The organism is Micromonospora mirobrigensis, assembly GCF_900091555.1.
Lineage (GTDB): Bacteria > Actinomycetota > Actinomycetes > Mycobacteriales > Micromonosporaceae > Micromonospora > Micromonospora mirobrigensis.
In genome coordinates this window covers 163921-390403 of the sequence record NZ_FMCX01000003.1, presented here as the reverse complement: position 1 = coordinate 390403, position 226483 = coordinate 163921, and the positions used below count along the sequence as shown (strand labels likewise).

Genomic DNA, 226483 nt, shown 5'->3' with positions numbered 1-226483 from the left:
TGCTTGAGGCCGGCCACGATCGCCGGCAGCGCGGCGGGCGCGATGACGTACCGGTAGAGGTTGAGCCCCCGGGCACCGACGTTGCGGCCGGCCCGGACCAGCAGCGGCGGCACGTAGTCGACCCCGTGGATCACCCCGTTGGCGACCGACGGCGCGGCGCCCAGCACCACCACGAAGAAGATCGCCTGCTCGCTGAGCTGGAAGAGCAGGATGGCCAGCGGGAACCAGGCGATCGACGGCATGGTCTGCAGCGCGGTGATCATCGAGCCGAGCGCCGCCCGCAGCACCTTCACCCGGGCCACGCCCAGCCCGAGGACCAGACCCACGGCGACCGCGGCGGCGAAGCCCACCACGGCCCGGCGGGCGGTGGTGGCCAGGCCCTCCCAGAGGGACGCGCTGAGCAGGTAGTGCCAGAGATCCGCGAAGACGACTGCCGGGCCGGGCAGCGCCCACGAGTCCTTCCAGCCGGTCCAGACCACCGCCTGCCAGAGCCCGATCGCGAGCGCCAGCGCGGCGACCTTCGGCCAGGTGGCGGCCCAGATCCGGCTGGCCCGGGTGGCCGCCTTCTCCTGACCGGCGATCTCCAGGGCGTCCAGGCCGGAGATCTCGGCGTCGCTGCGCGGCGCGGTGGTGGCGAGGGTGTCACTGGCCATGGCGGCCCACCTCCGTACGGAGCCGGTCGGTGACCTCGGCGGCGATCGCGGCGATCTCCGGGGAGTCGATGCGCCGGGGCCGGGGCACGTCGACCCCGGTGGAGTAGATGATCCGGCCGGGCCGGCTGCTGAGCAGGATGATCCGGTCGGCGAGCCGGGCCGCCTCGCGGACGTTGTGGGTCACGAAGAGCACGGTGAGCCTGCGCTCGGACCAGATCCGTTCCAGCTCGTCGTGGAGGATGTCCCGGGTCATCGCGTCGAGCGCGCCGAACGGCTCGTCCATCAGCAGGACCGGGGTGTCCAGGGCCAGGGTGCGGGCCAGCGCCACCCGTTGCCGCATGCCGCCGGAGAGCTCGTGCGGGCGCTTGCGGCCGAAGTCGGCCAGGTGCACCGTGCGCAGCAGTTCGGCGACCCGTTCCCGGCGTTCGGCGCGGGGCAGGCCGCGCAGCTTGAGCGGCACCTCGACGTTCCCCTCGACGGTGAGCCAGGGGAAGAGCGCGGACTCCTGGAACATCAGCCCGGGGTTGACCCCCTCGCCGGCGTCGATCTGCCCGCCGCTGACCCGGTCCAGGCCGGCGACCAGGTTCAGCAGGGTGCTCTTGCCGCAGCCGGAGGCGCCGACCAGGCAGACGAACTCGCCGGGCGCCACGTCCAGGGAGACCCCGTCCAGGGCGAGTACGGCGTTCTCGCCGCGTCCGTACACCTTGGTCACGCCGCGCAGCGCGACCTGGCCGGTCGCGCTGCGCGGGGTCGTCGTGGTCGACGTCATGGCTGGGTGACTCCGGGCTTGCCCTGGGCCTTGAGCACGTCGTTGAGGTACGACAGGTCGTAGAGGCCGTTGAGGTCCACCGGCTCGGTGAGCTGGACGGCGACCGCGTGGTCGAGGCCGGTCTTGAGCGAGGAGGCGATCGGGTCGTTGGTGAACTCCAACGTCGGCCACGCCTGCTTGATCAGCTTCACGTCCAGCGGCTTGCCGGTGATCTTGCCGATGTGGTCGGAGATGGCCTGCTGGGACTCGTCCGGCTTGGTGTTGACGAACTCGTTCGCCGCCACCTGCCCCTCGACCAGCTTCTTCACCGCGTCGGGGTGGGCCTTGAGGAACTTGGTGGAGACGATCAGGTTGGTGATGACGAACTTCTTGTCCGGCCACAGGTCCCGCTCGTCGACCAGCACCTTGCCGCCGGCGTTGACCAGCCGGGAGACGAACGGCTCCGGCACCCAGGCGCCGTCGATGGCGCCGCTGCCGAAGGTCTCGACGGTCTGCGAGTTCTCCTGGGGGACCACCTTGACGTCGCCGCCGCCCTCCTTGGTGGTGGTCAGGCCCTTCTCCTTGAGGAAGTAGCGCAGCGCCACGTCCTGCGTGTTGCCCAGCTGCGGGGTGGCGATCTTCCTGCCGCGCAGCTGCTCGACCGAGGTGATCTCGGGCTTGACCACCAGCGCGACGCCGCCGGAGGCGGCGCCGGAGACGACCCGGACGGCCTCCCCCTTGGACTTGGAGAAGGCGTTCACCGTCGGGTTCGGACCGATGTACGTCGCGTCGAGCGCCCCGGAGAAGATCGCCTCGACCGCGGCCGGGCCGGCGTTGAAGGTCTTGGTCTCCAGCTTGACCCCGCTGCCGAGCTTGTCGGCGAAGATGCCCTTCTCGACGCCGACGACGGCGGGCGCGTGGGTGATGTTGGGGAAGTAGCCGAGCCGCAGCGTCACCGGCCCGGAGTCGCCGCTCGCGTCGTCCTCGCCGCAGGCGGCCGTGGTGCCGAGGGTCGCCGCGCTCACCACGGCGAGGGTGGCCAGGGAGACCAGCCGACGGAAGGGGAGCCGTCTCATCGTCGATCCAATCCGCAGTATTCCTACTTAGTTGGTAGGAAGAGTGGGGCAGGCCGTGACCGGCGTCAAGAACCGACCGGATGGTGAGACGGGGTGTCCCGAAATTGCCGGCAATTCCCATCGGACCGATAGGTCAGGTCGGCCGTGCTCGACCGGACCCGCAGCCGCCGGCGCGCGGGACGGCGGTACGCCGGGTTCCGACGCGCTAGGGTCGAGCCGTGGCGGCTCGGAGAACGAGAATTCCAGCGACGAAGTACCCGGTCGAGCGGTTCACCCTCGACAACGGCCTACGGGTCGTCCTCACCCCGGACCGCAGCGCCCCGGTGATCGGGGTGGCGGTGGTCTACGACGTCGGCATCCGCTCCGAGCCGGAGGGACGCACCGGCTTCGCGCACCTCTTCGAGCACCTGATGTTCCAGGGCTCGGAGAACCTGGAGAAGCTGGCCCACTTCCGGCACGTCCAGGGCGCCGGCGGCACCTTCAACGGCTCCACCCACCTGGACTACACCGACTACTTCGAGACGCTGCCGAGCAACGCCCTGGAACGGGCCCTCTTCCTCGAGGCCGACCGGATGCGCGGGCCGAAGCTCACCGAGGAGAACCTCCGCAACCAGGTCGACGTGGTCAAGGAGGAGATCCGGGTCAACGTGCTCAACCGGCCGTACGGCGGCTTCCCCTGGCTCAAGCTGCCCCCGGTCATGTTCGACACCTTCCCCAACGCGCACGACGGCTACGGCTCCTTCGACGACCTGGAGTCGGCGACCGTCTCCGACGCGGCCGACTTCTTCCGCCGCTACTACGCCTGCGGCAACGCCGTGCTCGCGGTCAGCGGGGACGTCGACGTGGCCGAGGCGACCACGCTGATCGAGCGGCACTTCGGCGACGTCCCGGCCCGGCCCGCACCGGCCCGCCCGGACTTCACCGAGCCCGACCTGACCGGGGAGCGGCGCACCTCGTACACCGACCCGCTGGCCCCGCTGCCGGCGGTCGCCGGGGCGTGGCGGGTGCCCGACCCGGTCACCGACTTCGCCGGCTACCTGCCGTACGTGGTGCTGGCCGAGGTGCTCACCGACGGCGACGCGTCCCGGCTGGTCGAGCGGCTGGTCCAGCGGGACCGGACGGTGACCGGCCTGGGCGGCTACCTCGGCTTCATGGGCGACCCGTTCGACGTGCGTGACCCCACCGCGCTGCTGCTCCAGGCGCACCTGCCGCCCGGCGGCGACGTGGACAAGGTGCTGCGCACCATGGACGAGGAGCTGGACCGGCTCGCCACCGACGGGCTGACCGAGGGCGAGCTGGCGCGTACCCAGGCCCGGATGGCGACCCACCTGCTGCGGGACACCGACGCGGTGCTCGGCCGGGCGCTGCGGATGGCCGTGCTGGAGCAGCAGCGCGGCGAGCCGGGGCTGCTCAACGATCTGCCCCGGCTGGTCGGCGAGGTCACCGACGAGCAGGTCCGCGCCGCCGCGGCCACCCTGCGGCCGGAGCGCCGCGCATCCGTCGAGGTCGTCCCGGGAGGAGCCCGATGAGTACGACCGTGCAGGCCGGGCCGCGGACGCTTCCGCCGCTGGGCCCCACCCGCAAGCTGAAGGTGCCGAAGCAGGCCGAGCGGACGTTGGCCAACGGGCTCACCGTCATCGTGGTACGCCGCCCGGCCGTACCCCTGGTCGAGCTGCGGCTCTGGATGCCGTTCGGCAAGGCCAACCTGGCCCGCGGCGCGGTGCTCGCCCAGTCGCTGCTCTCCGGCACGCCCACCATGTCCGCCGTGCAGATCGCCGCCGAGCTCCAGAAGGTCGGCGGCGGACTCTCCGCAGGCCTCGACCCGGACCGGCTGATGCTCTCCGGCGCCGGCCTGGTCACCGGGCTGGACCGGATGCTGGAGATCCTGGCCGAGGTGCTGACCGGCGCCACCTACCCGGAGCAGGAGGTGAGCACCGAGCGGGACCGGCTGGTCGACCGGATCCAGGTGGCGCAGAGCCAACCCGCGCACCTGGCCCGGACGGCGCTGCTGAAGCGGATCTACGGCCGGCACCCGTACGCGGTGCAGACCCCGGAGCCCGACCAGGTCCGCGCGGTCCGCGCGCCCGCCCTGCGCAAGCTGCACGCCGAGCGGGTGCACCCGACCGACGCGGTGCTGGTGCTGGTTGGCGACGTGCAGCCGGAGCGGGCGCTGGACGCGGCCGAGGCGGCCCTGGCCGGCTGGACCGGCCCCGGGCACGCCACCGAGCTGCCGCCCGCGCCGCCGCTGGAGAGCGGGCCGCTGCTGCTGGTGGACCGCCCCGGCTCGGTGCAGTCGTCGCTGCGCATGGCCCTGCCGGCGGTGCCGCGCACCCACCCCGACCACGCCGCCCTGCAACTGGCCAACCTGGTCTTCGGCGGCTACTTCTCCTCCCGCTGGGTGGAGAACATCCGCGAGGACAAGGGCTACACCTACGGCCCGCACTCGTCGGTCGAGCACTCGGTGGCCGGGTCGGTGCTGGTCGCCGCCGCCGAGGTGGCCACCGAGGTGACCGGTCCGGCGCTGCTGGAGACCACCTACGAGCTGGGCCGGCTGGCGTCGCTGCCGCCGAAGCCCGACGAGCTGGAGCAGGCCCGCCAGTACGCCCTCGGCACGCTCCAGCTCGGGATGTCCACCCAGGCCGGGCTCGCCTCGCTGACCAGCGCGTACGCGGGCAACGGGCTGCGCCTGGACTTCCTGGCCGAGCACGCTGCCCGGCTGGCGAAGGCGACCGTGGACGACGTCGCCGAGGCCGGCGCCCGCTATCTCGCGCCGGCGAAGGCGGTGACCGTGGTGCTCGGGGACGCCGAGCGGATCGGTGGCCCGCTGGCCGCCCTCACCCCCGTCGACCGGGTGGCGGCCGGCTCGTGAGCGGCGAGTCGGCGCCCCCGCTGGCCCGGTCCACGCTGGACCGGGCCGCCCACCGGCGTACCGACCCGCAGTGGTTGGCCGAGTCGTGGGAGGGCGCCCGGGTGCTGGTGCTGGACTCCGCCGACGAGGGCCGGGCGCTGGTCCGCGGCGTCGGGGCCCCGCCGGAGCTGGTGCTGCTGGATTCCGGTGAGCTGCCCGAGGTGCCCCGATCGGTGCCGATGTTCCTCGGGGTGGAGCCGGACGGGGTGCCGGTCTTCGCGGTGGACGCGCCGCTGCCGGAGTTGCCGGGCGCCCGGGCGGTCAACCTGCGGGAGGTCGGCCACCTGCTGACCGACCGGGACGCGGGCATCTTCACCACCGCGCTCGCCCTGCTCAACTGGCACCTGCGGCACGGATACTCGTCGACCTCGGGGCAGCGGACCCAGGTGGACGAGGCCGGCTGGTCCCGGATCGACGCCGACGGTGGCCGGGCGTGGCCGCGTACCGACCCGGCGATGATCGTGCTGGTGCACGACGGGCGGGACGGCCCCGAGGGGCGCTGCCTGCTCGGCAACAACGCCACCTGGCCGAGCGAGCCGGGCCGGCGGCGCTACTCCTGCCTGGCCGGTTACGTCGAGCCGGGGGAGTCGGCGGAGGCGGCCGTGCTGCGCGAGGTCCGCGAGGAGGTCGGCGTCGCGGTCGACCGTATCGCGTACGCGGGCAGCCAGGCCTGGCCGTTCCCGGGCTCGCTGATGCTGGGCTTCCTGGCCGAGGCGGACGCCGACGCGCCGGTGCGGGTCGACCCGGCGGAGATCGCGCACGCCCGGTGGTTCACCCGGCGGGAGATCGGGGCGGCGCTCGCCGGGCGGGAGGTGACCGTCGGCGACGACAACCTGCTGGTGCTGCCGCCGCCGTCGTCCATCGCCCTGTTCCTGATCCACCGGTGGCTGGACGGCTGGGTGGACGCCGAGCGCTGACCCCGGAGACGGTCCCGGCCCGGGACCGCCGTTGCCGCGACAGTCTCGGGCCGGGAACACGGGCCGTCGTGGGGGGCCGGTGCGAAACACGGCTGGGGAGCCGGGCCGGCCACGACGGGCGTCTCGGACGTTCAGCCGCCCACCCCGTGGTGGAACGGTGGTGCCGGTCCCTCGACGGCGAGCACCTTGACGCGTTGCCGGCCGCAGCGGACGGCGCCGACCGTGGCGAGCGCCCGGGCCAGCACGAGGGCGGCTTCGCGGTCCTCGGCGTGCACCACCTGCCGGCGGGGCTCCGGGGTGGTCCGCTCGTCGCGCAGCCGGCCACCGTCGGCCCAGGCTGCCGCGATCTCGGTGTCGGCGGCGGTGCGAATGTCGGTGCGAACGATCAGGAACCTCATGGGTGTCTCCGATGGACCGCGAAGGACGGATACCCGCTGGAACTTCCACGTCACTCTGTGGACATGTTACGCCGCCGGGTGGTCCCAGCAAGTGAAACGCACCTATCGGTTCGGGGCGTCGTCCGATCGGATGACGCCTGGTCAGCGGCGGGTGGCCGGTAACGGCCGACGGGGCCGCCGGCGTCACGCCAACGGCCCCGTCGCTGCGCGACCTGATCAGTTCAAGTCGAACTGCCCGTTCTTCGCGCCGGTGATGAAGCCCAGCCAGCCGGCCCGGTTGAACAGCAGCACCGGCCCGCCCCGGTCCTTGCTGTCCCGCAGGGCGACGGCGGCCGGCCCGGTACGCAGGGGTGCGACCTCGACGCAGTTCGAGGTCTGGCTCCTGGTGCTGGTCCGCCACGGCGCGGTGGCGAGGTCGCGGGCGGTCGGGTAGCGGTTCTCGTTCATGGTTCTGCTCCTGCTCGTGACGTGGCTCCGATGGGGACGAGTGGCACCGCCCGCCCCGACGGAGATCCCCGGGTTCACCGGTCCGTCAGGCGCCCGGCCGGCCGGCGTTGGACCGGCGCGGTTGCCGGGCCGGACGCCACCGTGGACGGCCCCACCGCCTCGGGCAGCCGTCCCGTCGCCTCGAAGAGCCAGGAGAGGGTGTCCGATGCGGAGAGCGCCGCCGAGCATAGCCACTCGAAAACTACTTTATAGCGATTTAGCGTGTTTACCTCGGTCGACATGACGTCGGTGAAGCCACCTTCGATCGCCAGGGTCTCCGGATCGAGCGGATCGGCGAACCGGTACAGCGAGAACGCGGTGGGCGGCAGGTAGAAGTCGGCGATCCGGGTGTCCCGCTCCAGCAGGTGCAGCGTGACGTTCGGCAGCATGGCCAGCTCGCAGAGGTGACCCAGCTGCTCCCGGAGCACCTCGGGCGGCCCGGCCCGGTGCCCGTTCAGCGCGGCCTCCTCCAGCACCGCCGTGTACCGCGGGGCGTCGGGGGAGCGGGTCAGCAGCGACTGCCGGGCCAGCCGGGCGCGTACCTCGGTCTCCGGGTCCTCGCCCGCCTCCGGGTCGCCGGCCAGCTGGTCCACCTGGCGGGCCGAGAGGATGCGCAGCTTCGCGTACCCGGGGGTCTGCAACAGGCCGGGCACCAGGACCGGGTTGTATTCGGAGATCTCGGCGCAGCCGGCCTCCAGCTCCGCCCAGCCGCGCTGCTGCTGGGTCATCACCGGATAGTTCTTCAGCAGCCAGCCCCGCATGTCGCCGGCTTCCTGGGTGATCCCGAGCAGCTCGTCGCGGGAATCCTCGGGCACCCCGTACAGGTCGAGCAGGACCCGCACGTCCTCCGGGTCCGGCCGGCTGCGGCCGTTCTCCAGTCGGGACAGTTTGGACGCGGAGGCCCAGCCGATCCGGTCGATGACCTGGTCCCCGGTGAGACCGGCCAACTCGCGAAAACGGCGTAGGTCAGTGCCCAACCGGCGTCGGCGCAGGATTGGGCTGGGTACGGCAGGAGGCACCTTCGTCCTCTTCTCCGTCGACCGCCGCAGACGCGACGGTAACTGTATGAAATTCGCCCCCCACGGTCAGTATGGACGGCGCGACCGGCGCCGGAGGTCCCGGCAAGGGCGTGTCTGGAAAAAGAAAAGAGGACCCCATGCGCACCGTCCTGCGCCGCCCCGACTTCCGGCTGCTCTTCGTGGCCCTGCTGGCCAGCATGGCCGCCGAGTCGGTCCTGCTGCTCGCCCTGGCCATCTGGGTGAAGGACCTGACCGGCTCGGACGGGCTGGCGGGCGGCACCATCTTCGCCATCATCGCCCCGATGGTCCTGGCGCCGCTGGTCGGCTGGGTGGTCGACCGGTATCCCCGCCGCCCCTTCTTCGTGGCGGCCAACGTCGCCACGGCGGTGCTGCTCAGCCCGCTCTTCGCCGTCCGGGACCGGGCCGACGTCTGGGTGATCTACGTCGTGGCGGGGCTCTACGGGCTGTCGTACATCACGCTCAGCGCGGCGCTCAGCGGGCTGATCCGGCAGCTGGTCCCGGTCGAGCTGCTCCCCGACGCGAACGGGGTGCTCCAGACCGTCCGGCAGGGGCTGCGGCTGGTCGGGCCGCTCGCCGGCGCGGCGCTCTACGCGGCCGTCGGTGGTTGGCTGCTGACCACCCTCGCGATGGCCGGGTTCCTGGTGGCCGGCACGGTGGTCGGTACGCTGCGGCTGGCCGAGACCCGGCCGCCCGGCGGACAGCTGCGCTGGCCGGCCGAGCTGGGGGCGGGGCTGCGGCACCTGGCCGGCGAGCCGGCGCTGCGCCGGGCGCTGCTCGGCTACGGGCTGGGCTCGCTGGTGATGGGCTTCACCGAGTCGCTGATCTTCGCGTACGTCGACCAGGGGCTGCGCCGCGACGCCGCCTTCGTCGGGGTGCTGGTCACCGTGCAGGGCATCGGCGGGCTGGTCGGCGGGCTGCTCTCGCCCGCCGTGGTACGCCGCTTCGGCGAGCTGGGCGCGCTGGCGGCCGGGGTCACGCTCTTCGGGCCGGCGGCGCTGGCGCTGGCGTACCCGGATCTGTGGCTGGGTTTCGCGGCGCTGCTGCTGGCCGGCCTCTCGCTGCCGCTGATCATGGTGGGGTTGAACACGCTGGTCCAGCGGCGGACCCCGCCGGGGCTGCTCGGCCGGGTCGCGGCCGCCTCGGAGGCGCTGGTCAGCGGCCCGCAGGCGGTCTCGATCGGCGGTGGCGCCCTGCTCGTCGGAGTGCTCGACTACCGGCTGCTCTTCGTCCTGGTCGGCCTGACCACCACCGCCGCCGGCGCCTACCTCTGGCGCGGCCGCACCCTCACCCTCCCCACCCCCACCCGGATCCCCCACCTCCCCTCCCCCCGCCGCCCCGCGGACGGTGCCGTTGATCATGAAGTTAGCGGCGCGACACGCCGGGGCGGACGCCGCTAACTTCATGATCAACGGGGTGGGGCGGGGGTGGGGGTGGGGGAGCGCAGAGCGGCCGGGCCCCTGGGGGCCCGGCCGCTCTGCGTGGGTGGGTCAGTTGGTGATGGTGGAGAGGTGTTGCTTGACCTGGGTGATCGACGGGTTGGTGAGGGCGCTGCCGTCGGCGAAGCGTAGGGTCGGGACGGTCTGGTTACCGCCGTTGACCTTCATCACGAAGTCCGCGGCCTGCGGGTCCTTCTCGATGTCGACCACCTCGTAGCCGATGCCCTCCCGGTCGAGCTGCGACTTCAGCCGGTGGCAGTAGCCGCACCACGAGGTCGAATACATCGTCAGCATGGTCTGGTCCTCCAAGGGGATGGCTCGGGCCCGGTCGGATCAGGCCAGGCTAACCGCTGCAACGTCGGCGGGGGCTGGGATGATTCCTGGCTGTGGTGGTTCACTCAGCGGCGGAACGGGTGCTGGCCGGGCTGGATCCGGAGCAGCGGTCCGCGGTGACCGCCCCGGCCGGCCCGGTCTGCGTGCTGGCCGGCGCCGGCACCGGCAAGACCCGCGCGGTCACCTCCCGGATCGCCCACCGCGCGCTGACCGGCGACATCTCCGCCCGGCACGTGCTGGCGGTCACCTTCACCGCCCGCGCCGCCGCCGAGCTGCGCAGCCGACTCACCCTCCTCGGGGTGCAGGGCGTGCAGGCCCGGACCTTCCACGCGGCGGCGCTGCGCCAGGTCCGCTACTTCGCCCCCCGGCTGCTGGAGGGTCGGGCCATGCCCGAGCTGCTGGACAGCAAGGCGCGGGTGGTCACCCTCGCCGCCGCCAAGGTGGGCCTGCGCGCCGACCGGGCCGCCGCCCGGGACCTCGCCGGCGAGATCGAGTGGGCCAAGTCGTCGCTGGTCGAGCCGGGGGAGTACGTGGTCGCCGCCGCCAAGGCGCTGCGCGACACCCCGCACGAGCCGGCCAGGGTCGCCGAGGTCTTCGCCGCGTACGAGAAGCTCAAGCGCGGCAACGGCGTGATCGACTTCGAGGACATGCTGCGCGCCGCGGTCTGGGGTATCGAGGAGCACCCCGACGTCGCCGAGCAGGTACGCGGCCAGTACCGGCACTTCGTCGTCGACGAGTACCAGGACGTCAACCCGTTGCAGCAGCGGCTGCTGGAGGCGTGGCTCGGCGGCCGGGACGACCTGACCGTGGTCGGCGACGCCAGCCAGACCATCTACTCGTTCACCGGCGCCACCTCGGCGTACCTGGTCGACTTCCCGCGCCGCCATCGCGGCGCGACGGTGGTCCGGCTGGTCCGCGACTACCGCTCCACCCCGCAGGTGGTCGGCCTGGCCAACGCGGTGATCTCGCAGGCCCGGGGCACCGAGGCGCGGCTGCGGCTGGAACTGGTCGGCCAGCGCCCGCCCGGCCCCGAACCCGACCTGCGGATCTTCACCGACGAGCCGGCCGAGGCCGCCGCGGTCGCCACCCGCTGCCGGACGATGATCGACACCGGCACGCCGGCCCGGGAGATCGCGGTGCTGTTCCGCACCAACGCGCAGTCCGAGGCGTACGAGAAGGCGCTCACCGAGGTCGGGGTGCCGTACGTGGTGCAGGGCGCCGAGCGCTTCTTCGAGCGGACCGAGGTGCGCCAGGCGATGATCGCGCTGCGCGCCGCCACCCGCTCCGTCGACGGCGGGATGCCGCTGCCGGTGGCGGTCCGCGAGGCGCTGACCGCGGTCGGCTGGGCACCGGACTCCCCGCCGGCCGGCGGCGCGGCGCGGGAGCGCTGGGAGGCGCTGGCCGCCCTGGTCCAGCTCGCCGAGGAGTACGCCGGCACGCCGCCGATGCTGCCGGTCGGCGAGGCGGCGGTGGTCGAGCGGCCGGTGACCCTGGCCGACTTCAACGACGAGCTGGCCCGGCGGGCCGCCCAGCAGCACGTGCCGACGGTGGACGGGGTGACCCTGGCCTCCCTGCACTCGGCCAAGGGGCTGGAGTGGGACGCGGTCTTCCTGGTCGGGCTCTCCGAGGGCACCCTGCCCACCACGTACGCCCGGACCGCCGAGCAGGTGGAGGAGGAGCGCCGACTGCTCTACGTCGGCGTCACCCGGGCCCGGGAGTGGCTCTGGCTGTCGTACTCGGTGGCCCGGTCCCCGGGCGGGCGGGCCCGGCGGCCGTCCCGCTTCCTGCCGCAGCTCGACCGCTCCGGCGGGGGTGAGCGGGCCGGTGCGGCCCCGGCGAAGCAGGCCGCGGCCCGCCGCCCGGTCGCCCGGGTGATCTCCTGCCGGATCTGCGGCGCGACCCTGCTCGCCGGTCCGGACCGCAAGCTGGGCCGCTGCCCGACCTGCCCGTCGGACATCGACGAGGAGCTGTACGAGCGGCTGCGGGAGTGGCGGGTCCGGGTGTCCGGCGCGCAGAAGGTCCCCTCCTACGTGGTCTTCACCGACGCCACGCTGACCGCGCTGGCGGAGCGCAAGCCGGTACGCGTCGAGGAGTTGATCGCGATCGCCGGGATCGGCCCCCGCAAACTCGGCCTTTACGGCGAGTCGGTCCTGGCTCTGGTCCGGGGCGCGGCGGTCGACGACGTCTGCCCGCAGAAAACTTTCGAAAACTAGCCGTAAATCGTTTGCCCTCGCCCGGAGACGAGGAATAGCCTCAGGACACACCTCGGGAGCGGCGCCATTCCGGCTGCTCAACGGGGTTGGGACCGAGTCGGCATATCGAGTGCACCGGAGGAGGTGGCACCAGTGGAGAGCTACACGTATGAGCGTCCGGCGGCGCCGCTTGCCGCCGTTGCTCCGCTGTCGGCTGTCCGGGTTGCCCTGGCTGCTCGACCGTGGGCTCCGCAGGCGCACCAGGTCCAGGTTCAGGCCGAGCTGAACCGGACCCTCGTGCCCACTGCCGGATTCCACGGGACCAGTGGCTTCACGGGCAAGGGTATCGATGTCGCCAACAAGCGCATGGATGTCCGCGGCGTTCCACCTCGAGGTAGACCGGTCTGATCTCCAGACCACCGGCTCACCTCGAGGCCGCGGAACCCGCTACCGGGATCCGCGGCCTCAGTTTTTTTGCACCGCCGTAGTGCCGAAGTACCCGGAATGCGATCCACGAGATCGAAACGAGAGAGAGGTGACCGGGCATGAGTCTGGCGTTGGCCCCACTCGACGTGAGCGTCGAGGTGGAGGCGAACCTGCCCTGCCGGAAGTTCGACCCCGACCTGTGGTTCTCCGACTCGCCCGCCCAGCTCGAGCTGGCCAAGTCGCTCTGCGGGGACTGCCCGCTGCGCGTCGAGTGCCTCGCCGGGGCGGTCGAGCGGGCCGAGCCCTGGGGCGTCTGGGGTGGCGAGATCTTCGAGCGTGGCGCGGTCGTCCCGCGCAAGCGGCCCCGTGGTCGCCCGCGCAAGGAGGACCTGGCCCGTGACGCCGAACTCCGGGTCGAGGCCGAGGCGCGACTGGCGGCCAGTGGGCTGTCCGAGTCGCGCAACGCGGTCCGGCTGGCGGCCTGACAACCAACCCGTTCCACACGTAACCGCGCCGGTGTCCCTCCACCGGCCCCACGAGAAAGCCGAAACCCGTGCTGAACATGCCGAACGGAACCGAGATGCAACTACTCCACGAAGCGTTGTCCCGGGCTCGAATGCGCCGGCCTCAGGCCGGTCGTACCACCACGAGCACTGAGGCAGCCCGTTCCGCCCGTACCGTCGCGATGCGCAGCCGTACCCAGTCGGCTCGCGACCTGGGCACCGCTTAGATCCTTGTCCACCTACGACGGGGGCGACGGCCGAACGGCCGTCGCCCCCGTGGCATTCGTGCCGGTCAGCCCACCGGGGCGAAGCCGGGCAGCCAGCGCTCCAGGATGGCCCGGTACGGCGCCTTCGCCTCCAGCTGGCAGAGCACCCCGATCGAGCCCAGCGTCACCCGGTGGATCAGCAGGTACGACGGGGGCAGGTTGAGCTGCCGGCTGAGCTGGAAGGCCGGCGACTTGGGACTGGCCAGCCGGGTCGCCTCCGAGCGCAGCCAGGCCCGGCTGAACCGGAACTCCTCCTCGGCGACCGGGGCGAGCATCGGCTGGATGTACTCCAGGAGGGCCTGGGCGTCGATCGGCTCGGTGGGGCTGACGAAGCCCTCCTCGCGCAGCCCGGCGACCACCGCGTCGGCCTCGCCGCGCAGCGCCAGCCCGGCCAGCCGGCCGATCGGCTCGGGGGTGCCCTCCGGCATCCGGGCCACCGCCCCGAAGTCGATCACGCCGAGCCGCCCGTCGGGGAGCAGCCGGAAGTTGCCCGGGTGCGGGTCGGCGTGCAGCAGCCCGGCCCGCATCGGGGCGGAGAGGTGCAGCTCGGCCATCAGCCGGCCGGCCTCGTCGCGCTGCTCCTCGGTGCCGGCGCGGATGATCTCCGACAGCGGGGTGCCCTCGATCCACTCGGTGATCAGGACCCGGGGGGAGGAGTCCAGCACCTCCGGGATGAAGATCTCCGGGTCGCCGGCGTACGCGGCGGCGAAGGCGCGCTGCGACTCGGCCTCCAGCTCGTAGTCGAGCTCCTCGGTGATCCGCTCCCGCAGCTCCGCCAGGAGGGGCTTGACGTCCAGGCCCGGCTGGATCGCCCGGAACATGCCGCCGAGCCGGGAGAGCTGCTTGAGGTCGGCCAGGAGCGCGTCCCCGGCGCCCGGATACTGGATCTTGACCGCCACGTCCCGGTGCTTCGGTCCGCCGGCCGGGCCGTAGCCCGGGTCCCGCCAGACCGCACGGTGCACCTGGCCGATGCTGGCCGCGGCGGCCGGGGTGTCGTCGAACTCGACGAACCGGTCCCGCCAGTCCGGGCCGAGCTGCTCGGCAAGCACCTTGTGCACACTGGCCACCGGTAGCGGAGGCGCGGCCTCCTGGAGCTTGGTCAACGCCTGCCGGTAGGGGGCGGCGACCTCCTCCGGCAGCGCGGCCTCGAAGACCGACAGCGCCTGGCCGAACTTCATCGCCCCGCCCTTGAGCTGGCCGAGCACGCTGAAGAGCTGTTCGGCGGTGCGCTGCTGGATCTCCGCGGAGATCACGTCGGAGGCGAGCCCGGTGACGCGCTTACCCATGCCGAGGACGGTCCGCCCGGCGAAGCCGAGCGGCAGAGCGGCGAGCTTGGCGGTCCGGGACACGGCCCGGCGCGGGATGTCGGTCACCCGGCCATTGTTACCGACGCGAGGGGTCCGCTGCTGCTCCGAAGCCGGGCTGGCCCCTCATCGGCGTCCGCCCGAACACCCGCAGGAGGGATGCGGGGCCCAGACCCGGCGCCGGAACCGGCCGGCCGCGGCCACCCGCACCGCGCAGCCAAGCGTCTCCGGGGTGCCGCCGTCGAGGTGGGCGAGGGCCTCGGCGGCGGCGTAGCCGACGGCCGCGAGCAGGGTGGCGGTCGCGCAGTCCTGGTCGGGGGTGGCCGCCGCGAGCTGGGCGGCGAGCCCGGGCCAGCCGGGGTCGCGGTCGGCGCGGTGCAGGTCCAGGCAGTTGAGGCAGGGTCCGACCGGGGGGCGCACCATCGGCCCCACCACGGGTACGCCCTCGCGGAGACCGACCAGCAGGTGCGGCTGGCGGCGCTGGGCGTACCCGGTGGCGAGCAGTGCCGCGGGGCGATCGGTGTCGAGTTGGACGACCAGGTCGGTGCGTCCCCGGCGCAGCCGGCCGGTGCCGGTGCCCGGGGCGGTGCGGGCGAGGGCGGCGCGGACGGCGGCGGCGAGCGGCCGGCCCACCTCGGCGGCGTCGAGGCCGGTGCCGACCAGGTCGGCGGGGCGTACCGGGCCGGTCAGGTCGACGTCGACGTGACCCACCCCGGCCTGGGCCAGGGCGACGGCGAGCGGCCCGCCGAGCCGACCGCCCCCGGTCAGCACCACCCGGGCGGCGCGGCGGCGGCGCAACACCTGGGCGGGGGTGCCGGGCAGGTCGGCGCCGGCCAGGGCGAGCGCCCCGGCCTCGGCGGCGAGCCGGGTGCGGGACGCACCGGCCAGGTCACGCGGGAGCAGGGTGTGCGCGGGTACGACCAGCCCGGCGGCGCGCAGCGCGTCGAGCAGGGTGCGGGCCTCGGCGGCCGGGACGTCGGCGGCGTTCGCGTGGGCGAGGATGCTGCGCTCGCTGCGGCTGCCGTCGAGCAGTTCCAGCAGCTGGGCCGCCCGTGGGTTGGCCACCTCCAGCAGGACGGCCCGGCCGGGCTCGACGCCCAACTGGAGGGTGTGCCGGTCGCGCCAGAGCCGGGTGAGCCCCGGTAGCAGGGTGGGGCGGGGAAGGGCGGTACGCGTCATGACTCCGGATCGTGACCGCCACCGTGCGTTCGGTCGATCGTTGTCCACAGGTGCGCGGCCCTGCACCCAGGGTTATCCACAAGACTTCCCGCGATTTCCACAACCGGTCGGTAACCCCTGTCGGGCACCCGACAGCGGGTACGGACGAGGCAGGGGCGGCCACCGGCCACCCCTGCCTCGAGTCGTCCGGGTCAGACCTTGGCCTTGCCCAGGATGCGGTTCACTGTTGTCCCGCACACCGGACACTTGCCCTTGGCCATGTTCATCCCGGTCTTGGAGACCTCGACGTGTCCCTCGAAGTCCCGCTTCTCCTTGCACTTGACGCAGTAACCGTTGTACGTCGTCTGGGCCTGGTCGGCCACGGTGTCCTCCTCGTCTCGTCCGCCGGTCCTGCCGTCCCGGCGGTCGCCCCGCGCCGGTCCCTCCCGGGGCCCGGCGCTGGGACTTTCCGCAGCCACCCACGTGACCGCTGGTTGGCGGACCCTACCCAGGTCTGGGCAGTTCCATGTCAGCTGTGCATCGACACTGTGAGCAAGTCGACGTCGAGAGTGTGCATGCCGAAAAGGGCCGGATAAGCCAGTTTGGCGGGGACACGCCGGGTAGAGCCACCCAGATCACCCCGTACGACCCCCGGGGCGCACCCCGCACCGATGATCACCTACCGTGGGCGCGGAGCCGGCGGCGTGCCCGGCGACCGCCCCGGCCCTTCACGAAGGGTGATGAGGGCACGCGCGGACCCCTCCGCAAGGTTTTTTTTAGGGACTCCTGGTCACCAACCGTCATTTTCCGGACGCGTGTTGTGCGGTTGACCCTTGCGGACCCCTGGTCAGTACGCATTAGCTTTCCTTCGTGACAGGAATCCGAGGCTGAGCGCCCGGCCATGGCAGGGGTGCGGAAGCCGGTCGTCGAGGTACGGCGCAGCCAGCGTCGGCGACGCACAGTGTCCGCGTACCGGGACGGTGAGCGGGTGGTCGTGCTCATCCCCGACCAGTTCTCGCGGGCCGAGGAGACCGAGTGGGTCGACCGGATGCTGGCCCGGCTCGCCGCCCGGGAGGGCCGGCTGGCCCGCTCGGACACCGAACTGCTCGACCGGGCCGCCCGGCTGATCTCCCTCTACCTGGCCGACCACGGCCCGCAGGCCGTGCCGGCCAGCGTCCGCTGGGTCACCAACCAGAACGGCCGGTGGGGGTCCTGCACCCCGGCCGACCGGACCATCCGGATCTCGCACCGGCTCCAGGACATGCCGGAGTGGGTGCTCGACTACGTGCTGGTGCACGAGCTGGCCCACCTCGTCGTCCCCAGCCACAATGCCCGGTTCTGGGCGCTGGTCGGGCGGTACCCGAAGGCCGAGCGGGCCCGGGGCTACCTGGAGGGCGTCGCGGCGGCGGCCGGGCTCCCCGCCGACTGACCGCCCGTCGCCGCCGGACGGGGCGACCGGGCCGAGCGCCGGACGCGGCGGGCGCCGGGGCCGACTAGGGTCGGGGGATGGTCCGACGTGTGGTGGTGGCCCTGCTCGTCCCGGTGCCGTGGACGCCGCCCGGTATCGACCCGGGCCGGTGGCGTGCCGCGTTGGCCGAGGACGTGGTGGACCTGCTCGCCACGCTCGACGAGGTGGAGACCGCCGTCGCCGTCACACCTGAGGACCGGTGGCTGGCCGACGAGGTGGTCTGGCCCGGCACCGCGGTGCACGAGGTGCCGACACCGACCGTCGACGCGGTCCTGGCCGCACTGACCGGGTACGACCAGGCCGCGGTGATCGCCGCCGACGCCCCGGACGTGCCCGCGCTGACGCTCGGCAAGCTGCTCCGCCCGCTCACCAGCCGACCGGTCGCCGTGGCGCCTGCCCAGGGGACCGGCCCCGGCCTGCTGGGCCTGGCCACCCGACTGCCTGCTCCGGAGTGGCTGCCGCCGGTGGACCTGGACACCGCGGTCCCCGACGACGTGCGGTCGGCCGCCCCGCAGCCCGGCGACGTGGCGGTGACCGCGGGTTGGCGGCGCCTACGCGGGCCCGGTGAACTGGCCACGCTCGACCCGGCCTTCGAGGGCTGGGAGGCGACCCGCGCCCTGCTCTCCGGCAGCCGCGCCTGATTCCTCCCATCCGGCCCGGCCGAGCCGGCCGCGCGCTCCAGGCTTCGGTTCACCCGGACCCGTGGACGCCAACGAGCGTGATACCTGAGAGGAACAATGATGACTCTCAGGTATCACGCTCGACAGCAGTGTCACTTCCGGTCTCGGCGCCCGCGCCGCCGGCCGGCGGGCACCGGGCCCACCAGCCGAGCCGGAGTCAGGCCTTCGCGGTGCCGCCCTCGGTGTCCTCCGGACCCTCCGGCCGCCCACCCGGCGGCTGCTCCTGCGGGCCACCCGGCGCGGTGAAGTCGAACGTGTCCAGCTCACCCTGGTCGAGCTGGGCCTGCGCGAACGCCACCGGGTCGGCGAAGTCGTCGTCGGAGGGGAGCAGGTCGGGGTGGTCCCACAGGGCGTCCCGACCGGCGATGCCCCGGTGCTCGGTCAACGCCGCCCAGAGGGCCGCGGCCTCGCGCAGCCGGCGCGGCCGCAGCTCCAGCCCGACCAGGGCGGCGAACGTCTGCTCGGCGGGCCCACCGGCGGCCCGGCGACGGCGGAACGCCTCACCCAGGCGTACGACGTTGGGCAGCCGGTCACCGGCGGCGCTGTCCACCACGTGGCAGACCCAGCCCTCGACCAGGGCGAGCACCGTCTCCAGCCGGGCCAGCGACGCCTTCTGGGCCGGGGTGTCCTCCGGCGTGAAGATGCCCTCCAGGGCGATCGCCTGCATCGACTCCGGGTCGGTCGGGTCGACCCGGCCCATCGCCTCCTCGATCGCCTCCCGGTTGACCCGGATGCCCGAGGCGTAGTTCTCCACGGCGGTCAGCACGTGCCCGCGCAGCCACGGGACGTGCTGGAACAGCCGCTGGTGCGCCGCCTCGCGGAGCGCGACGTAGAGGCGTACCTCGTCCTCGGGCAGTTCCAGGCCCTGGCCGTACGCCCGGATGTTGGCCGGGATCAGCGCGGCCGTGCCGGCCGGACCGAGCGGCAGGCCGATGTCGCCGGCGGAGAGCACCTCCGCGGCGAGCGAGCCGAGCGCCTGGCCGAGCTGGCCGCCGAAGAGCGCCCCGCCCAGCGTGGCGACCATCGACTGCATCGGGCCGAGCTGGGCGCGGGCCTCCGGCGGCACCAGGTCACCCATCGCGCCGACCATCCGGCTGGCCACCGGGTCGCAGAGCTTGCGCCAGACGTCCAGCGTCTTGTAGATCCACTCGTTCCGGTTCCAGGCCAGCGAGGTCTGGATGCCGGTCGGCCAGGCCGACGCCGGCTCCAGCCACAGGTCGGCCAGGCGGAGCGCCTCCTCCACGGCGTGCCGCTCGTACATCGAGACCGCCGGGTCGCCGGAGGCGGCGAGCTGGCTGGCGGCCACCTGCCGGGCCAGGTCCCAGTTCACCGGCCCGCTGCCCGGTGCCGAGAGCAGGTGCTGCAGCTGCGACATGAACTGCTGCATCTGCGCGGGATCGTTGGGGTCTGGTGGCTGACCACCCGGGAGCGCGAAACCGAACGGAATATCAGGCACGACGTCTACGGTACGCGCGCCGCGCCCCAGGTCGCCGCCACCGGCGTTGCGCTGAGGGCGAAGTCCGGGTCAGGTCGCCGGAGGGCCGCACCCCGATCGGTACGCTCTGCCGCATGAGACGACGCGGCGTGACCGTCCTTCTCGGTGCCCTGCTCACCGCACTGCTCAGCATCGGGGTGCTCGGCGCGCCCATCCCGTACGTCGTGCTCGGCCCCGGTCCGACGGTGAACACCCTGGGCACCGCGGACGGCAAGGAGGTCATCCAGGTCTCCGGGCGGGCCACCTCGACCTCCGCCGGGCAGCTGCGGCTCACCACCGTCGGCGTGCAGCCCACGGTGCGGCTGCGCTCGGCGCTGGCCGGCTGGTTCTCCCACGACGAGGCGGTGGTGCCGCGCGAGCTGGTCTACCCGCCGGGGGAGTCGCAGCAGGAGGTGGAGAAGCGCAACGCCGAGGACTTCCAGGCGTCCCAGACCAGCGCGGAGACCGCCGCCCTGCGGGAGCTGGGCTACCCGGTCCAGGTGCTGGTCAAGACGGTGGTCGGGGGCGGGCCGTCGACCGGCCGGCTCCAGGTCGGTGACGTGCTCACCTCGGTCGACGGCGCGCCGGTGACCAGCGCCGCGAAGCTCACCGAGCTGATCCGGGCCAAGCCGGCCGGCACCTCGCTCAAGATCGGCTACACCCGGTCCGGTGCCGCGGCCACGGCCGACGTCACCAGCCGGGAGCAGGACGGCCGGCCGCGGATCGGCGTCGAGATCGACCAGCGGCAGCCGCACCCGTTCACCCTCAGCATCGACCTGGGCGACATCGGCGGGCCGAGCGCCGGCCTGATGTTCGCCCTCGGCGTGGTGGACAAGCTGGAGCCGGCCGACCTCACCGGCGGGAAGGTCATCGCCGGCACCGGGACCATCGACGACGAGGGTCGGGTCGGCCCGATCGGCGGCATCGCGCAGAAGCTGGTCGGCGCGAAGCGGGCCGGCGCGAAGGTCTTCCTGGTGCCCGCCGACAACTGCGCGGAGGCGGTCCGCAACCCGCAGCCCGACCTGCCGTTGCTCAAGGTGGGCTCGCTGGACGAGGCCCTCGACACCCTGGAGAAGCTCCGCTCCGGAGGTCAGCCGACCCGCTGCTGACGGCCGGCGACCGTTCCCGCCCGTCGCCGGCGGGCGGCGCGGCGTGAGGTGGACCCGACGTGTTCAGGAACACCCCGTACTCTGGGTGCCTGGTCGGAGCCGATCACATCGAGCGTGCGGAGCCAACAGTGGTCATGCGTAGCAGCCCCATGCCCAGGATGAGCCGGCGCGGGCGCGTCACCATCGGTGTCCTGGTCGCCGTCTTCGTGCTCTTCACCCTGCTCGGTTGGGGTGTGCAGGCGTGGACGGACTGGCTCTGGTTCTCCGAGGTCCGCTACACGGAGGTTTTCACCGGGGTGCTGACCACCCGGCTGCTGCTCTTCCTGGCGGTCGGCCTCGGCATGGCGGCGGTGATCGGCGGCAACCTCTGGCTGGCGTACCGACTCCGGCCCCAGCTGCGCCCGCACTCGCTGGAGCAGGCCACCCTGGAGCGCTACCGGATGCTGCTCACCCCCCGGCTGGGCACCTGGATCGCCGTGGTGGCCGGCGTGATCGGCCTCTTCGCCGGCCTGTCGGCGCAGAGCCGGTGGAACCAGTGGCTGCTCTTCCGCAACGGCGGGAACTTCGGCGTCAAGGACCCGGAATTCGGGGTCGACATCGGGTTCTACGTCTTCCAGCTGCCGTTCTGGCGCTACCTGCTCGGGGTCGGCTTCACCGCGGTGGTGCTCTCGCTGCTCGGCGCGCTGGCCGTGCACTACGTCTTCGGCGGGGTGCGGTTGCAGGGCGTGGGAGACCGGATGACCAACGCCGCGCGGGCCCACCTGAGCACGCTCGTCGCGGTCTTCGTGCTGCTCAAGGCCATCGCGTACGTGCTGGACCGGCGGGCCATGCTGCTGGAGTACAACGAGGGCGCCAAGCTCTACGGCGCCGGCTACGCCGACGTCAACGCGCTGCTGCCGGCCAAGGAGATCCTCGCCTACATCTCGATCGTGGTGGCCATCGCGATCATCGTCTTCTCCAACGCGGTTATGCGGAACCTGGTCTGGCCCGGCATCGCGCTGGCCCTGCTCGGGGTCTCCGCGGTCGCCATCGGCGGCATCTACCCGTGGGCCGTGCAGACCTTCGAGGTCAAGCCGAGCGCCCGGGACAAGGAGGCGCCGTACATCGCGCGGAGCATCGAGGCCACCCGCTCCGCGTTCGGCCTCAAGGAGACGAAGACGCAGGGGTACGCGGCGAGCAACCTCGTCCCGCCGGCCAGCCTGGCCACCGACACCTCGGTGGTGGGCAACGCCCGGCTGCTCGACCCGCAGCTGGTCTCCGAGACGTACACCCAGCTCCAGCAGGTGCGGGGCTTCTACGACTTCGGCCCGAAGCTGGACATCGACCGGTACCCGGTGAACGGGAAGACCTCCGACTACGTGGTCGGCGTCCGGGAGATCAACTACGGCGAGCTGAGCCAGAACAACTGGATCAACAAGCACACCGTCTACACCCACGGGTACGGCCTGGTCGCCGCCCCGGCGAACCAGATCTGCAACGGCGTGCCGTACTTCGTCTCCGGCTCGCTGGGCGACCCCGCCAAGGAGGCGGCCGGCTGCACCTCCCCGACGGACCAGATCCCGACCGAACAGCCGCGGATCTACTACGGCGAGCGGATGGGTGCCGACGACTACGCGATCGTCGGGCAGACCGGCGACCGCAACGTCGAGTTCGACCGCCCGACCTCGACCGGCGGCGAGCAGTACTACACCTACACCGGCGAGGGCGGCGTCAAGATCGGGTCGTTCACCCGCCGGCTGCTCTACGCCATCAAGGAGCAGGAGTCGAACTTCCTGCTCTCCGAGTCGGTCAATGACAAGTCCAAGCTGCTGTACGTCCGCAACCCGCGGGACCGGGTGGAGAAGGTCGCACCGTTCCTCACCCTCGACGGTGACCCGTACCCGGCGGTGGTCGACGGGCGGGTCCAGTGGATCGTCGACGGCTACACCACGGCGGCGACCTACCCGTACGCGGAGCGGGTGAACCTGCAGCAGGAGACCACCGACGAGCTGACCAACCGGGGCACCTTCCAGCTGGCCCGGGAGAACGTCAACTACATGCGCAACTCGGTCAAGGCCACCGTCGACGCGTACGACGGCACGGTCCGGCTCTACGAGTTCGACGACACCGACCCGGTGCTGAAGGCGTGGAACAAGGCGTTCGGCGGCGACCTGCTGCTGCCGAAGGCCGAGATCCCGGCGGAGCTGAGCGCGCACTTCCGCTACCCGGCCGACATGTTCAAGGTGCAGCGCAACCTGCTCACCAAGTTCCACGTCACCAACCCGGGCGACTTCTACTCCGGCCAGGACTTCTGGCAGGTGCCGAACGTGCCGGACGCGCCGGACAGCGGCCAGAAGCAGCCGCCGTACTACCTCTTCACCGAGTTCCCCGGTCAGGAGGACCCGCGGTTCCAGCTCACCTCCGCGGTCACCCCGAACGGGCGGCAGAACCTCGCCGCGCTGATCTCCGGGTCGTACGTCGACGGGCAGCCGACGCTGGAGGTGTGGGAGCTGCCGGACCAGACCCGGGTCGGCGGCCCGGTGCAGGTGCACCAGCAGATGACCAACAACGGCGACATCCGGGAGCGGCTCAACGTCCTCTCGGTGGGCGGCCAGGCCCAGGTGCAGTACGGCAACCTGCTCTCGCTGCCCTTCGGCGACGGGATGCTCTACGTCGAGCCGGTCTACGTGAAGAGCAACAACCAGACCGCCTTCCCGCTGCTCCAGCGGGTGCTCGTGTCGTACGGCGACGGTGGCTCGTACGTGGCGCTGGCGAACAACCTGACCGACGGCATCAAGCAGCTGGTCGAACAGGGCAAGGGGGCGCCGCAGGGCGGCACCCCGCCGTCCACCGGTGGCACCCCGCCCCCCACCAACGCCGGTCCGCCGCCGCTCCCCGGTGAGCTGGCCACCGCGGCGGACCGGGTGGAGCAGGCCATCACCGAGGTCAAGGCGGCGCAGACCTCCGGCGACTTCGAGCGGTACGGCCAGGCGCTGAAGACCCTGGACGAGGCGATGACCGCCTTCCAGCAGGCCCAGCAGGCGGCCGGCCGGCCGGCGGGCGGCAGCCCGTCGGCCTCCCCGGCGCCGTCACCGAACGGCTGACCCGGGCGGACCGGCTTCCTCGGAGCCCGTGGCGGTGGACCTCCCCGGTCCACGGCCGCGGGCTCCCGCCGTCTCAGGCGGCGTTCCGGCCCCCCGGATGGCCCAACTTTCCGCGATCGGGGCGTTCTGGTGGGAGCCGCGCGTGGGGCGTCCGGCTTGTGCCCGACGGGGTCGTTTTGCGGTTCGGGGGCAGGCTGCGCTAGTGTTCAGGAGCCGACGCGGGGTGGAGCAGCTCGGTAGCTCGCTGGGCTCATAACCCAGAGGTCGCAGGTTCAAATCCTGTCCCCGCTACTCGCAGTCGAAGGCCCCGGAGGATCTCCTCCGGGGCCTTCGCCGTTGCCGGGGGTGATCTGCTCACGCTCCCGGGCGTACCCCTCGGGCCGGCGGTTCCCGCCCTCGGCCTTCTCGCGTCGGGCGCCCGTCTCGGGGTCGGGGGAGCGGGATGGGGGACCCGGCTGATCTCCCTCGCGGAGATGCGATAGGCTGTACATACCGACGCGGGGTGGAGCAGCTCGGTAGCTCGCTGGGCTCATAACCCAGAGGTCGCAGGTTCAAATCCTGTCCCCGCTACTCGCAGTCGAAGGGCCCGGAGGATCTCCTCCGGGCCCTTCGTCGTCTCCCGGCGCGCGGCACGCCGTGGGTCGCCGCTTCGACGTGCCGGGGTTGCGCCGCTGGGCGAGGATGGGGTCATGTCTTCGTGGAACAAGTGGTGGGGCCGGCTCAGCGCGGTCCTCGGTGCGGCGGTGCTCTCGGTGTTCGTCCCGGTCGCCGCCTGGGCGTCCAGCGGGACGGGCGAACTGGTCGTGGAGGCCGCCCGGCGGCGCTCCCGCGGCGGCGGCTTCGGCTTCATCGGCCTGCTCTGCTGCCTGGTCGTGGTCGGCGGGATCGTGCTGCTGATCCTGCGGCTGATGCGTAACCGGCGTGGCGGCCCGCCGCGCTGACCCGGTGTCGATTCGACCGGGGGCGGGCCCGGCCCGCCCCCGGTTTCAGCCGGCCAGCGCCGCGTTCGCCTGGGCCATGAACTTCGAGGTCGCCGACCGCGCCCCGGCATCACCGGAGCGGATGCTCTCGGCGGCGGCGACCAGCAGCCGCCGTACGGCGGCGTGTCCCTTCGCCGGCGGCTCCGGTGCCGGCCCGAGGAACCCGGACAGGCCCTCGGCGAGCGCGGCGACCTGCTTGCGGCCCGGTTCGGTGAGCGTCCCGCGGACCGCCGCCCGGACCGCCTGGCTGGGGTTCAGGCCCCGTTCCTGGCCGAGGATCCGGCCGGCCGCGACGTCGTTGACCAGGAAGTCGATCACGTCGACCACCAGGTCCGGATGGCGGGTGCCCCGGAATCCGGCCCAGTACATCGAGGCGCGGGGCCACTGGGCGGCGGCCGGGCCGGGGAAGGCGGTCACGGAGAGCCGGTCGTCGGTGTAGCGCTGAAGGTCGGGGAACTGGTGCGACCAGCTGAACGACGCGGCGGTGTGTCCGCGGACCACTCCCTGCCGGGACGGGTCGGCGGTGTCGGCCTGGTCGGCCAGGGCGGCGCCGGGGGTGGCCCGGTCGGAGCGGGCCCGTTCCCACAGCTCGAACCAGTCCAGCAGCTCGCCGGAGCCGAAGCCGAGCTGGCGGTCCTGGTACAGCTCACCCCCGCGGGACCGCAGCCAGAGCCAGAACGCCCGGTAGTCCCCGGAGGGGTCCACCGTCCCGGCCAGCCGGCCGCCCGCCGCGCGGGTCACCCGGGCCGCCCAGGCGATGTAGTCGGGCCAGGGCATCCCACCGGTCGGCGCGGGCACCTCCAGCCGGCTCAGCAGGTCCGCGTTCCAGACCAGCACGGGCAGGCTCTGCCCCGCGGCGACGGCCATGGTCCGCCCCTCGACCTGCCCGTACCGCGCCAGTCCGGCGGGCAGGCCGCTCAGGTCGAGCCGCCGGTCCGCGACGTGTCGGCTGAGGTCCAGGACGATCTGGCGCCGGGCGTACTCGGTGAGGACGGTGTCGTCGATCTGGAACAGGTCCGGCACGTTGCCGCCGACCGCCTGGGTGGCCACCCGGTCGTAGTAGCCGCTCAGCGACTGCCAGGTGACCCGGAAGCTGACCCGCGGGTTGCGCTGCGAGTAGAGGCGCAACGCCTGCTCGGTGGCCTGGGCGCGTTTCGTCCCGCCCCACCAGAAGACCGACAGCTCGACCGGGCCGTCGTCGACCCGGGCCGTCGGTGCGTCCCCGCAGCCGGTCAGGCCGCCGCCGGCCAGCACGGGCAGCCCGAGCAGCCCGCCGAGGAGCCGGCGCCGGCCGAGCCCGGCGGCGCGGGAGGCGGTGGGCCGGGCAGCGGACACGTGGCTCCTCCTGGATGGTGGGACGGGGTGGGTGCGATCTGATCATTTACACAGGTCGCGGCGGTGGGTGTCAACGCCGGGTCGGGTGGTGGGCTCCGCCGGGCGGACGGTCCGGCCGCCAGGTGGTCGGCCGGGGTGGCCGGATCGGGGGCGGTCCGCCCCCGTGGTGTACTAGGGCGCGTGGAACTTCTGCACTCGGGCAAGGTTCGGGACGTGTACGCCGACGGCGACGACCTGATCCTGGTCGCCTCCGACCGCATCTCCGTCTACGACGTGGTGCTCCCGACGCCGATCCCGGACAAGGGCCGGCTGCTCACCGCCCTGTCGCTGTGGTGGTTCGAGCAGCTCGCCGACCTGGTGCCGAACCATGTCGTTTCGGCCACCGACGTGCCGGCCGAGTTCGCCGGCCGGGCGATCCGGTGCCGCCGGCTGGACATGGTCCCGGTGGAGTGCGTGGCCCGCGGCTATCTCACCGGCGGCGGCCTCAAGGAGTACGAGCGCACCGGCGCCGTCTCCGGCGTGGCGCTGCCCCGCGGCCTGGTCGAGGCGTCCATCCTGCCCGAGCCGATCTTCACGCCGTCCACCAAGGCGCCGGTGGGCGAGCACGACGAGCCGATCACCTTCGCCGAGGTGGTGGACAAGGTCGGCGCGGAGACCGCCGAGCGGCTGCGGCAGATCACCATCGACGTCTACCGGCGCGGCGCCGAGATCGCCGCCGACCGGGGTATCCTGGTCGCCGACACCAAGATCGAGCTGGGTTGGGCGCCGGACGGCACCCTGGTCCTCGGCGACGAGGTGCTCACCTCCGACTCGTCGCGGTACTGGCCGGCCGAGTCGTACCAGCCGGGGCGCGGCCAGTTCTCCTACGACAAGCAGTACGTCCGGGACTGGGCCACCAACAGCGGTTGGGACAAGCAGGCCCCCGCCCCCGAGGTGCCGGCCGAGGTGGTCGAGGCGACCCGGGCCCGCTACGTCGAGGTCTACGAGAAGCTCACCGGCAACCGCTGGGCCTGACCGGGACACCCCGATATCGCCGCAAGCCCTGGACCGACCCGCCGGTGACCGTCGAGGATGGTCCGGTCACCCTCGGTGGATGTCGGGAAGGGTCGGATGAACGGCGACATGTGGATCCGGGCGCTCAAGGCGGCCCGCGCGAGTGCGGGCATCTCGCAGGAGGCCCTGGCGGAGCTGATCAGGTGGAGTCCGTCCACCATCGCGGCCATCGAGACCGCTCGTCGGCGGCCCACTCCGCAGTTCGCGGCGGCGGCCGACGAGGCGCTGGGCACCGGTGGGCTGCTGGCCGAGCTGCTGGCGCTCGCCGCCCGGCAGGAGTCGCCGGCCTGGTTCGCGCCCTGGCGGGGCATCGAGACCGAGGCGCTCGCGCTCCGCACGTCGGAGCCGTCGTTGGTGCCGGGTCTGATGCAGACCGAGGCGTACGCGCGGGCGGTGCTCGGCGGGCAGGGCACGCACACCCCGGCCGAGGTCGACCAGTTGGTGGCGGCCCGGCTGACCCGCCAGGAGCTGCTCACCGGCGACGCCCCGAAGCGGTTCACGGCGATCGTCGACGAGAGCGCGCTGCGCCGGGTGGTCGGCGACCGGGACGTGCACCTGGCCCAGTTGGAGCGGCTGGTCGAGCTGGCGGCGCTGCCGCACGTCCAGCTCTACGTGGTGCCCGCCGGGGTGGGCGCCCATCCGGGGCTGGCGGGCGGGTTCGTGCTGGCCGCCCTGCCGGACGGGGACGAGGTGGCCTACGTGGACGGTGTCTTCGGCCAGGTGGTGGACCGGCCGGACGCGGTGGCTACCATCAGGAGGATGTGGGACGTGTTGCTGAGCGAGGCCCTGCCGGGCGGCGTGTCGGTCGACCTGATCGGGAAGCTGGTGAACGAGCTGTGAGCACCGAGCCCACCCCTCGCTGGCGGGTGTCGACCCGCTCCGGCAACGGCGGGAACACCTGCGTCGAGGTCGCCGACAACCTGGTCGACCGCGTGCTGGTGCGCGACTCGACGGACCGCGACGGCGGCACCCTGGCCTTCGCCCCGGCCGCCTGGCGCGCCTTCGTGGAGCTGGCCAAGCGCGGCTGACCACTGACGCCGGACGGGCCGACCGGACGGTGGCGCTGGTGACGCGGGCGGCGCGGGTGGTGGGAGCGGCGCGGGCGGCGTCCGCAGCCGTCAGTCCACCCAGTCCCAGCCGTCAGTCCACCCAGTCCAGGGTGCGCTGGACGGCCTTGCGCCAGTGGCGCAGCTCGCGCTCGCGCAGCGCCGGGTCCATCCGCGCGGTCCACTCCGCGTCGGAGCGCCACTGCTCGCGCAGGGTGGCCAGGTCCGGCCAGAAGCCGACCGCGAGCCCGGCGGCGTACGCGGCGCCCAGGCAGGTGGTCTCGGTGATGCGGGAGCGGACCACCGGGACGTCGAGCACGTCGGCGAGGAACTCCATCAGCAGCCCGTTGGCGGTCATCCCGCCGTCCACCCGGAGCCGGCGCAGCGCCACGTCCGAGTCGGCGTTCATCGCGTCGACCACCTCGCGGGTCTGCCAGGCGGACGCCTCCAGCACCGCCCGGGCCAGGTGCCCCTTGGTGATGTAGCCGGTCAGCCCGGCAATCACGCCGCGCGCGTCGCTGCGCCAGTGTGGGGCGAAGAGCCCGGAGAAGGCCGGTACGACGTAGCAGCCGCCGTTGTCGTCGACGCTGCGGGCCAGCTCCTCCACCTCGGCGGCGGTGGAGATCAGGCCGAGGTTGTCCCGCAGCCACTGCACCAGCGAGCCGGTCACCGCGATCGCCCCCTCCAGCGCGTACGCCGGTGGTTGCCCGTCGATCCGGTAGGCGACCGTGGTGAGCAGCCCGTGTGCCGAGGCGACCGGGCTGGCGCCGGTGTTGAGCAGCAGGAAGCTGCCGGTGCCGTAGGTGCACTTGGCCTCGCCCGGCTGGAAGCAGGTCTGGCCGAACAGGGCGGCCTGCTGGTCGCCGAGGGCGCTGGCCACCGGCACCCCGGCGAGCAGCCCGTCGGCGGTACCGTAGACCTCGGCCGAGCAGCGGATCTCCGGCAGCATCGCCGCCGGCACCCGCATCGCGTCCAGCAGCTCCGGATCCCAGTCCAGGGTGCGCAGGTCCATCAGCATGGTGCGGCTGGCGTTGGTCACGTCGGTGACGTGCCGCCCGGTGAGCTTCCAGATCAGCCAGCTGTCCATCGTGCCGAAGAGCACCTCGCCCCGCTCGGCGCGCTCGCGCAGCCCGTCGACGTGGTCGAGCAGCCAGCGCAGCTTGGGGCCGGCGAAGTAGGTGGCCAGGGTCAGCCCGGTCCGCTCGCGCAGCCGCTGCTCCCCGTACGCCCGGTCCAGCTCCCGCAGCAGCGGCCCGGTGCGGGTGTCCTGCCAGACGATGGCGTTGGCGACCGGGCGGCCGGTGGCCCGGTCCCAGACCACGGTGGTCTCCCGCTGGTTGGTGATCCCGACGGCGGCGAGCCGGTCCGGGCCGATCCCGGCGGCCGCCAGCGCGTCGCGCACCACGCGCTGGACGTTGTCCCAGATCTCCTCCGCGTCGTGCTCGACCCAGCCGGGCTGCGGGAAGATCTGCCGGTGCTCGCGCTGGGCAGCGGAGACGATCTCTCCGGCCTGGTCGAAGACGATGCACCGCGACGAGGTGGTGCCCTGATCGATGGCGGCGACGTACTCGGGGGTCACGGGGGCACCGTACCCGCCGGCGGCGACCCGTTGAAGCCCACCGGCCGTCACGGCCGTCGTAAAGCGCCCGGCGACCGTACGATCTGGACCGTGCGTGACATCGCCGTGTTCAGCGGAACCGCCCATCCCGACCTCGCCGCCGAGATCTGCGCCCAGCTGGGGGTGCCGCTGCACCCGTCCCGGGTGTCCCGGTTCGCCAACGACTGCCTCGAGGTGCAGTTGCAGGCCAACTGCCGGGAGCGGGACGTCTTCCTGATCCAGCCGCTGGTGCCGCCGGTGCAGGAGCACCTGGTCGAGCTGCTGCTGATGATCGACGCCGCCCGGGGCGCCTCGGCGGCCCGGATCACCGTGGTGCTGCCGCACTACGCGTACGCCCGGTCGGACAAGAAGGACGCGCCGCGGATCTCGATCGGCGGCCGGCTGGTCGCGGACCTGCTCACCGCCGCCGGCGCGGACCGGGTGCTGGCGATGACCCTGCACTCGCCGCAGGTGCACGGCTTCTTCAGCGTGCCGGTGGACCACCTGCACGCGCTACGCGAGTTGGCCGCCCACTTCCGCCGGCGGGATCTCTCCAACACGGTGGTGGTCTCGCCCGACCTGGGCAACGCCAAGGCCGCGGCGGCCTTCGCCCGGATGTTGGGCACCCCGGTGGCGGCCGGCGCGAAGCAGCGGTTCAGCGACGACGTCGTCAAGATCAGCGCGGTGATCGGTGACGTCCGGGACCGGGACGTCATCGTGCTCGACGACGAGATCGCCAAGGGCAGCACGGTGATGGAGCTGATGGAGCACCTGCGCGCCCTGGAGGCCCGGTCGATCCGGCTGGCCTGCACCCACGGGCTCTTCTCCGGCGACGCGCTGCGCCGGTTGAGCGCCCAGGAGGGGGTGCTGGAGATCGTCTGCACCAACACGGTGCCGATCCCCGCGGAGAAACGGGTGCCCGGGCTGGAGGTGCTGTCGGTGGCGCCGGCCCTGGCCGAGGCGATGCGCCGGATCCACGTCGGCGAGTCGGTCAGCGCGCTCTTCGGCTAGGCCGGGCCGCCCTCGGCGCCGGCGGCCGGCTGCGGCCGGGCGGCGCAGAGGGCGGTGATGCGTACGACGGTGCCGGCGTCGCCGGTGGTCACGTCCATGGTGTCGCTGAGCTCCCGGGTCAGCCAGAGGCCCCATCCGCCGGCGGTGTCCGGCGCGGGCCGGCTCTGGTCGGCCAGCTGGCGTGTGCTGATCCCCTGGCCGTGGTCGGCGACCTCGCAGACCAGTTCCGCGCCGCCGCGCCACAGCCGCAGCCAGCCCCGCCCGCCGCCGTGCCGGACCGCGTTGGTGATCAGCTCGTTGACCGCCAGCACGAAGTCGTCGAGGCGCTGCCCGTCCAGCCCGGCGGCGTGCGCGCAGGAGGTGACCGAGTGTCGCAGCTCGGTCACCTGAGCCTGGTCGAAGGCCTCGGCGATGAGGAGGGAAGAGTCGATGGGCACAACCGTACGCGGTGCGCGCGGCTCTGCATTCGTCATGGCCCCGTCCGGACAGTGGTTCCAGCTTCATTCGCGACATTTCCACCGTACGTCAGGATTTCCCGGGCCGCACCCGCCGCCTGCGCCGGTCGCACCGCCCCTCGGCGGGCGGCGGTGCTGTGGCATCGTGTCGGCCATGCCGTCGCCCCCGGGAGGTCTGGAGGGCCCGCTGTGGCGGGCGATCGCCGTGTTCCGGTTCGCCTCCCTCGGCTACGTCGTCCTGCTGGCCCTGCGCGTCGGCGACCGGTACGCCCATCCGCTGGCCGCCGGCGGCGTGCTGGCGCTGATGCTGGCCTGGACGGTGGCGGCGGCGTTCTGGTACGCCCGGCCGGAGGCCCGGCGCTGGCGGCTGCTCCTGGCCGACCTCGCCGTGGTGGCCGTCGTCCTGGCGGTCAGCCCCTGGGTGGTCGGCCGGGCGACGCTCGCCGCCGGGGTGCCCACCCTCGGGGTGGCCTGGCTGGCCGGGCCGGTGCTGGCCTGGGCCGTCTCCGGGGGCCGGCGTCGCGGCACGGTCGCCGCCGTGGCCGTCGGCGCGGCGGACCTGGCCACCCGGGAGCGGATCACCCCGTCCTCGGTGACCGGGGTGATCCTGCTGCTGCTCGCCGGTGTGGTGGTCGGGCACGTGGCCCGGCTGGCGGTGACCGCCGAGCAGCGGCTGCAACGGGCCGTGGAGCTGGAGGCGGCGACCCGGGAACGGGAACGGCTGGCCCGGGGCATCCACGACTCGGTGCTCCAGGTGCTGGCGCTGGTCCAGCGCCGGGGCGCGCACCTGGACGGCGAGGCGGGCGAGCTGGCCCGGCTCGCCGGTGAGCAGGAGGCCGCCCTGCGGGCGCTGATCGCCGGGAACCCGCCGGTTTCGGCCGGCGGCGGCGACGTCGGGGACCTGGACCTGTGCGCGCTGCTCGGCCGGTACGCCTCGGCGACGGTCTCGGTGGCCATGCCGGCCACCGGGGTGCCGCTGCCGGCGCGGGTGGCCCGGGAGGTGGCGGCCGCCACCGCCGCGGCGCTGGACAACGTGACCCGGCACGCCGGCGGGACGGCCTGGGTGCTGATCGAGGACGAGGGGGAGACGGTGACCGTCTCGGTACGCGACGCCGGGCCGGGCATCCCGGCCGGTCGGCTCGCGGAGGCCGCCGCGCAGGGGCGGCTCGGGGTGGCGCAGTCGGTCCGGGGCCGGATCGGCGACCTCGGTGGCACGGTGCGGATCGACTCCGCCCCGGGCGTCGGCACCGAGATCGAGCTGACCGTGCCCCGGCCCCGCCGGTGAGGGGAGACGCGGACGTGGTGCGGGTGATGGTGGTCGACGACCACCCGATGTGGCGGGAGGGGGTGGCCCGGGATCTCACCGAGGCCGGCCACGAGGTGGTCGCCACCAGTGGGGAGGGGCGGCAGGCGATCCGGGTGGCGCCGGCCGCCCGACCGGACGTGGTGGTGCTCGACCTGCAACTGCCCGACATCTCCGGGGTCGAGGTGATCCGCGGCCTGCGCGCCGCCCTGCCGCAGGTACGGGTGCTGATGCTCTCGGCCAGCGGCGAGCAGCAGAGCGTGCTGGAGGCGGTGAAGGCCGGCGCCACCGGCTACCTGGTGAAGTCGGCGGCGCCGGCCGAGTTCCTGGACGCGGTCCGCCGCACCGCCACCGGCGAGCCGGTCTTCACCCCCGGCCTGGCCGGGCTGGTGCTCGGCGAGTTCCGCCGGCTGGCGGCGGGCGGCGGGACCGGTCCGTCGGACGCCGGGAACGACGCGGCACCCCGGCTCACCGATCGGGAGACCGAGGTGCTGCGTCTGGTGGCGAAGGGGCTGTCCTACAAGCAGATCGCCCAGCGGCTGGAGCTGTCTCACCGCACCGTGCAGAACCACGTGCAGAACACGTTGGGCAAGCTCCAGCTGCACAACCGGGTCGAGCTGACCCGCTACGCGATCGAGCGTGGGCTGGACGGCTGAGCCGCCTCAGTGCGCCTCGGGCGGCCGGGTCTCGTGGATGGCCAGCTCCTCGGCGGTGGCGCCGCCGCCGGCCGCGCCCGCGTCGTACGCGACGTTGTCGGTCTCGGTGTCGGTGTGCGCGCCCTCGTCCGGCTCCACCAGCCGGCCGACCTGGTGGTCGGCCACGGTGCCGAGCTGGCCGTGGTCGTAGACGGAGACCGGCGAGTTCGGGTCCGAGGTGGGGCCCGGGTCGATCACGTCGGCGTCCAGCTGGGCCTGGGCGGCGGCCTCCTCGCTGTCCGCCTCGGCGGCGATGTCCGGGTCGACGGTGCCGGCGAGCGGGTCGTCGGCGGGGCGTTCGTACTGCTCCCGCTGGAGCTTGTAGTCCAGCGACTCGCCGTCGAGCTGCTCCTCCGCGGTGGTGCCGAAGTGGTCCACCGCGACCGGGGTGCGGTCACCGGGGAGCTGGGCCGGCTCCGGGCCGTCCGCCTCCCGGCCGGTCAGCACGTCGTCGTTGGCGGTGGAGTCGTCGTCGGCGGTGTCGGGCAGGCCCTCCGCCTCGGGGTCGGACACGGGGGTCGGGTACTCGTCATCGCGCATGGCTGATCACTACCCACTGCCCTCCCGGCGTAACCGGGTCGGGTGGTGGCCATCCGGGAGGAAAGCGGAGCAAAGGGGCGATCGGTGGCGACCGGACGCCGAGCGGATCAGCCCCGGAAGCTCGTCTCGTCCTCGGCGTACAGCACGCACCAGACCACCTTGCCGTCCGGCACGGGGCTGCTGCCCCAGCGGCGGGCCACCGTGTCGATCAACAACAGGCCCCGACCACCCGCCGTGTCCAGCGGGGCCGGACCGGAGTATCGCGGGCGGGCGGTGGAATGGTCGCGGACCGCGAGGTGCAGCGCGCCGTCGCGGGCCGCCACCCGCAGCGTCATCGGGGTGCCCGCGTGGGCGACCACGTTGTTGACCATCTCGGTGACCGCGATGCAGGCCGGCTCGGCCAGCTCCAGCAGCCCCCAGCGCCGGCAGTCGTCGGTGACCAGCTCCCGGGCCAGCCGGGCGGAACCGGCCACCGGCGGCAGGTCGACCTCGGTGACCTCCGCCCGGCGGAGCCGGGACAGCACGGTCAACGCCGAGTCCACGGTGGCGCAGACCGTCGCCCCGGCGCCCGTCGCGGCGCCGGTCGGATCGCAGACCACCAGGTCGGCGCCGGGCCAGTCGGCCACCTCCCGGAACACCTCGGCGACCACCGAGTGCACCGTGGGGCCCGCGGACCGGACGTCGGAGAAGTCGACGACGACCGGAGCGGAGCCCTGGGAGAGCCGGGTCAGCAGGGCGTCCCGCACCGCCGGGACGGCCGTCGCGTCCAGCGCGCCGACCACGTGGAGGACCACGGACGAACCGTCCGTCTCCACCAGGTAGGGCGCGTCCGTCGGCATGATCGCCCCATTGTGCATGTCCGGGCCCCGACTCGCATCCGGCCGCTCGGCCGGTCTCATCAGCGCTCCACCCGGGACCGGCGCATCGCCGCCACCGTCCCGGCCGCGGTGCCCGCCGCCGCCAACCCGAAGGCCGCGCCCACCCGGACCAGCCGGCGACGTCGCCCGTGCCAGCCCCCGCCGGGACGCGCCCGGCCGTCGGCGTCGAACACGTTGCCGGTGTCGTCCGGCCGCGGCGCCGGACCGAACTGGGTGCGGTGCACGTACCAGCCGAGGGCGCGCTCGGCCAGCGCCGGGGCGAGCCGCCACTGCAACCCGAGCAGCCGGGCCGCGCCGCCGGCGTACGCCTCCCGCTTCGGCCGGCGCAGCAGCCGGACGATGGTCTCCGCCACCAGCTCCGGGGGGTAGACCGGCGGTGGCGGCACCAGCTCGCGGCCGGTGTGGTTGGCGGCGTGCCGGAAGAACGGGGTGTCGATGGTGGCCGGCAGGACCGTGCAGATCGAGATGGCGCCCCGGCCGGTCAGTCGCAGCTCCTGCCGCACGGTGTCGGCGAACCCCCGCACGGCGTGCTTGGTGGCGTTGTACGCCGACTGGTACGGCATCGCCACCTCGGCGAGCACGGAGGCGTTGTTGACCACCACCCCGCCGCCGGCGGCGGCCAGGTGGGGCAGCGCCGCGCGCACCCCGTGCACGGTGCCGAGCAGGTTGACCTCCACCACCCGGCGGAACTCCGGCACCGGGATCTCGTCGAAGAGGCCCACCGCGCTCACCGCGGCGTTGTTCACCCAGGCGTCGATCCGGCCGAAGGCGGCGACGGCCCGCTCGGCGAGCCGGTCGACCTCGACCGGGTCGGTGATGTCGGTGGGTACGACCAGGGTCCGGGCGCCCAGCTCGTGGCAGCGTTCGGCGACCACCCGCAGCGCGGGCTCGGTGCGGGCGGCCAGCACCACGTCGGCGCCGCGGCGGGCGAGCGCGTACGCGGTGGCCGCGCCGATGCCACCGGAAGCCCCCGTGATCACCACGGTGGCGTCGGAGAGACTGCGGGTCAGTGGCATTCCGGTTCGGTACCCCCGCCCGTGGCAGGTCATGCGGATCGCCACCAACCGATCATGACCGAATTCGGACTGCCGGGCCGGGGTGATCGGACCCCTCAAGATCGAAGTGCCGGACGCCACCGGGTCGGTCCCGAGTTGTCATGTTTCGGCTCGACGGGCCCTGGTTAATGGGACCCTCTGACCGGGGAGACCACCGCTCGTCAATCGCATGGAGGTGCACCATGCGCGTCGGCCTAGTGTGCGCACACGCCGGCCCGTCCAGGCATGTCGACGGCCCTGCCGTCGGTACCCATCAGCACATCGCGCGGGTCGCGGCGGAGCTGGCGGAACGAGGGCATGAGGTCCGGGTGTACGAGCGGCTCGACGAGCCGGGGCTGCCGCCCACCGCCGAGCAGAACGGCTACCGGGTGGAACGGGTGCCGGTCGGACCGGCCGCCCCCACCCCCACCGCCGAGCTGGTGCCCTACGTCGCCGAGTACGGCCGCTGGCTGGCCGACCGCTGGGCCGGCGACTGGCGGCCCGAGGTGGTGCACGGGCACTACTGGATCGGCGGCCTGGCCGCGGCGCACGCCGTGCGGGCCACCGACATCCCGGTGGTGCAGACCTTCCACTCCCTCGGCGTCGAGCAGCTGCGCCACCTCGGTCGCGAGTACGACGGGCCGGGGGAGCGGATCCCGCTGGAGCGGGCGCTGACCCGGGCGGTGGACGTCGCGGTCGCCCAGTGCAACGACGAGGTCGACGAGCTGACCCGGATGGGCCTGCAACGCACCTCGGTGGCGATGGTGCCCACCGGGGTGGACACCGAGGCGTTCCACCCCGACGGGGAGGCCGCCCCCCGCGACCAGCGGCCCCGGATCCTCTCCGTCGGCGGCCTGACCCCCGGACACGGGCACGAGGACCTGATCCGGGCGATGCGACTGGTCGGGGACGCCGAGCTGGTGATCGCCGGCGGACCGCCGGCCGAGCAGCTGGCCAACCACTCCGAGGCCCGCCGGCTGCGCGAGCTGGCCCAGCGGGCCGGCGTCGCCGACCAGGTGAAGCTCGTCGGGGCGGTCCCGCACGACCAGATGGCCACCTGGTACCGCTCGGCCGACGTGGTCGCCTGCACCCCGCACTACTCCTCCGCCGGGCGGGTGTCGCTGGAGGCGATGGCCTGCGGTGTGCCGGTGGTCGGCTACGCCATGGGCGGCATCGCCGACGCGGTGGTCGACGAGGTCACCGGGCGGCTGGTCCCCCCGGGCGACGTGCGGACCCTCGGGGTCACCCTGCGGCGGCTGCTCGCCGACAACGCCGGGCGGTTCGCGTACGGGCACGCCGCGGTGGACCGGGTCCGGTGCAGCTACACCTGGGAACGGACGGCGAGCGCGCTGGAGCGCCTCTACGAGCGGGTGATCGGCCGTCGTGGCCCGGCGGTCGGGAAGACCGTCGAGGAGACCGTCGACGAGGCCGTCGGAGAGGTCACCGTCGAGGCCGAGCCGAAGACCGTCGAGGCGGCCTGAGCGCCGGTCAGCGTGGCGGGCGGACCGCCGCGGCGCCGGCCATCGCGGCCTCCCGGGCCGTCGGCCGGTGGGGCTGCGGCTCGGCGTACCTGGTCAGGCCGATCACCGCGACCAGGGTGACCAGGAAGCCGCCCGCCGCCAGCCACTCCCGGCCGGGCCAGATCCGGTCGTTGAGCAGCAGCAGGCCGACGATCGCGGCAGGCACCGCCCCGGCGGCGTCCATCGCGGCGACGGCCGCCGTGGTGGAGCCGCGCTGCATGGCCAGGCCGAGCAGCAGCTGCCCCACGATCGAGTGGGCGACCAGCAGGTAGAGCAGCGGGTCGACGAGGAACGCCTCCACCGAGGGCGCGGAGGCGAGCGGCCGGGCGGCCACCGCGGCGGCCGAGAAGGCCATCCCGGCCAGCGAACCCAGCACCACCGAGCCCAGGGCGCCGTGCAGGCGTACCGCGAAGAAGCCGAGCACCGCGATCAGCGCGAGGGCGGCGGCCAGGGCGACCAGGGCGATCGCCCCCAGCTGCTTCGAGTGCGCCGGCTCGGCGGCCAGCACCAGCGCGGTGATCCCGGCGAAGAGCAGCACCAGCAGCGCCACCTCCGCCGCCGGTAGCCGCCACTTCAGCAGCAGCACACCGAGGATCGCGGTGACCCCCAGCCCGGCCGCGACGCTCGCCTGGACCAGGAACAGCGGCAGGTCGCGTCGGGCCAGGAAGGCCAGCACGAAGCCGGTCACCTGGCAGGCCAGGCCGATCAGGTACGTCCGGTGCACGGCCAGCCGCAGCAGCAGCCCGGGGTCGAAGGTGTGGTGCACCGTCGTGCGGGCCGCGGCCACCGACTGGAGCAGGTTGGCCACGCCGTACGCGACGATCATCGCCGCCAGGAAGTACCAACCGGAGGACACCACCTGGCGAGGATAGAGGGTGCCGGGGCCTCAGCGCGCGGTCGGCCGACCGAGCCGGGACAGGATGTCGGCGTGCAGGCGCCCGTTGGTGGCGATCGCGCTGTGCTCGGCCGCGCCGTCCCCGGCCGGGGCCGGCCGTCCGGTCAGGTCGGTGACGGTCCCACCGGCCTCGACGACGATCGGCACCAGCGCGGCGACGTCCCAGAGCGACAGTTCCGGCTCCACCATCACGTCCAGTGCCCCCTCGGCCAGCAGCATGTAACCGTAGAAGTCGCCGTACGCCCGGCTGCGCCAGGCGTCCCGCATGATCCCGAGCATCGCGTCCAGCCGGCCGACGTCCTCCCAACCGGTCAGCGAGGAGTAGCAGAAGCTGGCGTCGGCGAGGTCCGCGACCGCGGAGACCCGGATCGGCTCGCCGTGCTCGGCGTCCGGTCCGGCGTACGCGCCCGCGCCCCGGGCCGCCCACCAGCGGCGGCCCAACGCCGGCGCGGAGACCAGCCCGAGGACCGGCCGGTCCTCCTCCAGCAGGGCGACCAGGGTGGCCCAGACCGGCACGCCCCGGACGAAGTTCTTCGTGCCGTCGATCGGGTCGACGATCCACCGCCGCCCGTTCGGCCCGGCCGGCTGCTCGCCGTACTCCTCGCCGAGCAACCCGTCGTCGGGCCGCCGCTCGGCCAGCAGCGCCCGGATCTCCCGCTCGACCGCCGTGTCGGCGTCGGAGACCGGGGTGAGGTCCGGCTTGGCCTCGACCCGCAGGTCCAGGGCGCGGAACCGGGCCGCCGAGACGACGTCGGCCCGGTCGGCGAGCAGGTGGGCGAGGGTGAGGTCGTCGGCGTACCCGGTCATGCCCGAAACGCTAGTGCGCGCCGGTCAGGAACCGGCCAGCGGGTCGCCGGGGTTGCGCTCCGGTTCGCGGGTGTCGCCCTCCCCGCTGCGGGAGGCCAGGAGTCGACGGTACGACGCCAGCCGGCGCGCGTCGGCCTTGCCGGCCGCCACCCAGGCGTCCAGGCCGCAGTCCGCCTCGTCCGGGGTGTGCGGGCAGTTCGCCGGGCAGTCCACCGTCCCCTCGACCAGATCGGGGAAGCCGTGCAGCAGGCTGTCGGCGGAGACGTGGGCCAGCCCGAAGCTGCGTACCCCGGGGGTGTCGACGATCCAGCCCGGCGCCGCCCCCGGCTCGACGGGCAGCGGCAGCGCCACCGCGCTGGTCGAGGTGTGCCGGCCGCGACCGATCGCGCTGACCGTGCCCACCGCTCGGAAGGCCTCCGGCACCAGGCGGTTGACCAGCGTCGACTTGCCCACCCCGGAGTGCCCCACCATGACCGAGATCCGGCCGGCCAGCAGGGCGCGCAGCGCCGCCAGGTCGGAGTCCGGCCGGACCAGCACGTACGGCAGCTCCAGCTCGGTGTAGTAGTCCAGCACCGCCTCCGGCCCGGCCAGGTCGGCCTTGGTCAGGCAGAGCAGCGGCTCGATGCCCGCGTCGTACGCGGCCACCAGGCAGCGGTCGATGAACCCGGTACGCGGCGGTGGGTCGGCCAGCGCGCTGACGATCACCAGCTGGTCGGCGTTGGCCACCACCACCCGCTCCAGCCGCCCCTCGGCGGTGGACTCGTCGTCGTCGGCGGTGCGCCGCAGCACCGACCGGCGCTCGGCGATCCGGACGATCCGGGCCAGCGCCCCGGCCGCGCCGGAGGTGTCGCCGACCAGGGCCACCCGGTCGCCCACCACCACCGACTTGCGGCCCAGCTCGCGGGCCCGCATCGCGGTCACCGGCGGGTCGTCCGGGCCGGCGTCCGGCAGCACGCAGGTGTAGCGGCCCCGGTCGACGGCGATCACGAAGCCGTCCACCGCGTCGGAGTGCGAGGGCCGGGTGCGGGTACGCGGGCGCGACGACCTACCGGGCCGGACCCGGACGTCGTCCTCGTCGTACTCCCGCCGCTTGGTCGCCAGGGCGTTACCTCCGCACGTCAGCTCTTGCCGGTCACCATCCCCGACCATAGTGCCGGGAACTCCGGCATGGTCTTGGAGGTGCAGCCGACGTCGTCGAGTTCGACGCCCGGCACGGCCAGCCCGGCCACCGCGGCGGCGTGCGCCAGCCGGTGGTCGGCGTACGTCCGGAACGTCCCGCCGCGCAGCGGGCGGGGGCGGATCTCCAGCCCGTCGGGGGACTCGGTGACGTCCGCGCCGAGCGCGGCGAACTCCCGGGCCAGCGCGGTGAGCCGGTCGGTCTCGTGGCCCCGGATGTGGCCCACCCCGGTGAACCGGGACGGCGAGTCGGCCAGCATCGCCAGCGCGGTCAGCACCGGGGTCAGCTCGCTCACGTCCGACAGGTCCGCGTCGATGCCGTGCACCGTGCCGGTGCCCCGGACGGTCAGCCCGGCGGTGCCCAGGGTGACCTCGCCGCCCATCCGGTGCAGCAGCGAACGCAGCTGCTCGACCGGCTGCATGCTGCTGCGCGGCCAGCCCTGGAGGGTCACTTCGCCGCCGGTGACCAGCGCGGCGGCGAAGAACGGCACCGCGCCGGAGAGGTCCGGCTCGATCTCCCAGCCGCGCCCGCTGAGCGGACCCGGCTCGACGGTCCAGACGTCCGGCGTGCCGTCGTCCACGGCGGCGCCCGCGGCGCGCAGCATCTGCACGGTCATCCGCAGGTGCGGCGCGGACGGCACGGGAGGCCCCTCGTGCCGGACCACCACGCCCCGGTCGAAGCGGGCCCCGGCGAGCAGCAGGCCGGAGACGAGCTGGCTGGAGGCGGAGGCGTCGATCACCACCTCGCCGCCGCCGACCCGACCGGCGCCCTGCACGGCCAGCGGCAGGCTGCCCGGGCCGGCGGAGTCGATGCGGACGCCCAGGGCGCGCAGCGCGCCCAGCAGCGGGCCGAGCGGGCGGACCCGGGCCTGCGGGTCGCCGTCGAAGGTGACCCGCCCCTCGGCCAGCCCGGCGACCGGCGGCAGGAAGCGCATCACGGTGCCGGCCAGCCCGACGTCGACGTGCGCCGGGCCGACCAGCCGGTGCGGGCGGACCAGCCAACGCTGGTCGTCGGCGATGGACACGTGGGCGCCCATCGCCCGCAGCCCACCGGCCATCAGCTCGGTGTCCCGCGCGCGCAGCGGCCCGGCCAGCGTCGACGGACCGCTGGCCAGGGCGCTGAGCACCAGGGCGCGGGCGGTCATCGACTTGGAGCCGGGCAGCCGCAGGGTCGCCGCGACCGGGTCGGAGGCGGTCGGAGCGGTCCACGACTGGGGCGGTCGGGTCGCCGTCTGAGTTCCCACGGTGACATTCTGCCCGGTCGCAGGCCCGGCGGAGCCGGGTGGTGCACGTACTCCCGGTTGGCGGGACAGCTGGAAACGCGTTGCCGGGATAGCGTGTGCCCATGTGCGGGAGGTACGCGACGACCCGGAGTTCGGGTGACCTGAGCGCGCTGTTCGAGTCGTACGACGAGACCGGCGGCGGGCTCGGCCCCGACCACAACGTCGCGCCCACCGACCGGGTGCCGCTGGTCCGCCTCGACCCGGCCGGGCACCGCGCGCTCGGCCTGGCCCGCTGGGGCCTGGTGCCGCACTGGGCGGCCAGCACCGCCGGCGCCGCCCGCATGATCAACGCGCGGGCCGAGACCGTGGCGACCAGCCGGGCGTACGCGTCGTCCTTCGCCCGCCGCCGCTGTCTCGTCCCCGCCGACGGCTGGTACGAGTGGGTGCGCACCGCCGGCGGCAAGCAGGCGTACTACCTCACCCCGGCCGACGGCTCGGTGCTCGCCCTCGCCGGCATCTGGTCGCCCCGGACCCTCCCCGACGGCACGGAGCTGACCACCTTCAGCGTGCTCACCACGGCCGCGACCGGGGAGTTGGCCGAGGTGCACGAGCGGATGCCGCTGCTGCTGCCCCGGCAGCGGTGGGCGTCCTGGCTGGCGCCCGCAACGGACCCGGGCGCCCTGCTCACCCCGCCGAGCCGGGAGTGGCTCGCCGGGCTGGAGATCCGGCCGGTGGGTCCGGCGGTCGGCGACGTCCGCAACGACGGCCCCGGCCTGATCGAGCGGGTACCGCTCCCACGCGACCGGGCGCCGGCGGAAATGCCGCTCTTCTGATCCGGGTCGCGCATTGTCGCGCACTGATTCGGGGGAGTTGGGGCGATTCGTCGTGCGCGTTTGCGCCGTGTATCCGACAAAACCTTGTCCCGACGTTCGTGAATGCGATAGAACACAGCGCCGGTGATGGGTGCCGATTCGCACGGGGCGGATCACACCCATCGATCGCTTTTTGATCTTGCCGGTCCCACGGGGGAGGTGGGTGGATGACACGGGCACGTATGCCCCGGCCGCACGAGGTGGCCGCCGCACGACGAGACCCGCGACTGCTGCGGGCGCTACGCGAGCGACGACACGACGAGGCATGGCGGACCAGAGGAACCTGTCGCAGCGTCGACCCGGAAACGTTCTTTCCGGCGCCGAACGAGCCGGCCGACGCGGCCGTCACGCTCTGCGGCGGTTGCGACGTCCAGGGATCATGCCTGGCCTGGGCGCTGGAGGTCGGTGACTGCCACGGGGTGTGGGGCGGCACCACCCCCCGGGAACGCCGGGCGATGCTGGTCGCCTGGCGCAGCGAGGTCGAACCCGATCCGGCCGCGGCCGACGAGCCCGGTCCACCGGTCCGGGACCGGCTGCTCACCCTGGTGCCGCTGAGCTGACCCGGGGCTGACGCCCCACGATGCGCCAGGTCGGGAGGAAGGCCCCGACCTGGCGCCCAGGCGTGGGCGGGCCCCTGCACACCACCGGTGACCGGATCCGGTGTCGGCGAAGGTGGCCGGCTGCGCAGAATGAGCCGGTGCGCCACGACCTGATCGACACGCCCCGGGGGCCGGCCCACGTCGACACCGACATGCCGGACGCTCCGGGTGGCGCCCTGCTCGTCCTCGGGCACGGGGCCGGCGGTGGGGTGGACGCGCCGGACCTGCTCGCCGTCCGGGACGCCGCCGTCGAGGCCGGCCTGGCCGTGGTCCGGGTCACCCAGCCGTACCGGGTGGCCGGGCGGCGGGCACCGGCGCCCGCGGGTCAGCTGGACGAGGCGTGGGTGACGGTTCTCACCGAGCTGCGCGCCCGGCATCCGGGGCGCCGGCTCGTGGTCGGTGGCCGTTCCAGCGGCGCCCGGGTGGCCTGCCGTACCGCCCGGCTGACCGGTGCGGTCGGCATCGTCGCGTTGGCGTTCCCGCTGCACCCGCCGGGTCGGCCCGAACGGTCCCGCGCCGACGAACTGCTGACCGAGCTGCCCACCCTGGTGGTCAACGGGGACCGGGACCCGTTCGGGGTGCCCACGCCGGGCGGTCCCGTGCGGGTGGTGACCCGGCCGGGGGAGCGGCACGACCTGCGCAAGGACCCCGTCGGCACCGCCGGGGTGGTCCGCGACTGGCTGCGCGGGCAGGGGTTCACCGCGGGTTGAGCTCCGGTCCGGATCCGGCCCGCCGGGACCGCCCCGGTCCCGGCGACGTGCGCCGGGTACGGAGCGGGCGCGCCGCCCGTGCCGTTTCCGCCCGGGCGGGCCCGTCGTTGCATCGGATGGTGTCGGTCGTCCGCTTCGGGTGTCCGGCGCCGGTCCTCCCAGGCCCTTCCTGGTCCCAGCGTCGGTCGCCACCGGCGCGGGGCCGGGAACGGGGCGGCCGTGGAATGCCCGGGTGGTGATCGGGCGTTGCACCCCCCGGACGACACATCTGGCGAGGGGGGTGACCGGTGCCGAGCGAGACAAGGAGCCGGGAGCGGGACGAACGGGGAGCGCGGCAGCTGAGGCAGCTGCTGGACGCGCCGGAGTGGCCCGCACAGGCCTCAGCGGTGAGTGCCGGCACACAGTCGGAAGGTGAATCCGCCGCCAGGCGGGTACGCGTATCCTCGGCGGGAAAGCATCCGACGCGAGGGGATGTGCGGTTGACAACCGAGAAGACGGACGAGCGCAGGTCCCGTTTCGAGCGGGACGCGATGCCCTTCGTCGACCAGCTCTACGCTGCCGGGCTGCGGATGACCCGCAACCCGGCGGATGCCGAGGACCTGGTCCAGGAGACCTACCTGAAGGCGTACGCGGCCTTCCACCAGTTCGAAGAGGGCACGAACCTCAAGGCCTGGCTGTACCGGATCCTGACGAACACCTACATCAACTCCTACCGCAAGCGGCAGCGGCAGCCGATCCAGGCGCCGACCGAGGAGATCACCGACTGGCAGCTCGCCGAGGCGGAGTCGCACACCTCCAGCGGGTTGCGCTCGGCCGAGACGGAGGCGCTGGACCGCCTCCCGGACAGCGACGTCAAGGAGGCCCTCCAGCAGTTGCCGGAGGAGTTCCGCCTGGCGGTCTACCTGACCGACGTCGAGGGCTTCTCCTACAAGGAGGTCGCCGACATCATGGGAACGCCCATCGGCACCGTGATGTCGCGACTGCACCGGGGTCGCCGTAATCTGCGCAAGCTGTTGGAGGGCTACGCCGCGGAGCGCGGGTTCAGCGCCGCGTCCGCGAAGGGCTCTACCGCCGCCGCCGGTCGGGAGGTGTGACGTGAGCTGTGGAGAGCCGCACGAGACGGACTGCCGTGAGGTGCTCGCCGAGGTCTACCTCTACCTCGACCTGGAGTGCGGTGCGGAGCGCCGTACATTGATCCGCCACCACCTGGACGAGTGCGGGCCGTGCCTGCGCGAGTACGGCATCGAGCAGGAGGTGAGGGCGCTGGTCGCCCGCTGCTGTGGCAACGAGACCGCGCCGGAGGAGCTGCGCCAGCGGCTCAAGGTCCGCCTGACCGAGCTGGTGGTCTTCGAGACCACGGAGTCCCGCGAGCTCGCCGACTGAGCGACCGCGACACGCCGTCACGACGCCGGTGGCCCGGGTCCGGAATGGGACCCGGGCCACCGGCGTCCGTGCCGAAGGGCACGCTGTCTGATCGTCGGGACGGGTACGCCCGCCGCCGATCAGGAGTTGGGGCGCTTGCCGTGGTTCGCGCCGCTCTTCTTCCGGGCCTTCTTCTTCCGGGCCTTCTTCGCCATGCTGTGCCTCCTTGTGCTGGTCACGGTCCGACCGCGGGTGAGCGCGGTGGTGGTCGCGTGCCGTTCCCCGGACTCGCCGAGGGCCGACGGCGATGATGCTAGTGCGGGCCGCCCGGCTGGTGGACCGGTGGGGCGGGAACGGACCGGCCGGTCGCACCGCTCCCACCCGGGCCCGGTCCATGATTGGATACCGTTCGCAGGTACACCGGTGGAGAGGGAGGGCCGTCAGATGGCCGAGGAGATCCGCGCCGAAATGGTGGCGAACGTCTGGAAGGTCGTCGCGTCGGCCGGGGACACCGTGTCCGAGGGGGACACGCTGGTGATCCTGGAGTCGATGAAGATGGAGATCCCGGTCGTCGCCGAGTCCGACGGCGTGGTCAAGCAACTCGCCGTCAACGAGGGCGACGTGGTCCAGGACGGTGACCTCATCGCGGTGATCGATTGACCGGCCTCACCGTCCGTCCGGCGGTGCCGGAGGACTTTCCGGCGGTGGCCCGGCTGACGGTCGCCGCCTACGAGGCCGACGGCCAGCTCAAGGACGAGAACAGCTACGCCGCGGTGCTCGCCGACGTGGCCACCCGGGCGGCCAGCGGAGAGGTGCTGGTGGCGGCGGACGGGACCACCGGCCAGGTGCTCGGCTCGGTCACCTTCGTGCTGCCCGGCACCCCGTACGCCGAGCTGGCCGGCCCCGGCGAGGCCGAGTTCCGGATGCTGGCGGTCGACCCGGCCGCGCAGGGTCGGGGGGCCGGCGCGGCGCTCGCGCGGGCCTGCCTGAGCCGCGCGGCGGAGCTGGGTTGCCACGCGGTGGTGATCTGCGTACGCGAGGGGCACGCCGTCGGGGCGCACCGCCTCTACGCACGGCTCGGCTTCGTGCGTACGCCGGAGAAGGACTGGTCGCCGGCGGCCGGGATCCAGCTACTCGGGTTGCGCCGGGAGCTGACCGCTCAGGCGGCGTCCGACCTCGGCTGACCGTCGGCCCCGGGCTGCTCACCGGTCCGGGTGAGCGGCCCGCGCGCGGGGTGGTCGACGGTCGGCTCGGAGGCGATCTTCGCGAGCAGCTCGTCGGCGACCTCCAGCGCGATCCGCCGGCGCTCGTCGTCGGTGATGTCCGGGGCGCGGACGGCGAACCAGCTGCTGTGCACGGCGAAGAGGGTCAGCGCGGCGCGCAGCTGGGCGGCCGGTGACTCGTCGCCCCGGCACAGCTCGTTGGCCAGGCTCATCATCCGGTCGCGCATCTGCAGCCCGGCGCTGAGGCTCTTCAGCGCGGTCTGGTTCTGCTCGAAGAAGCGCATCACCGAGGGTTGCTGGGTGGCGAACATGGCGTCCGCGTACCGGCTGATCAGGATCCGGCGGGTGGCCAGGGTGGCCGGCTGGGACCGCGCCCACTCGATCAGCTCGTCCATCCGGCGCAGCCGGTCCTCGACGAAGCTGCTGACGATCTCGTCCTTGCTCTTGAAGTGGTAGTACAGGGCCGCCTTGGTGACGTTCAGGCGCTCCGCGATCTCCCGCAGCGAGGTCTTCTCGTACCCCTGCTCGGTGAAGAGTTCCAGCGCGACGGCCTGGATACGTTCCCGCGTGCCGCCTGTGCTCTGGCTCACCCACACCACCCAATTCGCTTGACGGTCGGTCGTTCCCCAACTTACCGTGCGGCTAGTAAGGTGACTAGCCGGGCGGCAAGTAAGTGCGTCACATCTCGGGGGGAGCTTACCCATGACTCAGTCAGTCCAGCCGACGGCGAGACCCAACGTGCGGGTCGTGCTGTTCGGTCTGATGATCGCGATGATGCTCGCGATGCTCGACAACATGATCGTCAGCACGGCGCTGCCGAGGATCGCCTTCGAGTTCGGCGGGGCGAACCACTTCACCTGGATCGTCACCGCGTACGTCCTCGGCACCACCGTCTCCACCCCGATCTGGGGCAAGCTCGGTGACCTGTACGGCCGCAAGAGCGTCTTCCTCACCTCGGTGGTCGTCTTCCTGGTCGGCTCCGCGCTCTGCGGCATGTCCGGCTCGGCGATGCTCGGCGGCGTCGACAACGGCCTGATCGAGCTGATCGTCTTCCGGGCCGTCCAGGGCCTCGGCGCCGGTGGCCTGATGGTCGGCGTGATGGCGATCATCGGCGACCTCGTGCCGCCCCGGGAGCGGGGCCGCTACCAGGGCATGTTCGCCGGCATCATGGCCATCGCCATGGTCGCCGGCCCGCTGGTGGGTGGCTTCATCACCGACAACCTGTCCTGGCGGTGGGCGTTCTACGTCAACCTGCCGCTCGGCGGCGTCGCCCTGCTGGTGCTCGCCACCACCATGCACCTGCCGAAGTACCGCACCGAGCACAAGATCGACTGGCTGGGCGCCGCGCTGCTGTCGGTCGGCATCACCGCGATCGTGCTGGTCACCACCTGGGGTGGCACCGAGTACGACTGGACCTCGCCGCAGATCCTCGGCCTCGCGGCCCTCGCCCTGGTCACCCTGGTCGCCTTCGGTCTCGTCGAGCGCCGGGTGCCCGAGCCGATCCTGCCGCTCGGCCTGTTCGCCAACCGGAACTTCGCCCTCATCTCGGTGATCGGGTTCCTGCTCGGCTTCGCGATGTTCGGCGCGATGAACTTCCTGCCGCTCTACCAGCAGACCGTGCAGGGCGCGTCGGCCACCAACAGCGGTCTGCTGCTGCTGCCGCTGATGTTCGGCATGCTCGTCGTGTCCCTGGTCGTCGGCCGGGCCATCACCACCACCGGCCGCTACCGGATCTTCCCGATCGTCGGCGGCGTGGTGATGACCGCCGGCATGTTCCTGCTCAGTCGGCTGGACGTGGACACCAGCAAGACGATGTCCTCGCTCTACATGGTGGTGCTCGGCGCCGGCATGGGCTTCCTGATGCAGACCTCGATGCTGATCGCGCAGAACAGCGTCGAGCAGAAGGACCTCGGCGCGGCCAGCGGCGGGGCCACCTTCTTCCGCTCCATCGGCGGCTCGTTCGGCATCTCGCTCTTCGGCGCCATCTTCGCCAACCGGCTCGCCGACTCCCCGGCCGGCGCCGCGTTCAGCGGGGGCGGCGGCGAGGGCGGCCGGATGGACCTGGAGAAGCTCAAGGCGCTGCCGGCGCAGACCCGGGAACTGGTCCTCGGCGGGCTCTCCGACGCCATCTCGCACGTGTTCCTCTGGGCGGTGCTCTTCACCGTCCTGGTGCCGCTGCTCGCCTGGTTCATCAAGGAGGTGCCGCTGCGCTCCAGCAACGACACCCCCGCGCCCGACGCCAGCGGCGAGGAGCAGGCCGAGGTCGCCCTCGGCAAGGCCGGCGTCTGACGCCGACCGCTTTTCGACGACATGCCGCAGGTCGTTCCTTCGCCGTGAGGTGAGGGGGCGACCTGCGGCGCATCGGGCGTACCGCGAGGCGTTGCCCCGAGGTGCGGCAGGGCGCGTCCGGCCGCCCGCGCCCGCGCGGGCGCGGCGGGGCGTCAGCGGCGGCCGAAGAGGGCGGTCAGGCGCCGCCAGAGCCGGGAGAGCATCCCCCGGCCGGTCGAATCGGCCGCGTCGGCGATCAGCTCACCGGCCAGCGCCTTCGTCGCCGGGTCCAGCGCCGGAGTGGCCAGGGCCAGGTGGGCCAGGGAGGTGGCGATGGGGACCGGCCGGTCCCGGGACACCGCCGCCACGTCGGCGAGCCGTTCGGCCACCACCGAGGCCACCTCGGGGCGTACCGCCGGGTCCACCCAGGCGGCGGTGACCAGGGCGAACAGCGCGGCCTCGGTGGTCCAGTCCTCCACACCCCAGACCAGTTCCAGCAGCACCCGGCGCCGGGTGGAGTCCGCCCACGGCTCGTCGGTGCGGTGGTGCAGCAGGCCGAGGCAGGCCCAGACCTGCGCGCAGCGCACCCAGAGCGACGGGTCCTGGTCGACCAGCACCCGCCCCAGCGCGGTGCCCGGCGCGTCGGGCGGGTGCACCAGCAGTCCGAGCAGGTCGGCCAGCTCCAGGGTGGCCAGGCCGACCGCGGCGTCGTACGCGGCCGGCGGGTGCGGCCAGGCCGGCTGGGCGAGCTGGCGCAACCGGTCGGCGGCCGCCGTGGACGGGGCGGGCAGCGCGGGCGCGACGCTCGTGCCGTCGTACCGCCAGAGCTGGCAGGTGCTGGCCCGGCGGGGTTCCCGCGGGTCGGGGTCGGCGACCTCGGCCACCTCGACCCGCAGCCCGGGCACCGCCGCCGTGGCGGTACGCACCGCGCTCGGCGGCTCCAGCCCGTCGAGGCGTACCGCGGCGGTGAGGGTGCCGTCGGCGGCCAGGCTCTGCCGCAGCACGTCGACCATCGTCCCGCCGGCCGGGGTGACCTGCCCCAGCCAGGGCCGGCCCCGACAGCACTCGGCCAGGTCGCCGTGCTCGTGACTGTCGTCGGGATGGTCGCGGACGAAGTCCGCCAGCGCCACCAGGTGCGCCACGTCGCCGTCGCGCTGGAAGCGCAGCCGGTGGGCGGTGTGCACGGCGCAGTCGAAGGTGGGGTCCCGGGCCAGCGCCCGGTCGATCCACTCCAGCGCCTCGTCGAGCCGGCCGTTGTCGGCCAGCGTCCCCGCGATGTCGGCGTAGACGGCCAGGTCGTCGGGGTCGTGCTCGACCGCCCGACCCAGCGCGGCGAGCGCCTCGCGGATCCGGCCGGCGCTGCGGTACGCGTACCCGAGCCACACCTCGCCGAGCTTCGACGGCTGTGCGCGTACTCCCCGGGAGGCCCAGGTGACGGCGAGGGCGACCTCGCCGACCCGCCGGGCCAGCGCGGACGCCGCCCCCAGCAGCAGGCCGTGGCCGGGGTGCGCGGCGACCGCGTTCCCGGCCAGGGTGAGGTACGCCCGCAGCGCCGCCCGGCCGGCCCGGGGCACCGGGTCGGGGACCGCCGCGCAGACCTGCATCAGCAGCCGGGCGATCCGGTCCGGGTCGAGTCGGGCGGCCAGCTCGGGCGCGACCACCCACGGCACCCCGGCCCAGTCGGAGCGGGGGGCGTGCGCGGTGGCGGCGGCGAGCAGGTCCAGCCCGTCGGCGGGTCGGCCGGCGGCGGCGAGCAGATGGGCCCGGGCGACGACGGTCCCGACGAAGGCGTGCCGGCCGAGCGGGAACAGCTCGAGCGCGTCCGGGCCGGCGGCGGCGGCCAGCCGGGCCAGCGTCTCGTGCGCCTCGGGCAGCGTGGGCGCCCGCATCAGCGCGCCGGCGACGTGGTCCGCGGCGTGCGTGAGGTCACCGGACTCCAGGGCCAGCCGGGCCAGGGCCAGTTCCTCCGCCGCGGTGAGCGCGGGTTCGTCCCTTCCCTCGGACACGTCGACCTTTCCTCCGCCGGTGCTTGCCTGGGCCGGGCAAGCCTAGGGGATCGCCGGCCGGTCCGTGATCCACGCCCCGGCCACCCGGGCCGGCCGCCACCACGCCGGCCGGCCCGCCGTGGCACGCTGGTGGGCGTGTCCACGCTGCGCGACCTCGCCGAGGAGCACACCCAGCTCCGGCCCTCCGACGTCGACCACCTGCACCGGCTCGCGGGGGACTGGCAGCTGCTGTCCGACCTCTCCTTCGCCGACCTGCTGCTCTGGGTGCCGGTCGACGGCGAGGGCACCTACCTCTGCGTCGCCCAGGTGCGGCCCACCACCGCGCCGACCGCCTACCTGGACGACCAGGTCGGCCGGATCGTCGGCGGGCCGGAGGTGGCGCACCTGGAGGTCGCCCACCGGCAGGGCCGGATCTGGCGGGAGGGCGACCCGGTCTGGTACGGCGACGTGCCGGCTCGGCACGAGGCGATCCCGGTGCGGCTGCGGACCGCCGAGGGGGAGGCCGGTGAGGTGATCGCGGTGGTCGGCCGGGACACCAACCTCTCCACCGCCCGTACGCCCAGCCAGCTGGAGCTGAACTACCTGACCACCGCCGACGACCTGGCCCAGATGATCGCCGACGGCACCTTCCCACCGCCCCGGCACCCGGGGGAGACCACCTCGGCGCCCCGGGTCGGCGACGGCCTGGTCCGGCTGGACGCGGGCGGCAAGGTCACCTACGCCAGCCCGAACGCGCAGTCCGCGTACCGACGGCTGGGATACGCCTCCCATCTGGTCGGGGAGGACCTGGCCAAGCTGCACCGGCGGCTGGCCGCCGACCCGCTGGAGGGCACCGACGCGGCCAACGGGGTGCTCGCCGCGCTGCGCGGCGAGGCGCCGCCCCGGCGGGAGATCGACGCCCGGGGCGCCACCATGCTGACCCGGTCCCTGCCGCTGATGCCGGCCGGGGTGCCGATCGGCGCGCTGGTGCTGGTCCGCGACATCACCGAGGTACGCCGCCGGGACCGGGCCCTGATCACCAAGGACGCCACCATCCGGGAGATCCACCACCGGGTGAAGAACAACCTCCAGACCGTGGCGGCGCTGCTCCGCCTCCAGGCCCGCCGGGTCTCCATGCCGGAGGCCCGGGTCGCGCTGGAGGAGTCGGTCCGCCGGGTCGCCTCGATCGCGCTGGTGCACGAGACCCTCTCCATGTCCAGCGACGAGGCGGTCGAGTTCGACGGCATCGTCGACCGGGTGGCCAGCGCGGCGACCGAGGTGGCGGCCACCGAGGTCTCCGTCGGCATGCGCCGGAAGGGGAGCTTCGGCGTGCTGCCCGCCGAGATCGCCACCTCGCTGGTGATGGTCCTCAACGAGCTGCTGCTCAACGCGGTCGAGCACGGCTTCCCGGCCCCCGGCGAGGACGGCCCGGCCCCGGCCGAGCCGGACGGGCGGCCCGAGGTGGTGGTGACCGCGCACCGGTTCCGCAAGCAGCTGCACGTGTCGGTGGCCGACAACGGCCGCGGCCTGCCCGCCGAGTTCGACGCCGAGCGGGGCGGCCGGCTGGGCCTGCAGATCGTCCGGGCGCTGGTCACCGGCGAGCTGCGCGGCACCATCGAGCTGCGCAACGGGGCCGAGGGCGGCACCGAGGCGATGCTGGTCGTCCCGCTCTCCCGCGGCACCGCCGACCGGCTCGCCGGCTGACCGCCCCGGGGCCGGGCCGGTTTCAGCGGCTGAGCAGGGCGACCGTCAGACCGGGCCGGTGCCAGACCTGGCGCACGGTGTAAGGGTCGCGCAGCGCCGCGCCCTTCGCGCCCGGCACGGCGGCCGGCGGGTCGTCGTGCCGCCCGGCGACCACCAGCCACACCCGGGGCACGCCGGCCAGGCACCCGGTCGGTCGGCCACACTCGTCGGCCCAGAGGTCGGCGCGCCGCCGCTGGTCGCGTACCACCAGCACGTCGCGGGGCCGCCGCGACCCCAGGTGGTACGCCGTGCCGACGTCCAGCAGCAGCGGCCCGTCCCGGGGTGACCAGACCACCGCGTCGCCGGCCCGCTGACCGTTTCCGATGATCCGGGCGGCCCCCCGGTAGTCGACCTCGGCGGTACGCGGCCAGTCGTGGGTGCGCCGGATCCCGGCCTGGTCGGGCAGGCCGAGCAGGCCGGCCAGGGCCACCACCGCCACCCCGGCCCGCAGTCGTACGCCGGCCAGCGCCACCCCCGCCAGCAGGCAACCGAACGGCACGGTGAGGGCGAGGTAGCGGGGCACCCAGAGCGGCACGTACCGCCCCGCGGCGAAGAGCAGCAGCGCCGGCGCCAGCAGGCAGGCCCCCGGCAGCACCGCCCGCCGGCCGGCCCGGGCGGCGCCGAGCGCGGCCGACCCGACCAGCAGCCCGCCGACCACACCGCTCTGGGCCAGCGCGCCGGGCAGCGCGGCCAGGTCGGCGAGCCGGGCCGGGTCGACCCAGTCCAGCTGCCGCGAGTGCTGGGCGCGGGCCAGCACCACCAGCGGGGCGACCAGGGCCGCCGCGGGCAGCAGGGCGAGCAGCCAGCACGTCACCGGCCCCGGTCCCGCCCGCCGTCGCCGGGCCGTGGTGGCCCGGCTCTCTCGGGCTGCTGTGGTCGGCTGCTCCCGGGCGGCGAGCACCGCGATGCCGTGGCCGGCGAGCAGGGTGAGCGCGAGGAGGTGGGTCAGCCCCAACGCGGCGACCGTGCCGGCGTACGCCGCCCAGCGGGCCCTCGCCTGGGCCGGCCGGCGCAGCGCGTCGACCAGCAGCAGCGTGGCGAGCACGGCGAGGAGGGTGGCCAGCGCGTACGGGCGGGCCTCCTGGCCGTACCGCGAGGTGCCGGGGAGGACCGCGAACAGCAGCCCGGCGAGCAGCCCGGCCCGGGCGCCGAAGAGCCGCTCCCCGAGCCCGGTGGTCAGCGCGGCGGCTCCGGTCATGGCCAGTGCCGACGGCAGCCGCAGCGCGGCCGGCGAGTCCCCGGCCAGCGCGATCCAGCCGTGCATGAGCAGGTAGTACGGGGCGGTGACCGCGTCGACGTTCCCCGCCATCCGGGCCAGGTCGCCGGTCGGCCGGGTGGCCGCGCTCCAGGTGGCCAGCTCGTCCCGCCACGGCTGGGCCCGACCGATACCGATCAGGGTCACCAGCAGCGTCAGCCCCGTCGGCCAGACCCATACCGGAACACCTGGCACTCCGGCCCGTACGCCGCCCGGTCCGTCCCGTCGCCCGCTGCGCCGCGCGCCGGCCCACCCGCCGGTTCCGAGCGGACTCCCGGCCCTGCGCCGGCCTGCTCCCTCGGACATCTCGGCCACCCACCGAGCCTCGCACCCCCCGCCCCCACCCAAGGCCGAAAGCCCCACCCCACCCCCCACCCCCACCCCCACCCCCCACCCCCCACCCCGGCCGGCCCCTCCGCCGGGCCGTTGATCATGAAGTTAGCGTCGACAAAAGGGGCGATCCGCGACGCTAACTTCATGATCAACAAAACCGGGGCGGGGGAGGGGGCGTAGGTGGGGGTGGGCCCGTGATGTGGGATGGGGAACTTGTTCGTTGGCCGGGTCAGCTGCGGTGTGGCAGCATGACCGTCATGACCGCCGCTGTCGTCCGCCGCTTCGTGGCTCGTCGCCACGTCGATTACGGCCGCGTGCGCAGCGCGATCTGTCCGGCCTACTGACGACGCCCGACCAATCTGTCTCGGGCGCGCTTCCGCGCCGGCCGTTCCGACACCGTTGTCCTCGGCCCCCGGCTCTGGGGTCGGCCGTCGCGCCCGCGCTCCCACCGAGGCATCAGCAGACAACGGAGGACGCCGCGATGGCGGTCAGCAGCACCCCGGCCCGCGCTCAGGACCCGACGGCCCCCGCCGCACGGGCGCCCCGCCGCCAGCGCGGGGAGGGACAGTGGGCGTTGGGGCACCGGGAGCCGCTCAACGCCAACGAGCGGATCAAGAAGGACGACGACCCGCTGAACGTCCGGGCCCGGATCGAGAACATCTACGCGCACGGCGGCTTCGCCTCCATCGACCCGCAGGACCTGCGCGGCCGGTTCCGCTGGTGGGGCCTCTACACCCAGCGCAAGGCCGGCATCGACGGTGGTCGCACCGCGGTACTGGAGCCGCACGAGCTGGAGGACGAGTTCTTCATGCTCCGGGTCCGGGTCGACGGCGGTCAGCTGTCCCTGGCCCAGCTCCGGGTGATCGCCGACATCTCCCGTGAGTTCGCCCGGGACACCGCCGACATCACCGACCGGCAGAACATCCAGTACCACTGGATCCGGGTCGAGGACATGCCGGAGATCTGGCGCCGGCTGGAGTCGGTGGGGCTCCAGACCACGGAGGCGTGCGGCGACTGCCCGCGCATCGTGCTGGGCAGCCCGGTCGCCGGGGTGGCCCCGGACGAGCTGGTGGACCCCACCCCGGCGATCGACGAGATCGTCCGCCGGTACGTCGGCGACAAGGCGTACTCGAACCTGCCCCGTAAGTTCAAGACCACCATCTCCTGGCTGGTCGACACCCCGTACGAGGCGAACGACATCGCCTTCCTCGGGGTGGACCACCCCGAGCACGGCCCCGGCTTCGACCTCTGGGTCGGTGGCGGCCTCTCCACCAACCCGATGCTGGCCAAGCGGCTCGGCGTCTGGGTTCCGCTGGCCGAGGTGCCCGACGTCTGGGCCGGGGTGGTCGGCATCTTCCGCGACTACGGCTACCGCCGGCTGCGCAACCGGGCCCGGCTGAAGTACCTGGTCTCCGACTGGGGGATCGAGAAGTTCCGCGAGGTGCTGGAGAAGGAGTACCTGGGCCGCACCCTGCTGGACGGGCCGGCGCCCGAGCTGCCGGCCAAGCCGATCGACCACATCGGCGTGCACCCGCAGCGTGACGGCCGCAACTACGTCGGCGCCGCGCCGGTGGTCGGGCGGGTCTCCGGCGGGCAGCTGGCGAAGCTCGCCGACGCGGTCGAGGCGCACGGCAGCGACCGGGTGCGGCTCACCCCGTACCAGAAGCTGCTGGTGCTCGACGTGCCGCCGGAGCGGACGGAGTCCCTGGTCGAGACGCTGCGCGGGATCGGCCTGGAGGCCCGGCCGTCGGCCTGGCGGCGCGGCACCATGGCCTGCACCGGCATCGAGTTCTGCAAGCTGGCCATCGTCGAGACCAAGGCCCGCGGCGAGGAGCTGGTGGCCCGGCTGGAGGAGCGGCTGCGCGACTTCGACGCCGACATCTCCATCCACCTCAACGGCTGCCCGAACGCCTGCGCCCGCACCCAGGTCGCCGACATCGGGTTGAAGGGCCAGCTGGTGGTGGGCCCGGACGGCCGTCAGGTGGAGGGCTTCCAGGTGCACCTCGGTGGCGGCCTCGGCATGGCACAGGGGCAGACCGCCGGGTTCGGCCGCAAGCTGCGCGGCCTGAAGACCACCGCCGACGAGCTTCCCGAGTACGTGGAACGACTGGCCCGCCGCTACCTGGCCGGCCGGAGCGAGGGCGAGGCGTTCGCCAACTGGGTGATCCGGGTCGACGAGGAGGAACTCCGATGAGTGAAACCCGTTCCGCACCGCTGTACTGCCCCTACTGCGGCGAGGAGGACCTGCGGCCGAACGAGGCCGGGCACGGCGCCTGGGAGTGCCACGCCTGCGCGCGGGTCTTCACCGTCAGGTTCGCCGGCCTGCTCTCCCGGGCGGTGACCCGATGAGCCTCACCTCCGCCGCGGGCCTGGGCCTGGTCGGCATCGGCGGCCCGCGCACCGACGACCCGGCCCGCCGGGACCCGGAGGAGCTGCGGGCGCTGGCCGAACGGGCCGGCCGGGAGCTGGAGGGCGCTCCCGCCCTGGAGATCGCCCGCTGGGCGGCGGAGACCTTCGGCGACCGGTTCTGCGTGACCAGCTCGATGGCCGACGGTGTCCTGGCCCACCTGGTCTCCCGGGTCGCCCCCGGCGTCGACGTGGTCTTCCTCGACACCGGCCTGCACTTCCCGGAGACGCTGCGGGTGCGCGACGAGGTGGCCCGGCGGCTGCCGGTGAACGTCCGCTCGATCCGGCCCCGCCGCACCGTCGGCCAGCAGGACGGCGAGCACGGCCCACGGCTGTTCGAGCGGTCCCCCGACGACTGCTGCCAGCTGCGCAAGGTCGAGCCGCTGGAGCGGGCCCTCGGCGGGTACGACGCCTGGGCGGCGGGCCTGCGCCGGGACGAGTCGCCGACCCGGGCGAACACGCCGGTGGTGACGTTCGACGCCCGGCGCGGCAAGGTCAAGGTGAACCCGATCGCCGCCTGGCGCCAGTCCGACGTCGACGCCTACGTCTCCCGGTACGACATCCCGGTCAACGAGCTGTTCGGCCGCGGCTACGGCTCGATCGGCTGCTGGCCCTGCACCCGCCGTACGAAGGCGGGGGAGGACGCCCGGGCCGGCCGCTGGGCGATGTTCGAGAAGACCGAGTGCGGCCTGCACCTCTGACCGGCCTGGTGCCGCCGGTGGTGCTGGTGGCGCACGGCAGCCGGGATCCCCGGGCGGCGGAGGCGACCCGGGCCCTGGCCCGCGCCGTCGAGGCGGCCCGGCCCGGCGGTGTGGTGCTGCCGAGCTGGCTGGACCACACCGAGCCGGGGCCGACGGACGTGCTGCGGGAGCTGGCCGCCGCCGGGCACCGGGACGTCGTGCTGGTGCCGCTGCTGCTCACCGCCGCGTACCACCGGCGGGTGGACGTGCCGGCCGCGGTGGCGGCGGCCCGGGAGACCGCGCCGGACCTGACGGTACGCGTCACCGACGTGCTCGGCCCGGTGGCCGGTGCGGTCGACGATGCCCTGCTGGGGGCGTTGCGCCGCCGGCTGGCCGAGGCGACCCCCGGCGGGTACGACGCCCTGGTGCTGGCCGCGGCGGGCACCCGTGACCCGCGGGCCCGGGGTTCCGTGGGTCGAGTGGCCGCCGCGCTGGGCGGGGCGCTGCACGTTCCGGTCCGGGTGTCGTACGCCTCGGCCGCCCCACCGGCCGCCGGGCCGGCGGTGACCCGGCTACGCGCCCGGGGCGCGCGTCGGGTGGCCGTGGCCGCCTACTTCCTCGCCCCGGGGCTCTTCCACGACGCGGTGGTGGCCGCCGCCCGGGAGGCCGGCGCGGTGGCCGTGGCCGCCCCGTTGACCGACGTCCCGGACCTCGCCGAGCTGGTGCTGCGGCGCGTCACGTCGGCCGGCTGAGCGGGGACAGCAAAACGCCCCGGAGGTTGACCCTGCCGGGGCGTACAGCTGTGGTGCGGTCGGTTCAGGCGGAGTGGGCGCGCAGCACCCGGAGCCCACCGCGACGCTTGACCGCGCGGCGCTCCTCTTCACTCATCCCGCCCCAGACGCCGGCGTCCTGACCGGACTCCAGCGCCCACTGAAGGCAACTGTCCGTCACCGGGCAACGCCGGCAGACGGCCTTGGCCTGCTCCACCTGCAGCAGAGCCGGCCCGGACGTCCCGATCGGGAAGAACAGCTCCGGGTCCTCGTCGCGGCAGACGGCATCGTGGCGCCAGTCCATGGCGGCAACACTCCTCATTCTGGATGGGTGACAGATGTCGCTCGTTGCTTTTTCTATATGCGTCCGCAATGCCGGCAGTGACGGTTCGCGTCGACCTATTCGGCAATGCGTGAGCAGGCTGTGGGCCCCGTGGACCTGCTGGAACAGCTCAACCTGACGAGCATATCCAGGCAATGTCCCGGTAACACAAGTGCGCTTGTGAATACTTTCACGAACGCTCGCGATGTCAAGGGTGACGCTCGGAAAAACTCCGCACGGTGAGCAAGCTCACGACCCTTTTGTCCGGGTTTCCGGTACCTCTGGTTACCCGCCGTACCACAGTCGAGGATCAATATAGTACAGTCCGCGTGACATTGCTGACATTTCCGGCACCAACCCTCCTGGTGTGGCGGGCTGCCGCATCCGTGCGGCACATCACCGCTCGACCAAGGGCTGTACCCGAGACCTAGCAGATTACTCTCAGTGCGTCCGGTACGGATGTGAATCTAACTTTCTGTCGCTCGCCAAGATAGTCCCCGTCCAGCTGAAAAGCCTGCGGACGGGCCGAGACCAGCGTGAACTCCGGCACGTCGTGCAGCCGCAGCACCTGGCGCCCGCGCGGATCGGGCTGACGGGACAGCGTCTGGCTCACCGTCCGTGCCGTACTGGCCACCCGGAGTCGACGCAACGCGAGCACGTCCAGGCCCAGATCGAACGAGGCCGCCGGATTCGGGTTGATCTCCCGGTCGCCCAGGTACGTCCACGGGGCGGTGTTCTGGATGATCGCCGTGGCCAGATCCTCCTCGGCCTGCTCGCCCGGCCGCTCCAGGCTGATCGCCGGATGCCGCCGGTCGGAGGAGAAGAAGTACTGCGCGAACGTCGAGCGCATGTAGAGCGCCGGGGTGGAGATTCGCCCCCGCCGCCGCGCCTGCTCCACCCGGTGGATCACCGCGGCGTCCACCCCGAAGCCGGCGCAGAAGGTGAAGTACCGGTCGTCCGCCCGGCCCAGCCCGATGGTCCGGGACCGGCCCAGGCGCAGCCCCTCCAGGATCATCGAGGTGCCCTCCGGCCACTCCCGGGGCAGCCCCAGGGCGCGCGCGAAGACGTTCGTGGAGCCGCCCGGCACGGTCGCCAGGGCGGGCAGCCGCTGCGCGGGCGTACCGTCGGCCTCCGGGGTGCCGGGCAGGCCGGCCATCAGGCCGTTCACCACCTCGTTGACCGTGCCGTCACCACCGAGGGTGACCACCACGTCGACGCCCTCCTCGGCCGCCTCGCGGGCCAGGGTGGTGGCGTGACCACGCCGCCGGGTGTACCGGACGGAGAGGTCGACCTCACTACGCAGCGCCCGGACCAGCACGTCCCGGCTGCGCTCACTGGTGGTGGTGGCCTTCGGATTGACCACCAGGACAGCCCGCATGGGCGGCACTGTACCGCGCCGGCGCACCGGTATCGTGTCGCGCGTGACCATCGCCCCCGACCCGAATCCCGCCACGCTGAGTTGGGCCGTCCGGCTGCTGCGGGCCGAGGCGGTCGCCCTCGGCCTGGTCGCCGCCTGGCTGATCTGGGCGGACCTCACCGCCGACACCGTCGACCTGACCTCGGCGCTGCTGGTCACCGGGTTCGCCGTCGCCGCGGCGGTCGGGCTCTGGGCGCTCGGTGGGGCACTCGCCGCCCGTAAGGCCGGGGCCCGGGCGCCGGCCATCGTGCTCCAGTTGATGCTGCTGCCGATCGGCTGGTACATGATCCAGGGCGGCCTCGGCTGGCTGGGCGTGCCGCTGATGGCGCTCGGGGTCGGGGTGAGCGCGCTGCTGGTCAGCCCGCCGACGACCCGGGCGCTGGGCCTGGGCTGACGGCCGCGCCCGGTCGGCGCGGCCGGTGGCTCACCAGCCGGAGGAGCGCCGGGTGAGCAGCGAGATGGTCGCCCGGCCGTCCGACGCCGTCGCCGACGCGTCGGTGGTCAACGCGGTCAGCACCTTCCAGGCGAACGAGGACTCCGACGGCAGCGTCGCGCCGCGCACGGTCGGCACGGTGACCTCCACGCCCAACGCGTCGTCGGTGACGGCGAACCGGCAGTCCAGCTCGGCGTCCCGGGTGGCGATGGCGAGCAGCATCGCGCAGGCCTCGTCGACCGCGATCCGGAGATCCTCGATCTCGTCGAGGGCGAACTGGAGCCGGGCCGCGAGGCCGGCCGTGGCCGTGCGCAGCACGCCGAGGTAGCCGCCGTCGGCGGGCACGGTCAGGTGGACCACGTCGTCGTCGATGGTCGGCCGTCCGGTCAGTTGAGTCACGCCGCATCCCCCCGGTCGGGGACTCTACCCGTACCCGGCTCCGGGCGGGCGGTGAGCGTCGCCCCCGCGGCCGGCGGCCCGGTCAGCTCGGCCGCCAGCGCGTCCAGCGCCGGGCCGGCGAGCCGGTACGACACCCACTCCTGGAGCTGCGTGGCGCCGATCGCGGCGTAGAAGCGGGCGGCCGGATTCCAGTCGAGCATCGACCAGTCCAGCCGCTGGTAGCCGCGCTCGACACAGACCGCGGCCAGGGCGGCCATCAGTGCCCGGCCGGCCCCGCTGCCCCGCAGCGCGGGGCGGACGTACAGGTCCTCCAGGTAGATGCCGTGCCCACCGGCCCAGGTGGAGAAGTTGAGGAACCAGAGCGCGAAGCCGACCGGCTCGCCACTCGAGTCCGCGGCCACGTGGCCGAAGAGCGCCGGCGACGGGCCGAACAGGGCGGCCCGCAACTGCTCCCCGGTCAGGTGGCACTGCTCCGGGGCGCGTTCGTAATCGGCCAGCTCGTGCACCATCGCGACGACGGCCGGCACGTCCTCGGGACGTGCCGGCCGGATCGTGAACGCCGGGGAGGGAAGGCTCACGCCTTCTTGGTCTCCCAGAAGATCTTCGAGATCTCGTCGATCTTCTGCAGCAGCTCGTCGGCCTTCGCCGGGTCGGTCGCACCCTTGGCGCCGGCCGCGCCGGCCGCCTTGGTTGCCTCGTTGAAGAGCTGGTGCAGGTGCGGGTACTTCTCGAAGTGGGCCGGCTTGAAGTAGTCGGTCCAGAGCACCCAGAGGTGGTGCTTGACCAGCTCGGCCCGCTGCTCCTTGATCAGGATCGCGCGGGTGCGGAACTCCGGGTCGGTGTTCGACTGGTACTTCTCGCAGATCATTTTGACCGACTCGGCCTCGATCCGGGCCTGGGCCGGGTCGTAGACGCCGCACGGCAGGTCGCAGTGGGCGCTGGCGGTCACGCGGGGCGTAAGGATGCGAGGAAGGCGCATCAGGATCCTCCATGGGACGTTTGCGATGATCCAAGCTGACATTACTCCTGGACGTGCTGCCCGGCGGCGTGGAGGTGAAACCCGGATGCGCCCCGACGAAGGACCCGCGCCGCCCCGGCTCCGCGGTTTCCTGGTGCCCGTGCTGGTCACCGGGCCGTCCATGGCCCCCACGCTGCGCCACGGCGACGCCGTCCTGGTCCGCCCCGGCGACCGGCGGGTACGACCCGGGGACGTGGTGGTCGCCGTCTTCCGCAGCCGCCCCGACCTCCTGGTGGTCAAGCGCGCCGAGCGGCGTGACGGCGACGGCTGGTGGCTGCGCGGCGACAACCAGCTGGTCACCGACGACTCCCGGGCGTACGGGCCGGCCGACGTGCACGGCCGGGTGGTGGCCCGGTGGTGGCCCCGGCCGGGGCTGGTGCGGGCGACGCGGGGCTGACGCTCCGCTGACTTTATGACCCCGATCACATCGGGGCCCCGTGCGCGTCACTATGCTCGGAAAGTGCCCGGGTGACCCCCGCACCGCCTGCTCCCGCCCGCCGCTGAACCTCGCGCCGGGCCGGGCCGGTCCGTCTGCTCGACAGATCCTGGAGTCACCATGTCTTCGTCCGTCCCGGACCCCGCCGATCCCGTCTTCCGGTTGCACGTCGGCGGCAAGCTCGCCGTCGCCTCGACCGTCCCGCTGACCAGCCGGGAGGACCTCTCCCTCGCGTACACCCCCGGGGTGGCCCGGGTCTGCGAGGCGATCGCCGCCGACCCCGCCCTCGTCGATGACTACACCTGGGTGTCGCACACCGTCGCCGTGGTGACCGACGGCTCGGCGGTACTCGGACTGGGCAACATCGGCCCGCGCGCCGCGCTGCCGGTGATGGAGGGCAAGGCGGTGCTGTTCAAGCAGTTCGGCGGCGTGGACGCCGTGCCGATCTGCCTGGACACCCAGGACGTCGACGAGATCGTCGCCACGGTGAAGGCGCTCGCCCCGTCGTTCGGCGGGATCAACCTGGAGGACATCAGCGCCCCCCGCTGCTTCGAGGTGGAACGCCGGCTCGACGACGAGCTGCCGATCCCGGTCTTCCACGACGACCAGCACGGCACCGCGATCGTGGTGCTGGCCGCGTTGCGCAACGCCGCCACCCTGCTCGACCGCAAGCTCGGCGACCTGCGGGTGGCGGTCAGCGGCGCCGGCGCGGCCGGCGTTGCGGTGACGAAGATGCTGATCGCCGGGGGAGTCAACCCGGGCCAGGTGGTGGTCTGCGACTCCAAGGGGATCATCGGCCGGCACCGGGAGCTCACCGGCACCAAGGCCGAGCTGGCCGAGCTCACCAACGCCGAGGGCCGTCAGGGCGACGTCACCGAGGCGCTGCGCGGAGCGGACGTGCTGGTCGGCGTCTCCGGCGGCCGGATCCCCGAGGAGGCGGTCGCCGGGATGGCCCCCGGTGGCATTGTCTTCGCCCTGGCCAACCCCACCCCGGAGGTGCACCCCGAGGTGGCGGCCCGGCACGTCGCGGTGGTCGCCACCGGGCGCAGCGACTACCCCAACCAGATCAACAACGTGCTCGCCTTCCCCGGTGTGTTCCGCGGCGCGCTCGACGCCCGGGCCACCCGGATCACCGACGGGATGAAGGTGGCCGCCGCCGACGCGATCGCCGGGGTGGTCGACGGGGCGCTGAGCGCCCACGCGATCGTGCCGTCGCCGCTGGACCCGCGGGTCGCGCCCGCCGTGGCCGAGGCGGTCGCCGAGGCCGCCCGCCGCGACGGGGTCGCCCGCGCCTGAGGAGTAAGGAAGGGGCCCTTCTTATCGCATTTCGCATGGGAAGGGCCCCTTCTTAACGGGCGCTCAGCTTGTTACCGTGCGGATCATGCGTGCCGCCTATGCCTCGGCCTTCGACGCCGACAACCCGCTCGCCGCGCTCACCGTCGGCGAGCGGCCCGAGCCGACCCACCCGCAGGACGACTGGGTCACCGTGCAGGTGCGGGCCAGCTCGCTCAACCACCACGACCTGTGGTCGCTGCGCGGCGTCGGGCTCAGCGGCGACCAGCTGCCGATGATCCTCGGCTGCGACGCGGTGGGGCAGGACCCGGAGGGCAACCAGGTGGTGATCTACCCGGTGGTCCCCACCCCGGGCGACCCGCGCGGGATGTCGATCCTCTCCGAGCACTTCCCCGGCACCTTCGCCGAGCGGGTGGCCGTACCCCGGATGAACCTGCTGCCGCTGCCGGCGGGCCTGTCGGTCACCGACGCGGCGTGCCTGCCCACGGCCTGGCTGACCGCGTGGCGGATGCTCACCACCAAGGGCCGCGCCGACGAGGCCGAGTCGGTGCTGGTGCAGGGCGCGGGCGGCGGGGTCGCCACCGCGGCCGTCGCGCTCGGCCTGGCGCTGGGCAAGCGGGTGTACGCGACCAGCCGCGACGCCGCCAAGCGGGACCGGATCACCGAGCTGGGCGCGACCGCCCTGGAGCCGGGGGCACGGCTGCCCGAGCGGGTCGACCTGGTGATCGAGACCGTCGGCGCGGCGACCTTCGACCACTCGCTGAAGTCGGCGGCCCCGGGGGCCCGGATCGTCGTCTCCGGGGCGACCGCGGGCCACGAGCCCAAGGTCAACCTGCGTCGGGTCTTCGCCATGCAACTGGAGATCCTCGGCACCTCGATGGGCACGCCGGGGGAGTTGACCGAGCTGCTGGCGTTCTGCGCCGAGCACGAGGTGCGCCCGGTGGTGGACGGCGTGGTGCCGTTCAGCCGGGTCGAGGAGGCATTCGCCCGGCTGCACTCCGGCGACGTCTTCGGCAAGGTGGTCATCGACCACACCGCCTGAGTCAGAGCTGGTCGTCGAGGGTCGCCAGGTTGCCGCGGCGGGCCTCGGCGGGCATCCGGTCCCGCGCCGCCGCGTCCCCGTAGAGGGTCCAGCGGAGGAACTCGACGGTGGTGTCGGCGACCACCCGCAGCGCCGCGCCGTCGGTGAGCAGCGCCCGGCCGTGGTCACCCTTGGTCAGGCTGAGCATCGCCTTCGGCCAGGGCACCGCGTCGTAGACGGCCTTGCCGGCGGAGTAGGCGACCACCTCGTCGGCCCGGCCGTGCACGAACAGCTGCGGGGCGGCCGCCCCGGCGAAGGCCGTGCCGACGCCGAGCCCGGTCCCGGCGAAGACCACCCCGGCGTCCAGCCGCTCGTCGCGGCCGGCGGTGAACAACCCGATGGTGGTCACCCCGCCGGCCGAGTGCCCGGCCGCGGCCACCCGGTCGGTGGCCAGCCGGCCGCGCAGCGGGTCGCCGGCGGCGCCGTCGAGGGCGAGCACCTTTGTCAGCGCGTACGACACGTCGGCCGGCTGGTTCAGCACGTCGAGGATGCTGCCGTCGGCGCCCTTGCGGGTGTGTGGGAAGGCCGGCGCGGCCACCACGAAGCCGGCCGCCGCCCAGCGGGTCAGCAGCGTCGCGTAGTCGCCCGGCTCGCCGCCCAGCCCGTGGCTGAACATCACCACCGGGAACCGGCCGGCCGCCGCCGGAACCGACCGCTGCGCCGACCCGCCGGCCGCACCCGGGGCCGGGTACCAGAGCGTCACCGGCAGCGGCCGGTCGCCGCCGCGGTTCAGCTTCAGCTGGCGTACGCCGACGGCGAAGGCCCGGGTGGGGGCGTGCCCCTCGGGCACCCGCGGCGCCGGCACCGTGGCCTTCGTGTCGGCCGGTGGCGTGCTGGCCGGTGGGGTGGGCGCGGCGGGGCGCGCGCTCGGGGCCGGGTCGCCGGAGCAGCCGGCCAGCCCGACGGTCAACAGGGCGACGGCAAGCAGGGCGCGGGTGAGGGGGCCGAACATGACGTCGATTGTGCCTCGCTCCGGTGCCCCGCCGACCGGGTTCGGCTCAGCCGTCGCCGGCCACGGCGGCGCGCAGCCGGACCAGGTCGGTGGCGTCCTTCGGCCGGCGCGGCCGATCGGGCATCCAGACCGGGTACATCTCCTTGAACTCGATCTGCGCGGCCGGGGTGATCACCGGGGCGGTGAGCTGGCCGATCCGGCCGGCCGGAGCGGTGAGCATCCCGGCGGGCAACGGTGTGCCCGCCCACGGCCCGCCGCCGACCACCAGCCGCCCGGCGGCGTCCCGGGCCAGGTAGGCGAAGCTCAGCTCGACGCCGTCACGGCGCAGCTCGAGCTGCCGATCGACAGGCATCGCCGGGTCCGGGCGCCAGCCGGCGTCGGCCAGCAGAGCGGCGAGCCGGCCGGCGTCGGCGGTCAGGCCCAGCACCTCGACGATCGCGGCCAGCTGCCGTCCGGTCGGCCCCTCGGCGTCCACGCCTCAGCCGCTCAGGCGGTCGTCGAAGGTGCTGACGTCGAGGTGGCCGGCGAGCGGGTCGTCCCGGCCGGCGTCCAGACGGACCAGGTACCGGATCACCCGCCAGCCGTCGGCGGGCTGGTTGCGTACGTCGGCCCGGGTGAAGTGGCTCGCCCGCAGGTTGGTCCGGGGGTACGTCGGCGCGGCGACCACGAACCCGGCGGCGGCCCACCGGGTGGTCAGCGGGGCGTGCAGCTCGGGCAGGCTGCGCAGGCCGTGGCTGTAGACGATCACCGGGAACCGACCGGCGGCCGGTCGTCCACCCGCGGTCGGGTACCAGACGGTCAGCGGCAGCGGCCGGGAACCGGCCGGGTCGACGGTCAGCTGCCGCACACCGACGGGGTACGTCGAGCGCGGCGCGGACTGGGCCGGGGCGACCCCGCCGCTGCCCGTGGTGCCTGTCGTGCCCCTGGCGCCCGTGGCTGCCGTGGTGCCGGTGGTGGCGGCGGTTGCCGGGCCACAGCCGGCCAGCAGTGCCGTCACCAACACTGCCGCCAGCCGTCGTGCCCCCACCTGTTCCACGGTAGAGGCGACCGGTCCGGGCCGGCCCCACCGTCCGGACCGGGTCGGGCCACCACCCGGCGGGTTCGCCGGGGCCGGCCGGACCGACCTCGGCGCGCCGGCCCGGTGAGCGCCAGGATGTCGACGGTCTTCGCTATCGTCACCGCATGTCTGAGAACTACACCGACCCGAGCGGCAACACCGAGCAGTTCCGCGCCTTCGCACACACCCCCGAGGCCGCCGCCACCCCGGCGCCGTCCCGCCTGCCGCTGATCGTCGCCGCCGCCGTGGTGGCCGTCGTGCTCCTCGCCCTGGCCGCCTGGCTCGCCCTCTCCTGAGCCTCGCCGATCGGTCGCCCGGCGTGGCGTTCCGTCGCGCCGGCGAGCATTCGCAAGGGTGCTTTCGAGCTGATGTCGTGAACGATTCAGCCGAGCGAGGGCAGCGTCGCCGTCCCGACGTGGAGACGAACGGCGGTCGCCCCCGCCGGCGGTGACTCGTCTGCGACATCAGCTCCACAGCGTCCGCCCGGACCCATCCGCCCCGGTCAGGCTCGCGCCCCGGCGACTCTCAGGTGGCGGAGTCGAGGACCGCGCGGGTCTCCCGGGCGATCTCCCGCTCCTCGTCGGTGCCGACCACGCAGACCGCCACCTCCGCCCCCTCCGGCGAGATCAGCCGGTCACCGCTGCCGGCGTTGCGCTCCTCGTCCACCGTGATGCCGAGCCGGTCCAGCCCGGCCAGGGAAGCGGCCCGGACCGGCGCGGCGTGCTCACCCACCCCGGCGGTGAAGGTGACCGCGTCGACCCGGCCGAGCAGCGCGTGGTACGCGCCGACGTACTCCTTGATCCGGCGGCAGTAGACGTCGAAGGCGAGCGCGGCGGCGGCGTCCCCGGCGGCCCGGCGTTCCAGCACCTCCCGCATGTCGTTGACCCCGGTCAGGCCGAGCAGGCCGCTGCGGTGGTTGAGCAGGTCGTCGATCTCGTCCACCCCCATCCCCGCCTCCCGGCGCAGGTGGAAGATCACGGTCGGGTCGAGGTCACCGCTGCGGGTGCCCATCACCAGGCCCTCCAGTGGGGACATCCCCATCGAGGTGGCGACGCTGCGCCCACCGGAGACCGCGCAGGCGCTCGCGCCGTTGCCCAGGTGCAGCGTGACGACGTTCAGCTCCGCGGCGGGACGGTCCAGCAGCTCCGCCGTGCGCCGGGAGACGTACGCGTGCGAGGTGCCGTGGAAGCCGTACCGGCGGATGTCGTGCCGGCGGGCGACCTCCCGGTCGATGGCGTAGACGGCGGCGGCCTCGGGCAGGGTGTGGTGGAACGCGGTGTCGAAGACCGCCACCTGCGGGACGTCCGGCAGGGCCTCCCGGGCCGCGACGATTCCGGCCAGGTTCGCCGGGTTGTGCAGCGGGGCCAGCGGCACCAGCTCCTCGATCGCGGCGAAGACCGCGTCGTCGATGAGCACCGGCTCGCTGAACTTCCGGCCGCCGTGCACCACCCGGTGCCCGACCGCGCGCAGCCCGGCCAGGTCCAGCCGGCCGAGGATCTCCCGCACCGCCGCCGCGTGGTCCGCCGGCCCACCACCCGGCTCGCCGACCCGCTCGACGAGGCCCTTGTCGCGGACCTCGTCGCCGTCGAACAGCCGGTACTTCACCGACGACGACCCGCAGTTGAGCACCAGCACCCGGTCGGTCACGAGCCCTCCTCCGGCGTCCCGGCCGCCTGGATGGCCGTGATCGCCACGGTGTTGACGATGTCGGGGACGGTGGCGCCCCGGGACAGGTCGTTGACCGGCCGCCGCAGCCCCTGCATCACCGGGCCGACGGCCACCGCCCCGGCCGACCGCTGGACCGCCTTGTACGTGTTGTTGCCGGTGTTCAGGTCCGGGAAGATGAAGACCGTGGCCCGCCCCGCCACCGCGCTCTCCGGCAGCTTGGTGGCCGCGACCTGCGGATCGATCGCGGCGTCGTACTGGATCGGCCCCTCGACCAGCAGGTCGGGCCGGCGTTCCCGGACCAGCTTGGTGGCCGCCGCGACCTTCTCCACGTCGGCGCCGGCGCCCGAGTCACCGGTCGAGTAGGACAGCATCGCCACCCGCGGCTCGATGCCGAACCGGGCGGCGGTGTCCGCCGAGGAGATGGCGATGTCGGCGAGCTGGGCTGCGTCCGGGTCGGGGTTGACCGCGCAGTCGCCGTAGACCAGCACCCGGTCGGCCAGCAGCATGAAGAAGACGCTGGAGGCGACGGAGACCCCCGGCACGGTACGGATGATCTCGAAAGCCGGGCGGATGGTGGCCGCCGTGGTGTGGGTGGCGCCGGAGACCATCCCGTCGGCCCGCCCGGTCGCCACCATCATGGTCCCGAAGTAGTTCGGCTGGGCGACGATGTCGTGCGCCAGCTCCGGGGTGACCCCCCGGTGGGCGCGCAGCTTCGCGTACGCGGTGGCGAACTCGTCGCGCCACTCGCTGCCGGCCGGGTCGACCACCTGCGCGCCGCCGATGTCGATGCCCAGTTCCCGGGTACGCCGGGCGACGTCGTCGGGGCGGCCGAGCAGGGTCAGGTCGGCCACGCCCCGGCGGAGCAGGATCTCCGCCGCCCGCAGGATCCGCTCCTCGGACCCCTCGGGCAGCACCAGCCGACGCCGGTCGGCCCGGGCCCGGTCGAGCAGGTCGTACTCGAACATCAGCGGGGTGACCCGCTCGGAGCGGCTGACCCGCAGCCGGCGGGCCAGATCGACGGTGTCCACGTTCGCCTCGAAGGCGCCGAGGGCGGCGTCCACCTTGCGCGGGTTGGCGGTGCTGGGCCGGCCCTCGATCCGGCTGGACGCCTCCACCGTGTCGTAGCTGTCGCTGGGCACCGAGAGCACGGCGAGGCCGGTGTTCAACCCCTCCACCAGGCGCATCGCCCGCGGGTCCGGCTGCTCGCCGAGGGTGAGCACCAGGCCGGCCACCGACACCTGGCCGGCCACGTGCGCGGCACTCGCGGCGACCAGCAGGTCGGCCCGGTCGCCGGGGGTGATCACCAGCGCGCCCTCGGTCAGGTGGTCGAGCAGGGTCGGCACGTGCGCCGCGCCCACCACGTAGTCCAACACGTCCCGGCCCAGCGCCGCGTCGTCGCCGGCCAGCAGGGTGGCGCCGAGCGCCGAGGCCACCTCGGCCACCGTCGGCGCCGACACGGTCGGCACCTCCGGGATGGCGTACGCGGGCACCGGCAGCTCCGGCAGGGTCATCGCCCCCGGCACCCGGTTGGCGATCACCGCCAGCACGGTCGCGCCCAGGTCCACCAGGTCGTGGTACGCCCCGCGCGCGGCGGCCGCGATGGCCTCCGGGCGCTGCCCGAAACCGTCGATCACCGGCACCACCACGCTGCCGAACTCGGTGGCCAGCCGGGCGTTGAAGGCCAGCTCGCGGGGGCCGGCGCCGTCCCCGCCGTCGGCGAAGTCGCTGCCGACCACCACCACGGCCGGGCAGCGTCGCTCCACGTCCCGGTAGCGCTCGACGATCCGGGAGATCAGCTCCTCCCGCCGTCCCTCGGCCACCAGCGCGGACGCCTCGGCGTAGCTGGCGCCGGAGAGCTCCTGCGGCGGCAGCTCGACCCGGTACCGCTCGGCGAGCAGGGCGAGGATCTGGTCGGGGGCGTGGTCGGAGACCAGCGGTCGGAACATGCCGATCCGGTCGACCTGCCGGGAGAGCAGCTCGGCGAGGCCGAGCGCGATGGTCGACTTTCCGCCGCCGGAGCCGACGCTGGTGAGGTACACGCTGCGCGCCACGACCCCACCCTAAGGGCCCGCACCGCGGCCCGCGCGGGACCTTGGTCCTCCCCACCCGGGCCGTTGATCATGAGCGACTACTCGTCGTCCTCGTCGTCCAGCCGGGCGAGCCAGGTGGCGAAGCGCTCGATCGGCGTCTCGAACTCGGGGTTCAGGTCGACGAAGTCGCGCAGCCGCTCACCCAGCCACTCCACGCTGACCTGCTCCTCCCCGCGCCGCTGGACCAGCTCCTCGATCCCACGATCCGTGAAGTACATCGGGTTCCTCTCGCTCTCGACGTGGACCGGCCCGCCGCTCCCGAGAAGGGAGCAGCGGGCCGGGGTGGTGCGGTCAGGTCACGGGCGGGGGAGAGCCGCCTCGATCAGCGCGGTCTGCTCCACCTCGTGCATCTTCGCCGAGCCGACGGCCGGGGCCGCGGCGGCGGGGCGGGAGATGCGGCGCAGCCGTACCTCGGGCAGGTGCTCCAGCAGGTTGAGTGCCACGAAGCTCCAGCCACCCTGGTTGGCCGGCTCCTCCTGCACCCAGGCGAAGTCCTCCGCGTTCGGGTACTGCGCCAGGGCGGCCCGGACCTCCTCGACGGGCAGCGGGTAGAGCTGCTCCATCCGGAGGATCACGGTGTCGGTGACGCCCCGCTCGGCCCGGGCCTGGAACAGGTCGTAGTAGACCTTGCCCGAGCAGAGCAGCACCCGCTTCACCTGCTCCGGCGCCGGGGCGGCGGTGTCCGCCAGGACCGGCTGGAAGGTGCCGGTGGTGAAGTCCTCGACCGGGGAGACGCAGAGCTTGTGCCGCAGCAGCGACTTCGGCGTGAACACCACCAGCGGCTTGCGCTTCGGCGACAGGGCCTGGCGGCGCAGCAGGTGGAAGTAGTTCGCCGGGGTGGTCGGGATGGCCACCCGCATGTTGTCCTCGGCACAGAGCTGGAGGAACCGCTCCGGGCGGCCGGAGGTGTGGTCCGGGCCCTGGCCCTCGTGGCCGTGCGGCAGCAGCAGGGTGACCGCCGAGCGCTGGCCCCACTTGACCTCGCCGGAGGAGATGAACTCGTCGATCACCGACTGGGCGCCGTTGACGAAGTCACCGAACTGGGCCTCCCAGGCGACCAGCGCGTTGACGTTCTCCACCGAGTAGCCGTACTCGAAGCCCATCGCCGCGTACTCGCTGAGCAGCGAGTCGTGGACGAAGAACCGGGAGCGCTCGCCGTCGGCGGTCAGCGACTGCAGCGGCAGGTAGTCGTCGCCGGTCTGCGAGTCGACCACCGAGGCGTGCCGCTGGACGAAGGTGCCCCGGCGGGAGTCCTGGCCGGCGAGCCGGACGGTGACCCCGTCGTGCAGCAGGGCGCCGAAGGCGATGATCTCGCCGTACCCCCAGTCGATGTTGCCCTCGACGGACATCTTGGCCCGGCGGTCCAGCAGCTGCTGGATCCGCTTGTGCGGGGTGAATCCCTCCGGCAGGTTGACGTGCGCCTCGCCGATCGCCTTGACCACGGCGGCGTCGGTCGCGGTCTGCACCTGCGGCTCGGGCTCGGCCTCGCGGCGCTGGCGGGCCGGCTGCTTCGGCGACGAGGCGGCGTCCCGGGTGGCCTTGAAGACCCGCTCCAGCTGCGCCTGGTAGTCGCGGAGCAGCTCCTCGGCGTCCTCGACGGTGATGTCGCCGCGGCCGATCAGCTCCTCGGTGTAGAGCTTGCGGACCGAGCGCTTCGAGTCGATGATCTTGTACATCTCCGGGTTGGACATCGAGGGGTCGTCGCCCTCGTTGTGCCCGCGCCGGCGGTAGCAGACCATGTCGATCACGACGTCCTTGTTGAACGCCTGGCGGTACTCGAAGGCCAGCCGGGCGACCCGGACCACGGCCTCGGGGTCGTCGCCGTTGACGTGGAAGATCGGCGCCTGGATCATCCGGGCGACGTCGGTGCTGTAGAGGCTGGAGCGGCTGTATTCCGGGGCGGTGGTGAAGCCGACCTGGTTGTTGACCACCACGTGCACGGTGCCGCCGGTGCGGTAGCCGCGCAGCTGGGACAGGTTGAGCGTCTCGGCCACCACGCCCTGACCGGCGAAGGCGGCGTCACCGTGCACCGCCAGCGGCAGCACGGTGTAGCCCTCCAGCTTGAGGTCGATCCGGTCCTGCTTGGCCCGGACGATGCCCTCCAGCACCGGGTCCACGGCCTCCAGGTGCGACGGGTTCGCCACCACCGACACCTTGACCGCGTGGTCGCCGTCCGGGGTGGTGAACTTGCCGTTCTGGCCGAGGTGGTACTTCACGTCGCCCGAGCCCTGGGTGGAGCGCGGGTCGAGGTGCCCCTCGAACTCGGAGAAGATCTTCTCGTACGGCTTGCCGACGATGTTGGCCAGCACGTTGAGCCGGCCCCGGTGGGCCATGCCGATCACGACCTCGTCCAGCCCGCCCTCGGCGGAGGACTCCAGGATCTCGCCGAGCAGCGGGATCAGCGACTCGCCGCCCTCCAGCGAGAAGCGCTTCTGGCCGACGTACTTGGTCTGGAGGAAGGTCTCGAACGCCTCGGCGGCGTTGAGCCGGTTGAGCACGTGCTTCTGCTCTTCCGGGTTGGGCTTCTCGTACTTGCGCTCGATCCGCTCCTGGATCCAGCGCCGCTCCTCCGGGTCCTGGATGTGCATGTACTCGATGCCCACCCGCCGGCAGTACGAGTCGCGCAGCACGCCGAGGATGTCGCGCAGCTTCATCCGCTGCTTGCCGGCGAAGCCGTTGACCGGGAAGACCCGGTCCAGGTCCCACAGGGTCAGCCCGTGCTGGAGGACGTCCAGGTCGGGGTGCTTGCGGATCTTGAACTCGAGCGGGTCGGTGTCGGCCATCAGGTGCCCGCGCACCCGGTAGGCGTGGATCAGCTCGTGCACCCGGGCGGTCTTGTTGATCTGGCCCTCGGAGTCGACTGCCACGTCCCGCACCCAGCGCACCGGCTCGTACGGGATGCGCAGCGAGGTGAAGATCTGGTCGTAGAAGCCGCGCTCGCCGAGGAGCAGCCCGTGCATCACCTTGAGGAACTCGCCGGACTGCGCGCCCTGGATGATCCGGTGGTCGTAGGTGCTGGTCAGCGTGATGATCTTGCTGACCGCCAGGTCGGCCAGGGTGGCCTCGCTCATGCCCTGGTACGGCGCCGGGTATTCCATGGCGCCGACGCCGATGATGGCGCTCTGCCCGGTCATCAGGCGCGGGATCGAGTGCACCGTGCCGATGCCGCCCGGGTTGGTCAGCGAGATGGTGGTGCCGGAGTAGTCCTCCATGGTCAGCTCGTTGCGGCGGGCGCGCCGGACCACGTCCTCGTACGCCTGCCAGAACTGCCGGAAGTCCATCTGCTCGCAGGCCTTGATGGAGGGCACCACCAGGTTGCGGGAGCCGTCCGGCTTGGTCAGGTCGATGGCGATGCCCAGGTTGACGTGCTCCGGGCGGACCATCGCCGGCTTGCCGTCGACCTCGGCGAAGGAGTTGTTCATCTCCGGGTGCTCGACCAGCGCCCGGACCAACGCGTACCCGATCAGGTGGGTGAAGCTGACCTTGCCACCGCGGCCCCGGGCCAGGTGGTTGTTGATCACGATGCGGTTGTCGACCAGCAGCTTCGCCGGCACGGCCCGCACGCTGGTGGCGGTCGGCACGGCCAGCGACGCGTCCATGTTCTGGACGATCTTGGCGGCCACGCCGCGCAGCGGGGTGGTGCCCGGAGCGGGCTTCGCGGCCGGCGCCTTGGCCGCGGCGGGCTTCGCCGGGGCGGGCTTGGCGGCCGGCGCCGGCTTGGCGGCGGGCTTGGCGGGGGCGGCCTTGGCGGCGGGCCTCGCCGCGGGCTGGGCGGCGGCCGGCTGCTGGACGACGGTGGCGACCGCCTCCTGCTGCTCGGCCGGCTCCGGCTGCGCGGCGGGGGCGGCCGGCTTCTCCGCCGGCTTGGCCGGGGCGGCCCCCGGCGCCGGCCGGTAGTCCGCGAAGAAGTCGTGCCAGGCCGAATCGACGCTTGTGGGGTCGTTGAGGTAGCGCTGGTACATCTCCTCGACGACCCACTCGTTCGGGCCGAAACCCGCCAGTGGGTTCTCCTGCGAAGTCTGCTGGGTCGACACGGCCGGTAATCGCCTCTTTCAACGCGGGTTCGTTGTCACGCGGTGCGTCGCCGCCGGCCCGGATTCGGGCACACGGGACGGCTCCCAGGCTACGCCGTGGACCCGCGCCAGGCATTCTCGCCTCCGCCGGGTGGCCCGTTTCACAGAAGATGCCAGAAGTTCGGCAATCCCTGCGGGTGACGTCGACTCCTGGTAGCGGGCGGCGGCCCCGGACCGGTGCTGACGGGCAGCATCGGTCCGGGGCCGCCGGCAAGGACCGGGCGGGCCGCCGGTCAGGCGATGTCCCGTCGCCGCGTGATCAACACGCCGACCACGCCGCTGGCCAGCGCGTAGCCGATCAGCACCAGCGCGCCGACCCACCACGCCGGCAGTATGTCGGACTTCTCACCCGAGATCATCACCAGGGATGCCACTGCCGGCCAGACCACCTGCCACTTCAGGATCGCCTGACTGTCCAGCCAGGCGGAGAGCGCGAGGAAGAGCAGCTGCACCACCTGGGTGCCGACCAGGTAGAGGACCGCCGCGGTGATCACCGCGCCGAGCTGGTTCGGGATCAGCGTGCCGATACCCACCCCGAGGATCGTCCAGATCGCGTACGCCAGCAGGTTGAACAGCAGCGCCCGGTGCACCGTCCACTCGCCGAGCTGGGCGCCGTGCCCGTCGACGGTCAGGAAGATCGCCCCGGCCGCCAGGTTGATCAGCGTGGTGACCAGCCAGAATGCGAAACCGAGCAGGGACGCGGCGATCAACTTGGCGACGATCACCGAGGTGCGTCGCGGGGTGGTCAGGAACGTGGTGGTCGCCGTCTGGTGGAAGAACTCGTTGGTCACCATCAGGATGCCGATCAGCATCACGAAGAGCAGCCCGAGGAACTGTCCCGAGGTGTAGATGTTCGCCGCCTGACCGGCGACGGTCGCCGCCTCGCCGCTCGCGCCGAACTCCTCCGCGTTGCCGCCCAGCACCTGGTGGGCGTAGAAGGCGTTGAAGGCGAAGGCCAGCACCAGCGACAGGAAGGCGCCCAGCCCGAGCAGCCACCAGGCGTTGGTCGTACGGATCTTGAGCAGTTCGGACCGGACGAGGTTCATCGGATGCCCGCCTTTCCGGCCGTCAGTTCAAGGAAGACCCGTTCCAGGTCGGGGCGTTCGGTGCCCAACTCGTGCAGCTCGGCCTTCGCGGCGAGCGCGGTGCGGCCGACCGTGGGGGCGTCCACCCCGTCGACCAGCAGCACGCCGTGCTCGTCCGGTGTGACCGTGGCGCCCTGCTCGCGCAGCGCCGCGACCAGCTCGTCGGCCTGCGGGGTGCGGACCCGCACCCGGCCGCCGGCGGTCATCGAGCTCATCACCTGCTCCACCGGCCCCTGCCGGACCAGCTTGCCGGCGGCGATGATCACCACGTCGTCGGCGAGCAGCTGCATCTCCGACAGCAGGTGGCTGGAGACCAGCACCGTACGACCCTGGGCGGCCAGCCCTTTGAGGAAGCCGCGCATCCAGCGGATGCCCTCCGGGTCGAGGCCGTTGGCCGGCTCGTCCAGGATCAGCACCCGGGGGTCGCCGAGCATCGCCGCGGCGATCCCCAGCCGCTGCTTCATGCCCAGCGAGTAACCCTTGAACTTCCGCTTCGCCGCCGGGGTGAGCCCGACCAGCTCCAGCACCTCGTCGGCGCGCCCGCGGGGCAGCCCGGCCGCCGCGCAGATCACCCGCAGGTGGTTGATCCCGGTGCGGCCCTTGTGCGCGCTGGACGCCTCCAGCACCGCGCCGACGTGCCGCAGCGGGTCGGTCAGGTCGGCGTAGCGCCGGCCGTCGATGGTGGCCGAGCCGCTGGTCGGGGTGACCAGGTTCAGCAGCATGCGCAGGGTGGTGGTCTTGCCCGCGCCGTTGGGCCCGAGGAAACCGGTGACCCGTCCGGGTCGGACGGCGAAGGACAGGTCGTCGACCGCCCGGAGGTTCTTGTACTGCTTGGTCAGGCCGGAGACCACGATCTGGCCGTCACCGGGGGTGGGGCTTCGCTGCCCGTCAGACATCGTTCTCCCATCGTGGGGTGGCGCGTGGGCGCGCCGGTGTGCGACGCCGTTGCGGTGGCGCCGCAACACAGCCTGGCAAGCCGGCGCAACCTGGTCAATCAGGCCCGCTCCGGAGCGCCGCCTCCACCTCCGGCAGGAGATGATCATCCTCAGGGATGACGTCGACGCCCGGATCAGGACGCCGGCAGGGCGATCCAGGTCGCCCGGGCGTGCCCGAGCAGGTCACCCGCCGACCCGTACAGGGCGGTGCTGACCAGCGCCTTGCGGCCCTCGCCGCCGGCCTGCGCGCCCACCACCACGCACTCGTCGCCGGGCTCGGGCAGCCGGTCCACCACCACCGCGATCCGGCCCAGCACGTACGGCCGGCCGGGGGCGATCACCGCCCAGCCGCCGGGGCAGTCCAGGGCGGCCCAGACGGTCGCCGGCGTGACGTCCGCCGGCACCCGGAACGGGGCCGCGGTCCGCCCGTCCGGCAGCCGGCCGGGGAAGATCCGCAACCCGTCCGCGCGCCGCGGGCCGCAGACGTAGCAGCCGGGGAACGGGTGGTCCACCAGCCCCGGGTACGCCGCCGCGGCTGCCTCGGCGGTCGCCCGGTCCACCGGCGGCACCTCGGCCGGGAAGTCGTCCACCGGTCCGACCTGCGCCACCAGCGCCCCCTCGGGGTCGTGCACGGCGCCGTCGACCAGGCGCAGCGGGGTGTCCAGCGGTGGCGGCCGGCGCAGCGTCACCTCGGCCGGGCCGGTGGCCGCGCCGTGCACGGCGGCGAACACGCCGGCGCTCCACCCGCCGTTACCGGAGCCGGGTGGCCCGTTGAAGCGCGCCTCGATGATCATCAGCAACCTCTCGACGTGTTGACAGGGGGCCCCTGTACAACGCCAGGCGTTGAGAGGGGGCCCGTCCTTGCCGGCCGGCCGGCGTTCACCGGATCGACACCGGTCGCCACCGCAGCCGGCAACCCGGGCACCTTACACAGATCCCATGGCCGTTCTGCACGCCGCTGGCGCACCCATCACGACCAGCGGATACACCCTGCTGATCGCCGACGACCCGACTTTGGTCGCGGCCGCGCAACGCCTGCGCCACGAGGTGTTCGCCACCGAACTCGGCGCCCGGCTGGCCGGCGCCGACACCGGCCTGGACTCCGACGACCTCGACGCCCACTGCGACCACCTGATCGTCCGCGAGGAGCGCACCGGGGCGGTGGTCGGCACGTACCGGCTGCTGCCGCCGGGGCGGACCGACCGCCGGTACGCCGACGGCGAGTTCGACCTGACCGCGCTCGACCCGCTCCGGGACGACCTGGTGGAGACCGGTCGGTCCTGTGTGCACCCGGACCACCGCTCCGGTGCCGTGATCAACCTGATGTGGGCCGGCCTGACCCGCTACCTGCACCTGCGCGGGTCGCGTTGGCTGGGCGGCTGCGCGTCGGTGCCGGTGGCCGACGGGGGTCGGGCCGCCGCGGCGGTCTGGGCGCAGGTCCGGGCGAAGCACCTGGCGCCGCCGCCGCTGCGGGTCCGGCCGCACCGACCGTGGTTCGCCGAGGCGCCGCCGTCGGCCGGGGAGCCGGTCGGCGCGGGGGAGGCGCGGGCGCTGGTCCCGCCGCTGCTCCGCGGCTATCTGCGGCTGGGCGCCTGGGTCTGTGGCGAGCCGGCGTACGACCCGGACTTCGGGGTCGCCGACTTCTACGTGCTCTTCTCGCTGGACCGGATGAATCCCCGCTACCTGCGGCACTTCCTCGGCGGGGAGCAGCGGTGAGCGCCGGGCGGAACCCGTGGCGGCCCACCTCGGGGTGCGGCCCGGACTGCCTGCCGGTGGCGGGGGCGGGGGAGGTCGTCCCGGTGGTGCGTCGGGTCGGGCGGCTGCTGGCCGTACTCGGAATGCTGCTGGCGGGTGCGGTGCTGGCCGCGGTGGTGCCGGTGCTGCCGGCGCGGGAGCGGGCGGCCGCGGTCCGCGGCTGGGCGCGCGGCACGGTCCGCGCCTTCGGGGTGCGGCTGGTCCTCGCCGGCCGGCTGCCCCGCCGGCGGGCGCTGCTGGTGGCCAACCACGTCTCCTGGCTGGACGTGCTGGCGGTGCTCGCCGTCCAGCCGGCCCGGATGGTGGCCAAGCGCGAGGTGCGGGACTGGCCGCTGGTCGGGCTGCTGGCCGCGGCGGCCGGCACGGTCTGGGTGGACCGGGCCCGGCCCCGGACGCTGCCGGGGACGGTGGGCGCGGTGGCGGCCGTGCTGCGCGCCGGTCGCCCGGTCGCGGTCTTCCCGGAGGGTACGACCTGGTGCGGTGGCCCGTCCGGCTGCCGCCCCGGCGGCGGGTTCCGGCCGGCGGTGTTCCAGGCGGCGATCGACGCCGGGGCGCCGGTGGTGCCGCTGCGGATCGGCTACCGCGACGCGTCGACCGGGGCCGGTACGGCAGCCCCCGCCTTCGTCGGCGACGAGACGCTCTGGCGGTCGGTACGCCGGGTGCTGGCCGCCACCGACCTGGTCGTCTCGGTCTCGGTGGCCGCCGCGCTGCACCCCGCGTCGGGGGCGGACCGCCGGCTGCTGGCCCGGGCCGCCGAGTCGGCGGTGCGCCTGGTGCCGATGCCCGCCGTCGCACCGCGTCGGGCCCCGGTGGCCGCGGTGCCGGGCGGTGGCGTGGCCGGGACGGGGGAGCTGGGCCTGGCCGCCTGAGCGACGGCTGGGCTGTCGGCGCCCCGACAGCCCGGCAACTCGCGACAGTCTTGTTCAGTCGCGATGTATCGCGTTATGCTTCCCTCGTTCGACGCGCCACCGGTGCGTGTCGTCGAGAGGGAGGCCCGCCATGACCAGCTGGACCGTCGACAGCCCGCAGCGGATGACGCTGGACGGGCCCCTCACCCACCTGGACGTCAGCCTGGTCAGCGGGCGGCTCAACGTGGTCGCCACGGACGGGCCGGCCCGGGTGGACATCACCCGGGTCAGCCAGCGACCGGTCGTCGTCGAGCACCGCGACGGCCGGCTCCGGGTGGCCCACGAGCGGCGCCCGAAGTGGCCCGGCGTGCAGTGGTGGCTCGGGCAGCTGGGCCGGCGGTTCCGGGCGGACGTCTCGATCGCCGTCCCGGCCGACGTCCTGGCCGACCTGCGCCTGGTCGCCGGCGACCTGGTCGCCTCCGGCCTGCGCGGCGACACCCGGGTCGACGTCACCGCCGGCCGGATCACCCTGATGGGGCTGCGCGGCCGGACCTTCGCCAAGGTGACCTCCGGCCCGGTCGAGGCGCTCGGCGTGGCGGGCGACCTCACCCTGGAGGCCGTCTCCGGCGAGGTGATCCTCGCCGACAGCCCCGCCGAGCGGGTCCAGGCCAGCACCGTCTCCGGCGCCATCACCTGCGACCTGGACAACCCCCGGGGCGGGGAGATCCGGCTCAGCGCCATCTCGGGCAGCATCACCGTCCGGGTACGCGAGGACAGCGACCTCGCCGTGCACCTGCACACCACCTCCGGCCGGATCACCAGCGGGTTCCCCGAGATCCAGGTGCTGGGTGGGTTCGGCGCCACCAAGGACAGCCACGGGGTGCTCGGTGGCGGCGCGGGTAAGCTCTGGGCCTCCGCCACCTCCGGCAGCATCGCCCTGCTCGCCCGGCCGGTGACCGACGACGACACCGACCGTGAGGAGCAGCCGTGACCGCCGTGTTCAGTCACGGGCGGCTCCGGCTCTACCTGCTCAAGCTGCTCGACGACGGCCCGAAGCACGGGTACGAGCTGATCCGCCTCCTCGAGGACCGCTTCCTCGGCCTGTACGCCCCCAGCGCCGGCACCATCTACCCGCGACTGGCCCGGCTGGAGACCGAGGGGCTGGTCGAACACACCGCCGCCGGTGGGCGGAAGGTCTACCGGATCACCGACGCCGGTCGGGCCGAGCTGCGCCAGCGGGCCGGCGAGGTGGACGCCCTGGAGTCGGACATCACCGCCTCCGTCGAGGACCTCTCCGGGCTGGCCGGCGAGATCCAGAGCGAGGTACGCGGCTCCGTCCGCAACCTCAAACGGGAGCTGCGCGACGCCACCCGGCAGACCCGACGGGCCGGCTGGACGCCGCCCCCGCACCGGCCCGCCCCGTCCACCCCGCCGCCGACCGCCGGCTCGCCGCTGCTGGCCGAGTTCGACCAGCGGCTGGCCGCCTTCACCGTCGAGGTGGGCGCGCTGGTCCGGGCCGGGCGGCTCAGCGACACCCAGCTGCGCACGGCGATCCGGCTGCTCGACGGGGCGCTGGACGGGCTGCGCCGGCTGTTGCGCTGAGCCGGCCGGGAGATCGGGCGGTGGGCTCACAGGGTTTTTCCAGGAAGCGCCCAGCGCCCCCGCAGGCACTGCACGGATGATGGGCACATGGCCGCTACCCAGACCGAGGCGCGACTTCTCGTCGTCGAGGACGACCCCAACATCCTCGAACTGCTCTCCGCGAGCCTGCGGTTCGCCGGCTTCGACGTGGCGACCGCGACCAGCGGCAGCTCGGCGCTGAGCACCGCCAAGGACCACCGCCCCGACCTCGTCGTGCTCGACGTGATGCTGCCGGACCTCGACGGCTTCGAGGTGATCCGGATGCTCCGCGAGGGCGGTACGCGTACCCCGGTGGTCTTCCTGACCGCCCGGGACGCCACCGACGACAAGATCCGCGGGCTCACCCTGGGCGGCGACGACTACGTCACCAAGCCGTTCAGCCTGGAGGAGCTGACCGCCCGGATCCGGGCGGTGCTGCGGCGTACGGCCAGCGGCGAGCAGGCCCCGTCCCGGCTCACCTTCGCCGACCTGGAGCTGGACGAGGAGACCCACGAGGTGCACCGGGCCGGGCAGCGGGTGCAGCTCTCGCCGACCGAGTTCAAGCTGCTGCGCTACCTGATGCTCAACGCCAACCGGGTGCTGTCCAAGGCGCAGATCCTCGACCACGTGTGGAACTACGACTTCCGCGGTGACGACAACATCGTCGAGTCGTACATCTCCTACCTGCGGCGCAAGGTCGACAACACCCAGCCCCGGCTGATCCACACCCTGCGTGGCGTGGGGTACGTCCTGCGCAAGCCGGCGGCGTGAACGCGGTTGCCGGGGCCAAGGGCAAGCTGAGGAGCGTCCCGCTGCGGGTCAAGCTGGTCGCCGCGGTGCTCGCCCTGGTCGCCATGGCCCTGGTGGTGATCAGCTCGCTGACCACGTACTTCCTGCGTGACTACCTGATGGACCAGGTCGACGCACAGCTGAGCCGGGACCACGCCGGGGTGGCCGAGGTGCTGGCCCGGGCGCAGGGCCGCCCGATCGAGATCAACATCCCCAGCGAGTACGTGGCGGCCGAGGCCTCCCAGCGGTTCGGTGTGGGGGGTCCGTACGGCTACCGGGGACTGAGCTGGGCCGAGCTGCCGCAGGTCCCCGACGACGTCCAGGGCTTCGCGGCCAAGGTCGGGGACCCGTTCACCGTACGCTCGGAGGACGGCCGGACCCGCTGGCGGATGCTCTACATCGACCTCGGCAACGGCACCTACATGGCGATCGGCCAGCACCTGACCAGCGTCGACCAGGCCGTGAAGCGGCTGATCTGGATAGACCTGCTGGTCGGCGGCGCGGTGCTGATCCTGCTCGCCTCGATCGGCGCGGCCATCGTGCGGACCAGCCTGAAACCGTTGGTCGAGATCGAACGTACCGCCGCCGCGATCGCCGGCGGGGACCTCAGCCGCCGGGTGCCCGACCCGGAGGAGGGGCGGGCCTGCCCCACCTCGGAGCTGGGCCGGCTCTCCCGGGCGTTGAACGCGATGCTCACCCAGATCGAGGCGGCCTTCACCGCGCGGGCGGCCTCGGAGTCCGCGGCCCGTTCGGCCGAGGTCGGCGCTCGGGACGCCGCGGCCGCCGCGCAGGCGTCCGAGGCGCGGGCCCGGCGGTCCGAGGAGCGGATGCGGCAGTTCATCGCGGACGCCTCGCACGAGCTGCGTACGCCACTGACCACCATCCGCGGCTTCGCCGAGCTGTACCGACAGGGTGCGGCCCGCGAGCCGCAGCAGACCGGTGACCTGCTGCGCCGGATCGAGGACGAGGCGGCCCGGATGGGGCTGCTGGTCGAGGACCTGCTGCTGCTGGCCCGGCTGGACCGGGAGCGGCCGCTCTCGCTCGCCCCGGTGGAGCTGCCGGTGCTGGCCACCGACGCCGTCGAGGCGGCCCGGGTGGTCGCCCCGGACCGCCGGATCGAGCTGGAGATCGAGCCGGGCTCCGGCCCGCTGGTGGTGTACGGCGACGACGCCCGGCTCCGCCAGGTGATCGGCAACCTGATGACCAACGCGCTCACCCACACTCCGCCCGAGGCGGGGGTGACCCTGCGGTTGCGTGCCGAACCGGGCCACCTGGCGGTGGTCGAGGTGGCCGACACCGGCCCCGGGCTCACCCCCGAGCAGGCGGAGCGGGTCTTCGAACGCTTCTACCGGGTGGACGCGGCGCGGACCCGGCGGGCCACCGGCGCCACCAGCACCGGTCTCGGGCTGGCCATCGTCGCGGCCCTGGTGGCCGCCCACCGGGGCAGCGTGGAGGCGGTCGACACCCCGGGTGGTGGGGCCACCTTCCGGGTGCGGCTGCCGCTGATCCCGGACACCGAGGGTGAGGACGAGTGACTTCCAGCGAACATTCAGGTGGGTTCCAGGCGGATCGCAGTGGCGAGGGGAAAGCTGTACCCATGAGCGAGCACGAGACCGACCCGCAGTGGCGGCCGGCCACCTCCGACGCCGAGCCGTCGCACCCCACCGCCGAGCTGCCCCGCGCCGAGCGCGGGCAGGCCGACTCCTCCACCGGCCCCGGCGACCGTGCGGCCACCGACGCCGGCCGGGTCGACCCCACCGGTGACACCCCGACCTCCGGCCCCTACGGCACTCCCGGCGTGGCCCCGACCTCCGGTCCCTACGGCACCGCGAGCGCCGCCCCGGCCTCCGGCGCCTACGGCACCGCCCCGACCCCCGGTCCCTACGGCACCACCGGATACCCCGGTACGTCCTGGCCGGGTGGCCAGCAGCAGGCCGGCCAGTACCCCGGGGCCCACTGGTACCCGGGCCAGCAGTACCCGCAGCAGCAGTCCGGCTGGGCGGCGGGTCACCCCGGCTACCCGGGTCAGCAGCACCCGGGCGCGCCGATGCCGCCGTGGGGTCAGGCGGCACCGCACCGGCCCGGCCGGGCGGCCAAGTTCGTCGGCGCGGGGGTCGCCGTACTGGCCCTGATGTTCGGTTCCGGGGTGGCCGGCGGTGCGCTCGCGCTCGCCGTGGGCGACCACGGCGGGGTCACCCGCACCTACAGCGCCGCACCGGTGATCAACAGCGCCGACCTGCCCAAGATCGCTGCGGCCGTGCAGGACAGCGTCGTGTCGATCATCACCGACAGCGGTGAGGGCTCCGGCGTCATCCTCAGCGCCGACGGCTACGTGCTCACCAACAACCACGTGGTCGCCTCCGCCAGCGGGGACACCGTGCGGGTGGTCTTCGCCGACGGCAAGACCGCCCAGGCCAAGATCGTCGGAACCGACCCGAAGACCGACCTGGCCGTGGTGAAGGCCGGCGGGGTCAGCGGCCTGAAGGCGGCGACCTTCGGCGACAGCGACGCCATGCAGGTCGGCGACCAGGTGCTCGCCCTGGGCAGCCCGCTCGGCCTCCAGGGTTCGGTCACCGCCGGCATCCTCAGCGCCCGGGACCGGACCATCCAGGCCGGCGAGGGCCAGCAGCAGCCGAACCCGCAGCAGGGCGCCAGCTCGATCTCCGGCCTACTCCAGACCGACGCCCCGATCAACCCCGGCAACTCCGGCGGCGCGCTGGTCAACACCCGCGGTCAGGTGATCGGCATCAACACCGCGATCGCCACCGCCGGCCAGGGCAGCAACGGCAACATCGGCGTCGGCTTCGCCATCCCGAGCAACAAGGCCAAGGACGTCGCCAGCAAGCTCCAGCGCGGCGAGAAGGTCAGCCACCCGTCACTCGGGGTCAGCGTGAACGCCGCGGAGGACGGGGGCGCCCTGGTCGCCGCCGTCGTGCCGGGCAGCGCGGCCGAGAAGGCCGGCCTCCAGCGCGGCGACGTGATCACCAAGTTCGGTGACAAGGTGATCAACGACTCGAACGATCTGGTCGGCGCCGTGCAGGCCGGCAAGGTCGGCGACCGGGTCGAGGTGGAATTCAAGCGAAACGGTTCCGCCCGGACGGCAACCGCGACGCTCTCCGAGACGTCATAACGACATCGACTTCCTTCAGGGGGGCGGGGCGACGGGCCAAGGGGGTTGGCGCGGCGCACCTCCCGCCGGGGCGGCGGGTGACGAGCCAAGGGGGTTGGCGCGTCACCCGCCGCCCGTTCTTCCCCTCCGGCGGGTTCACCCCGACCGGGTGAACCGGCCTCACCCGCCCGGCCGGCACGCTGGCCGCGCGAGGAGCGCCGAGCCGAAGGGGACGCGATGACCACGGCAGCCACCCGTACCGATCCGGACCTCCAGCGCGCCGTCCTCGACGAGCTGCGCTGGGACGCCCGGGCCCGGCCCGGGGAGATCGGGGTGAGCGTCCACGACGGGGTGGTCACCCTGACCGGCCGGGTGGACAGCTACGCCCGCAAGTGGGCGGTGGAACGCGCGTCGCCGGCGTCCGCGCCGTCGCCGGTGACCTCGAGGTACGCCTCGAACCCGACGACGAGCCGGCCGACACCGAGATCGCCATCGCGGCCGCCCGGGCGCTGGAGTGGGACAGCTTCGTCCCCGCCGAGCGGCTGGACGTGACGGTCGCCAACGGCTGGGTGGTGCTCCGTGGCGAGGTCGAGTTCGGCTGGCAACGGCGTACCGCCGAGGGGGAGTTGCGCCGGCTGCGGGGCGTACGCGGGGTGACCGACCTGGTCGAGGTCCGCCCGGCGGCGCCGCCCCCGCCCGAGGAGGTCGTCCGGGACCTGCTGCGCGCCCTGCGCCGGCGGCCCGGGACCGGGCGGGTGGACGTCCGGCTGGTGGGGGACACCGTGCTGCTCACCGGTGAGGTGCGCAACGCCCGGGACCGCGACGAGGCCGAGCGGGTGGCCTGGTCCGCCCCCGGCGTGCGGACGGTCGACGCCCGCCTGGTGCTGACCGGCTGACAGTCGTTTGCCACGGCGGCGGTGGGGAAAGCGCCGACGATCACGTTCACCGGGCACATCGGGGGAGGACTCGTGGCCGTGCACCACCTTCCGGCCGACCGGACGGACGAACGGCCACTGCGGATAGCCATGGTGGTCCCGCCGTGGCTGTCGGTGCCGCCGCCCGGTTACGGCGGGCTGGAGCAGGTGGTGGCCGGCCTGGTGGAGACCCTGGTCGGGCACGGCCACGCGGTGACGGTCTTCGGCGCCGGGCAGCACCACGGAACCCCCGCCCACTTCGTCTCCACCGTGGCCGACCTCCAGTTCGACCGGCTGGGCGAGTCGCTGCCCGAGCTGGCCCACCTCTCCCGGGTCCGCCAACTGCTCGACCCGGCCGACTTCGACCTGGTGCACGACCACACCACCATCGGCCCGCTGGTGGCCCGTCGTCGTACGGTCCCGACCGTCGCCACCGTGCACGGCAACCCGGTGGGCGAGTACGGCGACGTGCTCGGCGACACCGACCGCGGGGTGGGCCTGGTGGCCATCTCGAACACCCAGCGCCGGGCCAACCCCCGGCTGCCCTGGGTGGGCACGGTGCACAACGCGATGGACGTCCGGGACATCCCACACAAACGGACCACCGGCGGCGGGCCGGTGCTCTGGCTGGCCCGGTTCAGCCCGGACAAGGGCCCCGAAGTGGCCATCCGGGCGTGCCGGGCGGCAGGGCTGCCGTTGACCCTGGCCGGGAAGTGCAACGAGCCGGCCGAGCGCCGCTACTACGAGCAGGTCGTCGCGCCGATGCTGGACGAGGACGTGGACGTGGTGCTCAACGCCGACCGGCAGGAGACGCTGCGGATGTTGCTCCATGCCCGCTGCCTGATCATGCCGATCCAGTGGGAGGAACCGTTCGGCATGGTGATGGTCGAGGCGATGGCCACCGGCACGCCGGTGGTGGCGCTGAACCGGGGCGCGGTGCCGGAGCTGGTCCGGCCGGGCGTGACCGGCCTGATCTGCGAGCGCGCCGACGAGCTGCCAGCCGCGCTGGGGGCCGCGGACCGGCTCGACCCGGCCGCCTGCGTGGCGCACGTCGCGGAGAACTTCTCCACCGAGCGGATGGCGCGGGGCTACGAGGAGATCTACCGCCGGCAGGCGCTGACCGTCGTCCGGGAGCCGATCGCCGCCCGCTGACCGGCGGTCAGACCCGGGCGGTGCCGAGGGCGACGATCGCGGCGTCCAGTTGCCGGGCGTACTCGGGGGTGATGGCGCCCTCGCGGAGGCGGACGGTGACCTTCTCGCGCAGCCGGGCCACCGGGGTGGCCAGGTCGCCGCGCCCGTCGCCCGCCGCGGCGGTCAGGTTGCGTAGCTCGTTGCGCAGGTCCAGCCCGACGTCCGAGCGGATGTCACCGGCGCTCACCCCGTCACCGATCAGCCCCTCCACCCGGGCGGCCACCTCGATCAGGCTCTCCCCGGGCTGCGGGGCGGCCGTCGACGGGGCGGCCGGCCGGCCGGTGGTGCGGGACGGCGCGGGCGCCGGCCGGGGCGGGGTGGTCGTCGGCGCGACGGAGGTGGGCGCCGGGGCGACGGTCGGCGCCACCAGCGGCGGTGACCGGTCCGGTCGCAGCGCCGGCACCGCCAGCGCCACCACGACGGCCAGCGCCGCGGCCGTCACCAGCGCGGGCCGCTCCCACCGGCGGCCCGGCGCCGGCCCCGCCGCGGGCTCGCCGGCCGGCCGGGGGACCAGCGGCAGGGTGACCGTCGGCGCCAGCATGGTCGCCGCCTGCGGGTCGGCCGGCAGCAGCTGGTCGCGCAGGGCGGCCGCCACCTGGCGGGCGGTCGGCCGGTCGTGCGGGTCCCGGGCCAGGCAACGCGCGCAGACCTGGGCCACCGCGGGTGGCAGCCCCGGCACGACCGGCGGCGCCGGCGCGCCCCGCTCCAGCGCCGTTGCCAGCTGCTCCCAGGTGTCCGCCGGGTACGGCAGCCGGCCGGTCAACGTCTGGTAGAGCAGCACGCCCAGCGAGTAGACGTCGGTGGCGGGCTGTGCCGGCACCCCGTCCAGCCGCTCCGGCGCCACGTACGCCGGGGTGCCGAACGTGCCGCCGTCCTCGTCGTCGTCCGGCGCGCCGACCTGGGTGGCGATGCCGAAGTCCAGCACCTTGGCCCCGACCGAGGTCAGCATGACGTTGCCCGGGGTGATGTCCCGGTGCACGATCCCGAGCCGGTGCGCCGCGGCCAGCGCCTCGGCGACCTGCGCGGCCAGCTCCACCGCCGCCGGCCAGGGCAGCGGCCCCTCGGCCAGTCGCCGCTCCAGCGCCTCACCGGCGAGCAGCTCCATCACCACGAACGAGGTGATCGAACCGTCCGGCGCCAACGCCTCGCCGTAGTCGTGCACCGAGGTGACGTGCGGGTGGACCAGCTGGGCGGCCGAGCGGGCCTCCTCGCGGACCATGTCCCGGAACCGGGCGTCCGCGGCCAGCGACGGGGCGAGCACCTTCAGCGCCACGACCCGGTCCAGCACCTCGTCCCGGGCTCGCCAGATCACCGACATGCCACCGGCCCCGACCTGGTCGATCAGCCGGTATCGCCGGGCCAGCAGACTGCCGGCCTGCAGAGCTGCTGCCATCGGGATCGCACCTGCCTGGGGTGGGGGCGGTATCAGGTTGCGGCAATGTGTCCGGGCTGTCAACGCCTCGTCCGGTTTCCCGCGACGGTGTGCGGCGGGCCGGTCGCCGGCCCGTGACGGCCGACCGGTCCGGGCGGTGGCGGGCGGCGGCTGCCCCGGGCGCGGCGGCGCGGACGTGCCAGGATGGACCGCATGGTGAGCGGTCCGGTGGCGTTCGTGCTCGGCGGCGGGGGAGTGCTCGGCGCGGTCGAGGTGGGCATGCTGCGGGCCCTGTTCCGGGCCCGGATCCGCCCGGACATGGTGCTCGGCACCTCGATCGGGGCGGTGAACGGCGCCTTGGTCGCCGCCGACCCGTCCGAGGCGGTCACCGACCGGCTGGTCCGGCTCTGGGCGTCGCCCGAGGCCAGCGAGGTGTACGGCGACTCCGTCGCCCGGCAGCTGCGCCGCTTCGCCGCCCGTACCCACCTGCACTCGCCCCGGCCGCTGCGCCGGCTGCTGGAGAGCGAGCTGGGCGAGGCGACCACCTTCGCCGACCTCAAGGTGCCGTTCCGGTGCTGCGCGGCGAACATCGAACGCGCCGCCGAGCACTGGTTCCACGACGGGCCGCTGGTGCCGGCGGTGCTCGCCTCCGCCTCCGTGCCGGGGCTGCTGCCACCCACCGAGATCGGCGGCCAGCACTACATCGACGGTGGCATCGTCAACTCCATCCCGGTCGGCGAGGCGGTGACCCAGGGCGCCCGGCAGATCTTCGTGCTCCAGGTGGGCCGGATCGAACGGGAGCTCACCCCGCCCCGACGCCCCTGGGAGATCGCCCAGGTGGCGTTCGAGATCGCCCGCCGGCACCGGTTCGCCCGGGAGCTCGCGGCGCTGCCCGAGGGGGTCCGGGTGCACGTGCTGCCCACCGGGGGCGGTGGGCCCCGCGACGACAGCCCGTGGGCGTACCGCGACATGGCGGCCGTGGGACGGCGGATCAGTCGCGCGTACACGGCCACCCGGCACTACCTGGCCACCCAACTGGACGACTGATGCCGCTGCCACCGCGATGGCTCCGCCGGCTGCTCGTGGCGCCCGGCGTGGTGCTGCTCGCGGTGCTGGTGGTGACCACCCTGCCCGCCTGGGCGCTGCTCGCCCTGGCCGCCTCGCCGTTCGTCCCCGGTCGGCTGCGCCCGCTGCGGCTGCTCTGGATCGGCTGCGTCTACCTGGTCTGGGACGCCGCGGCGCTGCTCGCCCTCTTCGTGCTCTGGGTCGTCTCCGGCTTCGGCGCGCACAAGCGGTCGCCGGCCTTCCAACGCGCCCACTACGTGCTCGCCGGCTGGTTCCTGCGGGTGCTGTTCTGGCAGGCCCGGTGGACGCTGCGGCTCAGCATCGACGTGGTCGGCACCGACCCGGACACCGCCCTGCCCGGCCGCCCGGAGCTGGTGCTCTGCCGGCACGCCGGCCCCGGCGACTCGTTCATCCTGATCCACGCGCTGGTCAACTGGTTCCACCGCGAGCCGCGCATCGTGCTCAAGGCCAGCCTCCAGTGGGACCCGGCGATCGACGTGCTGCTCAACCGGCTGCCCAACCGGTTCATCGCCCCCGGCCCGGACGGCCGCAACGAGGTGGTCGGCCAGATCGGGCACCTGGCCACCGGCCTGGACGACGACGACGCCTTCGTGATCTTCCCCGAGGGTGGCAACTTCACCCCCGGCCGGCGGCTGCGCGCCATCGCCCGGCTGCGCGCCCGCGGGCTGGAGCGGATGGCGCTGCGCGCCGAACGGATGCGGCACGTGCTCGCCCCGCAGCCCGGCGGCCTGCTGGCCGCCCTGGAGGCGGCCCCCGACGCCGGGGTGATCTTCGTGGCGCACACCGGCCTCGACCAGCTGCTCACCATCACCGACGTCTGGCGGGAGCTGCCGATGGACAAGCGGATCGTGATGCGGTTCTGGTCGGTGCCGCCGGAGGAGATCCCCGCCGGCCGGCAGGAACGCATCGACTGGCTCTTCGACTGGTGGGCCCGGATCGACGAGTGGATCGCGGCCAACCGCGACGGCGTCACCGCCGCGTAGGGTGCGGAGGTGGAGCAGATCTGCGTGGTGACGACGGTGGTGGACGCGCGTTCGGTCGCCGACCTGCTGGCGGCGGCTGCCGTCGCCGGCCGGCTGGCCGCCTGTGCCCAGGTCGGCGGCCAGGTCGACAGCACCTACTGGTGGCGGTCCGGGGTGGAGACCAGCACCGAGTGGTCGGTGCAGTTCAAGACCGCGCCGGACCGGGCGCAGGCCCTGGTCGACCAGCTCCGCTCCGGTCACCCGTACGAGGTGCCGGAGATCCTGCTGTCCCGGGTGGAGTGCGGCGACCCGGCGTACGCGGCCTGGGTGCACGAGCAGACCCGGCCCTGAGTACGCACACTCTGTCGGAGCCGCCGCCCGCTCGGTGAGGATGGCGCGGTGGATGACACCGCCTACCCCTGCCCCCGCTGCGGGGCGCCCGCCGACCTGAGCCGGGGCTGTCCCGGCTGCGGGCTGCCGCCGTACCCGCCGGCCGCCGAGGTGGTCCGGCTGGACCGCGAGATCGCCCTGCTCGGCCGGGAGACGGGGCAGGCCCGGCAGGCGTACCAGGGGCTGGCCGCCCGGCTGCTGGCGGCGCAGGGGAGGCGGACCGAGCTGGCCGCCCGGATCCGGGCCGAGCTGCCGGCGCCTCGGGGCGTACCGGTGCCGGTGGCCGGCCCGGTCGCCGTGCCGGCCGGTCCGGTCGGTGGCCCGACCCGCGTGCCGGCCGGTCCGACCCGCGCGTCGGCCGGTCGGCCGGAGGCGTCCACCCGGGCGGTGCAGGGGCTGCTCTTCGTCCTCGGTGGCCTGCTGCTGGGCACCGCGGCGGTGGTCTTCACCGCGGTGGCCTGGGCGGCGGTCGGGGTGGCCGGCCGGGCGCTGATCCTCGCCGCGGTCACCGCGCTGGTGCTGGCCGTCCCGCTGGTGGCGGTCCGGCGCGGCCTGCGCGGCACGGCGGAGACGTTCGCCGCGGTGGGCCTGCTGCTGGTCCTCCTCGACGGGTACGCCGCCTGGTCGGTGGACCTGTTCGGGGTGGCCGGCTGGCCGGGGACCCGCTACGTCGGCCTGGTCGGCGCGGTCGCCACGGTGGTCGCCGCCGGTTACGGACGGCTCAGCCGGCTCGCCGTGCCCTGGTACGCCGCGCTGCTGACCGCCCAGCCGGTGCTGCCGCTGCTGGCCGCCGGGACCCGCCCGGGGGCGTCCGGGTGGGCGCTGGTCCTCGTGGCGCTGGCGCTGCTCGACCTGGCGGCGGTGCTGGTGCTGCACCGCCGGGGCGTCCGGATCGGCCGTACGAGGGGGACGGCCGCTCCGGCGCCGATCGGGGGCCCGGCGACCGGTGTGGGGCCGGTCGCCGGGACGGCGGGTGCGGGGCCGGCGGTGGGTGGGCTGGTGCTCACCTGGGTGGCGTACGCGGGGGCGCTGACCGTCGCCGCCGGTTGCGCCCTGGTGCCGCTGGCGGTGGGCCGGGCCGGCGGGTCGTCGCTGCTGGCCGGGGGGCCGCTGCTGGTGGTGGCGCTGACGCTGCTCGCCGGCACGGTGGTGGCCGGGGCGCGCCCGCTGCGGCTGGCCGCCGGCGGGCTGCTGGTGCCGGTGCTGGCGGCGGCGCTGCTCCGGCCGGTGGTCGAGCTGCGGGCCGGCCTGTCGGGGGTGGCCGCCGGGGTGGTGGCGGTGGGGCTCGCCGGCCTGGTCGGCCTGCTGCCCGGCCGGTTGCGGACCGGCCCGCGCTGGGGGGCGCTGGCGGTCTCCGGTGGCCTGCTGCTGCCCGCCGCCGCGCTCACCGTCGCCGTCGCGGGCGGGGCGGTCCACCGGTCCCTGCCGCCGTGGCGGGGCGCGTCACCGGCACCGACCGTGGACTGGGGGTGGCAGCTGCCGGTGCTGGTGGCGCTCACCGCCGGCGCGCTGGCGCTGCTGCTGCCCCGGGCGGCGCGACCGGCCACCCTGGTCGCCGGTGGCCCGCTGGTCGCGCTGGCGGCGCCCGCCGCGGCCGGCCCTCCCTGGCCGGCGGTGCTCGCCGGGGACCTGGCGGTCGGGGTGGTGCTGCTGCTGGCCGCGGTGACCGTCGCCCGTGGCACGGCGGTGGCCGCGACCGCCGCCGTCGGCGGGACGCTGCTGGTAGGGCACGGCCTGCTGGTCGGGTTCGCCGCCCCGGCCGGGGCCGGAGCCGCCCTCGCGGTCGTGCTGGTCGCCGGGGTCGTGGTGGCGGCGCTCGGCCGACGGGGCACCGGGGTGCGGCCGCCGGTGGCCGGGGCGGCGCTGGCCGCGGCGCTGCTGGCCGTACCGGCCGGGGTGCTGGTCGCGCTGGCCGGGGCGGGGGCCGGCGCCTGGTGGCAGGCCCGCGCCGGATTCGCCGCCGTCGCGGTCCTGCCCGTCGCGCTCGGCGCGGTCCGCCGGCACTGGCCGGACCTCTCCGGGTACGCGGGCGCCGCGTTCACCGTCGCGCTCGGCGCGGCCGGGCTCGCCCCGTTCGCCGTACCGGGAGAGCCCCTGACCCTGTACGCGGCCGGCGCGGTCCTGCTGGCCCTGGCCGCCGCGCGGGTCGCCGGCCGGTACGAGCCGCTCCGCCTCGCCGCCCTCGGCCTGGCCGGGGTGGCAGCCCTGGCCGCCCTGCCCGCCACCTTCCTCGTGCTGGCCGGCCCGTACGGCCCGCCGGTCGCGCCGTGGTCGGGTGCGCCGGCCACGGTGCCGCTGGCCGGCGCGCTGCCGGCCGGGCTGGCCCTGCTGGCGCTGGCGGTGGCCGTCGGTCCGCTGATCCGCCCCCCGGCCGCCGTCGGCTCCGGGGCTCCCCGGGCCGGGGTCACCCGCCGGTGGTCGGGGCGCCGGCTGGTCGGCGCGCTCGGCCTGCCCGCGGTGCCGTTCGGGGCGGCCGCGCTGCCGCTGCTGCTGGCCGCCGCCCGGGCGCCCTGGCCGGTGCTACCGGCGGTGACCGTGCTGGTCGGTCTGGCCGCCCTGCTGGTCGCGGCGCTGGCCACCCCGCGCGACGACCGGGTGGGGATCCTGGTCCCCCTCGGTACGGTGTGGACGGTCGCCGGTTTCGTCGGGCTGCTGGCGACCCGAGCCGGCACGCTCGCCGCCCTGGGCGCGGTGACCGCGGCCGCCGTGGTGGTCGGGGCGGCGGCCCGGGCCACGGCCACCCGGTTGCTCGGCTCGCTGCTGGCGACGGTGGCGGCGACCGGCCTCGCGGTCACCGCCACCCTCTCCGGTGGACTGCCGCTGCGGACCGCCGGGCTCCCGGTGCTCGCCGTGGCGGCGCTGGTCCTGCACGTCACGCCGGTGCTGCGGCGCCGGGATCCGGTGCCGGCCCGGGCCCTGGAGGCGGCCGCCCAGGCGGTGGCCCTGGTGGCGTTGCTGCTGACGGTGGCCGCGCCGCGGCACGCCGCCGTGGTCTGCGTGCTGTGGGGGACGGCGGTCGCGCTGCGGGTGGTGCGGCGCGGCGAGCCGGCCCGCCGGCGGGCGGTCCTCGCCGCGGTGGCCGGCGGCAGCGAACTGCTCGGCTGCTGGCTGCTGCTGGCCGACGGCGGGGTGGTGCTGCTGGAGGCGTACACGCTGCCGGCCGCCGCCCTGGCGCTGGCCGCCGGTCTGGTGGCGCTGCGGGCCCGTCCGGGGCTGACCAGCTGGCTGGCGCTCGGCCCGGGCCTGGCCGCCGGGCTGCTGCCGAGCCTGGTGTCGGTGCTGGTCGCCGCCGAGCCGCAGCCGTGGCGGCGGTTGCTGCTCGGGGTGGCCGCCCTGGTCGCGGTGCTCGGCGGGGCGGTACGCCGCTGGCAGGCGCCGGTGCTGCTGGGCGGGGTGGCCCTGGCCCTGCTGGCCCTGCACGAGCTGGCCCTCAGCTGGGACCTGATGCCCCGGTGGATCTACCTGGCCGTGGGCGGGCTGGCCCTGATCACCCTGGCCGCCACCTACGAGCGGCGGCGCCGCGACCTGAACCGGCTGCGTACCGTCGTCGGCCGGATGAGCTGACCCGATGCGGACATCTCGGTCTGGGTCGACGGCGGCGGTGCGTCCGGAGCCCCGACCAGGCCCCGGTAGGGTCGTGCCATGAGGTTCGAGATCAGCAAGGTGCTGGACGCGATCGAGGGTCGGGTCTGCACCGACCCGGCGTTGGCCCGGGCCGTGGTCGACCTGGCCGAGGTGATCCGCTACCAGGATCTCGACGGCGGCCGACCGGCCAGCCTGCTCCGGCTCGGCATGGTGATCGATGCCCTCTCCCGGCAGTTGGAGGAGGACAGCGTCCCGGTCTACCCGATCGTCCACCGGGCCCTGCTCTCCGACGCCGACCTGACCTCCAACGAGCGGATGGTGGTGCGGCGCTGGGCCGACGACGGCCTGGTGGAGGTGCTGGACCAGCCCGGCGACCGGATGCTGGAGGTGGCCGACCTGCTCGGTCTGCCGGTGCTCAGCCGGGTCCGCTTCGACGGGCTGGGCGGCCGGTTCCCGTGGCTCGGCCAGCCGGGTCGGGTGCTCGCCCCGGTGCCGGGCGCCGGCGGCCCGGTCTTCATCGCCCACGTCGGCGGCGGCCAGGCCCCGATGACCGGCCCGCGCTCCGCGGCGGGCGCGAAGCTGCTGGCCCGGCAGTGGCGGTGCCCCGAGCCCGGCTGCGCCCTGTTCGGCGCGGGCGGCGGTGGCGGGGCCTTCGCCGACCTGGCCCGGGTGGAACGCAGCCCCGCCGGGCAACCGCCGCCCACCCTGCGCGGCGGGGTGCCGACCTGTCCCCGGCACATGACCCGGCTCGGCGACGCCGGCCCGCGGCCGCGTACCGAGGTCCTCGCGGTGCGCATCGGTGGGCTGGTCCGCCAGCGGTTCGTGCTCACCGAGAGTCAGCCGGTGGTGGCCGGGCGGGCACCGGAGCAGGCCGGCGGCGTCACGCTCGGCCAGTGGCTCAACGACGAGGCCCGCCGCTGGATCAGCCGCGGCCACGTCCGCTTCGAACTCCGGGTTGGTGAGGTGATCGTGACCGACACCAGCACCAACGGCTCCGGCATCCGCCCCGCCGGCTCGATGAACGACACCGACCGGATCGCGCTCGCCCCCCAGCAGTCCCGGGTGCTCGGCGCCGGCGACGTGGTCGAGCTCTATCCCGGGGTGCAGATCGGCCGGGCCGAGGAACTGCCCAGCGCCGCCCCGTTCACCCCCGCGTCGGTGATGGCCGAGGCGCCCACCATGGCGATGCGGCTGCCGCGGGTCTGACCGCGGGAGCACGGGAAAGGGCGCCGGGACCGTCGTGGTCCCGGCGCCCTTTCGCGCGTACGGAGGATCAGCCGGCCAGCACGGCGGCGAGCTGCGCCACCGCGTGGTCGATCTCCTCGGCGGTGATGGTCAGCGGCGGGGCGAGCCGGATGGTGGAGCCGTGGGTGTCCTTGGCCAGGACGCCGCGCTCCATCAGCCGCTCGCAGGCCTGCCGGCCGCTCATCAGCGCCGGGTCGATGTCGACGCCGGCCCAGAGACCGCGCACCCGGACGGCGACCAGGCCCTTGCCGAGCAGCCCTTCCAGGCCGGCCCGCAGCCGCTCGCCCAGCTCGGCGGAGCGCTGCTGGAACTCGCCGGTGGCCAGCAGTCGGACCACCTCGGTGGCGACGGCGCAGGCCAGCGGGTTGCCGCCGAAGGTGGAGCCGTGCTGGCCGGGCTGGAGCACGCCGAGCACGTCGGCGTTCGCGGCGACCGCGGAGACCGGGACGATGCCGCCGCCGAGTGCCTTGCCCAGCAGGTACATGTCCGGGGTGACGCCCTCCAGGTCGCAGGCGAAGGTGCTGCCGGTGCGGCCCAGGCCGGACTGGATCTCGTCGGCGATGAAGAGGACGCTCCGGTCGGTGCAGACCTGGCGGACGCCCGGCAGGTAGCCCTCCGGCGGCACCACGACGCCCTGCTCACCCTGGATCGGCTCGAGCAGCACCGCGACGGTGTTGTCGTCGATCGCCGCCTCCAGCGCCGCCAGGTCGCCGTAGGGGACCACCGTGAAGCCGGGAGTGTACGGACCGAAGTCGGCCCGGGCGTCCTCGTCGGTGGAGAAGCTGACGATGGTGGTCGTCCGGCCGTGGAAGTTCCCGTCCGCGACGATGATGTTGGCCTGGCCCGGGGTGACGCCCTTGACCTGGTAGCCCCACTTGCGGGCGACCTTGATGCCGGTCTCCACCGCCTCGGCGCCGGTGTTCATCGGCAGGACCAGGTCCTTGCCGCACAGCTCGGCCAGCTCCTTGCAGAAGTCGGCGAACTGGTCGTGGATGAAGGCGCGGCTGGTCAGGGTGAGCCGGTCGAGCTGCGCGTGCGCGGCCTCGATCAGCCTGGGGTGCCGGTGGCCGAAGTTCAGCGCCGAGTAGCCGGCCAGGCAGTCCAGGTAGCGCCGCCCGTCCACGTCGGTCACCCAGGCGCCCTCGGCGGAGGAGATCACCACCGGCAGCGGGTGGTAGTTGTGCGCGGTGTGACGCTCCGCGTCCCGGACCGCGGACGGCGTCCGCAGCATGTCGTCCACGATCACTTGCTCGCCTTTCCCTGACGGAGTCGCAACGTGCAGCACTTCGGTCCACCGCCGGCCTTGCGCAGCTCGGACAGGTCGATGCCGATGGTCTGGTAGCCCCGGTCGCGCAGCTTCGCGGCCAGGTCGGTGGCCTGCGCCGGCAGGACAACGGTACGGCCGTCGCTGACCGCGTTGAGGCCGAGCACCTCCGCGTCGGCCATCGTGGCCTGGATCGCAATCGGGAAGAGCCGGCGGAGCACGGCCCGGCTGCCGGGGGAGAACGCCTCCGGCAGGTAGGCCACGGTCCGCTCGTCGAGCACGGTCAGCGCGGTGTCCAGGTGGTAGAAGCGCGGGTCCACCAGCTGCATGGTGATCACCGGGTAACCGAAGACCTCCTGGAGCTGCGCGTGCGAGGCGTGGGCGGTGCGGAAGCCGGTGCCGGCGAGCAGGTGGTCACCGACCAGCAGGACGTCGCCCTCGCCCTCGTTGACGTGCTTCGGGTCGTACATCTCGAAGCCGGCGGCCTCGAACCAGGCCCGGTAGGCGGGGGCCTCGTCGGCGCGCTGCGGGTCGCGGAACTGGACCGCCATCGCGTGGCCGTCGATCACCGTGCCGCCGTTGGCGGCGAAGACCATGTCCGGCAGGCCGGCCACCGGGTCGATCAGCTCGACCTCGTGGCCCAGGTCGAGGTAGGTCTGGCGCAGCTGCTCCCACTGCCGGATGGCCAGGTCGGCGTCGACCGGCGCCGTCGGGTCCATCCACGGGTTGATGGCGTAGTCGACGGCGAAGTACGTCGGCCGGCACATCAGGAAGCGCTGGCGGGTGGCGTCCATCGTCATGTCCTGCTCCTGGGGTCGGGCGCGCCCGGCCACCTTCGGCTCGTGGGCTGGCGCCGTTGCTCAACGCTATGTCCCCGGGGCAGTCGACATCCACCGCGAGAAGTTGCGTACGCCAACGGATCGTTGCGTCTGTGCTCGTCTCGGCGAAGGATCGTTGCGTAGGGGCGGTCAGCCCCGGCCCGGACGCCGGTCGGACCCCGGACACGCTTCAGGGGCGGCGAATCGCCGCCCCTGAAAGGATGCGTACCCGGCTGGTGAACCACCAGGCTGGTCGGGCGTCGCCGGCGCACCGCCGGCGAGGTCATAAGTGCCCGTCAGAACCGATCGACAAACTGTGAGTCGAGCCACTCGCGGAACCGGCCCACCCAGTCGCCGTCGGTGGTCGGCCAGTCGAAGAGTCCCGTCATCGCCAGCACGCCCAGCACCACCGCGCCCAGGCCCAGGACGATGCCGAGCAGCGCGTCGGTCTTGCCCGCCACGTGCCGGCGCCGGGTCGCGATCAGCCCCAGCACGGACAGGACCGCGCCGAGCGCGCCCAGGGCGATGCCGTACCCGGCCAGGGTGCCGGTCAGCACGAACAGGGCGCCGGCGACGCCGGCCACCAGCCCGACCGTGGCGAGCAGGCTGGCCCGGGGCTTCGGGCCGACGGCGACCGGCGCGGCGGTCGCGTCCCCGACGGTGCTCTCCCGGCGGTCCGGGATGCCGTCGCCGTCCCGGTCGGCCAGCCGCTCGCGCTGGAGGTTGACCCGCTCCTGCTCCAGGTCCATGGTCCGCTCGGTGGCCGGCTCGGCGACCGGGGCCGCGCCACCCCGCCCGGAAAGGGCCGCCGCTCCGGCGCCGGCCGGCGCGGTGCTGCTCCGGTACGTCGCCCGGTCCGCGTCCCGATCGGTGACGACGGGCCGGGGCTCGGTGCGGTCGGTCGGGTCGACGGTGGGTCGCGGCTCGGTGCGGTCCGTCGGCTCGACGACCGGCTGAGGCTCGGTGCGGTCCGTCGGCTCGACGACCGGCTGAGGCTCGGTGCGGTCGGTCGGATCGACGATCGGCTGAGGCTCGGTGCGGTCGGTCGGGTCGGTGACCGGGGTGCGGTCGATGGTGCCGGTGGCGGTGTCCCGGGCGTCGACCCGGCCGTCGCCGGTCACGTCCCCGGCGGGCGCCGGCTGCTTCCGGCGGGACAGCGAAGGAATGTTCACCTGAGATCCTCCTCGTGAGTGCGTGGAGGCCTCGCCGGGTACCGACGGCTGCCACGCGGTAACGGTGAAGAGGTACCCCGTCGGGGATCCGACGACACCTGACCAGCGCGGCCGTCGATGCCAGCGGGCGGTGCCGGCCGGCCCGACGTAGTCTTGCCACCCGTGCCAGAGGGACACACCATCCACCGCCTGGCGGCGCGGCACGCCCGGCTCTTCGCCGGCAGCACGGTGCACGCCGCCAGCCCGCAGGGCCGGTTCGCCGAGGGCGCCGCCCGGCTCGACGGCACCGTCCTTCGGAGCACCGAGGCGTACGGCAAGCACCTGCTGCACCACCACGCCGGCGAGCTGACCCTGCACGTGCACCTGGGCCTCTACGGCAAGGTCACCGACGGCACCGGCGCGCCCCCGCCCCCGGTCGGCCAGGTCCGGCTGCGGCTGACCCGCGACGGTTCCCCGGCGGAGCCGGGCGGCGCGCACTGGCTGGACCTGCGCGGCCCCACCGCCTGCGAGCTGCTCACCCCGCCCGAGGTGGCCGCCCTGCGAGCCCGGCTCGGTCCCGACCCGCTGCGGGCCGACGCCGATCCCGAGCGGGCGTACGCCCGGATCCGCCGCAGCCCGACGCCCCTGGCCGCCCTGCTGCTCGACCAGTCCGTGGTCGCCGGCACCGGCCTGATCTTCGTGACCGAGGCGCTGTTCCGGGCCGGCCTGGCGCCCACCATGCCCGGCCGGGAGCTGACCCCGGCGGGCTGGCGGGATCTCTGGGCGGACCTGGTGACGCTGATGACCCAGGCCGTCGAACGCGGCCGGATCGACACCGTCCGGGACGCGCACCTGCCCGCGGCGATGGGCCGCGCGGCCCGGGTGGACCGGCACGGCGGCGAGGTGTACGTCTACCGCCGCCCCGGGGCGCCCTGCCACGTCTGCGGCACCGACGTCAGCCGCGGTGAGCTGGCCGGCCGCAACCTCTACTGGTGCGCCACCTGCCAGGTGAGTCCCTAGTCGCGGGTGGCGGCGGCGAGGGCCTCGACGGCCTTGCGGGCGGCGATCAGCACCGGATCCCAGACCGGCGCGTACGGCGGGGCGTAGCCGAGGTCGAGGCCGGTCATGTCGTCCACGGTCATCTCGTTCCACAGCGCCACGGCCAGGGTGTCGATCCGCTTGGCCGCCTCGGACCAGCCGACGATCTGCGCCCCCAGCAGCCGCCCGCTGGGCCGCTCGGCGATCAGCTTCACGGTCATCTTCCGGGCGCCCGGGAAGTAGCCGGCCCGGTTGGTCGACTCGGCGACCACGGAGACGAACTGGAACCCGGCCGCCGCGGCGTCGCGCTCCCGCAGGCCGGTCCGGCCCACCTCCAGGTCGCAGACCTTCGTCACCGCGGTGCCGATCACCCCGGGGAAGGCGGCGTACCCGCCGCCGATGTTGATCCCGGCCACCCGGCCCTGCTTGTTGGCGTGGGTGCCGAGCGGGACGTGCACCGGCAGCCCGCTGACCCGGTGCAGGGTCTCCACGCAGTCGCCGGCCGCCCACACCCCGTCCACCCCGGGCACCCGCATCCGCCGGTCCACCCGGATCGCCCCGCTGGGGCCCAGCGGCAGGCCGGCGGCCTCGGCCAGCGCGACGTTGGGGCGTACGCCCAGGCCCAGGACGACCACGTCGGCGGGGATGGGTCCCTCGGCGGTGAGCACGGCGGCCACCCGGCCGTCCCGCTCGTCGAGGCCGGTGACCCTCACCCCGGCCCGGATGTGGATGCCCACGTCCCGCATCGCCTCGGCGACCAGCTGGCCCATGTCGGCGTCCACCGTCGACATCGGCGTGTCGGCCTGCTCGACCAGGGTGACCGCCAGCCCGCGCTGCACCAGCGCCTCGGCCAGCTCCACCCCGATGTAGCCGCCACCGACCACCACCGCCTCGCGGGGGGCCGGCTCGGCGTCCAGCCAGTCGCGCAGCGCCGCGCCGTCGTCCAGGGTCTGCATGCCGAAGACCCCGGCCGCCGGGGTACGCGCCCAGTCCGGCTTGATCGGCACGGCGCCGGCCGCGTACATCAGGGTGTCGAACGGCTCGCGGACCTCGCGGTCGCCGTCGAGGTCCCGGGCGACGACCTCACGGCGCTCCAGGTCGATGCCGGTGACCTCGTGGCGCAGCCGGACGTCGATGTCGAAGGAGTTCCGGAAGGTGTCCGGGTCGCGGGCGATGAGCTGGTCCCGCTCCGGCACCACGTCGCTGATCCAGTACGGGATGCCGCACGCGGAGTACGACGTGAAGTGACCCCGCTCGAAGGCCACGATCTCCAGCGAGGAGCGGTCCCGGCGGCGCCGGGCCTGCGACGCCGCGGCCATTCCGGCCGCGTCCCCGCCCACGACGATCAACCGTTCCGCCACGGCGCCCATCCTGTCACGTCCCGGTCCGCCGGGCGCCGTTCGTGCCAGGTCGTCACCCTCGCTCAGCCCCGGGTCTGCCGGGCCACGTCCGCCACGACGTCGACCAGGCTGCCGGTGCGTTCGAAGACGGCACGCTGCCGGGCGGCGCCGCTGCCGTGCCGGCGCAGCCCGCCCAGCAGGTCGGTCACCTCGGCCAGGTCGCCGTGCCGCGAAAGCTCCGGCCGGAGCCGGTCGACCAGCCGGTCCAGCAGCTCCCAGGTGGGGCGCAGCTCGCCGTCGGTGACGTCGACGCCCTCGCCCTCCAGGCCGTCGTGGGCGGCCCGCCAGTGCGCGGCGACCAGCAGGTGGTGGTCGGTGTTGATCGGCGGCCGGCCCGCCGCGATGTCGGTCATGGCGGTGGCCACCAGCGCCCGGACCAGGGCCGCGACCAGCACGGCGTCCTCGGCGGACGGGCAGACGTCACCGATCCGGATCTCCACCGTCGGGTACTTCGCCGACAGCCGGGCGTACCAGTAGAGCATGCCCTCGTCGAGCATCACGCCGGTGGCGATCAGCTGCCGGATCAGCCGCTGGTAGTGCTCGTACGACTCCAGGAACGGGGTGGGCGCCACCGACGGCCAGCGTTCCCACTCCACCGACCGCCAGCTGGCGTAGCCGGTGTCCTCGCCCCGGGCGAACGGCGAGTTGGCGGTGACCGCCTGGAGGATCGGCAGCCACGGGCGGACGTGGTTGAGCACCCGCACGCCGGTCTCCGGGTCCGGGATGCCGACGTGCACGTGCATGCCGTTGTTGCCCGGGCCGGGCACCAGCAGCCGGAACCGCTCGATCATCCGGTCGAAGCGGGGCTTGTCGACCACCGCCGGCACCGGGCCGTCCACCGGACCGGTGCCGATCGCCAGGACCCGTACGCCGGCCCGCTCGGCCGCGTCGGCCAGCGCCGCCCGCAGCACGCCCAGCGAGTGCCGGATCGAGGAGAGCTCCAGTCCGGGTGGGCTGCCGATCTCGATCTGGCTGGTCTGGAACTCGCGTTCCACCTGACCGCGCAGCTCGGCCGGCACCTGCTCCATCACCAGGTCCACGGCGGGGACCGCGCGACCGGTGTGCGGGTCGACCAGGAGGAACTCCTCCTCGACGCCCACGGTGAGCAGGTCGGCGCCGACCGGCGCCGCGTTCCGCTCCGCCACCCCGCTGGCCATGGCCACCACCGTCCGTTTCTGCCGATCGCGGCGCACCGCCGCGGTGTCGACCGGACCATTACCCACGGTGGCGATCGGGCGAAACGTCCCCTTCCGGGCCTGCTCCGCCCACCCGCCTACGATGAGCGGCAGGAATCGGCGGGAGCCCCGGGGCGACCGCCCGAGGGAGGTGGCGGTGTCCGCGAACGATCCGCACCCCGGCCCGGAACGGGCCTGGCTGCGGCAGGTGCCGAGGGCCTTCGCCGCCCTGCTCTGGATCGTCGCCACGGTCTGCGCGCTGGCCGCGTTGAGCAGCGCCGTCCGATCCGACATCCAGCCGGTCCGCACGGCCATCGACACGCTGCTGCTGCCCGCCCCGGCGAACCTCGCGTACGCGGTCTTCCTCGGCACCCTGGCCTCGGCGGTGCTGCGGCGCAAGCGGCTGGCGTACCGGGTGCTGGTGGGCTACTTCTCGCTCAGCCTCGTCGTCGGGCTGGTGGCCGGCGGTCTGCTGCTCCTCGTCGGCGCGGACCGGCTCACCGACGACGCCGGGCAGCGGATCTTCAACCTGATCGAGACGGTCGGCGTCTGGGTCGGGGTCGGCTTCGCCGCGGTGGCGCTGGCGCTGCTGCTGGTGGCCCGCCGGGAGTTCTACGCCCGGGTACGCCCCGGCAGCAGTTGGCGGGCGCTGGCGGTCTTCCTCGGGCTGGCCGCGACCGCGGTCGGCCTGGGCTACCTGCTGCTGCTGGTCGAGCCGGGGAGCCTGGTCACCTGGTCGGACCGGCTCGGCTACGCCGCCGAGAAGGTGTTCGGCGGCGCGGTCACCCTGGACCTCACCCGGCGCGGGCAGGCGCCCGGCTGGGTGAACCTGCTGCTCGGCGCGCTCGGGGCGGCCGCCCTGGTGGCCGGGCTGTTCACCCTGCTGCGGTCGCAGCGGGCGGCGGCGGTGCTCCATCCGGACGAGGAGGAGCGGATCCGGGCGCTGCTCGCCCGGCACGGCGGGCGGGACTCGCTGGGCTACTTCGCCACCCGGCGGGACAAGGCGGCGATCTTCTCGCCCAGCGGCAAGGCGGCCGTCACCTACCGGGTGGTCAACGGGGTGAGCCTGGCCAGCGGCGACCCGGTGGGCGACCCGGAGGCGTGGGGACCGGCGATCCGGGCGTGGCTGGCCCAGGCCCGCGAGTACGCCTGGACGCCGGCGGTGATGGGGGCGAGCGAGGCCGCGGCGCGGGCCTACCACCGGCACGGGCTCAAGGTGCTGCACCTCGGCGACGAGGCGATCCTGTTCACCCGGGAGTTCGACCTGACCGGCCGGGACATGCGCCCGGTCCGGCAGGCGGTGCACCGGGTCGAGCGGGCCGGCTACACCTCCCGGGTCCGCCGGCACGCCGACATCCCACCCGACGAGCTGGCCGGGGCGGCCCGGCTGGCCACCCGGTGGCGGGACACCGAGAACGAGCGCGGCTTCTCGATGGCGCTGGGCCGCCTCGGTGACCCGGCCGACGGCGACTGCGTGCTGGTCGAGGCGGTCGACACCGACGGCCGGGTGCGGGCCATGCTGTCGCTGAGCCCGTGGGGCGCCGACGGGGTGTCGCTGGACCTGATGCGCCGGGACCGGACCGCCGAGAACGGCGTCATGGAGTTCATGGTGGCCGCGCTGCTCGGCGCCGGCCCCCGGCTCGGGGTCGAACGGGTGTCGCTGAACTTCGCGGCGTTCCGGTCGGTCTTCGAGCAGGGCGCGCGGATCGGCGCCGGCCCGGTGATCCGGCTCTGGCGGGGGCTGCTGCTCTTCTTCTCCCGCTGGTGGCAGCTGGAGTCGCTCTACCTCTCCAACGCCAAGTACCAGCCGCACTGGACACCCCGCTACCTCTGCTTCGCCGAGCGCCGGGAGCTGGCCCGGGTGGGTCTGGCGGCGGTGGTCGCCGAGGGCTTCCTCGCGCTGCCGGGGGGCCGGCCGGCGCCGTTGCAGGGTGTGCCGCCGGGCGGTGGCGGCGTCGGTTTCGTGCCGCCGGCCGCCGCGGCCGTGCACGCCGTGCCGCCGGAACCGGCCACCGAACGCGCCCCTGAGCAGGTGCTGGTCCGCCGGGCCAAGCTGGAGCGGCTGCGCGCCGACGGCGTCGACCCGTACCCGGTGGGTTATCCGCGCACCACCAGCTGCGCCGCCGTGCGGGAGGCGCACGCCGGCCTGGCGCCGGACACGGCGACCGGCGAGACCGTCGGGGTCGCCGGCCGGGTGCTGCTGGTCCGCGACCACGGACGGCTCTGCTTCGTCACCATCCGGGACGGCAGCGGCGACCTCCAGCTGCTGCTGGAGCACGACCTGGACCGATGGCGGTCCACCGTCGACGTCGGCGACCACGTGGGGGCCACCGGGGAGGTGTACGCCTCCCGACGCGGCGAGGTCTCGGTCCGGGTGGCCGACTGGCGGCTCACCGCCAAGTGCCTGCGACCGCTGCCCGACAAGCACCACGGGCTGGCCGATCCGGAGGCCCGGGTCCGGCAGCGCTACCTGGACCTGGCGATCGACCCCGGGTCGCGGGAGCTGCTGCGGGCCCGCGGCGCGGCCCTGCACAGCCTGCGCGGCACGCTGGTCGGGCAGGGCTTCCTGGAGGTCGAGACGCCAATCCTGCAACGGGTGCACGGCGGGGCCAACGCGCGCCCGTTCGTCACCCACAGCAACGCCTACGACCTGCGGTTGAGCCTGCGGATCGCGCCGGAGCTCTATCTGAAGCGGCTGGCCGTCGGCGGGGTGGAGCGGGTGTACGAGCTGGGCCGGGCGTTCCGCAACGAGGGCGTGGACCACAGCCACAACCCGGAGTTCACCGTGCTGGAGGCGTACCAGGCGTACGCCGACTACCACACCATGCGGGAGCTGGCCCGGGAGCTGATCGTCGCGGCGGCGGTGGCCGTGCACGGGGCGCCGGTGGTCCGCCGGCCGGACGGCGAACTGGTGGACATCGGCGGGCCGTGGCCGGCCCGGACGGTCGACGAGGCGGTCTCGGCGGCGCTGGGCGAGGAGGTCACCCCGGACACCGAGGTCGGCGTGCTGCACAAGCTCTGCGACGCCGCCCGGGTGCCGTACGACCCGCGTTGGGGGCGGGGCGAGGTGCTGCTGGAGCTCTACGAGCGGCTGGTCGAGGCGCGTACCGGGGTGCCGACGTTCTATCTGGACTTCCCGACCGACGTGTCGCCGTTGACCCGGCCGCACCGCACCGATCCCCGGCTGGCCGAGCGCTGGGACCTGGTGGCGTACGGGATGGAGCTGGGCACCGCGTACTCGGAGCTGATCGACCCGGTCGAGCAGCGGCGGCGGCTGACCGAGCAGTCGTTGAAGGCGGCCGGCGGCGACCCGGAGGCGATGGAGCTGGACGAGGACTTCCTCACCGCCCTGGAGTACGCGATGCCGCCCACCGGCGGGCTCGGCCTGGGCGTGGACCGGCTGGTGATGCTGCTGACCGGCCGGTCGATCCGGGAGACCCTGCCGTTCCCGCTGGTCCGGGAGTCCTCGTGAGCCCGACCCGGGCCGGTCGGGGGTGGCCGGCGGCGGCGCTCGCCGTGGCGGCGGTGCTCTACGCCTCGTGGCTGCTCGGGCCGCTGCTGAACCCGGCGCTCGGCCTGACCACCGGGTACGCCAGCGAGCTGGCCGCCCGGGACCAGCCGCACCACCTGGTGTTCGGCCTGGGGGACGTGCTGACCGGGCTGCTCGCCGCCGCCGCGGGGGTGCTGCTGGCGGTGCGCCGGGCGCCCCGGGTGGCCTGGTGGGGGCTGGCCGTCTTCGGGGTGGCCACCGTGGTCGACGGGGGTTTCACCTCGATGGACTGCTCGCCGACCCGGGACGCCCGGTGCGCCGAGCTGGAGCAGGCCGGCGGGCTGTCCTGGCGGCACGAGCTGCACTCGGTCAGCTCGGCGCTGGCGGTGGCCGGCGGGGTGGTCTCGCTGATCGCGCTGGTGGCGGTGCTGCGCGCCCCGGCCTGGCGGCGCGTCGGGGGCGTGCTGGCGCTGGTGCTGCTGGCCGGCACGGTCACCACCCTGTTGGAGGTGGCCGGCCCGGACGGCGCCCTGGGGGCCTGGCAGCGGGTGCAGCTGGTCGGCCTCTCCGGCTGGCTGGCGCTGGCGGCCGCCGTGGCGGCGCGTCCCGAGGCGGTGACGGGCGACGGCCGGCCGGGCGGGTGGGCGTTCGGGCGGCCCGGTCGCGGGCGCCGGTGACGACTCCGGGCGGTCGTGCCCCGGCGGTGCTGCTCTGCCCGGGGATGGGCGAGGGCGCGGACACCTGGGACCGGCTGGTCCCGCTGCTCGTCGGGGCGGTGACGGTCCTGGACCGGGCGGCGGGTGGTCCGGCGCCGACGCTGGCCGGGGAGGTGGCCCGGATCGCCGCGCTGGCCGACGACCGGGACCCGGTGCTGGTGGCCCACTCGGCGGGGGCGCTGGCGGCCGAGGCGTACGCCCGGCTCCACCCGGGCCGGGTCGCCGGGCTGGTGCTGGTGGACCCGAGCGTGGTGCGGCCGGGGACCACCGGCCGGCTGCGGGCGGCGACCGCCCGACTGCTCACCGCCGGCACGCCCGTCCTGGCCGGGGCGCTGGACCGCGCGGGTCTGCCGGGCCGGCTCGGCCCGTGGGCGTGGCGGCGGGCGGCGCGCCGGATGGGCGAGGGCCCGGCGGATCCGGTCCACGCCGCGGCGTACGGGCAGCCGACGGTGCTGGTGCGGCTGGCGGTGGAGTGGCTGGCCCATCCGGCGCTCGCGGTGGAGCTGCTGCTGCTGCGCGAGCGGACGGCCGCGCCGACGGTGCCGGTCCGGGTGCTGACCGCCCTGGGGGACGTCGCGTCGGCGCGGGGGCGGGTGGCCTGGCGGACGGCGCACGCCCGGTTGGCGGAGAGCTTCTCGGCGGGACGGCAGGAGGTGCTGCGCGACGCCCGGCACCTGGTGCACCGGGACCGCCCGGAGGTGGTGGCCGCAGCCGTCACGGCCGTTGGACGTGACAGCGGGTCCTAGGCTGGGTTCCGTGCCGGGTGCGATGGCGGTGGTGACGGGTCTGTGGGCGTACGCGCTCACCGGGCTGGCGCTGCTCGCGGAGCGCCCGGGTGACCTCCTGACCGGCGCGGCGGTGGTGGCCGCGCTGCTGCTGGCGGTCCTGCTGGCGGCCCGGCCGCGGCGCGGGCCGGTGCCGGCCCGGGTGGGCCGGGCGGCCGGGCTGCGGGAGCGGGCCCGGCGCCGGGGGGTGCCCCGCCAGGTCGATCCGGACGCGGCCGGCCGGCCCCGTCCCCGGGCCCCGGGCCGTCGCCCACCGGTCGGGTGGCTCCCGACGGTGGGCTGATCTCCGCGCCCGGGGCGCGCTGATCGGCGTTCCCGTCGTCAGCCGGCTCCCGTGCCCGTCACGGGCGTCGGGGCGGCGTGCCCGACCGGTTCCGCCGTCATCCACCTCCGCCGCCGGCCGTCGGCGCCCCGCCGGGCGCCCACCGGGGCCGGAGCGTCCCGGAACCGACCGAGGGGTCTCCCATGCTCGCCTTCGCACCGCTGCACACCGTCGTCGGCGCCGCCGGCGCCACCGTCTCCTGGCTCGCCGATCTGCTCGGCCCGCTCACCGGCGGTGCGGCCACCGCCGCCGCGATCGTCCTGTTCACCGTCGCCGTCCGGCTGCTGATCTCACCGCTCACCGTGGCGCAGGTCCGCGGCGAGCGGCGCCGGGCCGCCCTCGCCCCGGAGGTACGCGAGCTGCAACGCCGGCACGCCGACGACCCGGCCCGGATGCAGTCGGAACTGTTCGCGCTCTACCGGTCGGCCGGGGCCAGCCCGGTGGCGGGTTGCCTGCCGGCCCTGCTCCAGGCGCCGTTCTTCCTGGTCATGTACCGGCTCTTCGCGACCTCGGACGGCGGCACCGGCCTGATGGGGGAGCGGCTGGCCGGCGTGCCGCTGGGTTGGCACCTGGGTGACGGGCTCTCCGGCCCGGTGGTCGCCGTCTTCGGGGTGCTGCTGGCCGCCCTGCTCGGCCTGGCCTGGTTCTCCTCCCGGCGCGCGAAGCGGGCGGCGGAGGCCACCGGGACGGTGGCGGGGGCGCCGACCGAGGGACCGGGGGCGGCGGTGCTGGGCCGGTTGATCCCGCTGCTGCCGTTCACCACCGTGCTGGTGGCGCTGGTGGTGCCGCTGGCCGCGGTGCTGTACCTGGTCACCACGACGGCGTGGACGGCGCTGGAGCAGGTGGTGCTGCGCCGGCCGCAGGTCGGGTCCGCGGACGGCCGGTCGGAGTCGCTGGACAGAAACAGTTAACTGTCCTAATAATTACTCCCGACGTTGACAGGCATGGATGAAATGCCGCGCGGGAGGCTGCCATGAAACGGTCCGGAACGTTCGCCCTCTCCCTGCTCGCCGCGCTCGCGGTCACCCTCGGCGCGGCCTGGGCGGCGCCACCGGCGTACGCCGGCGGGGTGACCGCGAGCTTCGTCAGGACCGCCGACTGGGGCAGCGGCTGGGAGGGCAGGTACACCATCGCCAACGGCGGTGCGAGCAGCCTGTCGGCCTGGACCGTCTCCTTCGACCTGCCGGCCGGGACCACCGTCGGCACCTACTGGGACGCGCTGCTCACCAGCTCGGGCCAGCGGTACACGTTCACCAACCGGTCCTGGAACGGCACCGTCGCCCCCGGCGCCACCGTCTCCTTCGGCTTCCTCGCCAGCGGCCCGGGGGCGCCGGTCAACTGCCTGTTGAACGGCGCGCCCTGCGGCGGCGGCACGCCGTCACCGTCACCGTCCGGCACGCCGAGCCCGACGCCGACCGGCCCGGCACCCAGCACGCCACCGCCCACCTCGCCGCCGGACGGCACCCTGCCGAAGCATCTGCTCACCGGGTACTGGCACAACTTCGACAACCCCGCCGTCGAGCTGCGGCTGCGCGACGTCCCCGCCGAGTACGACATCGTCGCGGTGGCCTTCGGGGAGGCCACCGCGACCCCCGGGGCGGTCGGCTTCGCCGTCGACCCCGGACTCTCCGCGGCCCTCGGCGGCTACACCGACGCCGACTTCACCGCGGACGTCCGCACCCTGCGCGGGCAGGGCCGCAAGGTGATCCTCTCGGTCGGCGGGGAGGCCGGGCGGGTGGCGGTGAACAGCGCCGCGTCCGCGACCGCCTTCGCCGACACCACGTACGCGCTGATCCAGCGGTACGGCTTCGACGGCGTCGACATCGACCTGGAGAACGGCCTCGACCCCACCTTCATGGCCCAGGCGCTGCGCGCGTTGCGGGCCAGGGTCGGTGCCGGCCTGATCATCACGATGGCGCCGCAGACCATCGACATGCAGTCACCCGCCACCGGTTACTTCAAGCTCGCCCTCGACATCCGGGACATCCTCACCGTCGTCAACACCCAGTTCTACAACTCCGGGGCGATGCTCGGCTGCGACCAGAACCGGGCGTACAGCCAGGGCAGCGTGGACTTCATCGTGGCGCTGGCCTGCATCCAACTGGAGAACGGGCTGCGCCCGGACCAGGTCGGGCTGGGCCTGCCCGCCGGCCCCGGCGCGGCCGGCGGCGGCATCGTCGCGCCCGGCGTGGTCAACGCCGCCCTGGACTGCCTCGCCCGCGGCACCAACTGCGGCAGCTTCCGGCCGCCGCGCACCTACCCCGGCATCCGGGGCGCGATGACCTGGTCGGTCAACTGGGACGTGAGCAACGGCAGCGGCTTCGCCCGTGGCATCAAGCCGCACCTCGCCACCCTGCCCTGACGTCGACGCGGTCAGCGGCCGGCGGTCGTCGACTGCCGGCCGCGCCGCGCCCGGCGCCGCCGGATCTTCTTCGCCACCCAACTCACGATCATGATCCCGAAGACCGCGAAGATCGCGTAGTTGAACCAGCTGCTGTACCTGTCGACCTCCTGCCAGCGAGAGCCCAGTACGAAGCCCAGGCCGACGATCAGCGTGTTCCACACCCCGCTGCCCAGCGTGGTGAGCAGGACGAACTCGCCCAGCGGCATCCGGTTCGCGCCGGCCGGCACCGACACCAGGCTGCGGACCACCGGCACCACCCGGCCGATCAGCACCGCCCACCTGCCGTGCCGCTCGAACCAGCGGTCGGCCTGCTCCAGGTCGTCGGAGTCCACCAGCGGGATGTGGTCCAGCCAGCGCTTGAGCCGCTCCTCGCCGAGCGCGGCGCCCAGCCAGTAGAGGATCAGCGCGCCGACCAGCGACCCGACGGTGGCGGCGAGCACGATCAGCACCACGTTGAACCGGCCCTGCGAGGACAGGTAGCCCGCCATGGCCAGCACGATCTCGCTCGGGATCGGCGGGATGACGCTCTCCAGCGCGACCAGGAAGGCAACCCCGAACGCGCCCAGCGAGTCGATGACGCTCGCCACCCACCCGGTCAGCCCGCTGAACTGGGACGGGTCGACGTTCTGGGCGAGTGCCATGGGCGTCCTTCCGTTGACCGGCGGGGATCGGATGGTGGTACCCGCCAACCGGCCGCGCACACCTGCCGGTGAGCCGGCACACTGATCACCCGCTCAGCCCCCCGGCCCGCCGGCCGCCCGGTCAGCCCTCCGGGTGCAGCTCCGCGTCCGCCGGGCCGGTGCGCCAGCCGGTGAAGCGGACGGTCAGGCCCTCCCGGCTCGGTGCGCAGCAGAACGGTCCCGCCGAGGCCGCCGCCTGCGGCGGTAGCGGAGCGAGCCGGACCAGCCGCCACGGCTCGTCGTCGGCCCGGGCCCGGACGGTCAGCGCGTCCCCGGCCCGGCTGACCCGGACGGTGACCTCCCGCCCGGACCATTCCGGCACCGGGGCGAGCGACCAGTCCGACAGCTCCCGGGTCACCACCGCCCCGAGCTGGGGCAGCCCGTCGCTCAGCTCCACCCCGGTCTTCACCCAGTTCCGCTCGTCCACGTGGACGAGCACGCCGGCCTGGTCGAACTGCGTGGTGTAGTCGAGTACGAAGCTCACCTCGACCGCGGTTCCGCCGGGCAGCGGGGCGAGCAGCGCCGGGCCGTTGTCGTGCACGAAGCCGTAGCCGGTGTGCCGCCACATGTCGGTCTCCGGCCCGGGATCCACCAGCAGGTGGCCCTCGCCGGTCCGCTCCACCCGAATCGGCTGGTGCAGCCACCGGCCCTCGTCCCAGTCCACCGGGCGCCCGGCCTGCTCCTTGTCGACCATGCCGACACCATACGGCCGGGGCCGGCGGCGGACCGTCCCCGGCGGCCCCGGGTTTGCCGATCGGGGCGATCGGAGAAGTTACTCGGGCATGGGCGACAGGTGGTACTCCGAGGCGGTCGTCTACTGCCTCGACATCGACACGTACGCGGACTCCGACGGCGACGGGGTCGGTGACATCCGTGGCCTCATCGGCCGGCTCGACTACCTGGCGCGGCTGGGGGTGACCTGCATCTGGCTCAACCCGATCCACCCGTCGCCGAACAAGGACGACGGGTACGACGCCACCGACTTCTACAACGTCGACCCGCGGCTGGGCACGTTGGGGGACTTCGCCGAGCTGCTGCACCAGGCACAGAACCGGGGCATCCGGGTGATCATCGACCTGGTGGTCAACCACACCTCCGACCAGCACCCCTGGTTCCAGTCCGCCCGCTCCTCGCCCGACTCGCCGTACCGGGACTGGTACGTCTGGGCCGACGAGGAACCCGCCGACCGGTACCAGGGCATGGTCTTCCCCGGCGAGCAGCACGAGACGTGGAGCTACGACCGGACCGCCAAGGCGTGGTACTACCACCGGTTCTACAAGTTCCAGCCGGACCTGAACATCACCAACCCGAAGGTCCGCGAGGAGATCAAGAAGATCACCTCGTTCTGGCTCCAGCTCGGTGTCTCCGGCTTCCGGATGGACGCGGTGCCGTTCATCATCGAGGAGACCGAGCCGGGCAACGGCAACTCCCCGAAGGACTTCGAGTTCCTCACCGAGCTGCGCCAGCACGTGCAGTGGCGGCGCGGCGACGCGGTCCTGCTGGCCGAGGCGAACGTCGAGCCGGACCAGCTCCCGGTCTACTTCGGTGACGGCAGCGGGTCGGGCAACCGGATCCACATGCTCTTCGACTTCATGCTCAACGGCCGGCTGATGCTCGCCCTGGCCCGGGAGGACCCGGAGACGATCATCGACGCGCTGCGGGACACCCCGAAGCTGCCCACCGGCGGCCAGTGGGCGACCTTCCTACGCAACCACGACGAGATCGACCTGTCCCGGCTCACCGCCGACCAGCGCAACGACGTGCTGGCGAAGTTCGGCCCGGACGAGGAGATGCAGCTCTACGGCCGGGGAATCCGGCGCCGGCTGGCCCCGATGCTCGGCAACGACCGCCGGCACATCGAGCTCGCGTACGCCCTCCAGTTCTCGTTGCGCGGCACGCCGGTGCTCCGCTACGGCGAGGAGATCGGCATGGGCGAGGACCTGTCGCTCAAGGGACGGGACGCGATCCGTACCCCGATGCAGTGGTCGTACCAGCCGAACGGCGGCTTCTCCACCGCCGAGCCGGAGAAGCTGGTCCGCCCGGTGATCGACAAGGGCGACTTCGCGTACGACAAGGTGAACGTGACCGCCCAGCGCAAGGACCCACGGTCGCTGCTCGGCTGGTTCGAGCGGATGATCCGTACCCTGCGGGAGGCCCCGGAGGTCGGCTCCGGCACCACCACCCACATCGACGTGCCGATGCCGGCCGGGGTGCTGGCGCACCGGGCCGACGGTCCCACCGGCACGATGGTCTTCCTGCACAACCTGGGCACCGAGGACGTCGAGGTGGACCTGAGCACCCTGGAGTCCGAGGCGGACCTGCCGATAGACGTGCTCTCCGACCGGGGCTACGACGAGGTGGGCAAGCTGGACCGGTTGAAGCTCGCCGGGCACGGCTACCGCTGGATCCGGCTCTGCCGCAGCTGGTCGCGCTGACCCGACCCGCATCCGGCCCGGCACCGTCGATCGGTGCCGGGCCGGCGCGGTCCCCGGTCACGCGGGACGTCCGGCCGGTCGGCGCCGGCCGGACGTCCCGCGACGATCAGCGCACGCCGAAGGCGCGGATCACGGTCTGGACGACCGAGTTGCCCGCGCCGTCCGCGGCGCTCGCCCGCAGCGACACGTGTGTCGCGCCCTTCGGCGCCCGCAGGTTCGCCGTCCAGGCGCCCGCCGAGGAGTCGAGCGACTGCGTCGACCAGTGCGCGCCGTCGTCGTACGAGGTCTCCAGCGTGACCGGCCCGATGCCGGCACCAGCCACCCCGGGCAGCGGTGCGGCGGACACGGTCAGCGCGGTGCCGCCCTTCGCGGTGCCGGCGGCGTCGGTGTCGACCGAGTAGTCGAGCTGCAGCAGCGGCAGCACGCTCGACTCCACCCCGGCGGCCGGTGCCGCCGAGCGGAACGTCCACTCCGTCCGGGTGCTGGTCGAGTAGGGCCCGGCGGTCGGGTCCTGGCTGGTCCGGGTGACCAGCCGGTACGGCAGCTCGCCCGCCGCCGGCGCGGTGCCGCTGATCCAGGTGCTGCTGCTTTGGCCGAGCAGGGTGTCCCCCTGGTACAGCTCGTTGGTCTGCACGGCGCCGATCAGGGTCATGCCGACGTGGTCGGCCCCGCCCCAACCCGGTACGTCGAGGCTGAGCGTGTCGCCGGAGCGCACGGGCAGCTTGAAGTTGTTGTTCAGGTGCGGTCGCTCGATCGGCTCGAAGAACTCCTCGGTGCCGCTGCTGCCGGCCCGGTAGCCGGCCCGGGTGTCGATCTGGTACGTGCCGGCCTCGGCGTACGCCTCCTGACCCCACAGGTACAGGTCGCCGGTGGACAGCCAGTCGGTGCGGACCGGGGCGAGGGGGCGGTTGCTGGTCCGCCCGATGCCCCAGTTCGAGTACGACTCCCAGTCGAACCGGAACTCGCCGCCCCGGGCCCGCCCGGCGGGGAAGGTGAAGCCGACGTCGACCCGGGCCAGCGTCTTCGTGGTCTCGGTCCGGGTCAGCTCGGCGGGGATCCGGTTGTGGTACGCCTGGACCAGGTCGTACAGGTAGTCGGCGACCGGCTGCGACGCCACCGTGATCCTCGTTCTCCCCTGCTGGATCTGCGCGATCAGTGCCTCGCCCTCGTCCCTGCTGAGCAGCGCCACCTCGATGGGGGTGGGGGTGAAGAAGTCGGACCGGTAGTCGCGCACCTCCCGCCACGGGTAGTCGTTCACCACCAGCATCAGCTTCGCCCCGGCGGCGGTCGCCGCGGCGGCCTGCGTGGTGTCGCTGACGTCCCAGTTGTGCCGGACCACCACCACCTTGCCCCGGGCGTCCAGGTCGGCGTAGTCACTCGCCGCGCCGTTGCCGGCGTACACGGCGGGCAGCGTCCAGCTCCCCTTCGGCAGCTGGGTGGTGCCCTGCTGACGGACCACGTCGTCGAAGTCGACCTTCGCGGTGCCGACGCTGAGTACCGGCTGTTCCTTGCGCCAGCGGGCGCTGACATAGAAGTCGCCGTGCGTGACGTCATGGCTGGTCGGCTGCGCCCAGAAGCTGTCGTAGAAGACGCCGCCCTCGATGAACGAGCGCCAGAGCCCGTCCCCCTGGGCGCGGAAGTAGTCCAGCCGGGCGAACGTGTCCGCGGCCGGCTGCGGCACCTGCGACCGGACCCGCCGCGCCGCCGCCCCGTCCAGCCGGACCGTGGTGTCCGCGCGCAGGTCGATGTCGGGGTCGCCGAGCAGGGCCAGGCCGAGCGAGTTCGGTCCGTGGCTGCCGGTGACGTTGAGGAAGCTCATCGCCGAGTAGACGCCCTGGGGCAGGTACAGCTGGGCGGTGCCGTCGGGGTCGGTTGAGACGAAGTCCGGCCCGTAGCTGCCCGGCTGGCCCAGCTCGATGACGCCGGGGGCCGGCTTGCCGGCCCGGTCGGTCAGCACCAGCGTGAGCCGGTGGTACGGGGTGAACGTGCCGACGCCGATCGCGGTGCGGGTCAGCACCGTCCCGTCCGGCCCGGCGGCGACGAGCTGCCCGGTGTACCGGCGGCCCGCTCCGGCCCGGGAGGTGTCCGTGGTCAGGGTGACCGCGGTGGTGCCGTACGCGGGTACGGTCAGCCGCGGCGCCGACAGGCCGAACAGTCCGGCCGGCGCGGTCGCGGCGTCCACCGTAAGGTCCAGCGTGATCGGCTGCCCGGTCGTGTTGGTGAACGTCACCGGGTGCCTGACCGCGCCCGCCCGCGCGGTGTCGTATGCGACGGTGGTGAAGACGGTGCCGGTGGCGACGATCGGGGCGCTTACCGCCGCGGCGACGTCGACCCGGCCGGTGCCGGCCTGGTACGCGTCGTACTGCGGGGTGGCTCTGGTCGTGCTGACCAGGGCGTCCTTGAGCTGCTGGCCGGTCCAGTCCGGGTGCCGCGCGGCGAGCAGGGCGGCGGCCCCGGCCACGTGCGGCGCGGCCATCGAGGTGCCGTCGTGCCGCTCGTAGAAGCCCTCGCCGGGCGAGTACTGCGACCGGGCCGCGAGGATCCCGACGCCGGGCGCGGTCAGCTCCGGCTTGATGGCCTCGTCGCTGGTCCGCGGCCCCTGGCTGGAGAAGTAGGCGAGCTGGTCGGCGCTGTCGACCGCGCCGACGGTCAGTGCGGCGTCCGCCGCGCCCGGGGCGCTCACGGTGCCCGGGGCGCCGTTGTTGCCGGCGGAGACGACGAAGAGGGCACCGGTCTCGGCGCTGAGCGCGTTGACCGCCTGGCTGATCGGGTCGGTGCCGTCGCTGGGCTGGTTCGAGCCCAGGCTCATGTTGACCACCGTGGCGCCGGCGTCCCGGACCGCCCACTCCATGCCGGCGAGGATCCACGAGTCCAACCCGTAGCCCTGGTCGCTGAGCACCTTGCCCACCGCGAGCCGGGCGTCGGGGGCGACGCCCTTCTCCCGCCCGTCCGAGGCCGCGCCGGTACCGGCGATGGTGGAGGCGACGTGGGTGCCGTGCCCGACACGGTCGGTCAGCTCCTCGCCGGGCACGAAGACCCTCGACTCGACGATCCGGTCGGCGAGGTCCGGGTGGCCGGCGTCGATGCCGGTGTCCAGCACGGCCACGCGTACGCCCGCGCCGGTGTCGCCGCCGGTCCACACCTCGGGGGCGCCGATCTGCGCGGTGCTGTCGGCGAGGTCGGCGTGCACCCGTCCGTCCAGCCAGATCTTGGCGATCCCGCCGCCGAAGCGTCCGCTGCCGCCGGTGGTGGTGGTCGATCTAGCGGTGGACCGCCCGGCGGTGATCGCGGCCCAGAACTCGTCGGCCCGGTGGCGGTCCTCGCTCAACGCGGCGCCCTTGATGCTGCTCAGGGTCCGGGTGCGCGTCGCGCCGGTGGGTGCGGTCGTGGTCCGCAGCCCGGCCGCCGCGTCGTCGTACGACACGATCAGCGGCAGCTGGTCCACGTGCGCGTCGTCGTAGCCGTCGGCGATCAGGCCGGTGACGTTGAACAGCCGCTTGTCGAGAGTGCCGGCGGCCAGGTAGGGGAGCACGGCCTGGGGATACACGAAGAGGTCGGCTCCGGACTCCACCACGCGTACGGGGGAAGGGGTGCCGTCCGGGCGTCGGGTGTCGACGGTGCCGCCGTTGCCCGTCCGCCGGGTGGTGACCACGTCACCGGTGATCAGGGTGACCGATCGGGTGCCGGGTGGGACGGACCGGCCGGATGCCGGTGCGGCGGGGGCGGTGGTCGTCGGGCCGGGCTGGGTGGCCGGGCCAGGGGCGGCGGCCAGGGCTGGTGTGCCTCCGGTCGCCGCCAGGACCGCGGAGACCACGGCGGTGAGCCGGGCTCGGCGGGGGTGGGGGAACTTCACGGGCTGTCGTCCTTGCCTCGTCTACTGATCCAGTCGCCGCCTGAGGGGACGGCGACGCCTCCGGCTGCCCCTGCCACCAGCTGATTGCCGCCGGGCAAGCACATCGATCGGAGGACCGACGAGACGGTACGCTGCCAAGATCGTTTCGTATAGGAGAACTTTCCGCCGCGGGTTAAGCTCCTTCGATCGAGCCACAAGTTACCGGGAGGTAATCATGTCGGAGGAGCAGCAGCGGGTCGCCATCGTGACCGGAGCGGCACGCGGGATCGGTGCCGCCACCGCGCGCCGGCTGGCCGCCGACGGGATGGCCGTCGCCGTGGTCGACATCGACGAGTCGGCCACCAGGGACACGGTGGACGCGATCGTCGCCGCCGGCGGCCGGGCCCTCGGCGTCGGCGCGGACGTCGCCGACCGGGCGCAGGTCGAGGCGGCCGTCGAGCGGGTCGCCACCGAGCTGGGCGCGCCCACCGTGCTGGTCAACAACGCCGGGGTGCTCCGCGACAACCTGCTGTTCAAGATGACCGACGGCGACTGGGACACCGTCCTCGGCGTGCACCTGCGGGGTTCGTTCCTGTTCAGCCAGGCCGTGCAGAAGCACATGGTGGAGCGGAAGTGGGGCCGGATCGTCAACCTCTCCAGCACCTCCGCGCTGGGCAACCGGGGCCAGGCGAACTACTCGGCGGCCAAGGCCGGCCTCCAGGGCTTCACCAAGACCCTCGCCATCGAGCTGGGCCCGTTCGGGGTGACCGTCAACGCGGTCGCGCCCGGCTTCATCGTCACCGAGATGACCGCCGCGACCGCCGCCCGGATGAAGGTCAGCTTCGAGGATCTCCAGAAGCACGCCGCCGGGGAGATCCCGGTCCGCCGCCCCGGCCGGCCGGAGGACGTCGCGCACACCATCTCGTTCCTGGTCAGCGAGGGCGCGTCCTTCGTCTCCGGCCAGGTCATCTACGTCGCCGGCGGCCCGAAGGACTGACCCGGGCGGCCCGCTCGGTGGGGCCGGTCAGGAGTGGCTGCGGGTGCGCCAGAGCCAGGCGAGACCGAGGATCGGCAGCACCAGCGGGATGTAGCCGTAGCCGCTGCCGAACTGCGACCAGACCGTCTCGTCCGGGAACAGTTCCTTGTCGACGAGGCTGAGGATGCCGACGGCGACCACCCCGACCAGCTCCACCGAGCAGCACACCAGGGCGGTGCGCCGGCCGGCGTGCCCGGACCGGGCCAGCCCCACCGCGGCCACGATGTAGATCAGCGCCGCCACCGCGGAGAGCAGGTACGCCACGGGCGCCTCGCCGAACCTGGTGGCGATCTGGAGGCCGGCACGGGAGGTGGCGGCGATCGCGAAGAGGATGTAGACCGCGATCAACAGCCGGCCCGGCCCACGGTTGGTGGCCCGCTCCGGGGCCCGCGTCTCAACCACCGACGACCTCCCAGGTCTGCTGGAGCCGGACCACGACCACCGGGGTGACCAGGCAGACCGCGCAGACGATCGCCGAACCCCAGCGGGTCGGTTCCATCCGGGCCAGCACCCAGGCCAGCGGCGGCAGGCAGACCAGCGTCACCAGGTAGCCGAAGAAGGCCCCCGGCTCGCCGGGTCGCTCGCCACCGCCGACGGCGACCAGCGCCACCACGGCCAGCGCGAGCAGCAGCAGCTCCAGCACCGCCAGGCCGGCGAACTGCACGCGGTCCGGGGCGCGGTGCCGCAGCGTCGCCACCAGCGCCCACACCGCGAGTACGAGCGACAGCACGATGCCGGCCGTCGCGAGGATCCCGTCCACCGGCGAGCCGGCCGCGGCCGCGCTGGTCATCGGGGGACTCCGGTCCCGTTCTCGGTCACCGGCACAGCCTACTAACCGGTGTAGTACTCACCGTCGCCCCGGTGGCCGTGGCGCGCGTCGGCGGCGCCTGCTGAACGGGTCGGCCGCGTCGCCGGGCGTGCGGGCCCTGGCGGGTCGGCCCCGTCGCCTGCGTCGGCGGGGCGGGGCGGCTAGCGTGGATCCCGTCGCGGCGTCGCCGTGACGTCATGACGAGGCGGGGGTACACGTGCTGCGGTTCGGTCTTTTCGGCACCGGTCACTGGGCGGCGGAGACGCACGCCGCCGCCATCGGCGCGCACCCGGCCACCGCCCTGGTCGGGGTCTGGGGACGCAACCGGGACAAGGCCGCCGAGCTGGCCGCCCGGCACGGCGTGCCGGCCTACGACGACGTGGACGCCCTGATCGACGCCGCCGACGCGGTCGCCGTCGCCCTGCCGCCGGACGTGCAGGCCGACATCGCCTTCCGGGCCGCCACCGCCGGGCGACACCTGCTGCTGGACAAGCCGCTGGCGCTCAGCCTCGCCGACGCGGACCGGGTGGTCGCCGCCGCGCAGCAGAGCGGGGTCGCCTCGGTGGTCTTCTTCACCCAGCGGTTCCACCCGAACATCACCGGCTTCCTCGCCGCCACCGCTGCGGCGGGTGGCTGGCAGCACGCCCGAGGCACCCAGTTCGCCTCGATCTACCAGCCCGGCAACCCGTACGGCGACTCCCGCTGGCGGCACGAGAAGGGCGCGCTGTGGGACATCGGCCCGCACGCGCTGTCGCTGGTGCTGCCGGTGCTGGGCCGGGTGACCCGGGTCGCCGCCGTCGACGGGCCGAGTGGTCTGGTGCACCTGCTGCTCACCCACGACGGCGGGGCGACCAGCTCGTTGGCGCTGACCCTGGACGCGCCGCCCGCGGCGGTCGCCCGGGACTTCGTCTTCTTCGGCGAGAACGGCATCGAGGTGGTGCCGCCCGGTGACGGCAGCGCGCTGACCGCGTACTCCACGGCGCTCGACCAGCTGCTGGAGGAGATCAACGCCGGCACCCGCGACCACCGCTGCGACGTGCGGTTCGGCCGTGAGGTGGTGGCGGTGCTCCAGGCCGCCGAGGTGGCCCGCGCCCAGGGCCGCACCGTCGAGGTCTGACCCGGCCCGCCGGGCCGCCGGGCCCGGCGCTCCGGCTGCCGAGCGGGTGGCCCTTCGGTGCCTACGGACCTGAGGGCGTGGGCGACTCAGGCCGTTCGGGCGGGGGTGGCCTCTCGAGCGGTGGTTAATCCCTCGCGGGGCGGCGGCGCGGCCGCTAGCGTGCGGGGCATGTTCACGCATGCCCTGATCGACGTGGCCGCCGCGCCGGCCGCGCGGGGCCTCCTGCTGGTGGCCCGCCCGTGGATCCGGCGCCCGGCCCTGGCCGGCCGGGACGCCCAGCGCGCCTGACCCGACCGATCGCCCGACCGTGCCGGTGACCGGCCGGCGGTGAGCTCGCGCCCGTGACCGGGCCGCGCGGTCGGTCTCCTGCCCGTGACCGGGCCGGGGCGATCAGCCGCGCCCGCTTTCGCGTTCCCGTCGACGTTCCAGGGTCGTCCGAGTCCCGATCCGCTCGGACAGGCCCCGCTTCGCGCTGCCTGTCCGTACCGCCGCCGCCCGGCGGCAGACAGGACGATCTCCGTGGCGCCCCGCCGAACCCGTACCACCACCGCCCGCGACCGGTCCCGGCGCGTGCTGTCCCAGAACTTCCTCACCGACCCGACCGCCGTCGACCGGCTGGTCCGGGCGGCCCGACCCGGCCCCGACGACCTGGTCGTGGAGGTGGGCGCCGGCCGGGGGCAGCTCACCCGGCCGCTCGCCGCCGGCTGCGGCCGGCTCGTCGCGTACGAGGTGGACCCGGCCGTCCTCGACCAGTTGGACCTGGTCCGCCGGGACCACCCGCACGTCACCGTCCGGCACGCCGACTTCCTCGCCGCCGAACCGCCGGCCGAGCCGTTCGCCGTGGTCGGCAACATCCCCTGGTCGCTGACCGCCGCCGTGGTCCGCTGGTGCCTCACCGCGCCCGGGCTGCGCTCGGCGACGCTGCTCACCCAGCTCGACTACGCCCGCAAGCGCACCGGCGACCACGGCCGGTGGAGCCGGCTGACCGTGTCGACCTGGCCGGAACACCACTGGCGGTTGGCGGGCCGGGTGCCCCGGACCGCGTTCCGGCCGGTGCCGGGCGCCGACGGTGGCATCCTGCGGATCGACCGCCGGCCCGAGCCGCTGCTGCCCCGGGCCGCGCTGCCGGCGTACGCGCGGATGGTGGAGCTGGGGTTCGGCGGGGTCGGCGGCTCGCTCGCGGCCTCGCTGCGCACGGCCCATCCCCGGGCCCGGGTCGACGGCGCGTTGCGTGCGGCCCGGATCGACCCGACCACGCCGGTCGGGCTGGTCTGGCCGGAACAGTGGCTGGTCCTCTTCCGGCTGCTGCACGCCCGCGATCCACGGGTCGGACAGCGGGTCAGGCGAGGGTGTTGAGCGCCTCGTGCAGCTCGGCCGGGTCGTCGAACTGCTCGGCCGGCAGCGCCCGCAGCATCTGCAGCAGCTCGGTGCTGGCCCCGTTCTCCTGCCCCCAGCGGACCAGGTCCTCCCGGGAGACCGGGTAGTCGAGCCCGGCCAGGTACTCCTGCAACTGCACGCCGGTGACGGTCATGCCGCCCGGCTACCCGTTCCACCGCCCGGCACACCGCCCGCCCGACCCGGCCGGCGGTTTGCCCGGCGACCCGCCGGGTAGCCCCCGGCATGCTGGTTCAGCGGCTCGGCGCGCCGAGCGACTTCGATCCGTTGCTGGAGCGCGTCCGGGACGCCCGGATCGTGATGATCGGTGAGGCCACGCACGGCACCTACGACTACTACCGGTTGCGCGAGCAGCTGACCCGGCGGCTCGTCGCCGAGCAGGGCTTCGACTTCGTCGCCGTGGAGGGGGACTGGCCCGACTGCGACCGGGTGCACCGCTCGGTGGTCGGCGCGCCCGGCGGCCTGGCCGACCCGCAGACCGCCCTGGAACGCATCCAGCGGTGGCCGACCTGGATGTGGGCCAACACCGAGGTGGCCCGCTTCTGCCGCTGGCTGCGGGCCTGGAACCTGGAGCGGCCGGAGGGGGAGCGGGCCGGCTTCCACGGGCTGGACGTCTACAGCCTCTGGGACTCGATGCAGGCCATCTTCGACTACCTCGGCGAGGAGGACCCGTCCTCGCTGGAGGCGGCGCAGGACGCGTACCGGTGCTTCGAGCCGTACGGCAAGCGGGTCGAGGAGTACGGCGCGGCCAGCCGGTTCGTCTCCGCCCGCTGCGAGGAGGAGGTGGTCCGGTTGTTGGCGCGTACCCGGGAACAGGCCGCCGCGGACGGCCCGGACCGCTTCTCGGCCTGGCAGAACGCGGAGGTGATCGCCGGCGCGGAGCGCTACTACCGGGCCATGGTGCACGGCGGCCCCGAGTCGTGGAACATCCGGGACATCCACATGGCCGACACCCTGGACCGCCTCCTCGACCGGTACGGCCGGGACGCCCGGGGCATCGTCTGGGCGCACAACACGCACGTGGGCGACGCCCGGGCCACCGACATGGCCGCCGACGGCATGATCAACATCGGCCAGCTGGCCCGCGAGCGGTACGGCGACGCGGCGGTCGCGCTGGTCGGCTTCGGCAGCTACCGGGGTACGGTGATCGCCGCGCCGCGCTGGGGCTCACCGGCCGAGGCGATGGTGGTGCCGCCGGCCCGGGAAGGCTCGGTCGAGCGACGGCTGCACGAGCTGATGCCCGATCGGGCGGTGCTGGTCTTCGGCGGCGCCGACCAGCCCGGCTGGGTCACCGGCGAGGCCGACCACCGGGCGATCGGGGTGGTCTACGACCCCAGCTTCGAGTCGTGGGGCAACTACGTGCCGACCCGGCTCGCCGACCGCTACGACGCCTTCGTCTGGTGCGACGAGACCACCGCGCTGCACCCGCTGCCGGCGCTGAGCGGCTTCGGCGAGATGGAGACGTACCCGGCGGGGGTCTGAACGGGCGGAGGCCCCCTGCGCCGCAGGGGGCCTCCGCCGGGTTCACACCTGGGCGGGTTCGCGGTCGGCGAGGTGGGCGCGCAGGCCCTCGCCCTCGACGTCCACGTTGGGCAGGATCCGGTCGAGCCAGCGCGGCAGCCACCAGGCCGCGTTGTTCAGCAGCGACATCACCGCCGGCACGATGGTCATCCGGACGATGAACGCGTCGACCGCGACGCCGACGGCCAGCGCGAAGCCCATCGACTTGATGACCGGGTCGTCGAGGAAGACGAAGCCGCCGAAGACCGAGATCATGATCAGCGCGGCGGCGGTGACCACCCGGGCGCCGTGCCCCATCCCGTTGATGGTGGCCTGCCGGGCGGTGTCCCCGTGCACGAAGTCCTCCCGCATCCGGGAGACCAGGAAGACCTCGTAGTCCATGGCCAACCCGAACAGGATGCCGATCAGCAGGATCGGCAGGAAGCTGATCAGCGGGCCCGGGGTGTCCAGCCCGACCAGGCCGGCCAGGTGGCCCTGCTGGAAGACCGCCACGGTGATGCCGAAGGTGGCGGCCACCGTGAGCAGGAAGCCCAGCGCGGCCTTGACCGGCACCAGGATCGACCGGAACACCAGCATCAGCAGCAGGATCGACAGCCCGACGACCAGCAGCAGATAGACGGGGAGCGCGGCGGAGAGCTTCTCGGACACGTCGATGCCGATCGCGGTGACGCCGGTCAGCAGCACCTCGGCGTTGCCGATCCGGCCGACGTTGTCCCGGATGTCGTGCACCAGCGTCTCGGTGGCCGCGTCGGTCGGGCCGGTCTTCGGGATGACCCCGAGCAGGGCCGTACGCCCGGTCGGGTCGAGCTGCGGCGGGGCCACCGCCAGCACCCCCTCGGTGCGCTGGATCAGCGCCGCCACCTGCGGCACGGCAGCCTGCGTGGCCTGCGGCGAGTCGGCGGTGACCACCACCGCGAGCCGGCCGGTGAAGCCGGGGCCGAAGCCCTCCTTGATCAGGTCGTTGCTGACCCGGGCGGCGGAGCCCTCCGGGGCGGTGCCGGCGTCCGGCAGCGCCAGCCGCATGTCCTGCGCGGGCAGGGCGAGCAGCCCCAGGCCGAGCAGGCCGACCAGGATCACCGGGATCCGCAGCCGGGTGACCCAGTTCGCCCAGCGGAAGCCGAAGCCGGAGCGGTCCTCCGAGCCGGTGCCGTCCGACTCGACGGCCTCCCGGCCGCGCAGCCTGCGGGGCAGCACCCGGCGGCCGGCGAAGCCGAGCAGCGCGGGGGCGAGGGTGATGGCGACCAGCACGGCGACGGTGACCGTGCCGGCGGCGGCCAGACCCATCACGGTGAGGAACGGGATGTCCACCACGGCGAGGCCGGCGAGCGCGATGACCACGGTGGCGCCGGCGAAGACCACGGCGGAGCCGGCGGTGCCGACGGCCCGGCCGACGGCCTCCTCCGGGGTGAGCCCGTCGAGCAGGTTCTGCCGGTGCCGGGAGGTGATGAACAGCGAGTAGTCGATGCCGACGGCGAGGCCGAGCATCAGCGCCAGGATGGGCGCGGTGCTGGTCAGCTCGACGGCGCCGCTGAGCGCGAACAGGCCGGCCATGCCGACGCCCACGCCGATCAGCGCGTTGAGCATGGTCATCCCGGCCGCCACCAGGGAGCCGAAGGTGATCACCAGGACGATCGCGGCGACCAGCACACCGAGGGCCTCGGTGGAGCCGACCTCGGGCTCCGAGTTGAGCACCTCACCGCCGGGGGCGATCTGCCAGCCCTTCGCCTCGGCCTGCGCGCCGACCTTCTCGTACGCGGCGCGCTGCTCGTCGGTGACGTCGTCCGCCCGGCCGGCGAACTGCACCTGGATCAGCGCGTACCGGCCGTCCTGGCTCAGCGCCTTGACCTGGTACGGGTCGACGGCGCCGACCACGCCGGGCAGGGTGGCCGCCTCCTGGGTGACCTGCTTGACCACGGCCTGACCCTCGGGGGTGACCAGGCCACCGGGTTGCGGCGCCTTGACGGCGATGGTGCCGGTGGCGCCGCTGGCCGCGGGGAACCGGTCGGCGAGCAGGTCGATGGCCCGCTGCGACTCGGTGCCGGGCATGGTGAAGTTGCTCGCCGTCGGGCCCTTCAGGGTGGCCGCGGCGATGCCGAGGCCGACGAGCACGACGAGCCAGGTGACGGCGACGAGTCGCCGCCGCCGCAACGAGGCCCGGCCGAGCCGGTACAACAGGGTCGCCATGGAGTCTTTCCTTGTCCTCGGGGTCGGTACGGGTCAGCTGACGGGTTCGACGGCCCGCCGCACGACGGCCAGCAGCGCCGGCCGTAGCTCGTCGTCGGGGATGTCGATGAACTCGGCGCAGGTCTCGGCGATCCCGGCGAGCACCACCAGGGCGGCGATCCGGGCGACGGGCCGGTCGCTGTGGCCGGCGAAGGCGTCGACCAGGCGTTCGGAGATCTGCTGGATGTGCGCGAAGGCGGGCTGCTGGAGCAGGTCGGGGAACTCGCCGCGGAGCAGGGCGATCTCCCGCCGGAAGCGGACCGCCAGGTCGACGAAGCCCTCGGTGGCGACCTGCTGGGCGGCGGCGCCGGTCTGCCCGGCGAGCCGGGCGTCGAGCGCCTCCAGCACGGTGATGGCCGGGGCCATCAGCTTGCCGAGCAGGGCTTCCTTGTTGGCGAAGTGGTAGAGCACGGTGGCCTTGGAACAGCCGACGGCGCGGGCGATGTCCTGCAACGAGGTGCCCTTGTAGCCGGTGACGGCGAATCGCCGGGAGGCCGCGATGAGGATCTCGTCGTGGGTCTCGGACACCGCTCTGGCCATGCCGTCCAGCATGCCTGACCGATCGGTCAGACGCTGACCGATCGGTCAGATGAGTTCGGTGGTGTTCGCCACAACCGGCCGTCCGGCCAGTTCTCGTCGCTGCCCGTCCAGTCCGCCAGCCACTCTCCGGACCAGGTGAGGGCCGGGCCGATCCCCTCCACCTGACGCTCCAGTTCGGTGGGTAGGCCGCCGGAGGGCTGTGCCGCCCGGCGGCCCGCCCGCGCCGGACGGCTCATTCCGGCCGAGCGGAATTGGCCCTCGGGCCGGCGCCGTCGACGTCCGACAATCGGGTCATGACGCTGACCGACCGCGCCGCCGCGCTGCGCGCCCTGCACCGCCCCGGCGACCCGCTGATCCTGCCCAACGCCTGGGACCCCGGCTCCGCGAAGGCCGTCGCCCGGGCCGGCTTCCCGGCCGTCGCCACCAGCAGTGGCGCCGTCGCCGAGTCGCTGGGCCATGCCGACGGCGAGGCCACCCCGGTCGACGCGATGCTCGACGCGGTCGCCCGGATCGTCGCCGCCGTCGACGTGCCGGTCACCGCGGACATCGAACGGGGGTACGGGCTGGGCCCGGCCGAACTGGCCGAGCGGCTGCTCGCCACCGGGGCGGTCGGCTGCAACATCGAGGACTCCGACCCGCGTACCGGCGCCCTGGTCGACCCGGCCGAGCAGGTCGCCCTGCTCGCCGCGCTCCGGTCGGCGGCCGGCGCCGGCCTGGTGGTCAACGCCCGGGTCGACGTCTTCCTGCACGCCACCGCCGACCACGGTGAGCTGCTCGACGCCGCGGTCGACCGGGCCCGGCGCTACCTGGCGGCCGGCGCCGACTGCGTCTACCCGATCGTCCTGGGCGACCCGACGCTGATCGGACGGTTCGTCGAGGCGGTCGACGCGCCGGTCAACGTGCTGGCCCGCCGCGACGTGCCCGGGCCGGCGGAGCTGGCCGGGCTGGGCGTGGCCCGGATCAGCTACGGCTCCGGCGTGTACGCGGCCGCCCGTGCCCGGGCGGCCCGGATGCTGACCGCCGTGCGGGACGGCCGCGACCCGTTCACCGCGTGAGCACGGGCCCCCGGTCAACGCTTTCGGGATAGGAAGTGCCCCTTTCAACCGCTCGGGACGGGCCCGGCAGCGCCGCCGTCGGTCGGAGCTGGCGACGCGGCGGGTTGACCGCCGAGCGGCCACCCGGGAGGGTGATCGGATGAGCGGAGCCGACGAGACCCGGGACGGGGTGGCGCTGACCAGCCTCGATCAGCCGCTGTCCGACGTGGCGGACGCGACCAAGCGGGACCTGGTCGACTACCTGGACGCGATGGCCGACCGGATCCTGCCAGAGCTGCGGGACCGCCCGCTGTCGGTCATCCGGGTCCGCCCGGGCCAGCCGCCGTTCATGCAGAAGAACCTGCCGAGGTACACCCCCGACTGGGTGCGCCGGACGCCGGTCTGGGCCGAGGCGTCGCACCGGGAGATCTCGTACGCGCTCTGCGACGACCGGCGTACCCTGCTCTGGTTCGCCAACCAGCGGGCGGTCGAGTACCACCCGACCCTGGGGAAGGCCGCCCGCCCGGACCGCCCCACCCACCTGGTGCTGGACCTCGACCCGCCGGAAGGGGACGCGTTCGACGCGGTCGTCCGCACCGCCGGCCTGGTCCGCCGGGCGCTCGGCGACCTCGGCCTCACCGGGGCGGTGAAGACCAGCGGCGCGAAGGGCCTGCACGTGTTCGTGCCGGTGGTCGACGCGACCACCGCCGAGGAGGCGGCTGCCGCCACCAGAGCGCTCGCCGTGCACACCGAGCGGCTCGACCCGGCGCTTGCCACCACCGCCTTCATCCGCGAGGACCGGGGTGGCCGGGTGTTCGTGGACCCGACCCGGGCCGGCGGGGCGACGGTGGTCGCGGCGTACAGCCCGCGGATCCGGCCCGGCCTGCCGGTCTCCTTCCCGGTGGCCTGGGAGGACCTGCCCCGGGTGCGCCCGGCGGACTTCACCGTGCGGACGGTGCCCGCGCTGGTCGGCACGGGGGATCCGTGGTCGGCGCAGATGCCCGCGCCGCAGCGTCTCCCCACCGAACTCGTCGCCGAGGGGCGGACCATCCCGGTGGCCCGGGTGCAGGCGATGCACGAGGGGCGGCGCCGGGCCCGGGCCCGGCGGGACGCCGGCTGAACCGTCGCGTCCCGGTCAGTTGGGCAGGCCGGCGTTGAGCGGATCCGCCAGCAGCTGGTCGAAGGCCAGCTCGGCGGCCCCGATCAGGGCGGCGTCCCGGCCGAGCATCGCCGCCCGCAACTGCACGTGTTCCCGGGAGGCCGGCAGCGCCATCGCATCGAGGCGACGGTGGACCGTGGCCGACCCGGCCAGGTAGATGGCGCGTAGCGCGCCGCCGAACACCACCGTGTCCGGGTTGACGATGTTGACCAGGTTGGCGACGCCGAAGCCGAGCCAGTCGGCGACCCGTTCGACGGCGGCCACGGCAGTCGGTTCGCCGTCGGCCGCGGCGCAGAGGATGCCGGGCACGGCGTCCCCGTCGGCCGGGTCCCGGCCGCTGTGGCGGAGCAGCGCGGCCTCGCCGATCTCGGTCTCCCAGCAGCCGCGCGAGCCGCAACCGCAGGGCACGCCGGCCGGCCTGACCACCATGTGGCCGACCTTTCCACCGTGCCCGCGGTGGCCGGTGACCAGCCGGCCGCCGATGATGATGCCGGCGCTGACGCCCAGGTCACCGTGCAGGTAGACGACGTCGTCGACGCCGGCCGCCACTCCGCGGACGTGCTCGGCGAGACCGGCGATGTCGGCCAGGTCGCCGGTGACGAAGCCCGGCCGGGCGCCCAGTTCGGCGTCGAGCGCGGCGCCGAGCGTGTCGGTGCCGCCGATCCGCAGCCGGCCGTCGAGGTCCCGGGTGGTGTCGGTGACGGCGACCGCGCCGCCCACGAAGAGGGCGTCGTCCGTGACCGCGCACTCCATGTCCCGGACGAGACCGGCCAGTGGTGCGACGGCGTCCAGGGGCGACATGCCACGGGGGCGAGCGGTCTCGCGCCGGTCGAGGATGCGGCCGCCGAGGCCGACCCGGGCGGCCCGCAGCCGGTCCGCGTCGATGCTCAGTCCGTGCGCGTAGACCCGGTCGGACCGGGGGCTGACCACCAGTGACGGCCGGCCGGCCCGACGGGTGGCGGTCGGCGCCTCCTCGGTGACGAGGCCGACGGCGGTGAGGTCGGCGGCGAGCGCGCCGATCGTGCTGCGGTTGAGGCCGAGCCGGGCGGTCAGTTCGGCCCGCGAGGTGGGGCCGTGGACGTGCACGTGGCGCAGTACCGCGCCGAGGTTCTGTCGCCGGATCTCCTCCTGGCTGGCGCCGGGCGCCGAGGGGGTCGGGAAGTCCGGGCCGCGGGAGGGCCGGGCGAGTCCGGGACGTACGGGTGTCACCACGCTCTGGTCTCCTCCCTCCGGGTCGCGCGCGACGGGCGGGAGCCCGTCATGACGAAGGGGTCCCGGAAGAAAGACTTCCAGGACCCCCGTGTCACTGACTGTCCGTGCGGACTACTTGGTGAGCGGCCCGAGCTTCGGGTCGTTCGCGTACGCCTCGGCGGCGTTCGCCTTGGTCACGGCGACCGGCGGGAGCAGGTAGGTGTCGACGACCTTGCTGCCGTTGTTGTACGACTTCGTGTCGTTGATCTCCGGCTTCTCGCCGGCCTGCAGGGACTTCACCATGGCGACGGTCTGCTTGACCAGGTTCCGGGTGTCCTTGTTGATCGTCATGTACTGCTGACCAGCCATGATCGACTTCACCGACTCGACCTCGGAGTCCTGACCGGTGACGACCGGGGTCGGCTTGCCGGCGCCCTTGACCGAGGTCAGGATCGCGCGGGCCAGGGTGTCGTTCGGGGACAGGACGCCGTCCAGCTGCTTGGTGCCGTAGGTGGAGGTCAGCAGCTGGTCCATGCGGGCCTGCGCACCCTCGGCCTTCCAGCCCTGGATGGCGGTCTGCTTGACGTCCTTCTGGCCCGAGGCGACGACCACGTTGCCCTTGTCGATCTCCGGCTTGAGCACGCTCATCGCGCCGTTGAAGAAGACCCCGGCGTTGTTGTCGTCCGGCGAGCCGGAGAAGAGCTCGATGTTGTACGGGCCGGTCGGCTTCTTGGCCTTCATGCCGTCCAGCAGGGCCTGGCCCTGGAGCTGGCCGACCTTGTAGTTGTCGAACGCGACGTAGTAGTCCAGGTCCGGGGTGTTGGTGATCAGCCGGTCGTACGCGATCACCTTCACGCCGGCCTGGTGGGCCGCGGCGACCTGGGTCGACAGCTGCGCGGCGTCGGTGGCGCCGATGACGATGACCTTGGCGCCCTTGGTGACCATGGCGGTGATCTGGGCCTGCTGGTCGGCGACCGTGGTCGACGCGCCGGCGTACTGCACGTCAGCCTGGAAACCGGCCTCCTTGAGATCGTTGGTGAACAGGTCACCGGCGAGGACCCAGTTCTCCGAGGTCTTGGCCGGCAGGGCGACACCGATCAGGGAGTTGGCCGCGAAGCCCTTGGCGTCGCCGCCGGAGCCGCTGCCGGAGTCGCCGTCACGGCCGGAGCCGCAGCCAGCGAGGGCCAGCATGGCGGCGGCGCTGACAGCGACCACCGACGTGCCGAAGAATCTACGCATGAGGGGACTTGCCTTTCTGGAAGTGGAACGGGGTGGAGAGGTCGGTGGCCGTCAGCCGGACACCGCTGCCTTGGCGGGCTCGCGCTCCGCGTCCGGCGGTGAGGCGGGTGGGGCGGAGTCGTCGCGGCGGAACGGCCGCATCAGGCTCCCGATGACCGAGAAGCGCCCCTGGCTCTTGTTGTAGACGTCGATGGCGACGGCCAGCAGCAGGACCAGGCCCTTGATGATCTGGACGCGGTCGGTGCCGACGCCCATCAACTGCAGGCCGTTGTTGAGCACGGCCATGACGAGACCACCGACGATCGAGCCGCTGATGGTCCCGATACCGCCGGAGACGGCTGCGCCACCGATGAAGACCGCGGCGATGGCGTCCAGTTCCCAGCCGTTGCCGTCCTGCGGACCGGAGGCCGCCGAACGGGCCACGAAGATCATGCCGGCCAGCGCGGCCAGGACGGACATGTTCATCATGACGAAGAAGTTGACCCGCTTGAGCTTCACGCCGGACAGCTCGGCCGCCCGGGAGTTGCCGCCCACCGCGTAGATGTGCCGGCCACCGGCCGTGTTGCGGGTGTAGAAGGAGTACGCGATCACCAGCACCAGCAGGATGATCCCGGAGATCGGGAAGCTGGTGCCGACCCGGCCGCTGGCGAACCGCAGGCTGGCGAAGACGATCACGCCGACCATGACGGCCATCCGGAGCACCGAGATCCACATCGGGGCGGGGTCGGCGTCCATCTCCCGACGGGTCTTGCGGGCCTGGAACTCGCGCCACACGACGGCGACCGCGGCGGCCAGACCGAGCAACAGGGTCGCGTTGTTGTAGCCGGTGTTAGGGCCGAACTCGGGCAGGAAGCCCGAGCCGATCGTCCGGAAGCCCTCCGGCACCGGGATGGTGTTGGCGTTACCGATGTACTGGTTGCCACCCCGGAAGAGCAGCATCCCGGCCAGGGTGACGATGAACGCCGGCACCCCGATGTACGCCACCCAGAAGCCCTGCCAGGCGCCGATCGCGGCACCGACCAGCAGGCCGAACAGGATGGCGACCGGCCAGGGCAGCGACCAGTCGGTCATCGACTTGGCCACCAGGATGCCCGCGAACGCCGCGACCGAGCCGACCGACAGGTCGATGTGCCCGGCGACGATCACCATCAGCATCCCGATCGCCAGGATCAGAATGTACGAGTTCTGCTGGAACAGCGCGATCAGGTTGTCCGACCGAAGGGTCAGCCCGTCGGTCAGGATCTGGAACAGCACGACGATCGCCACCAGGGTGAAGATCATCCCGAACTGGCGAGCGTTGGAGGTGGTCCCTCCGAACAGGTTCTTCTGCAGGTCCTTCAGTCGGCTCATCGGTTGGCCATCTTCTTCGTCGAGGTCATCTGCTTCATGAGGTTTTCCGGGGTGGCGTCGGCCCGGGCGATCTCGCCGGTGATGGCGCCTTCGAACACGGTGTAGATGCGGTCGCAGAGCCCGATCAGCTCAGGCAGCTCCGAGGAGATGACGATGACGCCCTTGCCCTGGTCGGCGAGCCGCTGGATGATGCCGTAGATCTCGTACTTGGCGCCCACGTCGATGCCGCGCGTCGGCTCGTCGAGGATCAGCAGGTCCGGGTCGGTGAACATCCACTTCGCCAGGACGACCTTCTGCTGGTTGCCGCCGGAGAGCTTGGCGACGCCCTCGTCGACCGTCGGGGCCTTGGTCCGCAACTCCTTGCGGTACGACTCGGCCGCCTGGTATTCCTCGACCTCGCTCAGGACGCCGTGGTGGGAGATCTTGGACAGCTTGGCGGCCACCGTCGACGACTTGATGTCGTCGAGCAGGTTGAGGCCGATCGCCTTGCGGTCCTCGCTGACGTACGCGAGCCCGTGGGCGATCGCGTCCGCGACCGACTTCAGCACGATCTCCTTGCCGTCCTTGATGATCGTGCCCGACTCGAACACCCCGTAGGAGCGGCCGAAGACGCTCATCGCGAGTTCCGTGCGGCCCGCGCCCATCAGGCCGGCGAAGCCGACGATCTCGCCGCGGCGCACCACGAAGCTCTCGTTCTTGCAGACCTGCCGCTCGGCGGAGATCGGGTGTCGCACGTTCCAGTCGCGGACCTCGAAGAAGACCTCGCCGATCTTCGGGGTGTGGTCCGGGAACCGGCTGCCCAGCTCACGGCCGACCATGCCCCGCACGATCCGGTCCTCGTCGACCCCGTCCGCCTTGACGTCGAGGGTCTCCACGGTCCGGCCGTCGCGCAGGATGGTGATCTGGTCGGCGATCGCCTCGATCTCGTTCAGCTTGTGCGAGATCATGATCGAGGTGACGCCGCGCGAGCGGAACCCTCGCAGCAGGTCCAGCAGGTGCCTGGAGTCCGCCTCGTTCAGCGCGGCCGTCGGCTCGTCCAGGATCAGCAGCTTCACGTCCTTGGCGAACGCCTTGGCGATCTCCACCAGCTGCTGCTTGCCGACCCCGATGTCCTTGATCAGGGTGTCCGGGTCCTCCTGCAGGCCGACCCGGGCCATCAGGTCCAGGGCCATCCGGTTCGCGGCCTTCCAGTCGATCGCGCCCCGCTTGCGCGGTTCGTTGCCGAGGAAGATGTTCTCGGCGATCGACATGCCCGGAATCAGCGCGAGCTCCTGGTGGATGATCACGATTCCGGCGTTCTCGCTGGCCCGGATGTCGGCGAACCTGGTCTCCGCGCCCTGGTAGATGATCTGGCCGTCGTAGGTGCCGTACGGGTAGACCCCACTGAGGACCTTCATCAGCGTGGACTTGCCGGCACCGTTCTCGCCGCAGATGGCGTGGATCTCGCCGGCGCGCACCACCAGGTTGACGTCGGCAAGGGCCTTGACCCCGGGGAACTCCTTGGTGATGGAGCGCATCTCCAGGAGGGTGGGAGCCTCGCTCATCGTTTCACCGCCTCGCCAACGTCATGGAAGCCTCCGAACGCGTAAGAGCTTCATCTTTGATTTGTTGTTGACGGCAACGTATTGCGGCTGGGAGGCGGGTGGCAAGTGCTGGAGGGGTGTATCGCGTAACAATCCGGCAATACCGGTGGGCTGAGCGTCGCATCGTCCGGTCGGCGGGCCGGGACTTCCGCGGCCGGTTGTCGGTTTCTCGTGCCGGGTTCCGTCCCCGCCGCGCCGGACGCACCGGCGTCGGCGCCGCGAACGACTCGGCCGCCGACCGCCGGCCCGGTGCGACCAACGAGACGAGAAACACAGACGCCGAGGCTGGCCAGCCTCGGCGTCTTCGTGCGGAACGGTTGTGTGCCCCCGGCAGGATTCGAACCTGCGCCCCCGCCTCCGGAGGGCGGTGCTCTATCCCCTGAGCTACGGGGGCTCAGCGACCCGAGAAGAGTAGCAAACCCCCACCCGGAACTCCGAATCGGTATCCCCGCCCCGCGCGCCGCCCACCCGGCGCATCGATCATGAAGTTGGCGTCGGTGTGGATCTCCTCGGCGACGCCAACTTCATGATCGACGGGATGAGGCGGGGCGGGGGGTGGGGGGTCAGGCGGCGGCCAGGGTGCGGCCGCAGCTGGGGAGGGGGTGCAGGACGATGCGGCGGGGGAGGCGGCGGGGCCACTCGTTCCTGGGCCAGGAGCCGTCCACGATCAGGTGCACGGTCCGCTCCTCGGCACCGCTGAGCCGCAGCACGAAGTCGCGGGGGAGCGGCGGGTCGACCGACGGTGTGGTGATCATGAACCGGACCCGGCCCCGGGCGGAGACGGCGGAGATCACGTCGGCGGCCGGCATGGTGCCGCGCAGGCGTACCCGGCCGATCCAGTAGACCTCGGCCTGGTGCTCCTGGGCGGCCCGGGTGATCGCCGGGTACTCCAGGCGCGCCCAGCGCTCGACCGCGCCCACGCAGAGGCCGCAGGCCCGCTCCCGGGGCTCGCGCGGACCCAACCCCCAGGCCCGCAGGTACGCCCCGACCTCGCCCGGGTCCATCCCCTCGGCGAACCGACGTTGGATCAACGTGGTGAGGCTCTGCCGCGTCCAGAGCTCCTCGTCGAGGCCGAACTCGTCGGGGTAGGTGCCCCGCAGCGTGTCGATCAGTTCGAGTTCCTGTTCGCGACTGAGCGTTCCCGGCTCGCCCTGCCGCTGTCCGCGACGGACGGCTGCCACCGCCCCGTCACCGCCGATGGTGTGGCGTCGGCACCAACTGGTCACCGACCGCCGTGCGTCTCTGAGTGCAACCCCCACGTCCTGCGCAACGAGCCCGAATCGGAACTGGTCACGATATGTGGGTAGAAAAGTCTCCAACCCGTGTAATGGGTTTTAAGCCACCACACCGGCAAAGCTCTCTAAACGGACGAAGGCCGCATCCGGCACGGCGGATTGCGGCCTTCGGACGAGGTACGCGGGACGGTCAGCCGCCCAGCCGCTTGACCGCGGCGTTCATGTTGGCCAGGTCGGTCTGCTGGGTGTTCTTCATGACCTGGGCCACCCGGGTCACCTCCGGATCGCCACCGGCGTCCAGGATGCCGTCGATCATGTGCACCCCACCGAGGTGGTGCTGGATCATCATCTTCAGGAACATGACGTCGAAGTCGCGCCCCTTGGCGGCCTCGAGCTCCGTCATCTCCTCCGGGGTGGCCATCCCCGGCATCAACCCGTTCTTGACCAGGGCCGCGCCGTCCGGCATCCAGGCCATCGCCGGCTCCGAACCGGCCGGGTCCAGCCCCCACGACCGCAGCCAGGTCTGCATGGTGCCGATCTCGCCCTGCTGGCCGGTGGCGATGTCCACGCCGATCTGGCGTACCTCCGGGTCGGTGCCCTTCTGGAACGCCATCAGCCCCATGGCGACCGCCTGCGAGTGGTGGGTGGTCATGTCCCGGGCGAAGCCCGCCTCGGCCGAGGTGTCCCCCGGTCGGGTGAGCTTCGGGGTGAGCAGGCCGCCGGCGTACCCGAGGAGCAGCCCCACCACGACGGCGGCGGCCAACGCCAGGATGCCGAAGCGGCGCGCCGACCGCCGGTCACCGGAGCCGGTGACCGGGGTCTCGTCGGGCGCGTTCGCCGTCGTGGTGGGAGCCGTCATGACCTGCGTCCTCAGCCCTGGGTCTGGTCGGACATCTGGTTGCCCATGTCGCGCGGCGTGGTGCCGGTGGCGGTCACGCCCTGGGTGCACAGCGCGTTCGGGCCCTCGATCGAGGCGTTCACCCGCAGCGTCTTGATGAACTCGTCGATCCGCTTGTCGTCGGCGTTGTCGACCTTGAGCTGGTAGCCCCAGGCCTGCAGCGAGATCGGCTTGTCCAGCCCCTCGTACGGGCTGAGCATCAGCTTCTCCTTGCCGACGACCTTCTCCTTGAGCTTCGCCACCTGGTCGGCGGGGAGGTCGGGCCGGTAGGTGATCCAGACCGTGCCGTGCTCCAGGCTGTGCACCGCGTGCTCGTTGGCGATCGGGGCGTCGTAGACGTCGCCCATGCAGTTCTGCCAGGCCGGGTTGTGCGGGCCGGCCACCGGCGGGAGGACCGTGTACTTGACCGGGCCCTGCTGGTGGTTGCCGCCCTTGACCAGGTCCTTGTCCTTGTCGCGGTAGTCGACGATGCCCTTGATGTCGGCCGCCCGCTTCTCCCACGGCTTCGAGCCCTGCGCGGCCGCGTAGACGGCGTAGCCGACGATGCCCACGGCCAGCAGGCAGACGGCGGTGATCAGCGCGGTCGGCCCCCAGGCGCGGCCCTGGCTCACCTTCACCGGCGTGATCGGCTTGCGGCCCTTGCCGCCCGAGCCCTGCCGGGGGGTGCCCTTCCCGGCGCCCGGCTTGGCCGTCCGATCGCCAGCCGCAGGCCGGCCGGCCGCCGGCTTCTTGCCGGTGCTGACCACGGTCGGGCGGCGCTCCGGGCCGCCCGGGGTGCTGATGCTCATCGTGCCTCGTCAGGTCGGTCGGTCAGGGGAGTGGCGGCCGAAATGTCGCGCAGGGTCGCCGCCAAGTGCCCGAGTCTACCCCCGATAACATGGTTCGGTGACTCCTGCAGAACTCGCCGACGTCGTCCTCTCCGCAGCCCATGCCGTCTTCTCGGAGCGCGGGTTGGATCGATCCGCGCTGCCGGAGACCACCGCCGTGGAACGCCCGCGCAACCCCGATCACGGCGACTACGCCTCCACCCTGGCGCTCCAGCTGAGCAAGAAGGTCGGTGTGCCCCCGCGTGAGCTGGCCGCCGGCCTCGCCGAGCAGCTCGGCCGGGCGCCGGGGATCAAGTCGGTGGAGATCGCCGGGCCGGGCTTTCTGAACATCCGCCTCGACGCGGCCGCCGCCGGGCAGCTGGCCCGGGTGATCGTGGCGGCCGGCGCCGGGTACGGCGGCAGCGACCGGCTGGCCGGCGAGAAGATCAACCTGGAGTTCGTCTCGGCGAACCCGACCGGCCCGGTGCACATCGGCGGGGTCCGCTGGGCCGCCGTCGGCGACGCGCTGAGCCGGCTGCTCCGCGCCACCGGCGCCGACGTGGGCACCGAGTACTACTTCAACGACGCCGGCTCGCAGATCGACCGGTTCGCCCGGTCCCTGCTGGCCGCCGCGAAGGGCGAGCCGGCCCCCGAGGACGGGTACGGCGGCGCGTACATCGCCGAGATCGCCGAGGCGGTCCGCGGGATCCGCCCGGACGTGCTGGAGCTGTCCGACGACGCCGCCCAGGAGACCTTCCGGGTCGAGGGCGTGGCGCTGATGTTCGCCGAGATCAAGTCGTCGCTGGCGGCCTTCGGCGTCGAGTTCGACACCTACTTCAACGAGAAGGACCTGCACGACCGGGGCGAGCTGGACCTGGCGCTGAACCGGCTGCGGGAGCAGGGGCACCTCTACGAGTCCGAGGGCGCCACCTGGCTGCGCACCACCGACTTCGGTGACGACAAGGACCGGGTGCTGCGCAAGTCCAACGGCGAGTGGACGTACTTCGCCGCCGACTGCGCCTACTACCTCGACAAGCGCGAGCGGGGCTTCGAGCGGGTCGTGATCATGCTTGGGGCGGACCACCACGGCTACATCGGCCGGATGAAGGCGATGGCCGCGTGCTTCGGCGACGACCCGGAGCGCAACCTGGAGATCCTCATCGGCCAGCTGGTCAACCTGGTCCGCGACGGTGCCCCGGTGCGGATGAGCAAGCGGGCCGGCACCGTGGTCACCCTGGAGGACCTGGTCGACGCGATCGGGGTGGACGCGTCCCGCTACGCGCTGGCCCGCTACTCCAGCGACTCGCCGATCGACATCGACGTGGAGCTGTGGACCCGGGCCACCCGCGACAACCCGGTCTACTACGTGCAGTACGTCGCCGCCCGGACTGCCGGTGTCGCCCGCAACGCCGCCGAGGTGGGGCTGACCCGGGGCGCGGCCGACGACTTCCAGCCGGAGCTGCTCTCCCACGACAAGGAGAACGAGCTGCTCAAGGCGCTCGCCGAGTTCCCCGCCGTGGTGGCCACCGCGGCCGAGCTGCGCGAGCCGCACCGGGTGGCCCGCTACCTGGAGGAGAGCGTGGCCGCCTCCTACCACCGGTTCTACGACAACTGCCGGGTCCTGCCGCAGGGCGACGAGGAGGTCACCGACCTGCACCGCGCCCGGCTCTGGCTCAACGACGCCACCCGCACGGTCATCGCCAACGGCCTGCGCCTGCTCGGCGTCTCGGCCCCCGAGAGGATGTAGCACATGCGCGCGCACGAGGCCGGTGCCCTGCACGGCGACATCGGCAGCCGCGGGCCCTCGTGGCTGCGTACCCCGATCGACGTCAACTCCCTGGTGTCGGCCCTGTGGCCGCGCACCGTCGTCCGCGGCGCCGACGGCGCGCTCCGGGTCGCCGACCTGTCGGTCCAGGAACTGGCCCGGGAGTACGGCACCCCGGCGTACGTCCTGGACGAGGACGACCTGCGGGCCCGGGCCCGGGACTTCCGGGACGCCTTCGGCGACGCGGACGTCTACTACGCGGGCAAGGCTTTCCTCTGCCGGGCGGTGGTGCGGATGATCGCCGAGGAGGGGCTGCTCCTCGACGTCTGCACCGGCGGTGAGCTGGCCACCGCGCTGGCGGCCGGGATGGACCCGGCGCGGATCGCCTTCCACGGCAACAACAAGTCCGTGGCCGAGCTGACCCGGGCGCTGGACGCCGGGGTGGGGCGGATCGTCCTCGACTCGTTCACCGAGATCGACCGGCTCACCGCGCTGGCCCGCGAACGCGGGGTACGCCCCGGCGTGCTGGTCCGGGTGACCGTCGGCGTCGAGGCGCACACCCACGAGTTCATCGCCACCGCCCACGAGGACCAGAAGTTCGGCTTCTCGCTGGCCGGCGGGGCGGCCCTGGCGGCGGCCCTGCGGGTCCTCGACGACGACGTGCTCGACCTGCGCGGCCTGCACTCGCACATCGGCTCGCAGATCTTCGACACCAGCGGCTTCGAGGTCTCCGCCCGCCGGGTGCTCGGCCTCCAGGCGCAGATCCGCGACGCGCGCGGGGTGGAGCTGCCCGAGCTGGACCTGGGCGGTGGCTTCGGCATCGCGTACACCACCCAGGACGACCCGTCGTCGCCGCACGAGCTGGCCAAGCGGATGCGCCGGATCGTCGAGTCGGAGTGCGCGGCGGAGCGGCTGGCCGTGCCCCGACTCTCGATCGAGCCGGGCCGGGCCATCGTCGGCCCCGCCGTGTTCACCCTCTACGAGGTGGGCACGGTCAAGGACGTCGACGGGCTGCGGACGTACGTCAGCGTCGACGGGGGGATGAGCGACAACATCCGGACCGCGCTCTACGACGCGTCGTACTCGGCCACGCTGGCCAACCGGGCCTCGGCGGCGGAGCCGCTGCTCGCCCGCGTGGTGGGAAAGCACTGTGAGTCCGGGGACATCGTGGTGAAGGATGAATTCCTGCCCGCCGACGTGCAGCCCGGAGATCTTGTCGCGGTGCCCGGCACCGGTGCGTACTGCCGGAGCATGGCCAGCAACTACAACCACGTGCCGCGCCCCCCGGTGGTCGCCGTGCGTGCCGGACGGGCCCGGCTGATCGTCCGGCGGGAAACCGAAGAGGACCTGCTGACTCTGGATGTGGGATGACGTCACCTGTGCGTTTGGCGCTGCTCGGCTGCGGAACCGTCGGCAGTGAGGTGGTCCGGCTGCTGCACGAGCAGTCGGCCGACCTCACCGCCCGGATCGGGGCTCCGCTGGAGATCGCCGGCATCGCCGTACGCCGGGTCGGCCGGGACCGGGCCGGCCTGCCGGTCGACCCGGCGCTGTTCACCACCGACCCGCTCGGCCTGATCAAGCGCGACGACGTCGACGTGGTGGTCGAGATGGTCGGCGGGATCGAGCCGGCCCGCAGCTGGCTGGTGGAGGCGCTGCGCGCCGGCAAGAGCGTGGTCACCGCCAACAAGGCGCTGCTCGCCGAGGACGGCGCGGCCCTGCACGACGCCGCCGCCGAGGGCGGTGCCGACCTCTACTACGAGGCCAGCGTCGCCGGGGCGATCCCGCTGCTGCGCCCGCTGCGCGACTCGCTGCACGGGGACCGGATCAACCGGGTCACCGGCATCGTCAACGGCACCACCAACTTCATCCTCTCCGCCATGGACGCCACCGGCGCCGGCTTCGCCGAGGCGCTGGAGGAGGCCACCGAGCTGGGGTACGCCGAGGCGGACCCGACCGCCGACGTGGAGGGCTTCGACGCCGCCGCGAAGGCCGCCATCCTCGCCTCGCTGGCCTTCCACACCCGGGTCACCGCCGCCGACGTGCACCGCGAGGGGATCACCGAGGTGACCGCCGCCGACGTGGCCAGCGCCAGGGCGATGGGCTGCACCATCAAGCTGCTCTGCATCGCCGCCCGGGGGGTCGACGACACGGGCCGGGAGACGGTCAGCGTCCGGGTGCACCCGGCGATGATCCCGCTGGGCCACCCGCTGGCCAGCGTCGGTGACGCGTTCAACGCGGTCTTCGTCGAGGCCGAGGCGGCCGGGCAGCTGATGTTCTACGGCCGGGGCGCCGGTGGGGCGCCGACCGCCAGCGCCGTCCTCGGCGACGTGGTGGCGGTGGCCCGCAACCGGCTCGCCGGGGCCCGGGCGGCCAGCGAGTCCGCGTACGCGGACCTGGCCGTGCGGCCGATGGGGGAGGCGCTCACCCGCTACCACATCAGCCTCGACGTGGCCGACCGTCCGGGTGTGCTCCAGTCCGTCGCCGGGGTCTTCGCCCGGCACGACGTCTCCATCGCCACGGTCCGGCAGGGTCCGGCGGGTGGCGGGCCGGCCGGTCGGGGCGAGGACGCCGACCTGGTCATCGTCACGCACGTCGCGCCGGACGCCGCGCTGGCCGCGACCGTGGGCGAGCTGCGCGGGCTGGACATCGTCCGGTCGGTGGCCAGCGTGCTGCGGGTCGAGGGCGGGGCCTGAGGTGGGTCGTCCCGTCAGGTGGATGACCTCGGGTGCGGCCCCGGGCGGCCGCACCCCGTGAGCCACCCTGACGGGGGACGACGATAGGAGCAACGACATGTGGCGAGGACTGATCGACGCGTACCGGCACCGGCTGCCGGTCACCGACGCGACGCCCGTCGTCACCCTGCACGAGGGGAACACCCCGCTGCTGCCGGCGCCGGCGCTCTCCGCCCGCCTCGACTGCGACGTGTGGCTGAAGGTCGAGGGCGCCAACCCCACCGGCTCGTTCAAGGACCGGGGCATGACCGTCGCCGTGTCCAAGGCGGTGGAGGCCGGCGACAAGGCGCTCATCTGCGCCTCCACCGGCAACACCAGCGCCTCCGCGGCGGCGTACGCGGCCCGCGCCGGGATCACCTGCGCGGTGCTGGTGCCGCAGGGCAAGATCGCGCTGGGCAAGCTGGCCCAGGCGCTGGTGCACGGCGCCAAGCTGCTCCAGGTCAACGGCAACTTCGACGACTGCCTCGCGCTCGCCGGCAAGCTCGCCCAGGACTACCCGGTGGCCCTGGTCAACTCGGTCAACATCAACCGGTTGCACGGCCAGAAGACCGCCGCCTTCGAGATCGTCGAGGCGCTCGGCGACGCCCCCGACATCCACTGCCTGCCGGTCGGCAACGCGGGCAACATCTCGGCGTACTGGATGGGCTACTCCGAGGACGTGCACGACGGCAACGCCACCCGAGCCCCGAAGATGTACGGCTTCCAGGCCGCCGGGGCCGCGCCGCTGGTCGGCGGCAAGGTGGTGCCGGAGCCGTCCACCATCGCCACCGCCATCCGGATCGGCAACCCGGCCAGCTGGACCAGGGCGATCGACGCCCGGGACGCCTCCGGCGGGCTGATCGCCTCGGTCACCGACCGGGAGATCCTGTCGGCGTACCGTCTCCTCGCCCGCGAGGTGGGGGTCTTCGTCGAGCTGGGCAGCGCGGCCAGCGTGGCCGGCCTGCTCCAGCAGGGGGCGGCCGGTCGGGTGCCGGCGGGGTCCACCGTGGTCTGCACGGTCACCGGGCACGGCCTCAAGGACCCGGAGTGGGCGATCTCCACCGCGCCCGCGCCGGTCACCATCGCCAACGACCCGTTGGCGGCGGCCCGCTCCCTCGACCTGGCCTGAGCGCGCCGCCCCGTGCGGGGGCGGCGCGGGTGGCGAAGATCGGTTCCGGCACACTTTCCCCACCGAGCCGTCCCTTCCCCTCAGGAGTGAGCCGTCCCGATGTCGCTGCTCGCCAGATCCAGCCTCGCCAACCGGGGGCTCGTCGCCCTCATCGCGGTGGTGACCGCGGCGTTCGGGGCGTTCGCCGTACCGTCGTTGAAGCAGCAGCTCCTGCCCTCGTTGGAGCTGCCCGCCGCGTTCGTCGTGGCGGTCCAGCCCGGCGCCTCGCCCGAGGTGGTCGAGGCGCAGGTGACCGAGCCGATCGAGAACAGCCTCCAGGGCGTCCCGGGGCTGGAGAAGATCACCTCCACCTCGCGGGAGGGCTCGGCCACCGTCGTGGTGCAGTACACGTTCGGCACCGACGTGGACGACGTGGTCAACAAGATGCAGGCCGCGCTGGGCCGGATCGCCGGTCAGCTCCCGGCCGGCGTCGAGCCGCAGGTGCTCGCCGGCTCCACCGACGACCTGCCGGCCGTGGTGCTGGCCGCCTCCGGCGACGGGGACGAGCAGGCCCTCGCCGAGCGGCTGCGCCGGTCGGTCCTGCCGGAGCTGGAGGCGATCGAGGGCGTCCGCTCGGTGGCGCTGACCGGTGCCCGGGACCCGATCGTGGTGGTCCGGCCGGACCCGGCGAAGCTCGCCGCGAACCGGATCGAGCCCACCGCCATCGCCGAGCTGCTCCGCAGCAACGGCGTGGCGATCCCCGCCGGCACGGTCACCGACGGCAGCCGCTCCCTGCCGGTGCAGGTGGGTGGCCCGATCCGCTCGGCGGAGGAGCTGCGCGGGCTGGTCCTCAAGGTCGTGACGCCGCCCGCGCGACCCGCCCCGCCCCGGCCGCCGGCCGTCAAGCCGGTCGCCGGGAAGCCGGCGGTCAAGCCGGTCGCCGCCCCGCCGGCGCGCCGCGCGCCCGCCCGGGCGGTGACCCTCGGGTCGGTGGCCACCGTCACCGAGGAACTCGCCCCGGCCACCGCGATCACCCGTACCAACGGCCGGCCCAGCCTGGGCCTCGCCGTCACCGCCGCCCCGGACGGCAACGCGGTGACCATCTCGCACGAGATCCGGGACCGGCTCGCCGAGCTGAAGGACGCCGGTGGCGCCGACCTCGCCGTGGTCTTCGACCAGGCCCCGTTCATCGAGCGGTCCATCGAGAGCCTGACCACCGAGGGGCTGCTCGGCCTGCTGATGGCCGTGGTGGTCATCCTGGTCTTCCTGCTGTCGGTGCGCTCCACCCTGGTCACCGCGGTCTCCATCCCGCTGTCGGTGCTGGTCGCCCTGATCGCCCTCTGGGCCGGTGACTACTCGTTGAACCTGCTCACCCTGGGCGCGCTGACCATCGCGGTCGGCCGGGTGGTCGACGACTCGATCGTCGTGCTGGAGAACATCAAGCGGCACCTCGGCTACGGCGAGCCGAGGCGGGACGCCATCCTCGGCGCGGTCCGCGAGGTGGCCGGCGCGGTGACCGCCTCGACCCTCACCACGGTGGCCGTCTTCGCCCCGATCGCCCTGGTCGGTGGCTTCGTCGGGCAGCTCTTCGCGCCGTTCGCGATCACCGTCACGGTCGCCCTGCTGGCCTCGCTGCTGGTCTCGCTGACCGTGGTGCCGGTGCTCGCGTACTGGTTCCTGCGGGCTCCGCGGGCCGGTGTCGAGGACCCGGCGGCGCGCCGGGCCGCGCAGGAGCGGGAGCGGCGCAGCCCGTTGCAGCGGGCGTACCTGCCGGTGGTGCGGTTCGCCACCGGCTCCCGGCGGACCCGCTGGACGACCGTGGCGGTGGGACTGGTGGTGCTGCTCGGCACCTTCGGCCTCTCCCGCCAGCTGGAGACGAACTTCCTGGACGACTCCGGCCAGGACACGCTGAACATCAGCCAGCGGATGCCGGCCGGCACCGGACTGGCCGGCACCGACGAGGCGGCCAAGGCGGTCGAGGCCGTGCTGGCCCGGACCGCGGGCGTCGAGACGTACCAGGTCAGCATCGGTGGCAGCGACCGGCCGTGGGAGGGCGGCGGGGGCAACGACACCGCCAGCTGGTCGCTGGCCCTGGACGGCAAGCGCGACGCCCCGGAGGTACGCGAGGAGCTGCGCCGGGAGTTCGACCGGCTCGGCGCGGCGGCCGGCGAGCTGACCTTCGGGCGGGGCCAGGGCGGCGCCTCCGGCAACGAGCTGGAGGTGGTGGTCCAGGCGGGCGACCCGGAGGTGCTGAACCGGGCCGCCGAGGCCGCCCGGTCGGCGCTGGCCGGCACCCCGGGCGTCGCGGACGTGAGCAGCGGCCTGGCCGACCGGGTGCCCCGGCTGGACGTCGCCGTGGACCGGGTCGCCGCGGCCCGGTACGGGCTCAGCGAGGCGGCCGTCGGGCAGCTGGTCGCGCAGGCGTACCGGGGCACCCCGCTGGGCGAGGTGACCTTCGACGACGTGCCCCGGCAGGTGGTGCTGCGGACCACCGCCACCCCGCCGGCGACGGTGGCTCAGCTCAAGGCGCTGCCGGTGGGGCCGGTCAAGCTGGGCGCGGTCGCGAAGGTGACCGAGGCGCAGGGGCCGCAGCAGGTGACCCGGATCGACGGCGGGCGCAGCGTCTCGGTGACCGGTACGGCCACCGGCTCCAACCTGGGCGCCACCACCCGGGAGCTCCAGCAGCGGCTGGACGCGATCGACGTGCCGGGGGCGACGTTCACCGTCGGCGGGGCCAGTGCCCAGCAGAAGGACGCCTTCGGCGACCTGCGGCTGGCGGTGCTGGCGGCGATCGCCATCGTGTTCCTGATCATGGTGGCCACGTTCCGGAGCATCACCCAGGCGTTGATCCTGCTGGTCTCGGTGCCGTTCGCGGCGACCGGCGCGATCGGGCTGCTGCTGGTCACCGGGACCCCGCTCGGCGTGCCGGCGCTGATCGGCGTGCTGATGCTGGTCGGCATCGTGGTGACCAACGCGATCGTCCTGCTCGACCTGGTCAACCAGTACCGGGCGCAGGGCATGGGCGTGGCGGAGGCGGTGGTCGAGGGCGGCCGGCGCCGGCTGCGGCCGATCCTGATGACCGCCGTGGCGACCGTCTTCGCGTTGCTGCCGATGGCGTTCGGCCTGACCGGTGAGGGCGGCTTCATCTCCCGGCCGCTGGCCATCGTGGTGATCGGCGGCCTGATCAGCTCGACGTTGCTGACCCTGGTGCTGGTGCCCACGCTGTACGCGATGGTCGAGTACGCCAAGGAGTCGGTGCGGCGGCGCTGGGGCCGCGACACGACGGACGGTCCCGCCGGCGGGGCGGAACCGGCCGTCCGGGCCGAGGCGGCCCCGTCCGACGCCGGCACCTCGTCCGGGCCGGGGCCGTCGGGTGACGTGCCGGCGGCGACCCGCCCGGCGGGGGTCACCGTGCCGGCGCAGCGTTCCGCGCCGTCGGCCGCGCTGGTCGACGGGACGGACCAGTTCGAGGTGCTCCGCCTCCCGAGGAGCCGCCGCTCCCCGCTCCCGCCGACCGACTGACCCGCGTCGACGGTCACCGCTGGCAGATCGTGGCGGGGAGCGGCCCCCGCCGGGGTGGTTTCCCGCCACGATCCGCCGGAGGCGGCCCGGGCGGCTGGTCCGAGATCCGACTCATCACGTACGGTGAAGGCGCGCATACTGAAGGTTGGGGTGCCTTTCTCCCCATCATGGCCGGCGGGGCCGGTGCCCGGATCGCCGCGCGCGTCGGTCGCCGGGGACCTGCGGCGACGGGTGCCCGGCCATCCGCCGGTGGCAGAGCGGAGCGGGGATGTCGGACGAGGCGGGCCGGTGGGGGCGGCGGGCCCTGCTGCGCCGGACCGTCCTGCTGGCCGGCGGAGCCGCGGCCGGGGCGGTGGCCACCGCGGAGAGCAGCTGGATCGCCGACCGCCGACTGCCGTTGGCCGGGGGGCCGGCGAGCGCCACCCTGGGCAGCCGGTTCCAGCAGGTCGGCGCGGGCGCCGTCGCGGTCACCTGGGGGGTGCGGACGGACACCCCGCTGGTGGCGCTCACCTTCGACGACGGTCCGGGGCCACAGTGGACACCCATGGTGCTGGACACCCTGGACCGCCTCGACGTGCCGGCCACCTTCTTCCTGGTCGGTGAGCGGGCCCGCCGGCACGCCGACGTGGTACGCGGCCGGCTGGGCCGGCACGAGGTCGGCAACCACAGCTGGGCGCACCGGGATCTGGCCCGGATGGACGCCACCGCCGTCCACGACGACCTGCGCCGCAGCCACGACACCATCGCCGAGGTCACCGGGGTGGCGCCCCGGCTGCTCCGGCCGCCGTGGGGGCACCTCGGCGGTGCGGTGCTGCACGCCGCCGCCCGGCTGGACTACCGGTTGGTGCTCTGGACCCTCCAGATGGTGGAGGGCGAGTTCCCCGACGACCCGGCGGGACACGCCCGGCGGATCGTGGCCGACGTCCGCCCCGGGACCATCCTGCTGGCGCACGACGTCGGTACGCGACAGCGGCTGGTGGCGTTGGACGGGCTGCCCGACCTGATCGCCGGCCTGCGCGGTCGCGGCTACCGCTTCGTGACGGTTTCCCAACTCCTGCATGCCGGCGCCGAGGTCTGAGCCGCTAGGGTGCCGGGGTGTCACCCACCGTCTCGGTCCTGGTCCGTAACCGGGACTTCCGCAACCTCTTCCTGGCCGAGCTGGTGGTCTTCGGTGCGGACTGGTTCGTCATGGTCCCGCTGCTGGTGCTGCTGCCGCAGCTGACCGGCAGCGGCGTCTGGGGCGCGCTGGTGCTCGCCCTGGACACCGGCGTGGTGGCGCTGCTGCTGCCGTGGACCGGCACCATCGCCGACCGGTACGACCGCCGGAAGATCATGATGGTGGCGAACGTCGCCGCCCTGGCCGGGGTGCTGCTGCTGCTCGGGGTGCGCAGCGCCGGCACCGCCTGGCTGGCCATGCTCGGCATCGCGGTGGTGGCGGTGGCCAAGGCGCTCTACTCGCCGGCCGCCCAGGCCGCCCTGCCCAACGTGCTGGACCCGGACGAGCTGGCCGCCGGCAACGCGGTGGCCGGGTCGGCCTGGGGCACCATGACGGTGGTCGGCGCGTCGCTGGGCGGCGTGCTGAGCGCGGTCACCGGCCCGTACGTCTCCTTCGTGGTGGCCGCGGTCGGCCTGGCGCTGGCCGCGGGCCTGGCGACCCGGATCCGCCGGCCCTTGCAGGCGCCCCGGGACGCCACCCAGCCGGTGCAGCGGACCTGGCCGGCGATCCGGGAGGCGCTGGGGCACATCGGCCACCACCCGCGGGTGCTGGCGCTGGTCACGGTGAAGTCCGCGGTCGGGCTGGGCAACGGCGTGCTGACCGTCTTCCCGCTGCTGGCCGGGGTGTTCGGCGTGGGTTCGGTGGGCACCGGGCTGCTCTTCGCCGCCCGGGGCGCGGGGGCGCTGGTCGGGCCGATCCTGATGCGGCGGGTGCTGACCGACCGGTCCTGGCTGCTGCCCGGGCTGGCGCTGTCCATGTCGCTGTACGGCCTGGCGTACCTGGGCACCTCGGTGACCGGCTGGTTCCCGCTGGTGCTGGTCCTGGTCTTCGTGGCGCACCTGGGCGGCGGCAGCAACTGGGTGCTGTCGAACTTCGCCCTCCAGGGAGAGGTGCCGGACCGGCTGCGCGGTCGGATCTTCGCCACCGACATGATGCTGGCGACCCTGGCCATCTCGGTCAGCCAGCTGGTGGTGGCCGGCGTGGTGGACCTGGTGGACGAGCGGGTGGTGCTGGCCGGCTGCGGCCTGGTCACCCTGCTCTACGCGCTGGGCTGGCGGGTCGCCACCCGCCGGCTGTCGCTCACCGACCCGGCGGACACGCCGGACCCGGCCGTACCCCGCTGACCCGGCCGCACCCGGTCGATCCGGCACCGGACGGGAATCCGCCGGGCCGGCGTCCCAGGCTGCGGGCGGGGCGGCCCGCGCTCCACCGGGCCGTCGGACCCGGGCCCTAGCATGAGGCGGTGCCGTTGACTTTCGAAACCGGGCCGGTCCGGGTCCGAGTGCCCGCCACCAGCGCCAACCTGGGGCCGGGGTTCGACGCGCTCGGTCTCGCCCTGGGGCTGCACGACGACGTCGCCGCCGAGGTCTCCGCCGAACCCGGGGTGCGGGTGACGGTCACCGGGGAGGGCGCGGGGGAGCTGCCGGCCGACGACCGGCACCTGGTGGCCCGGGCGATGCGGGCGACCTTCGACGTGCTCGGCGGCCGGCCCACCGGGCTCGCGCTGGAGTGCGTCAACCGGATCCCGCAGGCCCGGGGCCTCGGTTCCTCGTCGGCGGCGATCGTGGCCGGCGTGCTGCTGGCCCGGGCCCTGGTGGTCGACGGGCTTCAGCGGCTGGACGACGCGGCGGCCCTGCGCCTGGCGGCGGAGATCGAGGGCCACCCGGACAACGTGGCGCCCTGCCTGCTCGGCGGCTTCACGGTGGCCTGGACGGAGCCCGCCGGCGCCCGCGCGGTCTCACTGGCGGTGGCCGACGGCGTACGCCCGACGGTGTTCGTGCCGGACGAGCGGGGCCTGACCGCGGTCGCGCGGGCCGCGCTGCCGGCGGCGGTGCCACACGCCGACGCCGCGCTGACCGCCGGGCGGGCCGCGTTGCTGGTGCACGCGCTGACCGGGGCGCCGGAGCTGCTGCTGCCGGCCACCGTCGACCGGCTGCACCAGGACTACCGCGCCGAGGGGATGCCGGGGACGGCCGCCCTGGTCACGGCGCTGCGTGCGGCGGGTGTGGCGGCTGTGGTCAGTGGGGCGGGGCCGACGGTGCTGGCACTCACCGAGCCGCCGGAGGGCTTCGCGCCGGGAATGGGCTGGCGGTCCTGGCGGTTGCCGGTAGAGGTGCACGGCGCCACGGTCGTACGGGGTAGACTGGGACACGCCGAGCGGGACCCTGTTGCCGCAGGTCGGAAGAGTTGATTACGCTCTAGACCTAGCACAGCCGCGAAGCATGCGATCTCCCTGCGGGTCGGCGCACCCCCGAAGCTTTCGGCGGTAAGCCCGTCACCCCTGCCTAGGCCCACGCCGGACCGCAGTTTCCACAGGTCGCCGCAGACGGCGAGACCTGCTCACCGAGACTGGTGAGTCGGGAAACCGACCGGCTGCTGTGTCACAGACTCCCGCGACGCGTCCCTGCGAGGCGGGTGCACCGAGGCCGCCCGGCCACCTCGTACGTCGACTCCGGGCAGTCCCGGCCTATCGAGGGAAGGAATCCATTGAGCGACACCACCGACATGACGTCGGATGTTTCCAACGTCGCTGGCGAAGCCGCTGCCGCCCCCACCCGCCGTCGGCGCAGCGGCACCGGCCTGTCCGCGATGCTGCTGCCGGAGCTCCAGAGCCTGGCCGCGTCGCTCGGCATCTCCGGTACGGCTCGCATGCGCAAGGGCGAGCTGATCAGCGCCATCTCCGAGCGGCAGGGCGGCGCCGCCGCCGGTACCCCTCGACCGCGGGCCGAGGTGCCGGCCGCGGCCGCTCCCGCCCGTGACGAGGTCCGCGCCGAGGTGCGGGGCGCCACCGAGCGTCCCGAGGCGGAGCGTCGGGCCACCGAGCCGGCGGCCGAGCAGGCCGCCGCACCGACCGAGGGCCGTACCCGTACCCGGCGTGGCCGGGCCGCGGCGACCGCCACCCCGGTCGAGGCGCCGGCCGCCGAGCCGCGCGCCGAGGAGACCGCCGACCGCGGCGAGCCCCGGGGCGGCCGGGACCGCGCCGAGCGCACCGGTGACCGTGCCGAGCGTGGCGCCGACCGTGCCGAGCGTGGCGCCGACCGCGGCGAGCGGGCCGAGCGTGGCGAGCGGGCCGACCGTGCCGAGCGTGGCGGCGAGCGGGCCGAGCGTGGCGAGCGGACCGACCGTGCCGAGCGTGGCGGTGACCGGGCCGAGCGCAACGACCGCGGCGGTGACCGCACCGAGCGGGCGGAGCGCACCGAGCGCAACGACCGTGGTGACCGGGCCGAGGGCGGCGAGCGGGCCGAGCGCAACGACCGCGGCGGTGACCGCAACGAGCGCAACGACCGGAGTGACCGCAACGACCGTGGTGACCGCAACGACCGTGGTCAGCGCGCCGAGCGGGACAACGACGGCGACGACGACGGCGAGGGCGGCGGCCGGCGGGGCCGGCGCAGCCGGTTCCGCGACCGGCGCCGCGGGCGCGGCGACCGGGTCGAGGGCGGCAACGAGGGCGGTGGCGGCGGCGGTGGCCGCGAGCCGCAGGTCGGCGAGGACGAGGTCCTCGTCCCGGTGGCCGGCATCGTCGACGTGCTGGACAACTACGCCTTCGTCCGGACCACCGGCTACCTGGCCGGCCCGAACGACGTCTACGTCTCGATGTCCCAGATCAAGAAGTACGGCCTGCGTCGCGGTGACGCGATCACCGGCGCCGTGCGGGCCGGCCGCGACGGCGGCAACAGCGGCGACCAGCGGCGGGACAAGTACAACCCGCTCGTCCGGCTGGACACGGTCAACGGGATGGAGCCCGAGGAGGCCCGGCGTCGGCCGGAGTTCTACAAGCTCACCCCGCTCTACCCGCAGGAGCGGCTGCGGCTGGAGACCGAGCCGCACATCCTGACCACCCGGGTCATCGACCTGGTCATGCCGATCGGTAAGGGGCAGCGGGCGCTCATCGTGTCCCCGCCCAAGGCCGGTAAGACCATGGTGCTCCAGGCGATCGCCAACGCGATCACCCACAACAACCCGGAGTGCCACCTGATGGTGGTGCTGGTGGACGAGCGGCCCGAAGAGGTCACCGACATGCAGCGGTCGGTGAAGGGCGAGGTCGTCGCGGCCACGTTCGACCGTCCGCCGCAGGACCACACCACGGTCGCCGAGCTGGCGATCGAGCGGGCCAAGCGCCTGGTCGAGCTGGGCCATGACGTGGTCGTGCTGCTCGACTCGGTGACCCGGCTCGGGCGGTCGTACAACCTCGCGGCGCCGGCCAGCGGCCGGATCATGTCGGGTGGTATCGACTCCACGGCGCTCTACCCGCCCAAGCGCTTCCTCGGCGCGGCGCGCAACATCGAGAACGGCGGTTCGCTGACCATTCTCGCCACCGCGCTGGTGGAGACCGGGTCCATGGCGGACACGGTCATCTTCGAGGAGTTCAAGGGCACCGGTAACGCCGAGCTGAAGCTGGACCGGAAGATCGCCGACAAGCGGACCTTCCCGGCGGTCGACGTGAGCGCGTCCGGCACGCGTAAGGAGGAGATCCTGCTCGCGCCGGAGGAGCTGGCGATCATCCACAAGCTCCGCAAGGTGATGCACTCGCTGGACTCGCAGGCGGCGCTGGACCTGCTGCTGGACCGGCTCAAGAAGTCGCGTACCAACATCGAGTTCCTGATGCAGATCGCGAAGTCCACGCCGGGGGAGTGACACCGCCCCGGTAGGACCGATCGAGGGAAGGGCACGGCCGTTCGCGGCCGTGCCCTTCCCTCGTGTACGCACCGCTCGGTCCCGCCCCGGCCGCATGAAGTTTTCCTTCGTGTAAGCGCCCAGGTATTGAAACTTCTGTGCAGGCTCGGGTTGACTGTCGTCCATGCGTACCCGCAGTCGATCCGCTCGGGCGGCAGCTGTCCTGCTGCTCACCCCGCTGCTCGCCCTCCCCGGGCCGTCCCCGGCCGCCGGCGCGGCCGGCCCCACCGTCGCCGCCGACACCACCGCCGAGGACGCGCCGGTTGCCTCCTCCGGGCCGGCCGGCCCGGTCGCCCTGGCCCGCCGCCCCACCCCGACCGCCGCGCCGACCACGGGGCTGGAACCGGCCAGTGGCCTCCAGACCGCGAAGACCACCCGGCCGGTCGCCCCCGGCCTGGACCTGACCTCCTTCGACCGGTACGACGCCGACGGCTGGCTGCGCGCCGACGCGCTCACCGCCGACCTCTCCGGCGGCCTGACGGTCGACTACGTCAACTCCGGGGCGGTCACCCGGGACGAGCCGCTGCGGGCCGCCGTGGACCGGGCCCGGGCGGTGGCCGCCGTCAACGGCGACTTCTTCGACATCAACAACTCCGGCGCCGCCCAGGGCGTCGGCATCCGCGCGGGCGAGCTGGTCCAGTCGCCGATCGCCGGCCACCCCAACGCCGTTGCCCTGGACGGCGCGGGCCTCGGCCGGATCATCCAGGTCGGCTTCGAGGGCACCGCCACGCTGCCCGCCGGACCGGTCGGCCTCACCCAGTTCAACAACATGGTGCAGCGCGACGGCATCGGCGTGTTCACCCCGCTCTGGGGGACGTACACCCGGGCGCGGGCGGTCAGCGGCGCGGCCCGGACGGTCGAGGTGACGGTGACCGGCGGTCGGGTCGCGAGCGTGGCCGACACGGCCGGCGACGGTCCGGTCCCCGCCGGGACCACCGTGCTGCTCGGCCGGGAGGCCGGCGCGGACGCCCTCGCCGCGCTGCGCCCCGGCGACCCGGTGGACGTGACCTGGCGACCGCGGGCCGCCGACGGCGGCCCGCTGCGCGCGGCGGTCGGCGGCGGCAACGTGCTGGTCCGCGACGGTGTCGTGCAGGACATCGCCGACCGGACGCTCGCCCCGCGCACCTCGGTCGGCTTCTCCGCCGACGGCCGCCGGATGGTCATGCTGACCGTGGACGGCCGGTCGGTGGACAGCCGGGGCGTCACCCAGACCGAGATGGGCCGGATGATGGTCGAGCTGGGCGCGGCGAACGCGCTCAACCTCGACGGCGGCGGCTCGTCCACCCTGCTCGCCCGGGAACCCGGCGCCGCCGCCGTGCAGGTGGAGAACGCCCCCTCCGACGGCACCGAACGCCCGGTCCCCAACGGACTGGCCGTCTACGCGCCGCAGGGCAGCGGCCGGCTCACCGGCTACTGGCTGGAGACGGCGAGCGACCCGACCGCCGCGCCCGGCGTCGCCCCGATCCGCGGCGGCCGGCCGGACCGGGTCTTCCCCGGCCTCACCCGCCGGCTCACCGCCGCCGGCTACGACGAGACGTACGGGCCGGCCGCCGGCGCACCCCGCTGGCGGGCCAACCCGGCCGCGCAGGGCACGGTGGACGACGAGGGCGTCTTCCGGGCCGGCGCCGCCGGCCGGACCACCGTCACCGCCTGGCGCGGGGAGGCCCGCGGCACCCTGGGCCTCACCGTCCTCGGGCCGCTGGACCGGATCGACGCCACCGTGGACCGGCTCGGGTTGAACCGGGCTGGCGAGACCGGACTGTTCGGCGTGGTCGGCTACGACGCCGAGGGGAACACCGCCCCGATCGAGCCGGCCGACCTGCGGCTGGAGTACGACCACGAGCTGCTGGACATCACCCCCACCGCCGACGGCAACCTGTCGGTCCGGGCGCTGCACGACAGCGGATCCGCCCTGCTCACCGCCCACGTCGGCGGCTCCACCACCGTCCTGCCGGTCACCGTCGGGCTGACCGACGTCCCGGTCGCCGGCTTCGAGGACGCCGCCGCCTGGCGGTTCAGCCAGGCCCGGGCCGCCGGCTCGGTCGCCCCCGCGCCGGGCCACACCGGCACCGGCCTGAAGCTGGCGTACGACTTCGGCCAGTCCACCGGCACCCGGGCCGCCTACGCCGACCCGCCCGCCTGGATCGACGTACCCGGCCAGCCCCAGGCGTTCGGCATGTGGATCAAGGGCAACGGCCGGGGCGAGTGGCCCAGCCTGCACCTGCACGACGCCCAGGACACCCAGCATGTGCTCCGCGGCCCGTACGTCACCTGGACCGGCTGGCGGTACGTCGAGTTCGCCGTCCCGGCCGGCGTGCAGTACCCGGTGCGGGTGCGCCGGTTCTACGTCGCCGAGACCGACCCGGCGAAGCAGTACGCCAGCGAGATCGTCATCGACGACCTGGTGGCGAAGGTGCCGCCCACGGTCGACGCGCCGGCCGAGCCGCAGCGCACCGACCGGGTGGTGCTGCGCGACGGCACCGTCGACGGCGCGCCCTGGCGCTTCGCGGTGCTGTCCGACGCCCAGTTCGTCGCCGCCGACCCGGACAGCGATCTGGTCGCCCAGGCCCGCCGTACGCTCCGCGAGATCCGGGCGGCGAAGCCGGACTTCCTGGTCATCGACGGGGACTTCGTCGACACCGCCTATCCGGCGGACTTCGCCCTGGCCCGGCGGATCCTCGACGAGGAGCTGGGCGGGGACCTGCCCTGGTACTACGTCCCCGGCAACCACGAGGTGATGGGCGCCCCGATCGACAACTTCCGGGCCGCCTTCGGCGACGCCTCCCGGGTCTTCGACCACGCCGGCACCCGGTTCGTCACGCTGAACAGCTCCGCCGGCTCACTGCGCGGCAGCGGCTTCGACCAGGTGGAGCTGCTGCGCCACACGCTCGACTCGGCCGCCGCCGACCCGGCCGTCGGCTCGGTGGCCGTGCTCTTCCACCACCCGCCCCGCGACCCCAGCCCGGCCAAGGCCAGCCAGCTCGGCGACCGGAAGGAGGCCGCCCTGGTGGAGCAGTGGCTGGCCGACTTCCAGCACCGCACCGGCAAGGGCGCGCTCATGGTCAACGGACACGTCGGCACCTTCCACGCCGACCGGGTCGACGGCGTGCCGTACGTGGTCAACGGCAACTCCGGCAAGAACCCGTCCACCCCGGCCGAGCAGGGCGGCTTCACCGGCTGGACGGAGTTCGGCGTCGACCCGGTCACTCCCCCGGAGGCGGACCGGGCCCGCCGCGACCCGCTCGCCGAGGGGCCGGAGTGGGTGGCCGCCGAGTTCCACGCCCACGTCGACCGGCTGACCCTGACCGCCCCGGCCACCGTGCCGGTCGGCGCGCCGGCCCGGGTCACCGCGACGCTCACCCAGCCCGGCGGGCGTACCGTCCCGGTGGCCGCGCCGGTCAGCGCCGACTGGTCCGGCTCGCCGAACCTGCACGTCGGCCCGGCCGGCGGGGTGAAGCCGTGGCACGTGGCCCGCTTCGACCCGGCCACCGGGCAGCTCACCGCCCTGCGCCCCGGCGCGCAGGTCCTGCTCGCGGTCACCGTCAACGGCGTACGTGCCGAGGCGACGATCGCCCTCACGGCGGCGGCACCTGGGGAGGCCCCCGCCGCCTGAGGTGCAAGGAGGGGCCCCCTGTTAACGCATTCGGTAGAGCAGGGGCCCCTTCTTAACACCCTGCCCGCCGGCCGGCCGTCCCTCGGGTGGCCGGCCGGCGGAGCGGCTGTTAACAGGGGCCCCCTGCTATGCGAAAAGCGTTAACAGGGGGCCCGTGCTTACACCTCAGAAGTCGCCCTCGGCGACCTGGAAGACGGTCAGGCCGAGCGAGCGCCACATCCGGACCACCTGCTGCCGGTCGTCGAAGACCCCCACCACCCGGTAGCGGTCCCGGATCTCCCGGTCGTAGATCTCCCGCTTGACGATCGCGTCCTTGCGCTGGTCGCCGAGCGCCCGCAGGTGCAGCGCCAGGTACGGCACCCGGACGTGCCGGGCCAGCCAGGTCACCGTGGCGGGCCGGGCCGAGGCGTCCCGGCCGGAGCAGAAGACCACCCCGTGCCCGGCCGCGTGCATGGCCCGTACCGCCGCGATCACCGCCTCGTTGGGGACGTCCTCGCCGACCCGGGTCATGTCGTACGGGCTGCGGGAGACGTTCAACGCCACGGTCCCGTCGATGTCGACCAGGACGATGTCCGGTCGTTCCGGCTCGGCGCGGCTCACCCGGCCGGGACCGCCAACGCGGCCGGTCGGCGCCGGCAGCGGCAGCGGCCGGCGGGCCAGGTAGCGCTCGTGCAGCCGGCGGATGGCCGCCTCGCCGACCCGGTCGGTCTCGGGGCGGGCGGCGTCCCGGCGCAGGCACTCGTCCAGCGGCACGTCGGTGAAGTCGTGCACCTCGAACGCCGCGCCGTACCGCTCGGCCAGCTCCGCCCAGTCCCGCAGCGTCCGGGAGCGCAGGTTGGTGTCGTCCACGCAGACGCTCACCCGGGCCGCCAGCAGCGCCTCCACCTGGGCCCGCTGGGCCCGGGCGACCTGCCCCTCGGCCCACTGGGTGAACAGCCGCTCGCCGTGCATCATCCGGCGCAGGTCGTCCCGGTTGATCCGGACCACCCCGGGTTGCAGGCCGCGGGCAAAGGTGGTCTTGCCGGAGGCGGGCAGGCCGCGGGTGGCGATCAGGCGGAACATCCCCGTCTCCTCGTGCTCGTCGGGTCGCCGCCGGGCCGTCCGATCCGCCGGCGGCCCCCACCGTACGACCACCCGGCGGGCGCCGGACGAATGCCCACCCGGCGGGCGGGAATGCGTACCGGGAGGTGAGCGTTGAGCCAGCCGTGACCACGTGTGCGGCCCGCCTGCCGGGTCGGCGCGAGCCCATGGCACACTGGTCAATCGGCCACCGGTTCCGGTTCACGCCCGACCCGCCGCGAACGGCAGCGGGGGCGACCCGGCGACCACCCACGAAAGGACCGAGGCGACATGAAGCCCAACATCCACCCGGAGTACACCTCGACCGAGGTCAAGTGCTCCTGCGGTAACACCTTCACGACCCGCAGCACCGCCAAGGGCGGCTCGATCACGGTCGAGACCTGCAGCGCCTGCCACCCGTTCTACACCGGCAAGCAGCGCGTCCTCGACACCGCGGGCCGGGTCGCGAAGTTCCAGCAGAAGTACGCCAAGGTTCAGGCGAAGAAGGCCAAGTAGCTCTTCCGACGACGCCCGTGTCCGGCCCTGTGCCGGGCACGGGCGTTCGTCCGTTACGCCCCCGGAAGTCCTCGCCGGTCCCCACCGGCCCCGGTGTCCTCGTCGTCGAAGGAGCATCCCCCGCATGAGCAGTGAGCGCCTGGCCGCCCTCCTCGACGAGTACGCCGAGCTGGAGAAGCGGCTGGCCGACCCGGCGCTGCACACCGACCAGAACACCGCCCGCCGGGTGGGTCGCCGGTACGCCGAGCTGGTCCCGCTGCACAAGGCGGCCGGCGAGCTGGAGCAGGCGCGCGCCGACCTGGCGGCGGCCCGGGAGCTGGCCGCCGAGGACCCGTCCTTCGCGGCGGAGGCGGAGTCGCTCGCGGCGGGCCTGCCGGCGTTGGAGGAACGCCTCGCCGAGCTGCTCATCCCGCGTGACCCGCACGACGCCAAGGACGTGATCGTCGAGATCAAGGCCGGCGAGGGCGGCGAGGAGTCGGCGCTGTTCGCCGGCGACCTGCTGCGGATGTACACCCGGTACGCCGAGCGGCACGGCTGGCTCACCGAGGTGATCGACGCCCAGGACTCCGACCTCGGCGGCGTCAAGGACGTCTCCCTGGCGATCAAGACCAAGGGCGTGCCCGAGGGTGGCAACGGCGTCTGGTCCCGGCTCAAGTGGGAGGGCGGCGTGCACCGGGTGCAGCGGGTCCCGGTCACCGAGTCGCAGGGCCGGATCCACACCAGCGCCGCCGGCGTCCTGGTGCTGCCCGAGGCCGAGGACGTCGACGTCACCATCGACCCCAACGACCTGCGGATCGACGTGTTCCGGTCGTCCGGGCCGGGCGGCCAGTCGGTGAACACCACCGACTCGGCGGTCCGGATCACCCACGTGCCGACCGGGATCACGGTCTCCTGCCAGAACGAGAAGTCCCAGTTGCAGAACCGGGAGCAGGCGATGCGGATCCTGCGGGCCCGGCTGCTGGCCGCCGCCCAGGAGCAGGCCGACGCGGCGGCCTCGGACGCCCGCAAGGCCCAGGTCCGCACGGTGGACCGGTCGGAGCGGATCCGCACCTACAACTTCCCGCAGAACCGGATCACCGACCACCGGATCGGCTACACGGCGTACAACCTGGACCTGGCGCTCGCCGGTGACCTCGACGGTGTCCTGGACGCCCTCGCCGAGGCCGACCGCGCCGCCCGCCTGGCCGGGGAGCCGGACCTGTCCCGCCGCTGACCCGGGGGCCGGGCCGACCGGCCGGGGCGTCGGGTCGGCCGGCGGGGAGAGCCGGGTCAGCTGGCCCGGGGGCGGGCCTTGGCCCGGAGCATCTCCCGGTCGGCGGCCTCGAAGGCGGCGCCCAGGGCGTCCCGCAGGGACGGCCCCGCGCCGTCGCCGACCTCGGCGAAGCCGATGCTGATCCCGACGGGGGTGCCCGGCACCAGCGACTCCCAGTCCTCGTCCCGGACCGCGGCGTCGATCCGGCGGGCCACCTCGGCGGCCTCGCCCATCCCGGCGCCGGGGAGCACCACCACGAACTCGTCCCCGCCGTAGCGCGCCACGAAGTCGCCCCGGCGCATCACCCGGTTGATCACGCCGGCGATCCGTTGCAGCACCAGGTCGCCGGAGTGGTGGCCGTGCCGGGTGTTCACCGCTTTGAAGCCGTCCAGGTCGCAGACGCCGATCACCACCCGCTCCCCACGGCCGACCACCACGCCGATGTAGCGCTCCAGCCGGCGCCGGTTGGGCAGCCCGGTCAGCGGGTCGGTGAGCGCCTCGCCCTCGTACCGGGCGGCCTCGCGGCGCATCTCCTCGTGGTCGATCCGGGCGGCGATGCCGTCGATGTAGACGTCGCGGAGCCGGTCGTTGCGCTGGGCGGCGAGCCGGAACGCCAGCCGGTCGGTGCGGTGCGCCGCGGCGTGGTCGCCGGCCCGGGACAGCGCGATGCTGCGCAGTCGGGCCGGCTCCGCCGCGCCCAGCGTCTCGTCGCCGACCCGGATCCGGTCCAGCCGGGTGACCGCCTCGATCGGTCGGCCGTCCGCCACCGCCAGGCAGACCCGCCCGAGCTCCCGCATGTCGCGGGCCCGGGCGCTGTCCCCGCCGTGCCCGAGCAGCCGGACCGGGTCGGTGTCGGTGCCGCTCTCCGCCCGGTCGCCGAACGCGGCGCGGCGGGCGGCGGCGTAGCCGTACGCGGCCAGGCTGCTCGGCCGGATCCGGCCCGCCCGCCCGGCGCGGACGAACCGGGCCAGGTCGGCGGCCACGTCGCGCAGCACCCGCAGGCAGCCGTCGCTGTCGCCGTTGTGGTCCAGGGCGACCGCGTTGCGAAGCCGGATGCCGGGGGCGGCGAAGGTCTCCTCGGGGATGCCGGCGGCGGTGCCGAGCTGGCGGGCCCGCTCGATGGCGCCCAGCGCGTAGCCGTGGAAGCTGAGGTAGGAGTACGCCATCGCCAGGTCGTGCCAGCCCCAGGCGGTGCGCGAGTCCGGTTCCTCCGCCGCGCCCAGCGCCCGGGCCGCCTTCACCAGGTGGGTGACGCAGCGGTCCAGCGCGCCCTGGTGGTGGGCGGCGAGGGCGGCCAGCGCGTTGAGGTGCCCGTGCAGGTAGGGCTCGGCGAGGTCCCGGACGGCGGTGGAGGCCTGGTCGATGGCGCGGGTGTACTCCGCCGTGCGGCCCAGGTTGATCAGCGCGGAGAGGCGCTGCACCAGCGCGTACGCCCGGGCGTAGGGGTCGGTGGTGGTGGCGACGACCCGGTCCAGGAGCTCGCACGCCTCGGCGGACCGGCTGACCTCCTGGAGGTGTTCGGCGTGCTGCAGGGCGTCAACCTGGTCGGTGACCCGGTCGAACCAGCCCACCCGCGACCTCCCTGTCGGTGTGTCCCGCGCCGCACCCGGGCGCGGTCAGCCCCGGCGACGACTCATGATTATGACGTGACCCACCATGCCCGACACCCGTCCGAAGGGACAGATCCCGTGCGGCCCTCCCGGGCGGTGTCCGGCGCCGCCCGGCGGCTGGCCGACGCCGGCGTCGACGCGGCCCGGGCCGAGGCCGAGCAGTTGGCCGCGTACGTGCTGGGGGTGCCGCGGGGTCGGTTGGCCCTGGCCGACGGCTTCGACCCGGACCAGTTGCGCCGCTTCGACGAGCTGGTGGCCCGGCGGGCCGACCGGGAGCCGTTGCAGCACCTGACCGGGACGGCCGGCTTCCGGCACCTGGAGCTGGCGGTGGGCCCGGGGGTGTTCGTGCCCCGCCCGGAGACCGAGCTGCTGGCCGGCTGGGGGGTGGCCCGCGGTCTGGAGGTGGTGGACCGGCCGCTGGTGGTGGACCTGTGCAGCGGTTCCGGCGCGATCGCCCTGGCGGTCGCGCAGGAACTGCCGGGCGCCCGGGTGGTGGCGGTGGAGCGCTCGCCCGAGGCGTTGCGCTGGTTGCGGCGCAACGCGACGGACCGGGCCGCGGCGGGGGACCGGCCGGTCGAGGTGGTGGTCGCCGACGTCACCGACCCGGAGCTGCTGGCCGACCTGGCCGGCCGGGTCGACGTGCTGCTCTGCAACCCGCCGTACGTGCCGCGCTCGGTGGTCGTACCCCCGGAGGTGGCCGGGCACGACCCGGACGAGGCGGTCTTCGGCGGGGCGGACGGGCTGGCGGTGATCGGCCCGGTGGTGCGCCGGGCGGCGGAGCTGCTGCGCCCCGGCGGCGTGCTCGGCATCGAGCACGACGACACGCACGGTACGGCGGTGCCGGAACTGCTCGCCGCCGACGGCCGGTTCACGGCCGTGGCGGAGCACCACGACCTGGCCGGGCGTCCCCGGTTCGCCACCGCGTCCCGCCGTCCGGACGGCGACCGCGCCGATGCGGGCACGGCGTGGCAGACTGGCTCCTCGTGATGCTCTACGACTGCCGGTCGCCCGCCGACCGGGACCGCGGCATCGCTGCGGCCATCGAGGCGGTCAAGAACGGCGAGCTGGTCGTCCTGCCGACGGACACCGTCTACGGGATCGGCGCGGACGCGTTCACCCCGTACGCGGTCAAGGCCCTGGCGGACGCGAAGGGCCAGGGCCGGCAGGCGTCGCCGCCGGTGCTGATCGGCTCCCGGCACACCCTCGACGGCCTGGTCTTCTCGCTGCCCCGGGCGGCCCGTGACCTGGTCGAGGCGTTCTGGCCGGGCGCGCTCACCATCGTGGTCGAGCACTCGCCCACGCTGAGCTGGAACCTGGGCGACGACACCGGCACGGTGGCGGTCCGGATGCCGCTGCACCCGGTGGCGCTGGAGGTGCTGCGGGAGACCGGCCCGATGGCGGTCTCCTCGGCCAACCGGACCGGCCAGCCGGCCGCGGTCACCGCGGAGGAGGCCCGCGACCAGCTGGCCTACTCGGTGCGCGCCTACCTGGAGGCCGGCCCCTGCCCGGACCCGGTGCCGAGCACGATCGTGGACGTGACCGGGGAGGTGCCGCAGGTGCTGCGCCGGGGCGCCATCCCGCTGGAGAAGCTGCGCGACGTGGTCCCGGACATCCTCGACGCCCGGGAGGCGTGAGTGCCGCCGTTCACCGTCCTGCACGTGTGCATGGGCAACATCTGCCGCTCCCCGATGGCCGAGCGGCTGCTGGTGCTCGCCCTGCGGGAGCGGTTGGGCCGGCTGGACGTCGACCCGGTCCGGGCCGACGAGCTGCTGCACAGCCACAGCGCCGGGACCGGCGGCTGGCACGCCGGTGAGGAGATGAACCCGCCGGCGGCCCGGCAGGTGCTCTCCCGTGGCGGCGACGTCGACGGGTTCGCCGCGCGCAAGCTGCGCTCGGACCACATCGACGCCGCGGACCTGGTGCTCACCGCCACCGCCGACCAGCACGAGTACGTGCTGGCGCTGCGCCCCGACGCGGCCGCCCGGACGTTCGTCCTGGGTGAGTTCGGCCGGCTGCTGCCCGCGGTGGACCTGGCCGACCTGCCCCCGGCGGCGGCCACGCCGGAAGCGGTACACGCCCGGGGGGTCGCCCTGGTGGCCGCCGCCCACGAGGCCCGTGCGGGTGCCTCCGCGTTGACCACCGACGACCTGGACGACCCGTGGGGTCGAGGCGACCAGTGCTTCAGCCGGGTCGCCGACGAGATCGAGGAGGCCGTCCACCCCCTCGCCGCCGGTCTGCTGCCCTGACCTCCCGTCCCGGCGCCGCCGGGGGTCGACCGGTCGTGTGTAATCCTCGCGAGCTTTCTCCAGGTTTGCCCGAAAACAAGAGCAAAAAGGGCATTCTGTACGGGTCCTAGCGTGACCGGCTCCTGCGGGGAGAGCTGATGATCCGGGCCCATCTCGACAAGATCTTCACCGTGCTGATCGCCGGGTCGCTGGCCGGGCTGGTGCTCGCCGTGGCGGCCCTGCCGGCCGCACTGGTGCTCGGACTCGGCTTCGGGGCGCTCGCCACGCCCTGGTCCGAGCTGCCCGACTCGCTGCGCACCCCACCGACCGTCCAGCGGTCGAACCTGTACGCCAACGACGGCAACACCCTGATCACCTCCTTCTACGTGGAGGACCGGGTGGACGTGCCGCTGGCCGGGGTGGCGCCGGTGATGCGCCAGGCCATCGTGGCCGCCGAGGACGTCCGCTTCTACCAGCACCGGGGGGTCGACCTCCGGGGCGTGGTACGGGCCTTCACGGTCAACCGGCGCGACGGCGCCACCCGGCAGGGCGCCTCGACGCTGACCATGCAGTACGTGCGCAACGCGCTCGCCGGCGACCCTCGGCTCACCGCCCAGCAACGCGCCCGGGCCACCGAGATCAGCACCGGTCGCAAGCTGCGCGAGATGCGCTACGCCCTGGCCCTGGAACGCACCCTGGACAAGGACCAGATCCTCAGCCGCTACCTCAACATCGCCTACTTCGGCGCCGGGGCGTACGGGATCGCCGCCGCCAGCAAGCGGTACTTCTCCAGGTCGCCGGCCCAGCTGACGCTGGCCGAGGCGGCCCTGCTGGCCGGTCTGGTCCGCTCACCGGCCACCGACGACCCGATCAACGGTGACGCCGACGCCGCCCTGGCCCGCCGGTCGTACGTGCTGGACCGGCTGGTGGAGACCGGCCAGGTCCCGGCCGCCGAGGCGGCGAAGGCCCGGGCCGAGCAGCTGCGCCTGGACCCGAGCGAGACGCCGAACGACTGCGCGGCGGTGCCCGCGGCGCACAACGACTGGGGCTTCTTCTGCGACTGGTTCACCCGCTGGTGGGGAGCCCAGCCGGCGTTCGGGGCGTCGGTCGACGAGCGGCAGGGCCTGCTGCGCCGCGGCGGCTTCCGGATCGTCTCCTCGCTGGACCCGGCGGTGCAGGCCACCACCCGCGGCCAGGTGCTCGGCATCTATCCCACCGACGACCCGTTGGCGGTGCCGACCGCGGTGGTCCAGCCCGGCACCGGACGGGTGCTGGCGATGGCGGTGAACCGCGACTACGGGGTGGCCGGCAACCCGCCCGGCCAGGAGAACTACCCGAACACCGTCAACCAGCTGGTCGCCGGCGGCGGGACGATCGCCGGTTACCAGGCCGGCTCGACGTTCAAGCTGTTCACCCTGCTCGCCGCCCTGGAGGCCGGCCTGCCCCTGGACACCCGGTACGACGCCCCGCACCGGCTGCTGACCCGGTTCCCGGCGGCCGGCGGCCCGGCCAGCTGCGCCGGCCGCTGGTGCCCGACCAACGCCGACCTGGTCGGGATGGACGGCCCGCGGACCATGTGGAGCGCCTTCGGCCGTTCGGTGAACACGTACTTCGCCTGGCTGACGGAGCAGGTCGGCGCGGATCGGGTGGTGGAGATGGCCGAGCGGCTGGGCATCAGGTTCCGCGCCGAGGACGACGCCAAACTGGCCCGCTACTCGGCCCGGGACTGGGGGGCGTTCACCCTCGGCGTCTCCGCCACCACCCCGCTGGACCTGGCCAACGCGTACGCCACGCTGGCCGCCGAGGGGACCTGGTGCGCGCCGTCGCCGGTCCGGTCGATCACCGACCCGTCCGGGCGCCCGGTGGCCGCCGGCCGGCCGGACTGCCGCCAGGTGCTCGACACCGACGTGGCCCGGGCGGCCACGGACGCGGCCCGCTGCCCGGTCGGCGGCCAGTCGATGTACGGCCGCTGCGACGGCGGCACCGCCCCGCAGCTGGCCCCCCGGCTGGGCCGGCCGGTGGCGGGCAAGACCGGCAGCTCGGAGCGGAACGAGACCGAGTCGGTGGTCGCCTTCACCCCGCAGCTGGCGGTCGCCTCCATCGCGGCGAACCCGGACGACCCGCGCCAGGCGGTGGGCAAGGCGGTGCAGAAGGAGATGATCGACGCCGTCGGCCGGGTGCTCGCCACCACGCTGCGCGGCGAGCCGGCGCGCGACTTCGTCCCGCCGAGCGAGTCGACAGCGTTCCGCCAGGCCGGACCGCGCGACGGCAACTGAGCTGTTAATAGGGGCCCCCTGCCATACCGGAAGCGTTAACAGGGGGCCCCTCCTTACAGCTGTTCGGCGCCGCGGGCGATGTTGCGGGCCATCCCGCCGAAGACGATCGCGTGGAACGGGGCCACCGAACCCCAGTAGGCGTGCCCGGGCAGGCCGCGGGGGAGGAAGACGGCGCGCTGGACGTACCGGCTGCGGCCGTCGCCGGCCGGTTCGGCGCGCATCTCCAGCCAGGCCCGGCCGGGCAGCCGCATCTCGGCGCGCAGCCGCAGCAGCTGGCCCGGCACGATCTCCTCGACCCGCCAGAAGTCCAGCGCCTCCCCGACCTGGAGCCGGTGCGGGTCGCGCCGGCCCCGGCGCAGCCCCACCCCGCCTACCAGCCGGTCCAGCCACCCCCGCACCGACCAGGCCAGCGGGAAGGAGTACCAGCCGTGCTCGCCGCCGACCCCCTCGATCACCCGCCACAGCGCGCTCGTCGGGGCGTCGACCGCCCGTTCCCGGACGTCGGTGTAGACCGTGCCGCCGGACCACTTCGGGTCGCTGGGCAGCGGCTCGGCCGGGGCGTCCGGGCCGCTCGCCGTGGACCACCGGGTCTCCACCTGGGCGTCGCGGACCTTGGCCAGGGCCAGCCCCACCGCCTGGTCGAAGCCGGTCAGCCCGCCGGGCGGGTCGGGGACGTACCCGGCGATGTCGTGCTCGTGCGCCACCGCCTCGTGGATCAGGCTCTCCACCAGCGGACGGGCGATCGCGTTCGGCACCGGGGTGATCAGGCCGACCCAGTGCGAGGAGAGCGACGGGGTCAGCGGTCGGACCGGCACGATGATCCGCCGGCGCAGGCCGGCGACCTGCGCGTAGCGCTGCATCATCGCCAGGAAGGTGAGCACGTCCGGTCCGCCGATGTCGAAGGCCCGGTTCACCTCCGGCGGCAGCGTCGCCGCGCCCGCCAGGTAGCGCAGCACGTCCCGGACCGCGATCGGCTGGATCCGGTTGCGTACCCAACGTGGGGTGACCATGGCCGGCAGCCGCTCGGTGAGATAACGCAGCATCTCGAACGACGCCGAGCCGGAGCCGATGATCACCGCCGCCCGCAGCACCGCCGTGGGCACCTCCCCGGCCAGCAGGATCCGCCCCACCTCGGCCCGGGACCGCAGGTGCGGCGAGGGGACCTCGCCGTCCTCCTTCGGCTCCGGGCCGCCCAGGTAGACGACCCGGCGTACGCCGGCCTCGGCGGCGGCCCGCGCGAAGTTGGTCGCGGCCTCCCGGTCGGCCGCCTCGAAGTCGGCCTGCCCCAGCGAGTGCACCAGGTAGTACGCCACGTCGACGTCGGCGAAGGCAGCCGGCAGGGTGTCCGGTCTCCGCAGGTCGCCCTCGGCGATCTCGGCGCGCGCGGCCCACGGCACGTCACGCAGCCGCCCGGCGTTGCGGGCCAGGCAGCGCACCTGGTGCCCCTCGTCCAGCAGCCGGGGCGCCAGGCGCCCGCCGATGTAACCCGTCGCTCCGGTGACCAGGCATCTCACGATCTCCAGTGTGCGGCTCCGTAGACTGCTTCGCTGTGGAGAACGCGAGTGACACCTTCTGGGGACCGGACTTCCAGCAGCTCAGCGCCGTCGATCCGGAGATCGCCGGGGTGGTGCTCGGCGAGCTGGACCGGCTGCGCGGCGGCCTCCAGCTGATCGCCAGCGAGAACCTGACCTCCCCGGCGGTGCTGGCCGCGCTCGGTTCGACGCTGACCAACAAGTACGCCGAGGGCTACCCCGGCCGGCGCTACTACGGCGGTTGCGCCGAGGTGGACCGGGCGGAGGAGATCGGCGTCGCCCGGGCGAAGGAGCTCTTCGGCGCCGAGCACGCCAACCTCCAGCCGCACTCCGGCGCGAGCGCCAACCTGGCCGCGTACGCCGCCCTGGTGCAGCCGGGGGACACCGTGCTGGCGATGGACCTGCCGCACGGTGGGCACCTGACCCACGGCAGCCGGGTGAACTTCTCCGGCAAGTGGTTCCACCCGGTCGGCTACACCGTGCGGCCGGACACCGAGCTGATCGACTACGACGAGGTGCGGGACCTGGCCCGGGCGCACCGGCCCAAGATGATCATCTGCGGGGCGACCGCCTATCCCCGGCTGATCGACTTCGCCGCGTTCCGGGAGATCGCCGACGAGGTCGGGGCCTACCTGATGGTGGACGCGGCGCACTTCATCGGGCTGGTCGCCGGCGGGGCGATCCCGTCCCCGGTGCCGTACGCCGACGTGGTCACCGCCACCACGCACAAGGTGCTGCGCGGCCCGCGCGGCGGCATGATCCTCTGCCGGGAGTCGCTGGCCCAGCGGATCGACAAGGCGGTCTTCCCGTTCACCCAGGGCGGGCCGCTGATGCACGCCGTGGCCGCCAAGGCGGTCGCCCTGCGGGAGGCCGCCCAGCCCGAGTTCCGGACCTACGCCGCCCAGGTGGTCGGCAACGCCCAGGCGCTCGCCGCCGGGCTGGCCGACGAGGGGATGCGGCCGGTCTCCGGGGGCACCGACACCCACCTGGCCCTGGTCGACCTGCGGCGGCTCGACGTCACCGGCGCCGAGGCGGAGGCGCGCTGCGAGGCCGCCGGCATCACGCTGAACAAGAACGCGATCCCGTACGACCCGCAGAGGCCGATGGTCGCCTCCGGCATCCGGGTGGGCACCCCGAGCGTCACCACCCAGGGCATGCGCGAGGGCGAGCTGCGCCGGGTGGCCGGGCTGGTCGCCCGGGCGGTACGCACCGACCCCGACGAACCCGGGGGCGCCGACGCGCTGACCCGGATCGCCGCCGAGGTGACCGAGCTGGTCACCGACTTCCCGGCGTACCCCCGTGGCTGAGCCGGGGACGCGCGGCGCGGAGCTGACCGCGGACCCGCGCTGGCGGCTGCGCCACCTGCCGGTGCTGCTGGCCACGTCGGCGCTGCTCGGCGCCGTCGCCGCGGTGGTCGGCGGGGTGACCGGCGGCGGGGACGCGGCGCTCGGCGCGGCGGCCGGGGTGGCGGTCACGGTGGTCAGCTACACGCTCACCACGGTCGTGCTGGCCTGGGCCGACGCGCGTAACCCGCAGCTGGTGCTCCCGTTCGGCGTCGGCCTGTACGTCGCCAAGTTCACCCTGCTCGGCGTGGTGATGGCCACGGTGGCATCGACAGGCTGGGGTGGTCTGGCGGCGCTCTGTGTCGGCATCGCCGCGGGCGTCGCGGTCTGGACCGGGGTGCACATCTGGTGGCTGACCAGGGTGCATTCCCGCCGGTCGGCGGCCTGACCGTCCCACCTGTCGGACGGCGCGCCCGACTGTCGCCGTTCGGTCGTTTGCGGGGTGGCGGAAGGGGAGTAGCGTGCCCCCAGACGAGAAGCCCGCCAGACGCCCACACAACGACGGTTGTGCGGGGGGTGAGGCACAGCCTCGTATCTCCGGCTGATATCGTTCGCCCCGTCATGGCTGATGACCAAACCCCCCGGCCCAGCGGCGCCCCGGACGATGTTCCGCCCGGCGCCGGTCAGGGTTGGACCGCGCTCAGCTACCTGATCGCGGGCATGCTCGTGTGGGGTTTCATCGGCTGGCTGGTCGACCAGTGGCTCGACACCGGCGGCATCGCCACCGGCATCGGCTTCGTGCTCGGCATGGCCGGGGGAGTCATCCTGGTCATCCGCCGACTCGGCACGCCTACTTAGGAAGGGACGCGGTGTTCGGACAGGCGAACGTCCTGGCAGCTGGCCAGGCGGCATTCCCACCCAGCGTGGAGGACTTCTACCTGCCCAGCATCCTGCCCTGGGGTGCGCACGACTCGTACTGGATCACCAAGTTCACGGCGATGATCTGGATCGCGGTCGGGGTCCTGATCATCTTCTTCCTGGCGACCTACCGGAAGCCGCAGCTGGTGCCGACCAAGAAGCAGTGGTTCGCCGAGTCGATCTACGGCTTCGTGCGCAACAACATCTCGGTCGACATGATCGGGCACGCGGGGGTGCGGTTCGCGCCGTACTTCACCACGCTGTTCTGCTTCGTGCTGCTGACGAACGCGTTCGCGATCATCCCGCTGTTCCAGATCTCGCCGAACTCGCACATCGCCTTCCCGGCGATCCTCGCGGTGATCAGCTATTTGCTGTTCAACTACATCGGCATCCGGCACCACGGTTTCGTCAAATACTTCAAGCACGCCCTGATTCCGCCGGCCCCCTGGTACATCCTGCCGCTGCTGATTCCGATCGAGGCGTTCTCGACCTTCATCATCCGGCCGTTCTCGCTGGCCGTTCGTCTCTTCGCGAACATGTTCGCCGGCCACATGCTCCTGCTGGTCTTCACGCTCGGCGGCTTCGCGATGCTCAACGCCAATGCTTGGCTGGCGCCGATCTCGGTGGTCTCCTGGGTGATGACCGTGGCGCTGACGCTGCTCGAGGCGCTGGTCATCATCCTGCAGGCCTACGTCTTCACGGTGCTGAGCGCCAGCTACATCCAGGGCGCGCTCGCCGAAGAGCACTGATCCACCAGCGTGGTGCTCGCGAGCGGGCACTGATCCATCTCGTACCAACCGTTGTCGTCCCGCGTGAGAGTCACGCGAGATAACCAGGAGGAACTGACTAATGGACGTCTACGCCGCGGTAGAGGGCAGCACCGCCGCCATCGGCTACGGTCTCGCGGCCATCGGCCCGGGCATCGGTGTCGGCCTGGTCTTCGCCGCCTACATCCAGTCGACCGCCCGTCAGCCGGAGTCGTCGCGGATGACTCTGCCGTACGTCTGGATCGGCTTCGCCGTCATCGAGGCCCTCGCGCTGTTCGGCATCGCCTTCGGCTTCATCTGGGCCGGCTGATCCCGCCCTTAGACCGGGAGGTAACCATGTTCTTCCTCTCCGCTCCAGAGGGTGGTGAGTCGACGCACAACCCGATCGTCCCGATCTGGCAGGAGATCGTGGTGGGGTCCGTCGCCTTCGCCGTGCTCTGCTTCGTGCTCATGAAGTTCGTCTTCCCGCGCATGGAGCAGACGTTCCAGGCCCGGGTCGACGCGATCGAGGGTGGCATCAAGCGCGCCGAGGCCGCCCAGGCCGAGGCCAACCAGCTCCTCGAGCAGTACCGCGCGCAGCTCGCCGAGGCGCGCACCGACGCCGCGAAGATCCGGGACGACGCCCGGGCCGACGCGGAGGGCATCCGGCAGGACATCCTCGCCAAGGCGCGGGAGGAGTCCGACCGGGTCATCCAGGCCGGCAAGGACCAGCTCGCCGCCGAGCGGGCCACCATCGTGCGCGAGCTGCGCACCGAGGTGGGCACCCTCGCGGTCGACCTGGCCAGCCGGATCGTCGGTGAGTCGCTCGCCGACGAGGCGCGTCGCAAGGGCACCGTGGACCGGTTCCTGAGCGGTCTCGAGAGCACGGGGGCCCGCTGATGCAGGCCGCCAGCCGGGAGTCGTACAAGGTCGCGGCCGAGCGCCTCGACGCGTACGTCCGCGGCGCGGAGCCGTCGGCGGTGGCCTCCACCGCCGACGACATCCTCTCCGTCGCCGCCCTGCTGCGGCGGGAGCCGCGGCTGCGCCGGGCGCTGTCGGACCCGGCCCGCTCCGGCGCCGACCGCGCCGGCCTGCTCGGTGAGATGCTGCGCGGCAAGCTCGGCGCCGAGGCGCTGGACCTGCTCGCGTCGCTGGTCTCCGGCCGCTGGTCGGCGCCGTCGGAGCTGCTCGACGCCACCGAGCGACTGGGCATCGAGGCGCTCCTCGCGAGCGCCGACAAGTCCGGTGAGCTGGGTGAGGTCGAGGACGAGCTGTTCCGCTTCGGGCAGGTCGTCGCCGGCTCCCCGGAGCTGTCCAACGTGCTGGCCGACCCGGCGGCACCGGTGGAGCGGCGGGCGGCCCTGGTCGACCAGCTGCTCGCCGGCAAGGCCCGGCCGGTCACCGGCTACCTCGTCGGGGTCGCGCTCGGTGGATTCGGCGGACGCCGGTTCTCCGGTGCGCTCACCCGGCTGGTCGAGCTCGCCGCCGAGCGGCGGGACCGGCAGGTCGCGTACGTGACCGTGGCGGCGCCGCTGAGTGACTCCGAGGAGCGACGCCTGGGTGCCCGCCTCTCCGAGATGTACGGTCGAGAGGTTTCCGTCAGGCAGACGGTGGACCCCGAGGTGCTCGGTGGGGTGAGCGTGCGGGTCGGCTCCGACCTGTACGACGGCACCGTCCTGCGCCGCCTCAACGAGACCCGCAACGCGCTCGCGAAGAGCTGACCAGCGCTTCCACAGCCCTGATTCGTCGTCATCGGACCGGTCGGTACTAGGTATCCCGGGCCCTGAGATACTTAAGGAAGCAGAGGATGGCCGAGCTGACCATCTCGACGGAGGAGATCCGCGGCGCCCTGGAGCGCTACGTCTCCTCCTACACGGCCGACGTCTCCCGCGAGGAGGTCGGCACCGTCGCCGACACCGGTGACGGCATCGCACACGTCGAGGGCCTGCCCTCGACCATGACCAACGAGCTCCTGGAGTTCGAGGACGGCACGCTCGGCGTGGCGCTGAACCTCGACGTCCGGGAGATCGGTGTCGTCGTTCTCGGTGACTCCGCCAAGCTGGAGGAGGGGCAGCGCGTCAAGCGCACCGGCCGGGTGCTCTCGGTTCCGGTCGGCGACGCCTTCCTCGGCCGCGTGGTCAACGCGCTCGGCCAGCCGATCGACGGGCTCGGCGACATCCCGAACGAGGGCTTCCGCGAGCTGGAGCTCCAGGCCCCCAACGTGATGTCCCGGCAGTCGGTGTTCGAGCCGCTGCAGACCGGCATCAAGGCCATCGACGCGATGACCCCGATCGGTCGGGGCCAGCGGCAGCTGATCATCGGCGACCGGAAGACCGGCAAGACCACGGTCGCCCTGGACGCGGTGCTCAACCAGCGGGACAACTGGCGCTCCGGCGACCCGAAGAAGCAGGTCCGCTGCATCTACGTCGCCATCGGCCAGAAGGCCTCCACGATCGCCTCGATCAAGGGCACCCTGGAGGCGGCGGGGGCGATGGAGTACACCACCATCGTCGCCTCCCCGGCGTCGGACCCGGCGGGCTTCAAGTACCTCGCCCCGTACACCGGCTCGTCCATCGGGCAGCACTGGATGTACGGCGGCAAGCACGTCCTGATCATCTTCGACGACCTGAGCAAGCAGGCCGAGGCGTACCGCGCCGTGTCGCTGCTGCTGCGTCGTCCGCCGGGCCGTGAGGCGTACCCGGGTGACGTCTTCTACCTGCACTCCCGCCTGCTGGAGCGCTGCGCGAAGCTCTCCGACGAGCTGGGTGGCGGCTCGATGACCGGTCTGCCGATCATCGAGACGAAGGCCAACGACATCTCGGCCTTCATCCCGACCAACGTCATCTCGATCACCGACGGCCAGATCTTCCTCGAGACGGACCTGTTCAACCAGGGCGTCCGGCCGGCCATCAACGTCGGCACCTCGGTCTCCCGGGTCGGTGGCGCCGCGCAGGTCAAGCCGATGCGCAAGGTCGCCGGTTCGCTGCGGCTGAACCTGGCCCAGTTCCGCGAGCTGGAGGCGTTCGCCGCCTTCGCCTCCGACCTGGACCGCGCCTCGCAGAACCAGCTGAACCGGGGTTCCCGCCTGGTCGAGCTGCTCAAGCAGCCGAACTACTCGCCGTACCCGGTGCAGGAGCAGGTCGTCTCGGTCTGGGCCGGCGTCGAGGGCAAGCTCGACGACATCCCGGTGGGTGAGGTCCGGCGCTTCGAGTCGGAGTTCCTCCAGTACCTGCGCCACAAGCACGAGGGTGTCCTCGCCGCCATCGCGGACAACCAGTGGGGCGACGACATCATCGGCACGCTCGACTCGGCCATCGCCGAGTTCAAGCAGGTCTTCCTCGGCAAGGAGGACGAGCGTCGGATCAACGAGGCGCCGGCCACGCCGCTGGAGGGCGAGGAGAACCGCGAGACGGTGACCCGCTTCCGCGACGGCACGACCGACCGCCCGGCCGAGAGCTGATCCATGGCGGCCCAGGTACGCGTTCTTCGCCAGCGGATCCGTTCCGCCAAGGGGATGAAGAAGATCACCAAGGCGATGGAGCTCGTGGCGACGAGCCGGATCGCCAAGGCCCAGGCCCGGGTGGAGGCGTCCCTGCCGTACGCCCAGGCCATCACCGGCGTGCTCACCGCGCTGGCCTCCAACGCGCGGATCGACCACCCGCTGCTCACCCCGCGTGAGCGGGTGCGGCGGGCGGGCGTCCTGCTGGTCACGGCCGACCGTGGCCTGGCCGGCGGGTACAGCTCGAACGCGATCCGGACCGCGGAGTCGCTGGTCGCCCGGCTCAAGGCCGACGGCAAGGAGCCCGTGCTCTACGTCATCGGTCGCAAGGGCGTCAGCTTCTACCGGTTCCGGGACCGCCCGATCGAGGCGAACTGGACGGGCTTCTCGGAGCAGCCGACCTTCGACGCCGCCCGCGAGGTGGGCGAGACGCTGATCAAGGCGTTCACCGCCGGTGCGGACGACGCGGACGGTCAGGCCGGGGCGGACGGGGTGCTCGGGATCGACGAGTTGCACATCGTCTACACCGAGTTCCACTCCCTGATGACCCAGACGCCGGTCACGAAGATCATCGGCCCGATGCAGGTCGAGGACCGCCCGCGGTCCGAGGGCCTGCTGCCGGCGTACGAGTTCGAGCCGGAGGCGGAGGCGCTGCTCGACGCGCTGCTGCCGCGGTACATCAACACGCGGATCTACGCGGCTCTGTTGGAGTCGGCGGCCAGCGAGTCGGCCGCCCGGCGGCGGGCGATGAAGAGCGCCACCGACAACGCCGAAGAGATGATCGAGAAGTACACGCGTGAGATGAACTCGGCCCGTCAGGCCAATATCACCCAGGAGATCAGCGAGATCGTCGGCGGCGCGAACGCGCTGGCCGCGTCGGGAAGTGAAGTGTGATGACTGTATCGACTGCGGCTGGGGGACCAGCCGAGACCAAGACGGCCACGGGTCGCGTGGTCCGGGTCATCGGCCCGGTCGTCGACGCCGAGTTCCCGCGTGACGCCATGCCGGCCCTGTTCAACGCCCTCAAGGTGGACGTCAACCTGTCCGGCGGCGAGAAGACGCTGACCCTGGAGGTCGCCCAGCACCTGGGTGACAACATGGTCCGCGCCATCTCGATGCAGCCGACCGACGGACTGGTGCGCGGCGCCGAGGTCCGGGACACCGACGGTCCGATCAGCGTGCCGGTGGGTGACACGGTCAAGGGTCACGTGTTCAACGCGATCGGCGAGTGCCTCAACCTGACCGAGGGCGAGACCCTCAACCCGGACGACCACTGGGGCATCCACCGCAAGGCCCCGGCCTTCGCGGACCTGGAGCCGAAGACCGAGATGCTGGAGACCGGCATCAAGGTCATCGACCTGCTCGCCCCGTACGTCAAGGGCGGCAAGATCGGCCTCTTCGGTGGCGCGGGCGTGGGTAAGACGGTGCTCATCCAGGAGATGATCACCCGTGTCGCCCGGAACTTCGGTGGTACCTCGGTCTTCGCCGGCGTGGGTGAGCGCACCCGTGAGGGCAACGACCTCATCGCCGAGATGACCGAGTCCGGCGTCATCGACAAGACCGCGCTGGTCTACGGCCAGATGGACGAGCCGCCGGGCACCCGGCTGCGGGTGGCGCTGTCGGCGCTGACCATGGCGGAGTACTTCCGGGACGTCAAGAAGCAGGAGGTGCTGCTCTTCATCGACAACATCTTCCGCTTCACCCAGGCCGGTTCCGAGGTCTCCACGCTGCTCGGCCGGATGCCGAGCGCCGTGGGTTACCAGCCGACCCTGGCCGACGAGATGGGCGAGCTCCAGGAGCGGATCACCTCCGTCCGGGGCCAGGCCATCACCTCGATGCAGGCGATCTACGTGCCCGCCGACGACTACACCGACCCGGCGCCGGCCACCACGTTCGCCCACCTCGACGCGACCACCAACCTGGAGCGGTCGATCTCCGACAAGGGCATCTACCCGGCGGTGGACCCGCTGGCGTCCTCGTCGCGGATCCTCGCGCCGGAGTTCGTCGGCGAGGAGCACTTCGCGGTGGCGACCGAGGTGAAGCGGATCCTGCAGAAGTACAAGGACCTGCAGGACATCATCGCCATCCTCGGCATCGAGGAGCTCTCCGAGGAGGACAAGCTCACCGTCGGCCGCGCCCGCCGGATCGAGCGGTTCCTCTCGCAGAACACCTACGCCGCCGAGCAGTTCACCGGCGTGCCGGGCTCGACGGTGCCGATCGCGGAGACCATCGACGCGTTCAAGCGGATCGCCGAGGGCGAGTTCGACCACTTCCCCGAGCAGGCGTTCTTCATGTGCGGCGGGCTCGAGGACCTTCAGGCCAAGGCCAAGGAGCTGATGGCTGAGGGCTGAGAACTCCGCCACAGCGTAAAAGGGCCACCCCGGTCGATACCGGGGTGGCCCTTCGCGTTGCCGAGGCCGTTCGCGCCGGATGTCGGATTTCGCGGGCGGCTTGCCGTGCGCGCGTCGGGGGTACCGTTCGAGCCACGCTCACGTTGGGCGTGGAACCTGCAACCATTCGGCACCCTGCGCCCGTCCTGATTCATGGGCGTGACGAAATCCGTGGCGTGACGACGGGAGACGCGAGTGAACCAGGCCGGGAAGGACCGTCGGGGACGGTCGCGTTGGGCGGGGGTGCCCCGCTGGGCCCGGCTGTGCACGATCTTCGGCACCGTGCTGGTGGTGCTCAGCGGCGCGGTCCTGGTGGGATACGAGGCCCTGCTGGCCCGCTACGAGGGCTCGGTGGGCAAGGCCGACCTCTTCGGCGACCAGGCGGCCGGTGCCAAGGAGAAGCGCAGCGACATCTCCGGGCCGCTGAACATCCTCCTGGTCGGCATCGACCCGCGGAACGCCAAGCAGCGGCCGCTCGCCGACTCGATCATGATCCTGCACGTGCCGGCGAGCATGGACAGGGCGTACCTCTTCTCGGTGCCCCGCGACCTGTACGTCGACATCCCCGCGTTCCCGAAGGCGGAGTACGCCGGCGGCCGGGGCAAGCTGAACGGCGCGATGTCGCACGGCAGCAACGTGCCCGGCGCCGACCCGGACGCGGCCCGCGGCTTCGAGCTGCTGGCGAAGACCGTGCAGCAGACGACCAGCATCAAGCGCTTCGACGCCGGAGCGATCATCAACTTCAGCGGCTTCACCAAGATCGTCGACGCGATGGGCGGCGTCGACATGTACATCGAACGCGACGTCCGCTCCGAGCACCGCCGGCCGGACGGCACCCTGCGCGAGGGCAACCCCAACGGGTACGGCTACATCGGCCCGCAGGCCGAGTACAAGAAGGGCGACGTCCACCTCAACGGCTGGCAGGCGCTGGACTACGTCCGGCAGCGCTACCCGCGCAACGGCGTGCCGGACGCGGACTACGGGCGGCAGCGGCACCAGCAGCAGTTCATCAAGGCGATGGTCGACCAGGCGTTCAGCGCCGACGTGGTGACCAACCCGGTGAAGCTGGACCGGGTGGTCCGGGCCGCCGGCCAGTCGCTGATCTTCAACGGTCGCGGGAACAGCGTGGTCGACTACGCCCTCGCCCTCAAGGGCCTGCGCTCCAGCTCGATCGAGACGATCAAGCTGCCGGGCGGGCCGGTGAACAGCGGCTCCCGCTACCTCGGCGAGGAGTTCCAGCCGGCCGCGAAGGACTTCTTCACCGCCCTGAACGAGGAGCGGTTGGACGCGTTCCTGCTGGAACATCCCGAGTTCCGGCAGACCACGAAGTAGCGTCAGCGCCAACGGGTCACGGGCCGTCCGGTGACCCGTGGCGCACCTCTCGCCACCCGCGTTGGGTGGCGCCGGACGGCGCGACTAGAATTTCGGCAGTCCGCCGCCGCAGCAAGGAGACAGCGTGGCACAGCAGCTTCACGTCGAGCTCGTAGCCGTCGAGGAGAAGGTCTGGTCGGGTGAGGCCGAGATGGTCGTCGCCCGGACGACCGAGGGTGAGCTGGGTGTGCTGCCTGGGCACGCGCCCCTGCTCGGCCAGCTCGCCGAGCCCAGCCAGGTCCGCATCAAGCAGGCCGGCGGTCAGCAGGTCGCCTACGACGTCGCCGGGGGTTTCCTCTCGGTGACCGGCGAGGGCGTCACGGTGCTCGCCGAGAGCGCCACCCCGGCCAGCTCCGCGCAGAACCGCTGAGCCACACCGCCGATGCAGATCGTGGAAGGGGTCGGAATCGGCATCGCGGTGATTCTCGCCGCGGTCCTGGTCCTCTTCCTCCGCCGTGCCCTGGTCACCCGTAGCGGCGGCATCATCCGGCTCAGCGTCCGGGTGACCTCGGTGCTCGACGGCCGGGGCTGGTCGCCCGGCTTCGGCCGGTTCGCCGGTGACGAGCTCCGGTGGTACCGGATGTTCAGCTTCGCCATCCGGCCCAAGCGGGTGCTCTCCCGCAAGGAGCTGGCGGTCGAGCGCCGGCGCCTCCCGGAGGCGCAGGAGCGCCTCTCCATGCCCGCGGACTGGGTGATCCTCCGCTGTACCAGCCGGCACGCCCCGGTGGAGATCGCCATGGCCCGCTCCACGGTGACCGGTTTCCTCTCCTGGCTCGAGGCCGCCCCGCCCGGGGCGGCCTCGCCGCGTCTGGCCTCCCAGGACTGGCCCGCCGCCTGACGGTCGCCGGCCCGCACCCGACGCCCGACGGCCTCAGCGCAGCGGACGGCGGCAGTGGTAGACCAACGCCGGTGGCAGGTTCGCCCACACCGTGCGGCCCGTGGTCACCTCGTCGAACGTCTCGTCGAGCAGGCGCCGGAACCGCCGGGCCGGTGGGGTCCACCGGGCGTGCCGGTAGGCGAACGTGGTGAACGCGCCCCCCGCGCCCAGCGCGTCGGCCACCGCGCCGAGCACCCGGCGCTGCCGGTCGGCGCCGAACGCCGCCCACGGCAGGCCGCTGATCACCACGTCGGCCCGGGCGTGACCCCGGTCGGCCAGCAGGTCGCCCAGGGTCGCCGCGTCGGCGAGCAGCACCTCCACCGCCGGGTAGCGCCGCGCCACCCGGGCCGCGAAGCGCGGATTGATCTCCAGCGCCAAGTGGTGTCCCCGGCCGGCCAGCCGCCGCTGCACCGCGCCGGTGAAGACGCCCGTGCCCGGGCCCAGCTCCACCACCACCGGCTCACCGGTACGCGGCACCGCCGCCGTGATGTCGGCGGCCAGCCCCGCCCCGCTGGGCGCCACCGCCCCGACGGTGCGCGGATGGCGGGCGAACTGCTTGAGGAACGTCGACGAGTCGGTCACGCCGCTCCACGCTAGGGACGCCGCTCCCGCCACCGGGTCACTCCCGCGGCCCGTCGACCGACCACCCGGAGGAGGGCGGCCGGCCGGTGGGAGGACCGGCGGGGCAGCGGGGTTCCGTAGGGTTGGCCGGGTGAGGGGACTCCGCGGCTGGTGGCCGGAGCTGCTGCTCGGCCTGGTCGCGACCCTGCTGGGTCTGGCGTCCGGGGTGAACAGCGTGCTCGGCGCCGAGAGCGCCGGCCGGCACGCCGCGCTCGCCGTCGCCGCCGGGCTGGCCCTGGTGGGCGTACGGCGACGGCCCTGGGTGGTGCTGGTGCTGGAGACCCTGCTGATGCTGGTCGCCGTCGAGGTGGCACCCTTCGGCACCGGCACCCCCGTGCTGTGCGGGGCGGTCGCGTTGGGCTTCGTGGCGTACCGGTCCGGCTGGTCGTCCACCGGCGCGGCGTTCGCGGTCTACCTCGCGGCCGTGATCGGCACGGTGGTCCGCTCCGCGGTTCCCGGCGTGCTGACCGGTGGGGCCGGGGTGCTCCGGTTGACCACGCTGGTGGCGGCGACGGCGGCGCCGGTCGCCTTCGGCCGCTACCTGGGCGGGCTGCGCAACGCCGCCGCGGTGGCCGAGGAGCGGGCCCGGGAGGCGGAGGCGCGGCAGGAGATGCAGACCCGCTCCGCCCGGCTCGCCGAGCGGGCCAGCATCGCCCGCGACCTGCACGACATCGTCGCGCACCACGTCGCGGCGATCGCCCTCCAGGCCGGGGCGTCGCAGTACGCGATCCGCCAGACCGGTCGGGTGGACGACGCGGTGACCGCCTTCGGCGAGCTGCGTACCACGGCCGCCCGGGTGTTGGACGAGCTCCGTGAGCTGCTGGAGGTGCTGCGTGATCCGGAGGCGGTCGAGGGCGGCGCGCCGATGGTGGAGCCCGAGCAGATCATCACCGAGGCGCAACGCCTGGTCCGGGCGGCGGGGCTGAGCGTGCAGGTGACGGTGGACCACCGGGCCGCGACGACTCCGCTGGTGGTGCGGACCACCGCCGCGCGGGTGATCCAGGAGGGGTTGACCAACAGCCTGAAGCACGCCGGTGCCGGTGCGATCGCCACCGCCGTCGTCCGGTTGGAACCGCCCGGACTGCTGGTGGAGGTGCTCGACAGTGGACCGGCGGGGCCCCGGCCGGAGGCGACGCTGCCCTCGTCCGGGCACGGGCTGACCGGCATGCGCGAGCGGGTCGGGCTGCTGGGTGGCACGCTGACCGCGGGTCCCACCGCCGCCGGCGGTTGGCGGCTGCGGGCCCGGCTGCCGGTACGGGAGGTGGTGTGTTGATCCGGGTGCTCGTGGTGGACGACCAGGCGCTGGTCCGCGCGGGGGTGGGCCTGCTGCTGCGGACGGCCGGCGACTTCGAGGTGGTCGGTGAGGCGGGGGACGGTCTGGACGCCGTACGGCTCAGCGAGCGGCTGCGACCGGACGTCGTCCTGATGGACCTGCGGATGCCCCGACTGGACGGCATCGAGGCGACCCGCCGGATCTGCGCCCGGCAGCCCGGGGTCCGGGTGCTGGTGCTGACCACCTTCGCCGAGGACGCCGACGTCTACGGTGCGCTGGGGGCCGGGGCGATCGGCTACCTGGTGAAGGACGGTCCCCCGGAGGATCTGATCGAGGCGGTCCGCCGGGCGGCGCGTGGCGAGGCGTTGGTGTCGCCCCGGGTGCTCGCCCGGATCGTGCAGCGGGCGATCGGCGCGCACGACCGGGAGGCGCGGCCGGGCGCGGGCACCCCTCAGCCGGGCCTGCGCCTGCTCAGTTCCCGGGAGCGGGAGGTGCTGGCCCTGGTCGGCGCCGGGCTGTCCAACGGGGAGATCGGCGCCCGGCTGCATCTGGGGGTGACCACGGTGAAGACCCACGTCTCGGCGGCGATGGAGAAGCTGGAGCTGCGCAACCGGGTGCAGGCGGCCGTGGTGGCGCACCGGCTCGGCCTGGTCGACGACGACTTCGAGCCGGTGCCCGACCCCGGCCGGTGAGCGTTCGACCCGGACCCCGGGCCGGGGCCTCCCTAGGGAGACGGGCGGCCACCCGGAGGAGCCGGGGCCGCCCGGCGGGAGGACGGCGGGCGGCTCCCGGCGCAGCACGCTGGAGGGGTGACCTTCTCCGATGCCCTGCTCGACCGGCTCGGCGCGTTGCCGCCCGGCCAGGTGCTGCTGCTCGCGGCGGCGCTGCTCGCCGCCGAGGTCGGCCTGCTGGTCGGGGTGGCGGTGCCGGCGGCGAGCACGATGCTGACCGTCGGGCTGCTGGCCCGGGCCGGGACCCTGGACCTGGGCGCCGCCCTGGCGGTGACCACGCTGGCCGCGTTCGCCGGTGACCAGCTCGGCTACTGGGAGGGCCGGCTGCTCGGGCCGCGGCTGCGCGACGGCCGGATCGGCCGGTGGATCGGCCCCGCCCGGTGGGACCGGGCCGAGTCGTTGATCGCGCGCCGGGGCGGAGCGGCGGTGCTGGTGGGACGGTGGACCGCCTTCGCCCGGACGCTGGTGCCCCGGGTGGCCGGGATGGCCGGCCTGCCGTACCGGCGCTTCGTGGCGTTCGACGCGGCGGCGGTGGCGGTCTGGGTGCCGGGCACCGTGCTGATCGGCTGGGCGGCCGGCGGGGTGCCGGCCGGACTCCCGCTGGCTGCCGGGCTGCTGCTGGCCGCCGGGGTGGCGGTCACCGTGGGGACCCGTCGGGTGCGGGCCCGCCGCCGGCCCGCCGGGCGGCCCTGCCGGGGGCCGGTACGACGGGGCCGGTCACCCGTCGGGCCGGTGCCCGGCTCGCGGCGTCCCGGAGCCGGGCGGACCGCGCCGGCCCGGCGGGGCGTGCCGCACCACTGCTGACGGTCACTCCCCGGCGACCAGCTCCACCTCGTACCCCTGCCCGTCGGCCAGGTAGCCGGCGTAGGTCCCGGGGCCCCCGGCGTGCGGGTGCCGGTCGGCGAAGAGCAGCTCCCAGCCGTACGCCGGCGCGGCGGCGACCAGCCGGTCCACCTCGGCGGGCGGACCGGCGTGGAAGGCCAGGTGGTTCAGCCCCGGGGCGAGCCGGTCGTGCACCGGCCCGGACAGCGCCGGGGACCGCTCCATGACCAGGTACGTCGGGCCGAGCCGCCAGGACCGGCCGGCCGGCCAGTCCTGGAACGGCGTCCAGCCCAGCTCGCCCAGGAGCCAGCCCCAGCTCAGCATCGCCGCGTCGAGATCGGGTACCCAGACCTCGACGTGGTGCAGCGATCCGTGGCTCAGCGCCTGCCGCCCGGGACCCATAGCACATCGCCGGCCGGATTTGCCGTTCTTGACAGGATGAACAGCAGATCGGAGAGGCGGTTGAGATACTTGGCCGGAAGGGAGCTGGTGCGATCCGGATCGTGTCCGACCAGCGTCCAGGCCGCCCGTTCGGCGCGCCGGGCGATCGTCCGTGCCACGTGCAGCAGCGCCGCGCCCGCGGTGCCGCCGGGGAGGATGAAGGAGTCGAGCTTGCTCAGGCGCCCGTTGTACTCGTCGCACCAGCCCTCGAGGCGCTCCACGTACTCCTCGGTGACCCGCAGCGGCGGATACTCGGGGTCCGGCTCGACCGGGGTCGCCAGGTCCGCGCCCACGTCGAACAGGTCGTTCTGGATCGACGCCAGCACCGTACGCAGCTCGTCGTCGAGCTGCCCGAGGGCGAGCGCCACACCGATCGCGGCGTTGCACTCGTCGACATCCGCGTACGCCGCGATCCGGGGATCGGTCTTCGGCACCTGCTCGTTGTTGCTCAGCCTGGTCATGCCGGCGTCGCCGGCCTTGGTGTAGATGCGCGTGAGGTGGACGGCCATGACGCACAGCCTACGGATACCCGACCTGACCATCCCGGCGCGGCCCGACGGCGCCGCCGCCCGGTCGGTCGGGGTGGGGCCCGGCGACGCCGGTGACCCGGCGGTCAACGACGTCGATGTGATCCGGGTCCGGGGCGGCGCCCGGCTCGCCGGCACCGTGCACGTGGTGGGTGCGAAGAACTCGGCGTTGAAGCTGATGGCCGCCGCGCTGCTGGCCCCCGGCCGGAACGTGATCACCAACGTCCCCCGGATCACCGACATCGCGATCATGGGGGAGGTGCTGCGCCGGCTCGGCTGCGAGGTCCGGTTCGACGCCGACGACCCGGTGGACCCGATGGTGGCCCGGGGCGGGGTGGCCCGTTCCCGTCAGGTCGTCATCGACGTGCCGGAGCAGCCCGGGGCGGAGGCCGACTACGACCTGGTCCGTCGGCTGCGCGCCTCGATCTGCGTGCTCGGCCCGCTGCTGGCCCGCCGCGGCCACGTCCGGGTGGCGCACCCCGGCGGGGACGCGATCGGCTCCCGGGGCCTGGACATGCACATCGCCGGGCTGGCCCGGATGGGCGCGGAGATCTCCGGCGAGCACGGCTTCGTCATCGCCGAGGCGCCGGACGGGCTGCACGGCGCGGAGATCCTGCTGGACTTCCCGAGCGTGGGCGCGACCGAGAACCTGGTGATGGCGGCGGTGCTGGCCCGGGGCGAGACGGTGATCGACAACGCCGCCCGGGAGCCCGAGATCGTGGACATCTGCATGATGCTGCGTGGGATGGGCGCCCGGATCTCCGGCGCGGGCAGCTCGACGCTGCGCATCGTCGGCGTACCGGAGCTGCGGCCGGTGCGGCACGCCACGGTGGGGGACCGGATCGTCGCCGGGACGTGGGCGTTCGCCGCCGCGATGACCCGCGGCGACGTCACGGTGACCGGGGTGCAGCCGGCCTTCCTGGAGGTCGCGCTGGACAAGCTGGTCGCGGCCGGTGGCCTGGTGGAGACCCGCGGCGACGCCTTCCGGGTACGGATGGACGACCGTCCCCGGGCGGTGGACGTGGTGACCCTGCCGTTCCCGGGCTTCGCCACCGACCTGCTGCCGATGGCGATCGGGCTGGCCGCGGTGAGCGACGGGGCGTCCCTGATCACCGAGAACATCTTCGACGGCCGGTTCATGTTCGCCAACGAGATGATGCGGCTGGGTGCGGACATCAAGACCGACGGCCACCACGCGGTGGTACGCGGCCGTGAGCAGCTCTCCGGCGCGCCGGTGCGGGCCACCGACATCCGGGCCGGGGCCGGCCTGATCATCGCCGGGCTCTGCGCCGACGGGCTCACCGAGGTTTCCCACGTGCACCACGTCGACCGGGGCTATCCGGACTTCGTGGCGGACCTGCGGGCGCTCGGCGTGCAGGTGGAGCGGGGCACCGCGCCGGAGGAGCCGGACCTGACCATCTGAGCGGACGGCCACCGCGCAGCGGCCGGCTTAATCTTCGTTCAACCCCGCCGGTTAGGGTGCTGGCAGACACTCAACCAGGCGAGGGAGAAGCAGATGGCGGGTCGACTCGCGGTCATCGGTGCCGGGCTGATGGGCTCGGGCATCGCCCAGGTCGCGGCGCAGGCGGGTTGGCAGGTGACCCTGCGGGACGTGGACGACGCGGCCACGAAGCGGGGCGTCGACGGCATCCGCAGGTCGCTGACGAAGTTCGCCGAGAAGGGGAAGATCGAGGCGTCCGACGTCGAGGCGGCCCTCGGCCGGATCACCCCGACCACCGAGCTGGAGGCGGCCGGCGACGCGGACATCGTGGTCGAGGCGGTCTTCGAGAAGCTCGAGATCAAGCACGAGGTGTTCCGGGCGCTGGACAAGATCTGCAAGTCCGACGCGATCCTCGCCACCAACACCTCGGCAATCCCGGTCACCCAGATCGCCACCGTCACCCAGCGGCCGGAGGCCGTCGTCGGCACCCACTTCTTCTCCCCGGTGCCGATGATGAAGCTCTGCGAGCTGGTCCGCGGCTACAAGACCAGCGACGAGACGCTGAACCGGGCGAAGGACTTCGCCGAGGGGATCGGCAAGACCGTGGTGGTGGTCAACCGGGACATCGCCGGCTTCGTGACCACCCGGCTGATCTGTGCCCTCGCCATGGAGGCGGTCAAGCTGGTCGAGTCGGGCGTGATCTCCGCCGAGGACCTGGACACCGCGTGCAAGCTGGGCTTCGGCCACGCCATGGGCCCACTGGCCACGGTCGACCTGACCGGCGTGGACGTGCTGCTCAACGCCACGAAGAACATCTACACCGACACCGCGGACGAGAAGTTCTTCCCGCCGGAGCTGCTCCAGCGGATGGCGACCGCCGGTGACCTGGGCCGCAAGACCGGCCAGGGTTTCTACTCGTACTGACGTCCGGCGCCGTCCCCGGCCGGACCGGTCGGGGACGTCACGGCCGGCCGGGCGGGGTGAGCGCGGTGCCGAGCAGGGCGAACGCCTCCGGGATGACGGTGCCCCAGTAGCCGAAGTTGTGCCGGCCGTCCGACCAGCGGGTCACCCTCGCCGGCTCCGGGAGTTCCCCGGCCAGGGTGCGGACGTCGCGCAGCAGGTTGTCCTGCCGGCCGCACCAGAGCCCCACCGGGGTCCCGCGCAGCCGGTCCACCCCGGCGAAGACCGCGTCGCCCGGGCGCACGGCGGGGGAGAAGGCCGCCACCGCCCGCACCCATCCCGGGTACGTCTCGGCGAGCAGCAGCGCGCCGAAGCCCCCCATCGACCAGCCCCATGCGGCGAGCCGGCTGCTGTCGAAGCCCCGGCGGGCACACCAGGTGGGCATCTCCTCCCGGACCATCCGCTGGGGGTCGTCGGCGCCGGAGGGGCGCCAGGAGAGCCGTCCGCCGGCCGCCCCGGCGAGGACGAACGGCGGGGTGCCCCGGCGTACCGCGTCGGTGAGGAAGCGGGCCAGGCCCAGCCGGCCGTAGTCGCGGGGGGTGGCCGAGGCGCCGTGCAGCACCAGGCAGACCGGCAGGCCCCGGCCGTCGCCGTACCCCTCGGGCACGGCCGTCCAGAAGTCGACCTCGCGGTTGCGGGCGCCGGAGCGGATCCGGATCAGCCGCTCGTCCCCGACGGGCACGTCGGGGGCGCCGGTGGACTCCGCCGTGTTCCGCCGGATCTCCCGGGCGGCCAGCCCGCCGACGACGGCGGCGCCGGCCACCCCGGCTCCGGCGGTCAGCACCGTGCGCCGGGTCACGATTCTCGCCATGCGGCGAGTCTGCCATTCAGCCGTCGCGCTTGGTGGTCCAGCGGAAGGTGGTCAGGCAGAGAACCAGGCCGACCACGCACCAGAGCGCCAGGACCAGCGCGACCCGGCCCAGTTCGAACGAGCCGCCGGGCTCCCGCGCGCCGAAGCTCTCCGGCAGGAAGACCGCCCGCAGGCCCTGGCACATCCACTTGAGCGGGAAGAGCGCGGCGATCTGCTGCATCCAGGCCGGCAGGTCGGTGAAGACGAAGAACACCCCGGAGATGAACTGGAGCACCAGGGCGACCGGGGTGACCACGGCGGAGCCGCTGCGGGCGGTGCGGGCCAGCGAGGAGATGGCGATGCCGCAGAGGGTGCAGGCGGTGACGCCCAGCACCGACACCCAGCCGAAGGTGACCCACTTCCCGACGGTGGCCGGCAGGTCCAGGTCGAACAGGAGCACGGCGAAGGCCAGCAGCAGGGCGGTCTCGGCGATGCCGATCGCCACCACCATGATCACCTTGCCGGCGAACCAGACCCACTTCGGCATCGGTGTGCCCCGGTAGCGCTTGAGGACGCCCCGGTCCCGCTCGATCGGGATCCAGATGCCGAGGTTCTGGAAGCTCACCGTCATCAGGCCGGTGGCGATCATGCCGGTGATGAAGTACTGGGTGAACTTCACCCCGCCGCCGATCGTCCCGTCGAAGATCGACGCGAAGATCAGGATCATGATGATCGGGAAGCCCATCGTGAACACGACGGACTCCCGGCTGCGCAGGAACTGGGTGATCTCCAGCCGGCCCTGCCGCAGCGCGAGGGCGCCCGAGCCGAGCCGCCGGGCACCGGGGGCGGCGGCGACCGGAGCCGCCGGCTTCGTCGTGGTCGTCATCAGTGTCCGATCATCTTCAGGTAGACGTCTTCCAGGGTCGGCCGGGTCACCGTCAGGCCGGGGACCTCGCCGCCGAAGCGCGCGGCCAGTTCCGCCACCAGCGCCGTCGGCGTCGCGCTCTCCGCGCTCTCCGCCACCCCCTCCGGGGTACGCCAGGAGACGGTGGCCAGGGCGTCCTGCCGGTTGCCCAGCCGGTTCGGCGGGGCCACCTCGACCAGCCGGCCGCCGGCGATCACGCCCACCCGGTCGGCGAGCGACTCCGCCTCGTCCAGGTAGTGCGTGGTGAGCACGATGGTGGTGCCGGCGGCGGCCAGGTCCCGGATCAGCTCCCAGAACTCGCGGCGGGCCTCCGGGTCGAAGCCGGTGGTCGGCTCGTCGAGGAAGAGCAGCTCGGGCCGGCCGATGATGCCCAGTGCCACGTCGAGGCGGCGCTTCTGCCCGCCGGAGAGAGTGTGCGTCCGGGCCTTGGCCTTGGCGCTCAGCCCGACCCGCTCGACGACCTTGTCCGGGTCGTCGGCGTCGGGATAGAAGCCGGAGAAGTGCCGGACCACCTCGCCGACGGTCAGCTCGTCGAACTCGCCGGTGCCCTGGAGCACGATCCCGACCCGGGAGCGCCAGTCGGCGGCCGGTGAGCCGGGGTCGCTGCCCAGCACCGAGACCTCACCCGCGTCGCGACGCCGGTAGCCCTCCAGGATCTCCACCGTGGTGGTCTTGCCGGCGCCGTTCGGGCCGAGCAGCGCGAACACCTCGCCCCGGTGGACGTCGAGGTCGACCCCTGCCACCGCGAGGTTGTCGCCGTACGCCTTGCGCAGTCCCCGTACGGAGATCGCGAGCTGGTCATCCATGCCGTCAAGTGTGCGACCGCCGGGTGTCTGGCGGGGCCCCGGGGTGTGGTGGTGTCGGCCATACGGCACCCGGCGGGCCCGGTGGACCGGTCACATGGACCTGTGTGGTTTTCCACAGCCCGTTTTACTGAACGGTAACTTAGACTCCGGCCATGGACGAGAAGGCACTCCCGGGCCGGCTGCCGGAGCGCGACCGCCCCTGGGTGATGCGCACGTACGCCGGGCACTCCTCCGCCGCGGCCACCAACGCGCTCTTCCGGCGCAACCTGGCCAAGGGCCAGACCGGCCTGTCGGTCGCCTTCGATCTGCCCACCCAGACCGGGTACGACCCGGACCACGAGCTCGCCACCGGCGAGGTCGGCCGGGTCGGGGTGCCGGTGGCGCACCTGGGCGACATGCGGGCCCTCTTCGAGGGCATCCCGATCGCCGAGATGAACACGTCCATGACGATCAACGCGCCGGCGATGTGGCTGCTCGGCCTCTACGGCACGGTCGCCGTCGAGCAGGGCGCCGAGCTGAGCCGCTGCGCCGGCACCACCCAGAACGACATCATCAAGGAGTACCTGTCCCGGGGGACGTACATCTTCCCGCCGGCCGCGTCGCTGCGGCTGACCGCCGACGTCATCGCGTACACGCTGCGCGAGATGCCCCGGTGGAACCCGGTGAACATCTGCTCGTACCACCTCCAGGAGGCCGGCGCGACGCCGGTGCAGGAGGTCGGCTTCGCGCTGGCCACCGCCGTCGCCGTGCTCGACGCGGTACGCGACTGCGGCCAGGTGCCCGCCGAGCGGATGGGCGACGTGGTGCAGCGGATCTCCTTCTTCGTCAACGCCGGGGTGCGCTTCGTCGAGGAGATCGCCAAGATGCGCGCCTTCGGGACGCTCTGGGACGAGATCACCCGCGAGCGCTACGGCGTGACGAACCCGAAGCAGCGCCGCTTCCGCTACGGCGTGCAGGTCAACTCGCTCGGCCTGACCGAGGCCCAGCCGGAGAACAACATCCAGCGGATCGTGCTGGAGATGCTGGGCGTGACGTTCTCCCGGGACGCCCGGGCCCGCGCCGTGCAGCTGCCCGCCTGGAACGAGGCGCTCGGCCTGCCCCGCCCCTGGGACCAGCAGTGGTCGCTGCGGATGCAGCAGGTGCTGGCGTACGAGTCGGACCTGCTCGAATACCCCGACCTCTTCGAGGGCTCGCACGTGATGACCGCCCTGGTCGACGGGATCGTCACCGGTGCACGTACCGAGCTTGCGAAGGTGCTGGAGATGGGCGGCGTGGTGGCCGCCGTGGAGACCGGCTACCTGAAGAGCGCCCTGGTCGCCTCGCTGGCGGAACGACGCCGTCGGATGGAGGTCGGCACCGACGTGGTGGTCGGGGTCAACCGGTTCACCGAGACCGAGCCGTCGCCGCTGACCGCGGCCGGCGCCGAGGCGATCGAACAGGTCGACCCGGCGGTCGAGGAAGCCGCCGCCAACTCCGTACGCGAATGGCGGGCCGGCCGGGACGACGCGGCGGTCGACGCGGCGCTGACCCGGCTGCGCAAGGAGGCCGCGACCACCGCGAACCTGATGGACGCGACGCTCGAGTGCGTGCGGGCCGGAGTGACCACCGGCGAGTGGGCGGGCGCGCTGCGCCAGGTCTTCGGCGAGTACCGGGCGCCCACCGGGCTGACCGGCGCGGCCGGTGCCAGCGGCGACGCGGGGCTCGCCGGGGTCCGCGAGCGGGTCGCCGCCACCGCCCGCGAGCTGGGCAGCGGTCGGTTGCGGCTGCTGGTCGGCAAACCCGGCCTGGACGGACACTCCAACGGCGCCGAGCAGATCGCGGTACGCGCCCGCGACGCCGGCTTCGAGGTGGTCTACCAGGGCATCCGGCTGACCGCCGGGCAGATCGTGGCCGCCGCCATGGAGGAGGACGTCGACCTGGTCGGCCTCTCCGTACTCTCCGGCTCGCACCTGGCCGCCGTGCCCGCGGTGCTGGACGGGCTGCGCGCCGCCGGTCGCCCCGACCTGCCCGTGGTGGTCGGCGGCATCATCCCCAACCCGGACGCGGACACCCTCCGCGCCGCCGGGGTGGCCCGCGTCTTCACCCCCCGCGACTTCGCCCTCACCGGCATCATCGACGAGCTCGTCACCGTCATCCGCGAGGCCAACGACCTGCCCTGAGCCTCGGCCCCGGCGCCGTCCCCGGTTCGCTCCTGTCTCCGGTGGTTGCTGTCCCCGGTGGCCGGGGTCGGGCCGGTCAGCGGGCGGTGTAGGTCATGCAGTCCGCGCCGTCGTTGTCCGGGCCGACCCGGATCGACGGGGCGTGGCACTCCAATTCGGAGTTGTGCCGGCAGTCCGATCGCTGGCAGGCCCCGACCTGGGCGATCAGGGTCTCGATCCCACCGCGGACCGGCATCTCGATGAAGGTGTGGCAGTGCGCGTGGCTGCTGCTGCCGATCGTGATCGCGAACGCGTGGCAGGCGTTCGTCTGGTTGTAGGCACAGGAGGTCGCCACGCACTCCTGCACCCGGGGCATCTCCATCGCTGCGGTCACGGCGACCTCCCTCTCGACTCTTGTCCCGATGCTAGGTAATTGGTGAGGTTTGTCCCTGTGGATTCCGATCCGCTCACCCCCAGGAGTGCCGCCCCGGACTTCCGGCATCCATGGGCCACTTCCTCGCAGGATCGAGCAGCGAAGTCTTCCCTCCGCTCGCCACCTGGGCGGTTAGGAGCCGGATGTCCGTTTCTTCCGGACCGCGCGGTGGAATGGCGGCCGGCCCCGGGCCGCTACACCCTCTGGACGACCGCAGCAGCACCCCCGGCTGCCAGCGCCGATGCCCCGACGGATCGGGCCGGGCCCCGGAATGATCCCGGGTCCGAGGTCGTTACACATGGTCCGCCGCCACGACGAGCCCTACGGGTTCGGGTGGCTGGCAGGAACCGGTGCTGGTCGCGATGAGCCCTCAGGGTCCGCGACCGCCCCCCAGAGACTTTTCCCTGGATCTTTTTGAGCGCCTGACGGTGCTTGCGCGTCGCCTGATCCCCCTCGGGTGGCGCGCCAACCCCAAGGAGCTTCGTCATGAACAAGATGCTGACCAAGAGTGTGCTGGGTATTGCTGGTCTTGCTTTCACCGGTGGTGTGTTCGCCGGTCCGGCTGCCGCTCACGCTGCTGAGCCGGTGCACGCCTCCCCGGTCGCCGCGGTGCAGGCCGACAAGCCGGGCGTGGACGCGAAGGCGCTGATCCCGCACGGTGTGCAGGGCACCCAGTCGCACATCGACCTGAACGACGAGCAGACCGCCAACGCCAAGGCGATCATCGCCGCCACGAAGAAGGCCGGTCTGCCGGAGCGGGCCGCGGTGATCTCGATCGCGACGAGCCTGCAGGAGTCGAAGCTGGAGAACCTGGGTCACCTGGGCGACAAGAACGACCACGATTCGCTGGGCCTGTTCCAGCAGCGCCCGTCCAGTGGTTGGGGCAGCCCGGAGCAGATCACCGACCCGGCCTACTCGACGACGGCGTTCCTGAAGGGTCTGAAGCAGGTCGACGGCTGGCAGGACATGCCCCTGACCGACGCCGCCCAGACCGTCCAGGTCTCGGCCTACCCCGACGCCTACGCCCAGTGGGAGCAGCAGGCCGCCGACCTCGTCGCCCAGCACTGGAACAACTGACCCATGAACGAACGCTGGCCGGCACCCTTGACGGGTGCCGGCCAGCAGCATCTCCACGGCCGAACGCCGAAGCGACGGACACCAGCCCGACCACGACGGGCTCGGGGGCGAGCGTCCCCGGCGCAGGGATCAAGCCTGACCGCCCGGAGCCGGGGACGCTCGCCCCCGAGCCCCCGACCCGCCGACCGGCAAGAACAGAACTAGACCCGGAACCCAGCCCCCCGAGCAGCCGCCCGCTCCCGCTGCCGGTCCTTGCGCCGCCGCAGGAACCAGAACAGGAACCCGACCAACCCGACCAGGAAGACCAGCACCAGCACCGGCAGCAGGAGCGCCACCACCGACATCACCGCGCTGGTCGCGTCCTCGGCGGTGCTGGCCACCGGCGCGCCGAACCCGGCGGTGGTCGCGTTGATGACCGGCCGGGCCGCCGACTTGAGCAGGTGCACGCCGAGCGCGATGAGGACGCCGGTGACCACCGGCACCCACTGGTGGGAGGAGAAGAACGTGTCCGGGTTGCTGACCGTGACGGTCTCCGAGGTGGAGCCGGCGCCGAAGGCCAGGCCGCCGGCGGTCGGCCGGACGACGGTCTGCAACACGTCGTTGAAATGGTCGACCACCGGCACCTTGTCGGCCACCACCTCGACGGCGAGCAGCACGGCGAGGATGCCGATCACCCAGCCGTTGCCCAGCCACTGCCAGCCGCTGGGCAGGTCGACCAGATCGGTGTAGCGGGCGAGTACGCCCATCAGGAGGAGGGGGATGTAGGCGTTCAGCCCGGCCGATGCGGCCAGGCCGGAGCCGGTGAGGACTTCGAGCACGATCTCAGCATCGCACCGGCGCGCCAGTGCCGCTCGTCGGCGCGGGCCGGCCCCTCGGCTACCCTCGTCGGGTGCGGTTGGTCATTGCGAAGTGCTCGGTGGACTATGTCGGACGGCTCTCGGCTCACCTGCCGCTGGCCACCCGGCTGTTGATGGTGAAGGCGGACGGGTCGGTGTCGATCCACGCCGACGACCGGGCGTACAAGCCGCTGAACTGGATGAGCCCGCCGTGCCGGCTGGAGGAGGCCCCCGGCGTCTGGCGGGTGGTGAACAAGGCCGGCGAGGAACTGCGGATCACCCTGGAGGAGGTCTTCCAGGACACCTCGTACGAGCTGGGCGTCGACCCGGGGCTGCGCAAGGACGGCGTGGAGGCGCACCTCCAGGAGCTGCTGGCCGCCAACCCGACCACGTTGGGCGAGGGCTTCACCCTGGTCCGGCGGGAGTACATGACGGCCATCGGCCCGGTCGACCTGCTCTGCCGGGACGCCAACTCCGGCGCGGTGGCGGTGGAGGTGAAGCGGCGCGGTGAGATCGACGGCGTCGAGCAGCTCACCCGCTATCTGGAGCTGATGAACCGCGATCCGCTGCTCGCCCCGGTGAGCGGGGTGTTCGCGGCGCAGGAGATCAAGCCGCAGGCCCGGGTGCTCGCCACCGACCGGGGCATCCGCTGCGTGGTCGTCGACTACGACAAGCTGCGTGGCATCGAGCGCGACGAGCTGACGCTCTTCTGAGCCGCCGCACCGGCCGGGGCCGTGAGCGGCGCGGGCTCAGCGCCGGCCGTACATCAGTTTGACGGCCTTGACCAGGCGGGCCACGTCGGCCGGGGTCCGCTCGAAGGTCATCGATGGCAGCAGTGACCGGGCCCGCCGTCGGGTGATCGCCTTGGGCCGGCTGAACTCGCGCAGGCCGTCCTCGCCGTGGATGCGGCCGAAGCCGGAGTCGCCCACCCCGCCGAACGGCAGGGTGGACATGCCGGCGAAGGTGAGCGCCGAGTTGACCGAGGCCATGCCCGAACGCAGCCGCCGGGCGATCGCCACCGCGCGGGCCCGACCGAAGACCGAACCTCCGAGGCCGTACGACAGGGCGTTGGCCCGGTGTACGGCCTCGTCGGCGTCGCGGACCCGGGTGACGGTCACCGTCGGGCCGAACGTCTCCTCGCGGATCGCCGACGAGTCCTCCGGGACGTCGACCAGCACGGTCGGGTGGACGTACGGCGGCTGCACGGCGTCCGCCCCGCCGAGGACGGCCCGGCCACCCCGGGCCAGCGCGTCGTCGATGTGCCGGCGGATCACGTCGACCTGGCTCGGCATGGTGATCGGGCCGATGTCGGCGCCCTCGGCGCCCACGGTCAGTCGGCCGGCCCGCTCGACCACCTTGGCGACGAAGGCGTCGTAGACCGGCTCCACCGCGTACACCCGCTCGATGCCGATGCAGGTCTGCCCAGCGTTGGTCAGCGCGCCCCAGACGCACGCCTCCGCGGCGGCGTCCAGGTCGGCGTCGGAGTCGACGATCATCGCGTCCTTGCCGCCGGCCTCGATCAGCACCGGGGTCAGCGACTCGGCGCAGGCGGCCATCACCTTCCTGGCCGTCGCCGTGGAGCCGGTGAAAGCCACCTTGTCCACGCCGGAGCGGCAGAGCGCGGCGCCCACGTCGCCGAGCCCGTGCACGGCGCTGAACACCGGGTGCTCCGGCGTCACCTCGGCGAAGCTGTCGACCAGCCACTGGCCGACGGTCGGGGTGTACTCGCTGGGCTTGAAGACCACCGCGTTGCCGGCGGCCAGCGCGTACGCGGCGGAGCCGACCGGGGTGAAGACCGGGTAGTTCCACGGGCCGATCACGCCGATCACCCCGTACGGCTGGTATTCGAGGTGGCCTGCGAACTCGGCGAGGATCAGCCGGGACCGGACCCGACGCGGGCCGAGCACCCGGCCGGCGTTGCGCGCGGCCCAGTCGATGTGCTCGATCGCGGTGGTGATCTCGACGATCGCGTCGGCGACCGGCTTGCCGCCCTCGTCGTGGACCAGCTGGGCGAGCTGCTCGATCCGCTGGGCGAGCAGGGACCGCCAGCGCAGCAGCCGTTCGCGGCGCCCGGTGAAACCGAGCCCGGCCCACCACTGGCCGGCGGCCCGGGCCCGGTCGACCGCCGCGGTGACGTCGGGCGGGTCGGTGACCGGCACCCGGCCGGCCTCGGCGCCGGTGGCCGGGCTGGTGGAGACCAGTTGGCCGGCGGAGATGGCGGGGGCTCCCGGGACATGCACAGCCGTCATGGCCTGGAGTCTAGACCCGCTCCTTACCGGCCGGTAGGGGTCGCGGATCGACGGACGTACGCGCCGCCGCCGGTGACGCCGCTGCCGGCGCAACTGACCGGACCGGTGAACGGAAGTCGACCACCCGACGTACACGGGGTGACCACGCGGGGGTACTGGCGACTACGGTGGGGTGGCAGGCTGACCGCGGCGACGGTGGGTGGGGAGCTGACTGTCCATGCAGGATCATCCGGAATTCGTTCCGACCTTGAGAGTGGCCGACGGGCCGATGCGCGGGGTGAGCTTCCGGCTCAGCCGGGTCCAGCAGGTGATCGGCCGGGCGATGGCGACGGCCGACATCGTGCTTCAGGACCCGCACCTGAGTCGCAAGCACGCGACCGTTCAGGTGACCGACGAGGGCGTGGCGCTGGTCGACCTCGGCTCGACCAACGGCACCTGGGTCAACGACCGCAGGATCGACGCCCCGGCCTGGCTCAGCGACGGGGACGTCATCCGGATGGGCCGCAGCGAGCTGCGCTTCTCCGACCCCGGGATGGCGCGTACCGACCCGGTGGGGATCCGCTTCGACGCGCGGCAGACCCACCGGCCGACCCTGCCGTTGCCGATCGCGCCGAACCGCCGTCCCCAGGACGACGGGTCGACCTGGGGGATGCCCCGGGAGGTGGAGGCCCGGTCCTGACGGTCCACCCGCCGCTCGGCCCGCGGCCGCGGCCGGCGGTGGTGAAATATCCCACGGCGTCTCGACAACGGAGCGTCACGTGGCAGACTCCGGCGCATAACCTCAACGGCCGTTAAGTACGGCAACGACGGAGTCAACCAGGGGAGGCCGGTCGTGGCGCGCGAGTTCACCAGTGTGGGTGTGGTGGGGCTGGGCACCATGGGTGCCGGCATCGTGGAAGTCTTCGCCCGCAACGGCATCGACGTGGTGGCGGTGGAGATCTCCGCGGCCGCCCTGGAGCGCGGCCGGGCCACGCTGAAGGGCTCCACCGACCGGGCCGTCGCCAAGGGCAAGCTCGCCGAGGCCGACCGGGACGCCCTGCACGCCCGGGTCGACTTCCAGGTGGGGCTGGGCGCCCTGCACTCGGTGGACCTGGTGATCGAGGCCGTCCCCGAGCACCTGGACCTCAAGCAGCGGATCTTCGCCGAGCTGGACCGGGTCTGCAAGCCCGAGGCGATCCTGGCCACCAACACCTCGTCGCTGAGCGTCACCGAGATCTCCGTGGCCACCGCCCGACCCAACCAGGTCATCGGCATCCACTTCTTCAACCCGGCGCCGGTGATGAAACTGGTCGAGGTGGTCCGCACGGTGGTCACCTCCGCCGACGTGGTGGCCGACGTCGAGGCCCTCTGCGACCGGCTCGGCAAGGTCGACGTCACCATCAGCGACCGGGCCGGCTTCATCGCCAACGCGTTGCTCTTCGGCTACCTCAACCACGCCGTGAGCATGTTCGAGGCGAAGTACGCCACCCGCGAGGACATCGACGCCGCCATGAAGCTCGGCTGCGGCCTGCCGATGGGCCCGCTCGCCCTGATGGACCTGATCGGCCTGGACACCGCGTACGAGATCCTGGACACCATGTACCGGCGCGGCGGGCGGGACCGCCGGCACGCACCGGTGCCGCTGATCAAGCAGATGGTCACCGCGGGGCTGCTCGGCCGGAAGTCCGGCCGCGGCTTCTACACCTACGAGCGGCCGGGTTCCCCGGTGGTCGTACCCGACGGGCAGACCCCGGCCGCGACGGGCCCGGCGCTCGCCGACGGCGCGCGGGGGATCGCGAAGGTCGGCGTGGTCGGCTCCGGCACCATGGCCACCGGCATCATCGAGGTCTTCGCCAAGGCCGGCTACGAGGTCGTCTCGGTGACCCGCGGCGCGGAGAAGTCGGCCAAGGTCTTCGAGACGGTGAAGACCTCGCTGAACAAGAGCGTGGTCCGGGGCAAGCTGACCGAGGCCGACCGGGACGCCGCGCTGGGCCGGATCAACTGGTCGGCGACGCTGGAGCACCTGGCCGACGTCGACCTGGTGGTCGAGGCGGTGATCGAGGAGCTGAGCGTCAAGAAGGCGCTCTTCGCCAGCCTCGACGAGATCTGCAAGCCGGGCGTCGTGCTGGCCACCACCACCTCGTCGCTGCCGGTGATCGACGTCGCGATGGCCACCCAGCGGCCGGCCGACGTGATCGGCCTGCACTTCTTCAACCCGGCCCCGGTGATGCCGCTGGTCGAGGTGGTGCAGACCATCCGCACCTCCGCGGAGACCACCGCCACGGCCCGCGCGATCTGCGCCGCCGTCGGCAAGACCGGCGTGGTCTGTGGCGACCGGTCCGGCTTCGTCGTCAACGCGCTGCTCTTCCCCTACCTCAACGACGCGGTGAAGATGCTGGAGGCGAGCTACTCCACCGCCGACGACATCGACCACGCCATGAAGCTCGGCTGCGGCTACCCGATGGGTCCGTTCGAGCTGCTCGACGTGGTCGGGCTGGACGTCTCGCTGGCCATCCAGCGCGAGCTCTACCTGGAGCTGCGCGAGCCCGGCTTCGCTCCGGCGCCGCTGCTGGAGCACCTGGTCACCGCCGGCTACCTGGGCCGCAAGAGCGGTCGCGGGTTCCGCGACCACACCCGGCGCTGACGGCGGTCAACGCCCGCCGCCGGTGACGGCGTCTTGAGGATGTGACCTTCGAGGAGTACGTCGGCAGCCGCGGCCCGGCCCTGATCCGGCTGGCCCGGCTGCTGACCGGCGACCAGCACCGGGCCGAGGACCTGACCCAGGACGTGCTGGCCAAGGCGTACCTGCACTGGCGGAAGATCTCCCGGGCGGACCGGCCCGACGTGTACGTGCGCCGGATGCTGGTGAACGCCAACGCGTCCTGGTGGCGGCGCCGGTCGAACCGGGAGCAGGCCACCGACACGTTCGCCGAACGCCCGCAACCGGGCGACCTCGGCGGTGAGGCGGCCACCCGGGACGAGATGTGGCGGCTGATCCTCGGCCTGCCCGACCGGCAACGTGCCGTGCTGGTGCTGCGCTACTACGAGGACCTGGACGACGCGACCATCGCGCAGATCCTGGACTGCTCCCCGGTCACCGTCCGCACCCACGCGATGCGGGCGCTCGCCCATCTCCGGGAGCGCGTCGGCGCCCCGATGACCAACGGGAGCCGGCCGTGACCGACCTGGATCAGGACATTCTTCGTACCCTCCGGGACCACGCCGAGGGGCCGGTGGACACCGACCGGCTGGTGGCCCGGTCGGTGGCCGGTGGCCGCCGCCGGCGGCGGCGCCGGCACGCGCTGATCGGCGGCGGTCTCGCCCTGGTGGCGCTGCTCGGCGGCGTCGCCGTCGGACCGGGCCTGCCCGGCGTGGGGCGGCCGTTCACCGCCGCCGGGCCGGCCGCGCCGGCCGGCGCGGTTCCACCGCTGGTGCGTTCCGCGCCGGGCGCCGCCGACGCCCCGCAGACGCTCGGCACCGACGCGCAGCTGCTGCACTTCGGCGTCGACACCGCCAAGGCCCGCTACCTGGGCTGGGCGTCCGGGGACGGCGGGACGGAGAGCGTACGGCTGGACGTCGGCGACGGGCGGCCCGTCACCGTGGAGCTGGCACGATCGCCGCGGCCGCTGCGCGAATCCACCCCCCAGGGAGTGCCCTGGGACGTCGCCGAACTCGCCGGCGACGCGGGCTTCGACGGCCGGACCATCCGGCTGACCGTGGACGGCCTGCCGATCCAGGTCCGTCAGTGGCAACCGGCACCCGGGGTGTACGCCCGGGCCACCGTCTCGGCCGACCGGGACACCGGGCTCACCGTGGCGGCGCAGGCGCTGCGGCTGGACGAGGCGCGCCGCTGTGCCGCCCCGGTCCGCCTTCGGACCGTGCCGGGTGGCGCGTCGATCCGCTGCCAGGTCGACGCCGACAGCTATCCGAGGCTGCTCACCGCGCGGTTCACCATCGTCGGTCGGAAGGTGGGCACGGACATGACCGTCTCGTACGTCTACGCGATCGAGGCGGCCGACGCGTCGGCCCAGGGCAACACGACGATCGACGGCCGGCCGGCCATTCTCTACGAGCAGGGCCAGATGAAGCGGATGGAACTGCTCGGCTTCCCCAAGGCCCACCTGACGGTCGACTTCGGCTGGCCGTCCCGGGGCTTCGACGACCGCGACGCGGCGGCCGTGCTGAGCGGTGCCGAGGTGGCCGACCCGACCCGCCCCGACACCTGGGACTGAGCGCTTGGTCACCGACCGGCCCGCGGACGCCTCCCGTCCCGGGCCGGTCGCCGTGCCGGCCCGTACGCTGGAGAACGTGAGCCCGCGCCGCAACCGTCCCCGCCGTGACGAGCAGGCCCACGTGGATTCCGACCGGGTCCGCCAGGGCGTCGCCTCGGTCCAGCAGTGGCGCGACGGCGAGTGGCAGGTCCGCGGCATCGGCGGCGGGGCGTCGGTCAAGACGTACCGCTGCCCGGGGTGTGACCAGGAGATCCGGCCCGGGGTGGCGCACCTGGTGGCCTGGCCGGCGGACGGCTCCGGTGACCTCAGCGACCGGCGGCACTGGCACAGCGGGTGCTGGCGGGCCCGGGACCGGCGCGGCCCGGCGGTCCAGCGCGGGCGCAGCGCTCCCCGCTACGGCTGAGCGATCTGGATCACTTCGGTTCCCGCCCCGCCCGGCGGCGGGCGGCCCGAGGGGTGAGACTTGACCGGTGAGCACCCCGATCCGTGCGTCCTCGATCCTGCCCGGGCACCGCGAGGACATCGAACTGCACACCGCCGACGGCCTGCGCCTGGTCGGTGAGCTCGCCCGCCCCGCCGACCGGGAGCCGGCGGCCACCCTGGTCTGCTTCCATCCGCTGCCGACCCACGGCGGGATGATGGACAGCCACGTGCTGCGTAAGGCCGCCTGGCGGCTGCCGGCGCTGGCCGACCTGGCCGTGCTGCGTTTCAACACCCGGGGCACCAGCAGCCTGCGCGGCACCAGCGAGGGGGCCTTCGACGGCGCGGTCGGCGAGCGGTTCGACGTCGCCGCCGCCATCGAGTACGCGGAGTTCGCGGAGCTGCCGAAGATCTGGCTGCTGGGCTGGTCGTTCGGCACCGACCTGATCCTCAAGTACGGCTGCGACCCGGCCATCGAGGGCGCGGTCCTGCTCTCCCCGCCGCTGCGCTTCTCCGCCCCCGACGACCTGGCCACCTGGGCGGAGTCGGGCAAGCCGCTCACCGCGCTGGTGCCCGAGTTCGACGACTACCTGCGTCCCGCCGAGGCGCGGGAGCGGTTCGCGGCGATCCCGCAGGCCGAGGTGGTCGGGGTGGACGGCGCCAAGCACCTCTGGGTGGGCGACGCGGAGACCGCGCTCGACGAGGTGGTCCGCCGGGTCAACCCGGCCGTGCCGGTGCCGCTGCCCACCACCTGGGACGGCCCGATGGAGGCCGGCGACGTCAGCGCGTACGCCGACCGGACGGTGGCGTCGTTCGCCGACACCCCGGTCCCCGGGCCGGCGCAGAACCGGGCCGGCTGACCGTCCCCGCCGGGCTCACTCGGACTCGACCGTCACCTTGCTCGGCTTGGCGCTGCGCTCGTCGGTGGTCGGCTTGCTGGGTCGCTTGCCGTTCTCACCGGTGCTGGTGATCTTCGTGGGGGTGGCGTCCCGGCCACCCTCGCCGGGCATCGCCGCGACCGTCGGTTCGCCGTCGACCCCGGCGCTCGCCGCGCCGCCGTCGACCGTGGTGACCGGCTCCGCCGCCGGCCGGGTGGGGGAGGCGCCGTCACCCTTCGCCCCGGCCTCCGCCGGCACCGTAACCATGCCCTTGGCGCCGGCCGGGCGGTCGTCGGTCGGGCGCTTCCCGTCGGCGCCGGCCCGGGTGGAGAGGTCCGCCCCGTCGGCGACCGCCTGGAGCTTCAGCTCGGTCAGCCGCCGCTGGAGGTCGTCGGACTCCTGACGGGACTTCCAGGTCTCCTGCCGCAGGTCGGCGAGCTGCTGCTGGGCCTGCGCGATCTCCAGCATCACCTGGGCGAGCTGCTGGCGGCCGGTGGCCACCTCCTGCTGGGTGGCGGCGAGGTGCTGCTGGGTGGTCGCCAGGTGCTGCTGGGTGGTGGCCGCGTACTCCTCGTACTGACGCCGTCCGGCCGCGACGTGCTCGTCGGCCTTGCGGCGCTGCTCGGCGGCGGCCTCCTCGGCCCGGCGGAGCAGCTCGGCCGACTCCTCCTCGGCCCGCCGGCGCAGGGTCGCCGCGTCCTGCTCGGCGGCCTGCCGGATCCCGGCCGCCCCCTGCTCGATCTCGTCGCGGCGGGCCGCGTACGCCGACTCCAGCTCGTCCTGCCGGGCCCCGTGCTGCTGCGCCAGCTGCTCCTGGCGGGACCGGTACTGCTGCTCGGCCTCGTCGCGGCGCTTGGCGTACTCCTGCTCCACGGCGGCCTTGCGCCGGGCCAGCTCCTGGTCGGCCTGCTCCCGCCGGGAGTTGACCTCCTTCTCCACCCCGGCCCGCCAGGCGCCCAGCTCCTGCTGCGTCTGGGCTCGGGCCTGCTGCACGTACGACTCGGTCTCGGCGCGCATCCGTTGCACGTACGACTCGGTCTCGGCACGGTGCCGCTTGGCCGCCTCGCCCGCCTCGGTGGTGAGCCGGTTGGCCTCCTGCCGGGCCCGACCCCGGGTGGCCTTCGCGGCCTCCTCGGCGTCGTCGGTGATCTTCTTGGCCTCCTGGAGCGCCTTCGCGTGGGTGGCCCGCCCGGCCTCGGTCGCCTGCTCGGTGAGGCGCCGGGCCTCCTGCTGGGCCTTGGCGTGCACCTCCTTGGCGGCGTCGCGGAGCTGGGTGGCCTCCTGCTGGGCCTTGGCCAGGGCGTCCTGCGCGTTCTTGCGCAGCGTGGTCGCCTCCTGCTGCGCCCGGTTGTGGATCTCCTTGGCGGTGTCGCGGAGCTGGGTGGCCTCCTGCTGGGCCTTGGCCAGCGCGTCCTGGGCCTCCTTGCGCAGGCGGGTGGTCTCCTCGGACGTGCTGCGGCGCAGCGTGGCCGAGTCCTCGCGGGCCTTGGCGAGGGTGGCCTCGGCCTCCGCCCTGCGGGAGGCGGTGTGCCGCTCCTCCTCGGCCCGGCGGGCGGCGAGCGCGATCTCGAAGTCCTTCAGGGCCTGCGCGGCCTGACCGCGGGCCTCCTCGATGATGTGCTCGGCGGCGGCCCGGCGGGCCTCGATCTCCTGGTTGGCGGCGGCCAGGATGGCGTCCGCCTGCTCCTCGGCGATGGTGAGGATCTGCTCGACCCGCGGCCCCAGGTGCCGGAACGAGGCCCGGTCCACCACGCCCACCTGCTTGCGCACCTGGGCCAGATCCCGCTGTAGGTGCTCCACCTGGCCGGCCAGCTTGTGGATCTGGGTGTAGGCCTGCTCCCGCTCGGCCGTCAGCGTCGAGATCTCGTGCTCCGCACGAGCGACGTACCGGTCGACCTGTCGTTTCTCGTACCCCCGCAGAGCGGACTCGAAGCTGGGCTCCGTGGTCACGTCCCCGCCGAGAGCGAACAGTTCCTCGCCGTGCGACATGCCCCCATCCTCACACGCATCCGGCCCGGTTGGGGCGATACGGACGCCCCGGTTGGGACCTACTTCACTCCCCCCAGGAGGGCCGCGACCGGAGGGTGGGAAACGCGTACGGCGCGGGGTTCGACCGGTCACCCGGTGTCACCCCGCGCCGTGCGGTCATGCCCCGTGCGGGCGGTCGGTCAGCTGGCCGACTCCGCGTTCACCTTGGCGTTGGTGGCCTCGGCCGGCTTGGCCGGCTCCGCCTTGGCCGGCGCGGCGGCCGGCACCCCCGGGACGATGCCGGCCAGGCCGGAGAGCATCTGTCCGAGCTGGGAGGTGACGGCGTCCTTCTGCCGGGTGAGGTCCTCGACCTCGCGGCGGGCCGCCTGGGTGGTCAGCTCGGCCTCGGTGCGCGCCTCGCTGAGCAGCCGCTGCGACTCGGCCTTGGCCTCGCCGAGCGTCTTCTCGGCCAGCGCCTTGGCCTTCTCCACCCGCTCGTTGGCGGTGCGCTCGGACTCGACCCGACGGGACTCGGCGCGCTGCTCGATCTCCTTGGCCCGATCCTGGGCGGCCCGGGCCCGCTGCTCGGCCTCGCCGACCAGCTTCTGGGTCTGCGCCACCTGGGCGGCGTGCCGCTCGGACTCCTCGCGCTCGGCCTTCTCCCGCCGCTCGGCGAGCTGGAGCTCCAGGGCCTGGAGGTCCTTGTCGCGCTTGTCCCGCGCGTCGGTGAGCAGCTTGGTGGCCTCGGCCCGCTTCTCCTCGGCCTCGCGGGCCGCCTTCGCCCGCTGCTGGGTGATCTCCCGCTCGGCGGTGGCCCGCAGGGTGGCGACCTCACGCTCGACGGTGGACTTCAGCTCGGCCACCTCGTGCGCGGTGACCGTACGCAGCTGCTTGGTCTCCCGCTCCGCGTCGGAGCGCAGGGTGTCCGCCTCGCGGCGGGCCTGCACCCGGACCTCGGCCGCCTCCCGCTCGGCGGCGGTGCGGACGCTGCCCGCCTCCCGCTCGGCGGTGGCCTTCATCGCCGCGGCCTCGGCCCGGGCCTTGTCGGTGATCTCGCGGGCCTCGAGGCGGGCGGCGGAGAGGATGCCCTCCGACTCGCGCTTGGCCTCGTTGCGGTGGTCGTTGGCCTGCTCCTCGGCCAGCCGGAGGATCTGCTCGACGCGGGTGCCCAGGCCGGAGAGGGTCGGCCGGCTGTTCTCCTCGAGCTGCTTGTTGGTGTCGGTGAGCTTCTGCTCCAGCGCGCTCTGGCGCTGCTCGGCCTGGCGCAGCCGGCGCTGGGCGTCGTTCATCCGCTGCTCGGCCTCGGCCCGGGCCTGCTCGGACTGGGTGAGGGCGGCGGTCAGCCGGCCGATGAAGTCATCGACCTGACCGACGTTGTAGCCGCGCAGGCCAACGGTGAAATCTGGCTGCGAGTTCGCGTTATCGAAGAACGCGAGAGGGGAGGACTGCTGCTGGGGCATTGGGACATACTGGCAGACGCCCCAGGGGCCTTCGCAAGAGCGGTCCGGAGCTTTCCTGTCCTCATTACATGGTCAACTTCGCTGGGCCGGGACACCGGACCAAACGGCGATCTTGGCAGCTCCCGGGCGCGGCGGACGGCACGCAGGGTGACCGCGGAAAAGGGCCGCGGGACGTCGCCCGCGGCCCTTTGTCGAGCCGTACCGGTATCGAGCAAATGGGATTCCCGCCCCGGGGAACCGAAAGGCAATGCCCGGCTCGCCGCAATGGTCAACCCGGCATCGGCCGGAGGGACCACCGCCGGCCACCCCGACGGGGGATCAGTGACCCCGGAACCGGTTGATCGCCGACTCGTGCCGGGCCCGCAGCTGCGGGTCGCGCACGCCGAGCCCGTCCTCGGGCGCCAGGCAGCGCACCCCCACCTTGCCCTGGTGCGCGTTGCGGTGCACCTCGTACGCGGCCTGGCCGGTCTGCTCCAGCGGGTACGTCCTCGACACCGTCGGGTGGATCTGGCCGAGCGCGACCAGCCGGTTGGCCTGCCACGCCTCGTGGTAGTTGGCGAAGTGGCTGCCGACGATCCGCTTCAGGTGCATCCACAGGTAGCGGTTGTCGTACTGGTGCAGGAAGCCGCTGGTGGACGCGCAGGTGACGATGGTGCCGCCCTTCTTGGCGACGTAGACGCTCGCGCCGAAGGTCTCCCGACCCGGGTGCTCGAAGACGATGTCCGGGTCCTCCCCGCCGGTCAGCTCCCGGATCCGCTCGCCGAAGCGGCGCCACTCGTCCTGGTCCTGGGTCTGTTCGTCCTTCCAGAACCGGAAGCCCTCGGCGGTGCGGTCGATGACCAGCTCGGCGCCCATCTTCCGGCACAGCTCGGCCTTCTCCGGGGAGGAGACGACGCAGACCGGGATCGCCCCGCCGTTGAGCGCCATCTGGGTGGCGTAGCCGCCGAGGCCGCCGGAGGCGCCCCAGATCAGCACCACGTCGCCCTGCTTCATGTTCGCGCCGTGGTGCGACACCAGCTGCCGGTACGCCGTCGAGTTGACCAGCCCGGGGCTGGCCGCCTCGTCCCAGCTCAGGTGGCGCGGCTTCGGCATCAGCTGGTTGGCCTTGACCACGCAGAGCTCGGCGAGACCGCCGAAGTTGGTCTCGAAGCCCCAGATCCGCTGCTGCGGGTCGAGCATCGTGTCGTCGTGCCCGGCCGCGTCCTCCAGCTCCACCGACAGGCAGTGCGCGACCACCTCGTCGCCGGCCTTCCAGCGGGTCACCCCGGGGCCGGTCCGCAGGACCACGCCGGCGGCGTCCGAGCCGACCACGTGGTACGGCAGGTCGTGCCGGCGGGTCAGCTCGGAGAGCCGGCCGTAGCGCTGGAGGAACTTGAAGGTGGGCAGCGGCTCGAAGATGCTGGTCCACACGGTGTTGTAGTTGATGGCGCTGGCCATCACGGCCACCAGCGCCTCGCCCGGCGCGAGCTCGGGGGTCGGCACCTCCTGCACGTGCAGCGCCTTGCGCGGGTCCTTGTCGCGGGTGGCCATCCCGTCGAACATCCGGGTGTCCTCGGCGCGGACCACCACACCCCGGTAGCTCTCCGGTACCGGCAGGCCGGCCAGGCCGGCGAGTTCCCGCTCCGGCTGCGCGGAGCCCTCCGCAGCCATGATCGCTTCGAGGATGTCCTGCACGGTGCCCTCCCGTTCGTCCGCACCCACACCGGGGGCAGGGTGCTGCCATCGTCGGCGCCGGTAGTGGCCCGCCGCCATGTCGGCGAACGACACATCCGGCGCCGGGCACGCTCCGGTGGGGCCGGACGTTACTGAACGGTAGCTAGGGCCGGAAGTCCTCTGTGAAAAACTGCATCGGCCGATGCGTGGAGGTGTGCGGGTTGACGTTGTACCGCGCAATGCCGTGCTCGACGGCTTGTTGAGAGGGGCCCCCTGCTCTACCGGAGGCGTTGACAGGGGCCCCCTCCTTGCCTCTAGTGGCCGGCGGCGGGCTCGACCAGTTCGACCAGGACGCCGCCGGCGTCCTTGGGGTGGACGAAGTTGATCCGCGAGTCGGCGGTGCCCCGCTTCGGCTCCGGGTAGAGCAGCCGGACGCCGCGTTCGCGCAGCGCCGCGCAGGCCGCGTCGATGTCGGCCACCGTGTACGCCACCTGCTGCACCCCGGGACCGTTGCGGTCGAGGAACTTCGCGATGGTCGACTCCGGGGTCAGCGGGGCGAGCAGCTGCACGCAGCCGCCCTCGGCGGTCGGGCCGACGGCCAGCATCGCCTCGCGTACGCCCTGTTCGGTGTTGGTCTCGGTGTGCACGCAGCGCATGCCGAAGGTGCGCTGATAGAAGTCGATCGCGGCGTCCAGGTCGGCCACGGCGACCCCTACGTGGTCGATGCGGCGCAGGCCGATGTCTGTGACATAGTCGGCAGCGGGCTCGACGGGGGAGTTCTCAGCCATGGCGCTAGTCTGACCGAACAATCGTTAAGGCGTACAGGTCGGCACCCCCCCCTCGGAGGCAGGCATGGCTTCGGTGATCGTCAGCGGCGCGCGTACCCCGATGGGTCGGCTGCTCGGCAACCTCAAGGACCTCCCGGCGACGAAGCTCGGCGGGGTGGCGATCAAGGCCGCGCTGGAGCGCGCCGGCGTCGCCCCCGAGCAGGTGCAGTACGTGATCATGGGGCAGGTGCTCCAGGCCGGCACGGGTCAGATCCCGGCCCGCCAGGCGGCGGTCGAGGCGGGCATCCCGATGTCCACCCCGGCGCTCACCATCAACAAGGTCTGCCTCTCCGGCCTGGACGCGATCGCGCTGGCCGACCAGCTCATCCGGGCCGGTGAGTTCGACATCGTGGTGGCCGGCGGCATGGAGTCGATGACCAACGCCCCGCACCTGCTGCTGGGCCAGCGCACCGGCTACAAGTACGGCGACGTCACGATCAAGGACCACACGGCCCACGACGGGCTCAGCGACGCCTGGGACTGCTGCTCGATGGGCGAGTCGACCGAACGGCACGGGACGAAGCACGGCATCAGCCGCGAGGAGCAGGACACCTTCGCCGCCGCCAGCCACCAGCGCGCCGCCGCCGCCCAGAAGAACGGCCACTTCGCCGACGAGATCACCCCGGTGATCATCCCGCAGCGCAAGGGCGACCCGCTGGTGATCAGCGAGGACGAGGGGATCCGCCCGGACACCACCGCCGAGTCGCTGGCCAAGCTGCGTCCCGCCTTCACCTCCGACGGCACGATCACCGCCGGCAGCTCCTCGCCGATCTCCGACGGCGCCGCCGCGGTGGTCGTGATGAGCAAGGCCAAGGCCAAGGAGCTGGGGCTGACCTGGCTGGCCGAGGTCGGCGCGCACGGCAACGTGGCCGGCCCGGACAACTCCCTGCACTCGCAGCCGTCCAACGCGATCAACCACGCCCTGAAGAAGGGCGGGCTGAGCGTCGACGACCTCGACCTGATCGAGATCAACGAGGCGTTCGCCCAGGTGGGCATCCAGTCGGCGCGCGACCTCGGGGTGAGCCTCGACAGGATCAACGTCAACGGTGGGGCGATCGCGCTCGGCCACCCGATCGGCATGTCCGGCGCCCGGCTGGTGCTGACCCTGGCGCTGGAGCTGAAGCGGCGCGGCGGTGGCACCGGCGCGGCGGCGCTCTGCGGCGGCGGTGGTCAGGGCGACGCGCTGATCATCCACGTGCCGGCGGGCGCCGACGCCCAGCAGTGAGCGCGTGGTCCGGCGTGACCCGCGAGCGGAACAGGGGACATGACCAGTGAGCGAGACCGTCGAGAACGCCCCGGCCGCGGCCACCGGACCGGTGCGCCGCAGTCGGGACGTACCGATGCTGGTGGAGCGGGCCCGCGCGGGTGACCCCCGCGCGGTGGCCCGGCTGATCACCCTGGTCGAGTCCGGTGACGAGGTGCTGCCGCAGGTCGCGGCGGCCCTCGCGCCCTATGCCGGGCAGGCCCAGGTCGTCGGCCTGACCGGCTCGCCCGGGGTGGGCAAGTCGACCACCACCAACGAGCTGGTCCGGGCGCTGCGGGCGCGCGGCCACCGGGTCGGGGTGCTCGCCATCGACCCGTCCAGCCCGTTCACCGGCGGGGCCATCCTCGGTGACCGGGTCCGGATGCAGGACCACGCCACCGACCCGGGCGTCTACATCCGCTCGATGTCCAGCCGGGGCCACCTCGGCGGGCTCTCCGCCGCGACGCCGCAGGCGGTCCGGGTGCTGGAGGGCGCCGGCTGCGACGTGGTGCTGGTGGAGACTGTCGGCGTCGGGCAGGCCGAGGTGGAGGTCGCCTCCCTGGCCGACACCACGCTGGTGCTGCTCGCTCCCGGCATGGGCGACGCCATCCAGGCGGTGAAGGCCGGCATCCTGGAGATCGCCGACGTCTTCGTGGTCAACAAGGCCGACCGGGACGGCGCCGACGCCACCGTCCGCGACATCCAGGGCATGATCGCGCTCGGCGAGCGCGGCCCCGGGGAGTGGCGGCCGCAGGTGGTCCGCTCGATCGCCGCCCGCGGCGAGGGCATCGACGACATCGCCGCCGCGATCGACAAGCACCGCGACTGGCTGGAGAAGCACGGCGAGCTGCGCCGCCGCCGAGAGGCGCGGGCCGCCGCCGAGGTCGAGGCGATCGCGCTGGGCGCGCTGCGTGCCCGGATCGGTTCCCTGCGCGACGGTACGGAGCTCGCGACGCTCGCGGCGAAGGTGGCCGAGGGCGCCATCGACCCGTACGCCGCCGCGGACGAGCTGCTGGCCCAGCTGGGCTCCTGAACCCGCCGTCCACCTAGTACGCTCGCACCGCCTCACGGGTGTCCGTGGGGCGGTGCGACGTTGTGGGGAGCGGATGGCTGACGAGACGCAGGAGCTGTCGGTGCTGCCGAACGCGGTGGCGGGCGGTACGACGCAGGTCTCCGACGAGGTGGTCGAGAAGATCGCGGTGGCCGCCGCGAAGTCGGTGCCCGGGGTGGCCGAGCTGGGCGGGGACGTGGCCCGGTTCTTCAACGCGGTGCTCGACAGGGTCGGGCTGGACCAGGTCGGTGACGCCCGACGGGGCTGCTCGGCGCACGTGCAGGACGGCGCCGCGGTGGTGAACCTGACCATCGTGATCTCCGGCGGTCGGCCGGTGCCCGAGGTGACCGACGGGGTCCGCTCGGCGGTGACGGCGGCCGTCGAGGCGTACGGGCTGCGGGTCGACGAGATCAACATCAAGGTGGACGACGTCGCTTTGGGTGGTCCGGCGGTGCCGTCGGCCTGACCGGCGGTTACCGGTCGGTACGAGACGACTTAGCGATCGTTCAGGCATCCGTTCTACACTCGGTTCTCAGTCGAGGACTCGAGGAGGAGCTCCGCGGATGGACGCCGACGAGATCGCCGCCGGACGGGCACGCTGGCAGGCCCGCTACGACGCCGCGCGCAAGCGGGACGCGGACTTCACCACGCTGAGCGGGATGACCGTGGACCCGGTCTACGGCCCGCCGGAGGGCACCGGGTATCCCGGTTTCGAGCGGATCGGCTGGCCGGGCGAGTACCCGTACACCCGGGGTCTGCACCCGACCGGCTACCGCGGGCGGACCTGGACCATCCGGCAGTTCGCCGGGTTCGGCAACGCCCAGCAGACCAACGAGCGCTACAAGATGATCCTCGGCGCCGGCGGCGGTGGCCTCTCGGTCGCCTTCGACATGCCGACGCTGATGGGCCGCGACTCCGACGACCCGCAGGCGCTCGGCGAGGTCGGCCACTGCGGCGTCGCCATCGACACCGCCACCGACATGCAGGCGCTCTTCGACGGCATCGACCTGGCCGGCGTCACCACCTCGATGACCATCTCCGGGCCGGCCGTGCCGGTCTTCTGCATGTACCTGGTCGCCGCCGAGCGCCAGGGCGCCGACCTGTCCAAGCTGGACGGGACGCTCCAGACGGACATCTTCAAGGAGTACATCGCGCAGAAGGAGTGGCTCTTCGACCCGGAGCCGCACCTGCGCCTGATCGGCGACCTGATGGAATATTGTGCCGCCGAGATCCCGCGCTACAAGCCGCTGTCGGTCTCCGGCTACCACATCCGCGAGGCCGGCTCCACGGCCGCGCAGGAGCTGGCGTACACCCTTGCCGACGGGTTCGGCTACGTCGAGCTGGGGCTGTCGCGCGGGCTCGACGTGAACGTCTTCGCCCCCGGGCTGAGCTTCTTCTTCGACTCGCACCTCGACTTCTTCGAGGAGATCGCCAAGTTCCGCGCCGCCCGCCGGATCTGGGCCCGCTGGCTGCGCGACGTTTACGGCGCCACCAGCGAGAAGGCGCTCTGGCTGAAGTTCCACACCCAGACCGCCGGGGTGTCGCTGACCGCCCAGCAGCCGGTGAACAACGTGGTGCGTACCGCCGTCGAGGCCCTCGCGGCGGTGCTCGGCGGCACCAACTCGCTGCACACCAACGCGCTGGACGAGACCCTGGCGCTGCCCACCGACGAGTCCGCCGAGATCGCCCTGCGTACCCAGCAGGTGCTGATGGAGGAGACCGGCGTGGTCAACGTGGCCGACCCGCTCGGCGGCTCCTGGTACGTCGAGGCGCTCACCGACAAGATCGAGGCCGAGGCGGAGGAGATCTTCGCCCGGATCCGTCAGCTCGGCGGCGAGGGCCCGCACCAGATCGGCCCGATGACCTCCGGCATCCTGCGCGGCATCGAGGACGGCTGGTTCACCGGCCACATCGCCGAGTCGGCCTTCGTCTACCAGCAGGCCCTGGAGAAGGGCGACAAGCGGATCGTCGGGGTCAACTGCCACACCGGCACTGTCGCCAAGGAGCTGGAGATCCTGCGCATCTCGCACGAGGTGGAGCTGGAGCAGCGCCGGGTGCTCGCCGAGCGCAAGGCCGGCCGGGACAACGCGGTCGTCAAGGCCGCCGTGGCCCGGCTGGTCGAGGTCAGCCGGACCGACGGCAACATGATCCCGGCCATGCTCGACGCGGTCCGCGCCGAGGCCACCCTCGGCGAGATCTGCGACGCGCTGCGCGCCGAGTGGGGCGTCTACCGGGAGCCGGCCCGCTTCTGACGGTTGTCCAGGGGCCCCTCCGCCACGGGCGGAGGGGCCCCTTTCCGTACCCGCCCGCAGTGGTCACCCGGAGGTGACCCGGTTTCGAAAAAGTGCCTTCTTCCCAGCTCGTCGCCGGTCTCTTACGGTTACTGAGTAACCCAAGGAGAGCAGAGGAGGCCATCGTGGCCGTCACACTGGTGAACCCGAGCGGGCTGCCGGAGATCGACGTCTACCGGCAGGTGTCGGTGGCGACCGGCTCGAAGATCGTGCACGTCGCCGGGCAGGTCGCCGGGGATGCCGAGGGCAGGACGGTCGGCGAGGGGGACCTCGCCGCGCAGGTCGAGCGCTGCTATCTCAACGTGGCCACCGCGCTCGCCGGGGTCGGGGCGACCTTCGCCGACGTGGTGAAGCTGACCGTTCACGTCGTCGACTGGAAGCCGGAGCAGATGCCCGCGCTGCTGGACGGGATCGCGCGGGCGGGGGCGAAGCTCGGCGTCACGCCGGCCGCGCCGGCGTCGCTGTTCGGCATCGCGGCACTGGACGTTCCCGAGCACCTGGTCGAGGTCGAGGCGACCGCGGTCCTCGACTAGCCGGGCCCGAAGCGCCTGCGGGACGCCTCGATGAGGCCCAGGTAGCGCTGCGTCCACCCGCACATCCCGTCGACGACCCCGCGCAGGGCCTCGCCCGCCTCGGTGAGGTTGTACTCGACGCGCGGCGGGACGGTCGGGTGGACCGTGCGCTCGACCAGGCCGTTGCGTTCGAGCATCCGCAGGTTCTGGGTGAGCATCTTGTGGCTGATCCCGCCGACGGAGTCCCGCAGCTCGCTGAACCGCATGGTGCGCTGCCCGAGGAACTCGATGATCAGGAACGCCCACTTGTTCGCCACGTCCGAGAAGATCTCCCGGGCCAGCGAGTCGGCCCGGGCCAGGTCGGCCTCCGGGGGCAGGTCACGGAGCTCGTTCCTGGTTCCCACCCCGTCACTCTCCATCAGTTCCCTGGTCACCGCAAGAGACTGCGACGCCGGGGCGCCCCCGGCGTGCGGGCGGGCGGGTGGCGGGGTGGTGAGCTGGGGTGAGAGTGGCAACTGGGGGTGTCGTGGTTGATCTGAGTTACGCGTCGCGCGTGCGAGACTAGATAACCATGAGCGACCCACGGATCACCTCGTCGATCTTCACCCGCGGCGCGGTCGACCTCAGCGCGCTGCGCACCCCCGCACCGGCCCCTGCCCGTCCCGCCACACCCGCCCAGTCCGGCCCGCCCACCGGCCTGCCGGGCGCCGCCACCGGCGCCGTGACCGTCATCGACGTGACCGAGGCGACCTTCCAGTCCGAGGTCCTCGAACGGTCGCTCAGCACGCCGGTGGTCGTCGACTTCTGGGCCGAGTGGTGCGAGCCGTGCAAGCAGCTCTCGCCGGTGCTGGAGCGGCTGGCCGCCGAGGGCGGCGGGGCCTGGGTGCTCGCCAGGGTCGACGTGGACGCCAACCCGCGGATCGCGCAGATGTTCCGGGTCCAGGGCATCCCCATGGTGTACGCCGTGGTCGGCGGCCAGCCGATCGACGCCTTCTCCGGGGTGGTGCCGGAGGCCCAGCTGCGGCAGTGGATCGGCGCCGTGCTCAAGGCCGGTGGCGTCGCCGTCGCCGAGCCGGAGGACCCCCGGCTGGACGAGGCCGACGACGCGCTGATGACCGGTGACCTGGAGGCCGCCGAGGCCGCGTACAAGAAGATCCTCGCCGAGTCGCCGGCGGACGCCGCGGCCGAGGCCGGCCTGGCCCAGGTCGAGCTCGCCCGCCGGGTCGCCCCCGTCGCCGACCCGCGGACCGCGCTGGCCGCGGCCGACGGAGCCCCGGACGACGTCGACGCCCAGCTGCTCGCCGCCGACATCGAGGTGCTCAGCGGCCTGGCCGAGCAGGCGTACACCCGGCTGGTCGGCGTGGTCCGCCGCAGCGCCGGCGACGACCGGGAGCGGGTACGCCAGCACCTGGTCTCCCTGTTCAAGGTGGCCGGCCCGGACGATCCGGCGGTGGCCTCCGCGCGTCGGGCCCTGGCCAGCGCCCTGTTCTGATTTCGTGTAGCACGCCAGCGCGGGCCGGCGTTCGGCCGGCCCGCCCAACACCTGAGGACGGGAGCCCATGACGCGCCGGATCGCCGTCCTCGACGCGCCGACGAACCTCGGCCTGCGCCCACCCACCGCCACCTCGGTCCCCGGCTGCGCCAAGGCCCCGGGTGCGCTGCGCGACCACGACCTGCTGGCCCGGCTGCGCGCCCGCGACGCCGGCTGCCTCACCCCACCCCGGTACGACCCCGGTGACTGGCGCCCCGGCGACGGGGTCTGCCACGCGCGGGAGATCTCCGGCTACTCCGCCCTGCTCGCCGACCGGATCGGGGCGATCATCGACCGGGGTGAGTTCCCGTTGGTGCTCGGCGGGGACTGCTCCGTGCTGCTCGGCTCGGCGCTGGCCATGCACCGGCTCGGCGAGGCGGTCGGCGGCCGGATCGGGCTGGTCTTCGTCGACGGCCACTCCGACTTCCGGCACCCCGGCAACGCCTCGTACGTGGGCGCGGCGGCGGGGGAGGACCTCGCCCTGGTGACCGGCCGTGGTCAGGCCGACCTGGCCGCCATCGAGGGGCGCCGACCCTACTTCCGCGACATCGACGTGGTGGTGCTCGGCATCCGGGCCCAGGACGAGTACCGCCTCGACCTCCAGGCCGCCGGGATCACCACCCGGCCGGTGCCGGCGCTGCGCGCCGAAGGGGCCGCCCGGACCGCCCAGTGGGCACACGAGCAGCTGGCCGACTGCGCCGGCTACTGGGTGCACATCGACGTGGACGTGCTCGACCCGGCGGTGATGCCGGCCGTCGACGCCCCCGACCCCGGCGGGATCGCCTTCGCCGAGCTGGAGATCCTGCTCGCCGGCCTGGTCGACACCCCACACTGCCTCGGCGTCGAGCTGACCGTCTTCGACCCCGACTACGACCAGGACGGCTCGTACGCGGCCGAGATCGTCAACACGGTGGTGGCCGGGCTCGCGCCGGTCTCCACACCGGAGGCCGCGCCGCCGCGGCTGCTCCCGCAGTCCCCGCCGGCGCAGTCCCCACCGCCGCAGCGGACCCGGCCGGCGCGGGTGGCGGGCGCCCTGTCGCTGCTCGACTCCGTCCCGGGCGGTACGGCCGCGCCGAGCGGTGGCCTCGGGCCGCGCCGGACCGCCTCCGGAGGCGGTCCCGCGTCGACCGGTGTGCCGCCCTCGAACGGCGGCCGCTCGTCCGACGACGATCCGCCGGGCCGCGGTCCGGCTGTCGGCGGTGTGGCGGCGCCGACAGCCGGCCCGGCTGTCGATGGTTCCGGCGCGGATGTGCCGGGCGAGCCGGCGGCGGCGTCCGGACGGGCGGACATGCCGGCTGTCGAGCCGGTCGGGCCGCCGGCGGGAGTCGGGCCCGGCTTCCTGCGCCGGGTGTCCCCGCTGGACGACGACGCCCCTGACGACGTCCCGCGCCCGTCGGACGGCGCCTCGCCGTCCTCCGCCGGGATCGCCTGAACCGGACCGCGGATCCGGCGGCACACCGACGGGTCAGCGGGCGGCGGACAGCGCGCGCAGGAAGCGCTCGCTGATCGGCACCGCGCTCACCGCGCTCGACCCGCCCTGCTCGACGAAGACGGCGAAGGCGACATCGCCCTGCCAGCCGACGAACCACGAGTGCAGGTGCTTCGGGTCGTTGTCGTACTCGGCGGTGCCGGTCTTGCCGGACACCGGGCCGCCGGGGACGTCGGCGAGGGCCTTGGCGGTGCCGGCGGTGACCACCTCGCGCATCATCGTGCGCAGCGCGGTCAGCGACTCGGGCCTGAGCTCGGGGCCGGGCGCGGCGGGCTTCGCCGGTGCCGGGTCCAGCACCAGCTTCGGCTGCTCCCAGCGGCCCCGGGCCACCCCGGCGGTGGCGGCGGCCATGGCCAGCGGGCTGACCACGGTGGTGCCCTGGCCGAAAGCGGCCGCCGCCCGTTCGGCCTTGGAGCCGCCGGTGGAGACCTTGCCGGTGAACGCGTCGACGCCCAGGTCCCACTTCGCCTCCAGCCCGAGGGACCGGCCGGTCTCGGCCAGCCCGTCCGGGCCGAGCTTCGGCGCGAGGAAGGCGAAGGCGGTGTTGCACGACTTGGCGAAGTCGGTCCGGAAGGGCACCGACCCCAGCTCGAAGTTCTCCGAGTTCTTGAAGGACCGGCCCTCGACCGCGAAGTTCTTCGGGCAGTTCACCTTGCCGTCGAGGGTCACCGCGCCCCGGTCGAGCAGGCCGAGCGCGCTGACCATCTTGAAGGTGGAGCCCGGCGGCACCTGGGCGTCGAAGGCGAGGTTCTGCCCGGCCGGCCCGGGGCCGTTCGAGACGGCGAGCACCGCACCGTCGCTGACGCGTACGGCGACCAGGGCGGAGCGCTTCGGCTCGCCGCGCAGCGCCGTGTCGGCGGCGTTCTGGGCGGCCACGTCGAGGGTGGTCTTCACCGGCTCGCCGGCCTTCGGCTCGACCGCGAACAGGTCCTTCCCGGCCGGCTCCGACCTGCCGTCCGGGTTGGTCCGGTTGACGGTCACCGTCAGCCCGGGCGTGCCGCCCAGCCGCTCGTCGTACCGGCCCTGGAGGCCGCCGTGGCCGACCGGGTCACCCTGCCGGAGGCGGTCCGGGTGGGCCTTCAGGTCGTCGGCGGTGGCCTCGTCGACCGAGCCGAGCAGCGCCCGGGCGAACTCCCGGGTGGGCGCCAGTTGGCGCTCCGAGGTCCGGAACTGGGTGCCCGGCAGCGGCCGGACCCGGGAGCGGATCTGCTGGTAGGCGTCGTCCCGCAGGGTGACCACGCTGACGAACGCGCCCGGATCCGCCGAGGCGATCCGCTTCGGCAGGTCGGCGAGGTCGACCGGGGGCGTCAGCGTCGGCCGGATGGCCTTGAAGCCGGCGTCGAGCTTCGCCACCAGGTCGGGCACGTCCGACACCTGGTTGGGCTGGATGCCGACCTCGACCACCTTCCGGGGGGCCACGATCGGCTGGCCGGCCGCGTCCAGGACGCCGCCGCGGGTGGCCCGGTCGCGCACCAGCGCCATCCGCTCACCCGCCTCCAGCTGCTCGTGCACCAGCGCCGGCTCCCAGATCACCTGCCACTTGTCGTCGCCGCCCCGGCGCAGCTTCAGCTGCCGGTCGTACGCCCACTTCACGTCCCCGGGCAGCGTCCACTCCACCCGGTAGCCGGCGGTGGCGAGGTCCTTGGTGATCTTCGCGTCGCCGGCCCGGTTCAGCGCCGGCGGGGTGGCCGCCAGCTCGCCGGAGAGCTCCTTGATCTCCTTGGTGACCTCGGCGGCCGGCACCTTCGCCCCGGTCGGGTCGACGAAGCCGACCGGCTGGAGGTCGCCGGAGCGCCAGCCGGCCAGGAACGCGTCGACGCTGCCCTCGGGGCCCTCCTGGCTGGAGCAGCCGACCAGCGTGGCCGCTCCCAGTGCGGCGGCGGTCACCGCGGACAGGAACACCCGGACAGGTGAACGGCGGCGTTCGGGGTACGAGGCGGGCATGGATCTTCCCTCCGGTCTCCGGCTGCCCTGCACGCTAGTACGCCGTCCCCGCCGGCACTGTCCCCGACGTGCGCGACAAGTGGGTTGCGCGGTGTGATGAACATCGCCAGCCGGGGTAATCCAGGACCGGCCAACCTCGGACCCGCAACGGGTGAAAGGACAGAGTCCCGATCCGGACGTCCGGTCGGAGGTCCGCCGACGAACGGACAGTGCGGCGGGCCTAGGCTTGGGCGGCAGAGTGACCCACAACGCGGTGGGTCGAGGGGAGTGGCACCGATGGACCGGCGTCCGGCGATCAAACCGGGACCCGACCTCCGGCAGGCTGACACCGGCCGGGACGAGGACAGCTTCGATTCCGTCAGCGACGGGGACGGCTACGGCCGCCTCGCCACAGGAGTGACCGGCATGACCGGTTCGAGCATCGACACCATCTACGACCTCGGCGTGCCCCCGGAGGCGCTTTCCGGCGCCGCCGAGGACGCCGAGCTCGACGAGCCGGTACCGAACGCGGAGCGCCTGGTCGCCCAGGCCGTCGCGCTCGCCGGGGACGACCACGACGCGGCGACCCTGGTCGGCCGCTTCTGGCGGTTCGCCCCCGACGAGGAACTGATCGGATTCACCGCCGAGGAGATGCTGGCGGCGGCCCGGGCGCACCGCGACCTGGCCCAGCAGCGGGTCCCCGGCGAGCTGAAGCTGCGGATCCACGAGCCGCACGCCGACCAGCACCACACCGTGGTCGAGATCGTCGCGGACGACATGCCGTTCCTGGTCGACTCGGTCACCGCACTGCTCAACACCCACCACCTGGACGTGCACCTGCTGGTGCACCCGCTGGTCGTGGTGCGGCGGGAGCCGCTGGGTCGGTTGACCGAGGTCTCGGCGGACGTGGAGCCGGACGATGCGATCGCCGGCGACCTGGTCGAGAGCTGGATGCGGGTCGAGATCGACCCGGTCCGCGACGCCGACGCCCGGGACCGGTTGCGCCGCGAGTTGCAGCGGGTCCTCACCGACGTGCGGGAGGCCGTCGAGGACTGGCCGAAGATGCGTCAGCGGGCCCTGGCGCTCGCCGACGAGCTGGCGGCCGCGCGGACCTCGGACAACCGTCCGCCGGTGCCGGAGAAGGACATCACCGACTCGGTGGAGCTGCTGCGCTGGCTCGCCCACGACCACTTCACCTTCCTCGGCTACCGGGAGTACCGGCTGGTCGACGCCCCCGCCGGGGGGCAGGCGCTGGAGGCGGTGCTCGGCACCGGGCTGGGCATCCTGCGGCAGGACTCCCCGGAGGCCCGGTCGCTGGACTCGATGACGCCCGAGGCGCACGAGAAGGTGACCGAGAAGCGCCTGCTGATCATCACCAAGGCGAACTCGCGGGCCACCGTGCACCGCTCGGCGTACCTCGACTACATCGGGTTCAAGATCTTCAACGAGGCCGGCGAGGTGGTCGGCGAGCGGCGCTTCCTCGGCCTGTTCTCCACGGCGGCGTACCGGACCAGCGTCCGGGAGCTGCCGGTGGTGCGGCGCAAGGTGGCCGAGGTGCTGGACCGCTCCGGCCTGAGCCAACGCAGCCACTCCGGCAAGGACCTGCTCCAGATCCTGGAGACGTACCCGCGCGACGAGCTGTTCCAGATCAAGACCGACGACCTGTACCACGCGGTGATCGGTGTGCTGCGGATGGCGGGCCGGCGGCAGCTGCGGGTCTTCCTGCGCCGCGACGCGTACGGGCGGTTCATCTCCTGCCTGATCTACCTGCCCCGGGACCGGTTCACCACCCAGAACCGGCTGCGCATGCAGGACATCCTGCTCCGCGAGCTCAACGGCGTCGGGGTCGACTACACCACCCGGGTCACCGAGTCGATGCTCGCCCGGGTGCACTTCATCGTCCGGACCGACCCGAACAACCCGCCCGGTGAGGTCGACGCCGACCTGCTCGCCGAGGAGCTGGCCGACGCCACCCGGCTCTGGGACGACGACTACCGGCTGGTGCTGGAGCGCAAGCTCGGCGACGAGCAGGCCAAGCACCTGTTCACCCGGTACGCCGACGCGTTCCCGGAGGGCTACAAGGACGGGCACACGCCGTACGAGGCGATGAAGGACCTGGCCAAGCTGGAGCTGCTGGAGGAGCCCGGCCAGCTGGAGATGCACCTGTTCCGCAAGCAGCTCGCGCCGCGGCCGGGCGGCCACGACCGGGACGTCGACGACACCATGGACGTCCGGTTCAAGGTCTACCGCAACGGCGAGCCGATGATGCTCTCCGCGGTCCTGCCGGTGCTGCACTCGCTGGGCGTGCGGGTGGTCGACGAGCACCCGTACGAGGTGGACCGGATCGACGGCCGGGTCTTCCTCTACGACTTCGGGCTGCGACTGCCCGCGGCGCACCAGGAGCTGTCCGAGGTCCGCCCGCACGTGGAGAACGCCTTCGCGGCGGCGTGGCGGGGCGAGGCCGAGGTGGACGGCTTCAACGAGCTGGTGCTGCTCGGCGGTCTCACCTGGCGACAGGTGGTGGTGCTCCGGGCGTACGCGAAGTACCTGCGGCAGGCCGGCACGGTCTTCTCGCAGGACTACATGGAGTCCACCTTCATCGCGTACCCGCAGATCGCCCGGCTGCTGGTGGAGCTCTTCGAGGTCCGGTTCGCCCCTGGCGCGCCGACCCTGGACGAGCGCCGGCAGCGTGGCGGCGAGCTGGTCGCCGCGATCGGCGAGGCGCTGGACGAGGTGGCCAGCCTCGACCAGGACCGGATCCTGCGCTCCTACCTGACGCTGATCCAGGCCACCCTGCGGACCAGCTTCTACCAGAAGCCGGTCGGCGGTCGGCCGAAGCCGTACGTCGCCTTCAAGCTGGACCCGCAGGCCATCCCGGACCTGCCGGCGCCCCGGCCGAAGTTCGAGATCTTCGTGTACTCGCCGCGGTTCGAGGGCGTGCACCTGCGGTTCGGCGCGGTGGCCCGTGGTGGCCTGCGCTGGTCCGACCGGCGGGAGGACTTCCGCACCGAGGTGCTCGGCCTGGTCAAGGCGCAGATGGTCAAGAACGCGGTGATCGTGCCGGTGGGCGCCAAGGGCGGCTTCGTGCTCAAGCAGAAGCCGGGCGACCGGGACGAGGCGGTCGTCTGCTACAAGGAGTTCATCTCCGCCCTGCTGGACGTCACCGACAACATCGCCAGCGGCGAGATCGTGCCGCCGGCCGACGTGGTCCGGCACGACCCCGACGACCCGTACCTGGTGGTGGCGGCGGACAAGGGCACGGCGACGTTCTCCGACATCGCCAACGAGATCTCGGCCGCGCACAACTTCTGGCTCGGCGACGCGTTCGCCTCCGGCGGTTCGGCCGGGTACGACCACAAGAAGATGGGCATCACCGCCCGGGGCGCCTGGGAGTCGGTCAAGCGGCACTTCCGGGAGCTGGGGCACGACACCCAGACCCAGGACTTCACCGTGGTCGGCGTCGGCGACATGTCCGGTGACGTGTTCGGCAACGGGATGCTGCTGTCGAAGCACATCCGGCTGGTCGCCGCCTTCGACCACCGGCACATCTTCCTCGACCCGGACCCGGACGCCGCCACCTCCTGGGAGGAGCGCAAGCGGCTGTTCGACCTGCCCCGGTCGTCCTGGGAGGACTACAACACCGAGCTGATCTCGGCCGGCGGCGGGATCCACCCGCGTACGGCGAAGTCGGTGCCGGTCTCGCCGCAGGTCCGGGCGGTGCTCGGGCTGGACGACGACGTCACCCAGCTCAGCCCGCAGGAGCTGATGAAGGCGATCCTCACCGCGCCGGTCGACCTGTTCTGGAACGGCGGCATCGGCACCTACGTGAAGGCGTCGACGCAGACCAACGCCGAGGTCGGGGACAAGTCCAACGACGCGATCCGGGTGGACGGCAGGAGCCTGCGCTGCCGGGTGGTCGGCGAGGGCGGCAACCTGGGCTGCACCCAGCTCGGCCGGATCGAGTACGCGCTCACCGGCGGCCGGATCTACACCGACTTCATCGACAACGCGGCCGGGGTGGACTGCTCCGACCACGAGGTGAACATCAAGATCCTGCTGAACACGGCGGTCGCCGACGGCGCGCTGACCGTCCCGGACCGGGACGAGCTGCTCGCCCAGATGACCGACGAGGTCGCCGAGCTGGTGCTGCGGGACAACTACGACCAGGCTCGGGCGTTGAACAACGCCCAGGCCCAGGCCGCCTCGCTGCTGCCGGTGCACCGGCGGATGATCACCGAGCTGGAGCGGGCCGGCCAGCTCGACCGGGCGCTGGAGGCGCTGCCGCCGGACGAGGAGCTGGCGGTGCGCACCGAGTCCGGGCTCACCGCGCCGGAGTTCGCGGTGCTGCTCGCGTACGTCAAGATCGTCCTGGAGAAGGAGATCCTGACCGAGGGGCTCGCGGACGAGGAGTGGACGACCGACGTCCTGGTCAACTACTTCCCGACCCCGATGCGGGAGCGGTTCGCCGACCGGATGTCCCGGCACCGGCTGCGCCGCGACATCGTCACCACCGTGCTGGTGAACGAGGTGATCAACCGGGGTGGCATCTCCTTCGTCTTCCGGGTGGTCGAGGAGACGGCCGCCTCCGCGGCGGACGTCCTCCGCGCCTACGTGGTGGTCAGCGAGGTGTTCGGGCTGCGCGGGCTCTGGGACGCGGTGGAGGCGCTGGACAACAAGGTCTCGCCCGAGCTGCAGACCAGCGTCTACCTGGACACCCGGCGGCTGCTCGACCGGGCGGTGCGCTGGCTGGTCACCAACCGGCGCTCGCCGATCGACGTGCCGGCGGAGGTCGCCCGGCTGCGGGCCGGCGTGGCCAAGCTGCTGCCGGGGCTGGAGGAGCTCTTCTACGGCAGCGAGCGGGAGGCGATCGTCGCCCACATGGACTCGATGACCGCCAAGGGGCTGCCCCGGGAGCTGGCCGAGCAGGCGACCCGGCTGATGTACAGCTTCGGCCTGCTGGACGTGGTGGAGACCGCGGCCCGCAGCGGGCGGGAGGTCGGCGAGGTGGCCCCGGTCTACTTCGTCCTCTCCGACCGGTTCCGGGTGGACAGCCTGCTGTCGAAGATCTCCCTGCTGCCGCGGGAGGACCGCTGGCAGACGCTGGCCCGGATGGCGCTGCGCTACGACCTGTACGCCGCGCTGGCCGCGCTCACCGGGGAGGTGCTGGACTCCACCGCGGACTCGCTGCCACCGCACGAGCGGGTGCAGGAATGGGAGCAGTCGAACGCCACCTCGATCCACCGCGCGGTGCGGGCGATGGGGGAGTTCGACGAGTCCCGGGCCGACCTGGCCGCCCTGTCGGTGCTGCTGCGCCAGATCCGTACCCTGGTCCGGACCTCCGCCGCGGCCTGACCCGACGACGCACGGAACGATCCGGCGCGCGAGGGGATCTCCCCCCGCGCGCCGGATCGCGTCCGGGGTCGGTCAGCCGGTCATCGTGGCGTACACGACCACGTTGTCCAGGTAGCTGCGGGCGGCCTGGTCGAAGGTGCCGCCGCAGGTCACCACCCGCAGGCCGGCCCGGTCGTTCGGGCCGTAGACCCGCTCGGTCGGGAAGGCGGTCTTCGGGTACGACCGCACCTCGTCGACGGTGAAGGTGGCGCTCCGCCCGTCCTGGCGTCCGACCGTGATGGTGTCGCCGGGCTGGAGCGCACCCAGGTCGAAGAAGACCGCCGGCCCGATCTTCGCCGAGTCGACGTGCCCCACGACGACGGCGTTGCCGACCTCGCCGGGGCTGGCGCCGGGGGAGTACCAGCCGGCCGTCATCGCCTGCTCCAGCGGCGGCACCTGGACCGTGCCGTCCGGGTTGGTGCCCAGCGACATGATCGACGCGTTCACCCCGATCCGCGGGATCGAGATGGTGGTGGGCGTGGAACGCTCCAGTGCCGGCGGCGCCGCGACGGCGGGGGTGGCGCCACCGGGCGCCGGCGTGCCGTCGACGGTGTCGGGATCGGCTCCCTCGGGAGCCGTGCCGTCGGGAGCCTGGCCGTCGACGTCCGCGGGCGGCTGCGCCACGTCGCCGTTCTGGTCGGCGGGTGGGAGGGAGGCGGCTTCGGTGGGCCCGGCCTGAGCCAGTGGCTGGGGCGGGCGGGGTGGGGGAACGGTGCCACGCGTGGAGGCGCCGATCATCCCGGCGCCGAGCATGGCCAGCAGGACGACGACGGCCGCGCCGGCGGCGCGCCACGGTCTCCCGTGGCGGCCGCCGGCCGGTGTCGCCGTCACGTCAGACGAGCGAACCATCGGTCCGACGCCGACGCATCAGCACGATCCCGCCGAGCGCCGCGGCGCCCAGCATGCCGGCCCCGCCGGTGGCCAGGCCCTTGTCGACGCCGGTGGTGGTCATGCCACCGTCGCCGCCGTCCACCGGGCCGCGCGGGAGGACGACCAGCTCACCCTCGCCGCAGGAGCCCTCGAGGTCGTAACGGCCCGGCTTGGCGTGCTCGTCGACCCTGGCCTCGCCGTAGTAGACGAACTCCCGGCCGTGCTCCCAGCCGTCCTCACCGTAGGAGTCCTCGTCCTGGCCGTACGACTCGTGGCCCTTCATGCTCTCGTGGCCCTTGTCCTCGCCGTAGGACTTCTCGTCCTCGCCGTACGACTCGTGGCCCTTGTTCCACTCGTCGCCGTAGGACTTCTCGTCCTGGCCGTACGACTCGTGGCCCTTGTTCCACTCGTCGCCGTAGGACTTCTCGTCCTGGCCGTACGACTCGTGGCCCTTGTTCCACTCGTCGCCGTAGGACTTCTCGTCCTGGCCGTACGACTCGTGGCCCTTGTTCCACTCGTCGCCGTAGGACTTCTCGTCCTGGCCGTACGACTCGTGGCCCTTCATGTCCTCGCGGCCCTTGTCCTCGCCGTAGGACTCGTTGCCCTTCCACTCGGGCTTGTGGCCCTCGTCCTCGGCCGAGCCGTCGGCCGCCGCGCCGGCGCCCTGACCACCGAGGGCCTCGGGCTTGCCCGCGCCGTTCCACGGGCCCTGGTCTCCCTCGGAGGGCTGCTCGCGGCCCTCCTCGCCCTTGCCCTTCTCGTCCTTGCCCTGCTCGTCCTTCTTGCCCTGCTCACCCTTGCCCTGCTCGTCCTTGCCGTGCTCGTCCTTCTTGCCCTGCTCACCCTTGCCCTGCTCGTCCTTGCCGTGCTCGTCCTGCTTGCCGTGCTCGTCCTTGCCCTGCTCCTCGCGGCCCTCATCGCCGCGGCCCTCCTCGTCGCGCCAGTCGCGGTGGTCGGCGTCCTCGCGGACCTCGTGCAGCTTGACCTTGCCGGTGACCTTGGACCAGACGAAGGCGTGCTCCTGCGGCTCCGAGCAGACCTCGAACAACTTGACCTCGTCGCCGGCGCGGACGACGTGCGGGTTGGCGTACACCTTGCCGTCGCGGTCCTCGCTGTCGTGGTGGCCGTCCGCGGCGGCGATCCCCGGCGTGAACACCAGGAGCGAAGCGCCACCGAGGGCAGCGCCCGCAACGACCTTGCCGAGCATCTTCTTAGCCATGACCTGCGTCACTCCATCCCTGTTGTCCTGGGCCCGGCTACAACCGAGCCACAACCGACGTTAGACCTTTTCATGAGTTATGCGAGGAAAGATTCGCGTTCTGGAGTTTGTAGCCGATAAATGACCTTGGCGAGGTAAGCGGCATGTGTCGCTGTTGTTGCCCCGGCCGGGCGTTCCGGCCCGGAGGCGGCGTGTCGAGGGGCATCCGGGCGTTGCGCGGGGGAAGTCCGGGTCGAGAGCGCATCGAGCCGTTGCCATGGAAGCGCTCCCATGCAAGAATCGCTGCACGCGGTTCGGGGAGCCACACCGCGAGAGCCAGACGTCGAGGGCATCCGGTCATCCGGGCGGCGTCGGGTCGTCGAAACGGCCGGCACACCCGCCGGCTTCGGCACCACCACCACACCGACCCCTGTGGGTCGGCACCCCCGAAAACCCCGTGACACCGACGGCCGTCCGACCGGGCGCCTGCGGGGTCATCGCGCCGGGCCGCTCGCGGATCCGGTCTCGCCCAAGGAGATCAGTGGCATGAATCTGTGGAGAACCCTGTCCGGTCGTCGCCGGGCGGTCGCACTCGCCGGTGCGAGCGCCCTGGTGGCGGGCGGGCTGGTGACCATTCCGGTCACCGCGGCCCAGGCCGCGACCCAGTGCAGCATCGACTACACCACCAGCGACTGGCCCGGCGGCTTCACCGGCACCGTGACGATCAGGAACCTCGGCGACGCGGTGAGTTCCTGGAACCTGGGCTTCACCTTCCCGAGCAGCAGCCAGAAGGTGCAGCAGGGCTGGTCGGCGAAGTGGTCGCAGAGCGGGCAGAACGTCACCGCCACGAACGAGTCGTACAACGGCTCGCTGGCCAGCGGCGCCAGCACCACGATCGGGTTCAACGGAGCGTGGAGCGGCAGCAACCCGAAGCCGACCTCCTTCACTCTGAACGGCACGGTCTGCAACGGCGGCACCCCCACGACGCCGCCGCCGAGCACGCCGCCGCCGACGACGCCGCCGCCGACGACGCCGCCGCCCACCACGCCGCCGCCCACCACGCCGCCGCCGACGACGCCGCCGCCCACCACGCCGCCCCCCGGCACCAAGGTGGACAACCCCTACCTCGGGGTGAAGGGGTACGTGAACCCGGAGTGGAAGGCCAAGGCGGACGCGGAGCCGGGCGGCAGCCGGGTGTCCAGCAACCCGACCGCCGTGTGGCTGGACCGGATCGCCGCGATCAAGGGCACCACCGACAGCAGCTCCAACGGCTCGATGGGCGTCCGGGACCACCTGGACAAGGCCCTGGCCCAGGGCGCCGGCTACATCCAGTTCGTCATCTACAACCTGCCCGGCCGTGACTGCGCCGCGCTGGCCTCCAACGGTGAGCTGGGCCCGGACGACCTGCCCCGCTACAAGGCCGAGTACATCGACCCGATCGCCGCGATCCAGGCCGACCCGAAGTACGCCAGCCTGCGGATCGTCAACATCATCGAGATCGACTCGCTGCCGAACCTGGTGACCAACACCTCCGGCCAGCCGGGCGGCACCGCGATGTGCGACACGGTCAAGGCCAACGGCGCGTACGTCAACGGTGTCGGCTACGCCCTGAACAAGCTGGGCGCGATCGGCAACGTCTACAACTACATCGACGCCGCCCACCACGGCTGGATCGGCTGGGACAGCAACTTCGGCCCGACCGCCAACCAGCTCTACGCCGCGGCGACCGCCTCCGGCAGCACCGTGAAGAACGTGACCGGCTTCATCGTCAACACGGCGAACTACTCCGCCCTGAAGGAGCCGTACGTCAAGATCACTGACTCAGTGAACGGGCAGACCGTCCGCCAGTCCAAGTGGATCGACTGGAACCAGTACGTCGACGAGCTGTCCTTCGCCCAGGCGTTCCGCAACAAGCTGGTGCAGACCGGCTTCGAGAGCAACATCGGCATGCTGATCGACACCTCCCGCAACGGCTGGGGCGGCACCGCCCGCCCGACCGGCCCGGGTGCCACCACCAGCGTCGACACGTACGTCAACGGCGGTCGCATCGACCGGCGGATCCACGCCGGCAACTGGTGCAACCAGGCCGGCGCGGGTCTCGGCGAGCGGCCGAAGGCCGCGCCCGAGCCGGGCATCGACGCCTACGTCTGGGTCAAGCCCCCGGGCGAGTCGGACGGCTCCAGCACCCTCATCCCGAACGACGAGGGCAAGGGCTTCGACCGGATGTGCGACCCGACCTACACCGGCAACGCCCGCAACGGCAACAGCCTGAGCGGTGCCCTGCCGAACGCGCCGATCTCCGGCGCCTGGTTCTCCGCCCAGTTCCAGGAGCTCATGAAGAACGCCTACCCGGCGCTCTGACCAGCCTGCCGGCCTACCCGCCGCCGCGGGAGTGAGGCACCGCGGCGGCAGGTTCCCCAGGGCCCCCGACACGACCTCTGCGGTCGTGTCGGGGGCCCACCCCTGTCATGGCACGGGAGACCCGGGGACCGGGCCCTGGAGCTGCGGGGCACCGGCCGGTCGTGCGCCGGATCAGGGAACGGTGCGTTCGATCGCCGCGGCCCCGAGCTCGGCCAGGTCCCGCCGGGCCCGGTCCAGGTTCTCCGGGGTCACGTCCTGACCGCGCGCCTTGACCAGATCCTCGGGCTCCCACGGCTGCTCGGCGCCGGTACGGATGTTGTCCCCGCCGGCGCCGGTGCCGGTCCCCGTCGCGCCGGTCCCGGCCGCGTACGGGTCACCGAGCAGATCCTCGGTCGGCGCGCCGGCCGACGACGTGTCACCGGGCTCCGTGAAGGACGGGGTGTCCCGATCGGGGCCTCCACCGGTGGCCAACTGCGGCACGGTGGTCTCGTCGTCCACCGCCGCAGCCACCTCCGGGCTCTCCTCCAGCGGCCGTTGCCGGTCCCGATCCGTCATGTCTGCTGCCCTCCTGTCCGCGCGGGGCGTCCTGATCCCCCAGGCGTACCCGGGTGGGGCCGGCCCATGCCGGCCGGGCCGGGCCGATCCGCGGTTCCGGCCGCCTCAGCGCCCGTCGTCGTCGCCCGGCGGGGCCGGCGCCTCGGGCGGGCTGATCCGCTGCCAGGCCAGCATGAGCAGGCCGAACACCAGCATCACCAGCCCCGCCCACAGGTTGATCCGTACGCCCTGCGCCTTGTCGATCTCCGCCTGCGAGTCGAAGAGCCCGATCAGACCGACGATCACCCCGTACGCCACGAAGAGGCCACCGATCACCCGGCGGATGTCGAAGAGCCGGGCCGCGGCGGACCGGGAACGCTCCTCCTCGGTCTCCTCGACCATCGGGTCGTGCGCCTCGTGCGGGGGACGCTGGCGCCGGTCGCGGTCGCTGTGCTCGGACATCGGGTCGTCCCTTCCTAGAAGACCGGCAGGTAGAACAGGATGGCGAGCAGGACGGCGATCCCGCCGAGCAGCACCGGAGAGCGGTACCAGGCGGCGTCGCCGGCCAGCGAGTCGTCGGCCAGCGTGGTGTTCGCCATGCCGTAGACCAGGCCCTCCAGCTCGTCGCGGCGCTTGGGCCGGGTGAGCGGGGTGATGATCGCGGCGACCACGGCGACCGTGACGAAGGCGATGCCCGCGCCCCAGAAGCTCTCCTCCAGGTCGGAGTTGAAGTCGAACCAGCCGAAGAACTTGTAGCCCAGGTAGGTGACCAGGGAGGCGAGGGTCCCCAGCAGCAGGGACCAGAAGCCGGCCACCGCGCTCATCCGCTTCCAGAACATGCCGATGATGAAGGTGGCGAAGAGCGGGGCGTTGAAGAGCGAGAAGAGCGCCTGGATGTAGTTCATGATGTTGCTGAAGCCGGCCGCGATGAACGCGGTGCCGATGCCGACCACCACGCCGCCGACCGTGGCCAGCCGGCCGATCCGCAGGTAGTACTCGTCGGAGCGGTCCCGCTGGACGTACGCCTGCCAGATGTCGTACGTGAACACGGTGTTGAAGCCGCTCACGTTCGCCGCCATGCCGGCCATGAACGAGGCGAGCAGGCCGGTCACCGCCACCCCGAGCACGCCGTTGGGCAGCAGGTCGCGCATCAGCAGCGGGATGGCGTTGTTGTAGACCAGCGACCCGCTCTCCGCGCCGAGCCCCTTGACGGTGACCAGGGCGACCAGGCCGGGAATGATCGTCACCAGCGGGATGAACAGCTTCGGGTACGCGGCGATGATCGGCGTACGCCGGGCGGCGCTCATGTTGCGGGCCGACAGCGCCCGCTGCACCTCGGCGAAGTTGGTGGTCCAGTAGCCGAACGAGAGCACGAAGCCCAGCCCGAAGACGATGCCCAGCCAGTGCGCGCCGAGCGGGTTGTCGGTGCTGCCGGTGCCCTGCCACGCGTGCAGCCCGGCCTCGCCGAGCTTCGAGCCCTTCACCGCGTCCATCAGGCCGGCGACGCCGCCGACCTTGACCAGGCCGATGACCGTCACCGGGATCAGGCCGGCCAGGATGACGAAGAACTGGAGCACCTCGTTGTAGATCGCGCCGGAGAGCCCACCGATGGTGATGTACGCCAGCACGATGGCCGCGCCGACCACGATGGCGAGCCAGAGCGGCCAGCCGAGCAGCGCCTGCATCACCAGCGCCAGCGCGTAGAGGTTCACCCCGGCGATCAGCACCTGGGCGGCGGCGAAGCTGAGCGCGTTGAGCAGGTGGGTCGGGCGGTTGAACCGCAGGCGCAGGTATTCGGGGACGCTGCGCACCCGGGAGCCGTAGTAGAACGGCATCATCACGATGCCCAGGAAGACCATCGCCGGTACGGCGCCGATCCAGTAGTAGTGCACGGTCATCACGCCGTACTGGGCGCCGTTGGCGGCCATCCCGATGATCTCCAGCGCCCCCAGGTTCGCCGAGACGAACGCCAGGCCGGTCACCCAGGCGGGCAGCGAGCGGCCGGAGAGGAAGAAGTCGACGCTGGTGCGGATCGCCCGCCGGGCGGCGAAGCCGACCCCCAGCACCGTCACGAAGTAGAGCGCCAGGATCAGGTAGTCCAGCGTGTTCATGTTCAGGCGCAGACCGCCGCCACCGTCCATCCTGCGTACCTCCGTCCGCGCCGGGAGCGTGAGCGCGCTATTACCCTACGTGGGACGTTTCATGCCTCCCGTCCGGACGAATCGGCCGGGCACGGCGAAACGCCCCGGCCGGGATCCGGCCGGGGCGTTCCACTGGCTGCTCAGCGACCGAGGACGCGATCCAGGAAGTCGCGGTACTGCCGGACGGCCACCCGGAGCTGCTCGGTGTCGACCGAGCCGCTGTCCTGCCAGCCACCCAGCTTGTCCTTCTGCGCGGCCAGCGCCGAGGAGAGCGCCTGGATGGCCTCCTCCACCAGCGACTGGGCCTCGCCGACCGCGGCCCGCGGATCGTCGACGAAGCGCAGCTGCACGTCGCGCCAGCGGTCCCGGAAGCCCTGGGCGGTCTCCGGCTCGAAGAGCGTCGCGGCGTCCGCCGGCACCGCCCCGGCCGCCGGCCGGGCCGCCCCGGCGAGCCCGGCTCCGGCCACGCCGGCCATCCCGGCTCCGGCCGTGGCAACCGCCGCCTCCGGTGAGGTACGCGGGTCGCGTCCGGTGTCCGCGTCGCGGTCCTCGGCGTCCGGGTCGACCATGGTCGGGGTGGCGCTGCCGTAGCCGGCCACGTCGTCGTCCCGGGTGGGCTGCCCGCCCTCGGCGTGCTCCCCGGCCCACCGCTCCCGGCTGTGCAGCCGGTCACCGGCCGTCGGGTCGGCCCGTTCGTCGTCGAAGGCGTCGGTGCGGCCCGGCGCCCCGTCGCCCGGCAGGGCGGTGTCCTCGGCCCGGGCGTCCCGCTCGTCGGCCGGCCGGCCACTCGCCAGCGCGGAGGCCGCGACGGCGTCGCCGACCGTGGTCGCGCCGAAGGCGGTGGGCAGCGGCGCGGGTTCGTGGAACTCCGGCCGGCCGTCGCCGTCCAGGTCGCCGTCGCGGTCCAGGTCGCCGTCCGGGCGGCCGTCGCGGTCGCGGTACGGCTCGTCGGCGTCCGTCGTGCCCGGCGGCGGCACCGCCACCGGCGCGGATCGTACGGCCTCCGGGTGGTCGGGGTTGCCCTGCTCGTCGTGGCGCATCACGCGATCCTCTCAGCGGGTGGTGACGTCGTCGGACTGGTCCGGGTGGTGCGGTGCGGGTCGCTGCTGGCCG

At 73.5% G+C, this 226483-nt stretch carries 199 protein-coding genes, 3 tRNA genes and 4 pseudogenes (2 of these 206 running past the window's edge); 119 read left to right on the top strand and 87 right to left on the bottom strand.

What is annotated here, in order from left to right:
- The 3 genes in view from GA0070564_RS12955 to GA0070564_RS12945 are tightly spaced (each overlapping or abutting the next) and all read right to left on the bottom strand, a layout consistent with a single transcriptional unit that may run on beyond the window.
- On the bottom strand, positions 1 to 653 hold the 5' portion of the coding sequence (locus tag GA0070564_RS12955; RefSeq protein WP_091608314.1) for an ABC transporter permease. Its footprint begins 235 nt before the window's first position; the window shows 653 of its 888 coding nt (coding positions 1-653); the start codon lies at positions 651 to 653; the stop codon falls past the left edge of the window.
- Complete coding sequence (locus tag GA0070564_RS12950; RefSeq protein ID WP_091608311.1) at positions 643 to 1422, bottom strand: ABC transporter ATP-binding protein; 780 nt, start codon at positions 1420 to 1422, stop codon at positions 643 to 645. The genes GA0070564_RS12955 and GA0070564_RS12950 overlap by 11 nt, the downstream gene beginning before the upstream one ends.
- Complete coding sequence (locus tag GA0070564_RS12945; protein WP_091608308.1) at positions 1419 to 2477, bottom strand: ABC transporter substrate-binding protein; 1059 nt, start codon at positions 2475 to 2477, stop codon at positions 1419 to 1421. Before GA0070564_RS12945 ends, GA0070564_RS12950 begins: the two co-directional genes overlap by 4 nt.
- A 218-nt stretch (positions 2478 to 2695) precedes the next feature.
- Between GA0070564_RS12945 and GA0070564_RS12940 the strand changes: the two genes are divergently transcribed.
- Genes GA0070564_RS12940 through nudC form a run of 3 tightly spaced genes read left to right on the top strand, consistent with a single transcriptional unit; the run spans position 2696 to position 6302 of the window.
- Complete coding sequence (locus GA0070564_RS12940) at positions 2696 to 4006, top strand: M16 family metallopeptidase (protein ID WP_091608305.1); 1311 nt, start codon at positions 2696 to 2698, stop codon at positions 4004 to 4006.
- Complete coding sequence (locus tag GA0070564_RS12935) at positions 4003 to 5346, top strand: M16 family metallopeptidase (protein WP_091608300.1); 1344 nt, start codon at positions 4003 to 4005, stop codon at positions 5344 to 5346. The genes GA0070564_RS12940 and GA0070564_RS12935 overlap by 4 nt, the downstream gene beginning before the upstream one ends.
- Complete coding sequence (gene nudC, locus GA0070564_RS12930; protein ID WP_091608296.1) at positions 5343 to 6302, top strand: NAD(+) diphosphatase; 960 nt, start codon at positions 5343 to 5345, stop codon at positions 6300 to 6302. Before GA0070564_RS12935 ends, nudC begins: the two co-directional genes overlap by 4 nt.
- Before the next feature lie 131 nt (positions 6303 to 6433).
- On the opposite strand, the gene GA0070564_RS12925 is transcribed toward nudC, so the two are convergent.
- From GA0070564_RS12925 to GA0070564_RS12915, 3 genes are all read right to left on the bottom strand, one after another.
- The gene (locus GA0070564_RS12925; RefSeq protein WP_091608293.1) at positions 6434 to 6700 is read right to left on the bottom strand and encodes a hypothetical protein; all 267 of its coding nucleotides are present in this window, start codon (positions 6698 to 6700) and stop codon (positions 6434 to 6436) included.
- A gap of 216 nt (positions 6701 to 6916) precedes the next feature.
- Positions 6917 to 7147, bottom strand: coding sequence for a DUF397 domain-containing protein (locus GA0070564_RS12920; RefSeq protein WP_091608289.1), 231 nt, complete (start codon positions 7145 to 7147; stop codon positions 6917 to 6919).
- Positions 7148 to 7221: 74 nt separating this feature from the next.
- Complete coding sequence (locus GA0070564_RS12915) at positions 7222 to 8205, bottom strand: helix-turn-helix domain-containing protein (protein ID WP_091608284.1); 984 nt, start codon at positions 8203 to 8205, stop codon at positions 7222 to 7224.
- A gap of 137 nt (positions 8206 to 8342) precedes the next feature.
- On the opposite strand from GA0070564_RS12915, the gene GA0070564_RS12910 reads away from it, so the two are divergent.
- The gene (locus GA0070564_RS12910) at positions 8343 to 9623 is read left to right on the top strand and encodes an MFS transporter (protein WP_091608279.1); all 1281 of its coding nucleotides are present in this window, start codon (positions 8343 to 8345) and stop codon (positions 9621 to 9623) included.
- Between the two features lie 90 nt (positions 9624 to 9713).
- On the opposite strand, the gene GA0070564_RS12905 is transcribed toward GA0070564_RS12910, so the two are convergent.
- Positions 9714 to 9956 (bottom strand): mycoredoxin, encoded by a 243-nt coding sequence (locus GA0070564_RS12905; RefSeq protein ID WP_091608276.1) that lies wholly within the window; start codon positions 9954 to 9956, stop codon positions 9714 to 9716.
- A gap of 92 nt (positions 9957 to 10048) precedes the next feature.
- Here GA0070564_RS12905 and GA0070564_RS12900 point away from each other — a divergent pair, with 92 nt between their 5' ends.
- The 3 genes from GA0070564_RS12900 (at position 10049) to GA0070564_RS12890 (ending at position 13098) form a co-directional block, all read left to right on the top strand.
- A complete protein-coding gene (locus tag GA0070564_RS12900) occupies positions 10049 to 12208 on the top strand; it encodes an ATP-dependent DNA helicase UvrD2 (protein ID WP_091608273.1) in 2160 nt (719 codons plus the stop codon).
- A 132-nt stretch (positions 12209 to 12340) separates the two neighbouring features.
- Positions 12341 to 12595 (top strand): hypothetical protein, encoded by a 255-nt coding sequence (locus GA0070564_RS12895; protein ID WP_091608269.1) that lies wholly within the window; start codon positions 12341 to 12343, stop codon positions 12593 to 12595.
- Positions 12596 to 12732: 137 nt separating this feature from the next.
- Positions 12733 to 13098, top strand: a complete 366-nt coding sequence (locus GA0070564_RS12890) for a WhiB family transcriptional regulator (RefSeq protein WP_091608266.1) — start codon at positions 12733 to 12735, stop codon at positions 13096 to 13098.
- A 310-nt stretch (positions 13099 to 13408) separates the two neighbouring features.
- Here the strand turns inward: GA0070564_RS12890 and GA0070564_RS12885 are convergent, their stop codons facing one another.
- From GA0070564_RS12885 to GA0070564_RS29300, 3 genes are all read right to left on the bottom strand, one after another.
- Entirely contained in the window at positions 13409 to 14755 is a 1347-nt protein-coding gene (locus GA0070564_RS12885; RefSeq protein ID WP_091608261.1) for an ABC1 kinase family protein, read from the bottom strand.
- 57 nt (positions 14756 to 14812) lie between these two features.
- Positions 14813 to 15865 carry a TOMM precursor leader peptide-binding protein gene (locus GA0070564_RS12880; RefSeq protein WP_091608252.1) on the bottom strand — a complete coding sequence of 351 codons (1053 nt, stop codon included), beginning with the start codon at positions 15863 to 15865 and terminating at the stop codon, positions 14813 to 14815.
- 191 nt (positions 15866 to 16056) lie between these two features.
- Positions 16057 to 16227: a DUF5679 domain-containing protein gene (locus GA0070564_RS29300; protein WP_167457767.1), complete on the bottom strand. Its 171-nt coding sequence runs from the start codon at positions 16225 to 16227 to the stop codon at positions 16057 to 16059.
- Positions 16228 to 16745: 518 nt separating this feature from the next.
- Between GA0070564_RS29300 and GA0070564_RS12875 the strand changes: the two genes are divergently transcribed.
- On the top strand, positions 16746 to 17273 hold the full coding sequence (locus GA0070564_RS12875) for a M48 metallopeptidase family protein (protein ID WP_091608248.1): 528 nt from the start codon (positions 16746 to 16748) through the stop codon (positions 17271 to 17273).
- A 77-nt stretch (positions 17274 to 17350) separates the two neighbouring features.
- On the top strand, positions 17351 to 17953 hold the full coding sequence (locus GA0070564_RS12870; protein WP_091608244.1) for a hypothetical protein: 603 nt from the start codon (positions 17351 to 17353) through the stop codon (positions 17951 to 17953).
- Positions 17954 to 18149: 196 nt separating this feature from the next.
- On the opposite strand, the gene GA0070564_RS12865 is transcribed toward GA0070564_RS12870, so the two are convergent.
- Positions 18150 to 19379: a zinc-dependent metalloprotease gene (locus GA0070564_RS12865; protein ID WP_091608240.1), complete on the bottom strand. Its 1230-nt coding sequence runs from the start codon at positions 19377 to 19379 to the stop codon at positions 18150 to 18152.
- 182 nt (positions 19380 to 19561) lie between these two features.
- Here GA0070564_RS12865 and GA0070564_RS12860 point away from each other — a divergent pair, with 182 nt between their 5' ends.
- The 5 genes from GA0070564_RS12860 to GA0070564_RS12840 all read left to right on the top strand — a co-directional run bounded on the left by GA0070564_RS12860 (position 19562) and on the right by GA0070564_RS12840 (position 24599).
- Positions 19562 to 20575, top strand: coding sequence for a YlbL family protein (locus GA0070564_RS12860; RefSeq protein WP_176730661.1), 1014 nt, complete (start codon positions 19562 to 19564; stop codon positions 20573 to 20575).
- 134 nt (positions 20576 to 20709) lie between these two features.
- Complete coding sequence (locus tag GA0070564_RS12855) at positions 20710 to 23658, top strand: UPF0182 family membrane protein (RefSeq protein ID WP_176730660.1); 2949 nt, start codon at positions 20710 to 20712, stop codon at positions 23656 to 23658.
- 217 nt (positions 23659 to 23875) lie between these two features.
- Positions 23876 to 23949: transfer RNA gene (locus tag GA0070564_RS12850), tRNA-Met, on the top strand.
- Between the two features lie 205 nt (positions 23950 to 24154).
- Positions 24155 to 24228 (top strand) — tRNA-Met (locus tag GA0070564_RS12845).
- A 119-nt stretch (positions 24229 to 24347) separates the two neighbouring features.
- Positions 24348 to 24599, top strand: a complete 252-nt coding sequence (locus GA0070564_RS12840) for a hypothetical protein (protein WP_091608228.1) — start codon at positions 24348 to 24350, stop codon at positions 24597 to 24599.
- 45 nt (positions 24600 to 24644) lie between these two features.
- Here GA0070564_RS12840 and GA0070564_RS12835 read toward each other — a convergent pair whose 3' ends face one another.
- Positions 24645 to 25973, bottom strand: a complete 1329-nt coding sequence (locus GA0070564_RS12835; RefSeq protein WP_091608223.1) for an ABC transporter substrate-binding protein — start codon at positions 25971 to 25973, stop codon at positions 24645 to 24647.
- A 180-nt stretch (positions 25974 to 26153) separates the two neighbouring features.
- Between GA0070564_RS12835 and GA0070564_RS12830 the strand changes: the two genes are divergently transcribed.
- From GA0070564_RS12830 to GA0070564_RS12820, 3 genes are all read left to right on the top strand, one after another.
- The gene (locus GA0070564_RS12830; protein ID WP_091608219.1) at positions 26154 to 26987 is read left to right on the top strand and encodes a phosphoribosylaminoimidazolesuccinocarboxamide synthase; all 834 of its coding nucleotides are present in this window, start codon (positions 26154 to 26156) and stop codon (positions 26985 to 26987) included.
- Between the two features lie 96 nt (positions 26988 to 27083).
- A complete protein-coding gene (locus tag GA0070564_RS12825) occupies positions 27084 to 27866 on the top strand; it encodes a helix-turn-helix domain-containing protein (protein ID WP_091608216.1) in 783 nt (260 codons plus the stop codon).
- A complete protein-coding gene (locus GA0070564_RS12820; protein WP_091608213.1) occupies positions 27863 to 28054 on the top strand; it encodes a DUF397 domain-containing protein in 192 nt (63 codons plus the stop codon). Before GA0070564_RS12825 ends, GA0070564_RS12820 begins: the two co-directional genes overlap by 4 nt.
- 112 nt (positions 28055 to 28166) lie before the next feature.
- On the opposite strand, the gene glpK is transcribed toward GA0070564_RS12820, so the two are convergent.
- Positions 28167 to 29651, bottom strand: coding sequence for a glycerol kinase GlpK (gene glpK / locus GA0070564_RS12815; RefSeq protein WP_091609141.1), 1485 nt, complete (start codon positions 29649 to 29651; stop codon positions 28167 to 28169).
- A gap of 90 nt (positions 29652 to 29741) precedes the next feature.
- Here glpK and GA0070564_RS12810 point away from each other — a divergent pair, with 90 nt between their 5' ends.
- The gene (locus GA0070564_RS12810) at positions 29742 to 30680 is read left to right on the top strand and encodes a ribose-phosphate diphosphokinase (protein ID WP_091608210.1); all 939 of its coding nucleotides are present in this window, start codon (positions 29742 to 29744) and stop codon (positions 30678 to 30680) included.
- On the opposite strand, the gene GA0070564_RS12805 is transcribed toward GA0070564_RS12810, so the two are convergent.
- Positions 30677 to 31153 (bottom strand): ATP-binding protein, encoded by a 477-nt coding sequence (locus GA0070564_RS12805; RefSeq protein ID WP_091608207.1) that lies wholly within the window; start codon positions 31151 to 31153, stop codon positions 30677 to 30679. The genes GA0070564_RS12810 and GA0070564_RS12805 overlap by 4 nt on opposite strands.
- A gap of 136 nt (positions 31154 to 31289) precedes the next feature.
- On the opposite strand from GA0070564_RS12805, the gene macS reads away from it, so the two are divergent.
- Both macS and GA0070564_RS12795 read left to right on the top strand, forming a co-directional pair.
- Positions 31290 to 32420, top strand: a complete 1131-nt coding sequence (macS, locus tag GA0070564_RS12800; RefSeq protein WP_091608201.1) for a MacS family sensor histidine kinase — start codon at positions 31290 to 31292, stop codon at positions 32418 to 32420.
- A gap of 26 nt (positions 32421 to 32446) precedes the next feature.
- Positions 32447 to 33094, top strand: a complete 648-nt coding sequence (locus GA0070564_RS12795; RefSeq protein ID WP_091609139.1) for a response regulator — start codon at positions 32447 to 32449, stop codon at positions 33092 to 33094.
- A gap of 6 nt (positions 33095 to 33100) precedes the next feature.
- Here the strand turns inward: GA0070564_RS12795 and GA0070564_RS12790 are convergent, their stop codons facing one another.
- From GA0070564_RS12790 to GA0070564_RS12780, 3 genes are all read right to left on the bottom strand, one after another.
- The gene (locus GA0070564_RS12790; protein ID WP_091608198.1) at positions 33101 to 33673 is read right to left on the bottom strand and encodes a DUF5709 domain-containing protein; all 573 of its coding nucleotides are present in this window, start codon (positions 33671 to 33673) and stop codon (positions 33101 to 33103) included.
- Positions 33674 to 33780: 107 nt separating this feature from the next.
- Positions 33781 to 34512, bottom strand: coding sequence for an ATP-binding protein (locus tag GA0070564_RS12785; protein WP_245669948.1), 732 nt, complete (start codon positions 34510 to 34512; stop codon positions 33781 to 33783).
- A gap of 59 nt (positions 34513 to 34571) precedes the next feature.
- Positions 34572 to 35567: an SDR family oxidoreductase gene (locus GA0070564_RS12780; RefSeq protein ID WP_091608192.1), complete on the bottom strand. Its 996-nt coding sequence runs from the start codon at positions 35565 to 35567 to the stop codon at positions 34572 to 34574.
- A 221-nt stretch (positions 35568 to 35788) separates the two neighbouring features.
- Here GA0070564_RS12780 and GA0070564_RS12775 point away from each other — a divergent pair, with 221 nt between their 5' ends.
- Entirely contained in the window at positions 35789 to 37066 is a 1278-nt protein-coding gene (locus GA0070564_RS12775) for a glycosyltransferase (RefSeq protein WP_091608189.1), read from the top strand.
- Between the two features lie 7 nt (positions 37067 to 37073).
- Here the strand turns inward: GA0070564_RS12775 and GA0070564_RS12770 are convergent, their stop codons facing one another.
- The 4 genes from GA0070564_RS12770 to aroA are packed head-to-tail and all read right to left on the bottom strand — an operon-like array spanning position 37074 to position 41227.
- Positions 37074 to 37964 (bottom strand): hypothetical protein, encoded by an 891-nt coding sequence (locus GA0070564_RS12770; RefSeq protein ID WP_091608186.1) that lies wholly within the window; start codon positions 37962 to 37964, stop codon positions 37074 to 37076.
- 27 nt (positions 37965 to 37991) lie between these two features.
- Positions 37992 to 38807, bottom strand: a complete 816-nt coding sequence (hisN, locus tag GA0070564_RS12765; protein WP_091608183.1) for a histidinol-phosphatase — start codon at positions 38805 to 38807, stop codon at positions 37992 to 37994.
- 24 nt (positions 38808 to 38831) lie between these two features.
- A complete protein-coding gene (rsgA, locus tag GA0070564_RS12760) occupies positions 38832 to 39956 on the bottom strand; it encodes a ribosome small subunit-dependent GTPase A (RefSeq protein WP_176730658.1) in 1125 nt (374 codons plus the stop codon).
- On the bottom strand, positions 39926 to 41227 hold the full coding sequence (gene aroA / locus GA0070564_RS12755; RefSeq protein WP_091608179.1) for a 3-phosphoshikimate 1-carboxyvinyltransferase: 1302 nt from the start codon (positions 41225 to 41227) through the stop codon (positions 39926 to 39928). Before aroA ends, rsgA begins: the two co-directional genes overlap by 31 nt.
- Positions 41228 to 41328: 101 nt before the next feature.
- Between aroA and GA0070564_RS12750 the strand changes: the two genes are divergently transcribed.
- The 5 genes from GA0070564_RS12750 (at position 41329) to rsrA (ending at position 44770) form a co-directional block, all read left to right on the top strand.
- The gene (locus tag GA0070564_RS12750) at positions 41329 to 42039 is read left to right on the top strand and encodes an SOS response-associated peptidase (RefSeq protein ID WP_091608176.1); all 711 of its coding nucleotides are present in this window, start codon (positions 41329 to 41331) and stop codon (positions 42037 to 42039) included.
- 206 nt (positions 42040 to 42245) lie between these two features.
- On the top strand, positions 42246 to 42638 hold the full coding sequence (locus GA0070564_RS12745; protein ID WP_091608171.1) for a WhiB family transcriptional regulator: 393 nt from the start codon (positions 42246 to 42248) through the stop codon (positions 42636 to 42638).
- 191 nt (positions 42639 to 42829) lie between these two features.
- On the top strand, positions 42830 to 43387 hold the full coding sequence (locus GA0070564_RS12740; RefSeq protein WP_245669982.1) for an alpha/beta hydrolase family protein: 558 nt from the start codon (positions 42830 to 42832) through the stop codon (positions 43385 to 43387).
- Between the two features lie 287 nt (positions 43388 to 43674).
- A complete protein-coding gene (locus tag GA0070564_RS12735; protein WP_091608164.1) occupies positions 43675 to 44481 on the top strand; it encodes a sigma-70 family RNA polymerase sigma factor in 807 nt (268 codons plus the stop codon).
- Between the two features lies 1 nt (position 44482).
- Complete coding sequence (rsrA, locus tag GA0070564_RS12730; protein ID WP_091608160.1) at positions 44483 to 44770, top strand: mycothiol system anti-sigma-R factor; 288 nt, start codon at positions 44483 to 44485, stop codon at positions 44768 to 44770.
- 119 nt (positions 44771 to 44889) lie between these two features.
- Here the strand turns inward: rsrA and GA0070564_RS30470 are convergent, their stop codons facing one another.
- Positions 44890 to 44964: a 50S ribosomal protein bL37 gene (locus tag GA0070564_RS30470; RefSeq protein ID WP_369700219.1), complete on the bottom strand. Its 75-nt coding sequence runs from the start codon at positions 44962 to 44964 to the stop codon at positions 44890 to 44892.
- 229 nt (positions 44965 to 45193) lie between these two features.
- Between GA0070564_RS30470 and GA0070564_RS12725 the strand changes: the two genes are divergently transcribed.
- Together GA0070564_RS12725 and GA0070564_RS12720 are read left to right on the top strand one after the other, a co-directional pair.
- Positions 45194 to 45409 carry a biotin/lipoyl-binding carrier protein gene (locus GA0070564_RS12725; protein ID WP_088973021.1) on the top strand — a complete coding sequence of 72 codons (216 nt, stop codon included), beginning with the start codon at positions 45194 to 45196 and terminating at the stop codon, positions 45407 to 45409.
- A complete protein-coding gene (locus tag GA0070564_RS12720) occupies positions 45406 to 45933 on the top strand; it encodes a GNAT family N-acetyltransferase (RefSeq protein ID WP_091608155.1) in 528 nt (175 codons plus the stop codon). Before GA0070564_RS12725 ends, GA0070564_RS12720 begins: the two co-directional genes overlap by 4 nt.
- Here GA0070564_RS12720 and GA0070564_RS12715 read toward each other — a convergent pair.
- A complete protein-coding gene (locus GA0070564_RS12715) occupies positions 45909 to 46568 on the bottom strand; it encodes a TetR/AcrR family transcriptional regulator (RefSeq protein ID WP_176730677.1) in 660 nt (219 codons plus the stop codon). The genes GA0070564_RS12720 and GA0070564_RS12715 overlap by 25 nt on opposite strands.
- Before the next feature lie 106 nt (positions 46569 to 46674).
- Here GA0070564_RS12715 and GA0070564_RS12710 point away from each other — a divergent pair, with 106 nt between their 5' ends.
- Positions 46675 to 48261, top strand: coding sequence for an MDR family MFS transporter (locus tag GA0070564_RS12710; protein ID WP_091608151.1), 1587 nt, complete (start codon positions 46675 to 46677; stop codon positions 48259 to 48261).
- Between the two features lie 152 nt (positions 48262 to 48413).
- Here the strand turns inward: GA0070564_RS12710 and GA0070564_RS12705 are convergent, their stop codons facing one another.
- Complete coding sequence (locus GA0070564_RS12705; RefSeq protein ID WP_091608148.1) at positions 48414 to 50246, bottom strand: tetratricopeptide repeat protein; 1833 nt, start codon at positions 50244 to 50246, stop codon at positions 48414 to 48416.
- A 135-nt stretch (positions 50247 to 50381) separates the two neighbouring features.
- On the opposite strand from GA0070564_RS12705, the gene GA0070564_RS12700 reads away from it, so the two are divergent.
- Positions 50382 to 51929, top strand: a complete 1548-nt coding sequence (locus GA0070564_RS12700; RefSeq protein ID WP_091609131.1) for a PAS domain-containing sensor histidine kinase — start codon at positions 50382 to 50384, stop codon at positions 51927 to 51929.
- Between the two features lie 22 nt (positions 51930 to 51951).
- Here GA0070564_RS12700 and GA0070564_RS12695 read toward each other — a convergent pair whose 3' ends face one another.
- A complete protein-coding gene (locus GA0070564_RS12695) occupies positions 51952 to 53529 on the bottom strand; it encodes a glycosyltransferase family 39 protein (protein WP_091608145.1) in 1578 nt (525 codons plus the stop codon).
- 508 nt (positions 53530 to 54037) lie between these two features.
- On the opposite strand from GA0070564_RS12695, the gene GA0070564_RS12690 reads away from it, so the two are divergent.
- The 4 genes from GA0070564_RS12690 to GA0070564_RS12680 are packed head-to-tail and all read left to right on the top strand — an operon-like array spanning position 54038 to position 57394.
- Positions 54038 to 55750, top strand: coding sequence for a nitrite/sulfite reductase (locus GA0070564_RS12690; RefSeq protein WP_091608141.1), 1713 nt, complete (start codon positions 54038 to 54040; stop codon positions 55748 to 55750).
- Positions 55747 to 55905 carry a hypothetical protein gene (locus tag GA0070564_RS29295; RefSeq protein WP_176730657.1) on the top strand — a complete coding sequence of 53 codons (159 nt, stop codon included), beginning with the start codon at positions 55747 to 55749 and terminating at the stop codon, positions 55903 to 55905. The genes GA0070564_RS12690 and GA0070564_RS29295 overlap by 4 nt, the downstream gene beginning before the upstream one ends.
- Positions 55902 to 56663, top strand: a complete 762-nt coding sequence (locus GA0070564_RS12685) for a phosphoadenylyl-sulfate reductase (RefSeq protein ID WP_091608137.1) — start codon at positions 55902 to 55904, stop codon at positions 56661 to 56663. The genes GA0070564_RS29295 and GA0070564_RS12685 overlap by 4 nt, the downstream gene beginning before the upstream one ends.
- Positions 56645 to 57394 (top strand): sirohydrochlorin chelatase, encoded by a 750-nt coding sequence (locus GA0070564_RS12680; protein ID WP_091608133.1) that lies wholly within the window; start codon positions 56645 to 56647, stop codon positions 57392 to 57394. Before GA0070564_RS12685 ends, GA0070564_RS12680 begins: the two co-directional genes overlap by 19 nt.
- Before the next feature lie 64 nt (positions 57395 to 57458).
- On the opposite strand, the gene GA0070564_RS12675 is transcribed toward GA0070564_RS12680, so the two are convergent.
- Positions 57459 to 57716 carry a WhiB family transcriptional regulator gene (locus tag GA0070564_RS12675; RefSeq protein ID WP_088974007.1) on the bottom strand — a complete coding sequence of 86 codons (258 nt, stop codon included), beginning with the start codon at positions 57714 to 57716 and terminating at the stop codon, positions 57459 to 57461.
- Between the two features lie 445 nt (positions 57717 to 58161).
- Positions 58162 to 59112, bottom strand: a complete 951-nt coding sequence (locus GA0070564_RS12670; RefSeq protein ID WP_091608129.1) for a diacylglycerol/lipid kinase family protein — start codon at positions 59110 to 59112, stop codon at positions 58162 to 58164.
- Here GA0070564_RS12670 and GA0070564_RS12665 point away from each other — a divergent pair.
- Positions 59111 to 59545: a hypothetical protein gene (locus GA0070564_RS12665; protein WP_425412456.1), complete on the top strand. Its 435-nt coding sequence runs from the start codon at positions 59111 to 59113 to the stop codon at positions 59543 to 59545. The two genes, GA0070564_RS12670 and GA0070564_RS12665, sit on opposite strands and share 2 nt — an antisense overlap.
- Positions 59546 to 59575: 30 nt before the next feature.
- Here GA0070564_RS12665 and GA0070564_RS12660 read toward each other — a convergent pair whose 3' ends face one another.
- From GA0070564_RS12660 to sodN, 3 genes are all read right to left on the bottom strand, one after another.
- Positions 59576 to 59983, bottom strand: a complete 408-nt coding sequence (locus tag GA0070564_RS12660) for an ATP-binding protein (RefSeq protein WP_091608123.1) — start codon at positions 59981 to 59983, stop codon at positions 59576 to 59578.
- The gene (locus tag GA0070564_RS12655; RefSeq protein WP_091609128.1) at positions 59980 to 60492 is read right to left on the bottom strand and encodes a GNAT family N-acetyltransferase; all 513 of its coding nucleotides are present in this window, start codon (positions 60490 to 60492) and stop codon (positions 59980 to 59982) included. Before GA0070564_RS12655 ends, GA0070564_RS12660 begins: the two co-directional genes overlap by 4 nt.
- 65 nt (positions 60493 to 60557) lie before the next feature.
- Positions 60558 to 60962 (bottom strand): superoxide dismutase, Ni, encoded by a 405-nt coding sequence (gene sodN / locus GA0070564_RS12650; RefSeq protein ID WP_088973010.1) that lies wholly within the window; start codon positions 60960 to 60962, stop codon positions 60558 to 60560.
- Positions 60963 to 61047: 85 nt separating this feature from the next.
- Here sodN and GA0070564_RS12645 point away from each other — a divergent pair, with 85 nt between their 5' ends.
- The 3 genes from GA0070564_RS12645 to GA0070564_RS12635 all read left to right on the top strand — a co-directional run bounded on the left by GA0070564_RS12645 (position 61048) and on the right by GA0070564_RS12635 (position 63772).
- Positions 61048 to 61398 (top strand): S24 family peptidase, encoded by a 351-nt coding sequence (locus GA0070564_RS12645; protein ID WP_091608118.1) that lies wholly within the window; start codon positions 61048 to 61050, stop codon positions 61396 to 61398.
- Between the two features lie 159 nt (positions 61399 to 61557).
- Positions 61558 to 62733 (top strand): NAD(P)-dependent malic enzyme, encoded by a 1176-nt coding sequence (locus GA0070564_RS12640; protein ID WP_091608114.1) that lies wholly within the window; start codon positions 61558 to 61560, stop codon positions 62731 to 62733.
- Between the two features lie 76 nt (positions 62734 to 62809).
- Complete coding sequence (locus tag GA0070564_RS12635; protein ID WP_176730656.1) at positions 62810 to 63772, top strand: zinc-binding dehydrogenase; 963 nt, start codon at positions 62810 to 62812, stop codon at positions 63770 to 63772.
- A 1-nt stretch (position 63773) separates the two neighbouring features.
- On the opposite strand, the gene GA0070564_RS12630 is transcribed toward GA0070564_RS12635, so the two are convergent.
- The 3 genes and pseudogenes from GA0070564_RS12630 to GA0070564_RS12620 all read right to left on the bottom strand — a co-directional run.
- On the bottom strand, positions 63774 to 64763 hold the full coding sequence (locus GA0070564_RS12630; RefSeq protein ID WP_091608107.1) for an alpha/beta hydrolase family protein: 990 nt from the start codon (positions 64761 to 64763) through the stop codon (positions 63774 to 63776).
- Positions 64764 to 64809: 46 nt separating this feature from the next.
- Positions 64810 to 65238, bottom strand: coding sequence for a hypothetical protein (locus GA0070564_RS12625; RefSeq protein WP_091608104.1), 429 nt, complete (start codon positions 65236 to 65238; stop codon positions 64810 to 64812).
- Between the two features lie 24 nt (positions 65239 to 65262).
- Positions 65263 to 65790, bottom strand: a pseudogene (locus GA0070564_RS12620) (alpha/beta hydrolase family protein); the annotation flags it as partial.
- Positions 65791 to 65945: 155 nt separating this feature from the next.
- Here GA0070564_RS12620 and GA0070564_RS29290 point away from each other — a divergent pair.
- Positions 65946 to 66116 carry a hypothetical protein gene (locus GA0070564_RS29290; protein WP_176730655.1) on the top strand — a complete coding sequence of 57 codons (171 nt, stop codon included), beginning with the start codon at positions 65946 to 65948 and terminating at the stop codon, positions 66114 to 66116.
- A gap of 229 nt (positions 66117 to 66345) precedes the next feature.
- Here GA0070564_RS29290 and GA0070564_RS12615 read toward each other — a convergent pair whose 3' ends face one another.
- The 7 genes from GA0070564_RS12615 to GA0070564_RS12585 form a co-directional block, all read right to left on the bottom strand.
- The gene (locus tag GA0070564_RS12615) at positions 66346 to 67467 is read right to left on the bottom strand and encodes an acetate/propionate family kinase (RefSeq protein WP_091608064.1); all 1122 of its coding nucleotides are present in this window, start codon (positions 67465 to 67467) and stop codon (positions 66346 to 66348) included.
- Positions 67464 to 69539 (bottom strand): phosphate acetyltransferase, encoded by a 2076-nt coding sequence (gene pta / locus GA0070564_RS12610; RefSeq protein ID WP_091608061.1) that lies wholly within the window; start codon positions 69537 to 69539, stop codon positions 67464 to 67466. The genes GA0070564_RS12615 and pta overlap by 4 nt, the downstream gene beginning before the upstream one ends.
- Positions 69540 to 69616: 77 nt before the next feature.
- Positions 69617 to 69796, bottom strand: a complete 180-nt coding sequence (locus GA0070564_RS12605; protein ID WP_088973003.1) for a DUF6104 family protein — start codon at positions 69794 to 69796, stop codon at positions 69617 to 69619.
- Positions 69797 to 69874: 78 nt separating this feature from the next.
- Positions 69875 to 73612, bottom strand: coding sequence for a multifunctional oxoglutarate decarboxylase/oxoglutarate dehydrogenase thiamine pyrophosphate-binding subunit/dihydrolipoyllysine-residue succinyltransferase subunit (locus tag GA0070564_RS12600; RefSeq protein ID WP_091608058.1), 3738 nt, complete (start codon positions 73610 to 73612; stop codon positions 69875 to 69877).
- Positions 73613 to 73884: 272 nt separating this feature from the next.
- A complete protein-coding gene (locus tag GA0070564_RS12595; protein ID WP_091608055.1) occupies positions 73885 to 74697 on the bottom strand; it encodes an ABC transporter permease in 813 nt (270 codons plus the stop codon).
- Positions 74694 to 75632, bottom strand: a complete 939-nt coding sequence (locus GA0070564_RS12590) for an ABC transporter ATP-binding protein (protein ID WP_091608052.1) — start codon at positions 75630 to 75632, stop codon at positions 74694 to 74696. Before GA0070564_RS12590 ends, GA0070564_RS12595 begins: the two co-directional genes overlap by 4 nt.
- A gap of 173 nt (positions 75633 to 75805) precedes the next feature.
- Positions 75806 to 76465, bottom strand: a complete 660-nt coding sequence (locus GA0070564_RS12585; RefSeq protein ID WP_091608049.1) for a hypothetical protein — start codon at positions 76463 to 76465, stop codon at positions 75806 to 75808.
- Positions 76466 to 76610: 145 nt separating this feature from the next.
- On the opposite strand from GA0070564_RS12585, the gene GA0070564_RS12580 reads away from it, so the two are divergent.
- The 9 genes and pseudogenes from GA0070564_RS12580 (at position 76611) to GA0070564_RS12540 (ending at position 85858) form a co-directional block, all read left to right on the top strand.
- Positions 76611 to 77387, top strand: coding sequence for a GNAT family N-acetyltransferase (locus GA0070564_RS12580; protein WP_091608045.1), 777 nt, complete (start codon positions 76611 to 76613; stop codon positions 77385 to 77387).
- Positions 77384 to 78295 carry a lysophospholipid acyltransferase family protein gene (locus GA0070564_RS12575; RefSeq protein ID WP_091608042.1) on the top strand — a complete coding sequence of 304 codons (912 nt, stop codon included), beginning with the start codon at positions 77384 to 77386 and terminating at the stop codon, positions 78293 to 78295. The genes GA0070564_RS12580 and GA0070564_RS12575 overlap by 4 nt, the downstream gene beginning before the upstream one ends.
- Positions 78296 to 78425: 130 nt before the next feature.
- Positions 78426 to 79265 carry a DUF4097 family beta strand repeat-containing protein gene (locus tag GA0070564_RS12570; RefSeq protein WP_091608037.1) on the top strand — a complete coding sequence of 280 codons (840 nt, stop codon included), beginning with the start codon at positions 78426 to 78428 and terminating at the stop codon, positions 79263 to 79265.
- The gene (locus tag GA0070564_RS12565; RefSeq protein WP_091608034.1) at positions 79262 to 79876 is read left to right on the top strand and encodes a PadR family transcriptional regulator; all 615 of its coding nucleotides are present in this window, start codon (positions 79262 to 79264) and stop codon (positions 79874 to 79876) included. The genes GA0070564_RS12570 and GA0070564_RS12565 overlap by 4 nt, the downstream gene beginning before the upstream one ends.
- Positions 79877 to 79963: 87 nt before the next feature.
- The gene (locus GA0070564_RS12560) at positions 79964 to 80665 is read left to right on the top strand and encodes a response regulator transcription factor (RefSeq protein WP_088972994.1); all 702 of its coding nucleotides are present in this window, start codon (positions 79964 to 79966) and stop codon (positions 80663 to 80665) included.
- Positions 80662 to 82218, top strand: a complete 1557-nt coding sequence (locus tag GA0070564_RS12555; protein ID WP_091608030.1) for a HAMP domain-containing sensor histidine kinase — start codon at positions 80662 to 80664, stop codon at positions 82216 to 82218. Before GA0070564_RS12560 ends, GA0070564_RS12555 begins: the two co-directional genes overlap by 4 nt.
- Positions 82219 to 82280: 62 nt before the next feature.
- On the top strand, positions 82281 to 83813 hold the full coding sequence (locus tag GA0070564_RS12550; protein WP_091608027.1) for a trypsin-like peptidase domain-containing protein: 1533 nt from the start codon (positions 82281 to 82283) through the stop codon (positions 83811 to 83813).
- A 216-nt stretch (positions 83814 to 84029) separates the two neighbouring features.
- Positions 84030 to 84688 (top strand): annotated as a pseudogene (locus GA0070564_RS12545) (BON domain-containing protein).
- A gap of 129 nt (positions 84689 to 84817) precedes the next feature.
- On the top strand, positions 84818 to 85858 hold the full coding sequence (locus GA0070564_RS12540; protein WP_091609127.1) for a glycosyltransferase family 4 protein: 1041 nt from the start codon (positions 84818 to 84820) through the stop codon (positions 85856 to 85858).
- Between the two features lie 7 nt (positions 85859 to 85865).
- Here the strand turns inward: GA0070564_RS12540 and GA0070564_RS12535 are convergent, their stop codons facing one another.
- Positions 85866 to 87290: a serine/threonine-protein kinase gene (locus GA0070564_RS12535; RefSeq protein ID WP_091608025.1), complete on the bottom strand. Its 1425-nt coding sequence runs from the start codon at positions 87288 to 87290 to the stop codon at positions 85866 to 85868.
- 192 nt (positions 87291 to 87482) lie between these two features.
- Between GA0070564_RS12535 and GA0070564_RS12530 the strand changes: the two genes are divergently transcribed.
- The 5 genes from GA0070564_RS12530 to GA0070564_RS12510 all read left to right on the top strand — a co-directional run bounded on the left by GA0070564_RS12530 (position 87483) and on the right by GA0070564_RS12510 (position 94498).
- Positions 87483 to 88316 (top strand): patatin-like phospholipase family protein, encoded by an 834-nt coding sequence (locus tag GA0070564_RS12530; RefSeq protein WP_091609124.1) that lies wholly within the window; start codon positions 87483 to 87485, stop codon positions 88314 to 88316.
- Positions 88316 to 89338, top strand: a complete 1023-nt coding sequence (locus GA0070564_RS12525; RefSeq protein WP_091608022.1) for a 1-acyl-sn-glycerol-3-phosphate acyltransferase — start codon at positions 88316 to 88318, stop codon at positions 89336 to 89338. Before GA0070564_RS12530 ends, GA0070564_RS12525 begins: the two co-directional genes overlap by 1 nt.
- A 9-nt stretch (positions 89339 to 89347) precedes the next feature.
- Positions 89348 to 89668, top strand: a complete 321-nt coding sequence (cutA, locus tag GA0070564_RS12520) for a divalent-cation tolerance protein CutA (RefSeq protein ID WP_091608019.1) — start codon at positions 89348 to 89350, stop codon at positions 89666 to 89668.
- Between the two features lie 48 nt (positions 89669 to 89716).
- Entirely contained in the window at positions 89717 to 93271 is a 3555-nt protein-coding gene (locus GA0070564_RS12515; protein ID WP_091608016.1) for an SCO7613 C-terminal domain-containing membrane protein, read from the top strand.
- Positions 93272 to 93349: 78 nt separating this feature from the next.
- Positions 93350 to 94498, top strand: coding sequence for an FHA domain-containing protein (locus GA0070564_RS12510; RefSeq protein ID WP_091608013.1), 1149 nt, complete (start codon positions 93350 to 93352; stop codon positions 94496 to 94498).
- 67 nt (positions 94499 to 94565) lie between these two features.
- On the opposite strand, the gene rocD is transcribed toward GA0070564_RS12510, so the two are convergent.
- From rocD to GA0070564_RS12495, 3 genes are all read right to left on the bottom strand, one after another.
- Positions 94566 to 95768, bottom strand: a complete 1203-nt coding sequence (gene rocD / locus GA0070564_RS12505) for an ornithine--oxo-acid transaminase (RefSeq protein ID WP_091609122.1) — start codon at positions 95766 to 95768, stop codon at positions 94566 to 94568.
- Between the two features lie 11 nt (positions 95769 to 95779).
- On the bottom strand, positions 95780 to 96634 hold the full coding sequence (gene ddaH, locus GA0070564_RS12500) for a dimethylargininase (protein ID WP_342672547.1): 855 nt from the start codon (positions 96632 to 96634) through the stop codon (positions 95780 to 95782).
- Between the two features lie 281 nt (positions 96635 to 96915).
- Entirely contained in the window at positions 96916 to 97791 is an 876-nt protein-coding gene (locus GA0070564_RS12495) for a thrombospondin (RefSeq protein ID WP_245669941.1), read from the bottom strand.
- Between the two features lie 162 nt (positions 97792 to 97953).
- On the opposite strand from GA0070564_RS12495, the gene GA0070564_RS12490 reads away from it, so the two are divergent.
- Complete coding sequence (locus tag GA0070564_RS12490; protein WP_091608006.1) at positions 97954 to 98790, top strand: Fpg/Nei family DNA glycosylase; 837 nt, start codon at positions 97954 to 97956, stop codon at positions 98788 to 98790.
- Here the strand turns inward: GA0070564_RS12490 and GA0070564_RS12485 are convergent.
- Together GA0070564_RS12485 and GA0070564_RS12480 are read right to left on the bottom strand one after the other, a co-directional pair.
- Positions 98787 to 100169, bottom strand: a complete 1383-nt coding sequence (locus GA0070564_RS12485) for an FAD-dependent oxidoreductase (protein WP_091609116.1) — start codon at positions 100167 to 100169, stop codon at positions 98787 to 98789. The genes GA0070564_RS12490 and GA0070564_RS12485 overlap by 4 nt on opposite strands.
- 62 nt (positions 100170 to 100231) lie before the next feature.
- On the bottom strand, positions 100232 to 101365 hold the full coding sequence (locus GA0070564_RS12480; protein ID WP_425412455.1) for a carboxylate-amine ligase: 1134 nt from the start codon (positions 101363 to 101365) through the stop codon (positions 100232 to 100234).
- Between GA0070564_RS12480 and lysX the strand changes: the two genes are divergently transcribed.
- From lysX to GA0070564_RS12450, 6 genes are all read left to right on the top strand, one after another.
- Positions 101364 to 104855 carry a bifunctional lysylphosphatidylglycerol synthetase/lysine--tRNA ligase LysX gene (gene lysX, locus GA0070564_RS12475; protein ID WP_425412472.1) on the top strand — a complete coding sequence of 1164 codons (3492 nt, stop codon included), beginning with the start codon at positions 101364 to 101366 and terminating at the stop codon, positions 104853 to 104855. The genes GA0070564_RS12480 and lysX overlap by 2 nt on opposite strands.
- Positions 104852 to 105550, top strand: a complete 699-nt coding sequence (locus tag GA0070564_RS12470) for a DUF998 domain-containing protein (protein ID WP_091607999.1) — start codon at positions 104852 to 104854, stop codon at positions 105548 to 105550. The genes lysX and GA0070564_RS12470 overlap by 4 nt, the downstream gene beginning before the upstream one ends.
- Positions 105547 to 106335, top strand: a complete 789-nt coding sequence (locus GA0070564_RS12465) for an alpha/beta fold hydrolase (RefSeq protein WP_141714766.1) — start codon at positions 105547 to 105549, stop codon at positions 106333 to 106335. The genes GA0070564_RS12470 and GA0070564_RS12465 overlap by 4 nt, the downstream gene beginning before the upstream one ends.
- 10 nt (positions 106336 to 106345) lie before the next feature.
- A complete protein-coding gene (locus tag GA0070564_RS12460) occupies positions 106346 to 106657 on the top strand; it encodes a DUF6412 domain-containing protein (RefSeq protein ID WP_245669930.1) in 312 nt (103 codons plus the stop codon).
- 182 nt (positions 106658 to 106839) lie between these two features.
- A complete protein-coding gene (locus GA0070564_RS12455) occupies positions 106840 to 107607 on the top strand; it encodes a YidC/Oxa1 family membrane protein insertase (protein ID WP_091607991.1) in 768 nt (255 codons plus the stop codon).
- Between the two features lie 62 nt (positions 107608 to 107669).
- Positions 107670 to 109058: a chitinase gene (locus tag GA0070564_RS12450; protein ID WP_091607988.1), complete on the top strand. Its 1389-nt coding sequence runs from the start codon at positions 107670 to 107672 to the stop codon at positions 109056 to 109058.
- An 11-nt stretch (positions 109059 to 109069) separates the two neighbouring features.
- Here GA0070564_RS12450 and GA0070564_RS12445 read toward each other — a convergent pair whose 3' ends face one another.
- Both GA0070564_RS12445 and GA0070564_RS12440 read right to left on the bottom strand, forming a co-directional pair.
- Positions 109070 to 109741 (bottom strand): DedA family protein, encoded by a 672-nt coding sequence (locus tag GA0070564_RS12445; protein ID WP_091607983.1) that lies wholly within the window; start codon positions 109739 to 109741, stop codon positions 109070 to 109072.
- A 121-nt stretch (positions 109742 to 109862) separates the two neighbouring features.
- Positions 109863 to 110474, bottom strand: coding sequence for a DUF1349 domain-containing protein (locus GA0070564_RS12440; protein ID WP_091607980.1), 612 nt, complete (start codon positions 110472 to 110474; stop codon positions 109863 to 109865).
- 88 nt (positions 110475 to 110562) lie between these two features.
- Here GA0070564_RS12440 and GA0070564_RS12435 point away from each other — a divergent pair, with 88 nt between their 5' ends.
- Positions 110563 to 112215 (top strand): alpha-amylase family protein, encoded by a 1653-nt coding sequence (locus GA0070564_RS12435; RefSeq protein ID WP_091607975.1) that lies wholly within the window; start codon positions 110563 to 110565, stop codon positions 112213 to 112215.
- A gap of 106 nt (positions 112216 to 112321) precedes the next feature.
- Here GA0070564_RS12435 and GA0070564_RS12430 read toward each other — a convergent pair whose 3' ends face one another.
- Positions 112322 to 116068 (bottom strand): S8 family serine peptidase, encoded by a 3747-nt coding sequence (locus GA0070564_RS12430; RefSeq protein ID WP_218104924.1) that lies wholly within the window; start codon positions 116066 to 116068, stop codon positions 112322 to 112324.
- 214 nt (positions 116069 to 116282) lie between these two features.
- On the opposite strand from GA0070564_RS12430, the gene fabG reads away from it, so the two are divergent.
- The gene (fabG, locus tag GA0070564_RS12425) at positions 116283 to 117044 is read left to right on the top strand and encodes a 3-oxoacyl-ACP reductase FabG (protein WP_091607973.1); all 762 of its coding nucleotides are present in this window, start codon (positions 116283 to 116285) and stop codon (positions 117042 to 117044) included.
- Here the strand turns inward: fabG and GA0070564_RS12420 are convergent.
- Together GA0070564_RS12420 and GA0070564_RS12415 are read right to left on the bottom strand one after the other, a co-directional pair.
- A pseudogene (locus GA0070564_RS12420) lies at positions 117017 to 117485 on the bottom strand (hypothetical protein). The gene fabG and the pseudogene GA0070564_RS12420 sit on opposite strands and share 28 nt — an antisense overlap.
- Positions 117478 to 117873: a hypothetical protein gene (locus GA0070564_RS12415; protein ID WP_091607965.1), complete on the bottom strand. Its 396-nt coding sequence runs from the start codon at positions 117871 to 117873 to the stop codon at positions 117478 to 117480. Before GA0070564_RS12415 ends, GA0070564_RS12420 begins: the two are co-directional and overlap by 8 nt.
- Positions 117874 to 118108: 235 nt before the next feature.
- Between GA0070564_RS12415 and GA0070564_RS12410 the strand changes: the two genes are divergently transcribed.
- Together GA0070564_RS12410 and erm are read left to right on the top strand one after the other, a co-directional pair.
- A complete protein-coding gene (locus tag GA0070564_RS12410) occupies positions 118109 to 119008 on the top strand; it encodes a Gfo/Idh/MocA family protein (RefSeq protein WP_176730654.1) in 900 nt (299 codons plus the stop codon).
- 519 nt (positions 119009 to 119527) lie between these two features.
- A complete protein-coding gene (gene erm / locus GA0070564_RS12405; protein WP_091607960.1) occupies positions 119528 to 120364 on the top strand; it encodes an ErmE/ErmH/ErmO/ErmR family 23S rRNA (adenine(2058)-N(6))-methyltransferase in 837 nt (278 codons plus the stop codon).
- Here erm and GA0070564_RS12400 read toward each other — a convergent pair.
- Positions 120348 to 120539: a DUF2795 domain-containing protein gene (locus GA0070564_RS12400; RefSeq protein WP_091607956.1), complete on the bottom strand. Its 192-nt coding sequence runs from the start codon at positions 120537 to 120539 to the stop codon at positions 120348 to 120350. The genes erm and GA0070564_RS12400 overlap by 17 nt on opposite strands.
- An 89-nt stretch (positions 120540 to 120628) precedes the next feature.
- Between GA0070564_RS12400 and GA0070564_RS12395 the strand changes: the two genes are divergently transcribed.
- Entirely contained in the window at positions 120629 to 121885 is a 1257-nt protein-coding gene (locus GA0070564_RS12395; protein WP_091607952.1) for an erythromycin esterase family protein, read from the top strand.
- Between the two features lie 42 nt (positions 121886 to 121927).
- Here the strand turns inward: GA0070564_RS12395 and GA0070564_RS12390 are convergent, their stop codons facing one another.
- Both GA0070564_RS12390 and GA0070564_RS12385 read right to left on the bottom strand, forming a co-directional pair.
- Complete coding sequence (locus tag GA0070564_RS12390) at positions 121928 to 124108, bottom strand: MMPL family transporter (RefSeq protein ID WP_091607949.1); 2181 nt, start codon at positions 124106 to 124108, stop codon at positions 121928 to 121930.
- A gap of 33 nt (positions 124109 to 124141) precedes the next feature.
- Complete coding sequence (locus GA0070564_RS12385) at positions 124142 to 124687, bottom strand: TetR/AcrR family transcriptional regulator (RefSeq protein ID WP_091609106.1); 546 nt, start codon at positions 124685 to 124687, stop codon at positions 124142 to 124144.
- 293 nt (positions 124688 to 124980) lie between these two features.
- On the opposite strand from GA0070564_RS12385, the gene GA0070564_RS12380 reads away from it, so the two are divergent.
- The gene (locus GA0070564_RS12380; protein WP_091607946.1) at positions 124981 to 125742 is read left to right on the top strand and encodes an isocitrate lyase/PEP mutase family protein; all 762 of its coding nucleotides are present in this window, start codon (positions 124981 to 124983) and stop codon (positions 125740 to 125742) included.
- Positions 125743 to 125881: 139 nt separating this feature from the next.
- Complete coding sequence (locus tag GA0070564_RS12375) at positions 125882 to 126841, top strand: DNA polymerase domain-containing protein (RefSeq protein ID WP_091607941.1); 960 nt, start codon at positions 125882 to 125884, stop codon at positions 126839 to 126841.
- Between the two features lie 15 nt (positions 126842 to 126856).
- Here GA0070564_RS12375 and GA0070564_RS12370 read toward each other — a convergent pair whose 3' ends face one another.
- The 8 genes from GA0070564_RS12370 to GA0070564_RS12335 all read right to left on the bottom strand — a co-directional run bounded on the left by GA0070564_RS12370 (position 126857) and on the right by GA0070564_RS12335 (position 135164).
- Positions 126857 to 128092 (bottom strand): ROK family transcriptional regulator, encoded by a 1236-nt coding sequence (locus GA0070564_RS12370; RefSeq protein ID WP_091607937.1) that lies wholly within the window; start codon positions 128090 to 128092, stop codon positions 126857 to 126859.
- Positions 128093 to 128203: 111 nt separating this feature from the next.
- Positions 128204 to 129310 carry a substrate-binding domain-containing protein gene (locus GA0070564_RS12365; protein WP_091607933.1) on the bottom strand — a complete coding sequence of 369 codons (1107 nt, stop codon included), beginning with the start codon at positions 129308 to 129310 and terminating at the stop codon, positions 128204 to 128206.
- Positions 129311 to 129361: 51 nt separating this feature from the next.
- Complete coding sequence (gene mmsB / locus GA0070564_RS12360; RefSeq protein WP_091607929.1) at positions 129362 to 130660, bottom strand: multiple monosaccharide ABC transporter permease; 1299 nt, start codon at positions 130658 to 130660, stop codon at positions 129362 to 129364.
- On the bottom strand, positions 130657 to 132204 hold the full coding sequence (gene mmsA / locus GA0070564_RS12355) for a multiple monosaccharide ABC transporter ATP-binding protein (RefSeq protein WP_091607925.1): 1548 nt from the start codon (positions 132202 to 132204) through the stop codon (positions 130657 to 130659). The genes mmsB and mmsA overlap by 4 nt, the downstream gene beginning before the upstream one ends.
- 361 nt (positions 132205 to 132565) lie before the next feature.
- Positions 132566 to 132637 (bottom strand) — tRNA-Arg (locus tag GA0070564_RS12350).
- Positions 132638 to 132806: 169 nt separating this feature from the next.
- Positions 132807 to 133502 carry a winged helix-turn-helix domain-containing protein gene (locus GA0070564_RS12345; RefSeq protein ID WP_091607920.1) on the bottom strand — a complete coding sequence of 232 codons (696 nt, stop codon included), beginning with the start codon at positions 133500 to 133502 and terminating at the stop codon, positions 132807 to 132809.
- A 166-nt stretch (positions 133503 to 133668) separates the two neighbouring features.
- Entirely contained in the window at positions 133669 to 134337 is a 669-nt protein-coding gene (locus tag GA0070564_RS12340; protein ID WP_091607915.1) for a DUF305 domain-containing protein, read from the bottom strand.
- 11 nt (positions 134338 to 134348) lie between these two features.
- Positions 134349 to 135164 carry a thioredoxin-like domain-containing protein gene (locus GA0070564_RS12335; RefSeq protein ID WP_091607911.1) on the bottom strand — a complete coding sequence of 272 codons (816 nt, stop codon included), beginning with the start codon at positions 135162 to 135164 and terminating at the stop codon, positions 134349 to 134351.
- A gap of 97 nt (positions 135165 to 135261) precedes the next feature.
- Here GA0070564_RS12335 and argS point away from each other — a divergent pair, with 97 nt between their 5' ends.
- The 10 genes from argS to GA0070564_RS12285 all read left to right on the top strand — a co-directional run bounded on the left by argS (position 135262) and on the right by GA0070564_RS12285 (position 153794).
- Positions 135262 to 136929, top strand: a complete 1668-nt coding sequence (argS, locus tag GA0070564_RS12330; RefSeq protein ID WP_091607908.1) for an arginine--tRNA ligase — start codon at positions 135262 to 135264, stop codon at positions 136927 to 136929.
- Positions 136930 to 136932: 3 nt separating this feature from the next.
- Positions 136933 to 138318 carry a diaminopimelate decarboxylase gene (gene lysA, locus GA0070564_RS12325; protein WP_091607905.1) on the top strand — a complete coding sequence of 462 codons (1386 nt, stop codon included), beginning with the start codon at positions 136933 to 136935 and terminating at the stop codon, positions 138316 to 138318.
- Positions 138319 to 138326: 8 nt separating this feature from the next.
- Positions 138327 to 139640, top strand: coding sequence for a homoserine dehydrogenase (locus GA0070564_RS12320; protein ID WP_176730674.1), 1314 nt, complete (start codon positions 138327 to 138329; stop codon positions 139638 to 139640).
- A gap of 97 nt (positions 139641 to 139737) precedes the next feature.
- Positions 139738 to 140787, top strand: a complete 1050-nt coding sequence (gene thrC, locus GA0070564_RS12315) for a threonine synthase (protein WP_091607896.1) — start codon at positions 139738 to 139740, stop codon at positions 140785 to 140787.
- 99 nt (positions 140788 to 140886) lie between these two features.
- Positions 140887 to 144288, top strand: coding sequence for an efflux RND transporter permease subunit (locus GA0070564_RS12310; RefSeq protein WP_091607892.1), 3402 nt, complete (start codon positions 140887 to 140889; stop codon positions 144286 to 144288).
- Between the two features lie 268 nt (positions 144289 to 144556).
- A complete protein-coding gene (locus tag GA0070564_RS12305) occupies positions 144557 to 145366 on the top strand; it encodes a polysaccharide deacetylase family protein (protein ID WP_091607889.1) in 810 nt (269 codons plus the stop codon).
- A 17-nt stretch (positions 145367 to 145383) separates the two neighbouring features.
- A complete protein-coding gene (locus tag GA0070564_RS12300; RefSeq protein ID WP_091607886.1) occupies positions 145384 to 146628 on the top strand; it encodes an MFS transporter in 1245 nt (414 codons plus the stop codon).
- A 119-nt stretch (positions 146629 to 146747) separates the two neighbouring features.
- Positions 146748 to 147695: a homoserine kinase gene (gene thrB, locus GA0070564_RS12295; RefSeq protein ID WP_091607883.1), complete on the top strand. Its 948-nt coding sequence runs from the start codon at positions 146748 to 146750 to the stop codon at positions 147693 to 147695.
- Positions 147696 to 147991: 296 nt separating this feature from the next.
- Complete coding sequence (rho, locus tag GA0070564_RS12290) at positions 147992 to 150142, top strand: transcription termination factor Rho (RefSeq protein ID WP_091607878.1); 2151 nt, start codon at positions 147992 to 147994, stop codon at positions 150140 to 150142.
- A 163-nt stretch (positions 150143 to 150305) separates the two neighbouring features.
- The gene (locus GA0070564_RS12285) at positions 150306 to 153794 is read left to right on the top strand and encodes a phosphodiester glycosidase family protein (RefSeq protein ID WP_091607874.1); all 3489 of its coding nucleotides are present in this window, start codon (positions 150306 to 150308) and stop codon (positions 153792 to 153794) included.
- A gap of 165 nt (positions 153795 to 153959) precedes the next feature.
- Here the strand turns inward: GA0070564_RS12285 and GA0070564_RS12280 are convergent, their stop codons facing one another.
- Complete coding sequence (locus GA0070564_RS12280) at positions 153960 to 154856, bottom strand: phosphatase domain-containing protein (RefSeq protein WP_091607871.1); 897 nt, start codon at positions 154854 to 154856, stop codon at positions 153960 to 153962.
- Between the two features lie 288 nt (positions 154857 to 155144).
- Here GA0070564_RS12280 and rpmE point away from each other — a divergent pair, with 288 nt between their 5' ends.
- Together rpmE and prfA are read left to right on the top strand one after the other, a co-directional pair.
- Positions 155145 to 155369, top strand: a complete 225-nt coding sequence (gene rpmE / locus GA0070564_RS12275; RefSeq protein ID WP_088972948.1) for a 50S ribosomal protein L31 — start codon at positions 155145 to 155147, stop codon at positions 155367 to 155369.
- Between the two features lie 124 nt (positions 155370 to 155493).
- Positions 155494 to 156582 carry a peptide chain release factor 1 gene (gene prfA / locus GA0070564_RS12270; protein WP_091607868.1) on the top strand — a complete coding sequence of 363 codons (1089 nt, stop codon included), beginning with the start codon at positions 155494 to 155496 and terminating at the stop codon, positions 156580 to 156582.
- 56 nt (positions 156583 to 156638) lie between these two features.
- On the opposite strand, the gene GA0070564_RS12265 is transcribed toward prfA, so the two are convergent.
- Entirely contained in the window at positions 156639 to 158192 is a 1554-nt protein-coding gene (locus GA0070564_RS12265) for a GGDEF domain-containing protein (protein ID WP_091607864.1), read from the bottom strand.
- A 117-nt stretch (positions 158193 to 158309) separates the two neighbouring features.
- Here GA0070564_RS12265 and prmC point away from each other — a divergent pair, with 117 nt between their 5' ends.
- From prmC to GA0070564_RS12245, 4 genes are all read left to right on the top strand, one after another.
- Positions 158310 to 159218, top strand: coding sequence for a peptide chain release factor N(5)-glutamine methyltransferase (gene prmC, locus GA0070564_RS12260; RefSeq protein WP_425412453.1), 909 nt, complete (start codon positions 158310 to 158312; stop codon positions 159216 to 159218).
- Entirely contained in the window at positions 159218 to 159865 is a 648-nt protein-coding gene (locus GA0070564_RS12255) for an L-threonylcarbamoyladenylate synthase (RefSeq protein WP_091607856.1), read from the top strand. The genes prmC and GA0070564_RS12255 overlap by 1 nt, the downstream gene beginning before the upstream one ends.
- Complete coding sequence (locus tag GA0070564_RS12250) at positions 159866 to 160477, top strand: arsenate reductase/protein-tyrosine-phosphatase family protein (protein ID WP_091607852.1); 612 nt, start codon at positions 159866 to 159868, stop codon at positions 160475 to 160477.
- 137 nt (positions 160478 to 160614) lie between these two features.
- Complete coding sequence (locus GA0070564_RS12245; RefSeq protein ID WP_091607849.1) at positions 160615 to 162732, top strand: transglycosylase domain-containing protein; 2118 nt, start codon at positions 160615 to 160617, stop codon at positions 162730 to 162732.
- Positions 162733 to 162785: 53 nt separating this feature from the next.
- Here GA0070564_RS12245 and GA0070564_RS12240 read toward each other — a convergent pair whose 3' ends face one another.
- The gene (locus GA0070564_RS12240) at positions 162786 to 164246 is read right to left on the bottom strand and encodes an SDR family oxidoreductase (RefSeq protein ID WP_091607846.1); all 1461 of its coding nucleotides are present in this window, start codon (positions 164244 to 164246) and stop codon (positions 162786 to 162788) included.
- Positions 164247 to 164281: 35 nt separating this feature from the next.
- Between GA0070564_RS12240 and GA0070564_RS12235 the strand changes: the two genes are divergently transcribed.
- The 13 genes from GA0070564_RS12235 to GA0070564_RS12175 all read left to right on the top strand — a co-directional run bounded on the left by GA0070564_RS12235 (position 164282) and on the right by GA0070564_RS12175 (position 175309).
- Positions 164282 to 165571 (top strand): serine hydroxymethyltransferase, encoded by a 1290-nt coding sequence (locus GA0070564_RS12235; RefSeq protein ID WP_176730653.1) that lies wholly within the window; start codon positions 164282 to 164284, stop codon positions 165569 to 165571.
- Positions 165564 to 165995: a hypothetical protein gene (locus GA0070564_RS12230; RefSeq protein WP_091607838.1), complete on the top strand. Its 432-nt coding sequence runs from the start codon at positions 165564 to 165566 to the stop codon at positions 165993 to 165995. Before GA0070564_RS12235 ends, GA0070564_RS12230 begins: the two co-directional genes overlap by 8 nt.
- A gap of 173 nt (positions 165996 to 166168) precedes the next feature.
- On the top strand, positions 166169 to 166405 hold the full coding sequence (locus GA0070564_RS12225) for an AtpZ/AtpI family protein (protein WP_091609104.1): 237 nt from the start codon (positions 166169 to 166171) through the stop codon (positions 166403 to 166405).
- 11 nt (positions 166406 to 166416) lie between these two features.
- The gene (gene atpB, locus GA0070564_RS12220; RefSeq protein ID WP_091607835.1) at positions 166417 to 167214 is read left to right on the top strand and encodes a F0F1 ATP synthase subunit A; all 798 of its coding nucleotides are present in this window, start codon (positions 166417 to 166419) and stop codon (positions 167212 to 167214) included.
- Between the two features lie 100 nt (positions 167215 to 167314).
- A complete protein-coding gene (locus tag GA0070564_RS12215; RefSeq protein WP_091607831.1) occupies positions 167315 to 167542 on the top strand; it encodes an ATP synthase F0 subunit C in 228 nt (75 codons plus the stop codon).
- 26 nt (positions 167543 to 167568) lie between these two features.
- Positions 167569 to 168111: a F0F1 ATP synthase subunit B gene (locus GA0070564_RS12210; RefSeq protein WP_091607827.1), complete on the top strand. Its 543-nt coding sequence runs from the start codon at positions 167569 to 167571 to the stop codon at positions 168109 to 168111.
- Positions 168111 to 168932: a F0F1 ATP synthase subunit delta gene (locus GA0070564_RS12205; protein ID WP_091607824.1), complete on the top strand. Its 822-nt coding sequence runs from the start codon at positions 168111 to 168113 to the stop codon at positions 168930 to 168932. Before GA0070564_RS12210 ends, GA0070564_RS12205 begins: the two co-directional genes overlap by 1 nt.
- Positions 168933 to 169018: 86 nt before the next feature.
- Complete coding sequence (atpA, locus tag GA0070564_RS12200; protein ID WP_091607821.1) at positions 169019 to 170671, top strand: F0F1 ATP synthase subunit alpha; 1653 nt, start codon at positions 169019 to 169021, stop codon at positions 170669 to 170671.
- A gap of 3 nt (positions 170672 to 170674) precedes the next feature.
- The gene (locus GA0070564_RS12195) at positions 170675 to 171604 is read left to right on the top strand and encodes a F0F1 ATP synthase subunit gamma (protein WP_091607819.1); all 930 of its coding nucleotides are present in this window, start codon (positions 170675 to 170677) and stop codon (positions 171602 to 171604) included.
- Entirely contained in the window at positions 171604 to 173061 is a 1458-nt protein-coding gene (gene atpD / locus GA0070564_RS12190) for a F0F1 ATP synthase subunit beta (RefSeq protein ID WP_091607818.1), read from the top strand. The genes GA0070564_RS12195 and atpD overlap by 1 nt, the downstream gene beginning before the upstream one ends.
- Before the next feature lie 234 nt (positions 173062 to 173295).
- Positions 173296 to 174432: an LCP family protein gene (locus GA0070564_RS12185; protein ID WP_091607816.1), complete on the top strand. Its 1137-nt coding sequence runs from the start codon at positions 173296 to 173298 to the stop codon at positions 174430 to 174432.
- A gap of 124 nt (positions 174433 to 174556) precedes the next feature.
- Complete coding sequence (locus GA0070564_RS12180; protein ID WP_088972929.1) at positions 174557 to 174841, top strand: F0F1 ATP synthase subunit epsilon; 285 nt, start codon at positions 174557 to 174559, stop codon at positions 174839 to 174841.
- A gap of 12 nt (positions 174842 to 174853) precedes the next feature.
- A complete protein-coding gene (locus GA0070564_RS12175; RefSeq protein ID WP_091607813.1) occupies positions 174854 to 175309 on the top strand; it encodes a DUF2550 domain-containing protein in 456 nt (151 codons plus the stop codon).
- A 33-nt stretch (positions 175310 to 175342) separates the two neighbouring features.
- Here the strand turns inward: GA0070564_RS12175 and GA0070564_RS12170 are convergent, their stop codons facing one another.
- The gene (locus tag GA0070564_RS12170) at positions 175343 to 175930 is read right to left on the bottom strand and encodes a class I SAM-dependent methyltransferase (RefSeq protein ID WP_091607811.1); all 588 of its coding nucleotides are present in this window, start codon (positions 175928 to 175930) and stop codon (positions 175343 to 175345) included.
- A 130-nt stretch (positions 175931 to 176060) separates the two neighbouring features.
- Between GA0070564_RS12170 and GA0070564_RS12165 the strand changes: the two genes are divergently transcribed.
- From GA0070564_RS12165 to GA0070564_RS12155, 3 genes are all read left to right on the top strand, one after another.
- Positions 176061 to 177242, top strand: a complete 1182-nt coding sequence (locus GA0070564_RS12165; RefSeq protein ID WP_141714765.1) for a sensor histidine kinase — start codon at positions 176061 to 176063, stop codon at positions 177240 to 177242.
- On the top strand, positions 177236 to 177934 hold the full coding sequence (locus GA0070564_RS12160) for a response regulator (RefSeq protein WP_342672545.1): 699 nt from the start codon (positions 177236 to 177238) through the stop codon (positions 177932 to 177934). The genes GA0070564_RS12165 and GA0070564_RS12160 overlap by 7 nt, the downstream gene beginning before the upstream one ends.
- 117 nt (positions 177935 to 178051) lie before the next feature.
- Entirely contained in the window at positions 178052 to 178777 is a 726-nt protein-coding gene (locus GA0070564_RS12155; RefSeq protein ID WP_091607806.1) for a DedA family protein, read from the top strand.
- Positions 178778 to 178780: 3 nt separating this feature from the next.
- Here the strand turns inward: GA0070564_RS12155 and GA0070564_RS12150 are convergent, their stop codons facing one another.
- Positions 178781 to 179197: a VOC family protein gene (locus tag GA0070564_RS12150; protein WP_091607803.1), complete on the bottom strand. Its 417-nt coding sequence runs from the start codon at positions 179195 to 179197 to the stop codon at positions 178781 to 178783.
- Positions 179173 to 179745: a cob(I)yrinic acid a,c-diamide adenosyltransferase gene (locus GA0070564_RS12145; protein ID WP_091607801.1), complete on the bottom strand. Its 573-nt coding sequence runs from the start codon at positions 179743 to 179745 to the stop codon at positions 179173 to 179175. Before GA0070564_RS12145 ends, GA0070564_RS12150 begins: the two co-directional genes overlap by 25 nt.
- Here GA0070564_RS12145 and murA point away from each other — a divergent pair.
- Positions 179744 to 181186 carry a UDP-N-acetylglucosamine 1-carboxyvinyltransferase gene (gene murA / locus GA0070564_RS12140; protein ID WP_091607798.1) on the top strand — a complete coding sequence of 481 codons (1443 nt, stop codon included), beginning with the start codon at positions 179744 to 179746 and terminating at the stop codon, positions 181184 to 181186. The genes GA0070564_RS12145 and murA overlap by 2 nt on opposite strands.
- Positions 181187 to 181279: 93 nt before the next feature.
- Positions 181280 to 182128, top strand: coding sequence for a 3-hydroxyacyl-CoA dehydrogenase family protein (locus tag GA0070564_RS12135; protein ID WP_091607795.1), 849 nt, complete (start codon positions 181280 to 181282; stop codon positions 182126 to 182128).
- Positions 182129 to 182165: 37 nt separating this feature from the next.
- Here the strand turns inward: GA0070564_RS12135 and GA0070564_RS12130 are convergent, their stop codons facing one another.
- Genes GA0070564_RS12130 through GA0070564_RS12120 form a run of 3 tightly spaced genes read right to left on the bottom strand, consistent with a single transcriptional unit; the run spans position 182166 to position 184685 of the window.
- Positions 182166 to 182975 carry an alpha/beta hydrolase gene (locus GA0070564_RS12130; RefSeq protein WP_091607791.1) on the bottom strand — a complete coding sequence of 270 codons (810 nt, stop codon included), beginning with the start codon at positions 182973 to 182975 and terminating at the stop codon, positions 182166 to 182168.
- A 16-nt stretch (positions 182976 to 182991) separates the two neighbouring features.
- A complete protein-coding gene (locus GA0070564_RS12125) occupies positions 182992 to 183840 on the bottom strand; it encodes an ABC transporter permease (RefSeq protein WP_091607790.1) in 849 nt (282 codons plus the stop codon).
- Positions 183840 to 184685: an ABC transporter ATP-binding protein gene (locus GA0070564_RS12120; RefSeq protein WP_091607786.1), complete on the bottom strand. Its 846-nt coding sequence runs from the start codon at positions 184683 to 184685 to the stop codon at positions 183840 to 183842. Before GA0070564_RS12120 ends, GA0070564_RS12125 begins: the two co-directional genes overlap by 1 nt.
- Positions 184686 to 184837: 152 nt before the next feature.
- Between GA0070564_RS12120 and GA0070564_RS12115 the strand changes: the two genes are divergently transcribed.
- On the top strand, positions 184838 to 186844 hold the full coding sequence (locus GA0070564_RS12115) for a protein meaA (RefSeq protein WP_091607784.1): 2007 nt from the start codon (positions 184838 to 184840) through the stop codon (positions 186842 to 186844).
- Positions 186845 to 186920: 76 nt separating this feature from the next.
- Here the strand turns inward: GA0070564_RS12115 and GA0070564_RS12110 are convergent, their stop codons facing one another.
- The gene (locus GA0070564_RS12110; protein WP_091607780.1) at positions 186921 to 187217 is read right to left on the bottom strand and encodes a DUF1540 domain-containing protein; all 297 of its coding nucleotides are present in this window, start codon (positions 187215 to 187217) and stop codon (positions 186921 to 186923) included.
- A gap of 525 nt (positions 187218 to 187742) precedes the next feature.
- On the opposite strand from GA0070564_RS12110, the gene GA0070564_RS12105 reads away from it, so the two are divergent.
- The gene (locus GA0070564_RS12105; RefSeq protein WP_091607777.1) at positions 187743 to 188333 is read left to right on the top strand and encodes a hypothetical protein; all 591 of its coding nucleotides are present in this window, start codon (positions 187743 to 187745) and stop codon (positions 188331 to 188333) included.
- Positions 188334 to 188533: 200 nt separating this feature from the next.
- On the opposite strand, the gene GA0070564_RS12100 is transcribed toward GA0070564_RS12105, so the two are convergent.
- The gene (locus tag GA0070564_RS12100; protein ID WP_091607775.1) at positions 188534 to 189151 is read right to left on the bottom strand and encodes a DUF4126 domain-containing protein; all 618 of its coding nucleotides are present in this window, start codon (positions 189149 to 189151) and stop codon (positions 188534 to 188536) included.
- A gap of 71 nt (positions 189152 to 189222) precedes the next feature.
- Between GA0070564_RS12100 and nucS the strand changes: the two genes are divergently transcribed.
- Positions 189223 to 189882 (top strand): endonuclease NucS, encoded by a 660-nt coding sequence (gene nucS / locus GA0070564_RS12095; RefSeq protein ID WP_091609098.1) that lies wholly within the window; start codon positions 189223 to 189225, stop codon positions 189880 to 189882.
- 36 nt (positions 189883 to 189918) lie between these two features.
- On the opposite strand, the gene GA0070564_RS12090 is transcribed toward nucS, so the two are convergent.
- Positions 189919 to 191418 carry an aldehyde dehydrogenase family protein gene (locus GA0070564_RS12090; RefSeq protein WP_091607773.1) on the bottom strand — a complete coding sequence of 500 codons (1500 nt, stop codon included), beginning with the start codon at positions 191416 to 191418 and terminating at the stop codon, positions 189919 to 189921.
- A gap of 253 nt (positions 191419 to 191671) precedes the next feature.
- Between GA0070564_RS12090 and GA0070564_RS12085 the strand changes: the two genes are divergently transcribed.
- From GA0070564_RS12085 to GA0070564_RS12060, 6 genes are all read left to right on the top strand, one after another.
- Positions 191672 to 192097, top strand: a complete 426-nt coding sequence (locus GA0070564_RS12085; protein ID WP_245669976.1) for an FHA domain-containing protein — start codon at positions 191672 to 191674, stop codon at positions 192095 to 192097.
- A 153-nt stretch (positions 192098 to 192250) separates the two neighbouring features.
- Positions 192251 to 194041 (top strand): 3-hydroxyacyl-CoA dehydrogenase family protein, encoded by a 1791-nt coding sequence (locus GA0070564_RS12080; RefSeq protein WP_091607767.1) that lies wholly within the window; start codon positions 192251 to 192253, stop codon positions 194039 to 194041.
- Positions 194042 to 194082: 41 nt separating this feature from the next.
- Positions 194083 to 194577: a SigE family RNA polymerase sigma factor gene (locus tag GA0070564_RS12075; RefSeq protein ID WP_091607765.1), complete on the top strand. Its 495-nt coding sequence runs from the start codon at positions 194083 to 194085 to the stop codon at positions 194575 to 194577.
- Positions 194574 to 195629: a hypothetical protein gene (locus GA0070564_RS12070; RefSeq protein WP_091607761.1), complete on the top strand. Its 1056-nt coding sequence runs from the start codon at positions 194574 to 194576 to the stop codon at positions 195627 to 195629. The genes GA0070564_RS12075 and GA0070564_RS12070 overlap by 4 nt, the downstream gene beginning before the upstream one ends.
- 76 nt (positions 195630 to 195705) lie before the next feature.
- Complete coding sequence (locus GA0070564_RS12065; protein ID WP_091609096.1) at positions 195706 to 196032, top strand: hypothetical protein; 327 nt, start codon at positions 195706 to 195708, stop codon at positions 196030 to 196032.
- A 67-nt stretch (positions 196033 to 196099) separates the two neighbouring features.
- Positions 196100 to 196909, top strand: a complete 810-nt coding sequence (locus GA0070564_RS12060) for an alpha/beta hydrolase (RefSeq protein ID WP_091607758.1) — start codon at positions 196100 to 196102, stop codon at positions 196907 to 196909.
- Positions 196910 to 196924: 15 nt separating this feature from the next.
- Here GA0070564_RS12060 and GA0070564_RS12055 read toward each other — a convergent pair whose 3' ends face one another.
- The 4 genes from GA0070564_RS12055 to mce form a co-directional block, all read right to left on the bottom strand.
- Positions 196925 to 198916: a hypothetical protein gene (locus GA0070564_RS12055; protein ID WP_091607754.1), complete on the bottom strand. Its 1992-nt coding sequence runs from the start codon at positions 198914 to 198916 to the stop codon at positions 196925 to 196927.
- Between the two features lie 179 nt (positions 198917 to 199095).
- Positions 199096 to 200355, bottom strand: coding sequence for a coiled-coil domain-containing protein (locus GA0070564_RS12050; RefSeq protein ID WP_091607751.1), 1260 nt, complete (start codon positions 200353 to 200355; stop codon positions 199096 to 199098).
- Between the two features lie 318 nt (positions 200356 to 200673).
- Positions 200674 to 202029 (bottom strand): crotonyl-CoA carboxylase/reductase, encoded by a 1356-nt coding sequence (gene ccrA / locus GA0070564_RS12045; protein ID WP_091609093.1) that lies wholly within the window; start codon positions 202027 to 202029, stop codon positions 200674 to 200676.
- Between the two features lie 293 nt (positions 202030 to 202322).
- Positions 202323 to 202796, bottom strand: a complete 474-nt coding sequence (gene mce, locus GA0070564_RS12040; RefSeq protein WP_088972906.1) for a methylmalonyl-CoA epimerase — start codon at positions 202794 to 202796, stop codon at positions 202323 to 202325.
- 64 nt (positions 202797 to 202860) lie between these two features.
- Between mce and GA0070564_RS12035 the strand changes: the two genes are divergently transcribed.
- The 5 genes from GA0070564_RS12035 (at position 202861) to GA0070564_RS12015 (ending at position 207953) form a co-directional block, all read left to right on the top strand.
- On the top strand, positions 202861 to 204060 hold the full coding sequence (locus GA0070564_RS12035) for an acetyl-CoA C-acetyltransferase (protein ID WP_091607747.1): 1200 nt from the start codon (positions 202861 to 202863) through the stop codon (positions 204058 to 204060).
- Between the two features lie 115 nt (positions 204061 to 204175).
- Entirely contained in the window at positions 204176 to 205111 is a 936-nt protein-coding gene (meaB, locus tag GA0070564_RS12030) for a methylmalonyl Co-A mutase-associated GTPase MeaB (RefSeq protein ID WP_425412471.1), read from the top strand.
- A gap of 73 nt (positions 205112 to 205184) precedes the next feature.
- Entirely contained in the window at positions 205185 to 205595 is a 411-nt protein-coding gene (locus GA0070564_RS12025) for an Asp23/Gls24 family envelope stress response protein (RefSeq protein ID WP_091607740.1), read from the top strand.
- Positions 205596 to 205692: 97 nt separating this feature from the next.
- Positions 205693 to 207381 (top strand): coenzyme B12-dependent isobutyryl-CoA mutase large subunit, encoded by a 1689-nt coding sequence (icmA, locus tag GA0070564_RS12020; protein WP_091607737.1) that lies wholly within the window; start codon positions 205693 to 205695, stop codon positions 207379 to 207381.
- Between the two features lie 164 nt (positions 207382 to 207545).
- Positions 207546 to 207953 carry a RidA family protein gene (locus GA0070564_RS12015; RefSeq protein ID WP_091607734.1) on the top strand — a complete coding sequence of 136 codons (408 nt, stop codon included), beginning with the start codon at positions 207546 to 207548 and terminating at the stop codon, positions 207951 to 207953.
- On the opposite strand, the gene GA0070564_RS12010 is transcribed toward GA0070564_RS12015, so the two are convergent.
- Positions 207950 to 208351: a winged helix-turn-helix transcriptional regulator gene (locus tag GA0070564_RS12010; protein WP_425412470.1), complete on the bottom strand. Its 402-nt coding sequence runs from the start codon at positions 208349 to 208351 to the stop codon at positions 207950 to 207952. The two genes, GA0070564_RS12015 and GA0070564_RS12010, sit on opposite strands and share 4 nt — an antisense overlap.
- Positions 208352 to 208503: 152 nt before the next feature.
- Here GA0070564_RS12010 and GA0070564_RS12005 point away from each other — a divergent pair, with 152 nt between their 5' ends.
- Together GA0070564_RS12005 and GA0070564_RS30340 are read left to right on the top strand one after the other, a co-directional pair.
- The gene (locus GA0070564_RS12005; RefSeq protein ID WP_091607725.1) at positions 208504 to 209424 is read left to right on the top strand and encodes a tetratricopeptide repeat protein; all 921 of its coding nucleotides are present in this window, start codon (positions 208504 to 208506) and stop codon (positions 209422 to 209424) included.
- A 67-nt stretch (positions 209425 to 209491) separates the two neighbouring features.
- A pseudogene (locus GA0070564_RS30340) lies at positions 209492 to 210494 on the top strand (arginase family protein); the annotation flags it as partial.
- Between the two features lie 434 nt (positions 210495 to 210928).
- On the opposite strand, the gene GA0070564_RS11995 reads toward GA0070564_RS30340, so the two are convergent.
- Entirely contained in the window at positions 210929 to 212896 is a 1968-nt protein-coding gene (locus GA0070564_RS11995) for a penicillin-binding transpeptidase domain-containing protein (RefSeq protein ID WP_091607721.1), read from the bottom strand.
- 276 nt (positions 212897 to 213172) lie between these two features.
- Here GA0070564_RS11995 and GA0070564_RS11990 point away from each other — a divergent pair, with 276 nt between their 5' ends.
- A complete protein-coding gene (locus GA0070564_RS11990; protein WP_091607718.1) occupies positions 213173 to 218227 on the top strand; it encodes an NAD-glutamate dehydrogenase in 5055 nt (1684 codons plus the stop codon).
- Between the two features lie 72 nt (positions 218228 to 218299).
- On the opposite strand, the gene GA0070564_RS11985 is transcribed toward GA0070564_RS11990, so the two are convergent.
- Both GA0070564_RS11985 and GA0070564_RS11980 read right to left on the bottom strand, forming a co-directional pair.
- Complete coding sequence (locus GA0070564_RS11985; protein WP_425412469.1) at positions 218300 to 219004, bottom strand: class F sortase; 705 nt, start codon at positions 219002 to 219004, stop codon at positions 218300 to 218302.
- 94 nt (positions 219005 to 219098) lie between these two features.
- Positions 219099 to 220355, bottom strand: coding sequence for a putative sodium/potassium/calcium exchanger (locus GA0070564_RS11980; RefSeq protein WP_091609091.1), 1257 nt, complete (start codon positions 220353 to 220355; stop codon positions 219099 to 219101).
- Between the two features lie 525 nt (positions 220356 to 220880).
- Here GA0070564_RS11980 and GA0070564_RS11975 point away from each other — a divergent pair.
- Positions 220881 to 222695 carry a glycoside hydrolase family 6 protein gene (locus tag GA0070564_RS11975; protein WP_091607712.1) on the top strand — a complete coding sequence of 605 codons (1815 nt, stop codon included), beginning with the start codon at positions 220881 to 220883 and terminating at the stop codon, positions 222693 to 222695.
- A gap of 171 nt (positions 222696 to 222866) precedes the next feature.
- Here GA0070564_RS11975 and GA0070564_RS11970 read toward each other — a convergent pair whose 3' ends face one another.
- The 5 genes from GA0070564_RS11970 to GA0070564_RS11950 all read right to left on the bottom strand — a co-directional run.
- Complete coding sequence (locus tag GA0070564_RS11970; protein ID WP_091607709.1) at positions 222867 to 223250, bottom strand: hypothetical protein; 384 nt, start codon at positions 223248 to 223250, stop codon at positions 222867 to 222869.
- 105 nt (positions 223251 to 223355) lie between these two features.
- On the bottom strand, positions 223356 to 223691 hold the full coding sequence (locus GA0070564_RS11965) for a hypothetical protein (protein ID WP_091607706.1): 336 nt from the start codon (positions 223689 to 223691) through the stop codon (positions 223356 to 223358).
- Positions 223692 to 223705: 14 nt separating this feature from the next.
- Positions 223706 to 225370: a sodium:solute symporter family protein gene (locus tag GA0070564_RS11960; protein ID WP_091607701.1), complete on the bottom strand. Its 1665-nt coding sequence runs from the start codon at positions 225368 to 225370 to the stop codon at positions 223706 to 223708.
- A 140-nt stretch (positions 225371 to 225510) separates the two neighbouring features.
- Positions 225511 to 226410, bottom strand: a complete 900-nt coding sequence (locus GA0070564_RS11955; RefSeq protein ID WP_091607697.1) for a hypothetical protein — start codon at positions 226408 to 226410, stop codon at positions 225511 to 225513.
- 12 nt (positions 226411 to 226422) lie between these two features.
- Positions 226423 to 226483 carry the end of a hypothetical protein gene (locus tag GA0070564_RS11950; protein ID WP_091607692.1) on the bottom strand. Its footprint extends 533 nt past the window's final position, so only the last 61 of its 594 coding nucleotides appear in the window; its start codon lies off the right edge, out of view; it ends in the stop codon at positions 226423 to 226425.

Excerpts from the sequence above, each read along its gene's own strand:
- GA0070564_RS12950 (WP_091608311.1), bottom strand. The coding sequence starts at position 1,422 with ATGACGTCGACCACGACGACCCCGCGCAGCGCGACCGGCCAGGTCGCG.
- GA0070564_RS12945 (WP_091608308.1), bottom strand. The coding sequence starts at position 2,477 with ATGAGACGGCTCCCCTTCCGTCGGCTGGTCTCCCTGGCCACCCTCGCC.
- GA0070564_RS12935 (WP_091608300.1), top strand. The coding sequence starts at position 4,003 with ATGAGTACGACCGTGCAGGCCGGGCCGCGGACGCTTCCGCCGCTGGGC.
- GA0070564_RS12925 (WP_091608293.1), bottom strand. The coding sequence starts at position 6,700 with ATGAGGTTCCTGATCGTTCGCACCGACATTCGCACCGCCGCCGACACC.
- GA0070564_RS12920 (WP_091608289.1), bottom strand. The coding sequence starts at position 7,147 with ATGAACGAGAACCGCTACCCGACCGCCCGCGACCTCGCCACCGCGCCG.
- GA0070564_RS12910 (WP_091608279.1), top strand. The coding sequence starts at position 8,343 with ATGCGCACCGTCCTGCGCCGCCCCGACTTCCGGCTGCTCTTCGTGGCC.
- GA0070564_RS12905 (WP_091608276.1), bottom strand. The coding sequence starts at position 9,956 with ATGCTGACGATGTATTCGACCTCGTGGTGCGGCTACTGCCACCGGCTG.
- GA0070564_RS12890 (WP_091608266.1), top strand. The coding sequence starts at position 12,733 with ATGAGTCTGGCGTTGGCCCCACTCGACGTGAGCGTCGAGGTGGAGGCG.
- GA0070564_RS12880 (WP_091608252.1), bottom strand. The coding sequence starts at position 15,865 with ATGACGCGTACCGCCCTTCCCCGCCCCACCCTGCTACCGGGGCTCACC.
- GA0070564_RS12875 (WP_091608248.1), top strand. The coding sequence starts at position 16,746 with ATGGCAGGGGTGCGGAAGCCGGTCGTCGAGGTACGGCGCAGCCAGCGT.
- GA0070564_RS12870 (WP_091608244.1), top strand. The coding sequence starts at position 17,351 with ATGGTCCGACGTGTGGTGGTGGCCCTGCTCGTCCCGGTGCCGTGGACG.
- GA0070564_RS12865 (WP_091608240.1), bottom strand. The coding sequence starts at position 19,379 with ATGCAGCAGTTCATGTCGCAGCTGCAGCACCTGCTCTCGGCACCGGGC.
- GA0070564_RS12860 (WP_176730661.1), top strand. The coding sequence starts at position 19,562 with ATGAGACGACGCGGCGTGACCGTCCTTCTCGGTGCCCTGCTCACCGCA.
- GA0070564_RS12855 (WP_176730660.1), top strand. The coding sequence starts at position 20,710 with ATGCGTAGCAGCCCCATGCCCAGGATGAGCCGGCGCGGGCGCGTCACC.
- GA0070564_RS12840 (WP_091608228.1), top strand. The coding sequence starts at position 24,348 with ATGTCTTCGTGGAACAAGTGGTGGGGCCGGCTCAGCGCGGTCCTCGGT.
- GA0070564_RS12825 (WP_091608216.1), top strand. The coding sequence starts at position 27,084 with ATGAACGGCGACATGTGGATCCGGGCGCTCAAGGCGGCCCGCGCGAGT.
- GA0070564_RS12805 (WP_091608207.1), bottom strand. The coding sequence starts at position 31,153 with ATGACGAATGCAGAGCCGCGCGCACCGCGTACGGTTGTGCCCATCGAC.
- macS (WP_091608201.1), top strand. The coding sequence starts at position 31,290 with ATGCCGTCGCCCCCGGGAGGTCTGGAGGGCCCGCTGTGGCGGGCGATC.
- GA0070564_RS12795 (WP_091609139.1), top strand. The coding sequence starts at position 32,447 with ATGGTGGTCGACGACCACCCGATGTGGCGGGAGGGGGTGGCCCGGGAT.
- GA0070564_RS12790 (WP_091608198.1), bottom strand. The coding sequence starts at position 33,673 with ATGCGCGATGACGAGTACCCGACCCCCGTGTCCGACCCCGAGGCGGAG.
- GA0070564_RS12785 (WP_245669948.1), bottom strand. The coding sequence starts at position 34,512 with ATGCCGACGGACGCGCCCTACCTGGTGGAGACGGACGGTTCGTCCGTG.
- GA0070564_RS12780 (WP_091608192.1), bottom strand. The coding sequence starts at position 35,567 with ATGCCACTGACCCGCAGTCTCTCCGACGCCACCGTGGTGATCACGGGG.
- GA0070564_RS12775 (WP_091608189.1), top strand. The coding sequence starts at position 35,789 with ATGCGCGTCGGCCTAGTGTGCGCACACGCCGGCCCGTCCAGGCATGTC.
- hisN (WP_091608183.1), bottom strand. The coding sequence starts at position 38,807 with ATGACCGGGTACGCCGACGACCTCACCCTCGCCCACCTGCTCGCCGAC.
- rsgA (WP_176730658.1), bottom strand. The coding sequence starts at position 39,956 with ATGGTCGGGGATGGTGACCGGCAAGAGCTGACGTGCGGAGGTAACGCC.
- GA0070564_RS12750 (WP_091608176.1), top strand. The coding sequence starts at position 41,329 with ATGTGCGGGAGGTACGCGACGACCCGGAGTTCGGGTGACCTGAGCGCG.
- GA0070564_RS12745 (WP_091608171.1), top strand. The coding sequence starts at position 42,246 with ATGACACGGGCACGTATGCCCCGGCCGCACGAGGTGGCCGCCGCACGA.
- GA0070564_RS12740 (WP_245669982.1), top strand. The coding sequence starts at position 42,830 with ATGCCGGACGCTCCGGGTGGCGCCCTGCTCGTCCTCGGGCACGGGGCC.
- GA0070564_RS12725 (WP_088973021.1), top strand. The coding sequence starts at position 45,194 with ATGGCCGAGGAGATCCGCGCCGAAATGGTGGCGAACGTCTGGAAGGTC.
- GA0070564_RS12710 (WP_091608151.1), top strand. The coding sequence starts at position 46,675 with ATGACTCAGTCAGTCCAGCCGACGGCGAGACCCAACGTGCGGGTCGTG.
- GA0070564_RS12695 (WP_091608145.1), bottom strand. The coding sequence starts at position 53,529 with ATGTCCGAGGGAGCAGGCCGGCGCAGGGCCGGGAGTCCGCTCGGAACC.
- GA0070564_RS12690 (WP_091608141.1), top strand. The coding sequence starts at position 54,038 with ATGGCGGTCAGCAGCACCCCGGCCCGCGCTCAGGACCCGACGGCCCCC.
- GA0070564_RS29295 (WP_176730657.1), top strand. The coding sequence starts at position 55,747 with ATGAGTGAAACCCGTTCCGCACCGCTGTACTGCCCCTACTGCGGCGAG.
- GA0070564_RS12685 (WP_091608137.1), top strand. The coding sequence starts at position 55,902 with ATGAGCCTCACCTCCGCCGCGGGCCTGGGCCTGGTCGGCATCGGCGGC.
- GA0070564_RS12675 (WP_088974007.1), bottom strand. The coding sequence starts at position 57,716 with ATGGACTGGCGCCACGATGCCGTCTGCCGCGACGAGGACCCGGAGCTG.
- GA0070564_RS12665 (WP_425412456.1), top strand. The coding sequence starts at position 59,111 with ATGGGCGGCACTGTACCGCGCCGGCGCACCGGTATCGTGTCGCGCGTG.
- GA0070564_RS12670 (WP_091608129.1), bottom strand. The coding sequence starts at position 59,112 with ATGCGGGCTGTCCTGGTGGTCAATCCGAAGGCCACCACCACCAGTGAG.
- GA0070564_RS12655 (WP_091609128.1), bottom strand. The coding sequence starts at position 60,492 with ATGGTGCACGAGCTGGCCGATTACGAACGCGCCCCGGAGCAGTGCCAC.
- sodN (WP_088973010.1), bottom strand. The coding sequence starts at position 60,962 with ATGCGCCTTCCTCGCATCCTTACGCCCCGCGTGACCGCCAGCGCCCAC.
- GA0070564_RS12645 (WP_091608118.1), top strand. The coding sequence starts at position 61,048 with ATGCGCCCCGACGAAGGACCCGCGCCGCCCCGGCTCCGCGGTTTCCTG.
- GA0070564_RS12640 (WP_091608114.1), top strand. The coding sequence starts at position 61,558 with ATGTCTTCGTCCGTCCCGGACCCCGCCGATCCCGTCTTCCGGTTGCAC.
- GA0070564_RS12630 (WP_091608107.1), bottom strand. The coding sequence starts at position 64,763 with ATGTTCGGCCCCCTCACCCGCGCCCTGCTTGCCGTCGCCCTGTTGACC.
- GA0070564_RS29290 (WP_176730655.1), top strand. The coding sequence starts at position 65,946 with ATGTCTGAGAACTACACCGACCCGAGCGGCAACACCGAGCAGTTCCGC.
- GA0070564_RS12605 (WP_088973003.1), bottom strand. The coding sequence starts at position 69,796 with ATGTACTTCACGGATCGTGGGATCGAGGAGCTGGTCCAGCGGCGCGGG.
- GA0070564_RS12595 (WP_091608055.1), bottom strand. The coding sequence starts at position 74,697 with ATGAACCTCGTCCGGTCCGAACTGCTCAAGATCCGTACGACCAACGCC.
- GA0070564_RS12590 (WP_091608052.1), bottom strand. The coding sequence starts at position 75,632 with ATGTCTGACGGGCAGCGAAGCCCCACCCCCGGTGACGGCCAGATCGTG.
- GA0070564_RS12585 (WP_091608049.1), bottom strand. The coding sequence starts at position 76,465 with ATGATCATCGAGGCGCGCTTCAACGGGCCACCCGGCTCCGGTAACGGC.
- GA0070564_RS12580 (WP_091608045.1), top strand. The coding sequence starts at position 76,611 with ATGGCCGTTCTGCACGCCGCTGGCGCACCCATCACGACCAGCGGATAC.
- GA0070564_RS12570 (WP_091608037.1), top strand. The coding sequence starts at position 78,426 with ATGACCAGCTGGACCGTCGACAGCCCGCAGCGGATGACGCTGGACGGG.
- GA0070564_RS12560 (WP_088972994.1), top strand. The coding sequence starts at position 79,964 with ATGGCCGCTACCCAGACCGAGGCGCGACTTCTCGTCGTCGAGGACGAC.
- GA0070564_RS12550 (WP_091608027.1), top strand. The coding sequence starts at position 82,281 with ATGAGCGAGCACGAGACCGACCCGCAGTGGCGGCCGGCCACCTCCGAC.
- GA0070564_RS12540 (WP_091609127.1), top strand. The coding sequence starts at position 84,818 with ATGGTGGTCCCGCCGTGGCTGTCGGTGCCGCCGCCCGGTTACGGCGGG.
- GA0070564_RS12535 (WP_091608025.1), bottom strand. The coding sequence starts at position 87,290 with ATGGCAGCAGCTCTGCAGGCCGGCAGTCTGCTGGCCCGGCGATACCGG.
- GA0070564_RS12530 (WP_091609124.1), top strand. The coding sequence starts at position 87,483 with ATGGTGAGCGGTCCGGTGGCGTTCGTGCTCGGCGGCGGGGGAGTGCTC.
- GA0070564_RS12525 (WP_091608022.1), top strand. The coding sequence starts at position 88,316 with ATGCCGCTGCCACCGCGATGGCTCCGCCGGCTGCTCGTGGCGCCCGGC.
- GA0070564_RS12510 (WP_091608013.1), top strand. The coding sequence starts at position 93,350 with ATGAGGTTCGAGATCAGCAAGGTGCTGGACGCGATCGAGGGTCGGGTC.
- rocD (WP_091609122.1), bottom strand. The coding sequence starts at position 95,768 with ATGCTGCGGACGCCGTCCGCGGTCCGGGACGCGGAGCGTCACACCGCG.
- lysX (WP_425412472.1), top strand. The coding sequence starts at position 101,364 with ATGGCCACCACCGTCCGTTTCTGCCGATCGCGGCGCACCGCCGCGGTG.
- GA0070564_RS12480 (WP_425412455.1), bottom strand. The coding sequence starts at position 101,365 with ATGGCCAGCGGGGTGGCGGAGCGGAACGCGGCGCCGGTCGGCGCCGAC.
- GA0070564_RS12455 (WP_091607991.1), top strand. The coding sequence starts at position 106,840 with ATGCTCGCCTTCGCACCGCTGCACACCGTCGTCGGCGCCGCCGGCGCC.
- GA0070564_RS12450 (WP_091607988.1), top strand. The coding sequence starts at position 107,670 with ATGAAACGGTCCGGAACGTTCGCCCTCTCCCTGCTCGCCGCGCTCGCG.
- GA0070564_RS12445 (WP_091607983.1), bottom strand. The coding sequence starts at position 109,741 with ATGGCACTCGCCCAGAACGTCGACCCGTCCCAGTTCAGCGGGCTGACC.
- GA0070564_RS12440 (WP_091607980.1), bottom strand. The coding sequence starts at position 110,474 with ATGGTCGACAAGGAGCAGGCCGGGCGCCCGGTGGACTGGGACGAGGGC.
- GA0070564_RS12435 (WP_091607975.1), top strand. The coding sequence starts at position 110,563 with ATGGGCGACAGGTGGTACTCCGAGGCGGTCGTCTACTGCCTCGACATC.
- fabG (WP_091607973.1), top strand. The coding sequence starts at position 116,283 with ATGTCGGAGGAGCAGCAGCGGGTCGCCATCGTGACCGGAGCGGCACGC.
- GA0070564_RS12415 (WP_091607965.1), bottom strand. The coding sequence starts at position 117,873 with ATGACCAGCGCGGCCGCGGCCGGCTCGCCGGTGGACGGGATCCTCGCG.
- GA0070564_RS12400 (WP_091607956.1), bottom strand. The coding sequence starts at position 120,539 with ATGACCGTCACCGGCGTGCAGTTGCAGGAGTACCTGGCCGGGCTCGAC.
- GA0070564_RS12395 (WP_091607952.1), top strand. The coding sequence starts at position 120,629 with ATGCTGGTTCAGCGGCTCGGCGCGCCGAGCGACTTCGATCCGTTGCTG.
- GA0070564_RS12390 (WP_091607949.1), bottom strand. The coding sequence starts at position 124,108 with ATGGCGACCCTGTTGTACCGGCTCGGCCGGGCCTCGTTGCGGCGGCGG.
- GA0070564_RS12385 (WP_091609106.1), bottom strand. The coding sequence starts at position 124,687 with ATGGCCAGAGCGGTGTCCGAGACCCACGACGAGATCCTCATCGCGGCC.
- GA0070564_RS12380 (WP_091607946.1), top strand. The coding sequence starts at position 124,981 with ATGACGCTGACCGACCGCGCCGCCGCGCTGCGCGCCCTGCACCGCCCC.
- GA0070564_RS12375 (WP_091607941.1), top strand. The coding sequence starts at position 125,882 with ATGAGCGGAGCCGACGAGACCCGGGACGGGGTGGCGCTGACCAGCCTC.
- GA0070564_RS12365 (WP_091607933.1), bottom strand. The coding sequence starts at position 129,310 with ATGCGTAGATTCTTCGGCACGTCGGTGGTCGCTGTCAGCGCCGCCGCC.
- mmsB (WP_091607929.1), bottom strand. The coding sequence starts at position 130,660 with ATGAGCCGACTGAAGGACCTGCAGAAGAACCTGTTCGGAGGGACCACC.
- mmsA (WP_091607925.1), bottom strand. The coding sequence starts at position 132,204 with ATGAGCGAGGCTCCCACCCTCCTGGAGATGCGCTCCATCACCAAGGAG.
- GA0070564_RS12340 (WP_091607915.1), bottom strand. The coding sequence starts at position 134,337 with ATGACGGCTCCCACCACGACGGCGAACGCGCCCGACGAGACCCCGGTC.
- GA0070564_RS12335 (WP_091607911.1), bottom strand. The coding sequence starts at position 135,164 with ATGAGCATCAGCACCCCGGGCGGCCCGGAGCGCCGCCCGACCGTGGTC.
- lysA (WP_091607905.1), top strand. The coding sequence starts at position 136,933 with ATGCGCGCGCACGAGGCCGGTGCCCTGCACGGCGACATCGGCAGCCGC.
- thrC (WP_091607896.1), top strand. The coding sequence starts at position 139,738 with ATGTGGCGAGGACTGATCGACGCGTACCGGCACCGGCTGCCGGTCACC.
- GA0070564_RS12310 (WP_091607892.1), top strand. The coding sequence starts at position 140,887 with ATGTCGCTGCTCGCCAGATCCAGCCTCGCCAACCGGGGGCTCGTCGCC.
- GA0070564_RS12305 (WP_091607889.1), top strand. The coding sequence starts at position 144,557 with ATGTCGGACGAGGCGGGCCGGTGGGGGCGGCGGGCCCTGCTGCGCCGG.
- GA0070564_RS12285 (WP_091607874.1), top strand. The coding sequence starts at position 150,306 with ATGCGTACCCGCAGTCGATCCGCTCGGGCGGCAGCTGTCCTGCTGCTC.
- GA0070564_RS12280 (WP_091607871.1), bottom strand. The coding sequence starts at position 154,856 with ATGTTCCGCCTGATCGCCACCCGCGGCCTGCCCGCCTCCGGCAAGACC.
- rpmE (WP_088972948.1), top strand. The coding sequence starts at position 155,145 with ATGAAGCCCAACATCCACCCGGAGTACACCTCGACCGAGGTCAAGTGC.
- prfA (WP_091607868.1), top strand. The coding sequence starts at position 155,494 with ATGAGCAGTGAGCGCCTGGCCGCCCTCCTCGACGAGTACGCCGAGCTG.
- GA0070564_RS12255 (WP_091607856.1), top strand. The coding sequence starts at position 159,218 with ATGCTCTACGACTGCCGGTCGCCCGCCGACCGGGACCGCGGCATCGCT.
- GA0070564_RS12245 (WP_091607849.1), top strand. The coding sequence starts at position 160,615 with ATGATCCGGGCCCATCTCGACAAGATCTTCACCGTGCTGATCGCCGGG.
- GA0070564_RS12225 (WP_091609104.1), top strand. The coding sequence starts at position 166,169 with ATGGCTGATGACCAAACCCCCCGGCCCAGCGGCGCCCCGGACGATGTT.
- GA0070564_RS12215 (WP_091607831.1), top strand. The coding sequence starts at position 167,315 with ATGGACGTCTACGCCGCGGTAGAGGGCAGCACCGCCGCCATCGGCTAC.
- GA0070564_RS12210 (WP_091607827.1), top strand. The coding sequence starts at position 167,569 with ATGTTCTTCCTCTCCGCTCCAGAGGGTGGTGAGTCGACGCACAACCCG.
- GA0070564_RS12205 (WP_091607824.1), top strand. The coding sequence starts at position 168,111 with ATGCAGGCCGCCAGCCGGGAGTCGTACAAGGTCGCGGCCGAGCGCCTC.
- atpA (WP_091607821.1), top strand. The coding sequence starts at position 169,019 with ATGGCCGAGCTGACCATCTCGACGGAGGAGATCCGCGGCGCCCTGGAG.
- GA0070564_RS12195 (WP_091607819.1), top strand. The coding sequence starts at position 170,675 with ATGGCGGCCCAGGTACGCGTTCTTCGCCAGCGGATCCGTTCCGCCAAG.
- atpD (WP_091607818.1), top strand. The coding sequence starts at position 171,604 with ATGACTGTATCGACTGCGGCTGGGGGACCAGCCGAGACCAAGACGGCC.
- GA0070564_RS12175 (WP_091607813.1), top strand. The coding sequence starts at position 174,854 with ATGCAGATCGTGGAAGGGGTCGGAATCGGCATCGCGGTGATTCTCGCC.
- GA0070564_RS12150 (WP_091607803.1), bottom strand. The coding sequence starts at position 179,197 with ATGGGTCCCGGGCGGCAGGCGCTGAGCCACGGATCGCTGCACCACGTC.
- murA (WP_091607798.1), top strand. The coding sequence starts at position 179,744 with ATGACGCACAGCCTACGGATACCCGACCTGACCATCCCGGCGCGGCCC.
- GA0070564_RS12145 (WP_091607801.1), bottom strand. The coding sequence starts at position 179,745 with ATGGCCGTCCACCTCACGCGCATCTACACCAAGGCCGGCGACGCCGGC.
- GA0070564_RS12135 (WP_091607795.1), top strand. The coding sequence starts at position 181,280 with ATGGCGGGTCGACTCGCGGTCATCGGTGCCGGGCTGATGGGCTCGGGC.
- GA0070564_RS12130 (WP_091607791.1), bottom strand. The coding sequence starts at position 182,975 with ATGGCGAGAATCGTGACCCGGCGCACGGTGCTGACCGCCGGAGCCGGG.
- GA0070564_RS12125 (WP_091607790.1), bottom strand. The coding sequence starts at position 183,840 with ATGACGACCACGACGAAGCCGGCGGCTCCGGTCGCCGCCGCCCCCGGT.
- GA0070564_RS12120 (WP_091607786.1), bottom strand. The coding sequence starts at position 184,685 with ATGGATGACCAGCTCGCGATCTCCGTACGGGGACTGCGCAAGGCGTAC.
- GA0070564_RS12115 (WP_091607784.1), top strand. The coding sequence starts at position 184,838 with ATGGACGAGAAGGCACTCCCGGGCCGGCTGCCGGAGCGCGACCGCCCC.
- GA0070564_RS12105 (WP_091607777.1), top strand. The coding sequence starts at position 187,743 with ATGAACAAGATGCTGACCAAGAGTGTGCTGGGTATTGCTGGTCTTGCT.
- GA0070564_RS12090 (WP_091607773.1), bottom strand. The coding sequence starts at position 191,418 with ATGACGGCTGTGCATGTCCCGGGAGCCCCCGCCATCTCCGCCGGCCAA.
- GA0070564_RS12055 (WP_091607754.1), bottom strand. The coding sequence starts at position 198,916 with ATGTCGCACGGCGAGGAACTGTTCGCTCTCGGCGGGGACGTGACCACG.
- GA0070564_RS12050 (WP_091607751.1), bottom strand. The coding sequence starts at position 200,355 with ATGCCCCAGCAGCAGTCCTCCCCTCTCGCGTTCTTCGATAACGCGAAC.
- mce (WP_088972906.1), bottom strand. The coding sequence starts at position 202,796 with ATGGCTGAGAACTCCCCCGTCGAGCCCGCTGCCGACTATGTCACAGAC.
- GA0070564_RS12035 (WP_091607747.1), top strand. The coding sequence starts at position 202,861 with ATGGCTTCGGTGATCGTCAGCGGCGCGCGTACCCCGATGGGTCGGCTG.
- meaB (WP_425412471.1), top strand. The coding sequence starts at position 204,176 with ATGCTGGTGGAGCGGGCCCGCGCGGGTGACCCCCGCGCGGTGGCCCGG.
- GA0070564_RS12025 (WP_091607740.1), top strand. The coding sequence starts at position 205,185 with ATGGCTGACGAGACGCAGGAGCTGTCGGTGCTGCCGAACGCGGTGGCG.
- icmA (WP_091607737.1), top strand. The coding sequence starts at position 205,693 with ATGGACGCCGACGAGATCGCCGCCGGACGGGCACGCTGGCAGGCCCGC.
- GA0070564_RS12010 (WP_425412470.1), bottom strand. The coding sequence starts at position 208,351 with ATGGAGAGTGACGGGGTGGGAACCAGGAACGAGCTCCGTGACCTGCCC.
- GA0070564_RS12005 (WP_091607725.1), top strand. The coding sequence starts at position 208,504 with ATGAGCGACCCACGGATCACCTCGTCGATCTTCACCCGCGGCGCGGTC.
- GA0070564_RS11995 (WP_091607721.1), bottom strand. The coding sequence starts at position 212,896 with ATGCCCGCCTCGTACCCCGAACGCCGCCGTTCACCTGTCCGGGTGTTC.
- GA0070564_RS11990 (WP_091607718.1), top strand. The coding sequence starts at position 213,173 with ATGGACCGGCGTCCGGCGATCAAACCGGGACCCGACCTCCGGCAGGCT.
- GA0070564_RS11985 (WP_425412469.1), bottom strand. The coding sequence starts at position 219,004 with ATGATCGGCGCCTCCACGCGTGGCACCGTTCCCCCACCCCGCCCGCCC.
- GA0070564_RS11980 (WP_091609091.1), bottom strand. The coding sequence starts at position 220,355 with ATGGCTAAGAAGATGCTCGGCAAGGTCGTTGCGGGCGCTGCCCTCGGT.
- GA0070564_RS11975 (WP_091607712.1), top strand. The coding sequence starts at position 220,881 with ATGAATCTGTGGAGAACCCTGTCCGGTCGTCGCCGGGCGGTCGCACTC.
- GA0070564_RS11970 (WP_091607709.1), bottom strand. The coding sequence starts at position 223,250 with ATGACGGATCGGGACCGGCAACGGCCGCTGGAGGAGAGCCCGGAGGTG.
- GA0070564_RS11965 (WP_091607706.1), bottom strand. The coding sequence starts at position 223,691 with ATGTCCGAGCACAGCGACCGCGACCGGCGCCAGCGTCCCCCGCACGAG.
- GA0070564_RS11960 (WP_091607701.1), bottom strand. The coding sequence starts at position 225,370 with ATGGACGGTGGCGGCGGTCTGCGCCTGAACATGAACACGCTGGACTAC.
- GA0070564_RS11955 (WP_091607697.1), bottom strand. The coding sequence starts at position 226,410 with ATGCGCCACGACGAGCAGGGCAACCCCGACCACCCGGAGGCCGTACGA.